A 230,686-nucleotide genomic window follows, 5' to 3' on the forward strand; every position below is an offset into this window, starting at 1 on the left:
ACGGCAGCAACGGGTCATTCAGGCAGCGCGGGCCTTCGTCGAAGATCAGAACAGCTTGCACCCGCTCAACCCGACGTGGGACCGGGAATTTCTCGACACCCTTGAACAGGGCCGGATGAGCGACCTCGATACGCTGGGCGATGACGAGCTGTCGGCATTAGCCGGCAAGTCCACCCACGAAGTGAAAACCTGGGTCGCCGCTTTCGCTGCACTGTCCGCCTTCGGCCCTTACCAGACCGAAGGCCGCTACTACCGCCCGATTCCCGAGTGGATCGCAGGCTTCGCTGCTCTTGGCGCCCAGCCGCTGAACAACAACCACTGAATCCAAGGAACTGCCATGACTGCCACTGCATTCACCGAAGCTTCCACCAGCCGCTTTGTACGTATCAAGGAAGGCGAACTGGACCTGCAACTGCATTACAACGACGTCGGCCAGGGTGCAGAAACCGTGGTCATGCTCCACGGTTCCGGCCCTGGTGCCAGCGGCTGGGCCAACTTCAACCGCAACATCGAACCGCTGGTGTCTGCCGGTTACCGCGTGATCCTGATGGACTGCCCGGGCTGGAGCAAAAGTGACCCGATCGTTTGCAGCGGATCGCGTTCGGACCTCAATGCCAAGGCCCTCAAGGGGCTGGTCGACGCGCTGGACCTAGACCGCGTGCACATCATCGGCAACTCCATGGGCGGCCACAGCACAGTGGCCTTCGCCCTCGCCTACCCGGAGCGTATCGGCAAACTGGTGCTGATGGGTGGCGGCACCGGCGGCCCGAGCGCCTTCGTGCCACAGCCTACCGAAGGAATCAAGTTGATCGGCGCGCTGTACCGCGAGCCGACCATCGAGAACCTGAAGAAGATGATGAACGTCTTCGTTTTCGACGCCAGCAGCATGACCGATGAACTGTTTCAGACCCGTTTGGACAACATCCTCGCGCGCCGCGATCACTTGGAAAACTTCGTCAAGAGCAGCACCCTCAACCCCAAGCAGTTCCCGGATTTCAGCCACCGCCTGCACGAAATCAAGGCCCGGACCCTGATCGTCTGGGGGCGCGAAGACCGCTTCGTGCCCATGGACACCGGACTGCGTCTGCTGGCTGGCCTGCCGGACGCACAACTTCACGTATTCAACCGCTGCGGCCATTGGGCTCAGTGGGAACACGCCGAGACTTACAACCGCATGGTCCTGGACTTCCTGACCCACTGATGACCGAGGCCGACATGACTCCTATTCAAGACACGCTGGTACAGCTCGCCTCTGACCTGCGCCGGGCCGAAGCCCGCAAAGAAGCCATTGCGCCATTGCGTGAGCAGATCGGCGAAGACAATGCCGAAGCCGCCTACACCATCCAGCGCATCAACGTCGCCCACGGCGTGGCCAGCGGCCGACGCGTGGTCGGTCGCAAGATCGGCCTGACCAACCCCAAGGTGCAACAACAGCTGGGCGTCGATCAGCCGGACTTCGGCACGCTGTTCGCCGACATGTGCTACGGCGATAACGAAGCCGTGCCCGTGAGCCGTGTGCTGCAACCGAAGATCGAGGCCGAAATTGCGCTGATCCTCGAACGCGACCTGCCCCGTGCTGACACGACGTTTGCCGACGTTATGGCGGCGGTGGGTGCGGTGGTGCCGGCACTGGAAATCGTCGGCAGTCGCGTGCAGAGCTGGAACATCCGCTTCGTCGATACCGTGGCGGACAACGCCTCCAGTGGCTGCTTCGTGCTCGGTGGCCCGAGCCGCCCGCTCGATGGCCTGGACCTGCGCCAAGCCGCGATGCGCATGACCCGCAACGGAGAGGAAGTGTCCACCGGCAGCGGCGCCGAATGCCTTGGCCATCCGCTCAATGCCGCCGTGTGGCTAGCCCGCACCATGGCGCGCCTGGGCGATCCGCTGCGGGCTGGCGACATCATTTTGACCGGTGCCCTCGGGCCAATGGTGGCGGTCGCCGGCGGTGACCGGTTCGAGGCCGAGATCGAAGGCATCGGTCGTGTCGGTGTTCAGTTCAGCGCCGAGTGATCGGCGACTTGCATGCAAATGAGGCAACAACAATGAACAAACTCAAAGTCGCCATCGTTGGCTCCGGCAACATCGGCACCGACCTGATGATCAAGATCCTGCGTAACGCCAAGCACCTGGAAATGGCGGTCATGGTCGGTATCGACCCGGCCTCCGACGGTCTGGCCCGCGCCCAGCGTATGGGCGTAGCAGTCACCCATGAAGGCGTTGAAGGCCTGACACGCATGGACGTGTTCAAGGACATCGACTTCGTCTTTGATGCGACCTCGGCCGGCGCCCATGTGAAGAACGATGCATTCCTGCGCTCGATCAAACCCGGCATCCGCCTGATCGACCTGACGCCGGCGGCCATCGGCCCGTACTGCGTGCCGGTGGTGAACCTGGAACAGAACCTCGCGCAGCTCAACGTCAACATGGTCACCTGCGGTGGCCAGGCGACCATCCCGATGGTCGCGGCGGTATCCCGAGTGGCCAAGGTGCATTACGCCGAAATCGTCGCCTCGATTGCCAGTAAATCTGCGGGCCCAGGCACCCGCGCCAACATCGACGAATTCACCGAAACAACTTCCAAGGCCATTGAAGTCATCGGCGGTGCGACCAAGGGCAAGGCGATCATCGTGATGAACCCGGCCGAGCCGCCGCTGATGATGCGCGACACAGTGTTTGTGCTGTCCGAAGCGGCCGATAAGGCCGAAATCGAGGCGTCGATTGTCGAAATGGCAGTCGCCGTACAGGCCTATGTGCCAGGTTATCGCCTGAAACAACACGTGCAGTTCGACGTCATCCCTGAAGACGCCCCGTTGAACATTCCGGGCCTGGGAAAATTCTCCGGCCTGAAGACCTCGGTGTTCCTCGAAGTCGAAGGCGCCGCCCATTACCTGCCGGCCTACGCCGGCAATCTCGACATCATGACCTCCGCTGCCTTGGCCACCGCCGAGCGCATGGCGCAGTCGATGCTGAAGGCCTGAGGAGAATTTCATGAACGGCAAAAAAATCTACATCTCCGACGTGACCCTGCGCGACGGCAGTCACGCGGTGCGTCACCAGTATTCGCTGCAGAACGTGCAGGATATCGCCCGCGCCCTGGACAACGCCAGGGTCGACTCGATCGAAGTCGCCCATGGCGATGGCCTGCAAGGATCGAGCTTCAACTACGGCTTTGCGGCGCACACCGATCTGGAATGGATCGAAGCCGCCGCCGACGTCATCAGCCACGCCAAGATCACCACCCTGTTGTTGCCTGGCATCGGCACGGTGCATGACCTCAAAGCGGCCTACAACGCCGGAGCGCGCGTGGTGCGCATCGCCACCCATTGCACCGAAGCGGACGTGTCGAAACAGCACATCGAATACGCCCGCGAACTGGGCATGGACACCGTCGGCTTCCTGATGATGAGCCACATGATGCCGGCCGAGCAATTGGCCGCACAAGCGAAGCTGATGGAGAGCTACGGCGCGACGTGCGTGTACATGGCCGACTCCGGTGGTGCGATGAACATGCAGGACATCCGTGACCGTTTCCGTGCGTTCAAGGCTGTGCTGAAACCGGAAACCGAGACCGGCATGCACGCGCACCACAACCTGTCGCTCGGCGTGGCCAACTCGATCACCGCCGTCGAGGAAGGTTGCGACCGCATCGACGCCAGCCTCGCCGGCATGGGCGCCGGGGCCGGTAACGCGCCGCTGGAAGTGTTCATCGCCGCCGCCGAGCGTCTGGGCTGGAACCACGGCACTGACCTGTACACGCTGATGGACGCCGCTGATGACATCGTTCGTCCGCTGCAGGATCGCCCGGTGCGAGTCGACCGCGAAACCCTGGCGCTGGGCTATGCCGGCGTTTATTCGAGCTTCCTGCGCCACGCCGAAATCGCCGCCACCAAGTACGGCCTCAAGACCCTCGACATACTCGTCGAACTGGGCAAGCGGCGCATGGTGGGCGGTCAGGAAGACATGATCGTCGACGTCGCGCTGGACCTGCTCAAGCGCTGATAGCGAGCACCACACCGATTGATCGCCCACGCAGCGGTCAGTCGGTCTTGATTTGCCCAATACAACAATAAAACGGGTATTGCCCATGACATCGCTGAATCTGACTACACCTGTGCACCTGACACGGACCATCGGTCTGTGTTTTCTCGTTGCCCTGATGGAAGGCCTTGACCTGCAAGCCTCGGGGATCGCCGCACAAGGCATGGCGGCGGCTTTTCAACTGGATAAGCTACACATGGGCTGGGTCTTCAGTATCGGGATTTTCGGTCTGCTGCCCGGTGCCTTCCTCGGTGGCTTACTGGCTGACCGCATCGGCCGCAAACGCGTGCTGATGGGCTCGGTCGCCCTTTTCGGGTTGTTCTCTTTGGTCACTGCCATGGCCTGGGACTTCAACAGTTTGCTGATAGCCCGTTGCCTGACGGGCGTAGGCCTGGGCGCTGCCTTGCCCAACCTGATCGCCCTAACCAGCGAAGTGGCTAGCCCACGCTTGCGTGGCATGGCAGTCAGCCTGATGTATTGCGGAGTGCCGCTGGGCGCCGCACTGGCGGCCAGCATTGGCATCGCCGAGCTGGGCGGTGGCTGGCAGGTGGTGTTCTATGTAGGCGGTCTGGTGCCGCTGTTGATCGTGCCGCTGCTGGGACTTTATCTGCCGGAGTCGGCGCAGTTTCGCGGCATCAAGGAAACGGCACCGGTCGGTGTGGTCCAGGGACTGTTCCGCCAAGGAGCAGCGCTGCCGACCGTCATGATCTGGGTCAGTTACTTCTTTACCCTGATGGTCGTTTACATCCTGATCAACTGGCTGCCCAGCCTATTGGTCGGCCAGGGTTTCAGCGGGCGCGAGGCCAGTTGGGTGATGCTGGCGCTGCAGTTTGGTGCGGCGAGCGGCACCTTGCTGCTGGGCTGGGTGATGGACCGGCTGCCTGCCTGGGCGCTGTCCGCGCTGATCTACGTCGGCATCCTTGCGTCTTTGACCGCCCTGGGTCTGGCCAGTCAGTGGCAAAGCATGCTGGTGGCCGGTTTCGTCGCCGGTTTCTTCGCCACTGGCGGGCAATGTGTGCTGTATGCACTGGCACCGCATTTTTATCGCCCGTCCATTCGGGCCACCGGTGTCGGCAGCGCGGTCGCCATCGGCCGACTCGGCGCAATGAGCGGCCCATTGGTGGCCGGCAAGATGCTTGCGCTGGGCACCGGCACGGCTGGCGTGATGATGGCCTCGGCACCGGGGATTGTCATCGCGGCGCTGGCGATGTTTTACCTGTCGGTACGACGAAAGGGCTCACAAGCCAACTGACTTTGTATCCGTAATACCCCCGCGCCGCAAAGGTGCGGGTTTATTCCAACAACAATAAAAGTGAACACTGCCATGCTCAGGAATTCTCTTGGAGCGCTCAGCGCTTGCGCCTGCGTTTTCTCCTTTGGCCAGGCTTGCGCCAGCGGATTTGTCGACGACAGTCATGCCGACCTGGTAATGCGCAACTATTACTTCGATCGCAATTACGTGAACACCACGCCGCAGGCTGCGGCTCGCGAATGGGCGCAAGGCTTCATCCTCAACATGCGCTCGGGTTACACAGAAGGACCTGTCGGCTTCGGCCTGGATGCGCAGGGTTTGCTAGGGCTGAGGCTGGACTCTTCGCCTGATCGCACAGGCACCGGCCTGTTGCCGTACAACCCCACCACTCGGGAGCCGGCCAGTGAATACTCAGAGCTTGGATTGACCGCCAAGGTCCGGGCTTCGAAGAGTGAGTTGCAACTGGGCACCATCAGCACCTTCCTGCCGATCGCTTTCGCCAGCCCTACCCGCCTGCTACCGCAGACCTTCCGCGGCGCGTACCTCAAGTCCCAGGAAATCGACAACCTGACCCTGCACGTCGGCTGGCTCGATCGCATCAACCTGCGCGACTCCACGGACTACCAGAAAATGTCCGTCGCTTCGCCCAACGGGCGCTTCAAGGGTGCGGCTGAGTCCGACCGCTTTTCATTCCTCGGAGGCGACTACGCCTGGTCACCGCAACTGACGCTGAAGTACTACCACGCAGAACTCGCGGACCTGTACCGCAAGGACTTCTATGGCTTTGTCGACAATCGGCCGATGGGCCCCGGCAGCCTGAAAAGCGACTTCCGCCTGTTTGTCACGGGTGAGGACGGCGCGGCCAAAGCAGGCACAGTGGACAACCGCAACGCCGCCCTGATGCTGACGTACAGCCTGGGAGCCCACAAATTCGGCGCCGGCTACATGCAACTGAGCGGCAAGACAGGCATGCCGTACCTGTTCGGCACCGAGCCGTTGGTGATCACCGAGGGCTCCCTGAGCTCCGACTTTCTGAATCCCAAGGAGCGCAGCTGGCAGGTGCGCTATGACTACAACTTTGTCGCCCTGGGTCTGCCCGGACTCAATGGCGTGCTGCGCTACGTTAGCGGCGATAATATCGAGTTGCCCAAGTTGGGCGGCAGCAACCTGAAAGAAAGCGAAAAGGACATCGAACTGAACTATGTGCTTCAGGGCACGCCTCTCAAAGGCCTGGCCCTGCGGGTGCGCAACGCCTGGTACCGCAACGACTTCAGCGCCCAGGCCAGCCATCGGGATGACAATGAGCTGCGGGTGAATGTCGATTACACATGGAAGTTATGGTGAGTTCCCGCCGGTTCCCGGGTGAGGCGCCAATACTTGCATCACGAAGATGCGCGTACACCGTCACTGGATCAAGCCGCCTCCATAGGCCAGATTCATGGTTTGCAGGTAGCGCCAAGCGCTTGCTACAGGTCGATTTCGGCTCGTCGTGACCGGCAGAAATCGGCCAGAAGCGGACGCTCGTTCAGTTAATTCCAAACACCCATCGATAGTGCGCCGCAGTACATAGCGGTGGTGCACACGATAACTTGGGCAACCATGAAACCGAAGCCGGCACCCAGAAACGCAAAGCCCGCAACAATCCATGGCAAGCTCGTATTTATACGGAACCTCAACAACCAAGCCGAAACACTCGTGCCGACGACCATCCCCGGGACAGAAAATAAATGACCCAACCCAACGAGACCGCGATCACGACCCGAGCTGGATACGATCGCCATGTAGACCAGAAGACTGACAACCGCTGCGGCTGTTGTTCCAGTTAGAAACAGGGCCCGAGAACGTAGAATCAAGCCGGGAAGCAACATTACCACTGGCACTCCAATGAGATACCAGAAGCCTAAGTAAAGCGTGTTGCCACCACTGGATGCGTAAATGAGAACGAGAGTGATCAAAACCATTGAACAGACTAGATCATCCCTAAATCCCATTTTCATTCCCTTGCCTCGCTTTCAGCGTCGTTATTGTTTAACTAGATTAGCTGACGGTGAGGTCTTCGTTCCGTTGCCGCTATGGGTCGATGACGCCTGTCGCCACCGGCGGCAATGGGTGGATAACAGCCCTTCTTGGCCGCCAAAAATTAGCCAAAAGCTGCCGGACTGCGTGGGCATTCCCCGTCAGCCAACAGAATAGCGCCATACAAGTGATTGACGTACAGCCACGTTGGAAACATCCGTTCTAGTTCGCTGGCTACAACGCCGCCATCGCCCAGGGCTATTACCGCGAAGAAAGTCTGGAGGTGCGCCTACAAAAAGGCACCCCAGCATCACACCGGTCGAAGAGGTGATCTCCGGGCGCGATCATCACGGTGAAGCCAACAGCGAATTCATCGGTCATGAGGTCAGGAAATATTGAATGGGAAAGTCTCGAGCATATTTTCAGTTGCCTGATAGTATTCAGGAATCTCCAGAAGAGACTCTTATGACAACAAAAAACTACTTCTCTGCTGCGGTTTGCGTGTGCGTACTTTTTTTCATAACGCTACGCGCTAGCGCCGAAAATCTTGTGATCTATGGCGACAATAGCTACCCACCGATCATTTACCTAGATCACGATCGGCCCGCTGGAATCCTGCCGGCGATCTTCGCCAGACTGGAAAAAGATACCGGCGATACCTATCAGCTGCGCTTATTGCCATGGAAGCGAGCGTTGAAAAATGCCCAAAATAGCGTCGGTGGTATTACTAATATTTCGCGTAACAAGGCGCGCGAAACGTTCTACGATTTCTCACAACCGATATACGACGACGACATCAGTTTGGTGGTTTTGAAAGGGCACGAGTTTGACTTCAAAACGATCAAAGACTTGAAGGGAAAGAAGCTCGGCGGTCTGTCCGGTGCCAGCTACGGTGAAGACGTTGATCAGGCCATCAGTAACGGCGAGCTACAGGTGGAACGTGAACACGGTGAACAATCGAGGCTGCTAAAGTTACTGGCCGGCCGCATAGATGTGGCGATTATTGGCAACGGCATTGCCGGGCTTGAAGTGATACTGGCCTCTGACCCTATGCTAGAGGTCAATCGAAGCCAAATTGTGCTGCTACCCAAACCGCTGATACGCGACCCTCTATATTTGGCTTTTAGCAAAGCTATGAATTTGCGGCCGGCACTGGAACGCTTCAATAGGGCGCTAGAGGCGTTAAAGCGCACAGGCGAATATCAGCAATTGATTGCTAAAAAGCCTTAGAAAACCTCGGAAAAAATAGCGTGCGACGCAAGTATAAGTACGCCCTCGGCGGCTGCGTAAGTAATTGAGGCTTTTGGGGCAATCCCTACAAAAATCCTATGCCAGCCTCCTGGCATAGAATTTTTTGCCCGTTCATTAATTCCTGCTTGATCACCCAAGCATTTTTCCAGTGCTCATCTGTAGTAGTGATCAGCTTTGATCTTTCTACCGCAGAAGTATGTAAGGTTGCGCCTCCTACATGACCACAGAGAAAAAAAATCCGGCCAGCCTGGCAATGGCGCTTGGGCTGTCGAAGATGGGGAGGCGGTGGGATTCCTCTATTCTTGACGTCGCTTTGTGAACGAGTTCTGCCCCTCGCTACCGACCGCCATGGGACGTTCTCTGCCGATCATGAGCACGAAAGGTGCTGGGCAAACCCAATGCGCCGTTCCATATTTTCCAGGCGGGATAGTACTGGCCTGGAAATTTCTCAATCGAACCCCTCCCAATTCGACAGGTCTGCTTTGTATTACCTATCAGGAATACGTCCAATGTTCGCGCAACGCAGCCTTGTTATATTCGCTCGGGGAGGATACGCCGCTCGAGGAATACTTTATTTTGTCATCGGCATCTTCGCTTTGTTGGCTGCGCATGACTCGACGAAACCGAAGGACGGCCACAAGAGCCTTGAAGCATTGCTAAGCCAGCCATTCGGTTATTTTTTGGTCGGGCTTGTGGTGACCGGTCTGCTCGCATTTGCGGCTTGGCGCGTTTTGCAGGCGACACGTGACGTCGATCATCACGGTAAAAAACTCAAAGGTTTGGTGATTCGTACCGGTTTGTTGGCGGGAGGTTTAGTCAACGGTGCATTGGCAATATTTGCGTTGGGTTTACTTATCAGCGGTCTCAAAAGCTCGGGCAATTCAGGAGCACAAACCAAAGATTGGCTGGCGCATCTTTTGTCTTGGGAATACCCGAATTGACTGGTGTACCTGATCGCCATCCTTCTGCTTGGTGTAGGAATTGCTCACATCATCAAGGGATGGAAGGCATAGTTCGTGAAATACTTTGAAGCTGACGAAAACGTCATGCGGTCCGTCCGTCCGGTGTCTAGGTTCGGCTTAATAGCGCGAGGGGTCGTGTTTATGGAGATTGCCTTGCTGCTGACAATTAGCGGTTCCGCTTATCAGGCCGTGGAACCACCTGGTATGAAGGAAGCTCTCGATGCTCTCCAGAATCTGCGGGCTGGATGGTTAATTTTAGTGGTGATGGCCTTGGGTCTGATTGCTCGGTTTACAGCTTCTCAGAAGCCTTTTGGCGCAAGATAAATATGGATGTGCTTGGATTAACGAGAACGTAGAGTCCTAGTCAAAATGAGAAGTCATTCGCAGCCCGTGTGCAATATGCCAGGTAACCCTGCCGTAAGAAATTGAGCTATTGCCGTCTTATCAAAACTCATGCCCTTGGCGATACACTGGGCCTAAATGAATGGCCTTCCTGCAACCAGCCCAGTTCACTCAGTACTTGCGGTTTCATTTCATAGAGGAGTAAAAAATGTTAAGTCGACCAGATAAGGACGCGCTGCGTGCGATGTTGGAATCCCAAGTTCAAGAGGTGCTTCAGCACGATCCTGACACGGTTACAACATATGCAAACAAGCCTGAACCGGAGCGTAAGCCTTACATCACCAAGCCAACTATTCAGGAAAAAGCATTTAACAAAGAGCTAGATTAGATGCGTGCAGATGCTGACGCCGGAGTGATACATGCGCCCCAGCGCGAGCCGCAAGAAGCGAGCGCTCCTAGCCTTAGGCTTGACGATTATCCGGATCTGTAAAACTTGCCGCTGAGAATCTACAGGCAGGAGCGACTTGCCGGTTTTTCAATCTTGCAAGGCTCCTCCCTGGTTAAGGTTAGGATTACCACCACATGGCACCGTTGCTCCAAAAAGGACTGCCTGCCAGCTTCAGTTTTCAAATCGTAGCCAGGTGTTGGTGAATGGAATAACAAGTGCTTCGCGAGTATCGACTACCTGCTCATGACGTCATGGCGTGCAGCGAGTTGCCAGATCACCTGACAACCCTAATGCTTGGGGCACTGCGCGACATAAGTATCTGCGTTAAAGTCTCAAGACTTATCGTGTCGTAAGTGAACAAAATGTAGTAGTAATAACTTTATTCACATAATTTTTCGTCAAGTCGCATGCCATAGGCAAAGTCATTGGAAGGGATGGTTTGTGTTTTTACAATGCCTTTGTTTGAAGTCATACGATGCATATATTCACCGTTGCCTACTGCGATGCCCACATGGGTGATAACACCAGGAGCCCAGTCGCCATAAGTATTTTTCAGAAAGACCAAATCGCCAGCCTGAATTTCTTTAAGTGACATGATTTTTGTTCCAAATTCTGGCCCGGCCAAGGAATCGGCCATATCGGGTGCGAGCTTGTCTTCCGGGCTTAGTACATCACTGTCCCAAGGCTTTAGTGTTTGCTTGGTCGCAAAGGAAGCACCACAGGCAGTTTGCATGACTATACGCGTCCAGTTCATACACTCTTCAGATTTTCCGACCCGAAAACCTTGTTCCGACCAAGGCTTGGCCGCGTCCATAATTAGCGCTGCGGTGTTTTTAGGGGGCGTTGCTTCGCTGGAAAAGGCGGGCGAGGCTATAAATGAAATCAGTGCAAGTAGGAATGTCTTGTTCATTTTTATTATCTCCAGAGTAAGTGCTTTTTGTTTTAGGTGTTCAGATAGTCAGAGTTTTAAAAATACAATCGCTTGTTTGCCGGAGTTCACCGCTAGCGGGTTTTGCAGTTGACGCTTAATAGTTAGCTGGGGCGAAAGTTACAAGTAAAGTTTTTAACAAGCTGGTACTCCCAGCGCGAGAAGCCTTCTATTGCGCCTTGGAAGTTTTCGTCTGCTTCGTTCGTCCCGCTAATCAGCCAGACCAAAGCCGACTGGCTGGCATGATGCAGGTATAAACCGGACAACAACCCATAAGCCGCTCCAGGGTGGCCCCATAAATAATCGCCGTTTCGTAAAGGGTATCGGTGACTTGCCAACCCAGCTTCGGTAAATAACCCTTCACAATCAGATACCTTCTGTCCGCCCGAACTTCTCCAATAAGCTTGGTTCAGCATGCGTGCGCTTGACCCCAAACGGCGGTCATCAAGCAGTGCCTGGCTGAGGTGGATAAGTCCCTGTAGCGACGTTCGCAATCCACCTTGTGGCGAAAAAGCGCTGCCATTACTGGCCAGTGAATATGTCGATTCAATATCAGAGCGTTCGGTGTGGTACTCAAGCTCATTGCTGATATCTGGATTTTCCACTGGTAATTGGGCCAGTGTCGGTATGTGCCCATGCCAATCGTCAACACTGGCCAGCCAGCGCCCTTGTTGCCAACGATGAACTGGAGCCAACTGATCAATTTCAGCCTGACTAAACTCGGCCAGATTAAAGCCCCCTGGAATGTTATTGGGAATTAGCAAATGCTCTTTGATATAGCGATCAAAGCGTTGGCCACTCACGCTCTCTAGCACGCACGCGATCAAACCAAAGTTTAAGTTACTGTAATTAAAACATTGTCCCAGCTGATAACTGTTGGCGCACAGCCAGCGGTCTTGATCTCCCAAGAGTGCTGAGATGGGTTGGCCGAGTGGCAGCGTGTAGCGCTTAGCATCATTGAGAAGGCTGGTATGCGACAACAAATGCCAAAGACGAATCGGACTCTCTGGTAGCTGTGGGTGCCTCAAGTTGAAGCCGAGTAGTTCGCTGATATCCTGATCCAAATCGAGACGCCCTGACTGCACCAGAGGCATTAGAGCCAGCCCGGTCACCAGCTTGGACAGAGAGGCTATTCGTATCATGTGTGACGCAGTGAATTCTTGAACCCCACTGAGACCATCAGCAGCAAAGCGGGCGTGACCGAATGTGCCGCTAAATACCAACTGCCCATTTTGAATCACGCCAACTGCTAGCGCTGCGAGGGGATGTTTAGTATCACCTTGCAGCCGCTGACATAACGTGGGCCAATGCTCGAACATTGGGTTCACTTGGCTGCCGTGCGCAGCTTGTTGAATGCGCGAGTCATACTTCTTTGATCTTGCTGATTTAGATTAACGGTGTACAGCAGTTCCTGCGTTTTAGCGCTCGGGTACTGGTATGGATCTGCCGTCAATGCTGCATCGAGTAATGGTGCTGCGGCTTTGTTGGGGCTTGCATATTGCAGTTCGTTGGCAATTTTTGCCGCATTTTCCGGGCGCAAAATGAAGTCGATAAACTGGAGGGCTGTCTGCGGGCTTTTTGCATCAGCCGGGATCGCAAAATTGTCTACCCAGAGCTTGGTGCCATTATTCAAGCTGTAACGGTAAGTCAAGCGCAGCGGTGATTTTGCATCGATCAACCGCTGATTGCCTAGGGCTGCGTCACCGCTATAGCCCATTGCTGCGCAGAGGTTGCCACTGGCGAGATTAATCGTAATCATGGAAGTGAACTGGCGAACATAGGGGCGAATTTTAAACAGCTGTTGCGTCGCCGCCTCGATATCTTCAGGTGTCGGGTTGGCTACAGGGAGGCCAAGATAGCGCAGCACCATCGGCATGGTTTCAAAAGGCGAATCCATCAAGCTCAAACCGCAGGATTGCAAGCGCTGGGCATAGCGAGGCTCAAACAGCAGTGCTAATGGATTTTCCGGCATTGGCAGATCGCCCAAGGCTTTAAGCACAGCCTCTTCTTGGAACACCACCCCGGTAGTGCCATACAAATAAGGCACGGCATGCTCATTACCGTTATCGATTACCGCCATCTGCTTTAGTGTTTCGGGGTCAAGATTGCCATAATTACTCAGCTTGGCTTTATCCAGTTTGGCGTAGACACCAGCTTTCAACTGCGGGCCGAGCGTATCCGATGCTGTGATGACCAGGTCATAGCCGGAGCGACCGGTGAGCATCTTTGCCTGCATGACCTCGGTTGAGTCATACACCTGTACCACTACATCGATGCCGGTCTCGGCCTCAAACGCTTTGACCACGTCCGGGCTGATGTAGTCAGCCCAAGTGTAAAAATTCAATGTTGGTTTTTCGCTAGCTTGCACGAAGCCGGTCGAAAAAATGATCGCAGTTGTAATACTTGTAAGAAGGCTGAGCGAGGTATTTGTTTTGTTCTGACGCATGTCATTGCTCCTGATAAAATTTAAACGGGCAAACAATAGGTTTAGTGCGCAATAAAGGCTTGCATCAAGACCTGCAAACGGCAGCAATAACCATCACCTCCACCCGTACATCTGGTGAAGCTAAGGGACTTTGCACGGTTGCTCTAGCTGGTGGTTGATGTCCTTCCAGCCAATGCTCCCAGACTTGATTGAACTCGCTGAAATCCGCAGCAATATCGCTTAACCATATCTGCACACTGAGTAGCTGTGAGCGATCAGAGCCGGCGCTTGCCAGCAATTGATCGATTTTCGCAAATACTTCTTGGGTTTGGCTACGAATGTCAGCTTTTCGGTCATTGGGCACTTGGCCTGAGAGATACACAACGTCGCCATGGAGAACCGCTGCTGAAAGACGCTTATTGCTGTTTATGCGTACAATTTCCAAAGTGAATGCTCCGTCTAACGAGGTGTAAAAGCGTGTAAGGCGAGCGTATTGCTGCCGCGCTGCACGCTCTCAGCCAGCAGTTCAGAGCTGCCGGCAGCCAAGGTAAAGCCAAGCGCACCATGCCCTAGGTTGAACCAAAGGTTGCGGTATTGACCACGCCCGATAATCGGCATTCCGGTCGGCGTGGCGGGTCGCAGGCCAGCCCACTGAATGGCGTTTGAAAAATCCCCTGCTTTAGGAAAGGTGTCTTTGGCCAGTGCGGTTAAATGCGCTAGTCGAGAAGGCTTCAAACTTAGATCATTGCCTACAATGTCGACCATGGCGGCAACCCGCAAATTTTCGCCAATGCGCGCGTAAACCACCTTGTTATCGTAATCAGTCACGCTCACTTCTGGTGCTTGGCTAGGCTGTGAAAGAGCTAGCGTCAAGCTGTAACCTTTGAGCGGATAAACCAGTAACCGGTGACCTGCAGCTTTGCCTAATTGCGCACCACCAACACCATTTGCCAGAACAATATCGTCGAACTCGATATCCCCTTGACTGGTGTGCACGCAAGTCAATCGATTGCCGTTAGAGGAGAAACCATTAGCGACACAATTTGTCTGCAGGCGAAAGTTGGTCGATGCCATAAGCTGACTCAACAAGGCCTGACAGAACTGATAGCAATCAGCAACCTCATCGCCAGGGCTAAACACCCCGCCACAGAGCCGCCCTTGCAATGCGTGTAGCGCAGGCTCGAGTTCAAGGCATTCACGGGCGCTCATGGCTCTCTGAGAACTATCAAGGCCCGCTTGCCGGGCGCAGTCAAATGAACCACGCTGACGAAACAGCACCAGCTTGCCGTTCTCACGCCAGTCAAACTCAGTCAATCTGTTTTCGGCTCGCCATTGGTTCAAAACTGTCTGACTTTTCAAGGCTAGCTCAAGCAACAATTGGCTATTTTTAACGTTGGTAGTGCGCCGGCAAGCACGCAAAAAAGATAACATCCAGCGCCATTGCGCCAGCTCCAAACGCGGCCTGACTGTGAGTGGACTCTGCGCGCCATGGCGCATCCAAGCCAATGCCTTAAAAGGTACGTTGGCATCAGCCAGTGGAGAAACATAGCGATAACTTAATTGCCCACCATTCGCAAAGCTGGCGCCGTTGGCGGGTGTTGCGCTGGCCTCAATAAGGGTCACCTGCATACCTGCTCTCACGAGTGAGTAGGCGCTTGTCAGACCTATCACCCCACCACCCACCACCACCACTCGCTTCATCAGGCGCCCTTAAGTACCGTTCAGTAGGTGCTGATAGTAAAAACAGCAGCCAAGATTGAATAATCGCTTTATGCTGGCGATCAATAACCTGAGGTTATGGCTTGAGGCCCCCTATGCGGTTGCGACATATCGAAGTGATACAGGCGATTTTGCAGACTGGCAGCATCACCGCTGCGGCTAATTTGCTGCATATTTCACAGCCGGCGGTCAGCAAGACACTTCAACACGCGGAGCAGCAACTTGGGTTTGAATTGTTTCTGCGTACCAAGGGTCGGTTACTGCCCACCCCTGAAGCGCGTATTTTGCAGCGCGAATTCGATTTGCTTGGTGATGACCTTCAGCGCATCCGCGACCTAGCAGCCAACCTTCGCCAACAAGAAAACCATCCTCTTCGGTTGGTGTGTACGCCAACACTGGCTCAGCAGTTGCTGCCTATGAGCGTGTCTCAATGGCGAACCTATTTTCCCAAAAAAATTTGTTATCTGGCAACGCACCATACTGACGGCATTAAACGGGCCTTACTGCTTCGCGAGTGCGACCTTGGCTTTTCGTTGCAACCGTCCGACCATCCGGGTATTCACTCTGAACCTCTGGCGCAGGGGTGCTTGCAGGTCATCACCCCTGGGAATTGGGAATTAGGCGCGAAAGGTGTTATTGGTCTAGCAGACTTAGCGGGGCAACGGATGATTGGTCTCGAACTGAAAGACCCGATTGGCGCGCTTTTAAGCAGTCAGCTTGAGCGTTTGAATCCACCTGTAGAGGTGTTTACTCGGGTGCAAACCTACCAGTTGCAATTAAGCATGGTTGCGAGCGGTGAAGGTATAGCCATCGTTGACCCATTTACAGCATTCAGTGCAAGACACCTAGGCCTGACCAGCCATCCACTGACACCAAATATTGCCATTACTCTGCATGGCTGGTGGCTGAAAGATCAGAATTTTCTTGAGCCGCAACGTCGGTTACTTGCCAAGGTCAAGGAAGCCGCGCGGGAGTTGCTTCACTGCTCTAGTCAGCCTTCATGAATCTGTAAGCGAAAGGCATCACGGTTTGCTAAACGGCATCCAGTTGGACTGTAACAGTTCGGCGACTTCACCTGCCCGCTGCGTCAGTAGGCAGGCAGTACGTCTTTTCAATACTTGTGTATAAGCGTAAGGCCCTTCCGCGAGTTTCAGCCGATTAGAGATAATTGGCACCGGATTGGCACGATCGTGGTGAATGAGTTCATCCAAGCAGCAGTTGTAGACTTTGACGTTGGCTTACCCAATTCGGATCTGTTGGCCTCTGAAACAGAAAGCACCGAAGTCGAAGGCCATCTTGCCTTGCTTGGCCAGCTCATCTTTGGCGCCTGGGTCTTCCGGCACACGTCCACACACGACACCGATACCACCGATGGCTTTAGTCGATGCGACGAGGTGTTTCATGGTCAAGAGATTGGCTTCATGGCCATGACGGTCACAGCACTGATAACCCACACAATCACAGCCACGATCAGCAACTTTGCCGTGATTCAGATAGAGAATCTGATCCACCGCTCACGTCTCAAGCGAATTGATTGGCGTGGCGTCCATCTGTCCAGCCCGCTTTACTCGGTTAGGATGATTGTCGACCACAAAGACCTGTGAAGCATCTTTGATCATCGCCGAGTGAGCGGCCATCTGTCCGACCGGCCTGCGCCATAAATGGCAATGCTTTCTCCTGGCAATAGACCCGCCAACTCGGTGGCGTGCCATCCGTTAGAAAGATGGCTGAGAACATGACGTAGTCATCCTCACGCTCTTGCGCATCCTCGGGCAGCACTAAGCAGTTGAAGTCGGCGCAAGGCACGCGAAGCAATTCAGCCTGCCCGACTCGCCTCGCCTCGCCTCGCCACACCACACCACACCACACCGATGAAAGCCACTAGCAGGCGACAGCGATCAACTCCTCTGGGATTGAAGCAGATGTGGCTCGAACATGCCTTTGGCGATCATTGGCGCGGGCTCGTCATCGATGTGCTGATGGCAGAGGAATTCGCGTATTACTTCGGCGGTGCGCCTAGCGCTGGTCACCACGAAAAAATGCCCCTCGCCTTTTAGGACGTGCAGTTCGGCGCGTCGAATGGTGCGACGCAGAATATGCGCGTTGTACAACCGCACCAGGGTGTCGCGTTCGCCGGTGAGGATCAGCGTGCGCTGGCGCAGACGGAACAGTCGCAGCAGGCTTGTCCAGCCGACCAAAGCGGCGATCTGGTGGTAATAGGTTCGCGGGTTGGTCGTGAGCATGCCTTTCACCACACCGAAGCGCAGCAGCGTCTGTATCGAATTGGGCGAGCCTTCTTGCTTGCGCAGTTTGGCGCTTTTGCTCCTGCCAAAAAAATCCAGGATGTCGGCGGGTTTCACCAGCATCGCCGGGCCAGCCGAGGTTGCCGCGAGGATCAGCCGGCGCACCATGCTTGGATAGCGCAGGGCGAATTCTTGCGCCAATGCACCGCCCCAACTCACGCCGAACACATCGACCTGGTCGATTCCCAATTGTTTGAGCATCTCAGCGATCAGATCGGCATGGCGCGGCAGGCGCATCGGCCAGCGGGGCATTTGCGATTTTCCGACCCCGGGCACGTCCAACGTTATAGTCGTGTAGTCCACCAATTCATCGCGCAGGGGATCGAAGGTACGGATCAAACCACCTAGGCCGTTGAGCAAGAGCAACGGTGAGCCTTGACCGCAGATTGAAACATTCAACTGCAAGTCTTTAATGGTTAGTTTGTGCGTTGTCATGATTTCCCCCATGGCCTACCCACCGTTAGGACAGCGTATGGCGTTTGCGTTGCAAAAAAGGGTGGCGTTTATTGACATGGCTCTACGAAGCGTAAGCTCCAAATATTGTGCAGATGCTGGTGGTCACAATTCCAGTTGGCCAGCCTTAGACTCCGAGCCGTAGCTGATGACCTATTTAAAATGTCCAGCTATCGGCACCTGACGGTGCATCACCCAAAGCCTCTCTTGACTCTTCAAAAAATTGGAACCGCTTTTAGACGCGCTCGCCTAATGATCAGCTTGTGGATAATCCCATAGGCGATTTGCCAATACCGGCACACTCCGAGAGGTGGACAACGTGGCTAAAGACGAGAAGAAAAACAAAGGTGAGGCTTCGAAAGCCAGCAAGGAATTGAAAGACAAAAAGTCATCACCGGTAAAGAAATCGGCTGCGGCCTCGGCTCTTTCGAAATCTTCCGAGAAGAAAGACAAGAAAAAAGATGCCGAACCAAAGAAATCTGCAAAAAAAGCTGATAGCAAGCCAGAAAAGGCTAAGAAATCAGAGAAGGCAGAAAAGCCGGCTAAAAAGAAAAAGTGACATCTGCTATCTGCTAGGGCGTTACGCCCTAGCTTTCTCAGGCTGTGTTGCCTTCGTTAGGGTAAAGAATTTTGGTGTATCTGGATTGGGTTCAATGGCCCGCGATGTTGGTGACAGTGCTGGCCGCATGGTTGATCGGGTCGCAACGGCCAGAAAGGCGCATGGCAGGATTTGTATGCTTCGGTTTGAGTAACTTGCTGTGGGTGATTTGGGGTGTCTACGCCGAGGCCTATGCCCTCATCATCCTGCAGATTTGCCTTTTCCTTATGAACCTACGCGGGTTCAAAAAGAACTTAGAAGGACAGCAGACCTAGAGACTCCCCGACGTTCGAGAGCCATTGAGATTTTTCTTGAAGCCTCGGGCGTTCATTCCCAGTAATACACATTCAAGGACTATCAACGCGTAAGCGTTTGCGTGCAGTCCCCAGACGACCCACAACGCGTTACTCGCGATGAATCCCCAAAAGGCGATCATGCGCCGGCGTGGTCGTTGCGAGCCGACAAACCAAGCTGAAATCACCGTCACTACCATCGCGGGCCATTGTACAAAGTCGATGTATTCCAAAATCATCCCTTCTAACCCCCCGCAATTCAAGGAGCAATATCAGCACTGACATGAGGGTTAAGTACAGGCATTCCGAGGGAAGCGCCGAGTGAGGTCAAATATTCACCAAACCCGCCCCGACACTTGAAATCTCGGCGTGCGCTAGTAATCACTGGGTTCGTCGCTGTCCAAACAATACGAGCGCCGATCCTCTCAAGGTCGGCCACCAAGTGGACGTCTTCGTGTGCGGCAAGATGCTGAAAGCCGCCGGCGTTTCGATACGTTTCGGCACTCATTCCGAGATTGGCACCGTGAATATGGCGATGGTTCTCGTCGAACTGATACAACTCAAGATAACTCGATCGCACCAGGTCACCATGCTCACTCCAGCTGTCCACCTCCACCGTTCCACATACCGCATCAGCCTTGAACTCGATCTGGCGGGCGAGCCAGTCGTGAGGAACGACCGTATCGGCATCGGTGAACGCTAGCCACTGTGCGCCGGCATTAAGTAATTCCTGTGCGCCAGTCGCTCTGGCCTTACCAACATTCTGATAACAGGCGTCGAGCATTGCGACACCCTGAGCCGAAATCAACTGAGCGGTGTTGTCCGAACAATCGTCCAGGACGACAAGTATCGTGACCAACTGATCATGCAAGTCTGGATGCCCCGCAGCCATCAGGACAGATGACAGGCAGTCGGTGATGTGGTTTTCTTCGTTATGCGCAGGTATCACAACACCGATCATTGGCGTTCTCTCGTTCTAGCGAATTGTAAGCACTGCAGTTATCGACACTCCGCTTCAAAAGATGGTTTAAAGAATCTACGTCATCGCAATGTGCGGGTTTGCTGATCAATCTCATTCCATCAGAAACTTTTCCAGGAAATTTGGTACCACCCCAAGAAAGTGGCGCGCACAGGAAAAGTCCCAACTAAATAGCGCTCTGAACGAGGCATGAGGTAAGCGATTTGTCTTATTCAACTGAAGATCGAAACGATAGGTGGCGATCTTTCACTGCAGATACTCTGGCGTTGATCCTTTTTTTTACCGTTACGGGCATCCTTAACGAGCGATTCATTGCGGGGATGGCTTGGGAGCAGGTGCTTCATACCCGACTTCTAGGTGCCGGGCTTATGGTTCTGACTGGCCGCCCATATGGGCTTTGGCGAGACTGGTTCATGCGATTTTCCAGCACGAGTCGAACTTCCCGAATTTTGTGGGACACGCTCGCTCTCGTAAGCTTCCAGGTACCAATCTATGCAGCCATATTGGCAATCTGCGGGGCTGACGGCAAAGAACTACTGTATGGATCATTTGGTGTGACGGTAATTATGTTAACTCTGGGACGACCGTATGGGGCGTTCCTGAACTTCGTCAGAGGTCGTTTCGGCCTCCCGGACGGAGGAGAAAAGCCAATGTCGCTGAACATGTGATAGCCATTTTGTGGCTTCGACACGCCATAGGCGTCTGCCGCAGCTAGGCGGGTCAGCCCTGCAGATTAGCTTTGGCGAATGAGACTCCCGGCGGTGGCACGGATCAAGATTTCATCCTGTTGAAAACGTTCCTCAAGATCGCGCTTCTAGCGTTGCTACCAAAGCCGATCTACCGCTTTAACCATGACCTAATGAACGATGATGTCGTCCTCTGATCTTTTGTTGCCTTCCAGTAGCGAGATACCTTTTACCAGGTTGCGACGCCGATGCGCCTCCGAACTGATCGGCCAGCTGTTCCCGTACAGGGCGAAAAAGCTCGACGGGTTGCAGCGCGCCGCGCGGGCCAACACGAAATCAAGCCCCGAAAGATTCGGGGCTTGATAGGGTCAGAAGATATCAGGGTTTTCGCCCTCCACCTCCGCTCACCCCACCATCCTTGCTTCCCATTTCAGATGACTTATCGCGGTCATCGGAAAGAGTGCTGTCTCGCCCGGCTCCTTTTCCACCGCTGGACGATTGATCAGCCTTATTGGATTGTTGTCCACCTGAAGCCTGGCCGCCTTTTTGGCCCGGTTTGGTCATGTTTTCTTTATCGTCGGCAAATTCGCCTCCGCGATTCGTACCCTGCCCTCCTCCAGACATGCGGTCACTATCACGGGATTGTTGTCCGCCGGAAGCTTGACCACCTTTTTGGCCTGCTTCAGACGCGCGTTGCGGATCGTTGGCAAAATTTCCGCCAGAGGCTTCTCCACCTTTCTTACCGGCTTCAGAAGCCTTGTCACGGTCATTAGAAAAATTGCCTGGATTTTTATTCCCTGTATTGGCCATTTTTGTCACCTCTACATCGTTGGCACGAGCATAGGCTCGTCTAATTGGGAGGACGCACAAAACAGAAAGTTTGAACGGAAATATTGGGCACGCGACGAGTGGATTGGGGTATTTGGTTCCATCGAATATGAGCGCATTTGATGGACGGCGTATGCGTCATCGAGGGAACATCCAACGTCGAATTTCAGATCAAAATGATCGACGTTTACTAGACTTAACAATTCGTAGAAATCCCCCATGCATCAGACTCAGGAGGTTGATCGATGACTGAACATATCGTGCATTTTCATTGTCAGATCGATCAGGCTACGACTGAGCGCTTTCGGGACTGTTGCCTCGAAGCCATCGATCAAGGCGCCACCTCCTTGCTTCTGAATCTTTCTACAAGCGGCGGTAGCACTAACTTCGGCTTTGCTCTCTACACGTTCCTGAAATCATTGCCGGTACCGCTATGCGCGATCAACGCGGGCAACATCGAGTCAATGGGCATCATCATGTTTTTAGCTGCAGGCCGACGTATCACCTCGCCACACTCACGCTTCCTGATTCACCCGATGAATTGGTACTTTAGTCAAAAATCAGTCGACCATCAGCGCCTGCGTGAATACCTGTCGAGCCTCGACAACGACCTCGCGCGTTACGTGCAAATTTTCACACTGGAAACTGCTGACGCAGAGACCAAGCTCGATATTTTTCATTGCCTTTCAGCAGAAGAAAAAGTCATCGCTGCACACGAGTCTCTGGCATACGGGATAGCGCATGAGATGAAGCAAATGATGTTTGCAGACGATGTCAAACATTGGAAAGTCAGTGGTGGATAGTCGGAGCGCCCTCCTCAGTCTCGGATCGGGACAGCAGGCTGGGACTCGCTGGCCCTGAGAAGAAAAAGACGCGCGCTGACATCCCCTCCATCGACGCTGACACCCGGCGCAATGGAGTAGTCGTTCAGATCAAACAGATCAAAGATCCGACTTGCAAACCCACTGCCGCCTATCCGCTTTACGCATATTGCTACTTAAATTACAGTTTTCGGCTCAAAAAAGAGCTTTGCCTATCTGTCGAAGCGGGTCTTCGATCTGCCCAGGCGCGGTTTCCATGTCGCTGCACTTAACATCAACCGGATTGATCAACGACCATTATATGTGTCAGCCCTACCAGCTCAGCCTGCTCTAAAATCTCCTCCGGCGTCGCGTCAGCAGTGGGCATAATCAAGCTGTTCTCACCATCCCCAAAATGCAGCTGTAGCAGGTGCATAGCCGCCTCATGGACGGGCAACTGAGGCTGCTTGAGTTCAAATTGATGTGTGCGAGGTTCGCCGTCGAACCGGTATTCAATCTTGTAGATGCGCATTGCTGGATCCTTCTATGGCGTCACTTACAATCTTGATCTAATGGTCAGATTATAGTTCGACTGCGGATACCCAAATTGGCTACGGAGAGGTTCATGCGACCTGATACACGGCCTGCACTCACGAGGATCCGTCAGCCCCTGGCTTTGAACTCTTCTGTCATGGCCTCCGTCTAGCACATAGATGGAGACAGAAATCAAGCTTTAACTCCCTGGCGTTAAAGGACATACCCATGACCGACCGCGCACGTTTGAATTACTTAAACGACACCCTTTTCGGCCCTATCGCTAAAACTATTGAATGCGACGTACTCATCACGCCCATCACGCCAGGTGCCTTTCAGGTACAGGTAATGTCGCCGGTGCCAGATGACCTACACAAGGCCCACTCCTTGACCATTATTCTTTCTTCAGGAGAGCGCTTGAACGGCACGGTGGCGTACGCCCGCAGACTGGAAAATGCTGATTTGGAGTTGCAGATCGACACATGAAAATCCATCGCCGCATCTAAGTTTGGGAGATCCTTAAATGAACAAACCGCGAGCTGAGATAGGGGTTCGGGGAGTAATGGAACAGAAAGTGCACTTAAACCCAGTACCTGCCCGGAAACCCGTGTGCGGCCTGGAAGGTTCGATAAAACCACCGTTCTATAAGACCGTTTCTGCGGACACCAAGAAACGCAATAAAACCCGAAAAGTAGAGCGCTTAACTCGTTTCGCTAATCAAAGTCCGACAATTGGCAGCACCGGATGGGTAAAGCGAACTTTAATCAGGGCTTACGTTGGTTTTCGGTTCCGTCGCTCCCTGAATCCCTATCCCGAGAAACTTTTCAATTATTACTGGATGTCTATCCAAGCCAGATGGATTACCAATTGGGCTTTACTTTTGCCCCAAAGGGCCAAGACATTGTGGATGATTTCTATGATGAGTTTTCCAAACATCGCCTTACGGCTTGGAATGCTGAAGCTGAAAACCAGATCCTTGCTGAGCAGGTGACAATCCAAGTCGGGAAGGAACCATTAACTCATAACGATCGCTCGGACGAAGTGCGTACGGCATCTGAAGTTGCACCTCCACCAAATTATGCCGAAACCGCCGAGCTCATTTCCAAGGTTGCCGAACTCAAGAAGATTGGGGGCTGGATTGTCGCTTTGATGTGCACTATCCTGGCCGTCCTCCTCTTCTCCAGACAGTAATTAAACTACCAGTGCCGTGCTAGCCGAGCCTGCTGCGCGTGGGTGTTGCCCGTAGTGCATGGATGGATCACCGATCATCATCGGGATTGCGCAACGGCCGCAACTCGCCTCGGGCGACCTCTTCCGGTACCGCGAAGGAGTACCGTCCCAGCATATTGATGTGCTCGAAGATCAGCGGCGACAGCCGAGCCAGATCTTCGTCCAGCACCGGGTAGCCGTGCTGCTTTAGCCGTTCCACGGCCGCCGTCATGTAGAGGGTGTTCCACAGCACGATGATGTTCACCACCAGGCCCAGGGCACCTAGTTGATCCTCCTGACCTTCGCGGTAGCGCTGGCGAAGCTCGCCGCGTTTGCCATGGAACACGGCGCGGGCCAGGCTGTGCCGGCCTTCGCCGCGATTCAGTTGGGTCAAGGTAGCGCGGCGCTTGGACTCGTCATCGATGTAGGTCAGCGTGTGCAACGTTTTCTCGATCCGCCCGAACTCGGCCAGCGCCTGGGCCAGGCGGGTCGGACGATCCCCCGTTTGCAGCGTGCGCATGATGCCGGTCGCCGGTACTCGACCGAGCTTGAGTGAGCCCGCCAGACGCAGCAGGTCATCCCAGTGTTCGGCGATCAGGTCGAGCTTGACTGACTGGCGGGCAAGCCCGTTGAGCTTGCCATAGTCCGCTTCTGGACGTGTGCGCCAGAAACGGGTACCGCCGACATCGGCCAGACGCGGACAGAAGTGATAACCGAGCAGACGGAACAGCCCGAACACCACATCACTGTAGGCACCGGTATCAGTCATGATTTGTGTGGGCTGCAACTCGGTCTGTTGTTCCAGCACGACCGCGAGCAATACCAGGCTGTCGCGCAGGGTGCCGGGCACCGTGATGGCGTTAAGACCGGAAAACTGGTCGGATATCAGGTTGTACCAGGTGACGCCCCGGGCGGTACCGAAATATTTCGGGTTGGGACCAGCATGCACGGTACGTACCGGCACGACAAAACGCATGCCATCGGCGGAGGCCACCTCACCACCGCCCCAGATCTGAGCCAGTTCCAGTTGGCTCTGCGCAGCTACCAAAATGGCATTGGCTGCTGACAGGGTGTCGTCACGGAGGTAGTTCTGGCCCACCCAGGACAGCCGGTCACGGCGCAGCGCTTGGTTGTCGTTGCGAATCAATGGCTCCAGGCCGGTGTTACAGGCTCCTCCCAAGAGCACTGCGCACAGACTCGTCACTAGGTTATCGGCCCGTGCATTGCGTTCGGACACATGGGTGAAGGCCTCAGCGAAACCGGTACGAGCGGCGATTTCCAATAGGATTTCCGGCAAATCGACACGTGGCATTAAGTCGGCCACGGCTGCACGCAGTTGCAGCAGCGAGTTGGGTTCTTCCAGCTTCTCCAACGCTCCGAGGGACAGCTCGGTTTTGCCCTCTGTATTTTCGCTCAACTGGATCGCAGGATTGTCGGGCAGGCGAACCGCGACTGCGTGCCAAGTCGCATCCAGCTCGGCAGACAAGGCGTCCAAGGTGGTTTTGGCGCCATGGTCAAGCCCAGTGAGCGACAGATGATCGGTCGCGCCGACAGCCATTCAGCACCATCGAGCAAGCCGATACGCGGGTCGGCATAACGCCAACTGGGTGAAACAAAGACATCGCGGCGGCGTACGGCGGTGCGCAGTGCATCGAGCGTGCAGAATACATAGGCGCCCATGTCGAGGGAGCCATCTTCGCGGGTGATGTGTTTCTGCCAAGCTTTGGCCACGATCTCCTGCGGCGCGTCATCCTCCGGTTTTCTACGAGGCAGGTTCAGTTGCAACCAGTCCAGACTGGCCGCCACTCCCTTGCCAGCGGGGCTGAAACCGAAGCGAATATGTTTCAATAAATCAGGAAGAAAACGGCGCACGCTGCGGTAGCGATCCTCCAGAGCGAGGTAAAATACATCGTTGGCCGGACGGATCAACGCATTGACCTCTTCCAGGGCTTTCTCCAGCGTGACACGTGGCAGGTCGTTGAACAGCCGGGCACGGACGTTGTCATCGCTGATCGTGCTATCCAGCACGACCGTGCACGCAGCGGCGAGCATTGCCGCCGAGCGATCCAGGTCTTTTAGACTACGCAACCGAGCCTTCTTGTCAGCCTTCTCCGCTCTGTTGAAGAGATCACGCAGTAGCGCCTCCAGAACTTCCAGAGCATCGTCATGCGCACTGGCTTCCAAGGAAACCGCGAATGCCACCAGCGTCGCCAACCGGCGCGACGCCGGCAGTCGATTGATGGCCGTGACCTTGGCGGTGTTGGCAAAGCGGGCCAAGGCTGCAATGCGGCTGGGTGGGATATGTGCAGCTGGCGGCAAGGCGATTCCCAACCCGCGCACATCATCCAGCCGACGCAACGCCCGAACCAGTGCGGGGCCACTGACCATCACCGGGCCGGAGCGTAGTTGATCCAGCTGGGAACTGCGGTTGCCTTCAGTCACCAGAAGCAAGTCCTGGAGCTGTTGCCGTTGCGCCTCGTTCAAGCTGCGACCCAAGGTGTACCAGAGGCGCTCTTCAACCCGGCTGCGCAGTTGGGCAATGAAACGCTCTAACTGGGAAACTCCTGGCAATAGGACTTTCTGTGTGAGCAGCCATGAGGTAGCTCGTTGAAACAGCACGCCAGGACGATCAGTGCCCGTCCAGCAGAGGGCATACAGCCATCGGCTCAAACGAAAGCCGATACCAGGGTCAGTAAAATGACGATAGCCATAGCGCTCTTGAATATCGGCCGCATGTATCCAGCGACGATGATCACTATAACGTGAAAGACAGTCAGGGGCAGAGATCACCAATTGCCGACAAAGTACATGCAGGACTTCCACCGGCACAGCCGCGGGCTTGTCCGGCAGACCACCGACGAAACGGACGGTGGTCAGCAGAACGGCATAGCCCAGGCGGTTATGGTTACCCCGCAGCACCTGGATGGCTTCACGGTCTTCATCGCTCAGGTGGAAGTAACGCTCCAGCTCTTCACGGCTGGGCGGATCGACATAGCGACCAAAGCCGTCGCGTTGCTCCTGAGTCAGAAAACCAACCGGCATCGATCACAGTACCTCGGCACAGAACACGGCGGGGGTAACAATCCGCGTGCGTTCGATATGCCCGCGCTGCAAGAGGCCAGCGCGGCGATCACCGGTTACCAGGTAGTCCGCATTACCCGCCAAGGCCATGGCCAGCAGAAAGGAGTCATCCGGATCATCGGCTTCAATCTCGATGGTCAAGCGCTCCAGCACCATCGCCCGTTGCAGGTTATTGATCATGGCCCCCACTTTGGCAGGCTGAAGGATGGCCTGAAGCTTGGGGTAACGACTGGCACGACGAATTTCATCGAGCTGTGCTCGTGAGGTCACAACCTCGAAACGGGCCGCACGCCAGGCCCGATAGATTGCATCAGGAGCACCATGTGGTGAGATCAGCGCACTGAACAGGATGTTGGTATCCAATACAACCCGCATCAGCGCTTACGTGCCCAGTCGAGTGCTTCTTCAACTGCTTCGGTCAGTTCTGCCTCACTCAGATGGGCATTGGAAGCCTTGGCCTGTTCGGCGCTCAGTTCCAGGATGTGTGCCCGCACCGCTTCTTCGATGAAGCGCGAGAGGTCGCCCTTACGGCCACCGCCTTGGCTGGCCAGAAACATACGAAGCGATTGGTCGGTGTCGGTGGAGACGGCGACGTTCCAGCGAGTGGTGTTCATGACTTTTTCCAATGATGAGTGTTTGTGTGTTTATACACCTGCTCCTTGCTGCGCCGCAATAGTTCGATAAAACCCTCGTTTTATAGAACTTTAACGGAAGACCTGTCCAGGTCTGAGTTAGCTCTCATTATGGTTTTAAATACTGGTATCGTTAATCAAGGTTCTATTTTCAATTTCTCTGTTGAGTAAACAGTACTTTTGATGAAAATTGGCTATGCAAGGGTGAGCACTCGGGATCAGAACGCTGACCTCCAGATCGATGCTCTGAAAAAGGCAGGGTGCGAGCGGATTCATCAAGACGTTGCCAGTGGCTCAAAAAGCGCACGTCCGGAATTGGATAAATTATTGGCTCATGTGCGGGCCGGTGATGCCTTGGTGATTTGGAAGCTGGATCGTCTGGGACGTTCGCTCAAGCACCTGGTGGAATTGGTCGGTGAATTGGCCGCTCGCAACGTTGGACTGCAAAGTTTGAATGACCCCATCGACACCACTCACGCACAAGGCCGCTTTGTGTTCAACCTGTTCGCTTCGCTGGCAGAGTTCGAGCGCGAATTGATCCGTGAGCGCACACAAGCAGGCTTGTCCGCTGCACGGTCACGTGGTCGAGTCGGTGGCCGTCCGAAGGGGCTGCCCGCTCAAGCGGAAGCGACGGCTATGGCCGCAGAAACGCTGTACCGAGAGGGTCGGCTAAGCGTGAGCGCCATTGGCAAGAGACTGCACATTTCCAAAAGCACGCTTTACCGCTACCTCCGGCATCGCGGCATAACGATCGGCGCATCTGCAAAAATCTCCCAGCATCTTGGCATAACAGCCCCACCGGTAGTGGACGATGCCGAACGGATCGCGACGGTCATATTGCGTCTGGCCGTCGAGAACAACAGTAAGTTCGTGCGTGGCAAAAAGCGGGCAAAGGAGAACATCGAGCGTTACTGCCTGGAACCCTATGGCATGAAGCCGCTGGAGTCGGGCAACTACGCGCTGAGCATCCCATATCGCAACGATGAGGCACTGGATAAGACGGTACATGATCTGCTGACCGAGATCAGTCAAGAGTAAGCGCTCCATAAACCCCACATTCAAAGCGCTTAGCTGATCCCGGATGCTGTGCTCCCGATTCCCTCAGGAGCTAGCTCGCCATGATGCGACCCGATGCCAAAGTCGAAAAAGTGTATCTGTACCCCAAGCCAGTGGACTTCCGAAAATCCATCGACGGCTTGGCTGCGCTGGTCGAGTTGGATATTAAAGTCGCCGTATTTGACCCGGTGCTTTTCGTTTTCCTCAACAAACCCCGCAACCGAGTGAAGATTTTATATTGGGAGCGCAACGGCTTCTGTCTTTGGCTCAAGCGCCTTGAGTCCGAGCGATTCAAAACATCGCCTGACGCCACCGACGAGGCGATCGTTCTGACCGTCCAGGAACTCAACTGGATGCTCGATGGCTGGCGCAACCGTCCTCACCAAGTTTTGACGCCGCGATTCGTAGCCTGATTCGGTATAATCCAGGGCATGAACTCCTTGCCCGAAAGTCTTCCTGATGATCCTGTTTTGCTCAAGCAAATGCTTGGGCAGATGCTCGACGAGCGTCAGTTGGACAAGGGAAAGATTGTTCAACTGCAAGAGCAGAATGCCCTTTTACTTCAGCGTTTGTTTGGGCGTAAGTCCGAACAAACGGTCGACCCGGCCACGCCTCAGCTGCCCCTTTTCAACGAAGCGGAAAGCATCGCTGAACCTGTCGGCGAAGATGCTGACGAAGAGGTCGTCGCACCAACCAAACGCCGTGGTAAACGCAAGCCGCTGCCTGCTGACCTGCCACGCATCGAAGTCATCCACGAACTTCCCGAGCATGAACTGACTTGCGTCTGCGGCTGCCGCAAACACGCGATTGGCGAGGAAGTCAGTGAGCAACTTGAAATCGTTCCGATGCAGATCCGCGTGATCAAGCATGTTCGTAAAGTCTACGGTTGCCGCGATTGCGAAACCGCACCGGTCACGGCGGACAGGCCCGCCCAACTGATTGAAAAAAGCATGGCCAGTCCCAGTCTTCTGGCGATGCTGCTGACCACCAAGTACGTGGACGGTTTGCCGCTTCACCGCTTTGAAAAAGTACTTGGGCGCCACGGCATCGATATCTCGCGCCAGACCCTGGCGCGCTGGGTTATCCAGTGCGGTGAACACTTCCAGCCGCTGCTGAATTTAATGCGCGATAGCCTGTTGACCAGCCAGGTCATCCACTGTGATGAAACTCGCGTACAGGTGCTGAAAGAACCTGACCGAGAGCCGAGCAGCCAGTCTTGGATGTGGGTGCAAACCGGCGGCCCGCCAGATAAACCCGTGATCCTTTTTGACTATTCCACCAGCCGGGCGCAGGACGTACCGACGCGCCTGCTCGAAGGCTATCGTGGCTACGTCATGACTGACGATTACGCCGGTTACAACGCGCTGGGCGCGCAAGCCGGGGTGGAGCGTCTAGGATGCTGGGCCCATGCTCGTCGCAAGTTCGTTGAAGCCCAAAAAGTGCAGCCCAAGGGCAAGACGGGGCGTGCCGATATCGCGCTGAACCTGATCAATAAGCTCTACGGCATCGAACGCGATCTCAAGACCAGCGGCGACGCAGAACGTAAAGTCGGTCGTTATGAACAAAGCCTGCCGGTACTTGCTCAGCTGAAAAGCTGGATAGAAAAAACACAACCGCAGGTCACCGCTCAGAACGCCTTGGGCAAAGCCATCAGCTACCTGGCGAGCAACTGGAAAAAGCTGGAACGGTACGTCGAAGAAGGTTATTTGCCGATCGACAACAATGCAGCCGAACGCGCGATCCGCCCCTTCGTTATTGGAAGAAAGAACTGGCTGTTCAGTGATACGCCCAAAGGCGCGACGGCCAGTGCCCAACTTTACAGTTTGGTCGAGACTGCCAAAGCTAACGGCCAAGAGCCCTATGCGTGGCTGCGCCACGCACTTGAACGCCTGCCGATGGCTTCCTCGGTTGAGGATTACGAAGCTCTTCTGCCGTGGAACTGCTCGCCCGCATCGGTTAGCTGAGCGCTCCGCCCACTTTGAAGTCGGTGGGGTTCATGGAGCGCTTACGTTATGAACAAAGCCTGCCGGTACTTGCTCAGCTGAAAAGCTGGATAGAAAAAACACAACCGCAGGTCACCGCTCAGAACGCCTTGGGCAAAGCCATCAGCTACCTGGCGAGCAACTGGAAAAAGCTGGAACGGTACGTCGAAGAAGGTTATTTGCCGATCGACAACAATGCAGCCGAACGCGCGATCCGCCCCTTCGTTATTGGAAGAAAGAACTGGCTGTTCAGTGATACGCCCAAAGGCGCGACGGCCAGTGCCCAACTTTACAGTTTGGTCGAGACTGCCAAAGCTAACGGCCAAGAGCCCTATGCGTGGCTGCGCCACGCACTTGAACGCCTGCCGATGGCTTCCTCGGTTGAGGATTACGAAGCTCTTCTGCCGTGGAACTGCTCGCCCGCATCGGTTAGCTGAGCGCTCCGCCCACTTTGAAGTCGGTGGGGTTCATGGAGCGCTTACGAACGAACGGGTGATTCGGGCTACCTCTATTTCAAGCCCGTAGACTTCCGAAAGTCTATTTCTTACAGGAGTGAGAGCACGGAGAATAAAAATTCTCCGACTCTCACTGTTACACTACTGCCTCAGACGTTTTTTTACCGTATCCCGTACAAAAACGCTTTCATTCCCCAGGCCCCTAAAGTATTCAACACATTGGTTCTGGCTGCTGCAAAACCACTTTGTGGGAGGAATGTTGTAGCGCCAGCCATGCTGGTACCTGGATGGGTAACCCCTCTAAATCCTGTAACTGAACGGTTTAGTACATTAGCCAGTCGCTGTGCCTGAGAGGCGTACTGCCCTCCCACGGAACTATAGCAACTTGCTAACGTTACCGGGCCAGTACCTTGTAAAATTGGTCTTAACCTGGTTGCTAGCTGTCCGCCAGAATCCAACCATCCCGAGGATCCTTGCGTAACGAATGGTGCTCCCTCGGCAACTAGTTTTGAAGTCTTCTGGTAGTACTCCATGGGGCCGTATGCTACCCCCCCCAAAGTTTGGGCGCTGGATCGGGCGCCCCCGATACCTTGTACTGCCCGCTGATGAAATGTTGCTGCAGATCGAGCAAAGCTTGTTCCGATGGCTGCAACACCAAAAGCCAGCGATGCATATCCCAAGTTCTTCGAAAGTTCTTCGTTGTCCTCGGTGGCATAAGACGCGATACCTAACGCTGAAGAGGTTGCGCCCAGCACCCCGCCTGCAATAGCCAAACCTCCTGCCAATGTCAAGAGCGTTCCCCCCGCGATGGCGCCGACGACGGGTATAATGGAAAGGAGTATGCCTGCAACACCTAGACCTATCCCCCATTGGGCGGAATAGCTCAAATGCCCACTTGGGTCAATGTTATTGATCGGATCGAGATTACAGTATTGATACCGATTGACACCCGCCACCCCAAAGGGACTTAAACTATCTTTGGCAAGAAATGTTTTAAGCGTGGGGCTATAAGGGCGATAGCCGTTGCCGAGAATGTAAGTGCTGGAAACAGCATCAAATAAACAGCCGTTAAATCCAAGGGTGTTGCGCTCAAAGAGTTTAAGGTTATCAATATTTGTGCTCGTGACATCCGGAGAACGAACCCCGTAGTCAGAGTACTCATAATAAGCACTGGATACTTCGTTTTCTCCGACGTTACCTGGCGTAAACGTCTTGACGCACCGTACCGTTCCGGTTGAGTCAGTAGCAAACAGTTCAAACGTTTCTACTGTGCCGTGTACGATGTAGCGGCCAATAGTGATCTCACCCACTCTAAGGTACAAGGTCTTCACATCACCGCAAATCTCACCGATCAAATCATCGCCATCATACAGATAAATAATTCTGTCATTCCCACTGACAATCTGACTCAAGCGTCCCGACGGCTCATAGAAATAATCGTGAGTAGCGTTAGCGCGGGAAACCGCGGCAACCCTGCTTGCTGCGTTGTACCTGATCGTGCGCCCGTCGACATCAGTAATGTTGCCCATGGAGTCTGCTGGAATGGGGCTGTTGTGATCATTCACCCTGATACTACAAGGGCGATCCTGATGATAAGTGTATGCCACAGCAGGCTTTGCACTTTCCGTTGCGGATTTAAAGCGCAGGCCTCCCGCAAAATCATATATTGTATCCGATTCGAAAACGTTATCACGATTGATGCTGGATCTTTTTAATTTCCCGTATACCGATTGATAAGTGTAAAAGTGACTTTCCCGGGGGCTCCCTGCTCCCTTTGCAATGTGCCTGGAAATAAGGCGTTTACGATTATCATGGTAATTTTCAACCTCCAACATTGTTGTCGAACCATTCGCTTTTGTGAGTCGCGTCGTTCGTCGGTTTTCCATTCCAAACATATCATACTCAAAGAGCATGCTCGATAAAACTGGATCGTCGTCCTGTAAGTTACGAGCAAATTTTTCTGAGAGGAAAGTAATGTCGCCGATATCGCCGTCGGGATTGTATTGGATGTAAACTGAACCGATCCCACCATATGTCTTAGCTATAAGATCTCCGTTGGAAGCGTAGCGGTAATGCTCATTTAATCCCATGTGGTTAACAGTGCTTTGCAGTCTTTTTCCGCTAGCCGAATAATATTTAAGCTGCTGTGTCGTAACGGGTTGATCCGCTCCGCTATCATGAGTTGTCAAAATCCGGCTGGGTAATCCTTGTTGGTTATAACTATAGGTATAACCAACTTTGTCGCCAGACATGACGACTGGCCAGCCCGTTTCCCTTGAGTATTGGTGTGTGAATGTCGCCGAGCCTCCACCATCAACAATTCTTGCAGTATTCACAAGTGATGTCACTGGATCAAGGGTCTCCGTGATATAGGATGTACCCTCCTGCCCTTCATAATACACTTTTGACGGCGTATCAAAATAAGGTTGATCGTAAATGAAGCGCTGATTGTCCTGCCGAATCAATCGGCCAAATCCATCGAATGTTCTTGCTGAATCCAGAATGGTATCTTCAACGTCCGCCAATCGAGTCTTGCTATCCAATGAGATTGCAAGATGCATGTTCTGAATATCCGAAGAATACGTATATCGTGTAATGTTTTCTCGCTCAGGGTCGAGCGCACCTTGAGCGGTTTTCGTTATGACCCTGTCGAACAAATCATATACAAATACGTCACTTCCTCCGGAAGTGTGAGTGACTATTTTTTTGCGATCAAAGCCATCATACATGTATCGCTCCAAAACAGTTTCAATGCCATTTATTTCGGAAGTCAGACTAACAAGCAAGCCTGAGTTGTTGAATTGTTTAATATAGGCGGGTTTGTTTTGATATTGAGAGCGTTCAGTATTTAACGCTAGATTTTTCTGGAGGCGTTGAACGGCCCCATTTGAGAAATGGATCTCGGAGGGCTGTCTCATGCTGTAAAAATATTGAGTCTCATTCACGCAGGTGCGTGCTGGAAGATTCGGGAAATCCGTTGTGTCATACTCGGTATCAAAGATAACCAAATCGGCACTGTTGTACTGTATTTTTCGTGTGCAGTATGGAGTGGTATCGCCGGCTGGAATTTCTAGTGAATAGCTAAGTAAGTTATTGAAATTAATGTAACTGATATGCCTCATACCGTCAGGCTTTGTAATGGTTACTATGTTTTGGTACTGATAGGTTGCATCAATGTATTGATAGGTCTCGTAGGTATAGCACTCTGTACGTGCCCATTCAGTTCCCGCAAAGTCAGTTTTTGAAGTGATGCGCTTAAGGTCATCATGAGTATAGATGGTAGTCGCCCCGTTAAAGTCTACTTCCCTGAGCACCAAACCTTTTGTGATATCCACTATTTTCGAATTGTTAAGACTCAAGGTCGATGCGACTTGTTCGGTGCGTATGCTCGCTTCTTGCCCACTCAACGCATAATAGTGGTTCTTGACATAAGAGGTGCCGACGAACTCTTTTGCCAAAAGTCCTACAAATATTCGATGGGTGGTGAGCGCCATCTCGGCATCGACATACTCATGAGATCTAATAACTAACCCGTTCTGCTTTTCCTCCATAACAAGTACCATATTTGCTATCCGGCTCCCAGCGACCTCAGGTCGTGAGTAGGGCAGACCTGCAACACTTGCATAACGAAACTCCATCAACTTAACATCGGTGTTGACAGGGGCGTCACTTGGTCTGGTACGGATTCTTTTTATATAGTTTACGAACTGACCAGGATCTGGAGGGCAGTGACCTGGTTCGCCGCTTGAAGGGTAGTAGTCATAAAAAGTTTCAATGCCTGATGCGTTCAAGCTATTTAATAAATTGCCCTGTGAATCAAATATACGGCTTTCGGTTAAAATTCTGCTTTCAATCTCGCCTTCAGAATTTATGTTTCTATACTCAGTCGATGATGTCCACCAGAGTGAATAATTGCTCGGTTGCTCATATATGTCCGCGCGTGATACCAGTGAGTACGTGAAAGTTTTAACCGATCTAATGCCGTTGTCTAAAATGTTTTTGCATGTCTCGCTTACCAATAAGTGGAAGCGATTGTATTCTCTAATGTACTGGATATCGCTGTGTTTTTCTGTGACAGTGTAATGATAGTTGTCCGTGCGCAAGATACAATTGTCTGTATTTGGCAGCATCGCGCCACCCATAGATGATGAATACCCTGTATAATTATGAGGGGAATACTCATATGAGATTGTTGTTCTATCACCTGCTGCCGCTTGGTGTTCCCCTGTTACCTCTAGCAGACTCACGACCTGGAGGAAATCAGTGTTCGAACAGGGAATAGGGTTGTAAGTGAATTTTTGCACTTTTCCATTTGGGGTGATTATTTTTGATACCCAGAGTTCATTGCCTGATTCAATATATTCGAAGCGTGTTGTCAACGCTTCGTTATTTGGGAGCGAAACACTTTTTAATCGATAACTTTGAATGTCAACTTGTTCTAAAACAATTCTGGTGGTGGCGACTACCACCCGGCTGACAGTTTTTGTGATGAGGATGATCTTTTCTGAACTAGAATCGCTCCCGGAGCGATTGATATTAATGCTGTTCCCCAGCCCATCATTTACGGCCATGAGGCTTTCATAACTGGCACCGGTATCTTCATAGATAAAATCAAGGAAGTGCCCGCTGGCGGAAACAATTTTGGTTAATTGCCCACCATAATTCATATACTCAACGGTGCCATTTTTATGTGTTATGACATACCCGCTGAGGAGACTTGACCCAGAGTCAAACACTTTTTCGATCTTGCAGTTATCCAGCCTGCGGTATACAAGACGATTTGCAGTTGGGTCATATTTCTCGATAGACCCATCACTAAAATAGATGACGCCAGCTCTTGTATCAATTCGTGGGACATTGAGAGTCCAGATGTCTGCGATAGTATGAGCGTCAAGACTGATTTGACCCGGCTTGGATAAAAGGCACAAACTAAAAGCTGCCGGAAATTTAAGGCCGCTGCTGAGATCTGCCAGTGGTATCGAGATGTCCACTCCGCCTGTTCTTGGGTTCACAGAGGATGTCAGAGGTGAAAGGTTATCTGCTTGCGAAAATACTTTAGTAACGCTCATTGCTTAATACCTATTTGTTGTTTTTATCGTTAAATTTCGTTTGTATAGGTGTTAAATTCTGCGTAGGATTTTGCTACTTCTTGTGTTGCAGTTGTAATCGGCTGTTTCAAACGTTCTGTACGGCCTGGAATTCGACCCATTATGGAACCGCCGATCACCCGGGGCTTTAACTTTGTCAGCCCATTAAATACGGAAGGATACATTGGCCGAGTCATGTCGTGCGGCCGTACTTCTGTCTGAGTTTAAGATCATGCATTGAGCGAGCGCCTGTCAATTGGCTGTCTGAGTTTGGACCTTCGAAATCTTACAGTTGTGCGCACTGGTGCATCGTAAGGGCTCCATGAACCCCACATTCAAAGTCGCCACCTGATCCCCCATGCTGTGCTCCCGCTTTTCTCTGGAGCCAGCCCGCCATGATGCGACCCGACGCCAAAGTCGAAAAAGTGTACCTCTACCCCAAGACCGTGGACTTCCGAAAATCCATCGACGGCCTGGCTGCGCTGGTCGAGTTGGATATCAAGGTCGCCGTGTTCGACCCCGTGCTTTCGTCTTCCTGAATCGCCACCGCAACCGAGTGAAAATCCTCTGCTGGGAGCGCAACGGCTTCTGCCTTTGGCTCAAGCGCCTGGAATCCGAACGCTTTAAAACTTCCCCCGACGCCAGCGACGAGGCCATCGTGCTGAGCGTCCAGGAATTGAACTGGTTGCTCGACGGTTTTGACCTGTGGCGCAACCGTCCACATCAGGTTTTGACTCCAAGATTTATCGCCTGACGGGTACAATCCGGGGCATGCCATCCATGCCCGACAACCTTCCTGATGATCCTGTTTTACTCAACCAAATGTTGCTTGAGGCACTCAGCCGTCAAGACGAAGTGGCTCAGGCTTATCAGACCTATATCGTCGATCTCAAAGAGCAGATCAAGCTGCTGCGCGACCGTCTGTTTGGACGTAAATCCGAACAGACGGTCAGGCCCAACACGCCGCAACTGGCTCTTGTTCAACGAGCCTGAAAGCGAACCGTTGCTGGCCATTGATGACGCTGAAGAGGAAGTGGGGTTCGGGGAGCAACGGAACAGTGCGACCTGAGGTCGTCTGAATTTCTGTTTTACTGGAGAGTTTTCTCCTGATTAAACCGGTTGTTCCATCAACCGTTTCCTACCTGGACACGCGGGACCGGTAACAGCTCGGTGTGAAGCTCTGGGGACAATGTACCGGCCGATTATCGGTACGCCTACCCGCGAGGGGAAGCGGAATCTACCAGCACAATGGTGGTGAGGGGCTAGCGACCGCCTCCTTGATCGGCGCAATCTCCGTCAGACGCTTACCGAACATCCGACTGCAACAAATCTCTTGCTTGGGCGGATCAGGTTCATCGAGCTCAAGGCACGGTGTGCCGGCTAACTCGCGAGCGGTCTTCTCGATGACCACACTGAATTTTTTTCGTAGTGTCCAAGGGTCGGTTTTGGAGAGATCCCAAGCTGACTTAATACCCATACCTTCCAAGTGAAGGGTCATCTTTCGCCCGACACCCCATACGTCCGAGACCGAGCATTTCTTAAGTACCCAGTCGCGCTTGGTTTGGTCACGAAGGTCGACGACACCACCACTCTGAGCCTGCCACTTTTTTGCCGCATGATTGGCGAGTTTGCTCAGGGTCTTCGTGCCGGCGATAAAGGGATGCTCGTAGCTGGTGGTAACGGTGACGCCAAAGGCCAGGTTTTCCGTAACGGCGGCCAATGCCGGAATGATCATCAACGGATCATTCGCCGGCGCTTCCACAGCCCACTTCATGGCCGCATCGGCATTGCCACCAAATACATCGTAAAAGCCCAGAACATCACCAAAAAACAGCATGTCGAGGTGAGCCTGATCGGCAATGCGCGCCAGATTTGACCAGTAGCCCAGGGAATTGATTGCCAGTCGCTCATCAGCCGGGTGCGTCCAGAGGCTTGGCGCACCGTCACAGCCGACACTGGCCTGCTCATAGAGCGCAAACAACAGAGGTTTTGGATCGGACATCGTAGTACCTGTAAAAAGTCTTTAAACGGGACGGGTCACCGCTGGTTCTTGAAACCTTTGCCGTAGTGGCGTTCAAGACGGTTCTGTATCAACTCCAATCCAATGGAAAGGAGCCAATAGATGATGGCCGCGGTGGTGAGCATTTCGATGTAGCGATAAGAAGATCGCCCATAGGACTGAGCCAGAAACATGACCTCCCACACCCCCATGACCGAAATCAGTGAGGAGTCCTTCAGCATTGAGATGAACTGACTGGTAGTCGGGGGAATGATCGTGCGCATGGCTTGCGGCAGGACGATGTGCAGAAACGTCGCCGTCGGCCTTAGACCCAATGCCATCGCCGCTTCGCGCTGCCCAGGTGCTACCGCCATGATGCCGGCACGAAAAATCTCGCTGAGGTAGGCACCGTAATTGAGCGAGAGCGCAATGATCCCTGCGCTAATGGCGCCAGGAACGACGCCCAACTGCGGTAAACCGAGGTAGATCAACAAGATTTGAATCAGTAGCGGAGTGCCGCGAAAAAAAGACGCATAGAAACTGGCAATACCGAAAGCCACCGCGCTGCGTGACAGACGCGCGAGCGCCGTCACGAAGCCAAGGAGCAATGAAAGCCAGATCGAACAGAAGCATAGAAACAACGTCAACGCGGCGCCTTGCAGGAAACCGTTTGGCCCCAGATGCAGACCGACCAGGTTCGGCCATTTCTCCAGAATGATCGAGAACTTCAAATCGAAGCTCATGAAAAACATGACGCACAATCCAAACAGCGTCGCCCACGTCAAATACAGGCGAGTGCGAAAGCCAAATAGTTGGCTGAAACGACGCTTCTCGGTTTCCGGGGCGACAGTCGCCTTGGCTGGGTGTGGGTTCAGGGCTGTCATTGGCTGATATCGGCACCGATCCACTTCTGCGAAATTTTGCTTAACGTCCCGTCAGTCTTGAGCTGGGTAATGACCTCGGTGACTTTGGCATTCCATTGCGGATCGCCCTTCTCAACAGCCACTACGTTTGGTTCGGCATACAGCGAGTCGCCGGCAATTTTGAAGCGAGGATCCTGGGCTATACGCTCGCGGGCAGTGATGAGGTTGGTGACCATGGCATCAAGGCGCACGCCAGTACCCAGTGCCAAGTCCTGGAATGCCACCGTTTCATTGTCGTATGGAGCCACCTGGACATTATCGAACGGGAAACTCAAAGGCTTGTCTTCGGCGCCCTCTATCACCAGATCCTTGTTCAAGTAGGCTTCATAAGTCGACGCGCTGATCACACCGACTTTTTTGCCAGACAAGTCTTTGCCCGCCGTGATGTCTTTATCCTTCGCGTTCACCACGATCACCGCGGGTGACTGGTAATACTCGACCGGGAAATCGAACACTTCGGCGCGGGCCTTACTTGGTGTCATTGAGCAAACGCAGATGTCGTAGCGCCCGCTCCAGTGCCCGGCAGCGATCACATCCCAGGACGGTGTTTCCAACTTGAGTTTTACCCCAAGCCGTTGCGCAACCGCCTTGGCCACATCCACATCAAATCCATCCAACTGGTTCTGCTCGTTGAGAAAGGAGAACGGTGGATAGCTTTCCATCAAGACGCCGGTCAACTCGCCTTTTTTCGTCACGCGATCCAGGGTGGCACCTGCGAAAGTTGCTGAGCAGGTAACCAGTAGCGCCAACCCAAAGGGTAAAAGTGACGTGGTTTTCAAAGACAAGTACTCCAATCAATTCAAAAAATCTTATTAGATTAAAACGCAATATATAATTCGTTTGTACTTGCTTTATGGAATAAAAGACTCAGTTCGAGCTATAACTGATCCAAGGGCTTTTTCGAACGCGGGTCTCCACGAAGGGAGCGGAACTGCACACTGAAGTCGCTGCACGTCGACACTACTGATTAAGCGGTAGATTCGCTACCATGTGGGTTATACGAAACCTGAAGCTTTACCCCTTTGGAGCACCCAATGCCTAGTCAAAAGGACATCGCAGCCATCAGCGCCGCACCGGTGATTCCTGACCAGCGCCGAGAGCTGATTTTGCGGCAGCTACGCAAGCACCAGGTGCTGAGTGTTCACCAGTTGATGGAGATGTTCGACTGCTCGCACATGACTGTACGGCGCGATATCGCCCTGCTTGAACAGGAAGGACGCGCCTATTCGGTTACCGGTGGGGTACGTATTGCCAGCCAGCTGCACAGCGAACCCAGCCATCAACTCAAGGCGGTAGTCGAGTTGCCGCAAAAGCAAGCCATGGCGAAGCTCGCTGCCCGATTACTGCGTCCGGATATGACGATATATCTGGATGCCGGTACTAGCACGCTGGAGATCGTTCCGTACGTAAAAACACTGTCTGGCATGACCGTGGTGACCAACGATTTTGGCGTGGTGCAGTCCTTGCTGGACGCGCCGCAGGTGACGGTGATCCACACGGGTGGACAGCTCGATCACTCCAATCATTCCTGTGTCGGCGGACTCGCCGTTGCTACCTTGCGTCAGGTCGTAACGGACATCGCTTTCATCTCCACCAGTTCCTGGGATCTACGTCGCGGCATCACGACTCCTTCTGCGTTGAAGGTCGAGGTCAAGCAAGTGGCGATGCAGTCGGCGTCGCAGGTGGTACTGGTTGCCAGTAGCTCTAAGTACGGCACATTCAGCATGTACAAGATCGCGGGGCTTGAGCAGTTCGACATCATCATCAGTGACGATGCCCTGGCTTCGGCTGCGGCAGATGGGATTCGCAAACAAGGTGTCGAATTAGTGTTGCCCGCAGATCAGAAACAGACCTGAAAGCGACCCCCAAAAAAAGAAGGGCTCCGGTACCGACCGGAGCCTCCCCGCTGACATTGCCTCCAGGCAACGCAGCGGCAATTGGACATCGAATGTCAGAGCGCCTTCCAGTCCCGCAACCACTGCAGCCCCGCCGAAGTATCACCCTTGGGGCGGTACTCGCAGCCGACCCAGCCGTCGTATCCCAACTGATCCATCAGGTCAAACAGGTAGGGATAGTTGAGTTCCCCCAGGTTTGGCTCATGACGATCCGGCACACCGGCGATCTGAATGTGGCCGATACCGTCAAAGTCACGACGAAGCTTGGTGGCCAAATCCCCTTCCACGATCTGACAGTGATAGCAGTCGAACTGCACTTTCAGATTACTCGCGCCGACTTCCTTGCAGATAGCCTGTGCTTGATCCTGACGATTCAGGAAAAAACCCGGCATGTCTCGTGTATTGATCGGCTCCAGTAACACTGTGATGCCAGCCTGACTCGCCTTGGCCGCAGCGTAGGCGAGGTTTTCCAGATACACGGCATGGTGACGCGGGCGGTCGTTTTCGGAGGGCAGCAAGCCGGCCATCACATGGATACGCGTGTTGCCGAGTACTTCGGCGTATTCCAGCGCGCGGTCGAAGCCCGAACGAAACTCAACCTCGCGGCAGGGTAACGTCGCAACGCCCCTCTCCCCCGCCACCCAGTCACCGGGCGGCGCGTTGAACAGCGCCTGAACCAGACCGTTTTCGCTCAGTCGCTGCTTGAGCTCCTGCGCGCTGTAGTCGTAAGGAAACAGATATTCCACCGCTTCGAAACCGTCGGCCGCCGCCGCCGCGAAGCGATCCAGAAAATGATGTTCCGGGTAAAGCATACTGAGGTTGGCAGCAAAACGAGGCATGTTAACTCCTTGAAAAATGGCTCAGACGAAAGGCCAGATCAACAGCGTGATGCAAAAGCCGAGCGTTCCAAGCAAGGTAGTGATCACCGTCCAGGTGCGCAAACCATCAGCGACGTTCAGTCCGGCCAGTTTGGTGAAAATCCAGTAACCGGCATCGTTGATGTGCGACATGGCCAGCCCGCCACCACCCATGGCAAGACAGAGCAGTGCCATGTGATTAGGGGTCAGGTTAAGCGTGGCGATCAGAGGGCTGATGATACCCGCTGTGGTGACCAGTGCGACGGTGGTAGAGCCCTGCACTGCGCGCAGCAACATGGTCAGTAGAAAACCCAGAGCCAGCACTGGCAACCCGGTGGTACGTAACAGATCAGAAACCACCGCACCTATGCCGGTGTCCACCAGCACCTTGCCGAACACTCCGCCGGCACCGGCAATCAGGATCACCATGGCCACGCCGGGCAACGCCGAACCGATGACATCGGACACTTGAGTGCGGCTCCAGCCACGACGGGTACCGAGTAACCAGGCACACAGCAAAGTGTCCAACAACAGCGCCACCAGCGGTGCACCGAGCACGGTCATCACCGCGCGAAGTGTCGATTCGGGCGGCAGTAGCGAATTGGATAACGTACCCAAAAGAATCAGGATGATCGGCAACAGGATCAGACTTGAGAGCAGAGCGAAACCGGGTGGCGGTGCGGGCGGAAGTTTGGCAACAATACTGCTGGTGGATTCCTCAAGCCCCATATGAGCCACTGCAACAGCGGCTTGTTCGGAGTTGGTTCCATTACCGTTCGTCCACGCCAACAGGTCTTCATTGGTCACATGAGGGCCATAGACTTCAGCACGGATATCATCGGTCATCGGATAAAAACGACGAGTCATACGCCCCGCCACTCGGTAGCCGACGTAGCACAGGAATGCCGTGATCGGCAGGCCGAACATCAGCACTCGACCGAGGTCGGCACCCAATTGACTCGCAGCAGCCACGGCACCCGGATGGGGTGGCAAGAAGGCATGCACGGTGAGCAGAGCCGCACACATCGGCAAGGCAAACATCAGCAGTGGCTTACGCGCTCTGCGAGCGACACCATAGGCCAGCGGCATGAGGATGATCACGCCAACCTCGAAGAACACCGGCACACCGATGATAAAACCGGCAACCGTCAGCGCCAGTGGCGTACGGCGATTACCAAAGCGCTCGATCAAGGTCTTTGCCAAAGACTCGGCACCGCCGGACAGCTCGATGATCCGTCCGATCATCGCGCCTAGAGCGATGATGATCGCGATGTGACCGAGGGTCTTGCCCATCCCGCCTTCAATGGTCGCAACCAGATCAGCCGGCTTCACCCCGGCGACCAACGCCACCAGAATACTCACCAGCATCAAGGCCACGAACGGCTGAAACTTGTACTTGAGCACCAGGAACAGCAGGAGCGCGATCCCTACCCCGGCGGTGACCATCAGAATGAGCGGGCTCATACCAGACAACCTCCACGCCGTACAACGGGGACTCGGTTGCCACTGAAAATATAAGGAGTGCGGTCAGGGTGTGTCATGCAGGTAGGTCCTATTGTTATTGTTCTTCATGCGAGCCGATTTCCACAGGAGTCGTTCTGCGTCTCCCGGGCATAGCCTGCGTTAGCGGTGTATCAAGTGAGTCCGGCGACCTACCAATGGGCGCCGAAAGCATCTCGTAACTCGTCCAGAGCGGACTGATCCAAAGGCTCGGGGCGCGGGTTGCTCATCAGCCACAGTCGCGCCGTTTCTTCGAGTTCTTCCAGGGCGTAGCTGGCCTTGGACACGGAGCTTTCCCAGATCACCGGCCCGAGACGTTCGAGCATCACCCCACGCACACTGTTGGCGAGTTGCGCGACTTGTTCGGCCACCTTGGGGGAGCCAGGCCGCTGATAACCAATCAATGGAATGTGCCCGACCTTCATCACTTGGTAAGGCGTCAGCGGTGGCAGAATGTCATTTGGTTGCCAGACGCCGGCCAGCGTCAGTGCCACCAAATGAGTGGAATGGGTATGCACCACGCCACCGACGCCCGGATTGCGATCGTAGACTTGTCGATGCAGGGCCAAGGTCTTGGACGGCTTGTCGCCAGAGACCCACTCCCCCGCCCGGTTGACCTTGGCGATAGCGGTCGGGTCGAGGCGGCCCAGGCAGACATCGGTGGGCGTGATCAGCCAGCCATCGTCCAGACGGGCGCTGATGTTGCCAGCGCTGCCCACGGTATAGCCGCGTTGATAGAGGCTGCGACCGACGTCGCAAATTTCTTCGCGCAGGGCATTTTCATCGCTCATTTCGCATCTCCGGCCAGTTGTTTGAGTGCCTTGTCGAAGAAATCCCGGCAACCGAAGTTGCCCGATTTGAGTGCCAGCGCCAAAGGCTCTTCCGTACTGCTGACGGTCGCTGGTACACCCGGATCGATCTGTGCGCCAATCTGCAGCAGTTGCACCCCTAACGCCTGAACCACGGCGCCCGATGTTTCCCCGCCAGCGATTACAAAGCGACGCACACCACTTTGCCGCAGCCCATGTGCAATTTCGCCAAAGGCGCGTTCCACCAGACTGCCTGCTTGTTCGACACCCAGTTTCTGTTGCACAGCCTTGACCTCATCCGGCGAACTGGTGGCATAGATCAGCACGGTCTGTTCATTGGCCTTGGCGAAAGCCAAGGCTTGCGCAACGACCGGTTCGCCGGCCGCCAACGCCATTGGGTCAATCCGCAAGGCAGGCCGACCGGACTCAAGCCACGCCGCAACCTGCCCATTGGTAGCGACAGAGGCGCTGCCGGCCAGAACCACTTCGCCACCTGACACAGCAGGCAATGAAGAGGCATCAAAATCCCGTAGTTTGCCGGCACGACGGAAATTTTCCGGCAGACCCAAGGCCAAACCTGAACCACCGGTTAGCAAGGGCAGATCGGCACAGGCAGTACCGAGGGTGTAGAGATCCTGATCACACAGCGCATCGGCGATGGCCATGCCGATACCTTGCGCTCGCAGTTCAGCGATCTTTTCCCGTACTTGAGCTGCGCCTTGCGCGATGCTGTCGTAGCGCAACAACCCGACTTTCAGAGTGGTTTGGGATTGCAGAACCCGTACCAGATTGGCATCGGTCATTGGCGTCAGGGGGTGATGCTGCATACCTGACTCGTTGAGCAATTGATCCTGCACAAACAAGTGCCCGCGAAAGATCGTTCGACCGTTTTCCGGGAATGCCGGACAGGCCAGGGTGAATTCACTATCCAATGCTTTGAGCAACGCCTCACTGACTGGGCCGATGTTGCCGGCCGCCGTCGAGTCGAAGGTTGAGCAATACTTGAAGAAAATCTGTTCACAGCCTTGCGCCCGCAACCAGTTCAGCGCAGCCAGAGATTCTGCGACGGCATCCGTGGTGGGGGTGGTGCGAGACTTCAGCGCGATAACGATCGCATCTGCATCGAGCCCTGCTGCCACTTCGGTGCCGGGAATACCAATACTCTGCACCGTGCGCATGCCGCCGCGCACCAGCATATTGGCGAGATCCGTGGCGCCGGTGAAGTCATCGGCGATGCAGCCCAACAAAGGGCGCGCAGTGGAAAGAGTCATGGAGCGGTCCTCAAACAGTTTCAGGCTTGGCAGTCGGTAGTTCTATGCCTGGGAAAATCTTGATCACTGCCGAGTCATCTTCGCGTCCGAAGCCGGCACTGGACGCCTGCATGAACATCTGGTGCGCTGTGGCTGACAAGGGCAACGGGAATTTGCTGGCCCGGGCGGTATCGAGCACCAGGCCCAGATCCTTGACGAAAATATCGACAGCGGACAATGGCGTGTAATCAGCCTTGAGAATGTGCGGCACACGGTTCTCAAACATCCATGAATTACCCGCACTGTGGGTAATCACTTCGTACAACGCATCGGCATCGACACCTTCGCGCAACCCCAATGCCATGGCTTCAGCAGAGGCGGCAATGTGCACGCCTGCGAGTAACTGGTTAATGATTTTGACCTTGGAGCCCAAACCATGAACGTCTCCCAGGCGATAGACCTTGCCGGCCATGCCCGCCAGGATTGCGTCTGCTTTGGCATAGGCTGGAGCCGGGCCGGAGGTCATCATGGTCATCTCGCCGGCCGCCGCTTTGGCGGCTCCACCGGAGATTGGCGCATCCAGATACAGCAGACCGTTGTCGGCCAGGCGTTGCCCAAGATCCACGGCATAGGTCGGAGCCACGGTGGCACATCCAATCACCAGGCTCTCAGGACGTAACGCCGCAACCGCGCCGCCTTCCCCAAACAACACCGTTTCAGTCTGTTCGGCATTGACCACCACCGTAATGATCACATCGCACTCACCCGCCATCTGCGCGGGTGAAGTGCATGCGACACCGCCCTCGCTGGCGAACTGTTGCGTGACTGCCTCACGCACATCACAAGCGTGAACATTGAAGCCGCTACGCAATAACGAGCGGGCAATGCCCAGTCCCATAGCGCCAAGACCGATAACGCCGACATTTTTATTGTTCATGGGGTGCTCCTGAGAAAAGCAGCGGCTGCTTCCGCGCCAGAAAGGCGCAGGTTACTGTCCGCGTTTTTGAGAGGTTGATGCCGGGATCGATTGTGACTGACATGTCTGCCCCTTGATTGGGGGGGAGTAAATCTGTGGGCACCTTCGAACATCGTCACAATCCTGTTTTGTATTGTTTTCAGGTTGTCATTCGGGTCGAGTAGATAATCCACCAATGAACAGATTGTGTGAAGTGTTTTTTTCTAAATAACATTTTTTAACATCGGTAGAGAGGCACGGACGTACGCTCACCCCACAGAAAGCCTTGCTCCTTTGACGATGATCTCTACCCGGCAGGGAGACAGGGAGAACATAAAAAACCCCGGCAGGGCGGACCCTCCGGGGTTTTGCTTTTTCATCCGGCCAGGCATTGCCCTGGCTGCGGCTCACAATTGGACCAACACATGATTGAAACCGATCGGGATTTCCATCTGTTGCACATGGCCTTTGGCTACAAACTTTCTGCCCTCAAACCTCTCCTGAGACCGCTCGAAACTCAGTCAACGCAACGCCCTTTCGTCCTAGTTGCTTGACGCCATACATGGCCTGATCCGCTGCCTTGAGCAAGGTATCCAGACTCTGGCCATGGAGGGGGCACAGCGAAACGCCGATACTGCACGAGAGGGTCAGTTCTCCTGCGCTGGTTGCAACTGGTTGCGCAATGGCTTCCAGCATTCCCTCAGCTCTGTTTTCAGCACATTCCGTGTCGGTGAAATTCGCAATCAGAACCACAAACTCGTCTCCGCCGTAGCGAGCGACGGTGTCACACGAACGAGTGCTCTGAAGCATGCGTTTGGCGACCGCCCGAAGAACCTGGTCGCCAACCTCATGGCCGTACTGGTCGTTGATTTCCTTGAAGTGATCCAGGTCGATCAACAGCACCGCAAACGGAATGCCGTTCACGTTCCAATCGGAGAAGGCCTGTTCAAAACGATCGGCGAAGAGATAGCGATTAGGCAATTGGGTGAGCACGTCATGGGTGGCAAGATAAGCCGAGCGTTTGTGTTCGAGCTCTGCCCTTTCCAGGGCCTTGAAATGCCGAATCAATACCAACGGCATCAGCACGAGAGCCCCAGCCAGAACCGCGAGGATTATCACTGTTTGCGCAGTCAAGGCATCTCCTAAACGCAGCTGACGCTCAAACGACAATGTCATGGGTTGTGAAGCACTGCTGATCTCGACCCGCTCAGCCAGACGCGGAAAGAATAGGCTATCCAGGAAACCGGCTTCTTCGGTCTGCGTAGAAAACACATCGCTTTCAGATCCTGCGGTGGTTTTCAGGACAGCGCTGATGTGAACCAGGGGATCGACGTTCGCCTGACTCACCGCATCCATCAACGAGCCTGTCTTGAGCAATAGCAAAGACACCATCGTGCTACCGAAAAAATTTGGCCGGGCGTTTTCTCGCGCTTGTTCAGGGCGGCTGACTGACTGCATCAGAATGTAAGCGTTGCCACCCTCATACATCGAGAAAACCGGGGATACGACGGGCTTCAGATTATTTTGGGTTCGAGCCAATGCATAGGAGAGATAGGCGACGGTTTCCAGCCTGACACCATAGATCGAACTGGACTCCGGAAGTGCCGGATACATGAACAATACAGGCCAGGTCTCATTGAGATAGGCCTGATGTTGGGGAGGTTGCTGAGCGAGGCTCGGGAAATCCTTGAGTTGAAAGTCTGGCCGCCAGGTGCGGCGTAACAGGTCTTCAAAAGCAGCCTGCTCAGCGATGGGAACCGCCCTCGCCGCCTCAAGCATATAAATGTGGGGATAGGCAGATAAAACGGCTGCCGCATAACGAGCGGCTGCTTGCGTATCACTCTGGTCAACGGCCTGAAGAAATGCCGAGAACCCCGCCAACACCGCTTCATTGGTATCAAGTTGATTGCGCACAATGCCGGAAATGTTCTGCACGTATTCCGAGAACCGCGTCTCTCTGCGTTGAGTTTCGGACTTGAGCAACAGCACGGCCGAAAATCCCACCAGGCCGACCGCTAAAATAATGAAACCCACTAAGGATCTGCGCCGCTTATTCATCATCCTGACTTCCAATGCGCGGAGCGTGCAGAGTGCTTTGGCCATCTATCTCAAGAATGGCGTAACACCCCTTAGGATCCTTATTTCCCATTACGTCTCTTCCCTGTCAGGTGCTTGTCTTACTGACGTCCGAGTTGACCAGCGGCTATGGACGCATAGACGTCACACAATGCCCCCCGTGCTGCGGCGCTTTCAACGTTTCTTTCTAGTGCGCAACTGGAAAAAGCGATTCTAGGGCATATAGCCACTATCCACTAAGGGAAATTCTGCTGGCTAACCCTCACTTCCTGGCCTTGCGCGCGGCACGGACCCGGTCAGAAGTGGTTACGATCGCTGCTGATCGACACCTGCAAGGTGCTCGACTGATTACATTGTCCTGCCCCATTTATCAGCATCCGAGACAACGGCAAGCGCCCCGCTACACTTCCTTATCTGCGCCGCGCCTCCCAAGCGGCTTCCTGATCTGGAGGAACTCCATGAGCGACAGCACCGAACTTACGACATTCACCGGTTGGGCCGCAAAGACGGCCGGCGCGCCACTGGAGCGTCACAGCTATGATCCCGGTCCATTGGGCAGTGAAGAAGTGGAAGTTGCTGTGGAATATTGCGGCGTTTGCCATTCCGACCAGTCGATGATCGATAACGAATGGGGTATCAGCCAGTACCCGTTTATCCCCGGTCACGAGGTGGTCGGCCGTATTGTCCGTGTGGGCCCGCAGGCCCGTGGTCTCGAAGTAGGCCAAAGGGTAGGCATTGGCTGGTTCAAGGGCAGCTGCATGCATTGTTCTTCCTGCATAGAGGGCTCCCACCAGCTGTGCAACACGGCCAAACCCACCATCATTGGAAGTAACGGAGGCTTCGCCGACAGGCTGCGTTCCCACTGGGCCTGGGCACTACCGATTCCGGACGGACTCGACCCGTCCATGGCCGGACCTTTGTTCTGCGCCGGCTCGACGGTGTTCAACCCGCTGGTGGAATTCGGCGTCAAGCCGACTGACCGGGTCGGCGTGGTGGGCATCGGAGGCCTGGGTCACCTGGCCCTGCGCTTCCTTAATGCCTGGGGCTGCGAAGTCACAGCCTTTACCTCGTCACTGAACAAGCAGGATGAAGCCAAGCGCCTTGGTGCGCACAATGTCATCGCCTCGACCGACAGTAACGCCCTGAAGTCCATTGCCGGCACCCTGGATTTTCTTCTGGTCTGCGCCAGCGCCGACCTCGATTGGCCGGCCATGCTCGCCACCCTGCGCGGCAAGGGCCGCCTGCATTTTGTCGGCATCGTGCCCAGCGCAATTCCGGTGCACGTGTTCGATCTGATTCCCAGGCAAAAGAGCCTGTCCGGCTCACCGGTGGGTTCACCCAGTAACACGGCAACCATGCTGAAGTTCTGCGCACGTCATCAGATCCTGCCGCAGGTCGAGCTGTTTCCCATGAGCCGGGTCAACGAAGCGATCGATCATCTGCGCAGCGGCAAGGCGCGTTACCGCGTCGTGCTGGACGCCAGCAAATGACCGACTGGCGCCGAAACACGTGACGGAGTAACGGATGCTTTATTTTCAGCAAATGTTGGGCACCGCCGTGTTTGCCATTACCGGGGTGCTGGCTATCCAGAAGGCGGGGGTCGATGTGTTCGGGGCCGTGGTACTTGGCATCATCACCGCTATTGGTGGGGGCACCATCCGCGACCTGTTGCTCGATCAACCGATTTTCTGGATTGCGGACTTTAACTACATCTGGGTCGCCTTGATTGCAGGAGTGCTGGCATTCTTTCTCACCAAGCGATTCCAGCAACGCTATCGGTTGTTGCTGTACCTCGATGGTTTTGCGGCCGCACTGTTCGCAATAGTCGCTACCGAGAAAGTGCTGGGATTTCATCTTGCCGCACCTTTCGCCGTGATGATGGGCGTGTTGACCAGTATCGGCGGCGGTATCGCGCGCGATGTGCTGGCCGGGCGAGTTTCGTTGTTGATGTCACGGGAGATCTACGCCACGCCGATCCTGCTGGGCTGCACCCTCTATGTCTTATTGCGTGATGTATTCCCGTCAATCCAGATCGCCGGTTGGATTGCCTTGATATTCACCTCGGGCTTGAGGTTTCTCGCGATTTACAAGGAGCTGCAAATGCCGGTGATTCTCTCCACCCGGCAGGGTTAAGGTTGGCCATTCCTTATCTGGGGGCCTGCTACAGCCAGGCAGAGTGACAAGGCAATCGTTGCTGGTAAAAAACAACCACACTGAAGCTTGGTTATGCGAATCATTGCGCCCCTTGTGTGCACGTCAATAGCCTCACCCTGCGCCGTCAATGTCTCGATAAGCGCAGAGATTGAATGACGGATGCCGTGAGTGCGGTTCTCCCGGCGAACGAATCTGTTCGCCCTGCCCTTAAGTCTCACCACAAAGCTCAGGTAGCACGGCAAAGCACTATCGTTGGCATAAAACGACCTAGATCACAGCGGCAATTAGGCGGATCCTCTCGCTCGCCCGCAGGTTCTGTCACAGGCTGGGCGCCAGGGTAAGCCTGCGTTGGCTGAGAATTGAATCGCCGGAGTTGTTATGCGTTGTTTTGAACTGATTTTTCATAAAATCCGTGACTACACTGAGCCGAGTACATCGCTCGTGCCAGGAGGGGTCGGTCATGCTTGATTACTTCGCGTTAGGCCTATTGTTCTTCGTCGGTCTGGTCCTGTTCTACGGGATCATCGCGCTACATGACATTCCTTATGAAATTGCCGTACACCGCAATCACCCGCATCAGGATGCTATCCATGCAACCGGTTGGGTCAGTTTGTTCACCCTGCATGCGCTTTGGCCATTTCTGTGGATCTGGGCGATGGCGTACCGGGAAGACAGGGGCTGGGGATTTGGTGATGGTCAGTCACCGCAAGTTCATGTCGCTCATCTGGAGCAGCAGGTTGCCGACCTGCAAAGTCGTATAGAGCGGCTGGAAACGGCTACCGGCACTGCACGGGACAAACCAGCGTCAGACAATCGCAGTGAGGGAATCTAAGTCATGGATCTTCTGCTCGTTTTGACCTATGCGGCCATCTGCACCGCCATCTTCAAGATTTTCCGCATACCGCTGAACAAATGGACGGTGCCTACCGCTGTGCTCGGCGGGATACTGATCGTGGGCGCAATGATTTTCACGATGAACTACAACCATCCGTACTCCGAGGTCGCACGCTCTTACTTCGTCTCCGTGCCGGTGATTCCGGTCGTCAGTGGCCTGGTGATCGACGTGCCGGTCAAAGGTAACGAGCCGCTCGAAAAAGGCGATGTGCTGTTTCGTATCGACCCTGCCCCGTTCGAGTACCGGGTCAGGTCCATCAAGGCACAGCTAGTCTCGGCAAAAGCTGATCGCGCCCGCATCACTGAGCTGATCAAGCGCAACTTCGGCACCCAACGTGAACTGGACGTCGTCATTGCTCGATCCGACGACTTGCAGGCCCAATTGGATAATGCTCAGTATGAGCTGGACAACTCCACCGTTCGCGCTCCTAGCAAAGGCTTCGTGACCCATGTTTCCTTGCGTCCGGGCATGATGGCCACCAAGTTACCTTTGCGTCCCAGCATGGTGTTCATCCCGGAAGAGGGGCATTACTTTGCGGCGTGGATGCGTCAAAACAGCCTGTTGCGCTTGTCGGTCGGCGATGAAGCGGAAGTGGCCTTCGACGGTATTCCCGGCAAAGTGTTCGAGGGACGGGTTGTAAGCGTCATCGGCGTCATCGCAGAGGGACAAGTACAGCCATCCGGAGCGCTGATCAGCTTCACCGGCTCACCGCCGGCAGGCCGGGTACCGGTCACTATTGAAATCACCGACCCTGACTATGCCCAATACAGCAACCAGATGCCCGGCGGCGCCTATGGGCAGGCGGCGATCTACAGCCAGCACTTCCACCATATCGCCATGATGCGAAAGGTTTTGCTGCGCATGGCTGCCTGGATGAACTACATCTTTCCATTCCATTAAGAAATGGCTGTCGCCCTCTGCAATAGAGGGCGTCACCCCTCCTCTGTCTGCCTCCCCGACTGAGTTTTTAGTTTCAGTGACTACACGTCACCGTTGAGGCGTCGCGTGGTCAGTTGAATTGTGCGTAAAAGGAGTTGAAGCACCTCATGAGTCAACAACGTAGCAATCTGGATGATCAGCTTTCAGGATTACCCCCCCAACGGGTCGCGAGCCGCCTGCTACCGGAGTGGATGGGTCACTATCGACAGGCCTGGTTCAAAGGCGATGTCATCGCGGGGCTGACCGCCGCGGCCGTGGTCATTCCCAAGGCACTGGCGTACGCCACCATTGCAGGCCTGCCGGTGCAGGTCGGCCTCTATACCGTATTGGTACCGATGGCGATCTACGCCGTGCTCGGCAGTTCGCGCCCGCTCAGCGTCAGTACCACCACAACGCTTGCCATCCTGGTCGCCTCCGCACTGGGGCAGATCAGCCCGTCCGGTGATACGGCGACCCTGATAGCTGCCTCCGCTACGCTGGCCTTGATGGTCGGCGCCATACTGGTCGTGGCAGGAATGATGCGTCTCGGCTTTGTTGCCAATTTCATTTCAGAACCGGTGCTGGTGGGCTTCAAAGCCGGGATCGGGATTGTCATCGTGCTCGACCAGCTACCCAAGTTGCTGGGCATCCACTTCGAAAAAGGCGGTTTTTTGCACAACGTGCTTGCGACCTTTCAGGGGCTGGGGCACGCCTCATTGCCGACCGTGGCAGTCGGAGTGTTCATGGTGCTGATTCTGATCGGCATGAAGCACTTTACCCCGCGATTGCCGGCGCCGCTGATTGCGGTCGCCCTCGGTATTGTCGGCATGAGTGTGCTCAATCTGGAGCAATTGGGTGTGTCGGCCGTGGGGATTGTTCCAATCGGGTTGCCCGCGTTGACGCTACCCAATTGGTCGATCGTGTCCGAACTCTGGCCATCGGCCATGGGGATTGCGCTCATGAGTTTTACCGAGACTATCGCGGCGGGACGTGCATTTGCCCGCAGTGATGAACCCGCACTGCAGCCCAACCGTGAGCTGGTGGCGACAGGCGTTGCCAACCTGGGCGGTGCGTTTCTTGGGGCCATGGCCGCCGGGGGTGGGACCACCCAAACGGCCGTCAACCGACTGGCCGGTGCGAAATCACAATTGGCGGGGTTAATCACTGCCGGGTTGGCACTGGGGACGTGCCTGCTGATCGCACCGTTCATTGGTTTGATGCCCAATGCCACGCTCGCCGCCGTGGTGATTGTATATTCGATAAGCCTGATCCAGCCTTCGGAATTTCGCGACATTTTATCGGTGCGCCGCACAGAGTTCATCTGGGCGATTGTGGCGATGGTCGGGGTCATATTGCTCGGCACGCTGCAGGGTATCGTCGTCGCGATCATTGTTTCGTTGCTGGCGCTGGCCTACCAGGTTTCGGACCCGCCCGTGCACATACTGGGGCGCAAACCCGGCACCAACATCTATCGCCCGCCCTGCGCCGAGACTGACGACGATGAACACTTTGAGGGGCTGTTGCTGCTGCGGCCTGAAGGTCGCATCTTCTTTGCCAACGCCGAACGTCTCGGTTCGAAAATTCAGCCGTTGATTGTGGCGGCAGAGCCCAGTGTTGTGATTCTCGATTTGCGCAGTGTTTTCGATCTGGAATACACCGCCTTGAAAATGCTTACGGCGGCGGAACAGCGCTTGCGAGAAAAAGACATCTTATTGTGGCTGGTGGGCATGAGCCCAAGTGTTACCGCAATGGTTAGCCATGCTCCGTTGGGCCACGCCTTGGGCGACACACGGATGTTCCTCAATCTGGAACAGGCTGTTGCGCATTATCAGAATCAGCACCGATATCAACATTGATTTCGCGCTCGGCCCAGCGGGCGGGTGACTTGCGTCATCTTGCCCTTGGGAAATTGAACTACCCTTTACTCGCAAACGGTAGCGGTTATTACCAGCCGGTACGCACCGTATTCAAAGCCATGAGGTTGAAGTATTACGATGAAAAAACACGATCGTGAAATAGCCGACTCCGCGGACAAAAAAGCCGATGCGCTTAGCCGCAAAGACTACGAAGCCCAGCTGAAGACCCTGCACGTCGAGATGGTCAAATTGCAGCAGTGGGTGGTTGCCACGGGGGCCAAGGTGGTGGTGGTTTTCGAAGGCCGCGATGGCGCTGGCAAGGGCGGCACCATCAAGGCGCTGACCGAGCGCGTCAGCCCGCGTGTGTTTCGTGTGGTGGCCTTGCCGGCACCGTCCGAGCGAGAAAAAAGCCAGATGTACCTGCAGCGCTACATGCCACACTTTCCGGCGGCCGGCGAGGTCGTGATCTTCGACCGCAGCTGGTACAACCGCGCGGGCGTCGAGCGGGTCATGGGGTTTTGCGACGAGAAGCAGGTGAACAACTTTTTGGCGGTGACGCCGATGTTCGAACGTCTTATGGTCAACTCCGGCGTGCTGCTGTTCAAGTACTGGCTGGAAGTCAGCCCGCAAGAGCAGTCCCGGCGGCTCAAGGAACGCATCACCGACGGGCGCAAGATCTGGAAACTGTCGCCGATGGACATCAAATCCTACAACCGCTGGGACGACTACACGCGCGCCCGAGACGAGATGTTCGAAGCCACCGACAGCGAATGGGCGCCCTGGTATGTCGCCCGCTCCGAAGACAAGAAATCCGTACGGCTGAACGTGCTGACTCACTTGCTGGAGAACATTCCCTACAAAAAAATCAAGCAAGAAAAAGTCGTTCTGCCCAAACGTAAAATCGGCGGCTACAAGGCCGCCAACTACCCGTTCAAATACATCGCTGAACCCTACTGAGGGTTCAGCGCGATGCGACAGCCTATTGCTCGGACTGGGCCGCTTTCGCGGTTTCTTCGATGGCCCGGATACTGATTGCCGCAAAGATCGCCGTCATCAGAACGCCGTTGAAACCGAGCATGATCGAAAGGATACGCGAGAGGGCTGTTTTCGGTACCAGGTCACCGTAACCGATGGTCAAGCCGGTCACGAACCCGAAGTAGATACCGTCAAACGGCCCCCACCCTTCCAGGTAGCTGATGATGAGACCGAACAGCACAATCGTAAACAACAGGATGGAAAAAATCGGCCAGACAACAAGGAAGTAAAACCACACTGTTTTGTAAAATTCCCTACGGACGTGCTTTGCAGAGGAATGTTTCATTTCATGGGCTTCCTGAGCGTTACGTTGGCAACAGTTGATTGCGTGGATCCCGACATCTGACAGCTTGGCACAAGTGTGGATAAAGGAGATTTCGATGGCCGACTCAAGCCTACCGCACGACTGTTTGCCTGCCTGCTACTTTTTGTGCCGCTACTGGCCGGTGCCAGCACCCTTGAACGCGTGCGTTCGAGCAATTCGTTGACCCTCGGCTACCTGCCGGATTTCGCCCCTTTCAGCTACAAAGAGGGGGATAAGGTTCAGGGGTTTACCATCGTCTTTGCGAGAAAATTGCCGACAAGGTCAAGGCCGAGCTTGGGTTCCCCGAGTTGCAAGTGCGTTTCCTGCCCGTCACCGCCGCTGATGAGATCAGTGCCATCAGTTCGGGCCAGGTCGAGATCCTCTGCACGCCGACACCGCGGACACTTGAGATGCTCAGGAACCTTCTCGACAGCCATTACCCCACCGGTAATCTGGTCCTGCTGGAGCGAATTTTCGAGTACGCCCCGACGGCCATGGCGGTGCCGCGTGACGATGAAGATTTCTGCCTGCTAGTCGATACCACGCTGAGTGAAATGTACCGATCCGGCGCGATTGTACAGGCGTACGACCAGTACCTGGAAGGCGCCAGCGAAACGACCAGAAAGCTGTTCAAGGTCTATGCACTGCCCTAGCGCCGACAAACTCATACGGTGAAGGCTAGCGAATAAATCTGGCGAAAAGGCCTGCAAAAAAAAAACAGGAGCGCGGTAAACCGGGCTCCTGTTTTTTTGTGCCTGGGCCTAGTGCGTCAGCAGCACTTGGGCCCGGCCTTGCTGCCGTATCGAGCTTCCTGGCGTTCCCGGAAGAACACCTCGTAACTCATCACCGGCTTGTCCGGGTGCTTATTCTGCATGTGCTCGACGTAGGTGTCGTAATCGGGCATTCCCACCATCAGGCGTGCGGCCTGACCGAGGTATTTACCGAGGCGACTCAGGTCATTGAACATGAACCCATCCCCCCATCAAGCCTGCGGAACCGCCGGAATCGCCGGAATCGCCTGGAATGGTGCTTCTTTATCCGTGCGTTCCTTGGTACCCCAAGCGGCGATACCGACCTTAAGGGCAAAGAACAGAATGCTGAAGACCACGAACAAGAACAGCGCCGTCAGCGTAGCGTTGGTGTAGGCGTTGTAGATCACATGCTGCATCTGATCAATGCTCTTCGCTGGCGCCAGCACCTGACCGTTGGCCAGCGCGTCGCTGTACTTCTTGGCCAGGGCCAGGAAGCCAATGGCCGGGTTGGCGTCGAACAGTTTGATGAAGCCCGCGGTCACGGTGCAGATCAACAACCAGACTGCCGGCAGCATGGTGACCCACACATAACGCTGGCGCTTCATCTTGATCAGCACAACGCTCGCCAACATCAGCGCGATACCGGCCAGCATCTGGTTGGAGATGCCGAACAGCGGCCACAAGGTGTTGATCCCGCCCAATGGGTCAATTACGCCCTGGTACAGCAAGTAACCCCACATCGCCACGCAACCGGCGGTGGCGATCAGGTTGGCGGTCCAGGAATCGGTGCGCTTCAGCGCCGGCACGAAGGATCCGAGCAAATCCTGGAGCATGAAACGACCGGCACGGGTGCCAGCGTCGACAGCGGTCAGGATGAACAGCGCTTCAAACAGGATTGCGAAGTGGTACCAAAACGCCATGGTGTTTTCACCCGGCAGGAGCTGGTGCAGGATCTGCGCTATACCCACTGCCAGGGTCGGCGCGCCGCCGGCACGGGCCAGGATAGTGGTTTCACCGATGTCCTTGGCCACCGCTTGCAGGGCTTCCGGGGTAATGGCAAAGCCCCAGCTGCTGACGGTTTGAGCAACCGAAACAGCATCAGAGCCGACAAGCGCCGCCGGACTGTTCATCGCAAAGTACACGCCCGGCTCGATCACCGAGGCGGCAACCATCGCCATGATGGCCACGAATGATTCCATCAACATGCCACCGTATCCGATGTAACGGGCATGACCTTCACTGGCCAGCAGCTTTGGCGTGGTGCCGGAAGCGATCAGCGCATGGAAACCCGAGACCGCACCACAGGCGATGGTGATGAACAGGAACGGGAACAGACCGCCCTTCCACACCGGCCCGGTGCCGTCGATGAATTGGGTCAGTGCCGGCATTTTCAGGTCAGGCATGGTCACCAGAATGCCGATGGCCAAGGCGACGATGGTGCCGATTTTCAGGAAGGTCGACAGGTAGTCACGCGGGGCCAGGATCAGCCATATCGGCAATACCGCTGCGACAAAACCGTAGCCAATCAACATCCAGGTGATCTGAATCCCGGTGAAAGTGAAGGCCTTGGCCCAGACTGGATCAGCAGCAATCTGCCCACCGAGCCAGATGGAACCCAGCAGCAACAGCACGCCGACCACGGAGATTTCACCAATGCGGCCGGGGCGGATGTAGCGCATGTAAACGCCCATGAACATCGCAATCGGGATGGTCGCCATCACCGTGAAAATGCCCCATGGGCTCTCGGCCAAGGCCTTGACCACGATCAGCGCCAGCACCGCGAGGATGATGATCATGATCAGGAAACAGCCAAACAGCGCGATGGTGCCAGGGATGCGGCCCATTTCTTCGCGGACCATATCACCCAGGGAACGACCGTTACGGCGAGTCGACATGAACAGGACCATGAAGTCCTGAACGGCACCCGCCAGCACAACGCCAGCGATCAGCCACAGCGTACCGGGCAGGTAGCCCATTTGCGCTGCCAACACCGGCCCGACCAGAGGCCCTGCGCCGGCAATGGCCGCGAAGTGGTGACCGAACAGTACGTGTTTATTGGTCGGCACGTAGTCCAAGCCATCGTTATTGATGACCGCGGGCGTGGCACGATTGGGGTCCAGTTGCATCACCTTGGTGGCGATGAACAGGCTGTAATAGCGGTAAGCAACGAGGTAGATGGCGACGGCTGCGACTACGATCCAGAGGGCGTTGATCGCTTCGCCGCGGCGCAGGGCCACGACACTCAGCGCAAACGCTCCCAGAACAGCCACGGCAAACCAGGCGAGGTGTTTAGCCAGACGGGGCATAGCGTGTCTCCTGCCGACAGCCAGTGGACTGCGGCGGTAATTTTTATAATTGTGTCCGCGGTGCGGAGCTGGCCCAATATCCCCGCATGCCGTCTACAAATAAATCCGCGTTACTACGTACGTGGCATCTACGTAGTTCTACGTAGGCGGAGTTGATCCCCCTGTGGGCGCGAGCCTGCTCGCGATTGCTATCTGTCATCCAGTATCGATGTCGCCTGATACATCGCCTTCGCGGGCAAGTCGAATCGTCGCACCGCCGCTCCTACAGGGGGTTGCATTTCAGGTGACTGACATTCCGTCCAGCAGCGCTACTGGGCGAGCGTAACTTTGGCCTATGATGCCGGGCCTTCGCCTTCCATTGGTCAGGAGCCAAGATGCAGCTCAAACACAAAATCGTCGCGCTCGGGATTCTGCCGCTGGTGTTGGCCATCGCGGTGATCTGCGCGCTGGTGATTTCGCTCAACCGACAACTGGGCGATCAACAGGCGCAGCTGATCGAAGACAGTATCCTGGCCAGCAAGCGTGCTGAACTTAAGAACTACGTCGAAATGGCGCAAAGCCTGATCGCGCCGCTGTACGACGACGGCCACGGTGACGCGCACGCCCAGCAGCAGGTCCTGGAAGAATTGCGCAAGCTCAGCTTCGGCATCAATGGCTACTTCTTCGTCTATGACCGCGAAGGCCGCAGCCTGATGCACGCGCGCCAGACCGAACTGGTGGGCAAGTACCTGTGGGACATGAAAGACCCACACGGCTTGCCGGTGATTCAGGCACTGCTCAAAAGTGCGCAATCGGGCGAAGGCTTTCAACGCTATGCCTGGAACAAACCCTCCTCCGGCCAGGTAACCGACAAGCTCGCCTACGTGGTAATGCTGGACCATTGGGGCTGGATGCTCGGCACCGGCATATACCTTGAGGACGTTGAACGCGCCACCCGACAGGCGCGTGACGAAGTGGCTCAGGGCATCCGCAAAACCATGCTGGCGATTGCCGTCGTGGCGCTGGTGGCGGTGCTGTTTGTGTTCGCCAGCGGCATGACGCTGAACGTCAGCGAGCATCGCCTGGCGGATAAAAAGTTGCAGCGCCTGACCCAGCGTATCGTCAGCTTGCAAGAAGAAGAGCGGTCACGGGTGTCCCGTGAGTTGCACGACGGCATTAGCCAGTTGCTGGTGTCGATCAAGTTTCGCTTCGAACTGGCCAGTCATCTGCTGGAAAATGAACAAGGACATGACAAGGGGTTGAGCACGTTGAAGGACGCCACCGAACGCCTGGGCGAAGCCATTGGCGAGGTCCGCAGCCTCTCGCACGACCTGCGCTCCTCGTTGCTCGACACCTTGGGCCTGCCAGCGGCCATCGGCCAGCTCGCCGCCGAATTCGAGCAACGCAGCGGTCTCAAAGTGACGTATGACGACAATGAATTCGACTGTCACCTGGTCGATGGCGCAGCGGTCGCACTGTTCCGGATTGTGCAAGAAGGCCTGACCAATATCGAACGCCACGCTCAAGCCAAAAACGTTTCCATTACCCTGCACGGCGCTGAAGAATCGGTACGACTGAGCGTGGTAGATGACGGTATCGGTTTCAACGTCGCCCAAGTCGAACGTCGCCATGCGGGCATTGGCCTGCGTAACATCCGTGAACGTGTCGAGCATTTTGGCGGACGTTTCGAGCTGATATCGATGCCTGGAAGAAGTGAACTGGACGTGCAACTGCCAATGAAAGCGCCCGCAGCGAAACGCTGACTTACCCCCTTTACAACAAGAGTGAACACCCGCGATGAACCTGCCCTACCCGATCCGCGTCGTCCTGGTCGACGATCACTCCCTGGTCCGTGACGGGATCAAAGCGCTGCTGGCGGTCATGGCGCCCCTGGAAGTGGTGGGCGAAGCCGAAAGCGGTGCGCAGGCGATCGAGATGGTCGGGCGCTGCCAGCCGGATTTGTTGCTGGTCGACATCAGCTTGCGAGACATGAACGGCCTGGAACTGACGCGCGTGTTACGCAGCCAGTACCCGTCGCTGAAGGTGCTGATGTTGAGTATGTACGACAACTACGAATACGTGAGCGAGTCTGTTCGTGCGGGCGCCAGCGGCTACGTGCTGAAAAATTCTCCGTCGCGGGAAATCATTGCGGCCATCGAAGCCATTGCCAGCGGTGGTACGTTTTACAGCGCCGAAATCGCTCAGCGACTCATCGCCGATAAAAGCACGGACAACGAACTGACGCCGCGCGAGAGCCAAGTGTTGTACAAAATGGCGCAGGGCCTGAACAACAAGGAAATGGCCCGAGAACTGGACATCAGCGTGCGGACGGTCGAGACCCATCGCCTGAGCATCCGCCGCAAACTCAATATCGACAAACCGGCGGCGCTGGTCAAATACGCGATCGATCACGGGATTATTTCGCGGTAGGAAAAAAAGCCGACCGATCGACAATTCTCTCGGCCGTCTATGCTCCATTAATCTTTCTTGGCTGGACACAGCGCAATGCCTCCAGGTCTATCCCTTAAGTTGCAGCCAGGCTGGCTCACTCTGCTGGGGATGCTGGCCCTGAGCGGATGTATTCAGCTGGGGCCGGACTTCCAGCCGCCGGCTGAGGAATGGATCAAAACATGGGACACCCCTGCCCTCGAGCAATCCAGCCAACGCGGGCCTGACCCGGATCTGCGACAGTGGTGGCAAATCTTCCGCGACCCGGTGCTCAATCAACTGATTGCACAAGCGGATGCCTACAACTCCAGCCTTAAAATTGCCGGATTGCGCGTTATGGAGTCCCGCGCCCAACTGGGCATTACGCAAGCCGGGCTGTACCCACAACTGCAGCAAGTCAGCGCTGACAGTTTGTACATTGACCGTCACCAATATGGCGGCAACAATCCGCAGGACACTCATTTGTGGCAACACAGTGCCGGGTTTGACATCGCCTGGGAGCTCGACTTCTGGGGGCGTTTCAGTCGCGCCATCGAGTCGGCCGATGCGGCTTATTTTGCCGCCCAGGCCAACTATGAAGACGTCCTGGTATTGCTGCGGGCCCAGGTGGCGGACACCTATTATTTGTTGCGCACCACAGACTCCCGTTTGCGCGTCGCACGTGAAAACGCCGCACAGCAAAAGCGCAATTACGAGATCACCGAAAAACTGTTCAACAGCGGGCAGAATGCCGAGCTCGATCTGCAACAGGCCAAAACCCAATACTTGGGCACGTTGGCCAGTATTCCCAACCTCCTGGACCAGTTGCAACGCACGCGTAACGCCTTGGCCGTGCTGATCGGGCAACCGCCGGGCAGCCTGCCACAAGTGATCGATAACAATAGACTGGTCCCGCTGGTCGATCGCGCCGTGCTGCAAGATGTGCCGTCCAGTTTGCTGCTGCGTCGGCCTGACGTACGCGCCGCCGAACTCAACGTCGCCGCCCAAGGTGCGCTGGTCGGCGTGGCCGAAACCGATTTCTATCCGTCGCTGACGCTGCTCGGCAGCATTGTCTGGTCGGCGGACTCTCTCAATGGCACATCCAGCAGCCTGGACCTGATCGGTGGCCCCAGTCTGCGCTGGAATGTATTCGATCATGGGCAGATCGCCAACAACGTGCGCGTCCAGGACGCGCGGTTGCAGGAGTTGATCGAAGCCTACCGCGACAAGGTTCGCCAGGCCGCTCGCGAGGCCGACGATGCGGCCAACGGCCTGATCCAGTCACTGGAGAGCGAACGCATCCTGCGCGAGGCCGGAGGGGCTGCCGAACGTTCGCTGGTGCTGGCCAGCGTGCAATTCCGGGAAGGTTACGCCGACTTCCAACGGGTGCTGGACGCTCAACGCGCGCTACTCGAACAACAGGACAATTACCTGATCGCACGCGGTAATGCGGTCAGCAATGTCATCGCCCTCTACAAGGCCTTGGGCGGTGGTTGGTACTCTGCCCAGCCGTTTGTGGACTCCGCCACCCGTCAGGTGATGGAAAATCGCACAGACTGGGGCCACATGCTTGACAACCCCGACGCCGCACTGCCCGCTTACCCGCTGCCAGCCAAGGAAAATAGTCATGAGTGAAGCCTCGCAGCCCTCCCCCGACGCCACCGAACCGGTAGCGGCCGATCCGGTGAAAAAAGGCATCAAGTGGGTGTTGATACTGATCATCCTGAGCCTGGTCTGGTACTTGTTGGCCGACCGGTTCACGCCGTATACGCAACAAGCGCGTGTGGGCGCCTTCGTCATTCCGGTGGCATCGGAAGTCGCGGGTCGGGTGATCCGGGTGAACGTACACAATAATCAGACCGTCAAGGCCGGCGAAGTGCTCTTCGAGGTGGATCCGGCACCCTATCAGATTGCCGTCGACCGCGCCCGCGCCGACCTTGAGACAACACGCCGGCAAGTGGGGGCCGGCACAGCGGGGATTGCCTCGGCGCAAGCGGCATTGCGCGTCGCCCAGGCCAATGAAACCAAGGCGCGTCAGGAGAATCAGCGCCTCGAAGGGTTGTACCGTGAAGACCCCGGGACCATCTCCGTGCGCGTGCTCGAAATGTCGCGCACCACCCGCGACGCGGTGGTCAGTCAAACCGCCGCCGCTCGCGCCGAAGTACAACGTGCCAAAGAAACGGAAGGCGGCGCCGAAGACGTCAACGCGCAGTTGCGCAGCGCCGCCACGGCCCTGTCAAAAGCCGAACTGGACCTGGCCAACACGCAAACACGCGCTCGCTCGGCAGGGCTGATTACCGACCTGCGCACCGATGTCGGACAATTCGCCTCGGCTGGCGGCCCGGTCATGACCCTGATCACCATTCAGGACATATGGATCACTGCCGACATGACCGAGAACAACCTCGGTCATGTCAGGCCCGACACACCGGTGTCCATTGTGCTCGACTCGATGCCGGGCGAAGTCTACGAGGGCCGCGTGCGCAGTGTCGGTTATGGCATCAGCGTCGGGCAGCCGACCCCGCCCGGCACCTTGCCCGGCATACAAAACAGTCGGGACTGGTTGCGGCCCGCCCAACGGTTCCCGGTGATCATCGAGTTTTCCCAGGAGTCTCAGAGCGCGTTGCTTGGCAGTGGTGGCATTCGTGCCGGTGGGCAGGCTGAAGTCATGGCCTTCCCCTCGGAAGGCAATTTGCTCAACCCGCTTGGCCGGGCATATTTAGGCCTGATGAGCTGGCTGTCTTATGCCTACTAAACGTTCCCCACGGGAGCAGCGTGCCTTACGACTGGCCAGTGGCACGGCACTGTGCCTGGCCATCAGTTTCGGCCTGGCTTTGCCGATACCGTTTCTCGCGCCTGTGCTGTGCCTGATACTCCTGGCCTCGGTCAATCGCCCGCTGCCCTTCAAGGCGGCGATCGTTCTCGCGCTGGTCGCGATGCTGACCACCGGTATCGGCCTGGTCTTGATCCCGATCCTGCGTTACTACCCGTTGACCGGCGTGCTGCTGGTCACGGTCAGCCTGTTCATGGTCTTCCGGTGGGGGCTCAGTGGCGGCAATAACCTGATCGTGACCTTGATGGTGATTGGCTTGACCATGATCTCCTCGGCAGGCGTCGCCGAGTTCGACTTGGCGGCGATGGTCATTGGAGCGTTGGTCAAAGGTTTGTTAATGGCAGTGATGGTGATTGCAATCAGTCATTGGCTTTTCCCCGAGCCTGCCGACGCGCCGGCGCCGCCCGCTGCCCCACCGCCGGTGGGCGAAGAAGCCAGTCGGATTGCGTTGCGCGCAACCTTGATTGTCTTGCCGACGTTCCTGCTGGCAATGATCGACCCGGCGAGCTATCTGCCGATTATCCTGAAGGCGGTCGGCCTGGGTCAGCAATGCAACACGACCAGCGCCCGCAATGCCGGTCGCGAGCTGGTCGGCGCCACCTTGCTTGGTGGCTTGTTGGCCATTCTGTTCTGGTGCGCACTGAGCCTGTTTGTGCACCTGTGGATGTTCTTTCTGTGGACGCTGCTGTTCGGCCTGATTCTGGCGCGCAAGCTGTATGCCCTGAGCCCTGGTCGGTTTGGCCCGGGGTTGTGGCTAAACACCTTTATCACGTTGATCATTCTGCTGGGCCAGTCAGTGCAGGACAGCGCTTTGGGCAAAGACGTCTACACCGCCTTCGCCGTGCGCATGGGGCTGTTCATCGCGGTCACGTTGTATGCCTGCGTGATGGTCCGACTGCTGGACCGGCAACCCCAGGCACAGGCTCAGGGCGTAACCTGATACCCCTTCCCTTGCAGGCAACTGGTATAGGCCGTCGAGGTGGCGGCAGCGCTGGTTTTCTCACTCGCCCGGCGCTCCTGGCGCTGACGCGAGCCACCCACCACGACACCCGCCGCCGCCGCCCCTTTAGCTTGATTCTGCCGATACTCCTGCTTCACTTCGTTGTTGGCGCCCTCGTAAAACTCATCATGTTGACGCCCGCGTGCTTCGGCTGCGACGGCCCCTGCCGCAGCGCCGACCGCCGCCCCACGCATCCTTCCCCCGGAAGGAGAAGTGTCAGTCGAAGCCGTCTGGCTGGCTGCCACGCTATGGCATTCGTTGATATCCAACTGGGTTTGTTGCGAACTCTGGCCTTTGGTCGGCACCACGGTTGCAGCCCAGCTTTGGGCAGATGACACCGTTAACGCAACGCACAGGCTGATGGAAGACAACTTATGCATGATGACCTCCTGCGCGACACCCCGTGAGCCGTTGCCCACCGATCCCGCGGTTGATTAAGCATTTAGAAGTGTAGATCAACGATCATCTGCCTCAGGGCCATTAATGTTGGCTGCGCCCCGTCAACATGAAACTTTTCGATCGATTTGTCCTGATGACCTAATCTCATAGGCTGAGTGACCAAAAACGGAGCCGGGCACGCCTATGCGTCATACATTGATGTCAGTGATTTTCGTCGCGCTCGCGCTGCTGATGCAAAGTGGCGCAGCGCTGTCCGCTGTTGAACCGACGCCGACTTCAATCATTGCCACAGAAGCTCCGCCGGTTGTGGTGTCACAGAGTGAACTGCAAGCTCTGCAAATGCGGCTGGACCTGATTAAACAACAGGTTTCAGTGTCCAATAACGTCACCCTGTTGGTCGGCCTGCAAGATTCCGTTCAGGTCTTTATCAATGACGTGGACATCCTGCAGTCAGAGCTGCTGCCCGAACAAAAACAATTACAAGCTCAACTTGATGTGTTGAGCGGCCCCGTCTCTCTCGGCGATGTCGAGGTAGAGAAATCGGGCATCACCACGCAGAGGACCGATATTTCCGAGCAAAAGAAAACGATCGACTCCACCTTGAAAAACCTGGCGGCCTTAAGATCCAGTGCCGTCGAACTGCTGACTCAAATTGCCGGCATTCGGCGCAGCCTGCTGGAAAGCGAAATCACGCTTCGCAGCGGCAGCATCCTGGCGCGAAATTTTTGGGAGCCGTTGATCAATCCGCTGATGGAAGATCGCTTGCGCCTCAACGATTTCATTGAACAGACCAATAAAGTCGTCGCGGCCGCCTGGCAACCCGGCGAACGTCTGTTAACGGGCCTGCTGATAGTGCTGGCCGTGGCCATCTGGATCTGGGGCCGTAGAGTGGCTGATCAGGGGCTGACCTGGATTTGCATACATCGCCTGCCTGAAGGGCGATTGCGTCGAAGCGCGCTGGCGCTGGCGTCGGTATTTGCAACCGTGTTGACCACTGCCTTTGCGTTGCAATTGGTGTTTTATGCGCTAACACGACAACAGCCGTTGTCGCCCATGATGCAGACCTTCGCCGAGGAATTCGAAAAACTCGTTTATACCTGTGTCCTGATCACCGGGTTGAGCCGGGCAATGCTGGCGAACCAGCACCCCTCCTGGCGGCTACCGGATATCGCCGATTCCGTCGCCGAGGCGATCAAGCCCTTCCCCAAAATACTGGCCGGTACCCTGCTGACATTAGTAACGGCGGCGCAAATCACCAATGTCTCGGGCATGAGCGGCCCCGCCTTGCTGTTGGGACGAGGCTTGATCGCACTGGTGGTCACGGCGTTGCTGATCCTGTTGTTCCGCCGTGCCAGTCACGCCCAAAGAGAGGTGGTGGTCGCTGGCGATGATACTGAAGCGAGTACCGCCCTGGCCGGCCTGATTTACTCCGGCACGATTATCGCGCTGATTACCTCCATCTTCGCCCTGTTGATCGGCTACGTCTCCCTGGCAAGGTTCGTCACTTACGAACTGGTCTGGGCATTTATCATCCTGTCCGGCTTCTACATCCTGATTCAATTGTTCAAAGACTGTTGCGAGTACCTGTTCTCACCCAAGAGCCCCAGCGGCAAGGCGATGAAACAACTGCTGGGGATTGGCGATGTGCGGCTTGAGCAAGCCGAGGTCATCTTGTCCGGGGCCGGTCGTGCGGCGTTATTGCTGTTGGCCGTCATTTCACTGTTTGTCGGTGGCGTTGGCACCACGCTCGGGCAACTGGTCACCCAGGCGCTGTCCATTCTCGGCGGCGACGGCTTGCGCAAACTGAACATCATCCCGGGCCACTTACTCAATGCGATCCTGGCCCTGGTTATTGGTGTCTACCTGATTAGGGCGCTTTGCCGCTGGCTCGATGACGAGTTCCTGCCGAAAACCAACATGGACCCTGGCATGTGTGCCTCGCTGAGCACACTGTTCGCCAACGTCGGCTACATCTTGGTGATTCTGCTGACGCTGTCATCGTTGGGCATCGAATGGACGAACCTGGCGTGGATCGTCAGTGCCCTGTCGGTCGGTATCGGTTTTGGTTTGCAGGAAATCGTCAAGAACTTCGTCTCCGGCCTGATCCTGCTGACCGAGCGTCCGGTCAAGGTGGGCGATCTGATCAGCATCAGCGGCGTCGAAGGTGATATTCGCCGCATCAACGTCAGGGCTACGGAAATACAACTCAGCGACCGCTCGATTGTGATCGTACCCAACTCGCAGTTGATCTCGCAAAACTTGCGTAACGTGACCTTGGGCGGCAGTGCGCAAGGGGTAGCGACACTTGAACTGGTGTTCCCGCTGGACATCGACCCGGAGCAGGTAAAAGACTTGCTGTACGACTGCTACCAGGAGAACGAAAACATCCTCGATAAACCGGCGGCGTTTGTGCGATTCAGCAAACTCAGCCCGGACGGCATCATCTTGACCATCACCGGTTACGTCAGCAGCCCGAGAATTGTCGGCGTCACCAAAAGCGACCTGCTGTTCGAGATATTGAAGCGACTGGGTGCGGCAGGCATTGCACTGGCCAAACCGGGAACCTAGTCCTGAAGGACGAAGCCCGGTAATTCACCGGGCTTCTTTGGGGCTGGTCTAGTGGATCAGCGTGCTGTTGTAGTCTCCCTCCAATCCCTCCAGATGATTTTTGTATCGACTCAGCAATCGCGACAGCCCGGCCTGGCTGTGTTCAAGATTCTTCAAGGTTTCGAGGTGCATTGAAAATGCTTCGCCACACCCCTGACACCTTGAGGATTTCTTCACCGGCTATTCGGCGCCGGCGACTGATTTCCACAACGGCAGTGATATCAGACAGCACATTTTCTGCGCTTTGAAGTTCATGGTTGAGCCCTTCTATGCGCCGGGCAATCGCTTCAATCTCCAGCTCAAGAGTGTTTCGCGAAGTCGCGAGCTGGCTGTACTTGATACCGTCGCAAACTACCCCCTGCACTTTTCGTACCAGCTCAATGCCCTGTTTGACGGCCTCTTTTTTCGGGTTTTCCATGTCCAGACTGTTTAAGGCTTCGCCGTCCGGAATGAAGTTCTTGTGCACGTCCGTCAAATTGAATTCGCGAATCACGTCCTGCGCTTTGACCAGCGCGTCACGCTCTTCCGTGCACGTCGCTTTGTTGAGGTTGTGATCATTGAGCTGAGCCAGAACCCTGGCCTTTCGTGCGCGTGCCAGTTCGAGAGGTCCATCCGCGCGTTCACCGATTTCGATTTTGTATAGGCTATGCACGGCGCTCTCCAGGAGCCTGGACCGAGCGACAAATTTCGCCTCGATTCTGTCCAGCATCGCCGCGATATTGCCTTTGACGATCAACAGTTCGTCGGCCACCAACGCGCGATCCTGCGACGTCAGATCACGGCGTTCCAAGGCGCCGTTCAATTCTTCAAGAACTTCAAACCATTGCTGGCCCGACACGTTGTTCAATGCAGTCAGCAACACCGGAAAGGATTCGCGCAGGGTGGTATCGAGGTTATTCAAATACGCAACCACCTGCTGCGCCCGTTCTTGCAGCACGTCCGGTCGGTCGCTGCGAAAGTTCGCCAGCCTGGACACGTCGCGAAGGGTTTGAATGATGTTGGTTACATCGATGACCGGGATAACCGGGGCGTCGATTGGCGTCACATTGCTCATGGCCATAGTCCTTTTGTCCGGTGGGCAATCAGTTGTAGGTTTTTTTGTATTCTTCAAGGGCTTCATTAAAATTCGCCACCAACTCACTGGCGCTATTTTTGACGTCACGCCACGGATCGATCACCTGGGCGAATTCAGCCACAAACGAAGTCAGGCGCAAAGCGTTGTTGATGCGACCAAACTGTTCGGCCGATGCGTTGATCTTGCTCAGAATGGTTTGCCACATCGTGTTCAGGATGTTCAGGGCCGCTTCAGCGCCGGCCATGCGAATACCGATATCACCAAAGTTCGACAGGGAGCTTTCTATGGCACTTTGCAAATTCTCTTTGCCGCTGACCGCCAACTCAAGCGCATCAATCTCGGTCTTCAATGCATTGCGTTCTTTGCGCGCGGTTTCCGCTTTGGGGCCAAATATCGAACCTGAAATCGGCCAGAAAATCGGCAGACCACCCGAGAACGACATGCCGATGTAATAGTCGTAATCCTTGTCAAGCTGGACAACCCGGGCCTTTTTTTCCCTAAGGGTTTCTTTGCTGCTGGCGATGGACTGGAGCAAACTGTTTCGCTCCATCAAGTCGTATTTGCTCTTCACTTCGGACTGCAACCCGAAGACGCGTTTGCCGCTCGCCAGTTCTCCGCCCGAGAGCTCGATCTTGAAGTTGGACAGGCGATCTTTCAGCTCTTTCGTAGCCCCTTGCTGGCGTTTGATATCGACCTTCATCAGCTCGATGATCTCCGTCACGGCTGATGCCACCTCACCGTCATCTGAGGTGTAGCGGATACCTTCCAGATCATTGTTGTTCATCTGACCCGGCGTTGTTCTTACGCGGTCCATGATCGGCATTTCCTTGATGACGGAAATGATTTCGCTGCCACTGCTGACAATGTTGTTGGCCGCGCAATTCAAATCAATACTTTGCTGGACGATCCTGTTTTCCACCGCATCCCAACTGGCGGCATGAATCCTGATTTTCTTGAACAACACCTGAATATCGCTGGGTTCCAGCCCGGCGATGTCTACCTGGCTGTACTTGAGATAGGACTCCACTGCCGGCAACTCGCTGGGCAGCGCGAGGCCTTTCTTTACGTACTGCTTTATTTTGATTACGTCTTCTTTGGTAAATACGCCAGCGCTGCGAGCGACGCCGGGAAACTCCCCTGATATAAGCTGAAGTACCGCTTTGGGAAGGTCATTACTACTTTCTGATTCAATCAACAGCACGGTCATCGGGTTTGCCTCAGTTCATTCAAGTCGATCGACTTGTATCGACGAGCAGAAAACTAGATGACGATTGCAGTGAGCTCAAATAACTAAATGCAACAGACAAACATTTGCAAGCTATTGATTAAGAAGAAAATATCGTAAAACCCTGCTCTCCCTGAAACATCGAGCTACAGTTGCAGGAAGTAGACTACAGACGAGAACTACAAAAACCTGACAACCCACTACATCAATAACAAGCTCGCCGATTTATAAGTTGAATCAGCGCTGGCTGGCGCGCTTGAGTGTTTCGCTTGGCAACTCGTTGAACAACGCCCGATAGCTGCTGGAAAACCGCCCCAAATGCCAAAACGACCCATTCATCGCGACTTGCGCAACGGTGGTCTCGTTGGGCGTGCAGCTGAGTAATTCACGGCGGGCATTGTTGAGTCTTCGCAGACGTAGCCAATGGGTCGGCGTCATCCCGGTGAAGGCCTTGAAAGCATGCTGCAACTGGCGCAGCGACACCCCGGCGACCTGGGAAAGCTCCAGCAAGTTGAGGGTTTCCTCCGGCGAATCGGCAGCCCACTCACCGATGCGTTTCATGATCGTGCGCGCTTCGGTACGACGCTGTAAGCCACCTCGATCGAGGCAAACAGATGCGTTGTCGAGGATGTACAAACAGTCCTCCAGCAACTGCTGGGTCAAGGCTTCCTTGCTCGGTGGGTCGAGCGTTTCTCCCAGGCGGGTCAGCGTGCCGCTCAACCAGCGGCTGAACAAAGCGTTCTGCCCCGAGTTCAGCGGCGACATGAACAACCCTTCGAGCTGCGCCACGTTCAAACCCTGTCGCTGAACGAACTCCGGCCCGAACACCACGGCGATTTCCTGGTAGTTCTCGGGAGTGATCCAGATGTTGCGGCTTTCGCCATTGAGCAGGTACAGCGCGTTATCGCTGCGATCAAAACAGAACGCCAGCGACCCCTGGGGTGCGCTGAAATTCTGCTCGACCCGGGTGTTCATTTGCTCTTCGTAGATCTCCACGCCGTGTAAGTCCAGATAACGCACACGCCCGGCGAAATGCCCCGGCGACATTTGCTGATAGTGCTGTACCCAACCTGGTGTCGCGCGGATTTGCTCGGCGACATCTTCGGTGTTGAACGCTTGAACCTGTATCGGACTGGACGCTGACATGGGTGACCTTACGCACTCGTTTGGTGCGTTTTGGTGCTGCTTAAAGTGGATAGATGGAACCGCAAGGCTCGCCCAAGATAGTCGTCAACGCGTCTCAGGGGAAGAGTGCGGTGGATGAAACCGCCCTCCCCGACGTTAATAAAACCAATAACGAGGTCTTTATGAATGTCCCTTTCGATCAGCTGTTCACGTGGCTGAAAGATCACAAGATTACCGAAGTCGAGTGCGTGGTCAGCGACTTGACCGGCATTGCACGCGGCAAGATTGCACCTACCAACAAGTTCCTGCATGAGCGAGGCATGCGCCTGCCGGAAAGTGTGCTTTTGCAAACGGTAACCGGGGACTTTGTCGACGACGACATCTACTACGACCTGCTCGACCCCGCTGACATCGACATGGTCTGCAAGCCAGATCCTGACGCGGTATACGTGATTCCATGGGCCATCGAGCCCACCGCTATCGTCATCCATGACACCTTCGACAAGTTCGGCAACCCGATTGAATTGTCACCGCGTAACGTGCTCAAGAAAGTGCTGCAGCTCTATACCGACAAAGGCTGGAGGCCGATTGTCGCGCCGGAAATGGAGTTCTACCTGACCCAGCGTTGCGAAGACCCGGACTTGCCACTGAAAGCGCCGATGGGTCGTTCGGGCCGTGCGGAAAGCGGTCGCCAGTCGTTTTCCATCGACGCCGCCAACGAATTCGATCCCCTGTTCGAAGACGTCTATGACTGGTGCGAACTCCAGGGTCTGGACCTCGATACCTTGATCCATGAAGACGGCCCGGCGCAGATGGAAATCAACTTCCGTCACGGCGACGCGCTGGACCTGGCTGACCAGATCACTGTGTTCAAGCGCACCCTGCGTGAGGCCGCGCTCAAGCACAACGTCGCGGCGACGTTCATGGCCAAACCGATTGGCGATGAGCCCGGCAGCGCCATGCACATCCACCAGAGCGTGGTCGACATCGCCACCGGCCAGCCGATCTTCGCCGACGCCGATGGCAGCATGAGCGAGCTGTTCCTGCACCATATCGGTGGCCTGCAAAAGTACATTCCCAAAGTGCTGCCGATGTTCGCGCCCAACGTCAACTCGTTCCGCCGCTTCCTGCCGGACACCTCGGCACCGGTCAACGTCGAATGGGGCGAAGAAAATCGTACCGTCGGCCTGCGCGTGCCGACTTCGTCGCCTGATGCCATGCGTGTGGAAAACCGTTTGCCAGGTGCTGACGCCAACCCGTACCTGGCGATTGCCGCCAGCTTGCTGTGCGGTTACCTGGGCATGGTCGAGCGCATCGAACCGAGCGCAGCGGTGCAAGGTCGCGCCTATGAACGTCGCAACCTGCGCTTGCCGATCACCATCGAAGACGCGCTGACGCAGATGGAAGAATGCGCCACCGTCGAGCGTTATCTGGGCAGCAAGTTTGTCCGCGGATATGTCGCGGTCAAGCGTGCCGAGCATGAGAACTTCAAGCGGGTGATCAGCTCCTGGGAGCGGGAATTCCTGATGATGAGCGTCTGAGACCTTATTTGCCTGCACAGGCCGCTTCGCGAGCAGGCTCGCTCCCACAGTTGAAATACATTCCCCTGTGGGAGCGAGCCTGCTCGCGATGGCGGCCTCCAGAACACCAAAGAAATTCCGGAAGAATCCAATAATTAGAAGAGGTGTCGATATGAGTCTATTGAAATCCGCGGTCCCGCTCGCGCTGGCGATCATGTGCAGCGCCGGTGCGCAGGCTCAGCCACAGGTCAGCGTCTATAACTGGACCGATTACATCGGCGAAACCACCCTCGCCGACTTCCAGGCCAAAAGCGGGATCAAGGTGATCTACGACGTCTTCGATTCCAACGAAACCCTGGAGGGCAAACTGCTCGCGGGCCGCACCGGCTACGACGTGGTGGTGCCGTCCAACCACTTCCTCGCGCGTCAGGTGAAAGCCGGCGCATTCCTGAAACTGGACCGCGAGCAACTGCCAAACTTCAAAAATCTCGACCCGAAACTGTTGGCGCTGCTGGAGAAGAACGACCCGCAAAACGCGCACTCGGTCCCGTACCTGTGGGGCACCAACGGCATCGGCTATAACGTCGACAAGGTCAAGCAAGTGCTGGGCGTCGATCACATCGATTCCTGGGCCGTGCTGTTCGAACCGGAAAACATCAAGAAGCTCAGCCAGTGCGGCGTGTCGATGATGGACTCGGCGGATGAAGTGTTCCCGGCAATGCTCAATTACATGGGCATGGACCCGCGCAGCGAAAACCCCGAAGACTTCAAAAAGGCCGAAGCCAAGCTGTTGGCCATCCGCCCCTACATCACCTACTTCCACTCCTCCAAATACGTTTCGGACCTGGCCAATGGCGACATTTGCGTGGCCTTCGGCTACTCGGGTGACGTGCTCCAGGCCGCCAACCGGGCCAAGGAAGCCAAGAACGGCGTGAACATCGCCTACGCCATTCCCAAGGAAGGCAGTAACCTGTGGTTCGACTTGCTGGCCGTTCCCGCCGACGCAAGCAACCCAAAAGAAGCCCACGCGTTCATCAACTACCTGCTGGACCCACAAGTGATTGCCAAGGTCAGTGCTTCGGTCGGTTACGCCAACCCGAACCCGCCCGCCAAGGAATTCATGGACCCGGAACTGGTGAACAATCCTGAGGTGTATCCATCGCAGGCCGTCCTCGACAAACTCTACATTTCGACCACCCCGCCCCAGGCGATCATGCGTTTGATGACCCGTTCCTGGAGCAAAGTGAAGTCCAACAAATGACTCAATACAGCAACGAACACACTCAGTCCTACTACGCCGCGTCGGCTAACGGCCTGACGCCGCGCCCCACGTTGAGCGCGGACCTGGTGGCCGATGTCTGCGTGATCGGCGGCGGCTTCACTGGCATCAACACGGCCATCGAATTGGCGCAACGCGGGCTCTCGGTAATCCTGCTGGAGGCCCGGCGGATTGGCTGGGGGGCCAGCGGACGCAACGGTGGGCAGTTGATTCGCGGCATCGGTCACGACGTCAGCGGGTTTGCCAAACATGTCGGTGCCGAAGGTGTGCGCTATCTGGAACGCGCCGGGATCGAATCGGTGCAAGTGGTGGGCAACCGAATCCGCGAACACGGCATCGACTGCGACCTGCGCTGGGGCTTCTGCGAACTGGCCAACACCCCGGCGCAGTTCGCCGGACTGAAGGCCGAGCACGCTGAACTGATCGAGTCGGGTTACGCCCATGAAACGCGCCTGTTCGAATCCGCACAGATCCGCGAGCACGTGGTGAACTCCGGTGTGTATGCCGGTGGCTTGGTGGACATGGGCTCGGGGCATTTGCATCCGCTGAACCTGGTCCTCGGCGAAGCGAACGTCGCGCAATCCCTGGGGGTGCAGATCTTCGAGCAGAGCCCGGTGCTGGAGTTGATCCATGGCAGCACCGTGCAGGTACGGTGTGCCGGCGGCACGGTACGCGCCGGCAGTCTGGTACTGGCCTGCAACGCGCATCTGGAGGAGCTCGAACCCAAACTCAGCGGAAAGGTGCTTCCGGCGGGCAGCTACATCATCGCCACCGAGCCTTTGTCGGAGGAGGCTGCCTCGCAACTGATCCCGCATAACGTCGCGTTGTGCGACCAGAAAGTCGGCCTGGATTACTACCGGCTCTCGGCGGATCGTCGCTTGCTGTTCGGCGGTGCCTGTCATTATTCCGGGCGCGATCCGGCTGACATCGCGGCGTACATGCGTCCGCAGATGCTCAAGGTGTTCCCGCAATTGGCCAATGTGCGGATCGACTACCAATGGGGCGGCATGATCGGCATCTCTGCCAATCGCTTCCCTCAGGTCGGTCGCTTGAGCCAGCACCCGAACGTGTTCTACGCCCAGGGCTACTCCGGCCATGGCCTGAACGTCACCCACTGGTGCGCCAAACTGTTGGGCGAAGCCATTCACGCCGGGCACAGCCAAGGCTTCGACGTGTTCAGCGCCGTGCCGCACATGACTTTCCCCGGCGGCCGGGCCCTGCGTTCGCCACTGCTTGCGCTGGGTATGCTTTGGTATCGGATGCGGGAAATGCTCGGTTAGCAGCCAGGCAGGCAGTCACTATCCCGGCCGTGACTATGGCAATGCTCAAGCGCAGCTTTCTGATCAGCATTGGCGCTCTCTTTGGATTCTGTTGGTGGTGACCATTGCCAACCCTGGCGTGTCGGCTGTACGAGCAGCAGCGCAGACCGTAGCAGCAGGCACGGTCTGCGCTCCTCATACCCGAAGCGGGCTCAATCCTGCTTGGCCTTCGCCTCCATTGCCGCCTGCAACTTCCGGATGTCCTCGGGTGACAAGTGCGGGCGATCGACCTTGATCGTCAGCTGGTTCAGTTTGGCGGTCAGTGGGAACGGCGGCTGGTAGTCCGCATCGTTCACGCCGGTCAACGTGTCGGAGCCGATGTCGAACGACTCGTCCCACTGCAGGATCATCGGCAGCGTGCGCTCCATGCGCTGAGTGGCGACCACCTTGTTGTCCACCTTGAGCGTGCCAGTACCCGGCTGGGCGAGGCCGCTGAAGTCGTTGAACTCGAGCGTGCCTACACCCACCCCGTCGTACTTGAAGTCAAACTCAACCGTGTGCCGGCCCGGCGGCAGCGCCTCAGTGCCTTCCCACTTCAGGCGTTGCAGATCAATCAGGTTCCACAAAAACACAGGCTTACCCTTAAGCAGGTATAAACCATACCCGGCGAACCGCCCGCCAGACGTAAGGATCATGCCCTCGGCGCCACTCTGCGGCACGTCAATGTCGGCGGTGATCGTGTAAGAAGTGTTTAGCAACAGCGGCGAGTCGCCCTGTGGCAATCCGGTCATCGGCTTCGTATAGACGAATTCGGTGCGCCCGGCGGTGATGTTCGGGCGCGGCGCAATGATGCGCGCTGCCACCGAGGCGTCCAGCGGTAAAACCTGGTACTTCTTGGCCTCGGCAATGAACGCCTGCTTCATCTCCTTGACCTTTTCCGGGTTCTTGGCCGCGAGGTCATCGGTCTGGTTGAAGTCGGTTTTAAGGTTGAAGAGCTCAAGCACCTGGTTGTTCAACGGATCCGGATTGGCCGGGCCGAAGGCCTCCCACGGCGCACGATTGACCTTCGTGCTCAGAAACCAGCCGTCCTGGTACAGCGCCCACTGGCCAAACATTTCGAAGTACTGCGTCGTGTGCTGCGACGGCGCCTGGGCATTCTTCGCATCGAAGGTGTAGGCAAAGCTGGTCCCTTCGATCGGTTTCTGCGCGATGCCATCCACCGTGTCGGGCGCACGGATGCCGGCCGCTTCAAGGATCGTCGGCACCACATCGATTACATGCACGAACTGCTCGCGCAGGCCGCCCTTATCCTTGATCCGCGCCGGCCAGGACACTGCCATGTTCTGATTGATGCCGCCGAGCTGCGAGGCATTTTGCTTGAACCAGGAAAACGGTGTATCGAAGGTCCAGGACCAACCGGCCGACATGTGGTTGTAGGTTTTATCGGTGCCCCATACGTCGTAGAACTTCATCTGTTCCGCGACCGGCACACTGACGCCGTTGAAAAAGGCGACTTCGTTGGGAGTGCCTAGAGGTCCGCCCTCGGCACTGGTGCCGTTGTCGCCGTTGATATAGATGATCAACGTATTGTCGAGCTTGCCCAGATCCTCGACCGCCTGCACGACGCGGCCGATCTCGCTGTCGCTATAGGCGGCGTAGGCGGCGAAGACCTCAACCTGACGGATATAGAGCTTCTGCTCCTCGGCCGTCAGTTGATCCCACTCCTTCAGCACCTCTTTCGGCCACGGTGGCAACTTGGCATCTTTCGGGACCACCCCCAGGCGCTTCTGGTTTTCGAAGATGCGCTCGCGCACCTTGTTCCAACCCTCGTCGAAGAGCTTCATCTGGCTGATTTTGTCCACCCACTCCTTGGTCGGGTGGTGCGGCGCGTGCGTAGCGCCGGGCGCGTATTTGATGAAAAACGGTTTGCTGGGGTCGATCTGATGGATGCGCGTCATCCAGTCGATCGCGTCATCGGCCATTGACGTGACCAGGTTCCAGGTGCCGGGCGGCTGGCCAAGGAACGGATAGATCTGGGTCGTATTGCGGAACAGGTTTGGCTCCCATTGATTGGAATCACCGCCGACGAAACCGTAGAAATACTCAAAGCCCATGCCGGTTGGCCATTGATTGAATGGCCCGGCCTGGCTGGCAGCGAAGACAGGCGTGTTGTGGTCCTTGCCAAACCAGGAAGTGGAGTAGCCGTTATCAAGCAGGATGCGCCCGATCGTCGCCTTGTCCCGGTCGATGATGCTGTTGTAGCCCGGGAAGCCGGTCGACTGCTCCGAGATCACACCGAAGCCCGCCGAGTGGTGATTGCGCCCGGTGATCAGCGCGGCTCGAGTCGGCGAGCACAGCGCTGTGGAGAAGACCCGGTTGTAGCGCAGCCCTTGCTGGGCGATGCGATCCATCGTCGGCGTAGGAATGACCCCACCGAAGGTGCTGGGCACGCCGAAGCCGGCGTCGTCGGTGATAATCAGCAATACGTTGGGCGCCCCTTTCGGCGGAACCACGCGCGGCGCCCACCAGGGTTTGGACTGCAGGGCGTCGTCTTGAATCACGCCGCCAAATTTCGGATCGGGGGGTGGCAGTTGCGCACCGCTGATACTGATGGTGGCGCTGGGTGAACCCAGCGTGCCGGTAACTTGCTCGGCAAACACGGGTGCCGATGCCAGGACGGCGCCGGCAATCGCAACGGGAAGGAAAGCGATCAGCTTGAAGGGGCGCATAGCTCTTGGCTCCATTCGGAACTGCTTGAGTTCGATTGGCACGCTCAGAACTGCGGGGCGTAGGTTGATGGCGCACTAGCTAGTAAAGCTTAGCCGGGAAATCCGCACCGCCAATGGGGATTGGATCCCTCCAGACGAATGGCGCCAACCATAGAAAGTGAATCGCATTAGCGCCGGGATTTGTCATGAAGTGAAAAGTGATGGTCGTCCAATGAATGGTCGGCCAACACGTTAAGCGCATAGAACACGTCACTGGCAGCACCGATGCCACGTTGCCATGGTGCCGATTTTCATGCCCCAAATCCTCATAATAATCCGAATATGGATCGCGTTTTATGCGTGTGAACTTGCCCGTCACCGAGCATGAAAGAGTATTTCCCGCCGAACAACGATTGATCTCCACCACCGATCTGGATAGCCGAATCACTTACTGCAATGACGCGTTCGTTGCCATCAGCGGTTCCACTTACGACGAATTGGTCGGCCAGCCTCATAACCTGGTCCGACACTCGATCAGCCAGGATCTTGAAGAAATAGCTGAATATCTGCACAGCTTGGCCGAGCGTTTTAACCGCTAGCCATTAGCTCCAGATGACGACCTACAGGGATGTAGGTCAGCAACCTACAGGGGCGATCAACGAACTCGCCAACAACGCCTCCAACCCCATCGGCTTGGCAAAATAGTAGCCCTGGGCTTGCCCTGCACCCATTTCGCGCAGCAAGTCCAGTGTCGCTTCATCCTCGACGCCTTCCGCTACCACACTCAGGTCCAGCGATTCGGCCATTCGCACAATTGCCCGCACGATTGCGCGACTGCGAGGGCTGGTGGTCAGTTCGAGGATGAACGACTTGTCGATCTTCAAGCCGCTGAAACGGTATTGATGCACATAGCTCAGGGATGAAAACCCTGCACCGAAGTCATCGAGCACCACCGACATACCGTTATCGGCCAGTTGCTGCATGGTCAGTCGGGCAATGGCTGGCTCCGCCACCAGCGCACCTTCGGTCAACTCCAGGCAGATTCGCGACGGCGCGACCCCGTGCCGCTCCAACAGTGCAAGCACATCACTGGCGAAGTCCGGGCGCGTCATGCTGTAGCTGGAGCAATTGACGTGCACCGCAGGCCAATTGGCATGCTGGGGCTGCGCGAGGATCGCCGCAACACTGGTGAGCATGTACAGGTCCAGTCGACCGATCAGGCGCAAACCTTCGACATCCGGCAAAAACTCGCACGGAGCGATCACCCGGCCGCCCGGCTGATGCCAACGGATCAGCGCCTCAAGGGCCAACAATTCGCCGCTTTCGACGCTGACAATCGGCTGGAAATACGGCAGCAATTCGTCAGTACGTTTGAGCGCATTGCGCAAGGCCCCTTCCCGCTCCACCTGGTCCGAGACTTCACGGCGCACCTCCTGGTTGAACACCGCGTAGCTGTCGCGCCCGGCACTCTTGACCCGGTACATCGCTGCATCGGCATCGCGCAGCAGGTCGGCTGGCTCGTGATGGAACTGACTGTCGGCGCTGACAATACCGATGCTGCAGGACGAAAAAACTTCATGGCCATTGATGAAAAACGGCAGGTCAAACGCCACCAGAATTCGTTCGGCGATTTCGATCAGCACGTCCAGCGGCGCTTCGGGCGCCAGCACCGAAAACTCATCACCCCCCAGGCGCGCCAGCATGTCGGTCTCGCGCAGACAACCGCGTAACCGGTGGGCGGCCTGCATCAGCAGCAGGTCACCAAAATGGTGGCCAAGACTGTCGTTGACCATCTTGAAACGGTCGAGGTCGATGAACATCACCGCCAGGTGCCCGCCTTCGCTGCCGAACCGCGACCAGGCCTGGCTGAGGCGTTGTTGCAGGTAGGTACGATTCGGTAGCCCGGTCAGCGAGTCGTGGGAGTTTTCGTGTTGCAACTTGGCATTGGCGTGATCGAGTTCGCGGGTGCGGTTCTGTACCCGCGCTTCCAGCTTGAGGTTGGCGGCATGGATCGCTTCGGCGGCCGTGCGTCGCGACAGCGCGGTGTCGATGTGTCGCGACACGAATGTCAGCAGTTCCTGGTCTCGCAGGGTGTACTGCACTTGCGAGGTATAGCTTTGCACCGCAAGCACGCCACGCACCACATCACCATCGAACAATGGAATGCCCAGCCAGGAGTGGGATCGGACAGACTCCTTGGCCAGTTCGATTTCACCGTGCGCAGCCAGTCGTTCAGCCTCGTCGGCGTCAATCAGGCAAGGTCGACGCTGACGGATAACGTACTCAGTCAAACCCCGGCATCCACGCCGTGCCGGCGGGCAGATGATTTGCCGCTCATCGACATAATACGGAAAGGTCACTTCACTGATCGCGTCGTCGAACAGCGCAATGTAGAAGTTCTTCGCGAACAGCAGATCACCGACGATGCCATGCAAGGTTTGAAACAACTCAGCCATGTCGCCAGGCTGGCTCGACAGCTCAGCAATCTGGAACAGCGCGCTCTGCAGATGTTCGGCGCGCTCTCGGTCTGCCACTTCCTGGCGCAATGCGTCGTTGAGTGCCGAAAGCTCCAGGGTGCGACGCATCACCGTCTCTTCCAGGTCCTCGCGGTGCAGAATCCGGTCCAGCGCCATGGCCACGTGGCGCGACACCACCAGAAACAGCGCGCGGTCTTCAGCGCTGTAGGTACGTGAAACGTCGTAGACCTGCATGGCAAGCATGCCAAACACATCATCCGAGGCATTTTTCAACGGTGCGCCCATCCAGAACTCGGGACGATCACCCACGCAGTAGAAACGGTCCTCGGCCTGAGCCGCGAGAATACCGGCGGCGTCGATCAGCAACGGTTGGCCAGTGGTCAATACCTGGCCGGTCAACGACAGGTGCGATGGGTCAAGGTATTCGTAGTGCTGGGACTCCAACGCATCAACGTCGATGATGTCGACGTAATACGGGTAGTCAATCTTGCCACTGTGCGGGTTATACAGCGCGAGATAGAAGTTCTCGGCGTCAATCAGACTGGCCAGCAGTTGGTGAACCCCCACCAGAAACACTGACCGGTCGCGGGTCGAACTCGCCAGGTAGGTAATTTCATACAGCACACGCTGAGTAATCTGCGCACGGGCAAGGGTATTGGTCTGTACCTGAATACCCAGGCGCTGGGCAAACTCGGCGAGCGCCGGTTCTGCGGCAGCATGGACTGGCGCCATTAGCCAACCCAGCTCACTTTCACCTCTACCGGTCGGCCAGCGGTGCAAGGCCCGGCTCAGGCAAAAGGCTTCAAACTCTTCATTTGCAACGCTTGACGGCCACTGCGCCTCGGGGTCACCCTGCCCGACCCAATGCATTTGTTCACCGGCGCGGTAAACCACCCACGCAGTGGTATGGGCCCAGCTGCGCGCTGACTCCAGCAATTGCTCGATCGTGTCCTCGTTGCCAGCGTAAGTCATGCCGACAGTATCCGAGTTCCCTTTCAGTTGATTCGCGACAACGTCGCAATCGTTCGATTGCCGCGGGGAGTCGGTCAATGGACGAACACTCATCAGCGCTCCCTGAGCCAAAAAATGGCGATACTTACTGTATTGTTAGCAATGTGCCGGTGAGCTTCCCGTTTATAGCGAATACGAATTTTTTTCAATACTTTTATTCGTTTTACGAGATCGAACAAACAAAAACGCCGCTCAAAGAGCAGCGTTTTTGCGTTTAGAGCGGCAAACGAGATTCACCTGGATTTTTGGCGCCTCAGGCGTTGCCGTTCCAGGGACGATCTCCACTCTCGTCTTTGATGCGGGTCGGCAGGCCCATCACATCCAGCGCCTTGAGGAACGGTTCAGCCGGCAGCTCTTCGACGTTGACCATACGCTGCACGTCCCACTCGCCGCGGGCGACCAGCAGAGCAGCAGCCACGGGTGGCACGCCTGCGGTATAGGAAATGCCCTGGCTGTCAGTTTCGGCGTAGGCGTCTTCATGATCGGCCACGTTGTAGATGAACACCTCGCGCGGCTGACCATCCTTGGTGCCCTTGACCAGATCGCCGATGCAGGTCTTGCCGGTGTAGCCAGGCGCCAGCGAGCTCGGATCAGGGAGCACGGCCTTGACCACTTTCAGCGGCACGACTTCCAGGCCTTCGGCGGTCTTGACCGGTTGCTCGGAGAGCAGGCCGAGGTTGCGCAGCACAGTGAACACATTGATGTAGTGCTCGCCGAAGCTCATCCAGAAACGCACGTTGGGCACGCCGAGGTTCTTCGACAGAGAGTGCACTTCATCGTGACCGGTCAGGTACAGGTTCTGCGCCCCGACGACTGGCAGGTCGTCAGTGCGTTTGACTTCGAACATGGTGTTGCTGGTCCACTGGCTGTTCTGCCAGCTCCACACCTGTCCGGTGAACTCGCGGAAATTGATTTCCGGGTCGAAATTGGTAGCGAAATACTTGCCATGGGAACCGGCGTTGACGTCGAGAATGTCGATCGAATCAATGCGGTCGAAATACTGTTGTTGCGCCAGTGCTGCATAGGCGTTGACCACGCCCGGGTCGAACCCCACACCGAGAATGGCAGTGATGTTCTTCTCTTTGCACTCTTCGAGGTGGTTCCACTCGTAGTTGCCATACCAGGGCGGCGTCTCGCAGATTTTGCCCGGTTCTTCGTGAATGGCGGTGTCCAGGTAGGCGGCGCCGGTATCGATGCAGGCACGCAGCACCGACATGTTGAGGAAAGCAGAACCGACGTTGATGACGATCTGCGATTCGGTTTCGCGGATCAGCGCCTTGGTCGCCTCAATATCCATAGCGTTCAGCGAGAACGCCTTGATTTCGGCGGGCTGCTTGAGGCTGCCCTTGGACTTGACGCTGTCGATGATGGCCTGACATTTGGAGATGTTGCGCGACGCGATAGCAATACGACCGAGTTCGTCGTTGTGCTGCGCGCACTTGTGGGCCACCACCTTGGCGACACCTCCTGCACCAATGATAAGTACGTTTTTCTTCAATTTTTTTATATCTCCTTTCTGCCAGCTTACGAGAGGCTGGACAGGTAGTCGTTGTAACCAAACTCACGAACCACCTCGACACTACCGTCGAGTTGTTTCACTACGATGGACGGCATTTTCAGGCCGTTGAACCAGTTCTTCTTGACCATGGTGTATCCCGCTGCGTCGATGAACGACAGCCGATCCCCGATGGCCAGCGGACGATCGAATTGATATTCACCGAAAATATCTCCGGCCAGGCAGGATTTGCCGCACACCATGTAAGTGTGTTCGCCTTCGCTCGGCGCCAGCTTGGCATTCAGGCGATAGATCAGCAGATCGAGCATGTGGGCTTCGATGGAGCTGTCAACGACCGCCAGGTGCTTGCCGTTGTAGAGGGTGTCGAGCACGGTGACTTCCAGCGACGCGCTCTGAGTAATGGCCGCCTCGCCCGGTTCCAGGTAGACCTGCACGCCGTATTTTTGCGAGAAGGCCTTGAGGCGAGCGCAGAATGCATCCAGCTCGTAGTCGTCACCGGTGAAGTGGATGCCGCCGCCGAGGCTGACCCACTCGACCTTGTGCAGCAAATGACCGAATCGCTCTTCGATGGTGCACAGCATCTGGTCGAACAGGTCGAAGTCAGCGTTCTCGCAGTTGTTGTGGAACATGAAACCAGAGATCTGTTCGATGACCTGCTCGATCTTCACCGGGTCCCACTCGCCCAGACGGCTGAACGGCCGCGCCGGGTCAGCCAGCAGGTAATCCGAGCTGCTCACCTGCGGATTGACCCGCAGACCGCGCACCTTGCCTGCTGAAGCCTCAGTGTAGCGCTGCAATTGGCTGATGGAGTTGAAGATGATCTTGTCGCAGTTCTCGAGCATCTCCTCGATTTCGTCGTCGGCCCAGGCCACGCTGTAGGCGTGGGTCTCGCCAGCGAACTTCTGCCGACCGAGCTTGAGCTCGTAAAGCGACGACGACGTGGTGCCGTCCATGTATTGCTGCATCAGGTCGAACACCGACCAGGTGGCGAAGCACTTGAGTGCCAGAAGCGCTTTGGCCCCGGACTGTTCGCGCACATAGGCAATCTTCTGCATGTTCGCCAGCAGCTTTTGTTTATCGATAAGGTAGTACGGCGTTTTGATCATTTCGAGGCGCCTCCGGCAAGGCCAGCCAAAAAAAGGATGCGCATTGTGCCTTCACTGGCGACATATCGAAAGTACAGAAAGTGCTCGCGACGCGAAGCACGGCTCACTTGAAACCCGTAAATATCAGGTGTTTATCGAGTGAATGGGGGCTGGAGGAAGGTTTTAACCTTCCTGCTATGCTCCATCCACCGTTTATTGACACAGGTCTAAACACTGAACTGCCAACTCGTGACAATGAATTTTTCAGATTTCAGGTAGGCTTGAATGACGCCCCAGCTCTTCTCGGTTCACGGTCTCGTGAGTTTTACCCTCGCCATCCTCCTGCTTTTCCTCGGCAAAACCCTTGTTCATCGCAACGCCCTACTCCGTCAATACTGTATTCCCGAATCGGTCGTCGGTGGCTTCGTCTGTGCGGCGGTGACGTCCCTGCTTTACTTCGGTCTTAATATCCAGGTCGAATTCGATCTGCAAATTCGCGACACCCTGCTGCTCTACTTCTTTGCCGGCATTGGCTTGAAATCGGACATGCGCCAACTGCTCAAGGGTGGGCGCCCGCTGCTGATCCTGCTGGTACTCGCCGGGGTGTTCATCGTCCTGCAAAACGCGCTGGGCATGGGCGTGGCCCAGGCCTTTGGACTCGATCCCAAGGCGGGTTTGATGGTGGGCTCCATTTCCCTCACGGGTGGGGCGGGCACTACCCTGGCCTGGGCACCGCTTTTTATCGAAAAGCTGGGAATCAGTAACGCGCATGAACTGGGCATGGCCAGCAACACCGTCGGCCTGATTGCCGCTTGCGTGATCGGTGGTCCTATCGCCAACCGACTGATACGTCGTTATCGACTGAAGACTTCCGGGGATGCGGCGCTGGAAGTCGGCATGCTCGACGATCAACCGAGCAAGCCACTGGACTACTACGACGTGCTCTGGGCGTGGATGTGGCTCAACCTGACCCTGATGCTCGGCTATGGGCTCAACCTGCTGCTGGTCGATGCAGGCATTACGCTGCCCAAATTCGTCAGTTGCCTGTTTGCGGGCATCGTCATTCACCACATCGTTCTCGCATTGGTGGGTGATCAGCGGCTGAAATCCTGGAGCGGCGCCAGCCTGGGTCTGTCGCTGATCTCCGATATCTGTCTGGGCATGTTTTTGACCATGGCCCTGATGGGGCTTCAGTTATGGCAGCTCAGCGGAGTGTTGTTGTTCATTGTGTGCGCCTTGACCTTGCAAATTCTACTGACGGTGCTCTACACGTATTTTGTGGTCTTCCGCTTTATGGGGCGCGATTACGAAGCCAGCGTGATTGCTTCCGGATTCGGCGGGATTGCCCTCGGTTCCACAGCGACGGCCATCGTCAACATGACGACCGTGACTCAAAAGTACGGTGCCGCCCACCAGGCCTTCCTGATCGTGCCGCTGGTGTGTGGCTTTTTCATTGACCTGGTCAATGCCGTGATCATCGGTATGTTCAGTGGAATCTAGCGACCGCCCCCCACGTTGATCACAGTTTTCAGCGTTTTTCAGCGTTCAGTGGGGTACTAATCAGGCCATTTCAGAGCAATTTTGTTGACGCAATGCGTTACTGGGGGCGCGGGTTGGAGGAAATGACCTGCCCCTCAAGCGTGTTCAGAAGTTTCAGCAGAACACGGCAGACTGGGTTTCATTGGCTCATAAATGGTTAGAAATGATGTTTGATCACGATCTTTTGACTGCCGCTGAGCGCGAGGCAATCAATGCCGCGATACAGGAGCCCGGGCTATTAGCTCAAAAAGTCCTGATCGTTGAGGATGACCAGTGCACACGCGAAATGTTGGCCGAAATTCTTCAAGTCAATGGCATCTTCTGCCTTGAGGCTAGAAGTGCAGCCGATGCCATGCGTTCGTTGAGCATCGACAGTTCGATCGGATTGGTCATTACTGATTTACGGATGCACCCGCTCAATGGTCTGGAGTTGATTTCAAAAATCCGCGAGTCGGAGTGGGCCGACCTGCCCATTGTGATCATTTCTGGAGATGCTGGTGTTCGAGATGCCATCGAGGCAATGCGTTTGAGTGTCGTCGACTTTCTGTTAAAGCCAATCGATCCGGATGAACTGATCACCCTGGTTCACCTTCAACTGGGTCTCAGGCCAGACGAATGTCCTTAGCCATTAGAGGCGGTCATTCACTCAATCACTCTTGCATACACCGATCGGTCCACGTTTGCGCCGGACAGAATCACCCCTACCCGTTTCCCCACCATTGTTTCACGCTCCTGAATAAGCGCTGCCAAGGCCGCCGCTCCGGCCCCTTCAGCGAGGTTGTGGGTGTCGGAGTAATACACACGCATGGCCTCGGCAATCTGCTCCTCGCTGACGGATACGATCCGTGCGGCAGCCGCGCCGTAGATGGCAAAGGCGGCGGGCACCGGTTTACGCACGGCCAGGCCGTCAGCGAAGGTATTCGCCGTAGCGGTTTCAAGGATTTCTCCCGCTTCAAACGACAACTTGGCGGCCGCAGCCTCACTGGACACCACGCCCACTATCCGGGTTTTCAAGCCTAGCGCGTCGCGAGCGGCGATCACCGCACAAATCCCCGATCCACAGCCAATCGGCACATAGACGGTATCCAGATCCGGCGCGGCCTTGAACAGTTCCAGCGCATAAGTGGCTACGCCTTTGACCAACTCGACATGGAACGGCGGAACCAAATAGAGGCCATGCACTTGCGCCAGACGCACGGCCTCTTCACGGGCCTCATCAAAATCGCGGCCAAACTCGACTACTTCGCCACCAAAGCCACGCATGGCATTGTTCTTTTCAACCGAATTACCTTCCGGCACTACAATCAACGCCTTCAGACCCAGGGCGCCGGCTGCCAGCGCCAGGCTCTGACCATGGTTGCCGCGGGTAGCGGTGACAATACCCTTGACGTCTGGGTGCGTGCGTTTGAGCCAATGCATGAAGGTAATGCCACCACGCACCTTGAAAGCACCGGTAGGTGTATGGTTTTCGTGCTTGACCCACACCGTGCAACCCAACCGCTCGGCCAGCAGGGGCCACGCGTACTGGGCGGTGGCCGGCATTACCTGGTAAACGTGGCGAGCCGCTTGTTCGATATCGTCGCGGGTCAGTCTGTGCATGAGTCGTCTCCCTGAGGTTTTGCCCAGTCTAGACACGAGCGCATCACGCGGGCTTTCAAAAAACTGACCTGACTTTTACGCACCTGCTTCTTTACTATGGTGTTCATGAGCCATCGAAACCGCCACCTGCCCCCGCTCCCGCCTGAACCGATCCGTCGGGTCGAGACCGGGCCATGGGCGATCGAGTTGCTACCCGGCGCCGCTTACGCGACCCGATATGTAGCCACCCAGGCGACGATTGGCTTTGCCTTTGAGAGCCAGAGAGGTCTGCATGCCATCGGCAGCGACCGAGTGCATCCCTTCGACGCCACGCCTAATGGCTTGGCGTTCGTTCCCGCTGGTTGTGACGTGTTGTCCGAGTCACCCAAGGGCGGTGAATACCTGCGGGTCATGCGCACCGACGGTGTTGCGTTGATAGGGGACCGTGCCTTCAACAATCGTATTGATCAGCAGGCCATTACCCTCGCACTGCGCATGCGCACCGCGCTGTTACAGGCTTCCATGGAGGACGATTGGGAGGCCTGGGCACTCGCATTGGCGGAACGGGCGCAGGACAACGAAGCGTTATCGGCGCCACCCCTAGGCTCTATAACCGGTAGCCGGATGCGTCTGCTCGATGAGTTCATTGATGCTGGCCTCGACGGCCAGTTGGGTATTCAGGCGATGGCGGGGTTACTTGGATTGTCCGAAGGCTATTTCATTCGAGCATTCAAGAACGCGACGGGCAAAAGCCCGCACAATTACCTGATCGACCGACGCCTCGCCAAGGCCCGCGCATTAATGCGAGATTCGACAGCCAGGCTGGCGGAAATCGCCCAGACCTGTGGTTTTAACTCCCAGGCACACATGGCGACCACGTTCAGGCAACGTCTTGGAGTGAGTCCGGCACAGCTGCGAATACCCATCAGATAAAACACACATCCTTGTGGGGTTTCGGTTGACTGACACAGTGAGTAATTGGCCTCTGTTTTGCTGACGCCAAACAACAAAAATCTTGCCTGTTTAAAACAATCTAGACGCCAATCCCCCCAAATACTCGACACCGTTGTAAGAGGGACTGAAAGACATGACAGTCAATCGAATGGACAACGTTCTGATAGTTGTCGACGATCTCGAAGCGGTGAAAGCGTTCTTTATCGAATTGGGCCTCGAGCTTGAGGGTCAAACCACGGTTGAAGGGCCTTCTGTCGGGAGCCTCATAGGGCTTGGAGACGTCCGAGCCACCCTCGCGATGCTGCGGACTCCCGATGGGCAGGGAATTGAACTGGACAAATTCCACACGCCAAACGCAGTCCGGTTTGGGCCCGTGGACGCGCCAGTGAACGCGTTGGGTCTTCGTCGCATCATGTTTGCCGTCGATGACGTCGATGCTGTCGTTGCGCGGATGCAGGCCCATGGCGCAGAACTCATGGGCCAGACGAAGTACGAGAAATCGTACCGGCTCGCCTATATTCGTGGGCCTGAGGGCATCATCGTCGGGCTTGCCGAGCAACTCGGCTAAGGGCGGCTCGGTCGCGCACGACAACCGCCACACAATCGCTTCAGATCCAACATCAATGGATTCCCTACCACGAAGGCAGAGCACCCGTTTGAACATCGATACCCGAATCAAATTCCGTCATCTGGTGTGTTTTCTCGAAGTGGCACGCCATGGCCGTGAGACGCAAGCGCTCAACACCTGAAGGCCTGTCTTTTTCTTATGCTCGCTGCAATACCGACTCTCCCGCTTTCGGTGGCAATCGCAGGTTATCGAGCAATGCGATCCCCGCAATCACGGCAACACAAAGGAACGTCAGCTGAAAGTCGGCTGTATTTGCAAGCTCAGTGTTGCCATGGATGCTCATGGAGAAACGTAGCAGCAACGCGCCCGTGGCAACCCCAATCGCCATGCTCAGTTGGAAGAACATACTGAACAAGGTTGAAGCATCGCTCATCTGCTCCTTCGGAACATCGGCAAAACCCAGCGTGTTGAACGCGGTGAACTGCATGGATCGTGACAAGCCACCTACAAACAGAATGAACAAAATCAGCGCCCGACTCATGTGCTCATCCAGCAACGTACAGGCCGCTATCGCCAGTACACCGAGGATGCCGTTGAACATCAGCACCGGGCGAAATCCCCAACGGTGCATCACCCGCGTGGTGAACGGCTTCATGGCCAGATTGCCGGCAAAGACGGCCAATACCAGAAGCCCCGCATCCAGTGCAGAAAGCCCGAACGCGAGTTGAAACATCAGCGGCAGGAGAAACGGCAAGGTGCTGATGGCGATCCGAAAAATCGAGCCACCCAACAGGCAGACACTGAAGGTACGGATTCCCAAAACACCCAGCGCCATTAACGGTTGCGCATGCCGACGCAGATGTCGCCAGGCAAGAACGCCGAGTATCACGCCTGCACCACTGAGTGACAGTGCCGGCAACAGATTCGCATGACTTTGCCCCAGCATCTCCACCCCGAACAGCAGCGCAGCGCTGGCACCGCCGGCGAGCAGAAAACCACTGAAATCGAATGGCCGGGCAATAATGTGGTCTTGCCTGGGAATCAAGACCCGCGCGGCAATCATGGCCAACAGGCCCAACGGAAGATTGAGGTAGAAAATCCACGGCCAGGACGCGTGGGTGACGATGAAACCGCCCAAGGGAGGCCCGAGTATCGGTGCGACCAGACCGGGCCAGGTAATAAAAGAGATCGCCCGCACGAGGTCTTTCTTCTCGGTGGTGCGAAGCACTGCCAAGCGCCCGACCGGTACCATCATCGCTCCGCTGATGCCCTGCAGCACGCGCGCAGCAACAAAGGCTTCCAGGCTGTCACTCAACCCACACATCAACGAAGACAGGCTGAACAGCACAATCGCCGAACTGAATATAAGGCGTGAGCCGAAGCGATCAGCCAACCAGCCGCTGATGGGGATGAACACCGCAACCGCGAGCATGTAGACACTCATACCAATGCTCACATCCACCGCTGGCACACCAAACGTCCTGGCCATGTCCGGCAGCGCGGTGGCGATCACTGTAGCGTCGAGGTTCTCCATAAAGAAGGTGACCGCTACCAACAGGGCGATCAATGTTGAGCGGTGTTGAGACATCGGTCATCCCTGTTCAGCTACGACAATGCTCGCCACTTTACTATCGAATGAGGAGTACAACACCAGACATCAGCGACAGTTCACTGACCATTTCCCGTTGAGCCAGCGGCACAATCCGTATGCCTGGCATGGTTAACCGGGTCATCATTTCAGGCACGATGCTCAGGCCGATGCCCGCAGCAACCAATCCAGGAACACTCAGCAGCGAAGGGACATACATGATGTTTTTGGTTGCCATTCACTGCACGCGTCTGACTGGCGCAGTTGTACAACGCACACCGAAAAACACCTCGGATTGGGGTGTTTAACGATAGACGACATGGGCGGTCCTGAAACGGCGTTGATTCCCTCCGGTCGTGACAGACTCGCCTGTCCAGCACCGTCGCCTTCCCCGCTGCCGTCATCCTCGTCGGTGTTTCGGATCGTGCGAGCCGATTTTGAAAAAAAATCGCAAACCCGGCGACTCTCCAGGGCTTGCGACTCTTTGCCGATACGTCCCTCAAGCTTGCGGGGCGTTTTCTGCTGTTATGCCTGCCGTGTTTGTGGCGGAACTTGCAGGCCTAGTTCTGTACCTCAGCCACGTCCTTGTCCGGGGCGTCTGGAGCGTCTGGGGCGTCCGCCACAGCCCCTCTAGCTGCGCGCGCCTCAACCTTTGGCAGCGTCTCTGGTCGCATCTGCAGCAGCCCTCGCCGCATCTCTGGTGGCATCTGCGTCAGCCTTGGCGGCGTCCCTGGTCGCATCTGCGGCAGCCCTCGCTGCATCTCTGGTTGCATCTGCGCCCGCTACACCTGCAGCTTTTGCAGCATCCCTGGCTGCATCCGCATCAGCTCTGGCAGCATTTCTAGCTGCATCTGCAGCAGCTTTGGCCGAATCTCGGGCGTCATCTGCATCATTTCTGGCAGCATCCCTGGCCGCATCTGCGGTACCGTTGTCAGCGTCGTTGTCATGCGCATTGCCTGGGCCTCTGTTCCCGCTAATACCGCCATGGTCAGCGTCGTCAGCGTCGCCGCGCCCCGGGCCTCCATGACCGTCACCGTCACCGTCATGACCAGCAGCATGACCGCCACCCTCTCCATGGTCACTGCTACCGTGACCGCTCCCTGAGCTTCCACTGCTGGAGCCACCACCGCCGTCGCCACCATGACCACTGCCTCCGGAACCTCCACTGCCGCCACCGCTGCCGCTGCCGCTGCCGCCATCTTTGGCATACACGCTGGAAAAACTACCGATGTAATCGGGTACCAGGACAGTCGATGCTGACAGGACACCGCCAATTGCGAGAGCCAATAAACATTTCTTGAGAAACATGAGCCACCTCTGCTTGGCGTTGCGTCGTCATCTCCGTATCGAACGCAATCGCCAGTGAGTTCCCGGCCGCCCATTGGAGCGGCCAGCTAACCGGCGCGGTCATAAATCTGCAGCATTGACGAGCAACTGCGGTTCCGCACGATCCCTTAGAGCCAGTTAGCATCGTTGAGTGGGGAAGTATTCCCACATTCTTTTTTGATAATGTGCTGTCCGCTCAAGTTCAACGCAAACACGCTCAATGCAGCACCCAAGATCAGAACTGCTACGCTTGAATCATTAGCTTTGGCGCTTTTTAGCCTGCCGGCGCACGTGTTCTCTGTGGCTGATGGAACAGTCGAATTACCCGATCCTGTGCCCAAGCGAGCCAAATTTTGTTGGGCAAGGGAGTGGACATGCCCCCCCCCGCAAAAGCAGGTTTGCCAACAGAACGGCAGGGCAATCGGAAGCCAGGGGGACGAGCGAGTCTTTCACTCGCGCAAAGATCGTCTGTACGAAGGCGAGCTACTACGCGAGCGAATGCCGCATGCAGTTCACGCCGAATGGAAACCTGCGCGCAAACACCGTGACCCGATCAAACTCCTCGAAGAGTCCAACCGCTATCGACTGCCCGATCTGGTACCTGTGCGCTACGGTCGCATGTTGCGCAGTCCATTCACCTTTTTACGCGGTTTTGCGGGTTTGATGGCGCATGACCTGGCCACTCTCCCGACCACCGGCATTCAGGTGCAGGCCTGCGGGGATTGTCACCTGATGAACTTCGGGTTGTTTGCGACACCTGAGCGCAATCTGATTTTTGACATAAACGATTTCGACGAAACACTCCCCGCCCCATGCGTTGAGAGAAGAAGAGTGATAGAGCCGATCCAACTGACAACTCCGGACATCGAAATGCCTGCACCCGAATTCACTCTTCTCCAAAGTTGGCACCACAACGCCCAATCCTGGATCGAAGCCATCCGCACCGGCGCCATCGAAAGCCGTCTGAAGGTTACCGACCAGGCCATCCTGTTGGCGGTGATGGGCCGCCAGCCCGAGAACGTGCTCGACCTCGGCTGCGGCGAGGGCTGGCTGTTGCGGGCGCTGGCTGAACGGGCCATCAAGGCAGTCGGGGTGGATGGTGACGCGACATTGGTCGAGGCCGCGCGGGCAGCGGGCTCTTCATCGGTACATTTGGCGAGCTATGAAGCGTTGGTGGAAGCGAAGGTGAACGTCGGCCGCGACTACGACCTGATCTGCGCCAACTTCGCACTGTTGCACCAGGACATCATCCCCCTGCTCGCCGCCCTGAACGCCCTGCTCGTCCCTGGCGGCGCGCTGGTGATCCAGACGCTGCATCCGTGGACCGCAGCGGCGGGCGACTATCAGGATGGTTGGCGGGAAGAGACCTTCGCCGGGTTCGAGGGGCTGTGGCAACCCATGCCGTGGTACTTTCGCACCTTGTCCAGTTGGCTGAATGCGCTGGATATGGGCGGCTTTCGTCTGGTCGGTTTGCAAGAGCCGCAGCACCCGCAAAGTCCTGTGCCGCAGTCGCTGCTGCTGGTGGCCGAGCAACGGGGGTGAGAGCCGCCGGCTTCAATCCAGAGCATTTTCTCCAGGCCGATCTTGTCGCTGAGCCAGGCCTTGAAGCTGCGCCAATTGCCACCCGGCTCCTCATGCAAGGTATGCCGGCGGCCGTCGTCTTCGGCAATCCAGACGATTTCGCCGTTTTCCAGCCGGGCCTGGTAACTCATGGCCGGAGCCATGCCCGCAAGCGCCAGGTCGCGCATATAGCCGGCCAATTCAGGGCTGGCGACCAGCACCCAGACTTCAGTGTTCCACAACACTGAACGCGGGTCGAAATTGAAGGAGCCGATGAACACCTTCTGCTTGTTCAGGATCATGGCCTTGGTGTGCAAGCTGGAGTCCGAGCCACCACTGAAGCCACGGGAAGAACTGTCACTGGGGTCGTCCTGCTGGCGCCGCCTTCACACCATGTTCGAGCAGGGTCTTGCGGCCTGAGTTCCGGGGGCAATTCGCGCGTACGTCACGGGAACTGTTCAACTTATTCAAACGCCCCTGTGCGCACCTCGCCCTGGCGGACGTAGCGGGTGATCAGCACACCGCCAGGCGTGCTGATCGAATTCTCCAGCGTGAACGCCAACGCTTGTGCAGTGTCGTCGAACAAGCGCTTGCCGCGACCCAGCACCACGGGAAAAATCATGAGCCTGAGCTCGTCCACCAACCCGGCGGCAAGCAGTTGGCGCACCAGATCGCCGCTGCCCTGCGTCAAGAGGTCAGCGCCGTCCTCGTGCTTGAGCGCGCGTATCGCGTCGGTCAGGTTTCCCTGCAAAGCATGACTGTTGTGCCAATCAAGCGTAACGGGGTGATGCGTAGCGACGTGCTTGGGCACGCTGTTGAACAAGTCAGCGATGGCGTGGCTTTTTGAATCGGCCTGTCTGTGCGGCCAGTACGCGGCAAATATGTCGTAGGTGCGCCGCCCCAGCAGCAACTCGAACGGCTTCGCGAACAGCTCCTGTATGGCCTGGCCGGAGACGTTGTCGGCGTAGGGCACGATCCAGCCACCCAAGCGGAATTCGCCGCTGGTGTCTTCTTCAGGCCCGCCGGGCGCTTGCATAACACCATCCAGACTCGTGAATGCGGCAACGGTAAGCTTGCGCATAGTCTTCTCCTGGTGAGTACTCGTACAGGGAACGCCTGGGGTCAAATGCGACTCATCAGATTGATTCCCTGAAGGATAGTCGAACGGGACGCTGCGAAATCGACAGGACGATAGCAATGACAGGTGAAAGAGATTTGCACCGTTTCGACTTTCGATTTGCTCAATTGCGAGGCACTTCTATATTGAGGGGGTGCTCTGAATTTCCTGCCTCCTGTTGAGCCTTGGCCAATGGCAACTACTGATCAATTGATCATCTGCGAGCACTGCGACTGTGTGTATGAAAAAGTCACGCTCGTTGAACACCAGAAAACCCTGTGTACGTGCTGCGGCGCCGTACTGCAGCGCCATAACCCCTTGACGGTGGAGCAGCGACTGGCGTTGACCTTCGCGGCCTTGATGCTGTGGATTTTCGCCAACCTCTATCCCGTCATGACCATCAGCCTGAAAGGCGTTAGAAACAGCGCAACACTATGGGATTCGGTATTGGCCTTGAGCCTTGGGCCGATCACCTTCATCGCGTTGGTCGCTGCGATCGCGATGATTCTCGCGCCGATTTTCCAACTCTTGCTGCTGATCTGGGTCCTGGGTTTCGCCCTCACGCACCGACGTTCACCCGGGTTTAAATTCTGCATGCGCTGGCTGGAAGCCCTTCGGCCCTGGAGCATGCTGGAGGTCTGCTTTCTGGCGACAATGGTCGCGGTCATCAAACTCGCCGGATTTCTCGACGTGCTGCCGGGCATCGGCCTGTTTGCCCTGGCCGTGCTCAGCCTGCTGATGATCCGTATCGCCGGGCGCGATATCCGCGAATTATGGGACAACTTATGAACACGCCCCCGGTCGCCAGCGATCTCAACCTGTGCCTGTGTCATAGCTGCGGCATGACCTGCGACATGACCGATAATCCGCACGAATGCGAACGCTGTGGCGCTCCGTTGCATCGGCGTAAAACCAATTCACTGGCCCGCACGTGGGCCTTTATGTTCACGGCCCTGGCGTTTTACGTCCCGGCCAATCTGTTGCCGGTCATGAACACCCAGATGCTCGGCAACGGCGCCGACAGCACGATCATGAGCGGTGTACTGGAGTTTTGGGCGGCCGGCGCCTGGGACATCGCGCTGATCATTTTTATCGCCAGCATCGCGGTGCCGGGTATCAAGTTCGTAGCCCTTACGTTTTTGCTGGTGTCCGTGCATCGCGGCAGTTTCCGGGCGAGCAAGGAGCGGTCGAAGCTGTACCGCTTCGTCGAGGTCATCGGTTACTGGTCAATGCTCGACGTGATCGTGGTGGCATTGGTGGCCTCACTGGTTAAGTTTAAAGCCCTGGCCGACATCGAACCGCGCGCGGGCATTCTGTTTTTTGGTTTGGTGGTGGTGTTCACCATGCTGTCGGCGATGAGTTTCGACCCGCGCCTGATTTGGGATAAAACACGGGGAAACCCACAAAACGAGGAGGTCATGGATGAAGTCGCAAGCCACTGAAGGGCCACAAGCCCCCGGCCAGGCCCCAATCAAGACCGGTCGTAGCGTCTCGCTGGTCTGGATCGTCCCCATTGTTGCGGTATTGGTGGGTATATCACTGGTGGTCCACAGCATTTTGCAGGAAGGCCCGACCATCACCGTCATGTTCAAGACCGGTGATGGCCTGACAGCCAACAAGACCGAGGTCAAATACCGCAGTGTAGTCATCGGCCAGGTTTCGGACGTGGAGTTGAGCAGCGACCAGAAGAGTGTCAACGCCACGATCAAACTGACCAAACAGGCCGAAGGTTTCACCCGTTCAGACTCGCAGTTCTGGGTCGTGCGTCCGCGCATCGGTGCCGGTGGGGTTTCGGGGATCGATACGTTGCTGTCCGGGGATTACATCGGCGCTGATATCGGTCAGGCCGATGGCCGCGCGAAAAACTTCACAGGCCTGGAAATCCCGCCGGCCATCACCTACGGCGAACCGGGCAAGCGTTTCACCTTGCACACGCAGGACCTGGGGTCGCTGGACGTTGGCTCGCCGGTGTATTACCGCAAGATTCCGGTCGGTCAGGTGGTGGCCTATGCACTGGACCTGGATGGCAAAGGGGTGAACATCGACCTGTTCATCCACGCGCCCAATGACCAGTACGTCACTGAAAACACTCGGTTCTGGAATGCCAGCGGCGTGGACGTGAGCGTCAATGCCAACGGCGTCGATATCAAGACGGAGTCTTTGTCCTCCTTGCTGGTGGGCGGTATTGCCTTCCGTGCACCGGAATTCAACCCGAACGACAAACCTGCCCCCGAGGAGTATGCCTACGAGCTATTCGACGATCAGCAAAGCGCCCTCGCCCCACCCAATGGCAAGGCACAGTTCCTGGCCTTGCGCTTCGATCAGGCCATGCGTGGGCTGAAGGTCGATGCGCCGGTGGAATTCCTGGGCATAGAAATCGGCAAGGTAGTGTCGATCAATCTGGATTTCGACGAGAAAAAACGCAGTTTTCCGGTCAGTGTCGGCATCGTGATCTACCCGCAGCGTCTGGGTCAGGCCCACACCAAGATGATCAAGGCGCTCAATCATGATCCCAATGACGAAGCCGCTGGCGTTCGGATGATTGGCTCCTTCATCGAAAACGGCCTGCGCGCCCAGGCCCGCACCGGCAACCTGTTGACCGGCCAGTTGTACATCGCCCTGGACTTCTACCCTAAAGCAGACAAAGTGGCATTCGATCCGACCGCGCGCCCGGTCATGATTCCAACGGTTCCGGGAAGCCTCGAACAATTACAGGAAAAACTCGAAGCCATGGTCGACAAGGTCAACAAGCTGCCGATCGAGCGCATTGCCGGCAACCTCGACAGCAACCTGGTGGAAGTGCGCAAAGGGCTGGTTAAATTCAACAGCAAGACGCTGCCCGGCGTAGATACCGCCCTGTCGGACGTCAGCAAGACCTTGCTGTCGGCCAACACGACCCTGCAATCGGCTAACACCACCATTTCCGAAGGTTCGCCATCACGGGAGAAGCTCGGGCAGACCCTGGAAGAGCTGGAAAGCGCGGCGCGAGCACTACGTGAACTGGCGGATTACCTGATCCGGCATCCGGAGTCTCTGATTCGTGGTCGACCTAAAAACGCCTCGGCACAGGACCTGAATCAATGACCGCGCTGCAGAAGAAAGGAGCAACTTGTATGGCTTTTTCGCCGAAGCTCACCTTGGTCGCTGCGCTCTTGCTGCTCGCGGCCTGCCGCAGTGAACCTGTTCACTACCACACCCTGGTGCCACCAGAAACCAGTGGTGCGACGCGCAGTAACGCGCAGTTCATCGAGATTGAAAGCCTCAGTTTACCGGCGCAGGTCGACCGGCAACAGGTGGTTATTCGCCAAGGCAAGAGCGGCCTGATTCTGCTCGAATCCGAATGGTGGGGGGCATCGCTGGGAGAGGAGTTCCGAAGTGCCCTGGTGGATCAACTGTCCAACCTCAACCTCCAGCGCAAGCTGTCGGTGCGCATTGACATACAACGTTTTGACTCCGTTCCCGGGCAATACGGGCTGATTGATGTGACTTGGCGCTTGCGCGCCGCCAATGAAGTCAATGGCGCGTCTGTCACCTGTCGTAGCATCTTGCAAACGCCTTCGGGGGGGAGCATCGAAGATCTGGCCCTGGCCCAGCAGAATAACGTCAAGCGCCTGGCTGCGCAGATCGGCCAAGCGGCCAAGGGGACCCAACAGAGTTGCCCGCCCCCTGCTTAACGCCACTTCTTTCGCGCCCCGATATTGTTCAGCGGTGCCCCTGCCACCGCTCACTGTTTTGCACATTGACACTAACGGGCAATTTCAGGTGCTCGGTATTGTTAATCCCGAAGTGTGCTGCCGCTGAACTACCTGACGCCCCTTGGATCACGGTACTATCCTTTCGCCACTATTCTGGTTTGAGCAACCGCCCGCAGCAATGGGGGCCGGTTGCTCAAACCTTGGGTACGCGGAACAAAATCCCGCTGGTGGACAAACCCGACGTTGTGCTCGAATGCCTGTCCTGATCGATGACTCCATAAACATCAGATCCGTCGGGCAAGTAGCTGAGGGACTGCTAATCTGAATGAAAATGACATGTATTAACGGTTTCTTTGACGTTTTTTTCTCATTTTACGTTCTACATTCCCTGCGACTCAAAACATGCAAATGATTCGCATTGATTTGCTGGCGAATCGGCGTGGATGACTACTAAAAAGAACAGGAGCTGCCCCCCGAATGATGCCCTCCATCCCTTCGTTCCTCAAAACAGCATTGCTGACCACTGCACTGCTGACCGCCGGACATGTCTATGCCGCTGATACCGACGGTATCGTGGTCTACAACGCCCAACACGAGAGCCTGACCAAGGCCTGGGTCGAGGGGTTCACCAAGGAAACCGGGATCAAAGTCACCCTGCGTAACGGCGACGACACCGAGATGGGCAATCAGATCGTGCAAGAAGGCGCCGCTTCCCCCGCCGATGTATTCCTGACCGAGAACTCCCCGGCCATGGTGCTGGTGGACAACGCGGGGCTGCTTGCACCCGTAGCGCCGACTACGCTGGAGCAAGTGGACGCGGCTTATCGCCCGGCGCATGGCAAATGGGTCGGGATCGCCGCACGCTCCACGGTGTTCGTCTATAACCCGAGCAAACTGCCTGAAGCCGATCTGCCGAAATCGTTGATGGACCTGGCCGGGCCAAACTGGAAAGGCCTTTGGGGCGCATCGCCTGCCGGTGCTGACTTCCAGGCCATCGTCGCCGCGGTGCTTTTGCTGAAGGGCGAAGCAGCCACCCTTGAGTGGCTCAAAGGAATGAAAGCCAACTACACGGCCTACCGTGGCAACAGCTCGGTGCTCAAAGCGGTTAATGCCGGCCAGGTCGACAGCGGTGTGATCTTTCACTATTACAGCTACGGCGACCAAGCCAAAACCGGTGAAAACAGCAAAAACACCGCCCTGCATTACTTCAAACACAAAGATCCAGGTGCTTTTGTCAGCGTCTCCGGTGGCGGCGTTCTGGCGTCCAGCAAACACAAGGAAGACGCTCAGGCACTGCTGAAGTGGATCACCGGCAAGGAAGGCCAGAAAGTTCTGGAAACCGGTAAATCGTTTGAATACGCCGTGGGCAAGAACGCGCCCTCCAATCCTAAACTGGTGCCTTTGCAGCAGCTCGACGCGCCGACAGTCGATGCCTCAAAACTCGACAGTAAAAAAGCCGTGGAGCTGATGACTCAGGCGGGACTGCTCTAATTGATGCCTGAAACCTTGCCAGGGGGTGTCGCCACGGCGATACCCTCAAACTTGCGGCGACGCTCCCGGGGTGTTTTCGCAGGTCGCGGCGGCGCGTGGGTGATCGGTTTATCCGCACTGGTCTCGCTCCTATCGCTGCTCCCGATTGCCTTCGTGATCGGCGTGTCGGTCCAGACAGGCTGGGCGGCCATTGTGCCGCTGGTCTTTCGACCTCGTGTCGCTGAATTAATGATCAACACCGTTTTGCTGGTGGTGATCACCATTCCGTTGTGCGTCATGCTCGGCCTGGCGCTGGCCTGGCTGACAGAGCGCACCAACCTGCCAGGCCGACGCTGGTGGTCACTGCTGGCGACGGCGCCACTGGCCGTGCCGGCCTTCGTCCACAGTTATGCGTGGGTGAGCCTGGTGCCACCGATTCATGGGCTGTTTGCCGGCGTCCTGGTCTCGGTCATCGCCTATTTCCCGTTCCTGTACCTGCCGATTGCAGCCACCCTGCGCCGGCTCGATCCGGCCATCGAAGACGTTGGCGAGTCGCTGGGGCTCAAGCCGGGGGCGGTGTTCTTTCGTGTGGTACTGCCGCAACTGCGCCTGGCCATTTGCGGCGGAGCGTTGTTGGTGGGCCTGCATTTGCTGGCCGAATATGGCCTGTACGCGATGATCCGCTTCGACACCTTTACCACGGCGATCTTCGATCAGTTCAAATCCACCTTCAACGGCCCTGCCGCTAACATGCTGGCCAGTGTGTTGGCCCTGTGTTGCCTGGCGATGCTGACTGCCGAGTCCGCCGCTCGCGGCACGGCGCGTTACGCCAGGGTCGGGTCGGGAAGCGCTCGCGCGCAGAGGGTTGTGCGCCTGGACGGGCAGGCAAAAATACTTGGCCTGCTGCTGCAAGCCTTCACCTGCGCATTGGCGCTGGGTGTGCCGTTGATCACCCTGGGCAAATGGCTGATCGCGGGCGGCACACAGGTCTGGCAACTGGACGAACTGATGCCGGCGCTGCAACAGACACTGCAACTCGGCGCGGCAGGCGCAGTCCTGACCACCTGCGCCGCGATCCCGATTGCCTGGCTATCGATTCGCTCTCCCGGCCGGTTACAGCGGGTACTGGAAGGCTGCAACTACATCACCAGCTCGTTGCCTGGGATTGTCGTCGCCCTGGCCCTGGTAACGTTCACCATCCATTTTGCGCGACCGATTTACCAGACCACGATCACCGTGCTGCTGGCGTATCTGCTGATGTTCTTGCCCCGTGCCCTGGTGAGTTTACGGGCGGGAATTGCCCAGGCACCGGTGGAGCTGGAAAACATCGCACGCAGTCTCGGCCGCTCGCCGGGTCGGGCCTTGTGGCTGATTACTCTGCGCCTGGCCGCGCCGGGGGCTGCCGCCGGGGCTGCGCTGGTGTTTCTGGCGATCACCAACGAGCTCACCGCCACCCTGTTGCTCGCGCCCAATGGAACGCGCACCCTGGCCACCGGTTTCTGGGCCATGACCAGCGAAATCGACTATGCCGCTGCTGCCCCCTATGCCCTGTTGATGATTCTGCTGTCGCTTCCGTTGACCGGACTTCTTTATCACCAATCCAAACGAACGGCTGGCCGATGAACGCTCTTGAACTGCATGCCATATCCAAGTCTTACGGCGACCAAAAGGCGCTGGAGAACATCAACCTGTCGGTGCCCGCTGGCAGCCGGACGGTGATTGTCGGCCCGTCCGGCTCGGGTAAAACCACGTTGTTGCGGATGATCGCCGGCTTCGAATTTCCGGACTCCGGCCGTCTTTCACTCAATGGTCAGACGCTCGTCGACGCCACTCACGAGGTGCCGGCGCATCAGCGCCTGATTGGCTACGTTCCCCAGGACGGTGCTTTGTTCCCGCACATGACCGTGGCTGCCAATATCGGTTTCGGGCTTTCGGTCAAGGGCGGCGAAAAAAACCTTCGTGTCGCTGAGCTGATGGACAGTGTGGCCCTGGATGCAAGCATGGCCCACCGTTGGCCCCATGAACTCTCCGGCGGCCAGCAACAGCGGGTGGCGCTGGCGCGGGCGTTGGCGCAACAGCCGCGCCTGATGCTGCTGGACGAGCCTTTTTCCGCCCTTGATACCGGCCTTCGAGGCGCCATGCGCAAAATGGTCGCCCGACTGCTGTCCGATGCCGGTGTCACCACCATCCTGGTCACCCATGATCAGAGCGAAGCACTCTCGTTTGCCGATCAACTGGCGGTGATGCGCGACGGTCGGCTCGTACAATCAGGCCATCCACTGGATCTGTACCGCTACCCCAACGACGAACAAACTGCGCTGTTTCTCGGAGATGCCGTGGTCATGCCCGCCAAAATCGAAGCTGGCTGGGCGCATTGCGACCTCGGCCGGATACCGGTGAACAACCACCGCAACAACCATTCGGCACAGATCATGCTGCGCCCCGAGCAATTACAACTCGTCAGCATCCAGCCGAGCCCCACCGAAATGGCCGGGTGCCGCGCTGTAGTGACTGAACGCGACTTCAGCGGCAACACCTGCACATTGACCGTGGAATTACAGGCCCCTGCTTCCGGCGAACAGTCCGGCCGGTCATTAACGGTACGCGGTTCGGGCATGTATGCGCCCCCTGCCGGCAGCGCGGTGCACGTCTCGACCATCGGCCATGCCCACGTGTTCAGCGGGTCATAACGTTAAAGGTCAAAGCGGTCCACTGCGCGTCGCCGCTCATTGTCGTCGCGCACATCGTAATTGGCGGTTGTCTGAATATTGCTGTGATGCGCCAGTTTCTGCGCGATCGACAAATCGTGCTCTTCGATGACGCGGGTGATGAACGAACGGCGAAAATCGTGTGGCATGATCTTCACCCCGACTTCGGCACCGCGCTGGCGCGCAATGTAATAGATCGCATGTTTGGTCACTCGCTCGCGGGTGATATGGCTGCCACGACGTATGCGGTTGAACAGAAACAGGTCGTCCACCTCGCCTTCCTTGAGCTGAGATCGACGAAACGCCAGCCAGGCCTCCAGTTTGGCCAAGGCCCAGGCCGGCGCGTACTTGATCAATTGCTTGTTGCCCTTGGCCGTGACCCGCAGGCTGCGCTCGGCAAAATCGACCTGTGACAGGTCCAGGTTCACCGACTCGGACTTGCGCATGCCCGAACCGTACAAAATCCCGATGATTGCCGCGTCGCGTAATCCTTGTGGCCTTGGATCGGCGGCACACACCGCCATCAACTCCTGGATCAGCGTGCGCCGCAAGTTGCGCCCCTGGGACAAACGGGTGCCGGCAATCCCTTTGACCGAGCGCATTTTCAGCAGATGATCCTGACTGATCAGGCTCATGCGCCATGCCTCATTCATCACCCCGCGTACCGCATTCACGTACAGCGAAGAGGTGTTGGGCGCGTAGCCGTCTTCGCGTAACGCCGCGACCAGCGCAATAACATTTTCTGGCTGAAGCTGATGCCAAGGGATTTCCTCGATATTCATGTCGTCGAAGCCCAAACGGTCCGCGGCATCCTGCAAAACATAACGCATGGTCAGCTGACTGGAAGGTGCGAGCCGGGCCAGGTACACAGTCAACGGATTGGTCGTTGAAGCAACAGGATGGGTAACAGGTAAGTCAATCAAACGAGACGGCCTTGAGTGAAAATATTGCAGTAATACAACTAAGGAATGAAAACATCCCTCATGTAAAGCGAAGACTTCTGAAAGACTTTTCTTATAAAGTCGCGATGAGCGGCAAGAGTCTGAACAGCGGCTGTATAACCCTCGGATAAACGATTTGCCGACCGGTTTTTCATGTTCCTTTCACGAAATAGAGCTTACCCTCAATGAGCCGCGACGGTCCCACACAAGCCTCAAACGTGCCGACCGGAACAGAAAAAGTCAATTGATGCGATTTGTCACACTTTTTGTGTAACCGATTGAAGCAGCTTATTTTTTATTGACTACGCTTGCCTTGGATCCAACACATCCGGTATCAATGCTCGTTCAATTCCAGCCCGAGGTGCCCATGAGTCAGGCGTTTCTCCCCTTCTCCCGCCCCAGTATCGGCGATGAAGAAATTGCAGCGGTAGAGCAAGTATTGCGCTCCGGCTGGATCACCACCGGGCCGAAAAACCAGCAACTGGAAGAGCAGTTCGCCAACTATGTCGGGGGCCGGCACGCCGTTGCTCTTTCTTCGGCCACCGGTGGTATGCACATTACGTTGCTGGCGTTGGGCATTGGCCCGGGCGACGAAGTCATTACCCCCTCGCAGACGTGGGTGTCCACCGCCAACATGATTTGCCTGCTGGGCGCCACCCCGGTGTTCGTCGACGTTGACCGCGACACTCTGATGAGCGATCTGGCAAGCATCGAGGCGTCCATCACCCCACGCACCAAAGCCATCATTCCGGTGCACTACGCCGGCGCCGCCTTCGACCTCGACCCGCTCTATGCGCTGGCCGACAAACACGGCATTGCTGTTATCGAAGACGCCGCCCACGCCGCCGGCACCTTCTACAAAGGACGTCACGTCGGCTCCAAAGGCACGGCGATCTTCTCGTTCCACGCCATCAAAAACATGACCTGCGCCGAAGGCGCGATGTTCGTCAGTGACGATGAAGCACTGGCCAGCCGGGTGCGCATGCTCAAGTTTCATGGCCTCGGCGTCGACGCCTACGACCGCATGACCCACGGCCGCAAGCCTCAGGCGCAAGTGATGGAACCGGGTTTCAAATACAACCTGGCCGACATCAATGCCGCCATCGCTCTGGTGCAACTGGAGCGTCTGGACGACATCAACGCCAATCGCACCGAGCTGGCGCGAGCATACCTGCAACGCCTGGAAGGCTCTGCCGTGCAACCGCTGGCGGTGCCAACCTATCCGCAGCAACACGCCTGGCACCTGTTCATCCTGCGCATCGACGCCGAGCGCTGCGGCTTGGACCGTGAAGCCTTCATGAAGGGCTTGCAGGAACAGAATATCGGCACCGGCATCCACTTTATCGCCACCCACCTTCACACGTACTATCGTCAGCGTTTCCCGAACATTTACCTGCCCAACACCGAATGGAATTCGGCACGGCTGTGTTCGATTCCCTTGTTCCCGGACATGACCACCGATGATGTCAATCGTGTGGTCGATGCCATTGAAAACGTTATGGACAGATCTCAGTGAAACCTTACCCAATCCGTTGCGTATCGATTGTTATCCCGGTCTACAACGAACAAGACAGCCTGCCCGAGTTGCTTCGGCGTACCGAAGCGGCGTGCCAGCAGTTGCACCATGAATACGAAATCGTCCTGGTGGACGACGGCAGCCGCGACAATTCGGCGCAAATCCTCGAAGATGCCGCCAGTCGCGAGGGCAGCCCGGTGGTCGCGGTCATACTCAACCGCAACTATGGCCAACACGCGGCAATCATGGCCGGTTTCGAACACTGCAAAGGTGATGTCGTCATCACCCTCGATGCCGACCTGCAAAACCCACCCGAAGAAATTCCGCGACTGGTTGCCCAGGCAGAGCTCGGTTATGACGTGGTCGCCACGGTGCGCAACAACCGTCAGGACTCGGCCTTGCGTCGCTGGCCGTCGAAATTGATCAACCTCGCCGTTCAGCGCTCGACCGGCGTTGCCATGAGCGATTACGGCTGCATGTTGCGCGCTTACCGCCGGACCATCGTCGACGCGATGCTGGCCTGCCGCGAACGCAGCACCTTCATCCCGATCCTGGCCAACAGTTTTGCCCGGCACACCACCGAAATCCCGGTTTTACATGCCGAGCGTGAACACGGTGAATCCAAATACAGCCCCATGCGCCTGGTCAACCTGATGTTCGACCTGATCACCTGCATGACCACCACGCCTTTGCGGCTGTTGAGCATCGTCGGTTTTGCCATGGCCGGTCTGGGCGTACTGTTTGCCTTCGCGTTGATCTTCTTGCGCCTGGTGTTCGGCGCTGAATGGGCCGGCGACGGTACGTTCGTGCTGTTCGCCGTGCTATTCGTCTTCACCGGAGGGCAATTTATCGGCATGGGTCTGCTGGGCGAGTACCTGGGACGCATGTACAGCGACGTCCGCGCCCGTCCCCGCTTCTTTGTCGAAAAAGTTTTGCGTAGCCAACCCTCTGCGCCCGCTCCCGTTGTCACCGTTGACGGCCTTACTTCCACTACTTCCGATCAGGTTCACTCATGAGCGTAAAAGCTGTTGTCTTCGCCTACCACGATATTGGTTGTGCCGGTATCGAATCCCTGCTCACGTCCGGCTTTGAAATTGCCGCCGTGTTTACGCATGCCGATGATCCGAAAGAAAACGCCTTTTACGGTTCCGTTGCGCAGTTGTGCGCCCAAAAGGGCATCCCGGTGCATGCCCCTGAAGATGCCAACCATCCGCTGTGGATTGAGCGCATCGCCAAACTCAACCCTGATTACCTTTTCTCGTTCTACTACCGCAACCTGTTGACTGAACCGTTGCTGGCCACCGCCCGAAAAGGCGCGTTCAACCTGCACGGCTCGTTGCTGCCACGCTACCGTGGCCGCGCGCCGGCCAACTGGGTGCTGGTGAACGGTGAAACCGAAACCGGCGTGACCCTGCACCGCATGGTCAAGCGTGCCGACGCCGGCGCGATCATCGCCCAGCAAACGGTTGCCATCGAGCGCAGCGACACCGCGCTGACCCTGCATGGCAAGCTGCGCCTGGCCGCCACTGACCTGTTGCGCGACACCCTGCCCGCCTTGCTTCAAGGCAAAGTCACCGAAACGGCTCAGGACGAATCCAAAGCCACGGTGTTTGGTCGCCGCACTGCGGCCGACGGCAAACTGCTCTGGAAGAAGCCAGCGCAAGAACTGACCAACCTGGTCCGCGCCGTGACCCAGCCGTATCCGGGCGCGTTCTGCGATGTGGGCGAGCACAAGCTGATTGTCTGGAGCGCCGAAGTTGCCAAGGGCAATGAAGGTCTGGCGCCAGGCCGAGTGATCAGCGTTGACCCACTGCGCATCGCTTGCGGCGAAGACTCGCTGGTGATCACCGCCGGGCAGCGTAACGACAACGGTCTGTACCTGAGCGGCCCGCAACTGGCCAACGAATTGGGCCTGGTCGACGGTTCCGTCCTGCGCGGCGCCGAATCCGGGCGTAAGCCACGCCGCACCCGGGTACTGATCCTCGGCGTCAACGGCTTCATCGGCAATCACTTGTCCGAGCGCCTGCTGCGCGACGACCGGTATGAGGTTTACGGTCTGGACATCGGTTCGGACGCCATCGACCGCCTGCGCAGCCACCCGAACTTCCATTTCGTCGAAGGCGATATCAGCATTCACTCCGAGTGGATCGAATATCACATCAAGAAGTGCGACGTGGTCCTGCCGCTGGTGGCCATTGCCACGCCGATTGAATACACGCGCAACCCGCTGCGGGTATTCGAGCTGGATTTCGAAGAAAACCTGAAACTGGTTCGCTACTGCGTCAAATACAACAAGCGCGTGATCTTCCCGTCGACCTCGGAAGTCTATGGCATGTGCCAGGACCAGAACTTCGACGAAGACACCTCCAACCTCGTCGTTGGTCCGATCAACAAGCAACGCTGGATCTACTCGGTCTCCAAGCAATTGCTCGACCGCGTCATCTGGGCCTACGGCCAGAAAGGCCTGAACTTCACCCTGTTCCGCCCTTTCAACTGGATGGGTCCACGCCTGGACCGTCTGGACTCGGCGCGTATCGGCAGCTCCCGGGCTATTACCCAGTTGATCCTGAACCTGGTAGAAGGCACACCGATTCGCCTGTTCGATGGCGGCGAGCAAAAGCGCTGCTTCACCGACATTGCGGATGGCGTAGAAGCCCTGGCGCGAATCATCGACAACGAAAATGACGCCTGCAACGGTCAGATCATCAACATCGGCAACCCGGAGAACGAAGCCAGCATTCGCCAGTTGGGCGAAGAACTGCTGCGTCAGTTCGAAGCTCACCCGCTGCGCGACAACTTCCCGCCGTTCGCCGGTTTCCGCGATGTAGAAAGCAAAGCTTTCTACGGCACCGGCTACCAGGACGTGTCCCACCGCAAACCAAGCATCGCCAACGCCAAGCGTCTGCTGGACTGGACGCCAACCGTGGAGATGACCGAGACCATCGGCAACACGCTGGACTTCTTCCTGCGCGAGGCCATGCTCGAAATAGCGGACAAGCGTTGATGCAGGCAAGCCTTCGAATCGATGTCGACACCTACCGAGGTACCCGTGAGGGGGTGCCTCGGCTGCTGGAAATCCTCGACGAGGCGCAGGTCAAGGCGACGTTCTTCTTCAGCGTCGGGCCGGACAACATGGGGCGCCACTTGTGGCGCCTGATCCGCCCGCAATTCCTCTGGAAAATGCTGCGTTCCAATGCTGCCGGCCTGTACGGCTGGGACATTTTGCTGGCCGGCACCGCCTGGCCGGGCAAACCCATCGGCCGGGATCTGGGGCATTTGATGCGCCAGGCTCAGGCCGCAGGTCATGAAGTCGGTCTGCACGCCTGGGATCACCATGGTTGGCAGGCCAACGCCGGACGTTGGAGCGACGCACAGCTGATCGAGCAGATCCGCCAGGGCGTCGACACGCTCAGCGACATCCTCGGGCAAAAGGTCGACTGTTCGGCCGCTGCCGGTTGGCGCGCGGACGAACGTGTGATCGAAGCCAAAGAAGCGTTCGGCTTTCGCTATAACAGCGATTGCCGTGGGCAGAGCCTGTTTCAACCGACTCTGGCAGGCGGTGGTTTAGGTGCACCACAAATACCGGTGGATTTGCCGACCTTCGATGAGGTGGTCGGCCCAACTGTCGCAGCCCAGGACTTCAACGCGTTCATTCTTGAGCGCTTTTCCCCCGAAAAACTCAACGTCTACACCATTCATGCTGAAGTAGAAGGGATTCTGATGGCCAACGATTTCCGTCAGCTGCTGGCCGATGCACACCAGCGTGACATTCATTTCCAGCCCTTGGGCGATCTGCTGCCCGACGCCCCCGACACCTTGCCCACAGGACGTGTCGTGCGCGGCGTCCTTGAAGGCCGCGAAGGCTGGTTGGGAGTGCAAGGCGCATGAACAAACGCTGGGCATTACCTCTCCTGCTGGTCCTGTTCGTCCTCGCCTATCTGCTACCGCTGGGCACCCATGGTTTATGGATTCCGGACGAAACCCGCTATGCACAGATCAGTCAGCACATGCTCCTGAGCGGCAACTGGGTGTCGCCGCACTTCATGAGCGTGCGCTATTTCGAAAAACCGGCGGCAGGTTACTGGATGATCGCTGCCAGCCAGGCCGTGTTCGGTCAGAACCTGTTTGGTGTGCGGTTTGCCTCGGCGCTGAGCATGGGCCTGAGCGTGTTGCTGTGCTTCCTGATCGCCCGCCGATTGTGGAACGACCCGCGCAAGAGTTTTGCCTGCGCGCTGCTCTACATGAGTTTCAGCGTCATCGCCGGTCAGGCCGGGTATGCCAACCTTGATCCGCAGTTCACCTTTTGGGTCAACCTGAGTCTGGTGGCGTTGTGGTTTGCGCTGGACAGCGTCGGCCGCCGCCAAAAAGTCATCAGCTGGGCGGTGCTGGGTCTGGCCTGCGGCATGGGTTTCATGACCAAGGGGTTCCTTGCCTGGTTGCTGCCGGTTCTGGTCGCCCTGCCCTACATGATCTGGCAGAAGCGCTGGAAAGAACTGCTGATCTACGGCCCTGTGGCGATTGTCGTGGCCATCGCGGTGAGCTTGCCGTGGGTGCTGGCGGTTCACTCGCAGGAGCCCGATTACTGGCGGTTCTTCTTCTGGCACGAGCACATTCGCCGCTTTGCCGGTGACGACGCTCAGCATGAAGCGCCGTGGTGGTACTACCTGCCGCTGCTGGTCGCCTTCAGTATGCCGTGGGCGGTGTTGTTGCCGTCGGCACTGAAACAAGCCTGGCAAACCTGTCGCCAGGCCAGCATCGGCTTCCTGCTGCTGTGGATGGTGATGCCGCTGGTATTTTTCAGCATCAGCAAAGGTAAATTACCGAGTTACATCCTGCCATGCCTGCTGCCATTGGCCTTGATGCTGGGTCATGCGCTGGCCGATCGACTGAAGCTGGAGCAGGGCCGGGTGCTGGGGCTCAACGGTTTGCTGAACCTGGTGCTGGGTCTGGTTGTCCTGATTGCCCTGGTCTACATGCAACTGAAAAAGCCGCTGTACGACCATGAACTGCACAACCTGGTGCTGGTGTTCATTGGCTTGATCGGCTGGATCATGGCCAACTTGCTGCAAGCCTTCAGGCCACTGCAATGCTGGGCCGCACCGGCGTTCGGCAGTTTGCTGCTGGTCAGTTTGATCCCGGCCGGGCTGCCCAATTCGGTGGTCGCCAACAAGACACCTGACCAATTCATCCTCCATCACATGGATGAGTTGTCGCAAACCGGCAAGCTGTTGAGCAACGATCTCGGCGCCGCATCGGCGCTGGCCTGGCGCATGAAACACCCGGACGTGTCGCTGTACAGCTCGATAGGCGAATTGAAATACGGTCTTTCCTATCCTGATTCGGCACAGCAGCTAGTCACCGTCGGCCAGGTTGAGCTGTGGATGCAAAACGCCCGCCGCAACGGCTCCGTCGGTGTGGTCATGCGGGTCAAGGGTGAGCAAGAGTTGCAGGAACTCGAACGGTTGCCCAAGGACGGTAAACGCTATGAACAGGGCAATCTGGTGATTCTGATTTTCCCTCAGGTGGCGCCATGAGCCTGCTACTGGTTCTGGTCGCGTGTTTGTTGACGTGCCTGGGTCAGATCGCTCAGAAATTCGCCGTAGAGAGCTGGCGCGGCCAGGCTTCGGGATGGTCCGAAAAACTGCGCTCGCCCTGGCTGTGGCTGGCGCTTGCCGCGCTGGGATCGGGTTTGCTGGTCTGGCTGCTGGTGTTGCAGCGACTTGAAGTCGGCATTGCCTACCCGATGCTGAGTCTCAATTTTGTGCTGGTCACTCTGGTCGCCCGTTTTGTCTTCCATGAAACGATCGACCGCCAACACTGGTTGGGTGTGGCATTGGTGATCGGTGGCGTGGTTCTGTTGGGGCAACACGCATGAGCCTGCGTCGCGGAATTACCTTCGCCATGGGCAGTGTGCTGCTGGTCAGCGCCGCACAGTTGGGCATGCGCTGGAGCATGACGCGCCTGCCCTCACCGGACCACTGGTTAACAGCCAGCATCGACCCGGTCGCGATAGCGGTCGTGCTGAGCGCCATTATCGCCTACGCCCTTTCGATGCTCTGCTGGCTGGCCGCCCTTCGCGACCTGCCGCTGGGGCGGGCCTATTCGCTGCTGAGCATCAGCTACGCGCTGGTGTACCTGCTGGCCGTCAGCCTGCCCCTGTTTAACGAAACGTTCAGTCTTTCAAAAACCCTCGGGGTGGCGCTGGTCATGCTCGGGGTCATCATCATCAACTCTCGTTCAGTTCGCGCGACCGAACTCAGGGATGCGTCATGAAAATCAGTGTATTTGGTAGCGGTTATGTGGGCCTGGTCCAGGCAGCCGTCCTGGCTGAAGTCGGTCACGATGTGATCTGCATGGACATTGACGAGAAGAAAGTCGAATTGCTGCAACAAGGCCACGTGAGCATTTTCGAGCCGGGGCTCGCCAGCCTGGTGCGCGACAGCCTGGAAGCCAAGCGGCTGCAATTCACCACCGACGAGAAGCTGGCCGTGCAGCATGGCCAGGTGCTGTTTATTGCGGTGGGCACGCCGTCCCGGGACGATGGCTCGGCAGATTTGAGCTACGTGATGTCGGTCGGCGACGCCGTGGCGCGACATCGTGAACAGCCGGTGATTCTGGCGGAGAAGTCCACGGTACCGGTGGGCACCGGCGATGCGTTGCGCACGCATATCGACAATTGCCTGGTCAAAATCGGCCGCGTGCTGCAGTTCGATATCGTCTCCAATCCCGAGTTTCTGAAAGAAGGCTCGGCTGTCGCCGACTGCCGACGCCCGGACCGGATCATCATTGGCTGTGAACGTGACGAAGTACGCGAGGTGATGCGCGACCTCTATGCACCGTTCAACCGCAACCACGACCGTGTCATGTTCATGGACCTGCGCAGCGCCGAGCTGACCAAGTACGCCGCCAATTGCATGCTGGCCACGAAGATCAGCTTCATCAATCAGATTGCCGAACTGGCCGAGCACCTGGGCGCCGACATCGAATCGGTACGCCTGGGCATCGGCGCCGACTCGCGCATTGGTTACCACTTCATCTATCCCGGCTGTGGTTATGGCGGCTCGTGTTTCCCCAAAGACATGCGCGCCCTGATTCACACCGCCCAGGAAGCGCACTGCTCCAGCGACTTGCTGCAAGCAGTGGAAGCAATCAACGAGCGTCAGAAACACAAGCTGTTCGAGCGGATCAACGCGTTCTACCGTGGCGACCTGCGCGGCAAGACCTTTGCCGTGTGGGGCCTGGCGTTCAAGCCCAACACGGATGACATGCGCGACGCGCCGAGCCGGGTCCTGCTGGAATCGCTGTGGGCCGCCGGGGCCAATGTCCGTGCGTATGATCCGGAAGCCATGCAGGAAACCCAACGCCTGTACCCTGACGAATCGAAACTGATGCTGATGGGCACTCCCGAATCCGTGCTGTCGGGCGCCGATGCCTTGATCGTCTGCACCGAGTGGCAGCAGTTCAAGGCGCCGGATTTCGACCTGATCGAGCAGCGCCTGAATGCACCGGTGATCTTCGACGGACGCAACCTGTACGACGCCGAACGCCTTGAGCGCAGCGGCTTCAAGTATTTCCCGATGGGCCGTGGCGAGTCGCGCAACCTGCCGATCCCGCATCAACAATGGCCCGCTGACTCGGTCGTCGCGTGATCACCTTGTCACCCACCCGTCAGCAGTCCCTGGGCATCGGTTTACTGGCACTGATCCTGTTCAGTGCCGGGGTTTATCAGCAGGCGGTCATCGGTTTCGATTCGCGGTTCGTGATGTTTGCCCAGGAAATGTTGCGTAACGGGCCATCGGTGTTTCCAACCACCTATGGCCAGCCTTACGCGGACTACTCGGCGGTCTCGACGCTGTTCATCTGGCTGCTGTCCTTGCCGTTCGGGCAGGTCAACAGCCTCAGCGCCTGGCTGCCGAGCGCGCTGGCCGGCGCGGTGATTGTCACGCTGATGTACCGCTTGCTGGCGCCCTACTCCCAACGCTGGGCGCTGCTCAGCATTGCCTTGATGTTGATGACCAGCACGTTCATCACCGAAGCCCGAGCGGTGTCCCAGGACCTGATACTCGCGGCGGTCGCGTTTTCGGTGTTTTACCTGGGCTATGCCGCCGACCACTTCGCGGCACGCCGCCGTTGGGGTCTGATCTTTGCTCTATTGGTGCTCGGCTTCGGGGTTCGCGGACCGATCGGGCTGGTGGTGCCCACCGGCATCCTGTGCAGCTACTTTTTGCTCAATCGCCAATGGCGCCTGCTGCTCGGCTTCGGCCTGACGGCGGCCGTGTTGTTGGCGATGAGCGTCGGCGCCTTATTGTGGCTGGCCGACACCGATGGCGGCCCGGCCTTCATGCAAGACGTGGTGCGCATGCAGTTCATGGGACGCCTTGACGGCAGCGAAGGCGCCAGCGGTACGCTGAATTACTTCACCAGTTCGCTGGGCAACTATGCGCTCGCCTATCCGCTGGCCCTGTTGGTGTTAGCGGCAATCGCGCTGACCAAGCCACGCCAGGCAGGTCCGGCATGGCGACTGTTGCAGTACTGCGTGGCCGCCGGGTTGATTGTCATGATTGGCTTGTCGATACCGCAAGCAAAAAAGGCCCGCTATCTACTGCCGATGTTGCCGATGGCGGCGATTATCGCCGCGTATCCGTTCCAGGTGGCGCAAGGTCGGTTGTTTGCCGCGCTGCGCGGGTTGATGCAGGGGTTATGGTTGCTGATCCCGATACTCATGATCGTTGGATTGATGGTCGCTCAGCGGCGGTTTCCCGAGGAACTGACGTCGATCCGCTCGATCGTGACCCTGCTCGGCGTATTGCAAGTCATCGCCCTTGCGACGCTGTTCAGGCCCCGTTGGCGCGCACAAATGCTGGCGTTATGCGCAGTTCTGGCAGTGTGGTCGGTGTACATGAGTGTGTTCGAACCGGTCGAACGCCGGCTCTATGACACCCGCACGTTCAGCCTTGCCGTCTATCAACAGGTTAAAGAAGCACCGGCACCGCTGGTGTTGCACGGGATGGGCAAAGATGCCAAAGCGATCAAGTTCATGGTCAACATCCCGCATGACTTGCAGCCGCTGTTTACCGATTCCATCCCGGAACTGCAAAGTCTCTCCGGACCGGCGTGGTTGATGATGGACCTGAACGCTTACGACGCCTTGCAGGGCACTCTCCTGGGCAACCTGCACCCGGTGTTGAGCGGGCGATTCGACAAGAACGATTTCGTGCTGCTGCACGTCGTGCAGTAGTGCGGCAACGCTCTGCGTAAAACACTTTCGTCCCACCGAAACCTCGGAAACCTCCTACATCCACGCTGAGACATTTTCAATAAGGTGCCCCTCCGACGAAAAGGAGTGGCACCTCTATGGCCAATCACGGCTACATGACCATCACAGGCAACACCCAAGGGTTGATATCGGCAGGCTGTTCAACTCAAGCGTCCATCGGCAATAAATGTCAAACAGGGCACACTGACGAAATCATGGTGCTGTCCTACAGCCACAACATGGCCAATATAGGCAACATCAGTAAGCCTACGCACAGCCCTCTCGTCATCACAAAGAACGTCGACAAGTCCTCTCCTTTACTCGCTCAAGCCCTATCAACCCGAGAAGAAATTAGCTGCGCAATCAATTTCTATCGAATTTCTGCGTTTGGTCTTCAAGAGAAGTTTTTCAGCATTGAAATCGAAGGCGGCATCATTGCCAACCTGACACTTGATATGCCCCATGTCGTTTTACAAAACGACGTCGAACCCCAAGAGCACGTAGCTATTCGTTATCGCGAAATCACCTGGCGGCACCACCTCGCGGGCACCAGCGGACACGGATCCTGGGGAAACAGCGAGTGGGACAGTTGAAGGCGCGCTGCGAGGACAGCAGTTGCGATTACTGGGTCGTCAGCAAAGCGGCGGCTAATTTGACCCAACAAGCCTGCACGTTGGGCGCCCGTTATATCAATGACGGGACGTTGCGCCTGCAATTCAATCGCGAGGTGTCTTACTACGCGAGGGGAATTGTTAATGATGTGGCGCAGGGACGGAAGAGCGCTGATCAGGGTTTGAATGAAATAAAGAGCGAACAGAGTAGTTTGCTCAGTCAGGCGTCGGAGATTGCACAGAAAGGGGTTGGTGTGATTGCAGGCGCACTTCAATTCGCTACGGGTGCCGGAATTTGTTATGGATCGGCGGGTACTCTGTGTCTTTTTTTTGGGACGCCCATGATGGTCCATGGCACGAACAATGTTTATGAAAACGGAAGAAATCTCCTAGAGAACCGCGACGACACTGAGGGGCCGATTAGAAAAGGATATCAAGCAATGGCCAAGTCATTTAAATATACGGAGCGTGAAGGAAACATTGCCTATGGCTCTTTCGATATCGGGATGTCTATATATGGCGCTGGACGACTTGTATTAAAGCCTGACGCCTGGCGACTATTCAGATACGCACGAACAGATTATATTCGCGCACACAAAATCACACCTACCCCTGTGTTTTTATTGGAGCGCACTGCCGACACAATAACCACACAAGGAATATATAAAGAATGGAAAAAAAAAGACGGGACTAACCAATGATTATTGCAAAAATACAAAGCATAATATTTTCTGCTCGGATTTACCTATTGATCATTGCTTGTGCCGGATTCCACACCATGGTCATTTTATCCATAATTACTTACTTTATAGATATGAATTATATGATTGCCAGACTAGTTGGAATTATTTGCTTTTTCGGCTTATCAGTTTATTTTTTAGTAGCCTTCCCTAAAAAACTTCGGGAAGCACTACAAGGAAAATTAAAATAATAAAATACAGGCAACGTTTTGCCTGCTCGCTGGTACACCGATGATGTTGCATGGAACCAAAAACATGTATGAAAACGGCAAAAATCTACAGGAGGGACGTTCAGATGCACGAGGATCTGTCAGAAAAGGCTATCAGAAGATTTCTAACATAGTTGGGCAAAGTGATACTGAAGGAAACATGATATATGGGGCTGGCGATTTGGCAATATCTGCATTTGGGCTGACCAAACTGTTTCTAAAGCCCGATTCTTGGCGTCTATTCAGATACGTACGCACTGACTATGTTCGAGCATATAAAACCACACCTGCGCCCGTTCTTATTTTGGAAAAAACCGCAGACACTATAACAATAGATGGGATGCCGGATCAGCTAGGAAGCCATAAACAATCCAATTAGCATTTAAGGTAAACCTGCATGCAAAAAATATTATCAGATGCACGACTGTATTTGTTTGCCCTTGGATGCGCCGGGTTTCATACAGTATGGATTGCATCAATAATAAATTATTTTTTCGACATGGATATCTTCGCAGCCAGAACAGTGGTAATTATTTGCTTTATTGCAATCTCAATCTATTGCATAAAATTCATACCTGAAGGGCTTCGAAAACTTGAAAAAAAATAAAGTCTTATTCCCTCCATTCACCCCCTTGACCCACCACTCTCAAATCAAACCTTAGACCGTCGCCTTCAAATCCACCCCCAACGCCTGCGCAAACGCCTTAACTAACGGACTGCATACGGTGTTGTGACGCAGGATCAAATTGAACGACGTAACGATGTTGATCAGTTCCGGGCGTACGGCCCGAAATTGCCCTTTAGCGACCATGTCTGCGGCGAAATGCTGCGGAAGTAAACCTACGAACCGCCCCGTCTTGACCAAGAGCGCCAAGGCTTCCACCTGGGTGGCGGATGCCGAGAAACTGTCGTAGTGAGCGAAATTCAGCTTGTCCCGATGAATCGCGTAGCGATGATTTACCCACTCGAATTGCTTGAGCACGCTCCCGCCAAGCTGTTCGTCGGGCACTTCAAACAAGGGATGACCAACAGCACAGTAAACGCAGCGATCCGCGCATCGCACTGGATGTCGCGCATTCGTCTTGAAGTGGACCCGCAACTGTCAGAGGATGGCGAGCCTGTGTGTCGAAGTGCCGCTGGGGCGACGGGGAGTCCGTTGAGTGATGCGGCGTTGGGGCAGAAGTTTTTCAGTCTGGTCGGGCGGGTCATGTCGCAGGAACAGGCTGCCGTGTTGCTTGCGCAGTTGTGTCGGCTGGATGAGATGGAATCGGTTCGTTTGCTGGATCGGTGGCTGGGTTGATCAAGGGGTTGAATCGGCTGACGCCATCGCGAGCAAGCTCCCACAGGGGAACGCATTCCAATTGTGGGAGCGGGCTTGCTCGCGAATGGCCGCGACTCGGTCCTTCGGCAAACACTACAAAAACCAAATAAGGACATTTGCCCCACCGTGGCCACTTACTCGCTCGTAATCCGCCGCCTGATGATCGTCTCGCTGACGATTGTCGTCAGCCGAGCCATCACCAGCCCGCTGCTCACGCTGTTCCTGAGCAACAAACTGGGCCTCAACCAACAGGACGTTGGCTTGTTGCTGGGCATTGCGGTGTTCATCGCGACCCTGCTCGCGCTCTATGGCGGCTACATCATCGACCGTCTGGAAAAACGCCGGCTGCTGATCCTCACCATGCTCTCCAGCGCCATCGGTTTTGTATTGCTGACGTTCGCCGAAAACCTCTACCTGACCACCGCCACGCTGGTGATCACTGAAACCGCTTCGGCGTTGTTCCTGATCGGGTCGAAAGCGATCCTCAGCGAAAACCTGCCCATGGGCCAGCGCGCCAAGGCCTTTTCCCTGCGCTACACCTTGACCAACATCGGTTACGCCACCGGGCCGATGCTCGGCGTGGTGATTGCCGGCGTGTACCCGATTGCGCCGTTTCTGATCGCCGGCGGCATTGCGTTTTTCAGCATCTTCCTGATGATCGGCATCCCCAGGGACTCGGCCCAGCCACCCGCCATCGGCCAGCCGCAAAGCTTTCTCAAGACGCTGATCACCCTGAAGAACGACCGCACATTGATCATGTTCATCGGCGGCTGCCTGCTCAGTACCGTCGTCCATGGCCGGTTCACGTTGTACCTGTCGCAATACCTGCTGATGACTCACGATTCCAAACGCGCCCTGGAAACCATGGCCGCCCTGCTCGCCTGCAACGCCATCAGTGTGATCCTGCTGCAATACCAGATCGGCCGGTTCCTCAAGCGCGAACAACTGCGCTGCTGGATTGCCGGTGGCACCAGCCTGTTCATCGTCAGCTTGATCGGCTTCAGCCTGGCCGACAGCCTGGTGTCGTGGTGCGTGGCCATGTTCATCTTCACCCTCGGTGAAATGATCATTTACCCCGCCGAGTTCCTGTTCGTCGACACCCTGGCCCCAGAAGAACTGCGCGGCAGCTATTACGGTGCGCAGAACCTTGCGGCACTCGGCGGCGCACTGAGCCCGGTGATCTGCGGATTCCTGCTTGTGCACACGCCCGCACCGACGATGTTCTATGCCCTGAGCGCACTGACCGCGATGGGCGGCCTCCTTTGTTTCATGAGCGGTCGGCGAGTGGCGATACTGCAAAATTAATGCACTGAAGCTTCATTAATATGAATTTGTCAGTATCTGTATTCAACGGCACACTGTGCCTCGTTCCTCCCCCAATAGTTGGAACCACTTCAAGGGCTTTCTGGATATCCCAGCAAGCCTTTTTTTTTGCTCGTTTTTTTCCACGGATCGATTTCGTCATGCTCGCTCGCTGGTTGCCCGCCGCCATCAACACTCGTCCCTCCGAATGGAGCCGCGCCGCCATCGGCATGGCCCTTGGAACGCTGTTCAGCGTGTGGGTTTGCGGGCAAGTGTTCGGCATGGAAGTGGCGCATCACCTGATCGGCCCATTGGGTGCATCGGCGGTGTTGTTGTTCGCCGTATCCTCCGGCGCCCTCGCCCAGCCGTGGTCGATTCTGGGGGGTTACCTGAGTGCCGGGGTGGTTTCGCTGCTGGTCGCCCATGTGCTCGGCCGAACCCTCGGCAGTGCCTGCCTGGCAGCGGGCATGGCGCTGATGTTGATGTGTTGGCTGCGTTGCCTTCACCCACCGGCCGGCGCTTTGGCGTTGACGCTGGTGTTGGCCGACCCCGCCACCATCGCCATGGACTGGAAAGCCCTCGGCCCGGTGATGCTCGGCGCCTCAGTGATGCTGCTCAGCGCCCTGGCGTACAACAACCTGACACGCATTCGCTACCCGAAACGTGCCAGCGAAACGGTGGCCGTGCTCCCCGCCGACCACCCGCCCGTCGACAGCCAGGCCATCACCGCCCAGGACCTGAAACTGGCGTTGGCGGACATGGAAGCGTTCTTCGATGTCACCCCCGAAGACCTCGAACAACTGATCCATGCCAGTGAACTGCACGCCAAGCGGCGCAGTATTGGTGAAGTACTGTCTCGTAGCGCTTAGACCAACGGTCAAGGGTTCACCTTGCCTGCAGAAAATCCGAAGCTAAAGTAAAAAACGTACCGCATAGAGTTGTCTGCCTTTCACTACGAAGTCTGGCCCGCCGTAATGTCCAGTAGCGATGACACAGAAGTCTGGCTATGGAGAAATACTCACTGTTGTTGAGTGGCGACGCTGCCTTCGCGCTTTGACAGATCCGCACCTCCCTGTTGTTCTCTGCTGCGCCGGCCCTCTGGCTCTGGTGGTTTCGAAACGTTTTTTTTCGAAATCCGAGAGAGGGACTTTTCATGAACGACCCCCTGCTGAAAATGCTGCGATCCCCCGTGTTCGATGCACGGACCCGCCACCGCTTGCCCTTGCGCGACTACATGGACCTGACCATCGGTCGAATGCGCAACATCGTTCAGGCGGGCCTGATTACCAATGACATGTGGCTGGGTCAGCCGCGCCAGTCAGAGTTCCGGTTGATGATCGAACGCACGGCCACGGTCGGCGCTTTCGACTATGCCCTGTTCTCTTCCATCGTCGACCATATGATTGCCGGCAACGCACTGTTTGCTCAGGGCGACGCCCTGCAAGTCGCGCGCTACCGTCAGGAAATCATCGAAATGAGTGCGGTGTACGCCTTTGGCTGCACCGAAATCAATAGCGGCTCCGACGTGCGCAACTTGCAAACGACTGTCAGCCACGACCGCCTGAATCATTGCCTGATCCTGCACACGCCATCGCCGGGCGCCTGCAAGTTCTGGATCGGGAACGCCCTGCACGCCGCGCAGGTCGTCATGGTGCTCGCGCGTTTGGTGGTCGATGGCGAGGATGAGGGACTGCACTGGTTCCGGGTGCCGATTCGCGATCAGGAAAACGGTCCGTTGTTGCCCGGCGTCAGGGTCATGGCTTGCGATCCCAAGGGCGGGATCCACGCCAATCAAGTGGCGGGGATTCGTTTCTGCGAGATGCAACTGCCCATCGACGCGATGATGCGGCGCCACGCCCGGCTCAGTCCTGACGGTCAGTTTTCCAGCGACGTTGCCAAAGACCAGCGCGTGACCTGCGCCATGGAGACGTTCATTCAGGAGCGGTTGTTTCTTCTGGCGGCGGCGCGTGGTGGCGCAGGCCTGTGCGCACATCTGGCGCATCGCTTTGTCTGCCATCGACAGCTCAAACAGGCCACGGGCAGCGAGCCGCTCCTGAGCAAACCACTGATTCAGCAACGGCTGTACGTCGAGCAGTTGAAAGCACTCGCCTTGAAGCTTCTGGAACAGGCGATCCTGTCACGCTTCGAAGCCATGTGGGATCAACCGGACAAACGCAAGGAACTGCACATTCTGGCGGCCATCGCCAAAAGTGTCGGCACCTGGATGGGGCTCGATGTCATGCGCATGTGCCGGGAGCTGTGCGGCTCTCAGGGTTTTCACCATTACAACCAGATCGTCACCTTGTGCACGGATTGCGAAATCAGCATTACCTTTGCCGGTGACAACAGCGTCATGGCCTATCAGGTGGCCCGGGATGCCATGACCCGCCCGCGGTTTGCCTTACACCCCACAGGCAACATCGCCCAGCGTATTGAAAAGAAGATCGTAGAGCGCTGCGACAAAACGGGTGAAGTCTCACATCGACAGGCGATGAGCCTGACCTACGCTCGAGCCCTCGACTTGATCATCGGCGAAATACAGCGCGATCAGCGCCTTTCGCCAGAATTGATGCATGACCTTGTCTACGTGTTCGCGCCGCACTTGAGTGAAGGATCACCCGCCATTGAAAGCGCCGATCTGAACGCTCACGCCACCGAATCGCAGATCGCACACCTGGCGACCTTGCTGGAGCCGCCGGCGGAACTGGTCAGCGCGCCCATCAATGATCCTGACTACCTCCGGCAATTCACCGCCGCGCTGTACGAGGAGCAATGAATATGGACAGTCAATCGCTGCTCGACTTTACCGATCGCAAAACGGTGCGAAATCCCTACCCGGCGTATGCCTGGCTGCGAGAGCATCAGCCGGTTTACTGGTGCGCCCATTTCAATGCCTGGTTTCTGACCCGATACAGCGACGTGTTCGCCGCCCAGGCAGACACCGCACGGTACTCCTCAAACCGCATGCAACAACTGGTCGATGCCCAGGTTGCGCCTGAAAAACGCGCGAAACTGGCCACATTCGTCAAACTCGCTTCCGACTGGATGTACTCGCAGGATGGCCAGGCCCACAAGCACAGCCGCCATCTGCTGGGCAAAGCCTTCACGCCGCGAACCCTCGAAACCGTGCGCCCGACGATTGAGGAAATCATCGACAGAGCGTTGTCCGGCCTCGAACCGCAAACGGATTTGATGGCCAACCTGTTCAATCGCGTCCCGGCGCTGATCCTGGCCAAGCTCTACGGCATCCCGCGCGAAGACGCATTGAAACTCAGGCGCTGGACCGATGACATTCTGATCTTTCTGGTTGGCAGCCTGGACCCGGATTACGGGCCTGAGCAGGCGCTGAAAGGCGTTGAAGAGATGTATGCCTACTTCGCCGAAGTCATCGAGCAACGCCGACGACAGCCCCAGGATGACCTGGTCAGCCGGGTGCTTGAGGCCAGCGCGGACAACGATTCGGGCACGGATCAGGTGCTTGCGCAGATCGTGTTCATTCTGGTCGCGGGCTACACCACCAGCGCGGATCAACTGTGCATCGGCTTGCTGCATTTGCTAGAGCATCCCGAACAACTGAGTGCCCTGAAGGCCGATCTGAATCTGGTCAAACCGGCCATCGAAGAAATGCTGCGCTTCGATTCTGCCGGGTCGTTCAGCCATCGGGTACTCAACGAAGACGTCACGATTGGCGACGTCACGATGAAACGGGGCGATCTGGTGTACCTGATGCGCGCCTCTGCCAACAGGGACCCGGTGAAGTTTCCCGACCCTGAGCGTTTCGACGTCCATCGCCAACCCAACGATCACCTGGCCTTCGGCCGGGGCGAACATTTCTGCATGGGCACGGCGTTGTTCAGGCTTGAAGCCGAGATCGTTTTTACCTCGTTGTTCAAGCGGTTTCCCAACCTGAACCTGATGGCTGGCACGCCAGCGGTCTGGCGCACCAACAACCTGCAATTTCGTGGACTGACATCACTGCCCATTGATCTGGGCAAAGGAGCGGCACAATGAACTTCGAACGGGTCTTTTCGGCAGCACCGTGGGAATGCCAGGCGTGCTATTGCCGGGCATTGAAGGCGGGGAACACGATATTGATGGGGGGCACTGTGGCCTTCAAAGAAGACGGCACGCCCTTCGCACCCGGCGATGCCTATGCCCAGACCGGACGCTGTTTGCAGATCATCGAGGCCGCGATCAAACAGTTCGGTGTAGATCGGCGCAGCATTATCGCTACCCGTATGTACACCACCGACATGGCTTTCTGGCCAGACATTGCCAAGGCGCACAAAGAGTTCTTTGAAGGGCACCCGCCGACCACGATGTGCCTGGAGGTCGGGAAGCTGATTTGTCCGGAGTATGTGATCGAGATCGAAATCCAGGCTTATGCAGATCAGGAGTCCGATGATGACTTCGACGATTGAATCGCAATTGACCGTGGAAAGTGCCCGAACAGCCCTTCGCCAATTGATGGTGATGAGCGTTCGAGACCTGTTGATCGATAGCCATGGGCGATCATTGCCTTTGCGACTCTACACCCCAGCCGGCCCCGGCCCCTTTGCGGTGTTGATGTTTTTTCATGGCGGCGGTTGGGTTACCGGCGATCTGGACACCCACGACGGCTTTTGTCGGCATATGTGTGAATGGGCAGGCTGCGCCGTGGTAGCCGTGGACTACGCTCGCCCGCCGGAACACGTGCTCCCCGCAGCGGTAGAAGATTGCTGCGCGGCTACGCAGTGGGTTGTCGATGAAGGCCCGGTCATAAACCTGGATCCTTCGCGAATGGCAGTGGCAGGCGGTGGTTCGGGGGGTGGGCTGGCCGCAATCATTAGTCAGTGGGCTCAATCACGGGGTTCGCCGAGGATCGTGTTTCAACTGATGCTCTACCCATTGCTCGATTGTCTGGCCAAAAATCCTTCGCACCAGGAATTCGCTGAAGGGTATGGCCTGACGGGCAAGATGCTTGAGTGGTACATCAAACACTACGTACCGCCAGGTGTGTCCCGCGCGGACCCCAGGCTTTCACCCTTGCGCCATGAACACCTGCGAGGATTGCCGCCGGCGCTGATCATCACCTCTGAACTGGACGTGTTGCGCGATGAAGGCCGCGAGTATGTGCGCAAGCTGACTGAGGCGCAGGTACCGGTTCAGCACAAGGAATACGTGGGCATGCCCCATGGTTTCGTCAACTACCCGGCTCGTTATGACTAAGCGAAGCAGGCGCTGCTGTTGTGCGCCCAAACCCTTCAAATGCACCTTCTGAATTAACAAGGCATAGGACAAAAACGCAAACCGAGCCTGCACATATCTCGGTTGTACATCACAAATTTGCACTGGTACGATCCTGCATCGCTCGCGCGCGAGCATCTCTATAAAGAACAATAAAAGCAGGGAGTTAGTGATGACTGCTCAGGTTTTATCGAAGGAGACCTCGTCCATGGATGCCACGCGAAACGACGTGCTGGCCGAGGTTCGCAACCACATCGGTCACCTGACCCTCAACCGCCCCGCCGGCCTTAACGCCTTGACCCTGGACATGGTGCGCAACCTGCAACGTCAGCTTGACGCCTGGGCTCAGGATACTCAGGTGCATGCTGTGGTATTACGCGGTGCCGGCGAGAAAGGCTTCTGTGCCGGCGGCGATATTCGCTCGCTGTATGACAGCTACAAAAGCGGCGACACACTGCACCAGGATTTCTTTGTCGAGGAATACACCCTCGACCTGACGATTCATCACTACCGCAAACCTGTGCTCGCCTTGATGGACGGTTTCGTACTGGGCGGCGGTATGGGCCTGGTGCAAGGCGCGGATTTGCGGGTGGTCACCGAAAAAAGCCGTCTGGCGATGCCGGAAGTCGGCATCGGTTACTTCCCGGACGTAGGCGGCAGCTATTTCCTGCCGCGCATTCCGGGCGAGTTGGGGATTTATCTGGGCGTCAGCGGCGTTCAGATTCGCGCAGCCGATGCGCTCTATTGCGGGCTTGCCGACTGGTATCTGGACAGTGAAAAACTGGCCGCGCTCGACGAGAAGCTCGATCAGCTTGAATGGCACGACACGCCGCTCAAAGACCTCCAAGGCTTGCTGTCTAAACTCGCGGTACAGCAACTGCCCGATGCACCGTTAGAAGCATTGCGTCCGGCCATCGACCACTTCTTCGCCTTGCCCGATGTGCCGAGTATTGTTGAGCAACTGCGTGAAGTGACGATAGCTGATAGCCGTGATTGGGCGGTCACCACCGCCGACTTGCTGCAAAGCCGTTCGCCCTTGGCCATGGGTGTGACCCTGGAAATGCTCCGTCGCGGTCGGCACTTGGATCTGAAGGACTGCTTCGCCCTTGAGCTTCACCTGGACCGTCAGTGGTTCGAGCGCGGCGACCTGATCGAAGGCGTGCGCGCCTTGCTGATCGACAAAGACAAGAGCCCGCGCTGGAACCCACCGACTTTGCAGGCGCTGGACGCCGAGCACGTCGCGAGTTTCTTCACCGGCCTTGATGAAAGCGGGAACTGAGCCATGCACGATATCGAATTGAGTGAAGAGCAAGTCATGATCCGCGACATGGCCCGGGATTTTGCCAGCGGCGAAATCGCGCCCCACGCACAAGCCTGGGAAAAGGCTGGCTGGATCGACGACGGTCTGGTGGCGAAGATGGGTGAGCTGGGCCTGCTGGGCATGGTGGTGCCTGAAGAATGGGGCGGCACCTATGTCGACTACGTCGCCTACGCGCTGGCGGTGGAAGAGATTTCAGCGGGCGACGGTGCTACCGGTGCGCTGATGAGTATCCATAACTCCGTGGGCTGCGGACCGGTCCTCAATTACGGCACTGAAGAACAGAAACAGACCTGGCTGCCGGATCTCGCCAGCGGCCAGACCATCGGCTGCTTCTGCCTGACCGAACCACAAGCGGGTTCCGAAGCGCACAACCTGCGCACTCGCGCCGAACTGCGCGACGGCCAGTGGGTGATCAACGGCGCCAAGCAATTTGTCAGCAACGGCAAACGGGCGAAACTGGCGATTGTATTTGCCGTGACCGATCCGGACCTGGGCAAACGCGGTATCTCAGCGTTCCTGGTACCGACCGCCACCGCCGGTTTTATCGTCGATCGCACTGAACACAAGATGGGCATCCGCGCCTCCGACACCTGCGCAGTGACGCTGAGCAACTGCACCATTCCCGAAGCCAACCTGCTGGGTGAACGCGGCAAAGGCCTGGCCATCGCCCTGTCCAACCTCGAAGGCGGCCGCATCGGCATCGCCGCGCAAGCTTTGGGAATTGCCCGTGCGGCGTTTGAAACAGCGCTGGCGTATTCGCGGGATCGGGTGCAATTCGACAAGCCGATCATCGAACACCAGAGCATCGCCAATATGCTCGCCGACATGCACACCCGCTTGAATGCCGCACGCCTGCTGATCCTGCATGCCGCGCGACTGCGCAGCGCGGGCAAGCCGTGTCTGTCGGAGGCGTCACAGGCCAAGCTGTTTGCATCGGAAATGGCCGAGAAAGTCTGCTCGCAAGCGATGCAGATTCATGGCGGCTACGGGTATCTGGAGGATTACCCGGTGGAGCGTTACTACCGGGATGCGCGGATCACGCAGATTTATGAAGGGTCGAGCGAGATACAACGGATGGTGATTGCCCGCGAGTTGAAGCACTACCTGGTGTGAAACCCTGAAAGCATCGTCGGAACGCCGCCCGGAGCAAGCTCGGCTCCTAAATCCTGTGGGAGCCGGGCTAGCCCGCGATGGCGTCAGCAAGAACGCTACATTACTTACCGACGAACTCAGCCTCACGCTTGGCAATAAACGCCGCCATACCTTCCTTCTGATCCTGCGTCGCAAACGCGGCATGGAACACCCGACGCTCAAAGCGCACGCCTTCGGACAGGCTCACTTCAAATGCGCGGTTGACGCTTTCCTTGACCATCATCGCAATCGGCAGCGACTTCTTCGCGATTAACGCCGCGACTTTCAGCGCTTCGTCCAACAATTCATCCGCCGGGACTATCCGCGCGACGATTCCGCAGCGCTCTGCTTCCACCGCATCGATCAAACGCCCGCTCAGGCACATTTCCATGGCCTTGGCCTTGCCCACGGCGCGGGTCAGGCGTTGGGTGCCGCCCATGCCCGGCAGCACGCCGAGGTTGATTTCCGGCTGGCCGAATTTGGCGTTGTCGCCGGCCAGGATGAAGTCGCACATCAGCGCCAGTTCACAACCGCCGCCCAGGGCAAAACCGTTGACCGCCGCAATGATCGGTTTGCGGCGGTTGGCCACGCGATCGCTGTCGCTAAACAGGTCGTCGATGTAGATTTGCGGGTAGGTCAGCTCGGCCATTTCCTTGATGTCGGCACCGGCGGCGAAGGCTTTTTTCGAGCCGGTCAGCACGATGCAGCCGATGTTCGAATCGGCTTCCAGGCCATCGAGGGCGTGGTTCAGTTCGCTGACGATCTGCGCGTTCAGCGCGTTCAGCGCTTGCGGACGGTTCAAGGTAATCAGGCCGACGCGGCCGTGGGTTTCCAGCAAAATCGTTTCGTAGCTCACAAGTGGACTCCTTCTTATAAATTGCGCGAAATGACCATGCGCTGAATATCGCTGGTGCCTTCGTAGATCTGGCAAACCCGCACGTCGCGGTAGATCCGCTCCAGCGGGAAGTCGTTGAGGTAACCGTAACCGCCGAGGGTTTGCAACGCCGAAGAACAAACCTTTTCGGCCATTTCCGAGGCGAACAGTTTGGCCATGGAGGCTTCGACCAGTGCCGGTTTGCCGCTGTCCCTCAACGCCGCCGCGTAATGCACCATCTGCCGGGCCACGGCGATTTGCGTGGCCATGTCGGCCAGACGGAACGCAACCGCCTGGTGTTCGATGATCGGCTTGCCGAAACTCTCGCGCTCACGGGCATAATCACGGGCTGCTTCAAACGCAGCGCGGGCCATGCCCACCGATTGCGAAGCGATGCCGACGCGGCCGCCTTCGAGGTTGGCCAGGGCAATTCGGTAACCTTCGCCCTCCTCGCCCAGACGGTTTGCGATCGGGACTTTCACGTCTTCAAACAGAATCTGGCAGGTGTCGGACGCGTGCTGACCGAGTTTGTCTTCGACGCGGGCGACTTTATAGCCTGGCGAGTCGGTCGGCACGATCAGCGCGGTAATACCACGCTTGCCGGCGCTCGGGTCCGTCACTGCAAACACAATCACCACCCCGGCGTTTTGCCCGGAGGTGATGAACTGCTTGCAGCCATTGAGCACGTAGTGATCGCCTTCCAGGCGTGCGCGGGTTTTCAGGCCACTGGCGTCGGAACCGGCTTGCGGTTCGGTCAAGGCAAATGCGCCGAGCATCGCACCGCTGGCCAATGGCTTGAGGAAGCGCTCTTTCTGGTCGTCGTTGCCGTAGTGGAGGATCGGCACGCAACCGACCGAGTTGTGCACGCTCATGATGGTCGAGCACGCGCCATCGCCGGCGGCGATTTCTTCCAGCGCCATGGCGTAAGCCAGATAACCGGTGTCGCAACCGCCCCACTGCTCCGGCACCAACATGCCGAAGAAGCCCAGCGCTGCCATTTCACCGATGGCTTCTTTGGGGAAGCGGTGTTCGCGATCCCACTCGGCGGCGAACGGTTTCAGCCGTTCCTGGGCAAACTGCCGGGCCGCTTCGCTGATCTGCAGTTGTTCGTCATTGGGAATCATGCCAAGTCCTTAAAATAAGCCCTATACCACCTGCGCTGTAGGAGCCGAGCTTGCTCGCGATGGCGATCTCATGGACCCCATCGCCGGCAAGCCGTGCTCCTACAACAGGCATTCAACGGCCATGGCCGTGGCTTCGCCGCCGCCGATGCAGATTGCTGCAACGCCGCGTTTCAGGCCTTTCTGGCGCAGGGCCGAGAGCAAGGTCACGAGAATTCGCGCGCCCGACGCACCAATCGGGTGGCCCAAGGCGCACGCGCCACCGTGAACGTTGACCTTCTCGTGGGGGATTTCCAGTTTGCTCATGGTCACCAGACTGACCACAGCGAAGGCTTCGTTCACTTCGAACAGTTCGACCTGGTCCAGCGACCAGCCGGTTTTCTTCATCAGTTTCTTGATCGCGCCCACCGGTGCCACCGGGAACAGGCCCGGGGTGTCAGCAAACGCTGCGTGGCCGTGAATCACTGCCAGCGGTTTCAGCCCTTGTTTCTCGGCTTCGGAGCGGCGCATCAGCACCAGTGCCGCCGCGCCGTCAGAAATGGAACTGGAGTTCGCCGCCGTCACTGTGCCGCCGTCGCGAAACGCCGGTTTCAACGAAGTAATCTTGTCCAGCTTGGCTTTCGGCGGCTGTTCGTCATTGCTGATCAGCACCTGTTCTTTACCGACCATGACCGACACCGGGACGATCTCGGCGTTGAAGCGGCCGTCCTTGATCGCCTGTTGCGCGCGAGTGGTCGAGGCGATGGCAAACGCATCCTGCGCTTCACGGCTGAAGCCGTTGGTCTCGGCGCAATCCTCGGCAAAGGTGCCCATCAGGCGCCCCTTGTCGTAGGCATCTTCCAGGCCGTCGAGGAACATGTGATCGAGCACACGACCGTGGCCCATGCGATAGCCGCTACGCGCGCGGTCCAGCAGGTACGGCGCGTTGGACATGCTTTCCATGCCCCCCGCCACCACCACGTCGGCGCTGCCGGCCACCAGCATGTCGTGGGCCAGAATCGCCGCTTCCATGCCGGAACCGCACATCTTGTTCAGCGTGGTGCAACGGGTCGATTTATCCAGCCCGGCCCCTAGCGCTGCCTGACGTGCCGGCGCCTGGCCAAGGCCGGCGGACAGTACGCAGCCGAATAGCACTTCTTCGACCGACTCGGGTTTGATGCCGGCGCGCTCGACCGCCGCGCGGATCGCTGCTGCGCCGAGTTGCGGCGCAGTCAGACTTTTCAGTTCGCCCTGAAAACCGCCCATCGGGGTACGGACGGCGCTGACGATAACGATGGGATCGTTGGCAATAGTCATGACAAATCTCCTTACTTGGCGGCCATGCGCAAGGCGCCGTCGAGACGGATCACCTCGCCATTGAGCATGCTGTTTTCAATGATATGCCGGACCAGCGCGGCGTACTCGCCCGGTTTGCCCAGACGCGGCGGGAATGGCACGCCAGCGGCCAGCGAATCGCGCACTTCCTGCGCCATGCCGGCCATCATCGGCGTTTCAAAAATGCCCGGAGCGATGGTCATCACGCGGATGCCAAAGCGCGCCAGCTCACGAGCGGCGGGCAACGTCAGGCTGACAATGGCACCTTTGGAGGCGGCATAAGCGGACTGGCCGATCTGGCCGTCGTAGGCGGCAGCCGAAGCAGTGTTGATGATCACGCCGCGCTCGCCGTCGGCATCCGGCTCGGTTTCAGCAATGGCAGCAGACGCCAGACGCAGCATGTTGAAGCTGCCGATCAGGTTGACGTTGATCACCTGACTGAAACTGGCCAGCGCATGCGGACCGTTCTTGCCGAGGATTTTCTCGCCACGCACGATGCCGGCGCAATTGACCAGACCGTTGAGGCCGCCAAAGGCTTTGACCGTCGCCTGCACTGCCGCTTCGGCAGCCGCTTCGTTGCTGATGTCCGCGACCACGCTTTGTGCGCCCAGACGCTGGGCCTGCGCCGCAACCGCCTCGGCATTCATATCCACCAGCATCACTTTGGCGCCGGCGGCGACCAGCATTTCAGCCGTCGCCGCGCCCAGACCGGAAGCACCGCCGGTGACGAGAAAAACCTTGTTTTCGATTTGCATCATTGTTTCCTTGGATTCAAGCTGAAACGTTCTTCGCGGCGGCCTCTTGAGCCTTGGCGATTTCCTGGTTGCGCAAGATAAAGCGCTGCAATTTGCCGCTTGGGGTTTTCGGCAACTCGCTGACAAATTCGATTTCTCGGGGATAGGAATGCGCCGCCAGACGCTTGCGCACATGTTGGCGCAACTCTTCCGCCAGCTCCGGCGTGGCGCGATATTGCGAGCCGATCACGACGAAGGCCTTGACCAGTTCGGTGCGCTCCAGATCGGGTTTGCCGACCACGGCCGCCTCGATCACGGCAGGGTGTTCGATCAGCGCACTTTCCACGTCGAATGGGCCGACGCGGTAGCCAGACGTGGTGATCACGTCATCGCTACGGCCGACGAAGCTGATACTGCCGTCCGGGTTCCACTCCACGGTGTCACCACTTAAATAATAGTCGCCGACGAACGCTTTGGTCGGTGCGCCTTCGTAGCCATTGAACCAGCACATTGGCGACTGGGTGCGGTCGATGGCCAGAATGCCTGGCTGGCCCACGCCAAGTTCTTTGTATTGGTCGTCCAGCACCACGATGCGGTGGCCGGGCGACGCAAAGCCGGCGGCGCCGACGTGGACCGGATGTTCCAGTGCGTGGTGGTTGCACAGGACCATGCCCAGTTCAGTCTGGCCGTAATGGTCGTGGATGACCACGCCAAGATTGTCGGCAAACCAGCGGATCACTTCCGGTTTGAGCGGCTCGCCGGCGCTGCTGACGATGCGCAGCTTGCCCTTGATCGATTTGGCGAACTCATCACCACCCGCGATCAGCAGACGGTAAGCCGTCGGTGAACCGGTGAGGTTGGTGATCCCGTATTTGTTGATCACCCGGCAGGTGCTTTCAAGCGTGAACGGGCCATCGTAAAAGGTGATCGGATGCCCCATCGCCATCGGCCCGGTGACGCCGAAATAGATGCCGTAGGCCCAGCCCGGATCGGCAACGTTCCAGAACGCATCTTCGGGGCGTAAATCCACGGCGTCGCGGGTGTAGCTCTGGAACGCGACGATGGCTTTGAGCGGCACCGACAACGCTTTCGACGGGCCGGTGGTGCCCGAAGTAAACATCAGCAGGAATGGGTCTTCGCCGGTCAGCAACACCGGTTCGCACTCTGCGGAATAATTGGTCAGTTCGGCCCAGAAGCTGTAATCGCCACGGACGATGCCTTGGCCTTTTGCACCGCCTACGGTAACGATATTCGGGCAGTCGGCCACTTCTGCGAGTTTCGAGCGATTGACCGCGTCGGTCACCACGACTTTGGCAGCGGAACTGCCGAGGCGGTGTTCGATGGCTTTCGGGCCGAACGCGGTAAACAGCGGCTGATACACCGCGCCAATGCGCCAAGTGGCGAACACGGTGATCAATAATTCGATATTGCGTGGCAGGAGACCGGCGACCTTGTCGCCCTTCTTCACCCCTTGGGCCAGCAGGAAATTGGCAAAACGCGCTGCTTTGTCCTGCAAGTCGCTGAAGGTGTACGTGGCGCTGGCGCCGTCGCGACCTTCCCAGAACAGCGCGATGCGCCCTGGCAAAGCATGTCGGTCGCAACACTCGACGCAGGCGTTGAGGGCTTGCAGGGAACCGCTGAGCGCGGCGTCGACGGTGTGCTGATAATTGAACTGTGATGAAGCAAACAGGTAATCGCGCATTGCCAGAATCCCTCTGTATTTTTATTAGGTTGGGGGAACCGTAAAAACCAGGGAAATACTCGCTCTGCGGGCAGCACAGGGCAATGGTCAAAGTTATCAAGTTGCGTGACTGCTTTGGCCAAGGTTCAGGGGTTGCAGTGCCTGGGCGGGCCTCTTCGCGAGCAAGCCCGCTCCCACATTAGATTTTCAGTGAACACCGATTGTGTGAACCGCAGAATTTGAGTGTGGGAGCGGGCATGCTCGCGAAGGCGACTGTCGTTTCAGTACAGGATTCGGATCAGTGCGCCTCGTTCAGAATCAAACTCCGGTAATGCCCCGGATTAGACCCCGACCACTTGCGAAACGCCTTGTAAAACGAGCTGGCATCAGCAAACCCCAACCGCGTGGCGATCTCGGCGAAGCTGATGTTCGGCTCCGCCAGCCAGACAATGGCCAGCTCCTTGCGCACGCTGTCTTTAATCCCTTGATAGGTCTGCCCTTCTTCCGCCAATCGCCGGCGCAAGGTCGAGGCCGACATGCACAGTTGATGCGCCAGCGGCTCGGTTTCCGGCCACTGCGCGGCGCAGAGCTGCCGCAAATCGTGCTTGATGCGGCTCGCCAGGCTCTCTGGATCACGGTACTTGACCAGAATATTGGCCGGCGCATGGGCCAGGAAACGCTTGAGTTCTTCAGCGCTGCGCTTGATCGGCACATCCAGGCAGTCGGCCGAGAAAATCATCCGCGTGCGCGGCCGGTCGAAGCGCAGGTTCTCGGAGAACATCACCTGATAGTCATCGCAAAAATCCGGCGCCGCGCAGCGTAATTCCACGGCCAGAATCGGTATCCGCCGTCCCGCCAGCCAGCAGGCAACGCCATGAACGATCATCCAATAGGTGAAATAGGTGAAGGCGCGGCGAGGGTCCTGGTCGTCTTCCAGCAACACGATTTCGGCCAGGCTTTGTTGGCGAACCAGTTGCGCGGGCATGTGTTCAAGCATTAACGACAGAAAGTTCAGGCCTGACGTCAGCCCGGCGGCGAGGCTCGGCTGGACCATTGAACAGCCGCACAGAAACTCCAGGCTGCCGGACTTGAGCTTGCGCGGGTCCATGCCAAAAAACTCGTCGTCGCGGCGACGGGCCAGTAAACGCCAGAGCCGCGCATACGCGGTGGCCGGGACGCGGGCATTGGGGGTTTGCAGAAACGCTGGATCAATACCGACCTTGTTCAACACCTCGTCGGTGGCCTGGCCGGGGGCACAACTCTGCAGCAGAGCTTCGCGCACCAAGTGAATGGAGATGGTGTCTTTTTCCGACATTGGCGCGGTGAGCCTTGTTGTTTTTTGAGTGCGGGCATCTTACCGCAGCCCGCTTGAGCAAAGGAGATCCTGTAGGCGCGGCGGGTCAGCCGACAGATGTATCGAATGTGACGCCGATGGCATTATCACTGCCACAGATACTTCTCCTGCTTGTACATAACTCGCGCTAACATCCCCCGCAAACTATAAAAGCTCACGGAAGACCGCCCCGATGACCACCCCTGCCTTCGACCTGCGCCCCTTAATGGTCGCCAACATGGCCTGCTCCATGTCGATGATGGCGTTCGTCTCGCTGATCGGCCCGATTGCCCGGGTGCTGGGCCTTGCCACATGGCAAGCCGGCGCGGCGGTGACGGTGTCCGGGGTGATCTGGATGCTGCTCGCCCGCCCTTGGGGCCAGGCCAGTGACCGCTATGGTAGGCGACGGATTCTGTTGATCGCCACCGCTGGTTTCACCCTCGCCTATTGGGCCTTGTGCCTGTTCATCGACGCTTCATTGCGCTTTCTGCCGTCGGCGCTGCTGGGGTTTATCGGTTTGATGATCGGGCGCGGATTGATCGGCGTGTTCTACGCGGCGATCCCGGTGGGTGGCAACGCACTGATCGCCGACAACATCGAACCGCAACACCGGGCCAAAGCCATGGCCGCACTGGGCGCCGCCAATGCCTGTGGCCTGGTGATCGGCCCGGCCATCGCCGCGTTGCTGTCGCGTTTCAGTTTGAGCCTGCCGTTCTATGCCATGGCCGTCCTGCCGCTGCTGGCCTTTCTGGTGCTGCACTTCAAGCTCAAGGGCCAGGAATTGCACCTGCGACAAACACCGCGCAAGGTGCACCTGAATGATCCGCGCCTGCGCCGGCCCATGGCGGTCGCGTTTGTGGCGATGCTGTGTGTGTCGATTGCGCAAATCACCGTCGGCTTCTTCGCCCTCGACCGGCTCGGCATGAGCCCCGCCGACGCCGCGCAAACGGCGGGCATTGCGCTGACCATGGTCGGTTTTGCGTTGATCTGTGCGCAATTGGTAGTACGCCGGCTCGAATGGTCACCGCTGCGGTTGATCCGCGCCGGTGCGCTGGTGGCGTCCATGGGATTTGCCGGAAGCATCCTCGCGGACACTGCGTGGGGTTTGTGGTTGTGCTTTTTCGTATCGGCGGGCGGGATGGGGCTGGTTTTTCCGTCATTCGCCGCGCTGGCAGCGAATGCCGTGGACGCCTCAGAGCAAGGCGCGACCGCAGGCTCCATCGGTGCTGCGCAAGGGTTTGGCGTGGTCATCGGGCCGTTGGCGGCGACATTGATCTATGACCTCGAACCACGCCTGCCCTACCTGGTGGCCGCCGCGCTGTTGCTATTGGTGGCCCTGTGGCCAAAGCCCCCGGCAGCGTCAAGCGTTACAGAATCCGATAGAGCAAACGCTCAATCCGCACCCGACTGACGCGCGTAAGGAACTTGGCCACGGCCGGCGGGTAGTCCAGCAGCGTTTCGAGGTCCTGGTAACGCTCGATGCGGCTGGTGTTCTGGAAAATTTCGACCAGTTCGGCCTTGCGTGGCTCAAGCAATTCGCCCTTCGGGTCATCGATCAGCAGCGCGTTTTCCAAATCAAGACGGAAGGCCCGCGGGTTGAGGTTGTTGCCGGTCAGCAAGGTATAACGCTGGTCGATCCACATGCCTTTGAGGTGATAGGTGTTGTCGCCATCACGCCACAAATGCAGATTCAGTTTTCCGCTGTCGATGCTGTGTTGATGCTTTTTGGCAAAGCGTCGCAGGCTGATCTCGTAGAGGTACGGCAGCGCTGCAATGACCTTGAACGGCTCGCTCGGCGGGATGTAAAAATCGTTGGCGGTCTTGTCGCCGACCACTATGTCGACCTTCACGCCCCGGCCCAGCGCCCGGTTGATTTCCCGGGTCACCGCCAGTGGCAGGTTGAAGTACGGCGTGCAGATGGTCAGTTGGTGCTGGGCGCTGGCGATCAACTCGCAAATCACCCGGTTCAATGGATTGTTCTTGCCCACACCAAGCAATGGACTGACTGATAAACCGCCTTTCAGCATGGTGCCCGCCGTGGTGTCGTACGCTGCGTGCTTGAGACGGCTACGCAAGTCGCCGATGTCATGGCGCAGGCTGCGGGTGGTCGGCAGGTTCGGCAAGTCGAGGCGGTGCACGGCTTTGGACGCAATGAAGCCGTGTTGAATCAGATGCTGCATCGAATTGGCCAGCGCCTGGTTCTGCAGCACGTGATAACGATCGAAGCGGTATTTATCGAACTTGTGCAGGTAAACGTTGTTCAGGCTCGCACCGCTGTAGATCACGCAATCATCGATCACGAAGCCCTTCAAATGCAGCACGCCGAACAGTTCGCGCGTCTGCACCGGCACGCCATACACCGGCACTTCACTTGCGTGGGTGCGGGTCGCTTCCTGATACCACGCCGAGTTGCCCGGTTGCTTGCCGGCACCAATCAGACCGCGCTGCGCGCGCAGCCAGTCCACCACCACGACCACGTCCAATTCAGGACGCGCGAGTTTGGCGGCGTGCAAGGCATCGAGAATTTCCTGGCCGGCTTCATCCTGTTGCAGGTACAGCGCAACGATATAGATACGGTGCGTGGCTTGGGCGATCTTCTCCAGCAGGCAACGACGAAACTCAGCAGCGCCGGAAAGGATGGTGACGGCATCGGCGGTCAGCGGAAAACTGCGCAGTTTGGGCAGCAGAGAGCGTTTGAAAAGCGACGGCATAGGGCTCGCAGTGGGTCGAATCCGAAGAGTTCATGAGCTTACACCATGGATTGGTTTGGGTCTTCCGGTGTTGTTGAGGGCCCCTTCGCGGGCAAGTCGAAGGGGCCATAACGGGCGACTAAAAATTCAGGTTGACCAAGGAGAACGATCGTTCTACTGCTCGACACATGAACGAATCAACCCGCAACGACACACGCGATATCATTCTGGATGTCACCGAAAGTTTGATCTATAAAAGTGGCATCGCGGCCACCGGCATGGACCTTCTGGTGAAAACCACTGGCGTCTCCAGAAAAAGTATTTTCCGCTACTTCGCCAACAAGGAAGAGCTGACCGTCGCTGCTCGACTACGTGCGCGAGCTCTGCACCGAACATGGCGCTGCAGACCCGGAGATGCTGGCCAAACAGCTGCTGATCCTGATCGACGGCGCAATTACCGTGGCGCTTGTCATGGGTGATCACAGTGCTGCCGATAATGCGCAACGCATGGCGCGAAAGTTATTGGACCTGTAACACTTCGTATAAGCCCGACAACGTGTTTGAACTTTACCTTTACAGGGAGACTTTACATGTCTAACGCTGAAGTTCGTCCGCCATTGCCACCGTTCACCCGTGAATCGGCCATCGAAAAAGTACGCTTGGCCGAAGACGGCTGGAACTCTCGTGACCCGGAACGGGTGTCGCTGGCCTACACGCTGGACACTAAATGGCGCAACCGCGCCGAGTTCGCTTACAACCGCGAAGAAGCCAAAGCTTTCCTGACCCGTAAATGGGCCAAGGAACTGGATTACCGTTTGATCAAGGAACTCTGGGCCTTCACCGGCAACCGCATCGCCGTGCGTTATGCCTATGAATGGCACGACGACTCGGGCAACTGGTTCCGTTCTTACGGCAACGAAAACTGGGAGTTCGACGAGAACGGGCTGATGGCCAACCGGTTTGCCAGCATCAACGACCTGCCGATCAAGGAAAGCGAGCGCAAGTACCACTGGCCGCTGGGGCGCCGGCCGGATGATCACCCGGGACTGTCCGACCTCGGCCTATAGGATCCTGTAGGAACCGGGCTTGCCCGCGATTGCGGTACCACATTCAACACTTCAGTTGCTTGTGACATCGCCATCGCGGGCAAGCCCGGCTCCTACGGGGATTCAGACAAGTCGCCGCAGAAGTCGGATCTAGGTAAGATACCGCCCCTTCCCCGCAGCCCTTTCCTGCACCCCGCCGAATAAGCCGATTCCATGCCTTTCGAACTCAGCGTTGACCTCACCACTCTGGCCATTCTGGCCGTTGTTGCCTTCATTGCCGGTTTCATCGACGCGATTGCCGGCGGTGGCGGTCTGCTGACCACCCCGGCACTGCTGACCGCCGGCCTGTCGCCGCATCTGGTGCTGGGCACCAACAAGTTGAGTTCGACCTTCGGCTCGGCCACCGCCAGTTTTACCTTCTACCGTCGCAAGCTGTTCCATCCCCGGCAGTGGGTGCACGCCATCGTTGGCACACTGGTCGGCGCATTGACCGGCGCCGTGGTCGCGCATTACTTGCCGGCCGAGTGGCTGAACAAAATGCTCCCGGTGATCGTCTTCGCCTGCGGCGTGTATCTGTTGTTCGGCGGCACACCGAAAGCGCCGCTGGACAGCGATGCACCGATCAAGAAAAAGTGGCAATCGACCCAAGGCTTCAGCCTCGGATTCTACGACGGCGTGGCCGGTCCCGGCACGGGTGCGTTCTGGACCGTCAGCAGCCTGCTGATGTACCCCATCGATCTGGTGAAGGCCAGCGGCGTGGCGCGCAGCATGAACTTCGTCAGCAACATTGCGGCGCTGTCGGTGTTTGTGTTTTCCGGGCAGGTGGACTGGATCATCGGCCTGAGCATGGGCCTGTCGGTGATGGTCGGCGCATTCTTTGGTGCGCGCACCGCTATCAGCGGCGGCGCGAAGTTCATTCGACCGGTGTTCATCACCGTGGTGCTGGGCTTGACCGTGCGCTTAGCCTGGCAGCACTGGATCAGCGTGGCCTAAGCGCCGCGCCACATAGACGTCGATCAGGTAACGGGCAATCGAGCGCGATGCCGGCAACGGCGGCAGCGCGTGAACGTTGAACCACTGGGCGTCTTCGATTTCGTCTTCCTGACAGACAATCTCGCCACCGGCGTACTCGGCATGGAAACCCAGCATCATCGAATGCGGGAACGGCCAGCACTGGCTGCCCAGGTACTGGATGTTCTTGACCTCGATCTGCACTTCCTCGCGAACCTCGCGAATCAGGCAATCCTCGGCGGACTCGCCCGGCTCGGCAAACCCGGCCAGCGTGCTGTAGACCCCGCTGACGAAACGCGGCGAACGAGCCAGCAATACTTCATCGCCACGGGTCACCAGCACGATCATGCTCGGCGAAATGCGCGGGTAATAGCGCAAATCACACGGCTCGCAGTACATCGCCCGCTCACGCGGAATTTGCGTTGCCGCCTGACCGCAGTTGCCACAAAAGCGATGCTCACGGTACCAGGTGCCAATCTGTGCGGCGTAGCCAAGCACCTTGTACACCGTGTGATCGCCTTCAAGCATGAACGCCCGCAGACCTTTCCAGTTGCAACCCGGAACGTCGCCGGGACTGCGCAACTCCAGCAGATACACCGGTTCACCGTCCAGATGGCCAATGCCGTGCTCGGCAAGAATCGACAGGTCCTGACGCTTGAGCCATTCGCGCGGAAACAGTGCGCCATTGTCATCGAACAGAAAGCCTTCCGGGCTGCGGGCCACGGCCCAGCCGCCGGGTTGGTCGGTGTCCAGTACTGCGGTGGTCCAACGTGAAGTCATGTTTAATCAATCCAGAAATTCGGGTTTCTGTTTGCTCATATGGGCAGCCATGGCCACGCGCAAGTCAGTGGATTGCAGCATGGCAGCGTTCCAGGTGGCGACGTATTCGAGGCCGTCGTCGATGCGATGGTCGCGCATGTAACTGATCATCTCTTTGGTACCGGTGACCGCAATCGGCGACTTGCTGGCGATCTCGCGGGCAATGCCCATGACGCCATCCAGCAGGCTGGCGTTGTCGCTGTAGACGCGATTGACCAGGCCGATGTTGCGCGCTTCGTCGGCGCCAAACGTGCGACCAGTGTAAGCCAGTTCACGCAGCATGCCGTCACCGATGATGCGCGGCAAGCGTTGCAAGGTGCCGACGTCGGCGGCCATGCCGATGTCGATTTCCTTGATCGAGAATTGCGCGCCTTCGGCGGCGTAACGCATGTCGCAGGCGGCAATCAGGTCGATGGCACCACCCAGGCAATAACCCTGAATCGCCGCCAGTACGGGTTTGCGGCAATTATCGACAGCATTAAAGGACGCTTGCAGGGCGAGGATCTTGCGGCGCAGCAGGCGCGCGTTGCGGCCCACGTCCTTGCCCAGTTCATTGGCCACGCCGGCCAACATCATCAGGTCGATGCCTGAGGAGAAATGCTTGCCGGCGCCGCTGAGGACCACGACGCGCGCTTCGTCGGTGTCGTCGATCCACTGGAAAATCTCAATGATCTCGCTCCAGAACGCGGCGTTCATCGAATTGATTTTTTCTGGGCGGTTGATCTGCACATGGGCGATTTTGTCGGCGAGTTCGACGGTGAACGCGGTGTACTGAGACATGGCAGTGATCCTTTTACCGGGCAAAAAAATGAGGCCCGGACTATAACAAGGCATGGGTGGGGGGAGTAAGGCAGTGGTTCGGCCAAAAGCGGGACTCGGCAGAGTTTTGTGGTGTCTGGGCCGGCCCTTTCGCGGGCAAGTCGGATCGCCGCACAGCCGCTCCTGCATTAGGTCTGTGGCGTTCACAAATCCCCTGTGGGAACGAGCCTGCTCGCGATGGGCCGGCCACCCCATCTAACGGCCCTTCACCACCACAAAAGCACCGGGATAATAATCCCGTCGAACATAGCGCCACGGTTTGCGTTTTCCTTGCAAAAATCGCCAGAAAGAAATGAATAATTGTTCTCGCTGCGGTGTTCTTGTTTCATGACCCAAAACGATCGTGGTTTTAACCGAAACCCGTAACCCTTGGAGCCTTGCCCATGAACGTGCGCTTTGTTATTTTCACCGCCCCGCTGCTGCTTGCCGGTTGTCTGACGGCTGCGCTGACCAGTTCGCTGGCCGTGGCCCATGGCGACGATGACGCGCCCGCCAAACCGAACTGCCCCAAAGGCCAGGTCTTCGACTCCAGATCGCAAAAATGCCTCAAACAAACCAGCAGTCTGGTGCCGGACGACGACCGCACCAATTACGCCTTTCGTCTGGCCAAGGACGGTCGTTACGAAGAAGCCTTGGCCCTGCTCGATACGCTAAAACAACCGAACACGGCCAAAGCCTTGAACTATCGCGGTTACGCCACGCGTAAACTGGGGCGCACCGATGAAGGCATCGGTTACTACCTGCAATCGGTCAAACTCGACCCGCGGTATGCGCAAGTGCGCGAATATCTCGGCGAAGCGTATGTGATCAAAGGACGGCTGGACCTGGCTGAAGAACAGTTGCAGCACATCAAATCGATCTGCGGCAGCACCTGCGAGGAATACCAGGACCTGGCCGAAGCCATTAACGATTCATCGAAAACCTGACACCCAGTACAGACGGAGGTCGCCATCGCCAGCGATCAAACAATCAGGGCCGAACTGGGCCAGCATTTAGCGCGTTTGTGGCGCTATGGCTTGTTGTTGTCCCGGCAACGACATGTGGCCGAAGACTTGGTGCAGTCGACCTGCGTGCGGGCGCTTGAGCGTGCCGGGCAGTTTGACCCCCAGACGCGCATGGACCGCTGGCTGCTGAGCATTCTGCATTCGATCTGGCTTAACGAAGTGCGCTCCCGACGGGTACGCCAGGGTCAGGGATTGGTGGATGCCGAAAGCCAGTTGTCGTTTGACGGCGAGCACGCGGCGCAAACCCATGTGCGCGCGGCTCAAGTGATCCGGCGAGTGGACGCGCTGCCCGAAGCGCAACGCGAAACGGTGTACCTGGCGTACGTCGAAGGTTTGTCGTACCGCGAAGTCGCCGAGGTGCTGCAAGTGCCTATTGGCACGGTCATGAGCCGGCTGGCCGCTGCACGGGTAAAACTGGCCGAATATCCACCGCTGCATGCCGTACCGAACCCTTTCACGGGAGAACGTCGATGAACGATCGCGCCACACCTTCAGACGAGCAACTGGTGGCCTATCTCGACGACCAACTCGATGTCGAACAACGCACTCGCATCGACACGGCCATCGCCGAAGACTCGACGCTCAACCTGCGCCTGCAATGGCTGGCCCGCAGCAGCCTGCCGTTCAAGGAAGCTTATGCCGAAATGGGCCAACAGGCGCCTCTGGACCGATTGCAGTTCATGCTCGACACATTACCTTCCCCTGAGCGCCCGTCGATGAATCGCCGCTGGTTTCTTGCGGCCGCGGCCAGTTTAGTGATCGGCAGCGTGGTGGCGGACCGTTTGTTCCTCAGTTGGCAATCGAGCCAACAAAAGCCCAATTGGCGCGGGCTGGTGGCGGATTACATGTCGCTCTACGTGCCCGAAACCCTGCAGCACTTGTCCAGCGATGAATCCACCCAAAGGGCGCAACTACTAGTCATCGATACGCGCCTGGGCCTGAACCTGTCGCCAGCAAAACTGGTCCTGCCACGGTCCGAATTCCGGCGCGCGCAAATCCTTGAATACGAGGGTGTGCCCATTGCGCAGATTACCTACCTGGACCCGGTGCATGGCCCTATTGCGCTGTGCGCGACCCGTTCCAACAGCGGCAGTCGACACTTCGCCCGCGAACGCCGGCATGGCATGAACGTCGTGTACTGGGCAGACATGGAACACGCGTGGATGCTGATCGGACACAACCCGGCGGCGGAGCTGGAGGACATGGCGAAGTTGTTGCGAAGTCGGCTTAGCACCTGACTCCACGCCCCCCAGTGGCGAGGGAGCTTGCTCCCGCTCGGCTGCGCAGCAGTCGTAAACTCGCAACTCGGTATACCAGACAGAAAATGCAAGGGGCCGCTTCGCGACCCAGCGGGAGCAAGCTCCCTCGCCACAGGAATGGCGCAGAATCAAGGTTGAGTGGGCAACCACAAACGAAACCGTGCGCCGCCCAGCGGCGACGGTTCGACGGTCAGTGTGCCACCTTGCGCTTCCAGCGCCCGACGACTGATCGCCAGTCCCAGGCCAAAACCACCGGTCGCCCGATCCCGACTGCGATCCAGGCGATAAAACGGCTCAAAGATCCGCTCCCGCTCGTCATCCGGAATGCCGATCCCATCGTCATCCACCCAAATCTCACAGCCCTTCGCGGACACTTGCACACTGATCTGAATGCGCTGTTCGCAATAGCGCGTGGCATTGCGCAGCAGGTTCTGAATTGCGCGGGCGGTCAGGCGCGGGTCAAGCGTGAAGCGTTCGAGTTGGCCGTGAAGCCGCACATCCATCACGATCTGCGGTGATTCCAGTTCTTCATCAACGCTCCCCAGGATGCTGTCGATAAACTCATCCAGCGACACTTCAACCTGCTCCGGCAACTGTGCCGGGTTTTGCAAGCGGCTGTAGGACAGCAACTCCAGGACCAACTCATCGAGTTCGCGGATGTGCGCGACCAACGCTTGCAAGCGCTCGCGACTGGCCTCGGGTAAGTCGTCGGACAGCGCCAGGGCCAGGCCGAAATCCAGGCGGGTCAGCGGCGTGCGCAGTTCGTGGGACACCGCGTTGAGCAAGTCGCGCTGCTGATTCAGCAGGTTTTCGATGTCGCCGGCCATAGTGTCGAAGACGTTGGCCAGGCTGCCGATGTTGGAGTGTCGGGAAATCTGCGTGCGCTCACTCAAGTGGCCTTTGCCGAAACGCTCGGCGGTGCCTTTGAGGCGCTCCAGGTCGCGCCAGTGCGGACGCAGCCACAGCAGCAGGCACGCGAGCATGGTCGCACCGATCAGCACGTTGATACTCCAGTACAACAGGCTGACGTCCATTGGGTCCGGGGGCACAACCATTCGGACGACCAATTGCTCGTTCAGCGGTGCCACGGCCAAGGTGCGCCAGCCCCAGTCGCCGATGCGCACCACGTTCTCGCCACGTTGCAAGCGTTCGCGCTCGTACAGGGTGAAATCGGGGTCGTCATTGCGCGTCAATACGATGTGCAGCGGGGCGAATTCCTTGTCCATCTCGACCGCCAGCGCTAGCCACTGCGCTTCGGGCACAGCGTGGAACTGTTTAACGATGAGGGTTTGCAAGCCGCGCGAAAAGTCGAGGTTGTAGGTGACGAAGCGCTCATGAAAGACCTTGATCACCAGGTCTGGCACCAGGTAGATCGCCGCGCTGAACGAGACAATGGTCACCAGGTAGAGGCGAAACAGAATCCTGAACATCGTCTCAGCATTCCCACTCGGAACGGCTGAACAGGTAACCCTTGCCCCACACGGTCTTGATCTTGCGCGCCTCGCCCGCGTGGTCGTCGAATTTGCGCCGCAACTTTGAGATTGCCACGTCCACCGAACGGTCGGTGCCGTTGAATTCGATGCCGCGCAGGCGTTGCAGGATCTGGTCGCGGCTCAGCACTTCGCCGGCATGACGGGCCAGCACCACCAGCAGGTTGTATTCGCCGCTGGACAGTTCGACCGGTTGCTCACGCCAGGTCACGGTGCGCTCGGACAGGTCGATGCACAGGTTGCCCATGAGGATGCGGTCGTTGGCGGTCTGCGGTTCGCCAAGGCTGCTGCGCCGCAACAACGTGCGCACGCGGGCCAGCAGGACGCGGGGTTCGCAGGGCTTGGTGACGTAGTCGTCGGCGCCCATTTCCAGGCCCAGGACCTGGTCGTGGCTGTCGTCGCGGGCAGTGAGCATCAGGATCGGCAGCGTCGCTGAATCCGCTCGCAGCAAGCGACAGACTTGAAGACCATCGAGGCCCGGCAGCATCAGGTCGAGGATCACCAGGTCCGGCGGATTGACCCGCGCGCGCTCACGCACGTAATCGCCGCGGCTGATCACACTGACCGAATAGCCGTTGCGTTCCAGGTAGCTGGCGATCAGTTCGGAGAGTGCGCAGTCGTCTTCGACCAGGAGGATGTTGGGCATGGGTGTTTCCAGAAAGTGCTGTGGCGACAGGGCCGACCTCTTCGCGAGCAAGCCCGCTCCCACATTCGACCGCATCCTGCTGGAAGAACTCGGTTTAATGTGGGAGCGGGCTTGCTCGCGAAGGCGGCCTCAGCTTCGCAAAAGTAATCAAGCTGCAAAGGATATACACCCTCACCCCCGCCTGAGTAAAACCCTTACACAATTTCACACAGCACCAACAAAGCTTCACCGCTACCCTCGTCGGCTCCCCGTAGGATGCGGGTGGTCATTATTGGGGTATTTCCATGTCAAAGAATCTGCTCGCCACGCTCGGCCTGCTTGCACTGGCGCTGACGCTGAGCGCGTGTGACAAGTCCTCCAACGCCGAAGAACAAGCGCCGCTGGCCACCGTACGTATTGAAACTATCGAAGCCCGGCCCTTGTCGATCACCAGCGAATTGAGTGGGCGGATTGCCGCGCCACGGATTGCCGAAGTCCGCGCCCGTGTCGCCGGCGTCGTGCTGCAACGCACCTTCAATGAAGGCAGTGATGTGAAAAAAGGCGACGTGCTGTTCCGCATCGACCCTGCACCCTTCAAGGCCGACCTGGACAGCGCCGAAGCGGCGTTGCGCAAGGCCGAGGCCAATGCGTTCCAGGCCCGGCTGCAAGAGCAGCGCTATGCCCAGCTGATCGAAGGCAACGCCATCAGCGGCCAGGATTACGACAACGCCCGTGCCAACGTCCGGCAAACCGCCGCTGACGTCGCCGCCAACAAAGCGGCCGTGGAGCGGGCGAAACTCAACCTCGGCTACGCCACCGTCACCGCGCCTATTTCCGGTCGCGTCGGCCGTGCGCTGGTGACCGAAGGCGCACTGGTCGGGCAGAATGAAACCACGCCACTGGCGCTGATTCAGCAGCTCAACCCCATTCATGCCGACCTGACCCAGTCGACCCGCGAACTCAACGACCTGCGCCGCGCCTTCCGTTCCGGCCAGTTGCAGCAAGTCGGCCAAGGCCAGGCCAAAGCCACGTTGGTTCAGGATGACGGCAGCCTCTACACACTGCCCGGCAAGCTGCTGTTCACCGACATCACTGTCGACCCCGGTACTGGCCAGATCATCCTGCGCAGCGAATTCCCCAATCCGGACCTCGACCTGCTGCCCGGCAGCTTCGTGCGTGTGCGCCTGGAACAAGCAGTGAACCAGCAGGGCATCAGCGTGCCGCAACGCGCGATCCAGCGTGACAGCGCCGGTATTGCTCACGTGTTGCTGCTGGACACCGAGCAGCGCGTCGGCCTGCAACCGGTTGAACTGGGTGCAGTGCAGGACGATCGCTGGATCGTCACCGGCGGTCTCAAGCCTGGCGACCGCATCGTCATTGAAGGCCTGCAACACGCACGCCCCGGCGAGCAGGTCCAGATCGACAGTTCCCCTCTTCCACTTGCCCAGGTTTCCGGGCAGTAAGCAGGACGCTTTTTTATGCCGCAGTTCTTTATTGATCGCCCGGTATTCGCCTGGGTGGTTGCCTTGTTCATCCTGCTTGCGGGTGCATTGGCCATTCCGCAGTTGCCAGTGGCGCAGTACCCCGACGTCGCTCCGCCGCAAATCGAAATTTACGCCTTGTACCCGGGCGCTTCGGCGCAGACCGTGGACGAAAGCGTGGTCAGCCTGATCGAGGAAGAGCTTAACGGCGCAGATCATTTGCTGTACTTCGAGTCCCAAAGCAGCCTGGGCAGCGCCACCATCAAGGCCACTTTCCAACCGGGTACAGACCCGGAAATGGCCCAGGTCGATGTGCAAAACCGCCTGAAAGTGGTGGAGTCCCGTCTCCCGCAAGCGGTCAATCAGCAAGGCCTGCAAGTCGAGAAGGTTTCCGCAGGTTTCCTGCTTCTGGTCACCCTCACCTCCAGTGACGGCAAGCTCGACGACGTGGCGCTCAGCGATTACCTGGCGCGTAATGTGATGAGCGAGATCAAGCGTCTGGACGGCGTCGGCAAGGCGCAGTTGTATGGTGCTGAACGAGCCATGCGCATCTGGATCGACCCGCAGAAGCTGATCGGTTTCAACCTGACCCCGGCCGACGTCAACGCCGCCATCGTCGCGCAAAACGCGCAGGTGTCCGCTGGCAGCATCGGCGACCTGCCGACGCGCAACACCCAGGAAATCACCGCGACCATTTTGGTGAAGGGCCAGTTGTCGACGCCGGAAGAGTTCGCCGACATCGTCCTCAAGGCCAACCCTGATGGTTCGACCGTGCGCATTGGCGACGTGGCTCGGGTCGAGATCGGCAGCCAGGAGTACAACTTCTCCACCCGCCTGAACGGCAAGCCGTCGACCGCTGTCAGCGTGCAACTGGCGCCAGGCGCCAATGCCTTGAGCACCGCCACGTTGGTGCGGGCGAAGATGGACGAACTGTCGCGCTACTTCCCGGCCGGCGTGGAATACAAGATCCCGTACGACACCTCGCCCTTCGTCAAGGTTTCGATCACCAAAGTGGTTTACACCCTTGGCGAGGCGATGCTGCTGGTGTTTGCGGTGATGTTCCTGTTCCTTCAAAACATCCGCTATACGCTGATCCCGACGCTGGTGGTACCGGTCGCGCTGATGGGTACGTTTGCGACCATGTTGGCGCTGGGCTTCTCGATCAACGTGCTGACCATGTTCGGCATGGTACTGGCCATCGGTATTCTGGTGGACGACGCCATTGTGGTGGTGGAAAACGTCGAGCGAATCATGGCCACCGAGGGTCTGTCGCCCAAGGAGGCGACGCGCAAGGCCATGAAGCAAATCACCGGAGCGATCATCGGAATCACGCTGGTACTGGTGGCAGTGTTTATTCCGATGGCGTTCATGCAGGGTTCGGTCGGGGTGATTTACCGGCAGTTCTCGTTGTCCATGGCCACCTCGATCCTGTTCTCGGCATTCCTTGCGCTGACGTTGACCCCCGCGTTGTGCGCGACGCTGCTGAAGCCGATTGCCAAGGGTGAGCATCACGAGAAAATCGGTTTCTTCGGCTGGTTCAATCGGGGTTTTGAGCGTTTGACCGAACGTTATCAAGGCTGGGTCGCCTGCGCACTGAAGCGCAGCGGGCGTTACCTGCTGATCTATGGCGTGCTGCTGATCGGCCTGGGTGTCTGTTTCAGTCGCCTGCCCTCCTCGTTCCTGCCGGTCGAGGACCAGGGTTACACCATCACCGACATTCAACTGCCACCCGGTGCAAGCAAGAACCGGACGGTGCAGGTGGTTGAGCAGATTGAAGCGCACAACGCCACGGAACCGGGCATTGGCGACAGCACGATCATTCTCGGATTCAGTTTTTCCGGCAGCGGGCAGAACGCTGCACTGGCCTTTGCCACGCTGACGGATTGGTCTGAACGCGGCAGTCACGATTCGGCAAGCTCGATTGCCGACCGGGCCAACGCCGCGTTGAGTCAGATCAAGGACGCCGTGGTTTTTTCCGTATTGCCACCACCGGTTGACGGCCTCGGCACTTCCAGCGGTTTCGAGTTCCGCTTACAGGACCGTGGCGGCCTCGGCCATGCCACGCTGATGCAGGCACGCAGTGAACTGCTCGCCGCTGCCGAGAAAAGCCCGATCCTGATGAACGTGCGCGAAAGCGCCCTCGCCGAAGCGCCGCAAGTGCAACTGGAAGTCGACCGCAAGCAAGCCAATGCGCTGGGCGTGTCGTTTGCCGACATCGGTAACGTGCTGTCCACCGCCGTCGGTTCAGCCTACGTCAACGACTTTCCCAATCAGGGCCGAATGCAACGGGTAGTGGTGCAGGCCGAAGGCGATCAACGCAGCCAGGTGGCTGACCTACTGAAGATGCACGTGCGTAACAACGCCGGAAAAATGGTGCCATTGTCGGCCTTCGTCCAGGCCAAATGGACCCAGGGTCCGGCGCAACTGACCCGTTACAACGGCTACCCGGCCATCGCCATTTCCGGCGAACCGTCACCGGGCCACAGCACTGGCGAAGCCATGGCGGAAATCGAGCGACTGGTTGCTCTTGGCCCGGCGGGATTGGGTCAGGAATGGACGGGGTTGTCGTTGCAGGAACGCTTGTCCGGCAGTCAGGCGCCGATTCTGCTCGGGCTGTCGCTGCTGATCGTGTTCCTGTGCCTGGCGGCGCTGTACGAAAGTTGGTCGATTCCGACCTCGGTGCTGCTGGTGGTGCCGCTGGGTGTGCTCGGCGCGGTATTGGCCGTGACCCTTCGCGGGATGCCCAACGATGTGTTTTTCAAGGTCGGGCTGATCACCATCATTGGCCTGTCGGCGAAGAACGCGATCCTGATCATTGAGTTCGCCAAGAGCCTGTATGACGAAGGCCATGATCTGATCGATGCAACACTGCAAGCCGCGCGCTTGCGGCTGCGGCCGATTGTAATGACGTCGCTGGCGTTTATCCTCGGCGTGGTGCCATTGGCAATTGCCACCGGGGCCAGCTCGGCGAGTCAGCAGGCAATTGGTACGGGGGTGATTGGCGGAATGATCACGGCAACGCTGGCGGTGGTGTTTGTGCCCGTGTTTTTTGTTGTGGTAATGAAGCTGGTCCGTAAGCGCCATAAAGATCACTAACCCACAACACGGACTAACTGTGGGAGCGAGCCTGCTCGCGATGAGGCCATCAGACTCAACATCAATGTCGGCTATTAAGCCGCCATCGCGAGCAGGCTCGCTCCCACATTAGTGGATCGCGCTGCCGGCTGCACTGGGCTAAGGTATTTGCAAAGCCATGACGCATCGAGCCTCCATGCCCTTCCTCGCCCGCACCCACCCTCGCCTGTCTGCCGCCACCCTCCTAGGGGGCGCAGCAGGCATTCTGATTCCTGCCGACACAGTCGTTGGTAAAATTCTCGTCGGCTGGAATATCGGAGTCTGGACTTATCTGGTCCTGATGCTGTGGCTCGCAGCCCGCGCCAAGGCGCCAGACGTAAAGCGCATCGCCGAGATCGAAGACGAAAACGCCGGGCTGGTCCTGTTTGTCGTGTGCATTGCAGCGCTTGCCAGCCTGGCCACCATCACCTACGAACTGGCTGGCAGCACAGACCTGGACACCACCCGCAAGTGGCTGCATTACGGCTTTACCGCGCTCAGCGTCATCGGTTCGTGGCTGCTGATCGGGGTGATTTTCAGCGTGCACTACGCCCGTTTGTTTTACACATGGGACGGCAAAGACTTGGCGTTACTCTTTCCCGAGGGGCTGGATAACCCTGATTACTGGGACTTCCTGTACTTCTCCTTTACCATCGGCGTGGCAGTGCAGACCGCGGATGTCAGCGTGGCAACGCCGCAGATGCGCAAGATTGTGCTGGCGCAGTCGTTGCTCGGGTTTGTGTTCAATACGGCGATTCTCGGGTTTTCGATCAACATCGCTGCGGGGCTTTTCTGATGATTGATTTTGAAGCGCGATAGCAGCCCCTTCCTTAATACCTGTCAATCTTGACAGTATACAAAGTCATATGTTGTGCGCTTCTATGATAAGGCCAGTAAAAGGCACCTAGTGTTTAAGGATAACTTCTATCAAAATTGGAGATTCCCATCATGGCCTCAACAGCGCAACGTGTATTCGCACCCAGAGTCAGAAACAACCAGGAAAGCCGATTCGAAGGAACAGTGGATGGATTAGCTTATAAAGCGACCTCTTTTAATCTGGTAAAGGAGTCTCACTCTGATCCAATTGGTGAACGTTTGGTGGTTCGCGTGCACGATAGAGCCAGCGATCTTACTTATAAGGAGATAAGGATTTACATCCCTGCTGATATGGAAGGCGGTACGCACCAACTGGCTAAAATCGACAACAATATTTATGTCGATTACGTCGATTACTCCGACCCGGTAACGCCTACGGCTCACAAGAGCGTTGGTGGCACTATAAGATTTACGTTCGACGAGCAGTCAAATTCAATTACAGGGGATTTGAATGCTGAAATGGACAATTCAGGTAGCGACGGCAGCGAAACATTTGCAATAGACACCCTCGATTTTCTAGTGCTTGGGAAGCAGGGCTAAACAATACCGGAGCATGCATCTGTGTGCTGCTCCGGTGTCGCCAATCTAGTAATTAACGAATGCTACCATTGATAACGCAACCCCAAACTAAAGCCGTAAGGCTGCTCGAAATTTTTTCCGTTGATGTAATCAAACTCTGCGTGACCTTGCAGTGCCTCACTCATTGATACCGCAAGACCGCCCCCCAATACAGCTCGACTGCCAGACAGATTATTATTGAACACAGTATTGTTGACTTTTACTTCATTGTTTTTTTCAAACTCGTGATCCCAACTTCCCTTCAAATACGGCTGTACCGAAACACCCTTTTCAAAGTTGAATGAATGGCCGACCCTCATCCCGACACTTCCTAACAAAGAACGGGCGCTATCGCCTTTGGCCTCCATGCCATTATCCAGACTGAAGTCATCTCCTTGAATAACCACTGCCGAAAGCCGGGCGAACGGCTCGATGAAGGAGGTGTCGTTAAACATGATGTGTCGTCCGAATTCGCTTTCCCAACCTATGCCCGAGGTATTGTTGTGGCCTTTGGCCCGTTCTCCATCACTCAAGGAAACGTTTGACTCGTTGCGATAGTGATTGAGTTTCAGTAAGCCATCAAAGTAGTAACCGTTGGCCCTGTCAATCCACGTGGCGTAGGTACCCAAATAGTAACTATTGATCGTACCGGAAGTGCCGTAATCAAGGTTCAGGTTCGACCGGCTCTGTCCTGCCAGCACACCAATCACCCATTGCTCATCACCAAAGGGCAACGGAGCATCAGCCCCTAACGAGAATCCTTGTTGTGTTTGCTGGTATCCTACCCCCGAGCCATCTGCCACGTTGTATTTTTTCCCGTAAACCCGTCCCCACGAACCGGCCTTACCTTCACTGTCGCGCAATTCACCGAGTCGGCTGTGAACAGGTGACAAGTCGCCGTACCAAACAGGGATCGCCGTATTAAACAAAACCAAAATTGAACGCGCACCAGGGCTCACAACGCTCGTCGTAGGGTCGAGGAACCAGTCATTGCCACTGCTTGCCAGTTTGTAACTAAAAGTTCCGAGATCAACGGAGTTGCCCCTCAAGCTGAACTGCGCGTCCCCGCCGCCCGTATGAACTAATGTGATGGGTTGTCCGCTCGCGGGGTCCTTTCCGCTACTGGCGACGACTAGTTTATGCGTGCCCGAGGCCTCGCCACTGATGTTAAGGCTGTCGGTTTCACCTGTCGCAAAATCGGTTTTCAATTCAAAATTGCCGCCGCTCCCACCCAATCTGTCGAGATTCAACTGATAAAATCCACCGGCTGAATGCATCGACACCGTGCCACCGTTCATCTCCAGCGAACCGACGTTGCTTCTACCCGTCACATTCCATTGCCCAGTTTGATTAATCGTGACATTGGCTACATTTTCCATGCGCCCACTGAGCACCGCTTCATTACTCAGGACAACAGACGTCCTGCTCGCAGAGTCGCTCACTATGTCGCCTGACAAAGTGCTGCGATCGACGTTCATCGTCGCGACAGCACCGCCTCTCACATCAAAAATGACACCGTTGCCCCCCACTAACGACGAACCATCGTTGACGTCAACCCGCACCGTCGAACCGGAAATGCTCGGCACATCGACGAGAATGGCTGCACCGCTAGTACTTTCGACCTGCGAGTGGTTCAGGACCAGTTGACTGGATTGTGTATCAGTTGGGTCTGCTTTAAAGACTACGCCGTTTTGTACACCCACAACGCGGCTATCGGCCGCAACGTTGGCACTTCCCCCTAACAACGCAAGGCCGTAACTGTCAGCCCCTGAGCCTTCGACCCGTGTATTGGAAAGATTAAGTATGCTGTAGGAGGAAACGGCGGCCCCTCCGATTACGCCTGAAATAACGCTGTCGCTCACATTGACTACCGAGCCGGTCGAACTGTTGGCAGTGCGTGCAGCCTGTAGCCCCACTCGATTACCCACTATGGTGCTCGCGAATATATCTGCAGTGCTATTGGTGATCTGAACAGCACTCACCCCACTAGTGCCAGTAGTTGTAACGCCATTAAGAACAACAGAGGACGCGCCGCTAGCAGCAATGCTGAGCGTGCGTCCCCCGTTTATCGTCAAAGAACTACCGCGTCCGGCAGCCCATATTTCACCTTGCGAAGGATTTGAAATAACGGCGGTTTCGCCTGGAAGAAGCGTTCTGGCGAAGGCCTGATTGTTGGCCAGTAACGGCATGACAACCAATAAAACATAACGCGAAGGCAAATAGAAAAAAGAGTATTTTAACCTGAGTGACATAGCGATTCTCTGTAATGGCCAGTTCGAGAGCAATAGCGACCGCTCTCCCTGTAAATGGGCGGCGAGAATATCGCCCTGAATAACCAGGGTCTGTAGGAATAATCTCTAAATACACCGGATTTAGGGATGCCCTTGATAGTCATACAAAAGCGCAAAAGGGGAAGGCGCCAGCCCTCCCCAATCACAGTTTTGAGTCAACTATGGCTTACCATCGTCATATTTCGTCCCATCACAATATGTAAAATCTGTCCTGATCAGAATCACTTCATAATCAGACGCTAGTGAGGGCGTCGGTGTGGGCGAGCCACCTATATTAACTTCATACCACACTTTGGCAGCACCAGAGTAAGTACCGGGCACACTTTCGTCCGGCTTGGCGGTCGAGTATTTAATAACAGGATTGAATGGCGAAACGCGAACCTTAAACCCTGTAGTCACTTCTGTATCCAATACAGTATGCTGCACACTAAAGGGGTCAGCATCAGGATTAGGTTTAGTGCCTGGAAAATCCGAATAACCTCTGAAGAATACTGTTACCTCTGCATCCTCTGGCAGGTAGATAGGATTAGGTGGCACGACAATGCTGATTTCATGATTAGGCGCAACCAAGGTAGGACAACCTATCTTCCCAGCACGTGAAAACTCAACCGCAGGCTCTTTCAGTTCGATTTTAATGGCATTGAATGCAACTTTTGTTTTTGGCGATTCCGGTGTATTCACACCACCAATTGTAGAGACAGTCCAATATGCCTTGACACTGCCCGGCACGGAGTCTTTGACGATATCCCAAGGAAGTGAGTGCGTTAGCTCTTTCCCCTCATCACCATCATTTAAAAAAATAACAGGCAGTACAAACTTGCCATCAAAGTAAACTCTAACCTCTTGTCCATTTTTTGGCTGCCTACCGGGTTCATCCCATAGAAGGATGGTCATTTTCGCTGCTTTTTCAAAATCTTCGGGTGTTAGTTCGTCCTTCAAATCCAAAACGCCGTAAACCTCCACAGGTTTCATTGCAGGGTTTTCAACGCTGGGATGTTCCGGATTTATCGGCCCGCATAGTCCAGATTCACCAGAATATCGACAGTGACCTCATTCCCCACTTTGATAGGTCCACGCGACAAACTACATTTAATCGTTATTGGCTGATCGCCACCTGTTGCGTCATTGTACTTCCCGGCGATATTATCTTTATTGACCGGTATCGAGAACGTCGTCGCCGTCCCGGCTTCTTCGTCATAGATAATTACGTCTCCATATTGAAGTACGTAATGGTCAGTAGCCTGTACGTTGTCCCCCCTTGCCATCTCGACCGTGACACCTTCGACGCAATCCTGAATATTGATAACAGGATCCGCCTTCGGAACGGTGATTGCTTTCAACACCGGAGGAGGCAACAATTGCACGGCCTTTCCTGCAGGCACTGAAGTGTTACTTGTATTACCCGCGAAATCAGTGAGTTGGTACCAGACGTACACCGACTGCCCTAGCAGTTTTGCTACTTCAGCAATTGAAATCGTGACTTTTCCGTCTGCTGGCAACTCTCCCGAACTAACGGGTAAAAATGTCGGCGTGGCAGAATAACTTACGCTCATCCAAAGCTTGTAAGTATCACCATTAGGCGGCGGCAAAGGATTATCGTAACCCTTAGGGATTGTCATCACTAACCCGCCGGGGTTGTTTTCAATAAATTTATCGTTAATTGGGTTGTTTAATAAATCGACTGGCCAAGTTGCGACTGTAGGTTGAGCTTTCACACCCGTCGTCTTGCTTTGATACGGTGCGGTCCGGTCCACGATGATTTTGGTGGGAAGGGTTTCTATGGGGTTGATATTCGCCAGATAGATGACGGCCCAGATGTAATAAGTGGCGGGTCCAGGTACGCTTGGGTCCTCGACCAACCAATCCGGTGTTACCTCTACTTGAACTGGGCGCCCATTAATTGGCCCAGCGTCTCCTTCCTCCACAATCGCTCCATCGCTGAAAGGATCTGTAGGTGGGGCATCCTTAATAATTCTGAATTCAACATAGTCATCTTCTTGTTCATTGTCCCACTTCGGAATTATTACTGACAATGGACTTCCCACAGGTATGAGGGTTACCGGTAGTGTTCCATCCGCAAGAACCCCCGGGACTTCTGGTGCTTTTTCCGCCAAAACCCCCGGCATACGCCGCCGGAAACCGGCAGGACGATTCACTCGGGATCCAGCATTAGTCAACTTATTCATTTTTCATCACTCCATTAATTAATTATTCCCGAGCAACCACTCTTCGACACTCAACTTGCCAAAAACACAATATCCTTTAAGGTGGCCCACAGACATCCCACTCCCCTGGAATAGTTCTATCAATACGCACCAGTCCAATTTTTGACTTTCTTACTATCCGACCATTTCTTTCCAAGGAGTACCGAGAAAGCGCAGACGCGTCATCTATCATTGGTTCAATGTGAGGTACAAAGGGTTCAACCAACACCTCGACACCGTTATCCAACTCTTCCTGTGTCGATATTGTCTTGCGTATCTGCTTATAGGTGTTACTGATGGGCGGCCCACTACCATTAAGGCTTTTATAACCTTCCCAATGGACGATAAGCACATCTCCACGTGCAAAGCCTGGATCGGGTAGCACTTTTACTCGGACCCCCTTCCACAACGGGGGATTATCGGTATAACAATTCAGGTACCCTTGAGAATTGGCACTTGGAAATCCGGGCTCGAGAAGATCAACTAGTACACTGTCTATAGTCAATTTTCGCTTTGCAGAAGGAATAATATTGATATCCTCCAGCAACACTTCATAGCTTACATATGCGATGCCATCTTCCGTCAATAAACCAGGGTCAATTTTTACAATTATCTGCTCTGGCGGGACCGGATAGACCAGCTCATCAAACACCAATTTGACAGTGCCAGCAAACTCCCAGATCACCCTTAAGCGGTCCTTCCTTGGCGGTTTATCCGGATAATTGTCCCACCGCTTTACGACCACCTCTAATCCCTTGGTAATTAGCTCTATAGGCACTTGTCCTTCCGGATCGTTAATATCTACCCCAACAACTTCAGGTGCGTCATAATCGTGAACACCTGCTGACAACGACGAATTGTCTACCTTCTTATTTCTTTTATTGGAAGTTGCCATAAACGCTCCCTGTCAAGACACGTTCAATATCTCGATAAGCTCAAATTTTTCGGTTTTCATTTGAAATAATTAAGCGCGACTTTTATCGAGTGGTCTACTGTCATATCTGACAGGCTTAATGACCACCTGTCGGTTTTTACGTAATCTCGTCCACAATCAAACTTGACGAAGAAGCTGCTTTTGGCGCTTACTGAAACCGGTTTCAGAAGCACAAGATCAAAAACAAAAACAAGGCCCAACTCCGTGAACGACTTCTCCGCCGCCCAGCGCAGCCGCGTGACCATGCTCGACGTCGCCGAACACGCCGGTGTCTCCAAGGCCAGCGTCTCGCGCTTCATCGGCGACGACCGCGCCCTGCTCTCCGATGCCACTGCCCTGCGCATCGAGCAGGCGATTGCCACACTCGGCTACCGCCCCAACCAGATGGCTCGCGGTCTGAAACGCGGGCGCACTCGCCTGATCGGCATGCTGGTGGCCGACATCCGTAACCCTTATTCGATTGCCGTGATGCACGGGGTGGAAACCGCTTGCCGTCAACACGGCTACAGCTTGGTGGTGTGCAACACCGACCGCGATGACGAGCAGGAACGCCAGCACCTGGCATTGCTGCGCTCGTACAACATCGAAGGTTTGATCGTGAACACCCTGGGCCATCACCGCGACGAGCTGCGCGAGTTGCATCGTGAAATGCCGTTGGTGCTGGTGGATCGCAAGGTCAAACAGTTGGAGAGCGATCTGGTCGGGCTGGACAACCCGGCGGCGGTGGAAATGGCACTCGCCCATTTGCAGGAACGCGGTTATCGCGATGTGCTGATGGTGACCGAACCGCTTGACGGTACCAGCGCGCGGATCGAGCGAGTGAGCAGTTTCGAGTCCCTGATCGCGAAACGCCCGGCATTCAAAGGTACGGTGATCGAGACTGGCAGCGAGCTGACCATGCAGTTGAAAACGTTCTTGAACTCTCCTGGCCCCGGCCCGAAAGCATTGTTTTGTGCCAATGGCATTGCAGCGCTGGCCAGCACTCATTCGTTGCGTGAACTGCAATGCAATCTGTTTGAGGACGTGGGGCTGATCGCATTGGATGACCTGGATTGGTATCCGTTGGTGGGTAGCGGGATTACCGCACTTGCCCAGCCGACGGAGGAAATTGGTGCGAGTGCGTTTGAGTGTTTGCTCAAGCGGTTGCGCGGGGATGTCGGTGCGGTGCGGACCCTGGATTTTTCGGCGCGGTTGATTGTGCGGGGGTCGACCCTTGGGAATCTTCAGTGAATTTTCCGGCCTCTTCGCGGGCAAGCCCGCTCCTACGTTTTGTGAACGCCACAGCCCCTGTAGGAGCGGGTTTGCCCGCGAAGAGGCCCGCAGAAACACCATCACTTAAGCAGCCATTTTTTTGAACAAAAATGAAACCGGTTTCAGAGGTGTAAAACAATGAATAAACCACCCGTTTCCATCAGCCTGTCCAGCTACGGCGCGGACCTCGTGCGCCAACGCGGCCAAGGCAGTTTTATCGACGTACTGACCGCTGCCGGCGCCACGCAAATTGAGTGGCGCGAAGAGTTGCTGACGGATGAAAACCCGCTGCAACTGGCTGATGACTGCCGATCCCAAGGTCTGGAAAGTATCTATTCCTCGCCGATGGAACTGTGGCTGGCCGGCCAGTCGAAGCCCAATCCTGAACTGTTCACTACCCTTGAGCGTGCCGAAACGTTCGGCGCGAAATGGCTGAAAGTCTCCTTGGGTTACTTCACCGACAACAATGATCTTCAGGCATTGAGTCGCGTCCTCGCTCAGAGCCCAGTGCAGTTGCTGGTGGAAAACGACCAGACCTTGCACGGCGGCCGCATCGAACCGTTTCAGCGCTTTTTCGGCGAAGTCGAGCAACACCCGTTACCGATCAAAATGACCTTCGACATCGGCAACTGGCAATGGCAGGACCAGTCCGCCGCGAGCGCCGCGCGGTTACTCGGTCGGCATGTCGGTTACGTGCACTGCAAAGCCGTGACACGCCGCGCCGACGGTAAACTGGTCGCCATCCCCCCGACGGCCAGCGACGTGCATTTGTGGGAAGAACTGCTGCGGCACATGACCCAAGGCGTTATGCGGGCGGTGGAATATCCGCTGCAAGGCGATGACCTGGTGCAACTGACCCGGGAACACGTCGCCACCCTCGCCCACCTTGGTCAACTCCGGTTGGAGAATGCGCATGTCTGAGTTCGATATTCTGTCGTTCGGCGAAACCATGGCGATGTTTGTCGCCGAGCAAAGTGGTGATCTGGCCGACGTCGGCCAGTTCCACAAACGTATTGCCGGGGCGGACAGCAACGTAGCGATTGGCCTTTCACGGCTTGGATTCAACGTGGCGTGGTTGAGCCGGGTGGGCGCCGATTCGTTGGGGCGGTTTGTCCTCGACACGCTGCGCAAAGAACGCCTGAACTGCGACCATGTCGCCATCGACACGGCGCACCCGACCGGGTTTCAGCTCAAGTCCCGCACCGACGATGGCAGCGATCCGGCGGTCGAATATTTCCGTCGCGGATCGGCGGCCAGTCATTTGTCGGTGCAGTCGATTACCCCGCAACTGCTCAATGCACGCCACTTGCATGCCACCGGCATTGCGCCAGCGTTGTCTGCGTCTGCTCGGGAGATGTCTTTCGAACTGATGACCCGCATGCGCCATGCCGGGCGCAGTGTGTCCTTCGACCCGAACCTGCGCCCGAGCCTGTGGGCCAGCGAACGGTTAATGATCACCGAGATCAACCGCCTTGCCGCCCTCGCCCATTGGGTGCTGCCGGGGTTGAGTGAAGGTCGCTTGCTGACCGGTTTTGAAGACCCGGCGGATATTGCGGCGTTTTACCTTGATCTCGGTGCTGAAGCGGTGGCGATCAAGCTGGGCCCGCAAGGTGCGTATTACCGCACGCCTGTAGATCAGGGATTTGTCGCCGGTGTGCCGGTGGCAACCGTGGTCGATACTGTCGGCGCTGGTGATGGTTTTGCCGTCGGCATGATCAGCGCACTCCTGGAAAACCACAGCGTTGCCGACGCGGTGCGGCGTGCCAACTGGATTGGTAGCCGCGCGGTGCAGAGTCGGGGGGATATGGAAGGTTTGCCGACCCGACTTGAAATGTCCGCTGAAATTGAGGGCGTCAATCGCGAGCAAGCTCTGCTCCTACAGGACCTGTAGGAGCAAGGCTTGCTCGCGATGAGGCCCGCACAGTCACTGAAGATTTAGCCCGTTACCTGCTGCGACAAAAACAACAAGCTCAGGAGCACCATCATGAAAACAGCTTCACTCCCCACCCGCCGCTGGTGGTACATCATGCCCATCGTGTTCATCACCTATAGCCTGGCGTATCTGGACCGCGCCAACTACGGGTTCGCCGCCGCCTCGGGCATGGCCGCCGACCTGATGATCACGCCCGGCCTGTCATCGATGCTCGGCGCGCTGTTCTTTCTCGGTTACTTTTTCTTTCAGGTGCCCGGCGCGATCTATGCGCAGAAACACAGCGTCAAGAAGCTGATTTTCGTCAGCCTGATTCTCTGGGGCGGCCTCGCGACGCTGACCGGGATCGTCTCCAACGCCTACTGGCTCATCGTTATCCGCTTCATGCTCGGCGTGGTTGAAGCCGCCGTCATGCCGGCGATGCTGATCTATCTGTGCCACTGGTTTACCCGTGCCGAACGCTCGCGCGCCAACACCTTCCTGATCCTCGGCAACCCGGTGACCATGCTCTGGATGTCGGTGGTGTCGGGTTATCTGGTGCAGCATTTCAGCTGGCGCTGGATGTTCATCATCGAAGGGTTGCCGGCGGTGCTGTGGGCGTTTATCTGGTGGCGTCTGGCCGATGACCGTCCGGCACAGGCCAAGTGGCTCAGTGATCAAGAGAAGCTGGACCTGGAAAGCGCCCTCGCCGCCGAACAGGTCGGCATCAAAGCGGTGAAAAATTACGCCGAAGCCTTTCGCTCGCCGAAGGTGATCATCCTCGCCTTGCAGTTTTTCTGCTGGAGCATTGGGGTTTACGGCTTCGTGTTGTGGCTGCCGTCGATCCTCAAGGCTGGCGCGCAGATGGACATGATCGAGGCGGGTTGGCTGTCGGCGCTGCCGTATCTGGCCGCCGTGATTGGCATGCTGTTGGTGTCTTGGGGTTCGGACAAATTGCAGAAGCGCAAACGCTTCGTCTGGCCGCCGCTGCTGATCGCCTCCATCGCGTTCTACGGCTCTTACGCGTTGGGCGCCGAACATTTCTGGTGGTCCTACACCCTGCTGGTGATTGCTGGCGCCTGCATGTATGCGCCTTACGGGCCGTTTTTCGCGATCATCCCGGAGATTCTTCCGGCCAACGTCGCCGGGGGCGCCATGGCGCTGATCAACAGCATGGGGGCGCTGGGTTCGTTTGGAGGTTCGTATCTGGTCGGTTATTTGAACAGCAGCACCGGATCGCCGGGCGCTTCGTATTTGCTGATGAGCGGCGCGTTAATGCTCTCGGTGGTGCTGACGATTTTCCTCAAGCCCGGCGCCAGTGACCGGGTTGTGGAGAAGGCAGCTGCACAACATCCAGTGGCTGCTCACCCTTGATTTGAAATTGAGAACATGACGATGAAAAAGCAGGTTGTGCTGTACAAGAAACTCTCGCCGTTGCTCATGACTCGCCTGCATGAGCACACCGAGGTGACGCTGATCGACAACCTCAACCCGGAGGGCCTCGCACAATTGCGTGAGGCCCTGCCCCGCGCCCACGGTTTGCTTGGCGCGAGTCTGAAACTGGACGCAGAATTATTGGACCTGGCGCCGAATCTCGAAGCCATCGCCAGCGTCTCCGTCGGCGTCGACAACTACGACATCGATTACCTCACCGAACGCCGCATCCTGCTCAGCAACACGCCGGACGTGCTGACTGAAACGACTGCGGACACCGGTTTCGCACTGATTCTGGCGACCGCCCGGCGTGTGGTGGACCTGGCGAACATGGTTCGCAGCGGCCAGTGGAAGCGCAATATCGGTGCGGTGCATTTCGGCACCGATGTGCACGGCAAGACGCTGGGGATTATCGGCATGGGCCGCATCGGCGAGGCCTTGGCGCAGCGCGGGCATTTCGGGTTTGGCATGCCGGTGATCTATCACAGCCATTCCCCGAAACCGGCGGTGGAACAGCGTTTCAATGCGCAGTACAGAAGCCTGACGGAGTTATTGCAGCAGGCGGATTTCATTTGCCTGACCTTGCCACTGACGGCTGAAACCGAAGGGTTGATTGGCGCTGAAGAGTTCGCTCTGATGCGCCCGGAGAGTATTTTCATCAACATTTCCCGGGGCAAGGTGGTGGACGAATCTGCGCTGATTGCAGCGCTGCGCGCGGGACAGATTCGGGGTGCGGGGCTGGATGTGTTTGAGCGTGAGCCGCTCGACACGGATTCGCCGCTGTTGACGTTGAACAACGTGGTGGCGACGCCGCACATGGGGTCGGCGACGCATGAGACTCGGGAAGCGATGGCCAGGTGCGCGGTGGATAATTTGCTGATGGCGTTGGCGGGGAAACGGCCGAAGAATCTGGTAAATGCCGGGGCGTGGCAGGCTTAAGAAACCTGTCAACAAGCCCTCGTAGGAACGCCGCCTGGAACCGACTCGCTCACACACTGGACTGGGTTCAGACTCAATTCCCCTGTGGGAGTACAGCCACACATGTCTTTAAAGTACGAAACGCCCGATGCGGCGCATCGGGCGTTGGGGTGAAACAGGTGTAAACCTGTTTAAGAACTAGACATTAAGGTTACCCAATCGAACCATGCCAGCGCCATGGTGCCCATATCTTCTTGATACCAAGCGCTGCCCTGAGTTCGTTATTCAGGCCACTGTGGCAGAAGGCATAGATGACCGAATCCGCCTTTATCGGAGCGTTTTCAAGTTCCTGCTGTGCCCACATTGTACTCGTCTGCCAACGCCCCCGCCCAATGTGGGTGTGAGTGATTTGAGGTGCAGGAGCGCCATGCTTTGCAGCCAAGTTGCGCATAACGCCTGCGAAAGCTTCCTCCTCCTTAAAAAAATCGTACACGGCCTCCCCGACATGACCATTCAGCTTTCCGTGTGCGCCACTGAGCGTATGTATGGATTTACTCGGACCGCCAGAATACGAACTCGCCATTTGTTTGCTTGTATTTTTACCAATGGTCCTTGTCTTGCTCAGATGGATGGTGTGTGACTGACCTTCCATCGTCACTTGGTATCCTTTAAAACCTCCCGTCGTGGCGTGCTTTTGCAAACTCGAGCGTACGTTGCTGCCACTCATGCCAGGTAATGCACGGACAGGCCCCGATTTGGCATGGTTTCCACCGGATGCCACGGAAGACAAGCTACTTGCCTTAGCCCCCGTAGAGCCAGCTCTGGAGCCCGTAGTCGCCGCCGACGATGCGGCGCCTTGACCGACCCGGCTCACCAAGGAAGGCTTGCCAACAGCAGAAGCTGCCACATTGCCGCCAAACATGGCGCCCAACTGAACCCCATAACCAGCGTTGTCTAAATGAGTGGCCAGTGGCGGGATGTAATAAGCCCCTCTCGTCGGATCGGTTACAGATGCAGAGTCCGCAAGAATGACCTCCTCTGCCGCTGCCTTTAAACTCGCGCCCAAGCCAGACGCTACACCGCCGGCAATGGCCCCCGCGACAGCGCCCGCCGGGCCACCAATCAAGAAACCTGTCAAGGCGCCTGCAGCGGCTCCGATCAGGGTCTCAGCCAATACCCACCCCCAGCGCTGCCACCAGGGCCGATTTAAACGTCCCCCCCAACCCCAATCATTGCCAGAGTGGTCGGAACGGTTAATCGGGTCCATGCCGCAGTAGTGATAGCGGTTTGGGCCCGCGCCGCCAAACGGTGAAATGCTGTCAACAGACCAGAACTGGCGCATGACGGGGTCGTAAAAACGGAAACCATCGCCAAGAATGTAACAACCGGTAGCCGAGTCAATGAAATACCCTTTAAAGCCGATAGGGCAGTCGAGTTGGTCGTGACTTGCACTTGAAGAGCGGAGACCGTCGTCCAGATAAGTAAAATTAACAGCGTTATCGAGATTTATTGCACCGTTCACATACGTGTGAACCGCATGAACAGTACCACCGGGGTCAGTGGCGAAAAGTTCAAGAACGGAAGACTGGCCGGTTACTTTTTGCACATATCGACCAATGCAGACGCCACCCACATTAACGTAGAACGTTCGTGCAATATTGTCGCCTGTGCCACCGATCTCACCCATCAAGCCATCTGCTCCGTACAACAGACAACGGGTTTTGTTGTTAACCAAATCGGTAATTCTTACCAGCTTCCCAAAAAAGTCATAGTCATAGCTCGCAACATCCACGCCATCTTTGGAAACCATAATCAGCTGGTTCATCGCATTGAACTTCATACTCCTGGTTGTCGTTGAGCTTGTGGTACCGCTCTTGACGATCGAAACAGAGTTAACATTACCATTAGCGTCATAGGCAAAAGTGCGATTTTCATTGGCATTAATGCGATTGATCATATTGCTAGGCTGATCAGAATGCCGAGTAAACTCGACATTTAGCGCGGTACCGGGGAGATTGTGTGATATACCACCCAGGGCCGCAAATGCAGTTTTCTCATATCGAACATCGTATGTTTCGCTCCCCTCTGTAACTGTAGACTTACTCAAGTATTTCTTGCTGGTCGTGTATTCGTAATCAGTTTTTACGCTCTTGCGCGGCCCGCTAGCCCCAACCTTATGCGAAATCGTGCGACTGCTAGCATTACCGTTATGACCGGTGACTTGATTAAACGTCAGCGCCTCGTGTTCATTCGCAGCGACCATCACTCGGACCCGGCGATCGCTCTCATTTCCGAACTGATCGTACTCAAAATCAATACGCAGGATATCCAGCGTTGTGGTGGTGTCTGCGACTTTAATATCACGTGGCTTTCCAGACTTTGAATCATTTTTCGCAACAGGATAATAGGAGATTGTCGCGTGAAAGCTTAGCGTTCCGGCTGTGACAAACTCTTTTCTGGTCAGCCTGCCCATAGCGTCATATATATTGCTTTCTTTGCAAATACGACTTCCAAGATGATCCTGTAACTCGGTGCTTTCCACCTTCGTGAAAAACCTGGAAAACCTATTCAGGGTTTTAGCCCCAGTGGTGTTTATGCCAAACAGGGTCGTTATGGTTTTGGCCGTACCAAAATCATCGTATTCGTAACTATGCGTGACGTACTCTGTATCAGCATTATTAACGCGCTTGTAAGACGTCGCGCCAGTAATCCGTTTCGAAACAGCATCGTATAGAGCGCCGTGCGCTTGCCCCGGAAAATCAGAGGCGTTTGTGAGACGAAATCCATCCAGCAGCCCCGTTGTGGCGTGAATGTAGTCGATTCTTCCGCCACCAGTAGTTACCTTGGAAGGAACCTGCTCCGTAGGACTGCTATAGCGCATCGTCCTGGTAACTTTGCGCGTCCCTGTAGAGTCATAGTTTGGCTCTTGCTGTTCAATGATTCGACCGAAATTATCAAATGTACGAGTAGCGTCCATCAGGGTGACAGCAGCACTGCCTGCGCGTTTGTAACTGGCTTGGATACGGGTCAGTTCGCTGACGGTAGCCAGATTATCGCCATAGGTGTATTCCATCGTCTCTTCACCGCACACGTGCTTCGTGATGCGATCAAATTGATCATACGTGAAGTTTGTCGTGGTGCCCTCCGCAGCGGACGTGATCATCCGTCCGTAGCCATCATACGTATTAGAGCTTGTCGTTACAGTGGTTGGGAGGCCATCGGCAGCACCTGTCGGATAAATGAATTGTGTTTCATATACATCGCCAAATCCGTTAAACCGCTGGACACTCTTGATATCCGGGGCGGCATCGGAGTGCACGGTGGTCGTAAAAGGAGTCGCAGACTTGTCAACTTTGAAGTTTAAGGCCGTGCCATCAGGATTGACGACTCGTGCAGTGCCAAACAACCGATGTTCGTAGGTGGTGATCGCCGTCACCGATTTGAGGGTTGAGTTGGTGGGCGACGTAGTTACATACGTCAATGTTCTTGTGCCGAATAACTTCTGCCACACCATTACTTCTGTCATATTCAGTCACTGTCGCGACTTGAGTAAAGTCATCACTGTCGCCATGGCTGATAAAAACCGGCTCACCCTCATGGTCGAAATGCCAGCAAGTGATCTTGCCCGTGCTGGACGTAACCTTGACTCGATTGGTGTACGTATTACGGTACTCCAAGGGCGTAGTCTCATGGGTTCGAAATGCCTTGCTCCAATAACGAAATTCGTAGCTTTCGACCTCTTCACTGGAGGTACTGAAGTATTTCTTGGTATTACGCAAGCGACGCGTCGCAGTATAACCAAATACCGTATTACAACGTGCAGAGTCCTCTTCCTCATACACCAGTCCTGACAATGGGCTGAATTTGGCACTGCCTGCAAATGTGTTCCCTGTCTGCCCGGTTGCGGAAATATACGAAGTCGCTTCAACAACGCGCCACTGTTCATAAGTGCTCAGCGACCACGAAACAGAAATTTTATTTTCCACGCTGTTACGAAAGGAAGTGGTTTCGTTAAGAGCGCCCAACAAGAAGGGGGTTGATCGAGTAGTGATGTAGGAATAACTGGCAACGGTCATACCGTTAACTACGTCGGTTTTTTTCAGCGTCATCGAAGGGGTGACAGTACTGCCATCAAGAGGATGGGTATAAGAGTTGCCTGTAATTGCGGTGTACGTGTAAGACTCGATCTGATTCCCGCCCGCTGGCGCAGGCAAATTCGACGCGGGATAAGTGGTTTTACTTTTCAGGAACCTGAGATAGGGACTGGCTGGGCAACCGGCCGCCTCGGTGGAATTTTTAGCATAGTAGGCATATTCGTGCCTTATCCCGGACGCCAGAGTCTGGCTGGTTAAGTTCCCATACACATCAAACGTCCGGCTGGCTTGTTCACGACGAGTTCGCTCAACCACCTTATTTGAATTATCGATGCGCTGATAATCCACCGTCATCTTTGTCCATCGGGAAAAATTAGCGGGCTGCACGTCAATGGCACCTGCCTCAATGGGATAGGTGTATGCAGTCACAATGCACTGGATAAAGCGTACTTCTTCTAGGGGAGCAATCTCGACGGTGGTACAGGATACCGGCAAGTGAAAGCGATTATAGACCGTGGTAACTTTTGACTTGTCATGGGTTGCCACTACGGTATAGGTGTAGTCCTCTGCCAAGGTGGAGCAGTTATCCACCAAGGCTTCCATGGTGCGAAACACCTTATAGCCTGTAAAATTCTTGGAATCATCATCGGCGCCATACGTATAACTAACAACACTGGTTACATTCTCTGCCCCGTCGACTTCAAAACCTCTCTCTACGCGTGAACCGACGGAGAGCGTCTGCGTATCGGAAAATTTAAGAGTGGTCTGCCTGGACACCTTGATGAACTGCCCTGTTGGCAGCGAAACCTTTTTGATGAATTGGCCAGCAGAAAAACCTGCGTCATATGTAAACTCAATCCATCGCGCCATATCCCCCGGCAAGCTGATTTTCTTGACGTGGATATTATTATGAGTACCTCCCTCTCCTCCAATGTTTCCAACAAGAACAACCCGGGTAGTGATGGTTACACCGTCCACGTGCTGTAGAACATCCATATAATGTTCGTTACTTAACGAATCCAGATACACTGATGCCGTTATCCAATTGAGACCTTCATCGTCTTCAATTCGAGTAATGATGTCGGCACCCAACCAGGCATTGTGCTCTACAGTAAATTTAAGACCGTGACCGGATTCGGAGCGCATCTCCTTAATTCGGCCTTCAGCATCATAGTATTCCACAATGCCATTAATGTGGCTTACTTTCACCCCCCGGAGAGTCTGGCTGCCACCTTCCGAACTGTACACCCTCTGAATGTTTACGTCGTCTTCTCGGTGCGTCTCTAATGACACCGATCCATCGCTGACTGTTTGCTTATCAACCAAACCGCTCGAAAAATGCACGCGCCCGGTTTCGCCGGTAGACATTCTTGGCATATTCAGGCCAAACTGTTTACTTATACTTTGAGCACCACCTGAAAACCCATAATACTTAGAAACACCCAAAGACATTGTATAGTTAAACGTCACTGGACTCCCAAAGCCGCTGCTAACTGTACCCAGAACAACACTTGATTCAATCCGACCCGTCCTGGCGTTAAAATCGAAGTCCAGATTAACACCCGTGGCCTGAGTATAAATATCACTCACAGACGTAGTGGATGAACTCGATGCTTCACGCATAACATTCGCAGGTTGTTCTACAACGGGTCCTGACTCGCTATTATCATTCATACCGTACTCCTTCGCAGATATTAATTATTTAACTCGAAGAAGCATGATCAATCGAAAACCGGCTTCTTGTGTGGCAACAGCCTAAACTGAAGGAAGACATATCAGGCCGACTGGTCTGAATTCAGAATACCCATTGTTGTTTACGGAATATCAGAATAACTTCATGGGTTTTCTGAAGTCTCCCAATTCCACATACTCCCAATCAGATGAGCTCTTGCGACTTCGGATGCGCCGGCAAGCGTAAGCAGACTCGGTGGACTCGCCAGCGAGGCGAACCCTGGCTCAGGAATTAGCAGTAAGTCCGTAAAAGATTTTCCGCAGGGACAAGTTCAATGCTTAATCAGTGTTTTTATCCCGATTTCTGCTGGGAAGCCGCCAGCTAACCTGATAAACAAACGGGTGTGGCGGGTCTAGACAATTTGTTAGCTGTCAGGCTGACATCGCGAGCAAGCTCGCTCCCGCATGGACTTTTGTGAACGCCACAGATCCAGTGTGGGAGCGACGGTGCGACGATTCGACCTGCTCGCGAAGGGGGCATCAAATTCGACGAAAATCTTTCAGGCTCTACGCGCCTGGAGAAGATCCGCCGCACAAAGCGCAATCCGCCGACACGCATCCGCCAGTCGCACCTGATCCACCACCAACCCGATCCGGATATGCCCCGCCGCGCTCGGCCCGAACGCCTCCCCAGCCAGCACTGACACGCCATAGCCCTCCAGCAACCGCTCGGCAAAGCCCTGCGCGCCAATCCCGGTCTGGCGCACATCAACCATCACAAACATCCCGCCATCGGGCCGCACAGGCCTGATGCCGGGACAACCGCTCAGCCTTGCGCACACCAGATCACGGCGCTGACGATATTCCTCGCGCATCAACGCCACTTCCGGCAGGTTTTGATCCAGCGCCAATTGCGCTGCGCTCTGGATGAAGTCCGGAATCCCGAACAGCATGCACAACGACAGATTTACCAGGTGCTCGGCCATGGGTTTGGGGCCAATCGCCCAGCCGACCCGCCAGCCACTCATGGCGTGGGATTTGGACAGGCTGTTGATAGTCGCGGTGCGCTCGGCCATTCCTGGCAGGCTCGCCGGGCTGGTGTGCTCCCCTTCGAACAACAGCTCGCTGTAGACCTCATCGCTGATCAGCCACAGGTCATGGCGCACGCACAGTGCGGCGAGCGCTTGCCAGGTGTGTAGCGGCAAACTGGCGCCGGACGGATTGTTCGGACTGTTGAGCAGGATGACGCGGGTTTTAGCGGTAATCAGTGCCGCGACATCCGCCGGGTCGACACGAAAGCCGTTCTCCGGACGCACCGCCACCGGCACCACTTTAGCGGCGCAAGCGCCGAACACACCTTCATAGGTCACATACATCGGTTCGGCGACAATCACCTCATCGCCCGGATCGAGCAGGCATTGCGCGACGGAGTACACCGCGCATTGCGCCCCCGGAAACACGATGACATGGTCGGCGTCCACGCCCTGACCACTGCGCTGGCGATGGCGCCGCGCAATGCTGCTGCGCAGCCCTCGACTGCCACGCACATCCGGGTAATGGGTGTCACCGGCCTGCAAGCTGTCGATGGCGGCCTGGACAATGGGTTGTGGCGTGTCGAAGTCTGGATCACCAATCGACAGCAGCAAGACATCGACGCCCTGCTCGCGCATTTCCAGCGCTCGGTCATGAATCTGCCAGGCTGCCGCTCCGTCGCCGGCGATTCGTTTGGTCAAGGCTGAATAGCGCATGTCATTCTCCTGTCGCGCGCGGGCTCCCAGCCATCACCCTATCTCAAATCACGCAACGCGCCACCATGGCATTCAAATCCTCCGCCAGACGCGACAGTTCATGGGTGGCGGTTTAAACCCTGCGCTGCTGCGCAGTCGGACGCAGCCTCGCAGGCTCGACAGCTGCTAGGAGCTTTGCGTCAGGCTTTGGCGATTCGCCAAACTCTCGCGATATCACCGGCGCGATCACGCAACAACCGTGGTGCTTCGGCGCACGCCTGCTCCAGCGTCATCGGCCCGCTCGCCAAGGCAAAGGCGGCATCGATGCCGTGCTCGTACAACGCCTGGTAACCCTCGCCCAAGGTGCCGGCGATCACGATCACCGGTACGCCGTGCTGCCGGGCAATGCGCGCCACGCCGAACGGCGTCTTGCCACGCAAGGTCTGGGCATCGAACCGCCCTTCGCCGGTGATCACCAAGTCGGCGCCCTTCACCGCTTCAGCCAACCCGACCAGTTCGGCAACCACTTCCACGCCGGCCTGAAATTGCGCGCCGAGGAACGCCTTGGCGGCAAACCCCAGACCGCCCGCCGCGCCGCTGCCCGGTTCGTCCTTTACATCGTGACCCAATGCATGGGCGCACAGTTCGGCAAAATGCCCAAGCGCGTTATCCAGTTGCTGGACTTGCTCGAGCGATGCGCCTTTTTGTGGGCCGAAAATCGCTGAAGCGCCATGAGGGCCGCACAGTGGATTGTTAACGTCGGCTGCGATGTCGAAGCGCACCTCGGCCAGACGCGAGTCAATGTCACTCAGATCGATGCGATCCAGTTGCGCCAATGCCAGACCGCCCGGCGCCAGGGTTTGTCCCTGCGCATTCAGCAACTTCACGCCCAGCGCCTGCATCGCCCCGGCGCCGCCATCGTTGGTGGCGCTGCCGCCAATCGCCAGAATCACCCGTTGCGCCCCGGCGTCGAGGGCCGCGCGAATCAGCTCGCCAGTGCCGAAGGTGCTGCTGACGCATGCATCGCGCTGGCCCGGCGGCACCAGCTGCAAACCGCTGGCTTCTGCCATTTCGATGATTGCAGTGTGGCTTTGCGGCAACCAGCCCCACGCAGCCTCGACCGTTGCGCCGAGCGGACCACGTACATTCGTGCGGCGCAATTCGCCCTCGCACGCCGCCAGAATCGACTCGACCGTGCCTTCACCGCCGTCCGCCATCGGGCACTTGAGCAGTTGCGCATCAGGCCAGACGTCTGCCAGACCCAGCGCAATAGCGTCGGCCACGCCTTGGGCGCTGAGGCTGTCCTTGAACGAATCGGGGGCGATGACGATTTTCATGCGAATTCTCTAGTTCCAATGCGTTCCATGCTGCCAGTAGCCCCGGACAATAACGCCAGGCCGCTGCACAAGTGGGCATGGCGTTTATTGTTCATTTTCACAAAACCCTGCGTTCAGATCTGGGATTGATGTTGGCCGATAGTCCGCCATCGCTAGCAAGCCCGCTCCTACAGGGGATCGGCGGCGATCACAAATCTGTGCACCCCCTCAACTAATGAAATGGCTACCCCTGCCGCCCCCTGAGATTGCCATCATCGGCAAGCCATGCACCTAAGGGATTGTAGGTGCATCCGTTTGCGGCAAAAGCTGAACACCAAGATAGAGCGCAAGCATCCCGTCCAGTTTCAACGGATCAACACCACTCAGCTCGGCAATCCGCTCCATCCGATAACGCAAGCTATTGCGATGGATCCCCAGCGCATCGGCACACGTCTGGCTCTGCCCATCGTGATCACACCAACTGCGCAAGGTCGCCAACAGTTGGCCGTTGCCGTCCTTGGCGATGACTTTGCGCAGCGGTTTTAGCAATTCGTCCAGCGCATCGTCGTTGCGATGCCGCCAGAGCATCACCGGTAATCGGTAACGGGTGAGCGTCAATAAGCGCGAACGCGGCAACACATCGCGCCCGTATGCCAGCAAGTCGCCGACACGGCGGTAGCAGCGCCGCAGCCCCGACAATCCCTCGGCCTGCCCGCCTACCGCAATACGCAGTATGTTCCAGCCCAGGCCGTCGAGTTTTTCCAGCAGCCGTTCATTTTCGATAGTCTGCGAAGCTGGTCGGCACCACAGCAACGACGACTTCGCCGAACTCACGCACCAACTGTCCGGGTAACGCGAGGTCAGCCAGGCACTCAGCGCTTCAACGGTTTGCGCCGGGCCGTGTTCGATGCCCAATTCAAACAGATAGGGCACCCGCGTCAGCTGCGGTTTGAGCCCCAACTGCTGCGCTTCGTCGAGCAAGCGCGGCGCATCCCCCGCCTCGCTCAGCAGCAACACCAGCAGATCATCGCAACGCTGGCGCCGCCATTGCTGCTCGGCCTGCTGATTGCGCTGGCCAACCAGCATTTCGGCAGTCATTCGCACCAGTTCGGCATAGGTGCGCAATAGCTCGGGCTCGCCGGTAATGCCGAGCACACCAATCAAGCGCCCATCGAGCAGCAGCGGCAGGTTGATCCCCGGCTGCACGCCCTTGAGATGAATCGCCGTCTGCGCGTCGATCTCCACCACCCGACCGTTGGCCAGCACCAGTTGCGCGCCTTCATGGCGGGTGTTGATCCGCTCCGGCTCGCCGCTGCCGAGAATCAACCCTTGACTGTCCATGACGTTGACGTTGTAGGGCAGGATGGCCATCGCCCGGTCGACGATGTCCTGGGCCAGGTCGTGATCGAGTTCGAACATAACGGGGATCCTTGAAAACGGTGTGGGACGGGTTGTTCACCCGCACAGGCCTGGGTCTTAAACCCTGTGCTCAGGCACAAAGACAACGACCCAAGGCGTGGCCGAGACTCACTGGGCGATCAACGTTACCCTTGCATCGCAAAAAATCATAATAAAGAGAGAACCCGCCATGTCACAGAGCGCCGCCGCTACCCAGGCCATCGTTGACGAGAAAAACGCCGTCTACAAACGCATTACCCTGCGTTTGATCCCCTTCATCTTCATCTGCTATCTGTTCAACTACCTCGACCGGGTGAACGTTGGATTTGCCAAACTGCAGATGCTCGACGCCCTGAAATTCAGCGAAACCGTGTACGGCCTCGGGGCCGGGATCTTCTTCATCGGTTACGTGCTGTGCGGCGTGCCGAGCAACCTGGCCCTGACCAAATTCGGCCCGCGGCGCTGGATCGCGCTAATGATGATCGTCTGGGGCACGCTCTCGACCTGCCTGCTGTTCGTCACCACCCCGACCGAGTTCTACACCTTGCGGCTGTTCACCGGTGCGGCGGAAGCCGGGTTCTTCCCGGGCGTGGTGCTGTATCTCTCGCAGTGGTTCCCGACCTTTCGCCGTGGCCGGATCATGGCGCTGTTCATGTCGGCAATTCCGGTGTCCGGCCTGCTCGGCAGCCCGTTTTCTGGCTGGATCCTCAACCACTTTGGCGCAGGCCAAGCGGGTCTGGCAGGTTGGCAGTGGATGTTCTTGCTGCAAGGCATTCCGACCGTGATTCTCGGCGCCCTCGCCTATTTCCTGCTGAGCGACAGTTACGCCAACGCCAAATGGCTGACCCCGTTTGAGCGCTCGGTGCTGGAAGAGGATCACGCTGAAGACCTGGCGAACAAACCGAAAACCACCACCGACTCACTGTTGGCGGTGTTCAAGAACCCGGCGATCTGGGCGTTCGGTTTGATTTACTTCTGCATCCAGAGCGGCGTGTACGCGATCAACTTCTGGTTGCCGTCGATCATCAAGAACCTGGGCTTCAGCGATAACCTGGTGATCGGCTGGCTGAGTGCGATTCCGTACTTGCTGGCAGCGGTGTTCATGTTGATGGTCGGCCGCTCGGCGGACCTGCGCAAGGAACGCCGCTGGCATTTGGTGGTGCCGATGTTGATGGGCGCGGTGGGTCTGCTGATCGCGGTGAACTTTGCGACGACGCCGGCCATTGCAATTCTCGGCCTGACCATCGCCACCATGGGCGCCCTCACCGGCCTGCCAATGTTCTGGCCGGTGCCGACGGCGCTGCTGAGCGCGGGCGCGGCGGCGGGTGGTTTGGCGTTGATCAACTCGATGGGGCAAATGGCGGGTTTCCTCAGCCCTTATCTCGTGGGTTGGGTCAAGGACAGCACCGGCTCGACCGATGCTGCGCTTTATCTGCTGGCGGGTGTGATTGTGTGCGGCAGCTTCCTGGCGTTGCGGATGACGCGGACGTTGCGGGTGTAAGCCTTAGCATTTGATCGTTCCCACGCTCTGCGTGGGAATGCCTCACGGGACGCTCCGCGTTCCAGCTCTCAAAGGGACGCAGAGCGTCCGGGGCTGCATTCCCACGCGGAGCGTGGGAACGATCATCTTGAGACCGATTTAGCTATGCGGGTCGACGTTGTCGAGCATCCGGTTCACCGCCAGTTCACCCAGCATCACGGAGTTTTGAATGCCCAGCAGTGTATGGCGCTGTGTGCCGTTCAGTTGCCCGGCGAAATCGCTCAACATCACACTCGCTGACGCCAATGTTTCACAGGCGTTGACCAGCAGGGTTTCGTGATCGGTGTCGGCACCGACGGAATAGATAGTGCTGGGTTTGCGTGGCGTGTCTTTGGGGATGACCGGTTTCAGGTAGTAATCGAGGGCGCGGTCGGCGGCGGTGTTGAGTTTTTTTGAATCCGTGGATTCGTAGGGGGATACGTCGTCGGTGTCGGCTTCTGGTGGGTTGGGTGTGATCTTGAACATAAGAAAAGCTCCTCTCATCGTATAAAGGAGCCGTCACTCTCGCTACCAAACGAGGGGTGGCGGCCATGCGCAGGTTGGTAGGCCGGGATGTGAGGAGACCGGCGCGCCCGAAAGCGCCCTGTGCATGACCACCATAAAATCGAGGCAAAAATATGCCGCGATGGTGATGCTTAGCACCTCACATAAAACCGGGCCTACCAAACCCGATCGCTGTTTTTCAGCGACGAGCAAACGATAGAGCCCAGCCCCAAGGCGCACAAGCCGGCGGATTCTGGCGCAGTCGTAGGCAACGGCGCAAGGTTATGTAGCCTCCAGCCCTATCCCTCCCGCCCGTTTAAACATTGCTGTTTATTGCCACAGGCTCATTCCTACACTGGCTCCACCATTGAGCTGATATTCCGATTGCCCCCGACGACGGTTCTGGTATTTGATTGAGGCCTTTCCCCCACCGGTAAAAGGATTTCCTCATGAGCTATCGCACGCTGGGTCATTCGGGTTTACAGGTCTCCACCCTGACCCTGGGTACCATGATGTTCGGCGAACAGACCAGCACCGAAGATTCCCTGCGGATCATCGACAAGGCCTGGGACCAGGGCATCAATTTCATCGACACCGCGGACGTTTACACCGGCGGTCGTTCTGAAGAAATCGTCGGCGAGGCGATTGCCGGCAATCGCCACGAATGGGTGTTGGCGACCAAGGTCGGTTTCGGCCCGATGGACGGAGTGCCCAACCGTAGCGGCTTGAGCCGCAAACACATCTTTAATGGCATCGACGCCAGCCTCACGCGTTTGGGCACCGACTACCTCGACATCTATTACCTGCACCGCGAAGACCACAACACGCCGCTGGAAGTGACCGTGTCGGCGATGGGCGATTTGATTCGCCAGGGCAAGGTTCGTTATTGGGGGTTGTCCAACTACCGTGGCTGGCGCATTGCCGAGGTGATTCGCATCGCTGATCAACTGGGCGTCGACCGGCCGGTGATCAGCCAGCCGCTGTACAACATCGTCAACCGTCAGGCGGAAACCGAGCAGATCACCGCCGCGCACAATTATGGCCTCGGTGTGGTGCCCTACAGTCCGCTGGCCCGCGGAGTACTCAGCGGTAAATACGCGCCAGGCGTGAAACCGGACGCCAACAGCCGCGCAGGGCGCGCAGACAAACGCATTCTGGAAACCGAATGGCGGGTTGAGTCGTTGCGCATTGCCCAGCAAATCCAGCAGTACACCCAGGAACATGGCGTGGGGATTGTCGAGTTTGCGATTGCCTGGGTGTTGAACAACAGCGCCGTCACTTCAGCCATTGTCGGGCCGCGTACCGAGGAACAGTGGGACGCCTACACCAAGGCGCAAGCGGTGAAGATTACGGCTGAGGACGAGGCGTTTATTGATTCGCTGGTGGTGCCTGGGCATTCATCGACACCGGGGTTTAATGATGTGAGCCATTTTGTGTCTGGTCGTAAACCCCACACCAACTGAAGAAACACAATCCTCTGTGGGAGCGTGGCTTGCCCGCGAAGCAGGCACCCCGGTGCATCAGATAGACCGAGTAGAGGCCATCGCGGGCAAGCCACGCTCCCACAGGGGGACTGTGCTGATCAGTCGGACAATATTTGTTACGAAAACCACGTATCCTCTGCGCCCCGTTTCACGTTCAACCTCGCGAGGGCAGTTTGTCTAAAGGTATCGCTTTATCGGTTTCGGCTTCGGTGTTGTTTGCCGTCATGTATTACTACACGTCGTTGCTCACCCCATTGAGCGGCGTGGAAATTTTCGGCTGGCGGATGTTGCTGACCGTGCCCTGCATGACGGTGTTCATGGTGGTGTCCGGGGAATGGAAGCGCGTGGTCGAGATTGTCCGGCGTGCCACGGCGAATCCGAAATTGATCGCCGCGCTGATCGCCTCCTCTGCCTTGCTCGGCGTACAACTCTGGCTGTTCATGTGGGCGCCGCTCAATGGCTACAGCCTGGACGTGTCACTCGGGTATTTCCTGCTGCCATTGACGATGGTGCTGACCGGGCGGATCGCCTATGGCGAACGTCTGTCCTATCTGCAAAAAGTCGCCGTGGTACTGGCGTGCCTCGGCGTGATCAATGAGGTGTATCAGGTCGGCGGTTTTTCCTGGGCGACCTTGCTGGTGTGCATCGGCTATCCGACCTATTTCATCGTGCGCAAGCGCTTGGCCTCGGACAACCTTGGCGGCCTGTGGCTGGACATGGCGTTGACGCTGCCGGTGGCGGTCTGGTTTGTGCAAAGTGGCGAGCAAGGCTTCGGCGTGTTCGATCAGTACCCGTGGCTGTCGCTATTGATCCCTATGCTGGGAGTGATCAGCGCTTCGGCGTTGGTGGTCTACATCATCGCCAGCCGGTTGTTGCCGTTCAGCCTTTTCGGGTTGTTGAGTTATGTCGAGCCGGTGTTGTTGCTGGGCGTGGCATTGCTGCTGGGGGAAAGCATCAAGCCTGGGGAATGGCTGACTTACATTCCGATCTGGCTCGCGGTGGTGGTACTGGTGTTCGAAGGTTTCAAACACCTGATGCGGCACCGCAGACCTTAAGCCCCACCCAAAAACAAATGTAGGAGTGAGCCTGCTCGCGATAGCTATCTGTCAGTCAACGATGATGTTGAATTTGACGACGCTATCGCGAGCAGGCTTACTCCCACAATTATTAGCGGTGCAGCAGCTTACTCGGTTGCGAGTACGCCACGACGAACCTGATCCCGTTCGATCGATTCGAACAGTGCCTTGAAGTTGCCTTCGCCGAAGCCATCGTCGCCTTTACGCTGGATGAATTCAAAGAACACCGGCCCCATCAAGGTTTCCGAGAAGATCTGCAGCAGCAGACGCTTGTCACCCGACTCGGACGAACCGTCCAGCAAAATCCCGCGCGCTTGCAGTTGATCAACCGGCTCGCCGTGGTTCGGCAAACGGCCTTCGAGCATTTCGTAATAGGTTTCCGGTGGCGCGGTCATGAAGCGCATGCCGATGCTTTTCAGGTGATCCCAGGTCTTGAGCAGGTCATCGCTGAGGAAGGCCACGTGCTGGATGCCTTCACCGTTGAACTGCATCAGGAACTCTTCGATCTGCCCGGCGCCCTTGGACGATTCTTCGTTCAGCGGGATGCGGATCATGCCGTCCGGCGCGGTCATGGCCTTGGAGGTCAGGCCGGTGTATTCGCCCTTGATGTCGAAGTAGCGAATTTCGCGGAAGTTGAATAGCTTCTCGTAGAAGTTGGCCCAGTAGGCCATGCGACCGCGATAGACGTTGTGGGTCAGATGGTCGATGATTTTCAGGCCGGCACCGACCGGGTTGCGGTCCACACCTTCGATGAACACGAAGTCGATGTCGTAGATCGAGCTGCCCTCACCGAAACGGTCGATCAGGTACAGCGGCGCGCCGCCGATGCCTTTGATCGCTGGCAGGTTAAGTTCCATCGGGCCGGTTTCGATGTGGATCGGCTGGGCGCCGATTTCCAGCGCGCGCTTGTAGGCGAGCTGCGAATCCTTGACGCGGAACGCCATGCCGCACACCGACGGGCCGTGCTCGGCCGCGAAGTACGAAGCGACGCTGTGCGGTTCGTTGTTGAGGATCAGGTTGATCGCGCCCTGGCGATACAGGTGCACGTCTTTGGATCGGTGGGTCGCAACCTTGGTGAAGCCCATGATCTCGAAGATCGGCTCCAGGGTGTTCGGGGTTGGCGATGCGAATTCGATGAATTCAAAGCCCATCAAGCCCATTGGGTTTTCGTATAAATCTGCCATTTTGGCGCCTCATCATGCTTTTAGAATTAACAGCTGAAATTAACAAATGTTAGTTGCTAGCAATGCTGAGAGCCGCGGGTGGCGCACAGGAGATGCCCCGGACGCTGCGGGCGAGGAAGTCACCGTAGATCAATTGAAACCCAAAACTCTTCATTGTCGACCCAAGGCTCTTGCGGGCGAGGCTTCTGCTGCCAGAAGACGTTTATTATTGTATGCGTAACCCGATTCTACACAGCGTAAAACGGTTTGTCCGCCTTCTGTATCAAATCCCCTTTTTCACTACTCGTGCAAGGGGTTTGTTGCAGAGGCAAATCCCCGACAGAATCAGCACACCACCAAGGCACATCGCCGGCGTCAACGACTCCCCCAGCAACAGTGCGCCGAGGATGACGGCGGTCAGCGGATTCAAGGCAATGAACACGCCTGAACGCGTCGCACCGATCTGGCGAATGCCGTCGTAATAACCAATGTAGGCCAGCGCCGAGCCCAATACGCCGAGGGACAGCAGGCTAAGCCATTGTTGCGGACCGAGGCTGATCAGTGCGCTGACACTCAGTTCACCGCGCACGGCACTGGTCGCCCAGAGCATCGCGGTGCCCAGCAGAATCGAATACGTCACCGTCTGCACGGGTCCCAACGATTGATTCAGTTCTTTGGAAAACAGCGAATAAATCCCCCAGCCAAGCACGCAGCCGAAAATCAGCAGGTCTCCGATCCAGGCATCGGCATTGCCGACCAACGACTGGGGATTACGACTGACAATCACCACACTCGCCCCGGCAATACAGATCGCGATACCGAACACTTTCGCCCGATTCAAGCGCTCCTTGAACAGCCACCACGAGGCGAGGCCGATCACAGCCGGGTTCAGCGCAACGATCAACGAGGCTCGAGAGGCATTGATGTAGTGCAACCCATAAAAGAAGCACAGGTTGTAAAAGAAGATCCCGAAAAACCCCAGCAGCGCCAGTTGCAGCCATTGCCGCAGGTTGGGCCGGGACAAAGGGACTCGCGCCAGCAGCAGAAACAGCAGCAGCGCCGCGCTGGCCAGCAAGAACCTGAGGCTAGCGGCGAACAACGGGCTGAGGGTGTCGGCCAGAAACCGCCCAGCCACAAACGTCCCGCCCCAGATCATGGTGACGGCGGCGAGCTTCAGATACACCAGGGCGTGCGATGTCGTTGTTTGCACAAAGATTGTCATAGGGGGCAAAACCAGGCTTAGGCGGATGACGTATCATTCGACTAATGACCGATCATCGTAAAATGAGTAAATACTCATGACTCTGACACAGCTCGAGATTTTCTCGCTGGTTGCCGAACTGCGCGGGTTCACAGCGGCTGCCAATCGCTTGGGGATTTCCCAATCAGCGGTTTCTCACGCGCTCAAGTCGCTGGAACAGGAACTCGGCGTCGAATTGTTGCGGCGGCATCAGTCCCAGGTCGAACTGAGCGACATCGGCCAGCAACTGTTATTGCGCGCCAGGTCAATGCTCGGCCTCGCCAACACCTTGCGCCAGGAAGCCGCCGATGCGCGCGGGATGAAACGCGGCACGCTGCGCATCGGCTCGTTTGGCCCGACCTCGTCGATCAGACTGTTACCGCTGATCCTGCAACACTACCGCGCGGCCCACCCCGGCATTGAAGTCCACATTGACGAAGGCCCGGACCGCCAGGTTATTCAATGGCTTGAAGAGCGGCGAATCGATATCGGCTTTGTGGTGCTGCCCGAAGATCGCTTCGACACGTTTGCGCTGCTTGAAGACCAGATGGTTGCACTGCTTCCCGCTGATCACGCGCTAGCGGGGCGTGACAGCCTGAGCTTGAGCGACTTGTGCAACGCCCCATTCGTGCTGACCGAAGCCGGGTCTTCGGAGCTGGTCTCACGCCTGTTCAGCGCCGCCCGTCTGACACCGAATATCCGTTATCGCTGCTCACAATTGATCAGCACGCTGGACACAGTGGGCCGCGGTGATGCGCTGACCGTCGTCGCAGAAAGCTCGCTGCCTGACGACGACAATCGCCGATATGTGAAAAAACCACTCTCGCCCGCCGTCATTCGCCAGGTCGGGCTGGCGGTGCTTGACCAGCGCCAGTCGTCACCCGCCACGTTAGCCTTCGTTAAATTGGCCACCGGCTTGAACGTCCGTTGAGCGGCATAAGCGCTCAGGTCCGACTATCATGCCCACTACCTGAACTCTTTTTGGGAGGCGTGTTGTCGTCCTGCCAGCATTTGAGAGCCCTGCTTCTTCGTGAGAGATTTCGCGGATGCCATTGAGTGCCCAAAGCCGTCGCCCGTTGCGCACCCGCATTATGGTGACCCTTCTGTGTGGGCTGCTCCCGGTGATATTGGGCTGCGTCATTCTCTATATGCAGGCTGGACGGGCTCTCAAGCAAAGCAGCCGGCTGACCGCAGACGAAGCCCTGCGCCAATTCGAACTGATGCTCGACAATACTGCACAGTCCGCACGAGAACTGCTGCCGCTGGCCGGCCAAAATTGCAACGACGTCAAGCTGGCCCTGCGCGAACAGGTCACGCGCCGCCCGTTTGTGCGCTCCGCCAGTCTGGTATGGGACGACACCATTTATTGCAACTCTTTGTTCGGCGAGGTCCAGGAAAAGATCACTGCCGGCGACTATGCGCAAGGCAGGCTGCTGCTCATGAGTGGCAATCCGGTCACCCCCAATACGGCGGTGCTGGTGTACCGCCTGAGTGAGGGCAAACAAGGCGCGCTGACGACACTGGACGGTTACCACTTAAGTACCGTGCTGCGCCTGATAGGTCGCAACACATTGCTGCTACTGCAAGTTGGCCCGAACTGGTTGTCCGCCGACGGCAAGGTCCATGGAGGCGCCCTGCCCGCCTTGCCCGTGGCCGAAAGGGAACGTTCTTCCTCGCGCTATGCCTTTATCGTCTCCGCCGGCTTCCCCGAGGGCGAAACCTGGCGCTACATCGCCAGCGAATACCCGCCGCTGTTCAGCCTGCTGATTTTTTTTGGTGTGGTGTCGGGCGCCATTGGGCACTTCCTGCAAAAACGTTCATGGTCGCCTACTCGCGAAATGCAGCGCGCCCTGGCTGCGGGAGAGTTTGTCGCGTATTTTCAGCCGGTCGTGCATGGCGATACCAGGAAGTGGTCCGGCACCGAAGTGCTGATGCGCTGGAAACACCCGAAGGAAGGCTTGGTACGCCCTGAAATGTTCATCCCGTTTGCCGAAGATTCCGGACTGATCGTGCCCATGACCCGTTCACTGATGCGACAGGCCGCCCAATGGCTAGGCCCTGTTTCTAGCTCGTTCAGTGAACCCTTTCACATCGGCATCAACATCACCGCCCGTCACTGCAACGACCTGAAACTGGTCGAAGACTGTCGTGAGTTTCTCAGAGCCTTCACACCCGGCTCCATCAACCTTGTGCTGGAACTGACCGAGCGCGAACTGATAAAGCCGAGCGACGTTACGCTCCAGTTGTTCGAACAGCTTCATGCGCTGGGTGTGATGATCGCGATTGACGACTTTGGTACCGGGCACTCCAGCCTGGGATATCTGCGTCAGTTCAATGTGGACTTCCTGAAAATCGACCAGAGCTTTGTTGCCATGATCGGCATCGACGCCCTTTCGCGGCACATTCTGGACAGCATCATCGAACTCTCGGCCAAGCTCGATCTGGGGATCGTCGCCGAAGGCGTGGAAACCCAAGAACAAAGTGACTATCTGAGCGCCCACGGCGTGAACTTCCTGCAAGGTTATCTGTACGGTCGTCCGATGCCCGGCGCAGAATTCATTAACGCTCTAACCCACCATTAACTAGTGACTTTAAGCGACGGGACATCGACAACCCGCACCAAATTGAATCCAGAGACTACTGTTTGTTACATGAAGAAAAAGTCAGGATTTACTCTTGGCCAATTAACTACTACAATTTTTCATGCCTGTGCAGAATTGGCAGGTGAGCCACTATCACCGAGTCGCTTCAAGGCTCTTGGCTTATAGCTTTGTTTGCGGTTGGTATCAGCCAAACACACTATTGGAGTAAAGATATTGTCCAGACTCGCTGAATTTCGTGCAGCTGAAAAGGCCCTTCAGGAACAGCTCAAGCAGCTGGAATCGCTGAAGAATGATGCCGGGCTCAAGAAAGAAATCGAATTCGAAGAAAAGCTCCAGGGGCTGATGAAAACCTACGGCAAGAGCCTGCGTGACATCATCGCCATTCTCGATCCGAACCCGGCAAAATCCGGTCTGCAACAAGCAAAAACGCCTAAAACCCGCCGTGCTCGCGTGGTCAAGGTCTATCAGAACCCGCACACGGGTGAACTGATTGAAACCAAGGGTGGCAACCACCGCGGCCTGAAAGCCTGGAAGGAACAATACGGTGCATCCACTGTTGATTCCTGGCTGCGCAGCTAACAGCTTGCGGTTATAAAAAAGCCCTGCCAATGCAGGGCTTTTTTTATGGATACCCTCTAAATGCAACGATTGGAGGGGGATCAACTCGCAACTTGCCGATTAACTTAGTGTTTAGTGCCTTTGGGTATCTAAAAATGTCGGAACCCGCCAAAATCCGCCGCCACGTAAAATCCCGGCACTAAAGTTTCAAGCTGTTACGGATCGCTTCAATTTCTTCCTGACTTTCCTTGTAAGCCTCGGCCTGCCCCGCGTACGAAAGAACATAGGCGTTATCGGCATCCACCGCCCCAACCAATGTTTGCGACAGCACATGTCGTCCGTTCTGGGTAATGGTGCAGGTAGTTTCCAGGGCCGACAGGCGGCTCAGTGTCGCTGGATGAATCTTGTTACAGACACTTTGATAGCCGCTTTGAAAGAAGTCCTTTTGCACCGCTTTACGCATTTCCAGCAGCACGCCCTGCACATTCACCTGATGACCGCTCTCCACCTGAGTCATGGTCAATTCCATGACCATCACCGGCGTGCCGCTTTGATCGTTTTTGACCGCGCGCTGACGGGACACTTTAGAGCCGGAGTCTTCCTGCGCGAAGGCTTCGACTTCCCAGCCACTTGGCCACGTCAGCTGTGGCGCCTCTGCATGAGCGTTGGCAACCGCTGACAAAATGCCGAGCATGACGAACATCGATTTACAGAATCGAACCATTGCAATAAACACTCACGGATTGAACCGTAAAGTCTGAGCCTCGCCCGCCTGGCAGGCAATAGCTGACGGTTTGGGTTTGGTGATGTCTGAGGCCTTGCGTATCATTGTCCCCATTCGTTAGCCCCACTTATTTTCCGGAGGGCCCATGAGCCTACACGAATTGAACACTTTCCCAGGCGTCACCGCCCAGCCTGATACCGCGACCCAGAAGTTCGTCTTCAACCACACCATGCTTCGGGTCAAGGACATCACCAAGTCCCTGGATTTCTACACGCGTATCTTCGGTTTCACTCTGGTGGAAAAACGCGACTTCCCTGAAGCGGAATTCAGCCTGTATTTCCTGGCCCTGGTCGACAAAAACCAGATCCCGGCCGACGCTGCTGCTCGCACCGAGTGGATGAAGTCGATCCCCGGCATTCTCGAACTGACCCACAACCACGGAACCGAGAGCGATCCGGACCTCGCCTACCACAACGGCAACACCGACCCGCGCGGTTTCGGTCATATCTGCATTTCCGTGCCGGACATCCGCGCGGCGTGCGAGCGTTTTGAAGCACTGGGCTGTGATTTCCAGAAGCGCTTGAATGACGGGCGCATGAAGAGCCTGGCCTTCATCAAGGACCCGGATGCATACTGGGTTGAGATCATCCAGCCAGCGCCGCTGTAAGCCTCGGCACATGCCCTTGTAGGAGCGTGCTTGCCCGCGAAAGCGCAATGTCAGTCAACAAAGATGTCGAATGATAAGCCGCCTTCGCAGGCAAGTCGGATCGCCGCACCGCCGCTCCCACAGAAAGCAATTCAAAAATAAGCCGAGCACAAAAAAACCCCATGATCACTCATGGGGTTTTGTGTTTTCAGCGTCGGCGTTTACGCCGGGGCCGAGGTCCGGATCAGGTGATCAAACGCGCTCAGGGAAGCCTTCGCGCCCTCGCCCACGGCGATTACAATCTGTTTGTAGGGCACAGTGGTCACGTCACCGGCAGCGAACACGCCCGGTATCGAGGTTTCACCGCGAGCATCGACGATGATCTCGCCACGAGGCGATAGCTCGATGGTGCCTTTGAGCCAATCGGTGTTGGGCAGCAAACCGATCTGCACGAAGATGCCTTCCAGCTCGACCGTACGCAACTCGTCCGTCTGACGATCCTTGTAGCGCAAGCCGTTGACCTTCTGACCGTCGCCCAACACTGCAGTGGTTTGTGCACTGGTGATAACGGTGACGTTGGGCAGACTGTGCAACTTGCGCTGCAAGACCGCGTCGGCGCGCAACTGCACGTCGAATTCCAGCAAAGTCACGTGAGACACAATGCCGGCCAGATCGATCGCCGCTTCAACGCCGGAGTTACCGCCGCCGATCACCGCCACACGCTTGCCCTTGAACAGCGGACCGTCGCAGTGTGGACAGAAACATACGCCCTTGGCTTTGTATTGCTGTTCGCCCGGCACACCCATTTCACGCCAGCGCGCACCAGTGGCAAGAATCAGCGCCTTGGTTTTCAGCGTGGCGCCGCTTTCGAACCGAACCTCATGCAACTCGCCCGGGTTCTTCGCTGGAATCAGCGCGGTGGCCCGTTGCAGGTTCATGATATCGACGTCGTATTGCTTGACGTGTTCTTCAAGGGCACTGGCCAGTTTCGGCCCTTCGGTTTCCTGCACGGAAATGAAGTTTTCGATGGCCATGGTGTCGAGCACCTGCCCACCAAAACGTTCCGCCGCCACGCCCGTGCGAATGCCCTTACGCGCTGCGTAAATGGCCGCCGAAGCACCGGCCGGGCCGCCGCCGACGACCAACACGTCAAAGGCGTCCTTGGCACTGAGCTTCTCGGCTTGACGTTCGATGCCGCTGGTGTCGAGCTTGGCGAGGATTTCTTCAAGGCCCATGCGGCCCTGACCGAAATTCACACCGTTCAGGTAAATGCTTGGCACCGCCATGACCTGGCGTTCATCGACTTCGGCCTGGAACAGTGCACCGTCGATGGCGACGTGGCGGATGTTCGGATTTAACACAGCCATCAGGTTCAGTGCCTGGACGACGTCCGGGCAGTTCTGGCAGGACAGCGAGAAGTAAGTCTCGAAGCTGAACTCACCTTTGAGTGAGCGAATCTGTTCGATCACTTCAACACTGGCCTTCGAGGGGTGGCCACCGACTTGCAGCAGCGCCAACACCAACGAAGTGAATTCGTGGCCCATCGGGATGCCGGCGAAACGCAGGCTGATGTCAGCGCCTGGGCGATTGATCGAAAACGATGGCTTGCGTGCATCGTCACCGTTATCGAGCAAAGTAATTTGGGTGGAAAGACTGGCAACGTCTTTCAACAGTTCGAGCAATTCCTGGGATTTCGCACCGTCGTCTAGGGAAGCAACGATCTCGATCGGCTGAGTGACCCGTTCCAGGTACGATTTCAACTGGGCTTTAAGATTGGCGTCCAACATACGGGCGATTTCCTTTCTTCTGTTTCATAAAAAGCAGACATAAAAAAACGCCCGAGCGAATCTCGCCCGGGCGTTTTTGAGGGCGGTTGCAGCTTACTTAGGTGCGGAATCCCGCCCTGATGATGCGATCCACAGACTTAGATCTTGCCGACCAGGTCCAGGGACGGAGCCAGAGTGGCCTCGCCTTCTTTCCACTTGGCTGGGCAAACCTGGCCTGGGTGAGCAGCGACATACTGGGCAGCCTTGATTTTACGCAGCAGCTCGGAAGCGTCACGGCCAACGCCGCCATCGTTCAGTTCAACGATTTTGATCTGGCCTTCAGGGTTGATCACGAAGGTGCCACGGTCAGCCAGGCCTGCTTCTTCGATCAGCACATCGAAGTTGCGGGAGATGGCGTGAGTCGGGTCGCCGATCATGGTGTACTGGATTTTGCCGATGGCTGGCGAAGTGTTGTGCCAGGCAGCGTGGGCAAAGTGGGTATCGGTGGAAACGCTGTAGATTTCGACGCCCAGTTTCTGGAACGCGTCGTAGTTGTCAGCCAGGTCTTCCAGTTCGGTCGGGCAAACGAAGGTGAAGTCAGCCGGGTAGAAGAAAACGACAGACCATTTGCCTTTCAGGTCAGCATCCGACACTTTTACGAAGTCGCCATTTTTGAAGGCGTCAGCTTTGAACGGTTTAACTTGGCTGTTGATGATAGGCATCGATGACTCTCCGTCAGGGTTGAAAAGTTTGGTTGAAAAGTTGATGTGGTGAATCCTACCCACTCGATCCCCGGATGGCTCATTGGCAAACCTCATCCTGCTGATTTGTTTTCGCTATTAGCCGACGGTATTAATAGAAGAAAACGCGATCTACAGCGCCAACGGCTTTTCAGCGAGTCGGGCCATGCCGAGAAACGGGCTGGCTTCAACATAGCGCATGGCGGACTTCATATCCTTCCAGCCCACGTAACTCATCAGCGACTTCAAGTCCCAACCGCTTTGATGAGCCCAACTGGCAAACCCGCGTCGCAAGGAGTGACTGGTGTAGTGCTCGGCGGGAATGCCCGCACGCTCCAGCGCTTGGCGCAGTAGCGGGATGACGCTGTTGGCGTGTAACCCCTCCTCGCTCAAGTGCCCCCAGCGGTCGATCCCCCGGAACACCGGTCCGCGAACCAACGCAGCTTCGGTGATCCACTGGATGTAGGCGTTCACCGGGCATAGACGCTGCAAAGCTGGGGTCTGGTAAGTCTTGCCGAGGTTCTCGCGGTCGCTCTTGGTGCGCGGCAAGTAGAGCGTGATGCCCGAACTGGCGATCGCCTGAACGTGCTCGATCTGTACACGACACAGCTCATCACTGCGAAACCCACGCCAGAATCCCAAGAGGATCAGCGCCATGTCGCGCCGAGCCCGCAAGAGCGCAGGTTGGTCCTGCTTTGCCTTGGCTTCTGCCGCTTCCTTCTCCAGCCAAGCAACCACCTGCTCCAGATGCTGCAGCTGCAACGGTTCGGCCTGTTTTTCCTGAGCCGGATGCAACGCGCGAACACCCTTGAAGACTTTGCGCACCACCGGCGCCTTGGTTGGATCGGGAAACCCTTGGCTGTTGTGCCACTGCGCCAGCGCCGACAAACGCAACTTCAGCGTGTTGATCGACAACTCCCCCGCATACGCCACCAGATAGCGCGCGACGCTATCGGCAGTCGCAGGCAGAAATCCGCCCCAACTGACTTCGAAATGCTCAATCGCTGCCCGGTAGCTGCGGCGGGTGTTGTCGCGCGTGGCGGCCTGTAGGTATCGATCCAGCTCAGTCATCGGCTCAACTCTCTAAAACGTACCGCGTTGGCGGGTGCAATCGCGCCCTGCGGCTCTTCACACGGGGTAATACCAGTATATCCCGCATGACAAACTGACATCATTTATCTTTATTTTTCAGATGGTACACTGCCTACTTTAGTGGCATGTACCACGGTACGAAATCGTAGGAGAACTCATGGCTCGTGGCGGCGTAAATAAAGCAGTGGTGCAAGCGGCACGGTTGGCAATCCTCGCCCGCGGCGAAAATCCAAGCATCGATGCAGTACGGATCGAAATGGGCAACACGGGCTCGAAAACCACTATCCATCGCTATCTGAAGGAGCTGGACGACGGCAGAGAACGCGCCGAGCCTGCGCCAGAACCTATCGATGACGAGCTGGCGGGCCTGGTTTCACGCCTGGCTCAACGCCTAAAGGAGAAGGCCCAGGAACCCATCGACCAGGCTCGTGAGCAGTTCGATCAGCAGCGCAAAGCGCTGGAAAGCCAACTGACAGACGCACAGAAAACCAACACCGAATTGCATCAGCAGTACGAGATGCAAAGCCTGGCGCTGACACAGGAGTCAGAGTCACTTCAAGAAACCCGCTCGATGTTGCAGACCGAGCAGACCCGCAACGCCGGGCTGAGTCAGGCGTTGGCCGGCTTCGAATTACGCCTGCAAGACAAGGACGAGCAGATCCGCTCGCTGGAAGAAAAGCACCTGCATGCGCGCGAGGCCTTGGAGCACTACCGTAATGCCGTCAAGGAACAGCGCGAGCAGGAACAAAGCCGCCACGAAAGCCAGGTGCAGCAGATTCAGATGGAATTGCGTCAGGCACAGCAAAGCGCAATGGTGCGCCAGGACGAGATCACTCAACTGCACCGCGACAATGAGCGTTTGTTCACCGAAAACCGGGGCGCCCAGAGAGAGCTGAGCCTGTCGCAGGATCAACTCAAGCAAACCAATAGCCGACAGGACCAATTGCTGGAACAGGTCCATCGCTTCGACAGCGAACGCACCCTCCTCCAGGAACGCTTGCGCGTCGCCCTATTGGAAAGTCAGTCGCTGAAGCAGCGTGTCGACGAGCAGTCGCAGACAAATAAAGTACTGGAAATCGAACTGCTCAAGACTCAGGCGAGCCTGGATGAAAGCGTGCGCCTGGCGGCCATCGTTGCGACAGCGCCAGACGCAGCCAAAGACGATTAACCTGCGACGGGCGAGCGCATGGTGACGAACTCTTCGGCGGCCGTCGGGTGCACGCCGATGGTTTCGTCGAAGTCGCGCTTGGTCGCCCCTGCCTTCAAGGCAATGGCCAGCCCCTGCACGATCTCGCCGGCATCCGGCCCGACCATGTGACAGCCGAGAACCTTGTCGGTCTTGGCATCGACCACCAGCTTCATCAGCGTGCGTTCCTGGCATTCAGTCAAGGTCAGCTTCATCGGGCGGAAACGGCTTTCGAAGATCACCACCTCGTGGCCGGCCTCGCGGGCGTCTTCCTCGCTCAAGCCGACGGTGCCGATGTTCGGCAGGCTGAACACGGCAGTCGGGATCATCTTGTAATCCACCGGGCGGTATTGCTCAGGCTTGAACAAGCGTCGCGCCACGGCCATGCCCTCGGCCAAGGCGACCGGCGTCAGCTGAACTCGACCGATCACATCACCGAGCGCCAGGATCGAGGGCTCGGCCGTCTGATACTGCTCGTCGACCTCGATAAAGCCTTTCTTGTCGAGTTTGACGCCAGTGTTTTCAAGCCCGAGATTATCGAGCATCGGGCGCCGACCGGTCGCATAGAACACACAATCCGCCTCCAGCTCGCGACCATCCTTGAGCGTCACCTTCAGGCTGCCATCAGATTGCTTGTCGATGCGCTCGATGTCGCTATTGAACTGCAGGTCCATGCCACGCTTGGTCAGTTCTTCCTGCAAATGCTTGCGCACCGCCCCATCGAAACCGCGCAGGAACAGCTCACCGCGATACAGCAACGTGGTCTGGGCGCCCAATCCGTGGAAAATGCCCGCGAACTCAACGGCAATATATCCGCCTCCCACTACCAGAACACGCTTGGGCAACTCCTTGAGGAAGAAGGCCTGGTTGGAACTGATTGCATGCTCATGCCCCGGAATTTCCGGGATCTGCGGCCAGCCACCGGTCGCAATCAGGATGTTTTTAGCGGTGTGGCGCTCGCCATTGATCTCGACCGTGTTCGGGTCGACGATTTTGGCGTGACCTTCATGCAAGGTCACGCCGCTATTGACCAGCAAGTTGCGGTAAATGCCATTCAGGCGATTGATCTCGCGGTCCTTGTTGGCGATCAGCGTGGCCCAGTCAAACTGTGCCTCGCCCAGTGTCCAGCCAAAACCGGACGACTGCTCGAAGTCTTCGGCGAAGTGTGCGCCGTAAACCAACAATTTTTTCGGCACGCAGCCGACGTTCACACAGGTCCCGCCCAGGTAGCGGCTCTCGGCCACGGCCACTTTCGCGCCAAATCCGGCGGCAAAACGCGCAGCGCGCACACCGCCGGAACCTGCGCCAATCACATACAAATCAAAATCAAAGGCCATTTTCAATCTCCTCGGCAGTCCACAAGCATACCCGCAGACTTCCGCCGGGCAAGTACTGCAAACGATATGGGGGCCAGAAATGAAAAAGCCACCTGCGAAGGTGGCTTTTCATTACAAGTGGGTCAGGCGCTATCAGTAAGCCTTGCCAGTCTTGTAGAAGTTCTCGAAGCAGAAGTTGGTCGCCTCGATATAGCCTTCCGCACCACCACAGTCAAAACGCTTGCCCTTGAACTTGTAGGCAATCACACAACCGTTTTTCGCCTGTTTCATCAGCGCATCGGTGATCTGAATCTCGCCACCTTTGCCAGGCTCGGTTTGCTTGATCAGCTCGAAGATGTCAGGAGTCAGGATGTAACGACCGATAATCGCCAGGTTCGACGGAGCGTCTTCCGGGGCCGGCTTCTCGACCATGTTGCGTACACGGTACAGGTCATCAGCGATCAACTCGCCAGCGATCACGCCGTACTTGTTGGTTTCCTGCGGATCCACTTCTTGAATCGCGACGATGGTGCAGCGGTACTGTTCGTACAGCTTGACCATCTGGGTCAGTACACCGTCGCCTTCGAGGTTGACGCACAAGTCGTCCGCCAGCACCACGGCAAACGGTTCGTCACCGATCAACGGGCGGCCAGTCAGGATCGCGTGGCCAAGGCCTTTCATTTCGGTCTGGCGGGTGTAGGAGAACGAGCACTCGTCCAGCAGCTTGCGGATGCCGACCAGGTATTTTTCCTTGTCGGTGCCCTTGATCTGGTTTTCCAGCTCATAGCTGATGTCGAAGTGGTCTTCGAGGGCGCGCTTGCCGCGACCGGTGACGATGGAGATTTCGGTCAGGCCAGCGTCCAGTGCTTCTTCGACGCCGTACTGGATCAGTGGCTTGTTCACCACCGGCAGCATTTCTTTGGGCATGGCTTTAGTCGCTGGCAGGAAGCGAGTACCGTAACCGGCTGCTGGGAACAAGCATTTCTTGATCATAAAAGTCCTTGAAAGGGCTGTGTGTACGAGTTTCGGCGCAGTCTAATCAGGCGGCGTGCACCTTACAATGCCCCGCACTGGCTAACCGATGCCAACATAGAGAAATATTCTCGCTGATAGTTCCGCAGATCGTTCGGCAGCTTCTAATAGATAGCAGATAACTTCGAATCTGCACTGGCGATTCCACCAGACATGCAATCGCACCACCATACGCCCATCGGCACTTTCTGAGTGCATTTGGCGCTATCATTGCGCAATTGAACCAGCCAACGAGGCAGAGAGATGTCGGAAGCAAAAAGCATCAACGGGTTCCTGATCAATCAGGAAAAAGACGGCCAGTGGTGGATAACCAACTTCGGCGGCGGCGAGAATATCGCCGGGCCATTCCCTACCGAAGCGCTGGCGATTGAGGTGGCATCCGTATTGCAACTTGAACACCCAACCGTCAAACGCCGCGGTAAAGACAAGACTTGATCTGAACCCGCTTTTGACCAAGCCCTGCCCCTGCGCAGGGCTTTTTTGTGATTGCCTGCAATGAAGTGGCCCTTCGCTATAACCTTTTGATGCGAGCGCTGTCACAGGCTTAGCCCTATCATCTCGACGACGACAACGACATGACTAAATTTTTGCCACTGATTGCAGTATTGACCCTGAGCGGCTGCGCCACCTCGGAAACGACTTATCTGAACAATGGTGAGCAGGGGCTGACCATCGACTGCTCCGGCGAAGCCAACTCCTGGGCCACGTGTTACGAAAAAGCCGATACCTCTTGCGCTGGCACCGGCTATCGAATTGTCGGGACCGACGGCACGCCGTCACCCAAAGAAAGCGACAAGACCCTGGGTGTCGACGTCGGCAATTTCAAGAACCGCAGCGTTGTCGTGGTCTGCAAGTAAGACATCGACGCTACATATGAATTTCAGCGAATTTGATCCCGAGGCCGCGCACGGCCTCGATCAAGTCGTCGAGACGACTGAAGGACTCGACTTCATCGTTATCGTCCACCAGAAAATAACTGCGCCCGGCGCTTTTCTTGAAAAACACGATCCATTCCCCTGGGTTCGCCGGATTTTGAATCACATGGGTGGCAGAGATGTGGCCCTCTGCATGGCGCTCCCGAACCTGCTCTCGCTTCATGCCTGACTCCAGAAATGACAATGCCGTCAAAGCGCAGCCTTGACGGCATCGATGTAAATTGTCACTAGTCTATCAGCCGGAAATACAGGTATTGGCGGCTTTCTGCACGTCCTTGGGACGCACCGGTACATTGGACATCCGCTCATGCAGCTTGATGCTGCTGCCACCGGAGCGGTTTTCAATGTCAAAGACGGCTGCCGGGGCCGACGAGAACTTTGCCGGAACGATCACACGCATCCCATCTTTTTGCGGTTCCAACTGCAAGGCGCCACGACTCTCGGCCAGATGCTCAACCAGGCACTGCGCGTAATCATGGGGCTTCTTGCCTGAGATCACGTTCATGGTCGGCAGCGTCTCGTTGATCTCCGAAACATTCGCGCAGCCACTCACGACCAACGCCAACGGCAGGACTAACACACCCCACTTCATACAAAACCTCCGATAAAGACCCTCGGACAGCACAAAGGCTGATTTTCTCCGAGGTGCTCCACTTTTATCGCTCATGGAATGTCGAATAACCGGTTTTAATTGTCAAAGCGGAGCGCGACGACCCGATAATAACCTGTACGGGCTGATAAACTGCGCCCATCGCCCATGCTATCGTTTTGATTTTGTAGAAAAAGCCCTTCTGGAGGCGCCTCATGAAATTTATCCACCAGCGCGAGCACCTCAATGAAGACGACATCGTCGTCATCCAGTGCTCCCAAACGTGCAACATCCGCTTGATGAACGACGCCAACTTCCGAAGCTTCAAGAATGGCGGTCGTCACACTTACCACGGCGGCGCATTCGACACCTTCCCGGCCCGGATTACCGCGCCGAGCACCGGTTTCTGGAACATCACCATCGACACGGTCAACCGCCGGCCGATCAGCGTGACCCGCAAACCGACCCTGACGCACTCGATCAAGATCATCCGCCGCTCCAGCACAAAACTGAGCTGATTAACACCCGCGCATGAAATAAAGCAAGGTATCACCGTGGCCCAAACGACTAAGTACGTCATCAAATACAAACTCAACGGTGAACGCCGCTTCGAGTTTGCCCAGCTTGAAAACGGCACCGCAGATGAAGCCAAGGCTGCGCTTGAGGCCATTCATGGCCAGAGCGACGACGTCATCAGCGAGATCAGCGTCAGCAAAGCGCTGTAACAGCCCCCCCCAGAGCAACAGCATGGATGTCTGCTCCTGCTTCTGAAGTTTGACCGCAAGCACCGGGGTGTTCGCCCCGCCACCACGGCCTAGACTGACCACCTCAACCTTTGGTGAAGGCGTCAGAACATGCTGGAGCAACAACTCGATCAGGATGGCTGCGCCATTATCCGATCACTCCTGAGTGCCGAGGTCTGCGACGAAATCAGCGCCCTTTACGGGCAGCCTGAGCTCTTTCGTTCACAGGTGATCATGGCTCGTCACGGTTTTGGCCGTGGCGAGTACAAGTACTTCAAGTACCCCCTGCCGGATCCCGTCGCCCGCTTGCGTAGCGAGCTCTACCCCGGACTGGTGCCAATCGCCAATCGCTGGTACGAATGGATGGACCTGCCGACTCGCTTTCCCGACACGCACGAAGCGTTTCTGCAACGCTGCCATGCCGCCGGTCAGGAACGCCCGACGCCCTTGTTGCTGCAATATGGCCCGCAGGACTACAACTGCCTGCATCAGGATCTGTACGGCGAACACGTCTTCCCGTTGCAAGTGGCGATTCTTCTGTCAGCACCCAACGAAGATTTTACCGGCGGCGAATTCGTCCTGACTGAACAGCGCCCGCGAATGCAGTCACGTCCCCAGGTCTTTGACCTGAAGAAAGGCGATGCCTTGATCTTTGCCGTCAGCCAGCGACCGATCAAAGGTGTTCGCGGGTATTACCGAGTGAACATGCGCCACGGCGTGAGTCGCGTGCACAGCGGAAAACGGCATACCCTTGGAATCATCTTTCACGATGCGTTATGACCCATGAGCCCAGCCACCTTGGATTTGTTTCCCAACGTAGAACCCGAGCAACCGCCCAGGCGCGAGCAGATCGGTGAACAATCCTGCGTCTTGCGCGGCTTTGCCCTGCCCTGGCTGGATCCGTTACTGACTGCACTGGACGCGGTTTTAGCGGCCGCGCCGTTTCGGCAAATGGTCACGCCCGGCGGCTTTACCATGTCGGTTGCGTTAAGCAGTTGCGGCGCCTTGGGCTGGACCACTGATCGAAGCGGCTACAAATACACGCGCAATGACCCACAGACCGGGCAACCCTGGCCCGAGATGCCCGAGGTGTTTTTCGAGCTTGCCCAAGCAGCGGCGCGTGAAGCGGAATTCGCGGATTTTGTGCCCGATTCCTGCTTGATCAATCGCTATGTCCCTGGGGCCAGGATGTCACTGCACCAGGACAAAGACGAAGGCTCCTACGCAGCCCCGATCGTTTCGGTATCGCTGGGGTTGCCTGCTACGTTCCTGTTTGGCGGTTTTGAACGAAGTGATAAAAGCCTGCGCGTGCCGTTGCTGCATGGCGACATCGTGGTCTGGGGTGGCGTGGACCGCTTGCGCTATCACGGCGTACTGCCGATCAAGGACGGTCATCATCCGAGACTGGGGGAACAAAGGATCAACTTCACTTTTCGCACAGCCGGATGAAGCGCTCGAATTTGACCGCAAGACCCGGAGTGCGACGCCCCTTCTGCCTGATTAATCTGAATGAAACGGGTCAATGGACATACAGACATGACAACGCATTCGACTAAGACAGCAACCGAGATCGATCCTCGCTGGGCCGCGGTCGTCGCGCGCGACCCGGCCGCAGACGGGCAGTTTGTCTATGCGGTAAAAACCACCGGCATCTACTGCCGCCCCAGCAGTCTGGCGCGCTTGCCGAAACCGCAAAATGTCGAGTTTTTCGACACGCCGGAGCAAGCCCAGGCGGCGGGTTATCGTCCAAGCAAGCGCGCCGTAAAAGATCAAAGTGACGTCACCGCACAACATGCTGCCACCGTGGCCGCCGCCTGCCGGCACATCGAATCCGCCGAAAATCTGCCGGCGCTCAATGAACTGGCGGACGCAGCGGGCCTGAGCAGTTTCCACTTCCATCGAGTGTTCAAAGCTGTAACCGGACTGACACCCAAGGGTTACGCCACGGCCCATCGCTCGCGCAGGGTTCGTGAACGTCTGGCGGACGGCGGCACGGTCACCGATGCCCTGTATGGCGCCGGCTTCAATTCCAACAGTCGTTTCTATGAAGCAGCAGATCATCTGTTGGGCATGAAGCCAGGTGACTACCGGGCCGCCGGGCAAAATACCGACATCCGTTTTGCCGTCGGACAGTGTTCCCTGGGGGCCATTCTGGTGGCGCAAAGTGAACGCGGGGTTTGCGCGATTCTGCTGGGGGATGATCCACACCAACTGGTCTGCGATCTACAGGATAAGTTTCGCCGCGCCCATCTGATCGGTGCCGATCATGAGTTCGAGCAACTGATCGCTCAGGTTGTAGGATTTATCGAAGCTCCGGCCCTTGGCCTGGACTTGCCGCTGGACGTGCGCGGCACAGCGTTTCAGGAGCGTGTCTGGCAAGCCTTGCGCGAGATTCCCGTCGGCAGCACCGCCAGTTATGCCGAGATCGCCCAACGCATCGGGTCGCCAAAAGCCGTTCGCGCCGTGGCCCAGGCGTGCGGCGCGAACAATCTGGCAGTGGCGATCCCTTGCCACCGCGTGGTACGGAGCGACGGCAACCTGTCGGGCTACCGCTGGGGGGTTGAGCGCAAACGCGTTTTACTGGAGCGCGAGACGTGCTGATCAGCGATTCACATCGACCACCACCCGCCCACGCAATTGCCCGGCGAGCAAGCGCGGCGCGGCATCGATGGCTTCGCTCAAACCGATTTCATGACTGATCAGCGATAACAGTGCGAAATCCAGATCCTTGGCCAACCGATTCCAGGCCAGTACGCGCCTGGCCTTGGGCTGGGTCACGCTGTTGATTCCGGCCAATGTCACGCCGCGCAAAATGAACGGTGCGACCGAGGCCGGAAAGTCCATGCCTTGCGCCAGTCCACACGCCGCGACCGTGCCGTTAGCCTTGGTGCTGGCGCAGGCATTGGCCAAGGTGTGACTGCCGACCGAATCAATGACCGCCGCCCAACGCTCCTTCGCCAACGGTTTGCCGGGTTCGGACAACGTGGCGCGGTCAATGATTTCACTGGCGCCCAGGCGTTTCAGGTACTCGTGTTCAGACGTGCGCCCGGTGGATGCCACGACGCGATAACCCAGCTTGCTCAAAAGCGCGATGGCGAAACTGCCTACACCGCCATTGGCACCGGTCACCAGCACTTCGCCTTGCTCCGGCGTCACGCCGTTATGCTCCAGCGCCAGGATGCTCAGCATGGCCGTGTAGCCGGCTGTACCGATGGCCATCGCTTGGGCGGTGGTAAATTCCTTTGGCAACGGGATCAGCCAGTCACCGTTCAGGCGTGCCTTCTGAGCCAATCCACCCCAATGGCCCTCGCCCACGCCCCAGCCATTGAGTACGACTTGATCACCGACCTTGTAGTCCGGGTGATCACTGACTTCGACAGTGCCGGCCAGATCGATCCCCGGCACCATCGGGAATTTTCGCACCACCGGGCTGCTGCCGGTGATTGCCAATCCATCCTTGAAGTTCAGGGTGCTGTACGCCACGCGCACCGTCACATCACCCTCGGGCAGTTGATCTTCATTGATCTCTTGCAATGTGGCCCGGTAACCGCTGTCGTCTTTGTCGATCAAAATACCGTTGAACATCGTTGCCTCTCAATGGAATCAATCAGGATGTGGGACCCTTGAAATACCACAAAGAAACATTTCGCCGTACAAGACTTTAAGCCAAACCGCTGACCAGCCAAAAGTCGACTGGCCCTTCACCCGCGATAGCTGGTAAAAAACCGGTTCTACCGTCCCTGCCCTGTTTTGACGTCGGAGCATCATTCAAATGAGCCAATGGCCAGACACACGCATTCTCGACCTGCTCGGTATCGAACTGCCGATCATCCAGGCCCCCATGGCCGGCGCCAATGGATCGGCCATGGTCATCGCAGTGAGTAACGCTGGCGGTCTGGGGTCGATGCCTGCTGCAATGCTGAGCATCGAGCAACTGCGCGAGGAGCTGAAGACGATTCGCCAACACAGCCAGCGCCCGTTCAACATCAACTATTTCTGCCATCAACCTCCGGCTCCGGATGAGCAACGTGCCCGGGACTGGAAGAACTTGCTGGAACCTTACTACCGGGAACTGGGCGTCGATTTTGATGCGCCGACACCGGTATCTAATCGAGCACCGTTCGATGCCGCGGCCTGTGAGGTCGTCGAAGAGTTTCGCCCTGAAGTGGTCAGTTTTCACTTCGGTTTGCCGGAAATATCCCTGCTGGATCGGGTAAAAGCCACCGGCGCGAAAATTCTGTCCTCGGCCACCACGGTCGAAGAAGCCGTCTGGCTGGAACAGCAGGGCTGTGACGCAATCATCGCCATGGGTTACGAGGCCGGTGGTCATCGCGGGATGTTTCTCAGTGACGATCTGAGCAGCCAGGTCGGGACCTTTGCTTTGGTGCCTCAAATTGTCGATGCCGTGAAAGTGCCGGTGATTGCAGCTGGCGGAATCAGTGATGCGCGGGGTGTTGCGGCAGCTTTTGTGTTGGGCGCTTCGGCGGTGCAGATGGGTACGGCTTACTTGTTCACGCCAGAAGCCAAGGTCAGCCGATCGCACTACAAAGCGTTGCGCACCGCCAAAGAAAGCGAGACCGCCGTCACCAACATTTTCACTGGTCGCCCGGCACGCGGCATTCTCAATCGGGTGATGCGCGAACTCGGGCCGATCAGCGATAAAGCGCCGATCTTCCCACTCGCCGGTGGTGCGCTGATGCCGTTGCGAGCCAAGGACGAAGCGGATTTCAGCAATCTGTGGGCTGGGCAGGCATTCAGGTTAGGCGTTGAAATGACGGCAGCAGAATTGACCCGACACCTGGCGGATGCAGGACTGGCCAAGCTGCTTCGTCAATAAGCCCAGCCCCGTGTAGCGGCTGCCGAAAGCTGCGTCAGCTGCTCCACGTTCATGTGACGGCATAAACCAACACATTCCGTTTGCAGGCAATTCGCTATATATTCATCTATATAGCGATTCACTCCCCTTGCAGCACTCGCCTACCACGGAGCCGTTTCATGACCATTCGTGCCTCACGTTTTGCCCCTACGTGCCTCGCCAGCCTGATCGCAGTCTTCGCATTCGGCACCGTCCATGCGAACGAAGTCCAGGTCGCCGTCGCGGCCAACTTCACTGCGCCCATCCAGGCCATCGCTGCCGATTTCGAAAAAGACACCGGGCACAAACTGGTCGCGGCCTATGGTGCAACCGGCCAGTTCTACACCCAGATCAAAAATGGCGCGCCGTTCGAGGTGTTCCTCTCAGCAGACGACACCACGCCGCAAAAACTTGAAACCGAAGGTGACGCGGTCAAGGGTTCGCGTTTCACCTACGCCATTGGCACCCTGGCCCTGTGGTCGGCCAAAGACGGCTACGTCGATGCCAAGGGCAAAGTGCTGAGCGACAGCCCCTATCAGCATCTGGCCATCGCCAACCCCAAAACCGCACCTTACGGCCTGGCCGCGACTCAGGTTCTGGCCAAGCTGGGCCTGACGGACAAGGTCAAGGACAAAATCGTTGAAGGCCAGAACATCACCCAGGCCTATCAATTCGTCTCCACCGGCAACGCCGAACTTGGCTTTGTAGCCTTGTCGCAGATCTACAAAGACGGCAAAGTCACCGGGGGTTCGGCGTGGATCGTTCCAGCCGACATGCACGAGCCGATCAATCAAGATGCGGTGATCCTCAACAAAGGCAAGGACAACCCGGCCGCCAAGGCACTGGTTGACTACCTTAAAGGTCCGAAAGCCGCCGCTGTCATAAAATCCTACGGTTACCAACTCTAAATGACGCTGACGAGTGCCGACTTTGCCGCCATCTGGCTGACCCTCAAACTGGCGTCCCTGACGACTGCCATCCTGCTGGTCATCGGCACTCCGATTGCGTTATGGCTGTCGCGCACCCGCTCCTGGTTGCGCGGCCCGGTCGGGGCGATTGTCGCCCTGCCCCTGGTCCTGCCGCCGACAGTGATTGGTTTTTACTTGTTGCTGGCATTGGGGCCTCACGGCTTTGTCGGTCAGTTCACTCAATCGCTGGGGTTTGGCACCCTGACCTTCAGTTTTGCGGGGCTGGTCGTTGGCTCGGTGCTTTATTCGATGCCGTTCGTGGTTCAACCGCTACAAAACGCGTTTTCCGCCATTGGCACTCGCCCATTGGAGGTCGCCGCGACCTTGCGCGCGAATCCATGGGACACCTTCTTCAGCGTGATCCTTCCCCTCGCCCGACCCGGCTTTATCACCGCTGCGATTCTCGGCTTCGCCCACACCGTCGGCGAGTTCGGCGTGGTGTTGATGATCGGCGGCAACATCCCGGACAAGACCCGCGTGGTGTCGGTGCAGATCTACGATCACGTCGAAGCCATGGAATACGCCCAGGCTCATTGGCTGGCCGGGGCGATGCTGGTGTTCTCCTTTGTAGTATTGCTGGCGCTTTACTCCAGCCGTAAAACCAAAGCAGGCTGGAGCTGATCGATGATCGATATGCGTCTGAAACTGAGCTATTCGGGGTTCGTCCTGGACGTAGACTTGCAAGTGCCTGGCCGTGGCGTGACGGCGTTATACGGACACTCGGGCTCGGGTAAGACCACCTGCCTGCGCTGCATCGCGGGTCTGGAACGGGCGCAACAGGGTTTTATCCAGGTCAACGATGAGGTCTGGCAGGACAGCGACAAGAAGATTTTCGTGCCGCCGCACAAACGCGCGCTGGGTTATGTTTTTCAGGAAGCCAGTTTGTTTCCCCATCTGTCGGTGTTGGCGAATCTGCAATTTGGCCTCAAGCGCATCCCGAAACAGCAACGCCGGGTCGACATGGACCATGCCACGGAACTGTTGGGGATTGGGCACCTGTTGGAGCGTCACCCGCAGCACCTTTCCGGCGGCGAACGGCAGCGGGTCGGCATCGCGCGCGCGTTGCTCACCAGTCCGAAACTTTTGTTGATGGACGAACCGCTGGCCGCGCTGGACAGTCAGCGCAAAAACGAAATCCTGCCTTACTTGCAACGTCTGCATGATGAACTGGACATCCCGGTGCTGTACGTCAGTCACTCACAGGATGAGGTCGCGCGCCTGGCGGACCATATCGTCTTGCTGAGCGAAGGCAAGGCACTGGCCAGCGGCCCCATCGGCGAAACCCTCGCTCGCCTGGACCTGCCAATGGCGCTGGGCGACGACGCCGGCGTGGTGATCGAAGGACATGTCAGCGCGTATGACGCCCACTACCAGTTGCTGACCTTGCAGTTACCCGATACCGATCTGGGCATTCGCGTAGCCCACGCGCCCATGCCCCTGGGCCAGGCACTGCGTTGCAAGGTTCACGCGCGCGATGTCAGCCTGAGCCTGCGAAGCGTCGAGCAAAGCAGCATCCTCAATCGCTTGCCGGTGACGGTAATCAGTGAAATCGGTGCCGACAACGCCGCTCATGTGCTGATCCGCCTGAACGCCGCCGGCACACCCTTGCTGTCACGTATCACCCGCTACTCCCGAGACCAGTTGGGCGTGCATCCGGGCCAGCAACTCTGGGCACAAATCAAAGCGGTGGCGGTCCTGGCTTAAATCCGCCGGCACCAACGACAAACGAATGCGGTCAATGGCTGTACTGGCCCCTGATTTGTCGCCGAGGATGACTCGCCATGTCCGATACCGCGCTGTCTGATGTATTGCCACCCGACCTGCACTATGTCGATGACACGCAGCCCGGAATCACCCGAAAACTGCTGCGTGGAAGATTTTGTTACTTCGATCCTGCGGGCCAGCGCATCACCGACCCGGACGAAATCAAACGCCTCAACGCCCTCGCCGTACCGCCGGCCTATACGAATGTGTGGATTTGCGCCGACCCGTGCGGTCATCTGCAAGCCACCGGCCGCGACGCTCGTGGTCGCAAGCAGTACCGCTACCACCTGCGCTGGCGCGAAGTGCGTGATGCCGACAAATATTCGCGCCTGCGGGACTTCGGCCTGGCGCTGCCGAAACTGCGCAAACAGCTTGAAACACTGCTGGCCGCGCCCGGCTTCAGCCGAGACAAAGTCATGGCCACCGTCATCACATTGCTCGATGCGACACTGATCCGGGTCGGAAACACTCAATACGCCCGGGACAATCGTTCCTACGGCCTGACCACCCTGCGTAACCGTCACGTTGAAGTCAACGGCAGTGCGATCCGGTTTCAGTTCCGCGGCAAGAGTGGCGTCGAGCACCAGATCACCGTGAAAGACCGACGCCTGGCCCGGATCATCAAGCGCTGCCAGGAAATCCCCGGACAAAATCTATTCCAGTATCTGGATGAAAACGGCGAGCGACATACTGTCAGTTCCGCCGACGTCAATGCCTACCTGCAAACCCTCACCGGCGCCGATTTCACGGCAAAGGATTACCGCACATGGGCGGGCAGTGTTCTGGCGTTGTCCGTGCTGCGCGAATTGCAGTGGGAACCCGAGTCCGATGCAAAGCGACTGGTAGTAGAGATGGTGAAGAACGTCGCCAGACAATTGGGCAACACGCCGGCGGTGTGCCGAAAATGCTACATCCACCCGGCGGTGCTCGACGCTTTTATGCTCGGCGCTCTGGCTGAGCTGCCTCGACCAAGATTGCGTAAAGGGCTCAAATCAGAGGAAGTCGGGCTGACAGTGTTCCTTGAGCGAATGCGCGCCAATGCTGAAGCGACGAATTGACCTGCCTATTTTTTGCACGATCACAAAGAACTTCTATAGTTGATCTGAACAAGAATCAGCAGTGATGAGGCCATGGAAGACATATTCGTTGTGAAGCGATGCAACAAAATCATCATTCATGGCCGCCGAGCCGGAGAATCCGGCCACCCACCACCCGACGCCGCTGTCTGGTATCGCATTGCCGATACTCGCACGCAGGGGTTCATCGGGGACGGCTTTGATGCTGAAGCAGATGCCAGACACGAATGCCAACGACTGAACTCAACGTCGCAAGTGATCGCCCGCCTAGGTTGATGAACAATCACCTGACTGCCACGGGTCTATACTGAAAACAACTGAAGGAACAGCAACCCCAACAGCAGAAAGCTCGCCCCTCGCGGGCTTTTTGTTGCCATTTGCCAGGTTTCTTCTACGGAGGTGTTTGCCATGTCCGAAAAAGAGTCCATCACCACCCTCCTCACCCTGCTCGACTCCCGGCAGGCTCGACTTGCCGCTGCGTGCAAGGAAATTGCCGACTGGGTCGATCATCAAGGGGGGCACCCGACAGCCCTCAGAATTCGTGATCGGCTGAACGACATCGAAAAAGACACACCCCTGATTCGAAACACGCTGTCGTCTTTAAAACCTGTCGACCCGCCCCTCCCACGGTTCAGATGATTCGATCCGGACACTCGACGCAAGAACAGGGCCTGTTTCAGGCCCCTTGAACGGTGACCTCATCATCACCGGGTTTGCGCATGTCTGTAGGTCTGCTGTTGCACCCTCAACCCGGCCTGTCGCCGGGCTTTTTTTTGCCTCTGAAAACCTATCGGACTACGCAGACCTATTGTAGGGACCGAGCTTGCTCGCGATGGGGCCATCACATTCAACATCCATGTCGTCTGTAAGGCCGCTACCGTGAGCAAGCTTGCTCCTACAGGCATGTGGCGTTTTGCGAGTTTTCCGGCGGCCCTAAAAAAGGTTCGCTCGCCAGGAAGCCAACGAACGCTTGCGTTTACGGGAGGTCAAACGATCACACGTCGCGAAGGAGGCGTTCCATGGTCACCCACTTCAAAGTCAGCGGGCACTTGGCCTGCGGTCACAAAGGCAGCAACCTCACGTCCACCCAAGAACTGAACCGCGTGAAATGCAGAAGTTGCCGAAACACCGATGCGTACCAGGAAGCGCGCAAGGCCCAGCGCAATGCGGCACGCCGTACCGCACGCAAGGCCAAAGCCACTCACACCGCCAATGACTGGCGCTCAGCCTGGACCGAGCGGCTTACCGCCATGGCCGGGCTGCAAAGACTGCCTCGTGGTTTTACCGGTCAGCCTTTTGTTTAAAAGGCTCAATCAACAGTTGGGTCGACCTCGTTCGGCCCACTGCTGTTCAATGACTCGGCTGTATGCAGGCTCGCGGGCGCCATGATTTCAGCGAGCGACATGCGCTTGAACGCTTCGACCAATCGCCGCCCTTCTTCAGGCGCGCAGGTAATGGCCAGTCGCATGGTCGCCTCACCCATTTGCCAGATCAGAAAAGCGCTATCAGCGACTCGCTGGGCATCACTGCCTGGAAACACCCGAAGCATCGCATCGGCCAGTAATCTCCCAGCGACACGACTCTCTTGCAACTCCAACGCCAGCAGTTGCTTGTCGGCCTGCATCCCCGACCAGGTATCACGCATTGCCGGCTCTGCCTGAACGATGTCGTAATACTGCTCGAGCAAGTCCGAATACGCCTCGCGCAAGCCTTGTGCGTCCTGGACCGCCCCTAGTGCCGCTTCTATACACCGACGACTCTCGGCGTTATAGCGCTCGGCCAGCGTGCGGATCACAGAGCTCTTGTCTGGAAAGTACTGATAAAGCGAGCCGATCGAAATCTCCGAGCGTTCGGCAATTTCACTCATCTTTAGCGAATCGCTGCCCTTGGTCGCGATGAGCTGCGTCGCCACGGCAAGTATTCGTTCTTGTCGCTCGCGACTGCGTTGTTGCGTGGGGTTGCGTCGGGTCGGCTCTGAAAAGGACTGTTCGCGCCCGGGGGTGGCTTTCTTCGGCACTGCATTTCCCCGATCAATTACATGACATGCACTCACATTAGCACTGCCCATTCGCACACCCAAGGGCGCAAAGCCGTACGTCGGCTTTGTTCGTCACGCCAGTTGACGATGGAACATGAGCGTTTATCATCTTTTTAACGTGAGTGTCACTCACATTAACCCGATGGAGATGAACGCGATGAACACGCAAGGCACCCTCCTCATTCTCGGCGCGACCGGTAAAACAGGGCGCTGGATCACTCAACGACTTGCAGCTGCGGAACTGCCCGTGCGCCTCGGTTCGCGTCAAGCAAATCCACCCTTCGACTGGGAGAATCGGTCCACCTGGGGTGCAGCCCTTGATGGAGTTCACGCTGTTTACATTTCCTATCAACCGGACCTCGCCGTTCCGGGCGCCGTCGAAACGGTTCAGGCGTTTACCGACCTGGCCGTTCAAAGCGGCGTCGGCAAACTGGTGCTGCTATCCGGACGCGGAGAGGCCGAAGCAGAACACGCCGAACGCGTTATTCAGAACAGCGGCATCGACTGGACCATCCTGCGTTCCAGCTGGTTCTTCCAGAACTTCAGTGAGGCGCATTTTCTGCAGCCCATTCTTCAGGGTGAACTGGCGCTTCCCGTGGGCAACATCGCGGAGCCCTTTGTCGATGTGGAGGACATTGCCGAGATTGCAGTTCAGGCGCTGACCCAACCCGGACACTCAGATCAGCTTTATGAACTGACAGGGCCTCGGGCGCTGACGTTTGCTGATGCGGTTGCTGTGATTGCACAAGAAACCCGGCGCGATATCGGTTTCATCGCTGTCCCACCGAAGGCCTATCGGGAGGCGTTGGAGCAGGAACAATTGCCTGCCGACTTGATTGAGCTGGTGCACTATCTCTTCACCACCGTGCTCGATGGCCGAAATACACCGGTTACCGATGGCGTTCATCGAGCACTGGGACGTCCGGCTCGGGACTTTACTGACTATGCTCGGCGGACCGCAAAGACCGGTATTTGGACGCCTGCGTAGTTACGCGCGGTGTGATGGGCGGCAACTTCTTTTCTGTACCTATGAGGACCGATTTACAAGCTTCGCTTATTCGTTAGCTGTTGTCTGAATGCCAACTACGCTTAGCGGGATGTCTTGGGCTCGCGGGGACACTCAGAGTTCGAGGTGGAGTCACACAAACACAGGAGAGTAAACGATGAGACCGTTTGACCATCCCTTGGCCGTAATCATGACCTGCGCCACCTTGGCCATTCCCCACTGGGTTTCGGCAGAGCCCGCTGCGATACCCGCATCGGTCAGCACCCCGGACAAAGTCGAATCCCGCATCGGCACATTGGAGTTCAAGGACGGCGCGCCAAGCGCGGCAACCGTGGCGAAGGTGTACGACCAAATCGACTTCACGCATGCGTACAACACGTTCATGAATAGCCTGGACGGTGTGAGCATTGCTTCCTTCCGAAAAGGCTGGGCAAACGTTGGCATGAAAGACAACGAAGTCATGGTCTACTCGGAACTGATGGACGCCAAGTCGCTGTACCTGACCGCCAATGCGGACACGGTCTACTTCTTTGGCGGCCTCGACCTCTCCAAGGGGCCTATGGTACTTGAGGTTCCCCCCAAGGCACTTGGTGCCATTGACGATCAATGGTTTCGCTGGGTCATCGACATCGGTCTGCCGGGGCCGGATCGCGGCGAGGGCGGGAAGTATCTCATCCTGCCGCCAGGCTATACCGGCCCGCTGCCCGAGGGAGGCTTCTATATCGCCCATGCCAAGACCAACTACGTTCTGTGGTTCGCTCGATCCTTCCTGGAAAACAAGAGCGATCCCAAGCCCGTGGTTGCGTCGATCAAGCAGTTCACCAAGGTCTATCCCTACGAAGCCGGTGGTGTTGGCACCAGCATTGCCGAGTTCTTGAGTGGCAAGGGCAAACTCGGTCGGATCACCACGCCACCGCCGACGGTGTTTCATGAAGGCAGCGGCAAAGTGATGAACACGTTGCCACCCAACGACTTCAGCTTCTACGAGGTGCTCAACGAAATTGTCCAGCAGGAGCCGGCGACCTCTCAGAATGCCGAGTTGATGGGGTCGATCGCGGCCATTGGGATCGTCAAAGGCAAGCCCTTTGCACCAGACGCACGAATGAAGAAAATCCTCACCGAGGCGGTCGCAGTAGGCAACGCCGCCACACGCACGCTCTTCATGAGCCCGCGCGATCCAAGCTGGTACTACTACCCCAATTCGTCGTGGTCGAATTTATTGTTTCAGACCGGCTATGAGTTCGAGACGCCGATCCCGCAGATAACACCGGAAGGCGTCAAGCCCTACCCAGCGACGGGTTACCGAACGCTGGATGCACGGACGTATTTTTTCTATGGCGTAACCGGCATCACGCCCGGCATGGCCATGCGCCTGACAGGGGTCGGCTCGCAGTATCTGCTGACCATGGCGGATGCAAACAAGCAGTTCTTTGACGGTGCCAAGACCTATAAGGTAACCCTGCCGAAAGACATCCCGGAAACGAACTTCTGGTCGTTCACTGTCTACGACAACCAGACGCGCTCAATGCTCGACACGCCGCAACGCTATCCCCGCGCGGGAAGCCAGAGCTTCCCTTCGCCCGCCGCAGAAGCTGACGCCAACGGGGTCACTACGATCTACTTCAGTCCAACCCAACCTGAAGGAGTAAAACGCGGAAACTGGATTCAGACCGACCCAACCAAAGGGTGGTTCACGGTGCTTAGGCTCTACAGTCCAGCGGAGTCTTTCTTCACCAAAACCTGGCGGCCGAGTGAGATTGAAATAGTGCGGTGAACTCGGGCTCTGGCCCGTTTATGAACGGTTACAGCGGTAGGCGCAATGCGCCACCGTTGCACCGTTGCATTGGGAGGCAAGTCTGCGCCGCGATCATGCACCGGAGTCAAAAGTACCCGGGGATGATTCCAGAAAGGACTCTCTTCAGTGAGCGGCTCCTGCACCAGGACATCCAATACAGCACCTCCCACACGACCATTTTCCAACGCAGAAAGCAGGTCCTGCTCTACAACGTGCGCGCCACGTCCTACGTTGATCAGCCCAGCACCTCGGGGCAGGTAATCAAGCCTCGCAACATTAAGTATCCCGTTCTGGAGTGAGCCGCGACGTTCTTGATTCCTCACCTGAATGAATCAACATCATGACTCAAGTCAACACCTTGACTGCCGAAGGCAGGCAAAATTGTACGCGGCAGAAAAAGATAGTTTTTTAGCCAGAATCGCGTCAATAGGAGAACATCGCGGTGTCGAATCAGCTTGTGATTCGCAACATGACCCGCTCCGAGCTGGACCAGCTTGTCGGCTGGGCTACACGCGAGGGTTGGAATCCCGGCCTTCATGATGCCGAGCTGTTCTGGGCTACGGACCCTGAGGCTTTCATCGCGGCGGACCTTGATGGCGAGTTGATTGGCGGCGGTGCCATCACCTCCTACAACGGCGAATTCGGCTTCATGGGTTTCTTCATCGTTCGGCCCGAAAATCGCGGACAGGGTCTCGGCAATACCCTCTGGCACGCCCGCCGCGAGCGCCTCCTCGCTCGTTTGCGCCCAGGTGCGAGCATCGGCATGGACGGTGTCTTCGCGATGCAGGACTACTACGCCAAGGGTGGCTTCGTCTTCTCCCATCGCAACATGCGTTTTCGTGCCGAGATCCTCGAACGTCCGGCAACCTCGCTTGTTGACGGCGAAGACATCGTCCCGCTGGCTACCTTTGCGTTCGATCAGGTTCTCGATTACGACCGCACCTGCTTCCCAGCCTCGCGCCCGACCTTCCTGAGAGGGTGGATAGCCCAACCCGATGCGCTCGCCTTGGGTTGCCGGCGCCAAGGAAGGCTGAGCGGATTCGGCGTGGTGCGGCGCTGCAGGGAAGGCTGCAAGATCGGTCCCCTGTTCAGCGATGACGCCTTGACGGCCAATGCCCTCTACTCGCACTTGGCAAGCTTCGCCGCGGGTGGCCCCCTGTTTCTCGACACCCCGGAGAACAACCGCGCCGCGATGGCGCTCGTGCACCAACATGGGATGAACGAGGTCTTCGGCTGCGCGCGCATGTATCTCGGCCCTCCTCCGGCTCTCGCGCACGAACGTGTCTTCGGCGTCACGACCTTCGAGCTGGGCTGATGTCCGCGCGCGATCTGGTCGGTTACGGCGGTTGTCCACCCCACCCGCGATGGCCGGGTGAGGCTCGCGTCGCGGTTCAGTTCGTGCTCAACATCGAGGAGGGCGCGGAGTCGTGCATCCTCAATGGCGATGCCCAGTCAGAAGCCTATCTCCACGAGCTGCCTGGCCGCCCACCTCGCACGGGAAAACGGGATTTGAGTGTCGAGGGGATGTATGAATACGGATCGCGCGCAGGCGTGTGGCGCCTCCTGGAGCTGTTCAGCGCCCGTGGCCTGCCCCTGACCGCCTTCGCCGTCGGCCGGGCACTGGAACTCAACCCGCAGATCGGCCATGCGCTCCGCGCTGCCGGGCATGAAGTCGCCGGGCATGGTTACCGTTGGCTGGACTATCTCGACATCCCTGAAGACGAAGAGCGGCTCCATATCCGCCTTACCCTCGACACGATCGAGCGGATCTGCGGCAAGCGCCCCACAGGTTGGTACACGGGGCGGGTCAGTCCGAACACCTGCCGCCTGTTGCGCGAGGACGGCGGGCTCCTCTACAGCTCAGACGCCTACAACGATGACTTGCCCTATTGGCTTCCAGGTTCGCCCAAACACCTGGTGATCCCGTACACACTGGTCAACAACGACATCCGCTATCTGCTTCCGAACGGTTTCTCCTCCGGGGAGGACTTCTTCCAGCTGCTCAAGGATGCTTTCGACTTGCTGTGGCAGGAGGGCGCGCAACATCCGAAGATGATGAGCGTCGGCCTGCATGGCCGGATCAGCGGCCATCCAGCACGCGCGATGGCGTTGGCGCGCTTTCTCGATTACGTGCAAGGCCACGGCTCGGCCTGGATCTGCCGGCGAGAAGAGATTGCCGGGCACTGGATAGCCGAATTCCCCCCTTAGGGACGCTGAGCCCGGAAGCCTCTGCCAAAAGTAAAGATTTCAATCTCAGGCGCGTATTTTTTCTGCCGTGGAAACCATGGCCAATGTTGCGTGGAAGGTTTGACTGGGCAAGGGCGGCGGCCAGAGTTGCGAAGGCCGAGTTTCAAATGCGTGACTTGCGGGCGAAGGCGGCGACAGACAAAGAGGAATCGACAGGCAACATAAGAGCAGCACGCGATCAACTAGGGCATACCACCGTTGGTATGACGGAAATACATTCGAATGCGCAAAGGGATGAAAGTCACGCCCACAAAATGACCTGTGGTAGCGAGTTGCGGAGCGGAGATTGTTTGTCGCGGAGCAAAAAAATAAGGGCTTACGTGAGGTCCCTCACGTAAGCCCTTGATATTCATGGTGCCCGAAGCCGGAATCGAACCGGCACGCCCTTACGAGCGGGGGATTTTAAGTCCCATGCGTCTACCAGTTTCGCCATTCGGGCGGTAGCGCGGTGAAGCAGTCTCAAAACTGACAGATGACAACCTGGCAGTTCTGACGCTTGTGCAGCAGAGGGGGAAATATATACACCCCGCCCCGGTGAAGCAAGTTCGCAGATGACCTTTTCAAGACAAAATCTTGCAGGGCTGCTGAAATAAAAAAGCTCCGTAAATCATAGATCTACGGAGCTTGTTTATAGTGGAGGCCGAGGTCGGAATCGAACCGGCGTAGGTGGATTTGCAATCCACTGCATAACCATTTTGCTACTCGGCCTCAAACATCTGCTGTCAGTAGCACAACAACAAATGCGTACAAACTTGGAGCGGGAAACGAGACTCGAACTCGCGACCCCGACCTTGGCAAGGTCGTGCTCTACCAACTGAGCTATTCCCGCGTCTTGGTGTGGCGCATTCTATAGAATCCAGATGCCCCGTCAACCCCTTGATTCAAAAAAGTTTTATTTCTTTTCAACGTCGGTCTTCAGATGCGGCCAGGCAGCCCGCAAGTACTGGACCATGGACCACAATGTCAGGCCCGCAGACACCAGCAGCAAGGCATAACCGATCAAGACCCAGAAGGAAAAGTCTGACGGATTGGCCAGCAGGATGACCAATGCGAGCATTTGCGCGGCGGTTTTCCATTTGCCCAGGTTCGACACCGCCACGTGAGCACGGGCGCCGAGTTCGGCCATCCATTCGCGCAATGCCGAGACGACAATTTCGCGACCGATGATGACAGCGGCCGGCAGCGTGAGCCACAGGTTACCGTGTTCTTGCACCAGCAAGACCAGCGCGACGGCAACCATCAGCTTGTCCGCCACGGGATCGAGGAAAGCCCCGAACGGGGTACTTTGCTCCAGGCGTCGGGCCAGATAACCGTCCAGCCAGTCTGTGGCGGCGGCAAATGCGAAGACCGAGGCAGACGCCAGGTAGCTCCAGTGGTAAGGCAGGTAGAACAGTAAAATGAAGATCGGGATGAGCAGGACGCGTAGAACGGTAATCAGATTAGGGATATTCATCGGCACAACTGGCTACGAGGTGAGTTGGGCATTCTACTCGCTGTGCAGATTTGCATAAATCAACTCTGCGAGCTTTTTACTGATCCCGGGTGCTTTGGCGATCTCCTCGATGCTGGCACGAGACAGCTCCTGCAATCCACCAAAATGTTTTAATAAATCGCGACGCCGTGTCGGCCCGACGCCGGCCACGCCCTCAAGCGTGGACGTGCGGCGAGTTTTCCCACGGCGTGCGCGGTGCCCGGTAATCGCAAATCGGTGAGCTTCGTCGCGTATTTGCTGAATCAAATGTAGCGCAGGGGAATCGCCGCGCAAGGTGAACTCGTGGGCAGCATCGTTGAGGTACAAGGTTTCGAAACCGGCCTTGCGCGTCGCCCCTTTGGCCACGCCCAACAGAATCAAGTCAGGCACCGCCAGTTCATTGAGTACATCACGCGCCATGGACAGCTGACCCTTGCCACCGTCCACCAGCAGAATATCCGGTAGCTTGCCCTCACCGTCCTTCAACTTGCTGAAGCGGCGGGTCAAGGCCTGATGCATTGCGGCGTAGTCATCCCCCGCCGTCACGCCTTCGATGTTGTAGCGGCGATAATCGGATTTGATCGGGCCTTCCGGGCCAAACACCACGCAAGACGCTACGGTGGCTTCGCCGCTGGAATGGCTGATGTCATAGCACTCCAGACGCTGCGGCGGCTCGTCCAGGTTCAACACTTCTGCCAACGCATCGAAACGTGCCGCGACGTGCTGACGGTTCGCCAGACGCGCGCCCAAGGCCTGCTCGGCATTGGTGACCGCCAATTGCTGCCAGCGCGCTCGTGTACCGCGCACCCGATGACTGATCGTCAGCTCGCGACCACGCAGGGCTTCGATGGCCTCGATCAGCGTCGGGAAGTCTTCATGAACCACGTTTACGATCAGCTCGCTCGGCAAGTCGCGCTCGGGGCTGGTGATGAAGTATTGGCCGAGAAAGGCGGCCATGACTTCGGACACATCTTCGTCGATGCCGGTTTGCGGGAAGAAGTTCTTGCTGCCCAGCACCCGCCCGCCGCGCACGCTGATCAAATGAACGCAAGCACCGCCCGGATTGACGAAGGCGGCGATCACATCGATATCGCCGGTGCCGCCTTCCATGCTTTGCTGGTCCTGGACTCGACGCAACAATGAAATCTGGTCGCGCAACTCGGCGGCGCGCTCGAACTCAAGATTGATCGCCGCCTCCTCCATGCCCGCGGACAACTCGTCCGCCAGCGCATTGCTGCGGCCTTCAAGGAACATCACCGAGTGGCGAACGTCTTCGGCGTACACCTCTGGCTCAACCAACCCCACGCACGGTGCCTTGCAACGTTTGATCTGGTATTGCAGGCAAGGTCGCGTGCGGTTCTTGTAATAGCTGTCTTCACACTGACGGACAAAAAAGGTCTTTTGCAAAAGGCTCAGGCTTTCGCGAATCGCGCCGGCGCTCGGGTACGGGCCAAAATACTTACCTTTGGCCTTCTTCGCACCGCGGTGGATGCTCAAGCGAGGGAACTGGCCATCCGAGAGAAAAACGTAAGGGTACGATTTGTCATCGCGCAGCAGGATGTTATACGGCGGGCGCCATTCCTTGATCAGCGTCTGCTCAAGCAGCAGGGCTTCGGTTTCGTTGGCGGTGATGGTGGTTTCGACTTGAGCGATACGGGCCACCAGCGCCGCCGTCTTGGGCGACAGACCGGATTTGCGAAAGTAACTCGACAGGCGATTCTTCAGGTTCTTGGCTTTGCCGACGTACAACAGGCGCGCATCGCTGTCGAACATGCGATACACACCGGGACGCCCACTGACCGTCGACAGAAAAGCGCTGGGATCGAAGACTTCACTCATTGTCAGAGGCTGGCATCGACCATGCCGTGACGAACCGCCAACAGCGTCAGCTCGACATCACTGCTGATCGAAAGCTTCTCGAAAATGCGGTAACGGTAAGTGTTGACCGTTTTGGGCGACAGGCAAAGTTTGTCGGAAATAATCTGTACTTTCTGACAGCCGACAATCATCAGCGCGATCTGGATCTCGCGCTCGGACAACGCATCGAAGGGCGAATCGTTGGTCGGCTGAAAAGATTTGATCGCCAGTTGCTGGGCAATCTGCGGGCTGATGTAGCGTTGCCCGGCAAACACCAGGCGAATGGCCTGAACCATTTCCGGCAGCCCGGCGCCCTTGGTCAGGTAACCTGCGGCACCGGCCTGCAACAACCGCGTCGGAAACGGATCCTCCTCACACACGGTAACCGCGACGACTTTGATATCCGGGTGACTGCGCAACAGTTTGCGCGTGGCTTCAAGACCGCCGATCCCGGGCATCTTTACGTCCATCAACACCACATCGGGTTTCAGCTCACGCGCTTTCAGCAGGGATTCTTCTCCTGACTCAGCCTGGCCGACTACTTGTAGGCCATCGATGTCAGCCAGCATTCGTGTAATGCCTGTACGAACGAGATCATGGTCATCGACTACTAGCACCCTAATCAAGCAGACACCTCGCGATTTGGTCTAATTGGGTTGCCGGACACCTTAGCAAAAAGCAACTGGCAGACCTAGCGGCAAGCGTCATATAAAAAGTATCAATTCGTCTTGAAAGGCTTGTTGCCAGCGTGTTTCAGCGATGTCCCCCACCAGCATCACGCTGCATTCTCAGGAAACACTCGTCTTTGCCGACCACCGTCAGCCCTTTTCTCTCGTAAAGCTTTTTTGCCGGATTGTTTTCAAAAACGGTCAGGCGTACCGCCGGGCGACGTTCCTTGCACGCGAGTACGAATACCTGATCGATCACCCAGGAGCCCGCGCCCTGCCCCTGGAACGCTTCGATAATGTGCAGCTCGCGGATGTACAAGGCGCTCGCATCGCGACTCAAGCTGACAAAACCCAGTAGCGCATCATCACGCACAATCATGCGGTTTTCGCGCCCCACCCACGCGACATCAAACGCCTCATCCAGCCAAAGCAGGTCGTGCCGAATGTAATAGCGCAGCATGTTTTCGCAGGTCAGCTTCCGGGCGAAGTCGAGATCCTGGAGTGTCGCCGGACGCCATTCGAACCCCATTCAAGCCACCGCAACGTCGACGATATGCCCACGCCAGTCACCCGCTTCGCGGCGAGCCACTACCATCACATTCCCCGTACCGTGCGCTGCTGCAATGAGCGAACCGTCCGACGCCCAGATAGCACTGCGCCCTGCAGACTCCCAGCCTCCGGTTGCACCGCCGTGATTTGCCATCAGTACCGTCATTGAATGAGTGCCCGCGTAGCCTTGCAGAAGCGCAGTGTCCGGGGCATAGCCGTTTACCGTGATCAGCACACCGGCGGCATACAGGTCGGCGCCCTGCTCCGCCGCCGCGGCTGCGTGACTGGCGTGCGAAAAATCGGCACACACCGCTAGCGCGACGGCATCGGCACCAATCGTCAACATCGAACCACCTGCGCCCGGGGCAAACGCCACTTCCTCGCCTGGGTGCAGATGCTGCTTGCTGTAAACCCCGAGCGAACCATCTGCGCCGAACACCAATGCGCCAATCAATACCGGCGATTCGTCCGACAGCCGAATCGGCATTCCGACGACGCTCGTCACACCGACTACCCGCGCGAAATCCCGCAACGGCTGCAACACTTCGGCATCCGGTGCGATTGCCAACTCGGCTGCCAATCCCCGCTCATACCCGGTCAGCGACAATTCCGGAAAGACCAGTAACTGAACGCCCTGCTCTGCGGCAACCTGCATGAAACGCTGATGCCGGACAATGTTGGCGGCGAGATCACCCGCGACGGAGATCGATTGAGCGGCGGCAATGGTCAATGGCGTCATGGTTCGTCCTTGTGACGTTAGAGCGTTAGCAAAACACAAAGTGTGTCATAAAGCGGCCCGCACTGAAGTGATAGAAAACGCAGTCGGCCATCGATAGCATTTTCTGATTGAAACCGCGCACCGGCCTCGAGTAAGCTCGGCGCATCCATCGGAGACAGACCATGCTCAACGCCCTCTCACAGCTTCCAACGATCAGCGCCCTGCGCTCGGTGGCGGCTGCGCGGGCGAATGATGTTTGCGCTCCGGTCAGCTTTTATTTTGGGTATTGGTTTAGCCACTGGCGCGCCTGATACCCACACGGCGCCCACTTTAAACGGGTCGCCGCCAGAGTTTTCCAAACCCCCGGTCGGCCTCCCGACCGGGGGTTTTGTTTTTTCAGCCCCGCACATTTTTGCGACACACCAGACACTTTGAGGATTTACGACATGAACTACGCCACTTATTACCGTTACGACAGTTTTACCGCCTGGCGATTTACCAGCCTCCGCTCGGGACAGCCTGCCGCCTCCGATCGGTCACCCACAGGTGGCAAGCACACACACGCAGCCAATCCGGCCAATTGTCGAACACCCCAGTAGGGCCGAGCGCGCGGGAACGAACCCGCCGCCAGCCCAGGAAGCCTTGATATGAACTCGTCCGTCTCTGCTCTGCCGCTGTCCACCTTGAACCCTGCCAATGAAGCGCTGACTCAGCGTCTGCCCAGCTCATTGCAACTCAAACAGCAATTGCCCCTCAGCAACACCCTGACCCGGCAAGTCGCCGCTCACCGCGACGCGGTCCGCGCGATCCTCAACGGTGAAGACTCCCGTTTGCTGGTGATCGTCGGCCCTTGCTCGATTCATGACCCGCAGTCCGCCCTCGAATACGCTACCAACCTTGCCCGACTCACCACCGACGTCAGCGATGAAATGCTGCTGGTGATGCGCGCCTATGTCGAAAAACCGCGCACTACTGTCGGTTGGAAAGGCCTGGCCTACGACCCGCATCTGGATGGCCGTGATGACATGGCCGGCGGCTTGACGCTGTCCCGCGAACTGATGCGCGAAATGCTCCGCCTCGGCTTGCCGATTGCCACCGAACTGCTGCAACCCATGGCCGCCGGTTACTTTGATGACCTGCTGAGCTGGGTGGCGATTGGTGCCCGTACCACCGAATCGCAGATCCACCGGGAAATGGCCAGCGGCCTGAGCATGCCGGTCGGATTCAAGAACGGCACCGATGGTGGCGTGGCGGTTGCCAGCGACGCCATGCGCTCGGCCGCCCATCCACATCGGCATTTCGGCGTCGATAGCCAGGGACATCCTGCGATCATCCAGACGCCAGGCAATCCCGACACGCACCTGGTGTTGCGCGGCGGACACCGTGGACCAAACTACGACCTTGACAGCATCGCCCAAGTAAATCGCGATTTGACCCGACTGAAGATCCCGGCGCGGATCATGGTCGACTGCAGCCACGCCAATAGCGGCAAAGACCCGGCACGGCAACCCGAGGTGTTCAACGACGTGCTCGAACAACGCCTGCAAGGCGACCGTTCGCTGATCGGCATGATGATCGAGAGTCATTTGTTCGACGGTTGCCAGCCCTTGAGTCCATCCCTGCGCTATGGCGTCTCGGTCACGGATGGCTGTCTTGGCTGGAGCGGCACAGAACAATTGTTGCGCCAGGCCGCCGCCCGGCTTCGAGCCCAGCGCGGGAATCAATAAACAAGGTGAAGCCTCCTCCAGTCCTCACTCGGGGACTGGAAAGCCTGCGTAAGACACAGCTGACAGGTAAAGGTGTTTCCTGAGTAGGCCATCGCAGAAAAACGCGCGGTTACAGATCAAAAGATGTCGAAACATTCCGAACGAGACCTCAACCACATTCGAATTTTCCTACGATTTCTATACCTTTTTCAGCAGCTTACAGCGGATTCCTCATACACCGCCGAAGCGCTGGGGTGCTTTAGAGTGAGCCCATCTGCACACCTCTGAACGACCGCGAAAAAGGAATGAACATGCTACGGAATGCAACCACCCAGTACCCTATCCTGCTGATCCACGGGCTCTTCGGCTTCGATCGCATCGGCACAATCGAATTCTTCCATAACGTCAAGCAGTCCCTGCGAAGTGCGGGGGCCAGGGTGTTCATCCCGCACCTGTCGGCTACCCATAGCAACGAAGCACGTGGCGACCAACTGCTGACACAGATCGACCGGGTGCTGGAAGGAACCGGCGCCCGCAAGGTCAACTTGATCGGCCATAGCCAGGGTGCATTGGCCGCACGTTATGCGGCGGCGATGGCCCCCCATGCCATTGCGTCCGTGACCTCCGTCAGCGGCCCGAACCACGGTTCGGAACTGGCCGACTTCCTGCGCAAGGCACTGACGCCCGGCCGTCTTCCGGAACATGTCGCCGCGACGGTGGCGACGCTGTTCGCCGATTTTGTGTCGTTGCTCAGCGGCAACCTGCACCTGCCGCAGAACGCTGTCGCCGCGCTCAATGCGCTGACCACCGAAGGCGTGGGGGCTTTCAACGACAAGTACCCTCAAGGGTTGCCCAAGACCTGGGGTGGCAAGGGGCGCGAACTGGTTAACGGCGTGCGTTATTACTCCTGGAGCGGCACGTTACAGGGAACCCTTCTCGACGAAGAGCTCAATGCGCTCGACCCGCTGCACGGGTTCCTTCGGGCTTTTTCCCATTACTTCACCACGGAAGCGGAGCAAAATGACGGCATGGTCGGCCGCTACAGCTCACATTTGGGCAAAGTCATCCGCTCCGACTATCCGCTGGATCATCTGAGCAGCCTTGGCCATTCAGATGGCCATAGCCGCAAAGCCATCGATCCCGCTGCGCTGTATGTGCAGCATGCCGAGCGCCTGAAAAACGCCGGCTTATAATCTGTCCGGAACTTTGACGAGAAATAGACCACTGAATCCGGTAGGCTCCGCACTTTACTGAATATTGAAAGGAGTATTTCCCATGGCTAAAGCCACTGCCCGTCACATCCTGGTTGCCTCGGAAGCCAAGTGCAACGAACTGAAAGCCCAGATCGAAGGCGGCGCTGATTTCGCCGAAATCGCCAAAGCCAACTCCACTTGCCCGTCCAGCCGTCAAGGTGGCGACCTGGGTTCGTTCGGTCCTGGCCAGATGGTCAAGGAATTCGACGCCGTGGTGTTCAGCGCTCCAATCAACGTCGTACAAGGCCCAGTGAAAACCCAGTTCGGTTATCACTTGCTGGAAGTGACCAGTCGTCAGGACTGATCGATCCGCCAGGCTTTACGCATAACGGCCCGCCTTTTGGTGGGCCGTTGTGTTTCAGATACGTTTTTAGGCTGGCGAGGGACGCGCCGCTAGCGTACAAATTGTGGTTTTCGATCCTCCGGCTCTAAGGCTGACAATGCGACTGGCTTTCCCCACTTTATTGTTCACTGCCGTGGCGCTGCTATTGGGCGCCGCCGGTGTGAATGCAGCACCGCAACATGCGTTGACCGTGTACGGCGAACCCGCGAAGTATCCCGCTGGTTTCAGTCATTTTGCCTACACCAACCTGCAAGCCCCCAAGGGCGGCACGATGCGTCGCTCGGCGATCGAAATCGGTCATTTCGACCATATCCTGCCGTACATCGACAAGGGCATTGGCGTCACCCAAATCGACGGCTTGCTTTACTCGCCGCTGGCCCAGCGCTCGCTGGATGAGCCCTATACCGTGTACGGCCTCGTCGCGCAAAAGATGGAGCGCCCGGACGACGGTCTGTTCCTGCGGTTCTATCTCAACCCCAAGGCACGCTTTGCCGACGGCAAACCGATCACGGCAGAAGACGTGCGCTACACCTTCAACCTGTTGATGACCCAGGGCAGCCTGCGCTATCGCACCCAATTCGCTGACGTCAAAGGCGTGGAAGTCGAATCGCCTCTCACCGTCCGGTTCGATTTCAAAAGTAACGAAAACCGTACCCTGCCCCTCGACATCGCAACGCTGCCGGTGTTTCCCGAACATTGGTGGAAGACCCGCGACTTCGCCGGCGGCGGCGGGTACGAGGCGCCTTTGGGCAGCGGCCCTTATAAGGTGGGCAAAGTCGACTCCGGTCGCAGCATCACGTTTGAGCGCGACGCCAATTGGTGGGGCAAGGATTTACCCGTCAGCCGCGGTCTCTATAATTTCGATCGCTTCAGCATCGAATACTTCGGTGACACCGACGTCGCGCGCCAGGTGCTACGGGGCGGGGCCTATGACTACAATCGCGAATTCTCCGCCACCGGCTTTTCCATTGGCTATGACAGCCCGGCCCTGAGCGACGGTCGCCTGCAAAAGGCTCACCTGGCAACCGATGCGCCGCAACCCGCCCAGGGGTTTGTCTTCAATCTGCAGAACCCGATTTTCCAGGACCGCCGGGTGCGCCAGGCACTGGCCATGCTTTGGGATTTCGAGTGGAGCAACCGGCAGATGATGCGCGACATGTACATCCGCCAGCAGAGCTACTTCTCCAACACTGACCTGGCTGCGCGAGAACTGCCCGATGCAGCGGAACTGGCCATTCTTGAACCATTGCGCGGGCAGATCCCCGACGAGGTGTTCACCCAGGTCTTCGAAGCAGCGAAAACCGATGGCAGCGGTGTGATTCGCGATAAGCAATTGCAAGCACTGGACCTGCTCGAACAGGCCGTCTGGAAACCCGATGGCGATCAACTGGTCAATGCCGAGGGCGAACCGCTGAGCTTTACCTTCCTGGTCAGTCAGAACGGCATGGACCGATTGCTGTTGCCTTACAAGCGCACCCTGAAACAGATCGGCATCGATATGAACATCCGCCGTATCGATTCATCGCAGTACGTGAATCGCCTGATGAGTCGCGATTACGACATGATCGTCACCGGGTACCCGGTCACCACCTCACCGGGGGGCGAACTGTTCAATTACTTCGGCTCGATCTCGGCCAACGACCCCGGCGCCAATAACTACATGGTGCTGAAGAACCCGGCAGTCGACACGCTGATCACAGGGCTAGTCCACGCCAACACCCAGCCCGAGATGCAGCGTTACGCCCACGCGCTCGACCGGGTGCTGCAATGGAACTACTACTGGATTCCCAACTATTACCCGCCGGGCACATCGACCGTCTGGTGGAACCGCTTCGGCCGCCCCAACGTTCAGGCCAGCAATGACGAAGCCATCGAGAGCTGGTGGGAAATAAGCACCACGCCGCTGACCAACCAGCAAATGACCGCTGAACAAATCAGCCGTGGCAAACCCGGAGGGCCGCACTGATGTGGGCTTACATATTGCGGCGTTTGCTGCTGATCATTCCGACGCTGGTGATCATTTTGTTGGTCAACTTCGTCATCGTCCAGGCGGCACCGGGCGGTCCGGTGGAACAGGCCATTGCGCACCTGCAAGGCATCGGCGGCGCGGCAGTCGGTGGCGGGTCCGGCGAAACCATGTCCGGCACCTCGCGCGCCAGCCGTGGTCTCGACCCGCAGCTGATCAAGGACATCGAAAAACAATACGGTTTCGACAAACCCGCGCATGAACGCCTGTGGCTGATGCTCACCAGTTACGCTCGGCTGGACTTCGGCAAGAGCTTCTTCCGTGGCGCCACGGTCACCGACCTGATCCTGGAAAAAATGCCGGTGACCATTTCCCTCGGGCTTTGGGCGACGCTGATCACCTATCTTGTGTCGATCCCCCTGGGTATTCGCAAGGCCGTGCACCACGGCAGCCATTTCGATATCTGGAGCAGCACCGCGATCATTATCGGCTACGCCATGCCGGCGTTCCTGTTCGCCATGTTCCTGATCGTGGTGTTCGCCGGCGGCACCTCATTGAACTGGTTCCCGGTGCGCGGGCTGGTCTCGGACGACTTCGATTCGCTGTCGACGGTGGGCAAAGTCGCCGACTACTTCTGGCACCTGGTGCTGCCAGTGACGTCGCTGGTGATCGGCGGTTTCGCCACCCTGACCATCCTCACCAAAAACTCGTTCCTCAATGAAATCACCCGCCAATACGTCATCACCGCACGCGCCAAAGGCATGAGCGAACGCCGGGTGCTGTACGGGCACGTATTCCGCAACGCGATGTTGCTGGTGGTGTCGGGCATTCCGCAGGCGTTCATCAGCGTATTTTTTGCCGGTTCCTTGCTGATCGAAGTGATTTTCTCCCTCGATGGCCTGGGCCGCATGAGTTATGAAGCCGCCGTCTCGCGAGACTATCCAGTGGTGTTCGGTTCGCTGTTCATCTTCACGCTGTTTGGCCTCCTGATAAAACTCGTCGGCGACCTCTGCTACACCCTGGTCGACCCGCGTATCGACTTTGCCGCGAGGAATGCCTGATGTTCAAGCTCTCGCCGTTGGGCCGTCGCCGTTTCGAACGTTTCAAGAAAAACCGCCGGGGCTGGTGGTCGCTGTGGTTGTTCATTGGTCTGTTTGTGCTGACCTTGGGTGGCGAGTTGATCGCCAACGACAAGCCGCTGGTGGTCAGCTATCAGGGGCAATGGTATTTCCCGGTGTTCAAACGCCACACCGAGCAGGCGTTTGGCGGGCAACTGCCATTCCAGGCGGATTACCGCAGCGACTATGTGCAGAAGCTGATTAAAAAGGACGGCGGCTGGATGCTGTTCCCACCGATCCCGTTCAGTGACGACACGCCCAATTATGACCTCAACAAACCCGCGCCGAGCCCGCCCACAAATGTGAACTGGCTGGGCACCGACGATCAGTCCCGCGATGTATTGGCTCGGGTGATTTTCGGCGCCCGAGTGTCGATCCTGTTTGCGTTGATGCTGACCTTCGTCAGCGCCCTGATCGGCATTGCCGCCGGGGCCCTTCAAGGCTATTACGGCGGCTGGGTAGACCTGATCGGCCAGCGCTTGCTGGAAGTCTGGTCCGGGCTACCGGTGCTGTACCTGCTGATCATTCTTTCGGGGTTCGTCGAGCCGAATTTCTGGTGGTTGTTGGGGATCATGGCGCTGTTTACCTGGCTGGCGCTGGTCGACGTGGTGCGCGCCGAATTCCTGCGCGGGCGTAACCTGGAATACGTCAAAGCCGCGCGGGCGTTGGGCCTGACGGATCGCAAAGTGATCGTGCGGCACATTCTGCCCAACGCGATGAACGCGACCCTGAGTTACCTGCCGTTCATTCTGACCGGGGCGATTACCACCCTGACGGCGCTGGACTTCCTCGGTTTCGGCATGCCCGCCGGAAGCGCATCCCTCGGCGAACTGATCGGTCAGGGCAAGCAGAACCTGCAAGCGCCATGGCTGGGGCTGACGGCGTTTTTCACCCTGGCGCTGATTCTTTCTTTACTGGTGTTTATCGGCGAGGCATTACGTGATGCTTTCGATCCGAGATCCTGACGCGGACTGTTGATATGAGTACCCCCTTGATCGAAATCCGCGACCTCAGCGTCGCCTTCAATGGCGAAACCGTGGTGCGCAATCTGTGCCTGGACATCCGCCCCGGCGAATGCCTGGCGCTGGTCGGCGAGTCGGGGTCCGGGAAATCGGTGACGGCGCATTCGATTCTGCAATTGCTGCCCGAAACCGGTACAGAATTCACCGGCAGTATCCGCTATCGCGGCAAGGAACTGCTCGGCGCCCCAGCTAAAGTGCTGCGTGAATTGCGCGGCAACCGCATTGCGATGATTTTTCAGGAGCCGATGACGTCGCTCAATCCGCTGCACAGCATCGAAAAGCAGATCGGCGAAACCCTGCTGCTGCACAAAGGCCTGACCGGCAAAGCCGCGCAAACGCGGATCCTTGAGTTGTTGCACCTTGTCGGCATTCAAAAGCCCAAAGAGCGGCTCAAGGCCTACCCCCATCAACTCTCGGGCGGCCAGCGTCAACGCGTGATGATCGCGATGGCCCTGGCCTGCGAGCCGGAGTTGTTGATCGCCGACGAACCAACCACGGCGCTGGACGTGACGGTGCAGCGCAAGATTCTGATCCTGCTCAAATCCCTGCAACAACGGCTCGGCATGTCGCTGCTGCTGATCAGCCATGACCTCAACCTGGTGCGCAGCATTGCCCAGCGGGTCTGCGTGATGAAGGGTGGGGAAATCGTCGAACAGGCCACTTGCGAAACGATTTTCACTGAGCCAAAGCACCCCTACAGTTGTGTGCTGCTGAACGCCGAACCGGAAGGCGAAGCCCTGCCCCGCGACGAGCGCGAGAACGTGCTGGAAGTGGACAATCTGCGCGTGCAATTCCCCCTCGGCGGCGGCTTGTTTCAGCGCAAGACGTACCTCACCGCCGTGGACGGCATTAGCCTCAACATTCAGCGCGGCAAAACGCTGGGCATCGTCGGCGAGTCCGGCTCGGGCAAGTCGACGCTCGGGCAGGCGATCCTGCGGCTGCTCGATTCCCAAGGCAGTATTCGCTTTCAGGGCGAGGAACTGGATGGCCTGACGCAAAAGCAACTGCGGCCATGGCGCAAGAAAATGCAGGTGGTGTTCCAGGACCCTTATGGCAGCCTCAGCCCACGGATGTCAGTGGCACAGATCATCAGCGAAGGCCTTGAGGTGCACAGCCAGTTGACCGATGAACAGTGCAAGGCCGAAGTGATTCGGGCACTGGAAGAAGTCGGCCTCGACCCGCAAAGCCGTCATCGCTACCCACATGAATTTTCCGGTGGCCAACGTCAGCGCATTGCCATCGCCCGGGCGCTGGTGCTGAAACCTGCGCTGATCCTGCTGGACGAGCCGACCTCGGCGCTGGACCGCACCGTGCAAAAACAAGTGGTCGCCCTGCTCCGCCAGCTTCAGGAAAAACACGGCCTGACGTATTTGTTCATTAGCCATGACCTGGCGGTGGTGCGCGCCCTGGCTCACGACATGATCGTGATCAAGGACGGCAAAGTGGTGGAAAGCGGTGCCAGCCATGATGTGTTTGATTCTCCGCAGCATCCGTACACCAAAGAGCTGTTGGCAGCGGCGCATCCGCGGTAATCCTGCTACAGGCCCTGCTCCAAAGGGTTGAAGACAAACACTTGTCCTGCGGCGGCGCCGAGCGTTGCTCGCAGGATCGGTATAGAGCGACCGGTCACCTGAAAATAGTCCTTTTGATCATACTGAGCACCGAGCAAACCATTTCCCGGAACAAGCGCCTGCTCGTTCCAGAAGAAGGCTTCTATGGGCAGTTGCGCCGGATTATTCTGGGGCCACGCAGCAACCATGAATTCGTTCCAGCCGAAGTAGTCATCGCGATTCTTGCGCACGTCGATACTGAGTTGAAACTGCTGTGGATCTACATCAAAAGCACACGAACGGTTGACACTGGCACCGTACCTTGCGACCCACCCTTGGACACTGGTCACCCCCAATTCACTGCAAAGTCCGCCGTGCGTCCTGCACACATCTGCGCTGCCACCTGTGCCGGCGTCGAAGGGGTAGGCACAGCGTAAACGCATGGGATTTCCGGTTGGAGCAGCCTGCTCACGGATGACAAACCCCTGGGATTTGTAGAAGTGTCTTACACCGGCGTCGGCGCGTAGATAGCTGAACGATGCGCCATTGCCGCGTACCGATCCCGGACTGGGATTCCACGAATGAAACGCCGCCGACTGATCCGTCGTCCGGATCAGTACACCTTTGCAATAATACGCCGCACGCCCATCCCGACAGCCCGGCGCTGTATCGGCATACCGCGCATTCAATCGCGCAGCCACTTGATAACCGACATACAGTTGATCTGCCTGGTTGAACCCGAACTGGGTTTTTTGCTCAACATCACGCTGCAGTCGCAGGATCGGCAGCCACTCTCCCGTGGCCTGAAAGTAGGCCAGTTGGTCTTTTTGCGCTGCGCGAAGCGTACCTGTGACACCCAGGTTGTAGAACAACGCCTGCAACGGGATCCGGGTCGGTGCCGCATCATCCCAATTCTTGACCAATGCCTGCGCATCCGAATCAGCGGCGCTGACCTCAAGTTGTTTGCCGATGCCAATGGCCGTGAACACATCCTCCAGCACAAAACCGTTGGGCAGACCTGTCTCGACCGAAACCCGATCCAGCCGCAAGTAATCAAATCGCTCCACACCAGAGGTGACGGCCTCGGCACTGAGTTTCCAGAAAGCCACGTTCGCCGGATTCTGCGAGCGCCGAGCCAGCACTCCGCTACAAAAATACACGGGTGTGGCACCAGCACAAACATCAGAAGTCAGCCGATAACGGGCATTGAGCAGTTGTGCGACTTCCGGGCCGGTGACCGCCCACGCACTCCTGGCAGCGAGCAGTATCATTAACAGCCAGGCGAAACGCATCGCGATCCCTTGCCTGATACTCATGCCAGTCTCTCCCTGGACATACTCGTTGAGGATGACGCACCGTGCCTACTGCACACCCTGATCCGAAGGCTCGTACGAAAAAGGAATGCCGTTGGCGGCATTGAGCGCGACGCGGACAACCGGCACCGTACGAGCCGTTTGTTGATAGAAATCACGCTGGATGAATTGGGCGTCCTTCAGCCCTGCAGTGCCGGCCACCACAAAAATCGCTTCGAGCGGCAATTGCCCCGGAATGTTCTGCGGCCAGGCGGCGACGATGACTTCGTTCCAGGCCGGATTGCGGTTGCGCACGTCGATGCTCAACTGAACCTGTGGGGGTGTGATGTTGAAGGCACACGTGCCGCCCTGTGCTCGATAGGCGGCCACCGTGGTCACACCGAGCACGTCGCAATAGGTGCGGCAGCTGTCGGGAATCCCGCTGGTACCGGCATTGGTCGGGTAAATGCAGCGCCATTTGGCGTCATAGGGTGTCGGTGCCGCCGACTCCTTGAAGATCAATCCCTGATTACCGGCGATCTGCACCATCCCGACATCGGCTCTTGCCCATGAAAACGACACCCCGTTGCGGCCTACCGAGTTGGGGCTGGGATTCCAGGCATGAAACTGAGTCGACGCGGCCGTACCGCGTAGCAGCACACCGTTGCAGCTAGGGGCGACGCGCCCATCTCAGCACCTATCGGCAGTGTCGCGAAACCGCGCGTTCAAGCGGGCCGCCACTTGATAGCCCGCATATAGCTGATCCTGCTGGTTGAAGCCGAAAACCTGTTGATTTGCGTCTGTGAGGTCCAGGCGCAAAATGGGCAGCCACGTACCCGTCACCTGAAAATAATCACGTTGATCGCGTTGTGCCCCCAGCAAGCTCATGGGCAAGCTGCGGTCATAAAACAACCCCTCGACCGGTATCGATTGCGGCGTCTGCTCGCTCCAGTTTCTGACCCGCACCTCCGCGCTCAGGTCCGGCTGTGAGACCTCCAGTGTTTTACCCAGCCCCAGTGCCGTAAATTTATCGGTGAACACATAGCCGTTTTGCAACAAGGATGGATCCCGAGCGATGTCTTTGCGCAGATAGGCAAATCGCTCGAACCCAGTACCAATCGCTTCGGGGCTGAGCATCCAGAACGGACGCCCCGGACTGGTTTGTGAACCCCGCGCCATCACGCCACTGCAATGGTAGGGATCGGTGTCGCCCGCACACCTTGGGTGGTCGATGGCATAACGCCTGTTAAGGATCTGCGCGACTTCCGGGCCGGTGACAGCCCAGGCCAATCCACTAAATTGCAGGCAAAGCAATAGCGTGCTGGTGACCAGCAGACGATAAACGTTCATGGAATCCCTTCCGGAGCTACGCCCGGCGCAAACTCAGTTCATCGACACACCCAATACCTGATGAATCTCACTCAGGTCGGCGGAGGTGGGATTAGGGTCCAGCGGGTCGTTCACCGGTTTGTCCAGATCGACGATCCAGGCGGTATTGGCGCCGTTGGTATCACCGGTCCAGAACGGATAAGGCAAGCGTCCGAAGTAATCAGTCAGCGCACCGGCACTGGCGCTGTAAATGTTCAGCAACTGTCGCAGTTGAACTAAGGAAGCCGGTTGCAACCGGGCAACCGAACAAGCCTCGCGCATACCCTCCCAGTTGGCGGTGGCCGTCAGGAAATGCAATTGACCAATGCCTTTGACATTCACCTGATATTTTTTGCTCTGGCCCACGCTATCGATAGCGCTGATCAGGCAAGTACCATTGCCAGTGGCCGTCACTTCTGCCCGCTGATCCACCACCCTGGCAATCCTGTCATCGCTGCTGCTGTAGACATAGGGGCCGACGCCCCATGTCGCCTCTCGGGTAAACCGGCTGAACGCCGGCGGATTCGAGGGCGGCTTGCCGGTCACCACCACGTAATTGAAGGCACTCAGATCCAGCGTGTGCTCGCCTTCAAAGCCGGCCTTGATTTCCAGCTGCAGCTCCTGGGACGTGTGCACCCGTTGATCACTGAACCAGACTTCGTATTTCACCCCTATAAAGCCGCCCAGGTATTGCTCAAACACACTCCGGTCGACAAGGAAGAAAGGCGGGTTGGCACCCTGATTCGCCCTGATTTTGATCTTGTCGATCAGCGTTTGCGGGGCGCCCAGCGGGGTAATGTACAGATGAATTTCATCGTTGAACTTCATCCCGGCATACACGCGCAGGCGCACAGCTGTTTTCGGCTCCAGCGCCTGCGGATCGAGGGTGCCATCAAGTACACCGTCCACTGTCGGGTCGGGAAGCGTTGCCAGGACACTCGTGTTTTCTTCGAGCATTTCAGTCACCTCAGCGTCGAGCAGTTCGAATGGTTTTATTGAGACTCGGCTGTCTCGTTCGCTTCGACGTTTGCTGCATCCATTGCCGTAGCCGTGTCGTCGATATAGGACACAAAGCCGTTAAGGCCGGCAGCGCCACCGATGCCGGTCGCATGCCCCCATGTGACCACGCGCTTGTCTGATGTCAGCGCGATGAACCCGTGCGAGTTGGTGTAAATGGCGACGACGTTGACCAGTTGCGCGGCGACCGGTGAGGTATCACCGCCGAGCGTTGCGTTGCCCCACGCAAAGACCCGCCCGTCAGCACATAGCACCGCGAAGGCATGAGCGGTCCCGACTACCTGGATGGCGTTGGTGAGCGCAGAGATCGGCGCTGGCACGACACCCGCTGGCGCTGTTCCCCAGGCAGCCACGCGGTTGTTTTCGGTGATTCCTGCGAACGCTTGCCAAGTGGAGGCAACATCGACAAAACGCAGTGCGGCGATTCCGGGAAAGTTATTGAGATTGCCCCCGTAACCGGCCTCACCCCAGGCAACCACATTCTTCGCGCTGGTGAGTGCTACAAAGGCACGCGCATTGGCGCAGCAAAGCCGATGGATATCGGTACGGTTGGCGATGTCGGCAGGAAGCGTGCCCCCGAAGCCTGCAACGCCGAACGCGAACAGCCGTTTAGTCTGGGTGATCCCCGCGAATGCCTGATAGGAACAGATGATTCGCTCTACGTTGTTGACGCCTGGAACCGGATTGGCCACAACACCAGAGCCCCAAGCCGTGATGCTGCCATCCATCCGCTCGGCACAGAACGCCAGGCCACCGTTGAACACACGTTTGATATTGCTCAATCCGCCCGCGGGCAGCGTGCCACCGTACGTTGCATTGCCCCAGCACCGCACGTCACCGGTAGTCGTCAGCCCGGCGAATGCGTAACTGTTGCTGGCGAGGGTTTTGAATCCGTTAGGGTTGACCGCGCCCATATTGGCGCCACTGCCCGCTTCGCCGAATGGCAGCGCAACACCTTCTCTGGTGAGCGCGACGAACGCACCGCCAGAACAAAATACGCCCTGTAAATTCTCCAGGATCAGATACACCGGAGGAATGTTGCCACCGTAGGACGCATTGCCGAATCCGGCGAGATCACGCCCCCCCACACCCCCACCTGATACTCGAGCATCGCGCAGCACCACAACTGCTGCGGCGCCGCTAATGTTGGCGTCTACGCCGTTGCCACACACGTTGACCGGATTTAGGGTCACTTGCTCGGTGGAGGAGCGTACTTGTAGTGATCGGGAGGAGTCGGTATCGGTGAACTGGGTGCCGGCAATCCAGGCCGCATCGCCAACGTAGCGCCACTCCGCCAACATCGGCTGGAGGGTCTGGGCATTGAAGGCCCACATCAGACACGGCGCGCTGGAGGAACGATAGGTATTGGAGTTATGCCGCGCCCCCATGACCTTCAATCTGCCGGTGCCAATCACGCGCCGAACATCGAAGTTCTTGAAGCCAGACGGTTCATCCGGACCGCCCGCCCTGCGCCTGATGGTGTAACCCAAAGTAAAACTTGCGCCATTTTGCTGTTCGATGAAAAGGCGCGGAATTTTCATGATCAACTCCCGCCCTTCATCAGCCTTGAAAACTGTCCTGATGATTGCGGGTGCACCGCTGGGCATCAGGGTTACGACGTCACCTTCCTTGAGTTGCGCGGTGATCCCGATTCGGGCACTGGCCCCATCGGCAGGCACGTCGTCAGGGTTGATCTGATCACGATTGGGGCCCATCGCTTCGCTGATCGCAGGCAACGGCAGTACCGCGCGCTGCACGCTCAATACCAGCACATCGGAAGGCTGCTCGCCCCCGGCGGCGCGCTCCACCGAATAAGAAACCCGGACACCCAGGTCCTGGTTGGCCAGCACATACCGGTGAGGGACCTGATGGGTGAAGGGCTTTCCTTCAGCATTGAAAGAAATGGACTCCTCCCACGAATAGTCGCCGTCCTGTGCGTCGCCGTCCCACTTCAACTTAATGTAATCGCCAAATTTGAGATCGGCCTCATCGATGACCACCGACGCCCCATTGCTGGCCGTGTCCCCCGGATTCACAACACCTGCGTTATTGGCCTCCAATACCTTCGGTACAGGCAATGGCTGCTTCGCACTCGCGCCAATAGCCACTGACGCATCGGCCCCAAAGCGCTCCGTGCCGGATCCATCGGCAGGTTCTACCGAGTAACCGATCGTCAGTTTGTAACCCACGTTTGCCTTGAGAAAGTCCAGGGGCAGGTAAAACGACACCGGGATATCGAGATCGCGATCGTCGATGTCGATGGAGTCGTCGTAGCGCTGCGAATCCGCCGGATTATCCGACTGATACCACAGGTAAACGGTGTGCCCCTTCATGTCCGGGAACGGTAGAACCTGAACCTCCGCATCCGAGAAGGGAGGCAGTTGTTCAGGATCCAGTACCCCATCCACCTCATCCACCACGATGGCAGCCTGCAAGTCGGGCTTGGGCTCGCCGACCCGTACCGAGTGGCGCAAGGATTCGGCCGCCAGCGGATCGTCTTTGCTCGTGCCGGCCTTGTAATACGCTTCGAGCGGCCCGCCATTGATCTTCGACAGGTAAGCCGTGGACAGCGGGAACGTCATGTCGCGAGCGGCCTGAGAACTGCTGATACGCCGTCCGCTATCGAACAGGTGCACGACTCCTCCCGGTGCAGTACCAATCGCGTAAAAGTGCAACCAGGTTTGGGCGACTATCCCGGCATGGGGTGAAACGATGCCGGTCGCAGCTTTGGCGGGATCTACCACAACACCATTGATCGGAAGGATTTTCGGCGCTGGCAGGTTCACCGCACTGCCCTTCAGCCATACGGTTGTTCGGCTCGAGCGCCGGGTATCGCCCGTGTTTATTTTGGTCAGTTCATAACGGAAATAAATGTGCTCTCTTGCCAACTGCACAGCCGTGACGTTGGGCATGAAAAAGCGCACGGTGCTGTTGATCTGGGTAACGGGTCTGGACTCGGTGAACACCACCGTCTCAACGCCACTCTTGATGCTGGAGACCGACAGCTTGACGGTATCTCCCAGGTCGAAGGTGACCGGACGCGTGACCACGTCCACCTGAATATTCTTGCTGCCCAGCGTGGCGAGGTCATAAAACAATTCGCCTGTATCCGGATCGACTTGCACCGCATCCAGAATCACCGGCCGCAACAGATCCGGGGTGACCTCGACATACACCGAAGTACGCAATGACCAGTCACTGGCACGGTTATGCACTTCGTCGCGCGGGCGATAAATAAAGATGTGATCGCCATTACCGGCTTTCAGAATGACGTCCAACGGAATACGGCCGCGGATTTCCTGGCCAACCTGCTCGGGCAGCACATCAATGGAAAATTCATTCCCCCCAGACTCACGGTAATCCGGTCGAACTGGCGCATGTTCAGATAAGCAGGAATGGCGAACTGCACCCCTTCAGCCGACTCCGCCAGCTCTCGGGTGATTCCCCCGGCAGGCACATTGAGCAACTTTGGCGCCAGCAATCGATAGTGCCCGGGACGATCCGGCTCCGGATCCGTGCCGCCAGGTATCAAAAACCGGACGAAGGCGTCGAGCGGCAAGGAGTCGCCTACGTTCTGGCTGTTGCGTAACACTTCATACCGAAAAACCTGGAAGCCCGGTTTGAGCAGGTGCCTCGGCAAGAACACGTGGGAAATTTCATTTTCCTGACCCGCAGGCAGGTTGAATGACAGCAATGGGAGCGGATCCAGACTGGAGTAAATGCGGATGTTGTCTCCCTCTTTAGCCTCCAGATACGGCAGTACATCAACCAATAAGCCCGAGGCATTGGAGGTGCACATGCTGCGGTTGACGCCCACCCGATTCTCGTTGGGCGTTCCGTCAGCATCGTGGATTTTCGTAATCTGCCCTGGAATGTACAGCGGCGACGGTGCCTTTTTTTGGGGAGCCATAACCACAAGCTCGTCTTTCAGTTGCTCTTCCGAAGCCATATGAAGCCCCCTTCGTGAGGTATGGCGCGAGATCGAGTGTCACCGCATGCGCCGGGTGCCCCCATTCAGCAGCTCGAATGAATCGGGCACAACTGTCAGAAATTGCAGGTAGGCGGACATTTCCGACGAACGGCCACACCCCATTTTCACCGTTGCCTCTCGGCAAAGACCTTCGGCAGATGCCGATATAACAATCCACCGGCATAATGCCGCCGGCATTCGTGGCACCGACAGTGCCGGCACAGCTCATCCATTCGGGAACAAAAGATGAACACCACCGAAAGCCTCAAGGACTACCAGCGCGTTCGCCTGCTGGCGATCCGTTCGCTGTTCGAAATCATCGAGCAATCGAGCGAAGGCACGGTGATTGTCGACCGCGATGCGAACATCGTGTGGATGAACGAGCGGTATGCCCGGCGTTTCGGTCTGGAGTCGGCGGAAGGCGCCATCGGCAAGGCCTGCGAAAGTGTGATCCCCGGCAGTCTGTTGCGTGAGGTGGTGCGCACCGGGCGCCCGATTTTGCTGGACATGCAGGACACACCCAAAGAGCCGCTGGTGGTCATGCGCCTGCCGATTCATGACGATGCAGGCGTCGTGATCGGCGCGATTGGTTTTGCGTTGTTCGACGAATTGCGCAGCCTGTCGCCGATGCTCAAGCGCTACATGAGCATGCAGGAAGAGCTGGCGTCCACCCGTTCGCTGCTGCGGGCGCGGCAAACCAAGTACAACTTCGCCCATTTCATCGGCACCAGCGCGGCCAGCCTGGAAGTCAAACGCCGTGCCCGGCGTAGTGCCAGCGCCGAGTCGCCGGTGTTGTTGCTCGGCGAAACCGGCACCGGCAAGGAACTGCTGGCCCAGGCGATCCACAGTGCTTCGCCCCGCGCGCACAAAGCCTTCGTCAGCATCAACAGCGCGGCGATTCCCGAATCGTTGCTGGAAGCGGAATTCTTTGGCACCGCCCCCGGCGCGTTCACCGGCGCCGACCGCAAGGGCCGCGCCGGCAAACTGCAGATCGCCCAGGGCGGCACCTTGTTTCTGGATGAGATCGGCGACATGCCGCTGCCGCTGCAAAGCAAACTGCTGCGGGTTTTGCAGGAAAAGGAATTCGAGCCGGTCGGCTCCAACGAAGTGATCC

200 protein-coding genes, 3 tRNA genes and 16 pseudogenes (2 of these 219 only partly in view) are annotated in these 230,686 nt (G+C 57.2%); 128 read left to right on the forward strand and 91 right to left on the reverse strand.

Going from position 1 to position 230,686, the window contains the following annotated elements; translation table 11 throughout:
• The 10 genes and pseudogenes from mhpB to ACA048_RS15020 form a co-directional block, all read left to right on the forward strand.
• Nucleotides 1-322, forward strand: partial view of a 3-carboxyethylcatechol 2,3-dioxygenase gene (mhpB, locus tag ACA048_RS14975; RefSeq protein ID WP_497625126.1) — the end only. It extends 632 nt beyond the left edge of the window; the window shows 322 of its 954 coding nt (coding positions 633-954); its start codon lies beyond the left edge, outside the window; its stop codon occupies nt 320-322.
• 15 nt (nt 323-337) lie between these two features.
• Entirely contained in the window at nt 338-1,201 is an 864-nt protein-coding gene (locus tag ACA048_RS14980) for an alpha/beta fold hydrolase (RefSeq protein ID WP_497625127.1), read from the forward strand.
• A 14-nt stretch (nt 1,202-1,215) separates the two neighbouring features.
• Nucleotides 1,216-2,010: a 2-keto-4-pentenoate hydratase gene (gene mhpD, locus ACA048_RS14985; protein WP_497625128.1), complete on the forward strand. Its 795-nt coding sequence runs from the start codon at nt 1,216-1,218 to the stop codon at nt 2,008-2,010.
• 32 nt (nt 2,011-2,042) lie between these two features.
• Nucleotides 2,043-2,978 (forward strand): acetaldehyde dehydrogenase (acetylating), encoded by a 936-nt coding sequence (locus tag ACA048_RS14990; protein WP_497625129.1) that lies wholly within the window; start codon nt 2,043-2,045, stop codon nt 2,976-2,978.
• A gap of 10 nt (nt 2,979-2,988) precedes the next feature.
• The gene (gene dmpG / locus ACA048_RS14995) at nt 2,989-3,999 is read left to right on the forward strand and encodes a 4-hydroxy-2-oxovalerate aldolase (protein WP_497625130.1); all 1,011 of its coding nucleotides are present in this window, start codon (nt 2,989-2,991) and stop codon (nt 3,997-3,999) included.
• 85 nt (nt 4,000-4,084) lie between these two features.
• Nucleotides 4,085-5,290 carry a 3-(3-hydroxy-phenyl)propionate transporter MhpT gene (mhpT, locus tag ACA048_RS15000; RefSeq protein WP_497625131.1) on the forward strand — a complete coding sequence of 402 codons (1,206 nt, stop codon included), beginning with the start codon at nt 4,085-4,087 and terminating at the stop codon, nt 5,288-5,290.
• A 72-nt stretch (nt 5,291-5,362) separates the two neighbouring features.
• On the forward strand, nt 5,363-6,634 hold the full coding sequence (locus ACA048_RS15005; protein WP_497625132.1) for an OprD family porin: 1,272 nt from the start codon (nt 5,363-5,365) through the stop codon (nt 6,632-6,634).
• Nucleotides 6,635-7,705: 1,071 nt separating this feature from the next.
• The gene (locus ACA048_RS15010; RefSeq protein WP_497625133.1) at nt 7,706-8,536 is read left to right on the forward strand and encodes a substrate-binding periplasmic protein; all 831 of its coding nucleotides are present in this window, start codon (nt 7,706-7,708) and stop codon (nt 8,534-8,536) included.
• A 530-nt stretch (nt 8,537-9,066) separates the two neighbouring features.
• Nucleotides 9,067-9,875: pseudogene (locus tag ACA048_RS15015) on the forward strand (DUF1206 domain-containing protein).
• 194 nt (nt 9,876-10,069) lie between these two features.
• The gene (locus ACA048_RS15020; protein WP_497625134.1) at nt 10,070-10,249 is read left to right on the forward strand and encodes a hypothetical protein; all 180 of its coding nucleotides are present in this window, start codon (nt 10,070-10,072) and stop codon (nt 10,247-10,249) included.
• 439 nt (nt 10,250-10,688) lie between these two features.
• On the opposite strand, the gene ACA048_RS15025 is transcribed toward ACA048_RS15020, so the two are convergent.
• The 5 genes from ACA048_RS15025 to ACA048_RS15045 form a co-directional block, all read right to left on the reverse strand.
• The gene (locus ACA048_RS15025) at nt 10,689-11,219 is read right to left on the reverse strand and encodes an NlpC/P60 family protein (protein WP_497625135.1); all 531 of its coding nucleotides are present in this window, start codon (nt 11,217-11,219) and stop codon (nt 10,689-10,691) included.
• Nucleotides 11,220-11,341: 122 nt separating this feature from the next.
• Nucleotides 11,342-12,556, reverse strand: coding sequence for a serine hydrolase domain-containing protein (locus ACA048_RS15030; RefSeq protein ID WP_497625136.1), 1,215 nt, complete (start codon nt 12,554-12,556; stop codon nt 11,342-11,344).
• 5 nt (nt 12,557-12,561) lie between these two features.
• The gene (locus ACA048_RS15035) at nt 12,562-13,683 is read right to left on the reverse strand and encodes an extracellular solute-binding protein (protein WP_497625137.1); all 1,122 of its coding nucleotides are present in this window, start codon (nt 13,681-13,683) and stop codon (nt 12,562-12,564) included.
• Between the two features lie 64 nt (nt 13,684-13,747).
• Nucleotides 13,748-14,107, reverse strand: coding sequence for a RidA family protein (locus ACA048_RS15040; protein ID WP_497625138.1), 360 nt, complete (start codon nt 14,105-14,107; stop codon nt 13,748-13,750).
• A gap of 14 nt (nt 14,108-14,121) precedes the next feature.
• Nucleotides 14,122-15,363 (reverse strand): D-amino acid dehydrogenase, encoded by a 1,242-nt coding sequence (locus ACA048_RS15045; RefSeq protein ID WP_497625139.1) that lies wholly within the window; start codon nt 15,361-15,363, stop codon nt 14,122-14,124.
• Nucleotides 15,364-15,476: 113 nt separating this feature from the next.
• Here ACA048_RS15045 and ACA048_RS15050 point away from each other — a divergent pair, with 113 nt between their 5' ends.
• The gene (locus tag ACA048_RS15050) at nt 15,477-16,385 is read left to right on the forward strand and encodes a LysR family transcriptional regulator (RefSeq protein ID WP_497625140.1); all 909 of its coding nucleotides are present in this window, start codon (nt 15,477-15,479) and stop codon (nt 16,383-16,385) included.
• 18 nt (nt 16,386-16,403) lie between these two features.
• Here ACA048_RS15050 and ACA048_RS15055 read toward each other — a convergent pair.
• Together ACA048_RS15055 and ACA048_RS15060 are read right to left on the reverse strand one after the other, a co-directional pair.
• Nucleotides 16,404-17,208, reverse strand: a pseudogene (locus ACA048_RS15055) (MDR/zinc-dependent alcohol dehydrogenase-like family protein); the annotation flags it as partial.
• A gap of 71 nt (nt 17,209-17,279) precedes the next feature.
• Nucleotides 17,280-18,119, reverse strand: coding sequence for an alpha/beta fold hydrolase (locus tag ACA048_RS15060; RefSeq protein WP_497625141.1), 840 nt, complete (start codon nt 18,117-18,119; stop codon nt 17,280-17,282).
• A 328-nt stretch (nt 18,120-18,447) separates the two neighbouring features.
• Here ACA048_RS15060 and ACA048_RS15065 point away from each other — a divergent pair, with 328 nt between their 5' ends.
• Together ACA048_RS15065 and ACA048_RS15070 are read left to right on the forward strand one after the other, a co-directional pair.
• Entirely contained in the window at nt 18,448-18,696 is a 249-nt protein-coding gene (locus ACA048_RS15065; RefSeq protein WP_497625142.1) for a hypothetical protein, read from the forward strand.
• Nucleotides 18,697-18,800: 104 nt separating this feature from the next.
• Nucleotides 18,801-19,010 carry a hypothetical protein gene (locus ACA048_RS15070; RefSeq protein ID WP_497629868.1) on the forward strand — a complete coding sequence of 70 codons (210 nt, stop codon included), beginning with the start codon at nt 18,801-18,803 and terminating at the stop codon, nt 19,008-19,010.
• On the opposite strand, the gene ACA048_RS15075 is transcribed toward ACA048_RS15070, so the two are convergent.
• Together ACA048_RS15075 and ACA048_RS15080 are read right to left on the reverse strand one after the other, a co-directional pair.
• The gene (locus ACA048_RS15075) at nt 19,007-19,267 is read right to left on the reverse strand and encodes a hypothetical protein (RefSeq protein ID WP_497625143.1); all 261 of its coding nucleotides are present in this window, start codon (nt 19,265-19,267) and stop codon (nt 19,007-19,009) included. The two genes, ACA048_RS15070 and ACA048_RS15075, sit on opposite strands and share 4 nt — an antisense overlap.
• Nucleotides 19,268-19,287: 20 nt before the next feature.
• Nucleotides 19,288-19,989 carry a glycosyltransferase family 2 protein gene (locus ACA048_RS15080; protein WP_497625144.1) on the reverse strand — a complete coding sequence of 234 codons (702 nt, stop codon included), beginning with the start codon at nt 19,987-19,989 and terminating at the stop codon, nt 19,288-19,290.
• Nucleotides 19,990-20,210: 221 nt separating this feature from the next.
• Here ACA048_RS15080 and alaE point away from each other — a divergent pair, with 221 nt between their 5' ends.
• Nucleotides 20,211-20,675, forward strand: coding sequence for an L-alanine exporter AlaE (alaE, locus tag ACA048_RS15085; RefSeq protein WP_497625145.1), 465 nt, complete (start codon nt 20,211-20,213; stop codon nt 20,673-20,675).
• Between the two features lie 666 nt (nt 20,676-21,341).
• Here alaE and ACA048_RS15090 read toward each other — a convergent pair.
• Nucleotides 21,342-21,503, reverse strand: a pseudogene (locus ACA048_RS15090) (con-10 family general stress protein); the annotation flags it as partial.
• Between the two features lie 263 nt (nt 21,504-21,766).
• Here ACA048_RS15090 and ACA048_RS15095 point away from each other — a divergent pair.
• Nucleotides 21,767-22,324 (forward strand): ATP-dependent Clp protease proteolytic subunit, encoded by a 558-nt coding sequence (locus ACA048_RS15095; protein WP_497625146.1) that lies wholly within the window; start codon nt 21,767-21,769, stop codon nt 22,322-22,324.
• A 292-nt stretch (nt 22,325-22,616) separates the two neighbouring features.
• Here the strand turns inward: ACA048_RS15095 and ACA048_RS15100 are convergent, their stop codons facing one another.
• Nucleotides 22,617-22,853, reverse strand: coding sequence for a hypothetical protein (locus ACA048_RS15100; RefSeq protein ID WP_497625147.1), 237 nt, complete (start codon nt 22,851-22,853; stop codon nt 22,617-22,619).
• Between the two features lie 230 nt (nt 22,854-23,083).
• Between ACA048_RS15100 and ACA048_RS15105 the strand changes: the two genes are divergently transcribed.
• Entirely contained in the window at nt 23,084-23,341 is a 258-nt protein-coding gene (locus tag ACA048_RS15105) for a hypothetical protein (RefSeq protein WP_497625148.1), read from the forward strand.
• Nucleotides 23,342-23,599: 258 nt separating this feature from the next.
• Nucleotides 23,600-24,046 carry a hypothetical protein gene (locus ACA048_RS15110; RefSeq protein WP_497625149.1) on the forward strand — a complete coding sequence of 149 codons (447 nt, stop codon included), beginning with the start codon at nt 23,600-23,602 and terminating at the stop codon, nt 24,044-24,046.
• A 67-nt stretch (nt 24,047-24,113) separates the two neighbouring features.
• Here ACA048_RS15110 and ACA048_RS15115 read toward each other — a convergent pair.
• The 3 genes and pseudogenes from ACA048_RS15115 to ACA048_RS15125 all read right to left on the reverse strand — a co-directional run bounded on the left by ACA048_RS15115 (nt 24,114) and on the right by ACA048_RS15125 (nt 27,759).
• Nucleotides 24,114-27,106 (reverse strand): annotated as a pseudogene (locus ACA048_RS15115) (Tn3 family transposase).
• Between the two features lie 3 nt (nt 27,107-27,109).
• Nucleotides 27,110-27,520, reverse strand: a complete 411-nt coding sequence (locus ACA048_RS15120; RefSeq protein WP_402814686.1) for a putative toxin-antitoxin system toxin component, PIN family — start codon at nt 27,518-27,520, stop codon at nt 27,110-27,112.
• A complete protein-coding gene (locus tag ACA048_RS15125) occupies nt 27,520-27,759 on the reverse strand; it encodes a ribbon-helix-helix domain-containing protein (protein WP_008371006.1) in 240 nt (79 codons plus the stop codon). The genes ACA048_RS15120 and ACA048_RS15125 overlap by 1 nt, the downstream gene beginning before the upstream one ends.
• A gap of 201 nt (nt 27,760-27,960) precedes the next feature.
• Between ACA048_RS15125 and ACA048_RS15130 the strand changes: the two genes are divergently transcribed.
• The 4 genes and pseudogenes from ACA048_RS15130 to ACA048_RS15145 form a co-directional block, all read left to right on the forward strand.
• Nucleotides 27,961-28,815, forward strand: coding sequence for a recombinase family protein (locus ACA048_RS15130; protein WP_497625150.1), 855 nt, complete (start codon nt 27,961-27,963; stop codon nt 28,813-28,815).
• 80 nt (nt 28,816-28,895) lie between these two features.
• Nucleotides 28,896-29,246: an IS66 family insertion sequence element accessory protein TnpB gene (gene tnpB, locus ACA048_RS15135; RefSeq protein WP_497625151.1), complete on the forward strand. Its 351-nt coding sequence runs from the start codon at nt 28,896-28,898 to the stop codon at nt 29,244-29,246.
• Between the two features lie 18 nt (nt 29,247-29,264).
• Nucleotides 29,265-30,797, forward strand: coding sequence for an IS66 family transposase (gene tnpC / locus ACA048_RS15140; protein WP_497625152.1), 1,533 nt, complete (start codon nt 29,265-29,267; stop codon nt 30,795-30,797).
• Nucleotides 30,798-30,841: 44 nt separating this feature from the next.
• Nucleotides 30,842-31,252: pseudogene (locus ACA048_RS15145) on the forward strand (IS66 family transposase); the annotation flags it as partial.
• A gap of 179 nt (nt 31,253-31,431) precedes the next feature.
• Here ACA048_RS15145 and ACA048_RS15150 read toward each other — a convergent pair.
• Nucleotides 31,432-36,339, reverse strand: coding sequence for an RHS repeat-associated core domain-containing protein (locus tag ACA048_RS15150; RefSeq protein WP_497625153.1), 4,908 nt, complete (start codon nt 36,337-36,339; stop codon nt 31,432-31,434).
• 413 nt (nt 36,340-36,752) lie between these two features.
• Here ACA048_RS15150 and tnpB (ACA048_RS15155) point away from each other — a divergent pair, with 413 nt between their 5' ends.
• The 3 genes and pseudogenes from tnpB (ACA048_RS15155) to ACA048_RS15165 all read left to right on the forward strand — a co-directional run.
• On the forward strand, nt 36,753-36,896 hold the full coding sequence (gene tnpB, locus ACA048_RS15155) for an IS66 family insertion sequence element accessory protein TnpB (RefSeq protein WP_497625154.1): 144 nt from the start codon (nt 36,753-36,755) through the stop codon (nt 36,894-36,896).
• Between the two features lie 17 nt (nt 36,897-36,913).
• Nucleotides 36,914-37,111, forward strand: coding sequence for an IS66 family insertion sequence element accessory protein TnpB (tnpB, locus tag ACA048_RS15160; RefSeq protein ID WP_497625155.1), 198 nt, complete (start codon nt 36,914-36,916; stop codon nt 37,109-37,111).
• A 17-nt stretch (nt 37,112-37,128) separates the two neighbouring features.
• Nucleotides 37,129-37,393 (forward strand): annotated as a pseudogene (locus tag ACA048_RS15165) (transposase domain-containing protein); the annotation flags it as partial.
• A gap of 582 nt (nt 37,394-37,975) precedes the next feature.
• On the opposite strand, the pseudogene ACA048_RS15170 reads toward ACA048_RS15165, so the two are convergent.
• From ACA048_RS15170 to ACA048_RS15180, 3 genes and pseudogenes are all read right to left on the reverse strand, one after another.
• Nucleotides 37,976-38,359 (reverse strand): annotated as a pseudogene (locus ACA048_RS15170) (LLM class flavin-dependent oxidoreductase); the annotation flags it as partial.
• Between the two features lie 35 nt (nt 38,360-38,394).
• Complete coding sequence (locus tag ACA048_RS15175; protein ID WP_497625156.1) at nt 38,395-39,240, reverse strand: amino acid ABC transporter permease; 846 nt, start codon at nt 39,238-39,240, stop codon at nt 38,395-38,397.
• Complete coding sequence (locus ACA048_RS15180; protein WP_497625157.1) at nt 39,237-40,058, reverse strand: ABC transporter substrate-binding protein; 822 nt, start codon at nt 40,056-40,058, stop codon at nt 39,237-39,239. Before ACA048_RS15180 ends, ACA048_RS15175 begins: the two co-directional genes overlap by 4 nt.
• 255 nt (nt 40,059-40,313) lie before the next feature.
• Here ACA048_RS15180 and ACA048_RS15185 point away from each other — a divergent pair, with 255 nt between their 5' ends.
• Entirely contained in the window at nt 40,314-41,135 is an 822-nt protein-coding gene (locus ACA048_RS15185) for a DeoR/GlpR family DNA-binding transcription regulator (RefSeq protein WP_497625158.1), read from the forward strand.
• Nucleotides 41,136-41,230: 95 nt separating this feature from the next.
• Here the strand turns inward: ACA048_RS15185 and otnI are convergent, their stop codons facing one another.
• The 6 genes and pseudogenes from otnI to ACA048_RS15215 all read right to left on the reverse strand — a co-directional run bounded on the left by otnI (nt 41,231) and on the right by ACA048_RS15215 (nt 48,606).
• Nucleotides 41,231-42,013, reverse strand: coding sequence for a 2-oxo-tetronate isomerase (gene otnI, locus ACA048_RS15190; RefSeq protein WP_497625159.1), 783 nt, complete (start codon nt 42,011-42,013; stop codon nt 41,231-41,233).
• Nucleotides 42,014-42,034: 21 nt separating this feature from the next.
• Nucleotides 42,035-43,495 (reverse strand): GntT/GntP/DsdX family permease, encoded by a 1,461-nt coding sequence (locus ACA048_RS15195; protein ID WP_497625160.1) that lies wholly within the window; start codon nt 43,493-43,495, stop codon nt 42,035-42,037.
• 188 nt (nt 43,496-43,683) lie between these two features.
• The gene (gene otnC, locus ACA048_RS15200; protein ID WP_497625161.1) at nt 43,684-44,322 is read right to left on the reverse strand and encodes a 3-oxo-tetronate 4-phosphate decarboxylase; all 639 of its coding nucleotides are present in this window, start codon (nt 44,320-44,322) and stop codon (nt 43,684-43,686) included.
• Nucleotides 44,319-45,611: a 3-oxo-tetronate kinase gene (gene otnK / locus ACA048_RS15205; protein ID WP_497625162.1), complete on the reverse strand. Its 1,293-nt coding sequence runs from the start codon at nt 45,609-45,611 to the stop codon at nt 44,319-44,321. Before otnK ends, otnC begins: the two co-directional genes overlap by 4 nt.
• Nucleotides 45,612-45,621: 10 nt before the next feature.
• Nucleotides 45,622-46,530, reverse strand: a pseudogene (gene ltnD, locus ACA048_RS15210) (L-threonate dehydrogenase); the annotation flags it as partial.
• A gap of 504 nt (nt 46,531-47,034) precedes the next feature.
• Entirely contained in the window at nt 47,035-48,606 is a 1,572-nt protein-coding gene (locus ACA048_RS15215; protein ID WP_497629869.1) for a diguanylate cyclase domain-containing protein, read from the reverse strand.
• Between the two features lie 473 nt (nt 48,607-49,079).
• On the opposite strand from ACA048_RS15215, the gene ahr reads away from it, so the two are divergent.
• The 6 genes from ahr to ppk2 all read left to right on the forward strand — a co-directional run bounded on the left by ahr (nt 49,080) and on the right by ppk2 (nt 55,401).
• Nucleotides 49,080-50,111: an NADPH-dependent aldehyde reductase Ahr gene (gene ahr, locus ACA048_RS15220; RefSeq protein ID WP_497625163.1), complete on the forward strand. Its 1,032-nt coding sequence runs from the start codon at nt 49,080-49,082 to the stop codon at nt 50,109-50,111.
• 34 nt (nt 50,112-50,145) lie between these two features.
• Entirely contained in the window at nt 50,146-50,754 is a 609-nt protein-coding gene (locus ACA048_RS15225) for a trimeric intracellular cation channel family protein (RefSeq protein ID WP_497625164.1), read from the forward strand.
• A gap of 481 nt (nt 50,755-51,235) precedes the next feature.
• A complete protein-coding gene (locus ACA048_RS15230; RefSeq protein WP_497625165.1) occupies nt 51,236-51,607 on the forward strand; it encodes a DUF3302 domain-containing protein in 372 nt (123 codons plus the stop codon).
• 3 nt (nt 51,608-51,610) lie between these two features.
• Nucleotides 51,611-52,570 (forward strand): HlyD family secretion protein, encoded by a 960-nt coding sequence (locus tag ACA048_RS15235; protein ID WP_497625166.1) that lies wholly within the window; start codon nt 51,611-51,613, stop codon nt 52,568-52,570.
• Nucleotides 52,571-52,716: 146 nt separating this feature from the next.
• Entirely contained in the window at nt 52,717-54,444 is a 1,728-nt protein-coding gene (locus tag ACA048_RS15240; protein ID WP_497625167.1) for a SulP family inorganic anion transporter, read from the forward strand.
• 138 nt (nt 54,445-54,582) lie between these two features.
• Nucleotides 54,583-55,401: a polyphosphate kinase 2 gene (ppk2, locus tag ACA048_RS15245; RefSeq protein ID WP_497625168.1), complete on the forward strand. Its 819-nt coding sequence runs from the start codon at nt 54,583-54,585 to the stop codon at nt 55,399-55,401.
• Nucleotides 55,402-55,423: 22 nt separating this feature from the next.
• Here ppk2 and ACA048_RS15250 read toward each other — a convergent pair whose 3' ends face one another.
• The gene (locus ACA048_RS15250) at nt 55,424-55,765 is read right to left on the reverse strand and encodes a potassium channel family protein (protein ID WP_497625169.1); all 342 of its coding nucleotides are present in this window, start codon (nt 55,763-55,765) and stop codon (nt 55,424-55,426) included.
• A 75-nt stretch (nt 55,766-55,840) separates the two neighbouring features.
• On the opposite strand from ACA048_RS15250, the pseudogene ACA048_RS15255 reads away from it, so the two are divergent.
• Nucleotides 55,841-56,436 (forward strand): annotated as a pseudogene (locus ACA048_RS15255) (transporter substrate-binding domain-containing protein).
• A gap of 116 nt (nt 56,437-56,552) precedes the next feature.
• Here ACA048_RS15255 and ACA048_RS15260 read toward each other — a convergent pair.
• Together ACA048_RS15260 and ACA048_RS15265 are read right to left on the reverse strand one after the other, a co-directional pair.
• Nucleotides 56,553-56,750: a YbdD/YjiX family protein gene (locus tag ACA048_RS15260; protein WP_007949127.1), complete on the reverse strand. Its 198-nt coding sequence runs from the start codon at nt 56,748-56,750 to the stop codon at nt 56,553-56,555.
• A 15-nt stretch (nt 56,751-56,765) separates the two neighbouring features.
• Nucleotides 56,766-58,841 carry a carbon starvation CstA family protein gene (locus ACA048_RS15265; RefSeq protein WP_497625170.1) on the reverse strand — a complete coding sequence of 692 codons (2,076 nt, stop codon included), beginning with the start codon at nt 58,839-58,841 and terminating at the stop codon, nt 56,766-56,768.
• A 374-nt stretch (nt 58,842-59,215) separates the two neighbouring features.
• Between ACA048_RS15265 and ACA048_RS15270 the strand changes: the two genes are divergently transcribed.
• The 5 genes from ACA048_RS15270 to ACA048_RS15290 all read left to right on the forward strand — a co-directional run bounded on the left by ACA048_RS15270 (nt 59,216) and on the right by ACA048_RS15290 (nt 65,020).
• Nucleotides 59,216-60,583 (forward strand): cache domain-containing protein, encoded by a 1,368-nt coding sequence (locus ACA048_RS15270; RefSeq protein ID WP_497625171.1) that lies wholly within the window; start codon nt 59,216-59,218, stop codon nt 60,581-60,583.
• Between the two features lie 34 nt (nt 60,584-60,617).
• A complete protein-coding gene (locus ACA048_RS15275; protein WP_497625172.1) occupies nt 60,618-61,250 on the forward strand; it encodes a response regulator in 633 nt (210 codons plus the stop codon).
• 75 nt (nt 61,251-61,325) lie between these two features.
• Nucleotides 61,326-62,882 carry an efflux transporter outer membrane subunit gene (locus ACA048_RS15280; RefSeq protein WP_497625173.1) on the forward strand — a complete coding sequence of 519 codons (1,557 nt, stop codon included), beginning with the start codon at nt 61,326-61,328 and terminating at the stop codon, nt 62,880-62,882.
• Nucleotides 62,875-64,002, forward strand: a complete 1,128-nt coding sequence (locus ACA048_RS15285) for an HlyD family secretion protein (RefSeq protein ID WP_497625174.1) — start codon at nt 62,875-62,877, stop codon at nt 64,000-64,002. The genes ACA048_RS15280 and ACA048_RS15285 overlap by 8 nt, the downstream gene beginning before the upstream one ends.
• Nucleotides 63,992-65,020, forward strand: coding sequence for a DUF2955 domain-containing protein (locus ACA048_RS15290; protein WP_497625175.1), 1,029 nt, complete (start codon nt 63,992-63,994; stop codon nt 65,018-65,020). Before ACA048_RS15285 ends, ACA048_RS15290 begins: the two co-directional genes overlap by 11 nt.
• Here the strand turns inward: ACA048_RS15290 and ACA048_RS15295 are convergent.
• Complete coding sequence (locus tag ACA048_RS15295; RefSeq protein WP_497625176.1) at nt 65,005-65,460, reverse strand: hypothetical protein; 456 nt, start codon at nt 65,458-65,460, stop codon at nt 65,005-65,007. The genes ACA048_RS15290 and ACA048_RS15295 overlap by 16 nt on opposite strands.
• 202 nt (nt 65,461-65,662) lie before the next feature.
• On the opposite strand from ACA048_RS15295, the gene ACA048_RS15300 reads away from it, so the two are divergent.
• Nucleotides 65,663-68,047, forward strand: a complete 2,385-nt coding sequence (locus ACA048_RS15300; RefSeq protein WP_497625177.1) for a DUF3772 domain-containing protein — start codon at nt 65,663-65,665, stop codon at nt 68,045-68,047.
• Between the two features lie 142 nt (nt 68,048-68,189).
• Here ACA048_RS15300 and ACA048_RS15305 read toward each other — a convergent pair whose 3' ends face one another.
• The 3 genes from ACA048_RS15305 to ACA048_RS15315 all read right to left on the reverse strand — a co-directional run bounded on the left by ACA048_RS15305 (nt 68,190) and on the right by ACA048_RS15315 (nt 71,532).
• The gene (locus tag ACA048_RS15305; protein WP_497625178.1) at nt 68,190-69,140 is read right to left on the reverse strand and encodes an alpha-xenorhabdolysin family binary toxin subunit B; all 951 of its coding nucleotides are present in this window, start codon (nt 69,138-69,140) and stop codon (nt 68,190-68,192) included.
• A 28-nt stretch (nt 69,141-69,168) separates the two neighbouring features.
• On the reverse strand, nt 69,169-70,368 hold the full coding sequence (locus ACA048_RS15310) for an alpha-xenorhabdolysin family binary toxin subunit A (RefSeq protein ID WP_497625179.1): 1,200 nt from the start codon (nt 70,366-70,368) through the stop codon (nt 69,169-69,171).
• Nucleotides 70,369-70,623: 255 nt separating this feature from the next.
• Nucleotides 70,624-71,532 carry a helix-turn-helix domain-containing protein gene (locus ACA048_RS15315; RefSeq protein ID WP_497625180.1) on the reverse strand — a complete coding sequence of 303 codons (909 nt, stop codon included), beginning with the start codon at nt 71,530-71,532 and terminating at the stop codon, nt 70,624-70,626.
• Nucleotides 71,533-71,693: 161 nt separating this feature from the next.
• Here ACA048_RS15315 and ACA048_RS15320 point away from each other — a divergent pair, with 161 nt between their 5' ends.
• The 3 genes from ACA048_RS15320 (at nt 71,694) to ACA048_RS15330 (ending at nt 75,590) form a co-directional block, all read left to right on the forward strand.
• Nucleotides 71,694-73,052 (forward strand): glutamine synthetase family protein, encoded by a 1,359-nt coding sequence (locus ACA048_RS15320; RefSeq protein ID WP_497625181.1) that lies wholly within the window; start codon nt 71,694-71,696, stop codon nt 73,050-73,052.
• Between the two features lie 151 nt (nt 73,053-73,203).
• Nucleotides 73,204-74,292, forward strand: a complete 1,089-nt coding sequence (locus tag ACA048_RS15325) for a polyamine ABC transporter substrate-binding protein (protein ID WP_497625182.1) — start codon at nt 73,204-73,206, stop codon at nt 74,290-74,292.
• On the forward strand, nt 74,289-75,590 hold the full coding sequence (locus tag ACA048_RS15330) for an NAD(P)/FAD-dependent oxidoreductase (protein ID WP_497625183.1): 1,302 nt from the start codon (nt 74,289-74,291) through the stop codon (nt 75,588-75,590). Before ACA048_RS15325 ends, ACA048_RS15330 begins: the two co-directional genes overlap by 4 nt.
• A gap of 191 nt (nt 75,591-75,781) precedes the next feature.
• Here ACA048_RS15330 and ACA048_RS15335 read toward each other — a convergent pair whose 3' ends face one another.
• Nucleotides 75,782-78,298 carry an arylsulfatase gene (locus ACA048_RS15335; protein ID WP_497625184.1) on the reverse strand — a complete coding sequence of 839 codons (2,517 nt, stop codon included), beginning with the start codon at nt 78,296-78,298 and terminating at the stop codon, nt 75,782-75,784.
• 335 nt (nt 78,299-78,633) lie between these two features.
• Between ACA048_RS15335 and ACA048_RS15340 the strand changes: the two genes are divergently transcribed.
• Nucleotides 78,634-78,876, forward strand: a complete 243-nt coding sequence (locus ACA048_RS15340) for a PAS domain-containing protein (RefSeq protein WP_497625185.1) — start codon at nt 78,634-78,636, stop codon at nt 78,874-78,876.
• A 36-nt stretch (nt 78,877-78,912) separates the two neighbouring features.
• Here ACA048_RS15340 and ACA048_RS15345 read toward each other — a convergent pair whose 3' ends face one another.
• From ACA048_RS15345 to nspC, 3 genes are all read right to left on the reverse strand, one after another.
• Nucleotides 78,913-81,819, reverse strand: a complete 2,907-nt coding sequence (locus ACA048_RS15345; RefSeq protein WP_497625186.1) for a sensor domain-containing phosphodiesterase — start codon at nt 81,817-81,819, stop codon at nt 78,913-78,915.
• A gap of 199 nt (nt 81,820-82,018) precedes the next feature.
• Nucleotides 82,019-83,263 carry a saccharopine dehydrogenase family protein gene (locus ACA048_RS15350; protein ID WP_497625187.1) on the reverse strand — a complete coding sequence of 415 codons (1,245 nt, stop codon included), beginning with the start codon at nt 83,261-83,263 and terminating at the stop codon, nt 82,019-82,021.
• Between the two features lie 26 nt (nt 83,264-83,289).
• The gene (gene nspC, locus ACA048_RS15355) at nt 83,290-84,387 is read right to left on the reverse strand and encodes a carboxynorspermidine decarboxylase (RefSeq protein WP_497625188.1); all 1,098 of its coding nucleotides are present in this window, start codon (nt 84,385-84,387) and stop codon (nt 83,290-83,292) included.
• A 264-nt stretch (nt 84,388-84,651) separates the two neighbouring features.
• On the opposite strand from nspC, the gene gltS reads away from it, so the two are divergent.
• Together gltS and ACA048_RS15365 are read left to right on the forward strand one after the other, a co-directional pair.
• Complete coding sequence (gene gltS / locus ACA048_RS15360) at nt 84,652-85,866, forward strand: sodium/glutamate symporter (protein ID WP_497625189.1); 1,215 nt, start codon at nt 84,652-84,654, stop codon at nt 85,864-85,866.
• 205 nt (nt 85,867-86,071) lie between these two features.
• On the forward strand, nt 86,072-86,530 hold the full coding sequence (locus ACA048_RS15365) for a response regulator (protein WP_497625190.1): 459 nt from the start codon (nt 86,072-86,074) through the stop codon (nt 86,528-86,530).
• 17 nt (nt 86,531-86,547) lie between these two features.
• Here the strand turns inward: ACA048_RS15365 and ACA048_RS15370 are convergent, their stop codons facing one another.
• Complete coding sequence (locus ACA048_RS15370) at nt 86,548-87,504, reverse strand: threonine dehydratase (protein WP_497625191.1); 957 nt, start codon at nt 87,502-87,504, stop codon at nt 86,548-86,550.
• A gap of 96 nt (nt 87,505-87,600) precedes the next feature.
• On the opposite strand from ACA048_RS15370, the gene ACA048_RS15375 reads away from it, so the two are divergent.
• Nucleotides 87,601-88,416 carry a helix-turn-helix transcriptional regulator gene (locus ACA048_RS15375; protein WP_497625192.1) on the forward strand — a complete coding sequence of 272 codons (816 nt, stop codon included), beginning with the start codon at nt 87,601-87,603 and terminating at the stop codon, nt 88,414-88,416.
• A gap of 154 nt (nt 88,417-88,570) precedes the next feature.
• Complete coding sequence (locus ACA048_RS15380) at nt 88,571-89,005, forward strand: VOC family protein (RefSeq protein ID WP_497625193.1); 435 nt, start codon at nt 88,571-88,573, stop codon at nt 89,003-89,005.
• A gap of 196 nt (nt 89,006-89,201) precedes the next feature.
• Here ACA048_RS15380 and ACA048_RS15385 read toward each other — a convergent pair whose 3' ends face one another.
• The 3 genes and pseudogenes from ACA048_RS15385 to ACA048_RS15395 form a co-directional block, all read right to left on the reverse strand.
• On the reverse strand, nt 89,202-90,593 hold the full coding sequence (locus ACA048_RS15385) for an MFS transporter (protein ID WP_497625194.1): 1,392 nt from the start codon (nt 90,591-90,593) through the stop codon (nt 89,202-89,204).
• A 40-nt stretch (nt 90,594-90,633) separates the two neighbouring features.
• Nucleotides 90,634-90,822 (reverse strand): annotated as a pseudogene (locus ACA048_RS15390) (LysR family transcriptional regulator); the annotation flags it as partial.
• A gap of 553 nt (nt 90,823-91,375) precedes the next feature.
• On the reverse strand, nt 91,376-91,651 hold the full coding sequence (locus ACA048_RS15395; protein ID WP_497625195.1) for a hypothetical protein: 276 nt from the start codon (nt 91,649-91,651) through the stop codon (nt 91,376-91,378).
• Between the two features lie 886 nt (nt 91,652-92,537).
• On the opposite strand from ACA048_RS15395, the pseudogene ACA048_RS15400 reads away from it, so the two are divergent.
• Nucleotides 92,538-92,675: pseudogene (locus tag ACA048_RS15400) on the forward strand (DUF2252 family protein); the annotation flags it as partial.
• Between the two features lie 114 nt (nt 92,676-92,789).
• Complete coding sequence (locus tag ACA048_RS15405; protein WP_497629870.1) at nt 92,790-93,461, forward strand: class I SAM-dependent methyltransferase; 672 nt, start codon at nt 92,790-92,792, stop codon at nt 93,459-93,461.
• Nucleotides 93,462-93,481: 20 nt separating this feature from the next.
• Here the strand turns inward: ACA048_RS15405 and ACA048_RS15410 are convergent.
• Both ACA048_RS15410 and ACA048_RS15415 read right to left on the reverse strand, forming a co-directional pair.
• Nucleotides 93,482-93,893, reverse strand: a pseudogene (locus tag ACA048_RS15410) (phospholipase D-like domain-containing protein); the annotation flags it as partial.
• 49 nt (nt 93,894-93,942) lie between these two features.
• Nucleotides 93,943-94,560, reverse strand: a complete 618-nt coding sequence (locus ACA048_RS15415; protein ID WP_497625196.1) for a dihydrofolate reductase family protein — start codon at nt 94,558-94,560, stop codon at nt 93,943-93,945.
• 228 nt (nt 94,561-94,788) lie between these two features.
• Between ACA048_RS15415 and ACA048_RS15420 the strand changes: the two genes are divergently transcribed.
• The 7 genes from ACA048_RS15420 to ACA048_RS15450 all read left to right on the forward strand — a co-directional run bounded on the left by ACA048_RS15420 (nt 94,789) and on the right by ACA048_RS15450 (nt 102,451).
• On the forward strand, nt 94,789-95,385 hold the full coding sequence (locus ACA048_RS15420) for a paraquat-inducible protein A (protein WP_497625197.1): 597 nt from the start codon (nt 94,789-94,791) through the stop codon (nt 95,383-95,385).
• The gene (locus ACA048_RS15425; protein ID WP_497625198.1) at nt 95,382-96,038 is read left to right on the forward strand and encodes a paraquat-inducible protein A; all 657 of its coding nucleotides are present in this window, start codon (nt 95,382-95,384) and stop codon (nt 96,036-96,038) included. The genes ACA048_RS15420 and ACA048_RS15425 overlap by 4 nt, the downstream gene beginning before the upstream one ends.
• Complete coding sequence (locus ACA048_RS15430; protein ID WP_497625199.1) at nt 96,019-97,680, forward strand: PqiB family protein; 1,662 nt, start codon at nt 96,019-96,021, stop codon at nt 97,678-97,680. The genes ACA048_RS15425 and ACA048_RS15430 overlap by 20 nt, the downstream gene beginning before the upstream one ends.
• A gap of 29 nt (nt 97,681-97,709) precedes the next feature.
• Nucleotides 97,710-98,270, forward strand: a complete 561-nt coding sequence (locus tag ACA048_RS15435; protein WP_497629871.1) for a PqiC family protein — start codon at nt 97,710-97,712, stop codon at nt 98,268-98,270.
• Between the two features lie 498 nt (nt 98,271-98,768).
• Entirely contained in the window at nt 98,769-99,782 is a 1,014-nt protein-coding gene (locus tag ACA048_RS15440; protein WP_497625200.1) for an iron ABC transporter substrate-binding protein, read from the forward strand.
• 3 nt (nt 99,783-99,785) lie between these two features.
• Nucleotides 99,786-101,384, forward strand: a complete 1,599-nt coding sequence (locus ACA048_RS15445) for an ABC transporter permease (protein WP_497625201.1) — start codon at nt 99,786-99,788, stop codon at nt 101,382-101,384.
• Nucleotides 101,381-102,451, forward strand: a complete 1,071-nt coding sequence (locus ACA048_RS15450) for an ABC transporter ATP-binding protein (RefSeq protein ID WP_497625202.1) — start codon at nt 101,381-101,383, stop codon at nt 102,449-102,451. The genes ACA048_RS15445 and ACA048_RS15450 overlap by 4 nt, the downstream gene beginning before the upstream one ends.
• A 2-nt stretch (nt 102,452-102,453) precedes the next feature.
• Here ACA048_RS15450 and ACA048_RS15455 read toward each other — a convergent pair whose 3' ends face one another.
• The gene (locus ACA048_RS15455) at nt 102,454-103,392 is read right to left on the reverse strand and encodes a site-specific integrase (protein WP_497625203.1); all 939 of its coding nucleotides are present in this window, start codon (nt 103,390-103,392) and stop codon (nt 102,454-102,456) included.
• 385 nt (nt 103,393-103,777) lie between these two features.
• Here ACA048_RS15455 and arnB point away from each other — a divergent pair, with 385 nt between their 5' ends.
• From arnB to ACA048_RS15520, 13 genes are all read left to right on the forward strand, one after another.
• A complete protein-coding gene (gene arnB / locus ACA048_RS15460; RefSeq protein ID WP_497625204.1) occupies nt 103,778-104,926 on the forward strand; it encodes a UDP-4-amino-4-deoxy-L-arabinose aminotransferase in 1,149 nt (382 codons plus the stop codon).
• Complete coding sequence (arnC, locus tag ACA048_RS15465) at nt 104,923-105,942, forward strand: undecaprenyl-phosphate 4-deoxy-4-formamido-L-arabinose transferase (RefSeq protein ID WP_497625205.1); 1,020 nt, start codon at nt 104,923-104,925, stop codon at nt 105,940-105,942. The genes arnB and arnC overlap by 4 nt, the downstream gene beginning before the upstream one ends.
• Nucleotides 105,939-107,930 carry a bifunctional UDP-4-amino-4-deoxy-L-arabinose formyltransferase/UDP-glucuronic acid oxidase ArnA gene (arnA, locus tag ACA048_RS15470; RefSeq protein WP_497625206.1) on the forward strand — a complete coding sequence of 664 codons (1,992 nt, stop codon included), beginning with the start codon at nt 105,939-105,941 and terminating at the stop codon, nt 107,928-107,930. Before arnC ends, arnA begins: the two co-directional genes overlap by 4 nt.
• The gene (gene arnD / locus ACA048_RS15475) at nt 107,930-108,814 is read left to right on the forward strand and encodes a 4-deoxy-4-formamido-L-arabinose-phosphoundecaprenol deformylase (RefSeq protein ID WP_497625207.1); all 885 of its coding nucleotides are present in this window, start codon (nt 107,930-107,932) and stop codon (nt 108,812-108,814) included. Before arnA ends, arnD begins: the two co-directional genes overlap by 1 nt.
• Nucleotides 108,811-110,460: a lipid IV(A) 4-amino-4-deoxy-L-arabinosyltransferase gene (gene arnT / locus ACA048_RS15480; RefSeq protein WP_497625208.1), complete on the forward strand. Its 1,650-nt coding sequence runs from the start codon at nt 108,811-108,813 to the stop codon at nt 110,458-110,460. Before arnD ends, arnT begins: the two co-directional genes overlap by 4 nt.
• Nucleotides 110,457-110,801 carry a 4-amino-4-deoxy-L-arabinose-phosphoundecaprenol flippase subunit ArnE gene (gene arnE, locus ACA048_RS15485; protein ID WP_497625209.1) on the forward strand — a complete coding sequence of 115 codons (345 nt, stop codon included), beginning with the start codon at nt 110,457-110,459 and terminating at the stop codon, nt 110,799-110,801. The genes arnT and arnE overlap by 4 nt, the downstream gene beginning before the upstream one ends.
• Nucleotides 110,798-111,199, forward strand: a complete 402-nt coding sequence (gene arnF / locus ACA048_RS15490; protein WP_497625210.1) for a 4-amino-4-deoxy-L-arabinose-phosphoundecaprenol flippase subunit ArnF — start codon at nt 110,798-110,800, stop codon at nt 111,197-111,199. Before arnE ends, arnF begins: the two co-directional genes overlap by 4 nt.
• On the forward strand, nt 111,196-112,575 hold the full coding sequence (locus tag ACA048_RS15495; RefSeq protein WP_497625211.1) for a UDP-glucose dehydrogenase family protein: 1,380 nt from the start codon (nt 111,196-111,198) through the stop codon (nt 112,573-112,575). Before arnF ends, ACA048_RS15495 begins: the two co-directional genes overlap by 4 nt.
• 53 nt (nt 112,576-112,628) lie before the next feature.
• The gene (locus tag ACA048_RS15500; protein ID WP_497629872.1) at nt 112,629-114,164 is read left to right on the forward strand and encodes an ArnT family glycosyltransferase; all 1,536 of its coding nucleotides are present in this window, start codon (nt 112,629-112,631) and stop codon (nt 114,162-114,164) included.
• A 116-nt stretch (nt 114,165-114,280) separates the two neighbouring features.
• A complete protein-coding gene (locus ACA048_RS15505) occupies nt 114,281-114,775 on the forward strand; it encodes an Hcp family type VI secretion system effector (protein WP_497625212.1) in 495 nt (164 codons plus the stop codon).
• Nucleotides 114,763-115,494, forward strand: coding sequence for a DUF4225 domain-containing protein (locus ACA048_RS15510; RefSeq protein WP_497625213.1), 732 nt, complete (start codon nt 114,763-114,765; stop codon nt 115,492-115,494). Before ACA048_RS15505 ends, ACA048_RS15510 begins: the two co-directional genes overlap by 13 nt.
• Nucleotides 115,491-115,724, forward strand: a complete 234-nt coding sequence (locus ACA048_RS15515) for a hypothetical protein (protein ID WP_497625214.1) — start codon at nt 115,491-115,493, stop codon at nt 115,722-115,724. The genes ACA048_RS15510 and ACA048_RS15515 overlap by 4 nt, the downstream gene beginning before the upstream one ends.
• A gap of 22 nt (nt 115,725-115,746) precedes the next feature.
• Nucleotides 115,747-116,121, forward strand: coding sequence for a DUF4225 domain-containing protein (locus ACA048_RS15520; RefSeq protein WP_497629873.1), 375 nt, complete (start codon nt 115,747-115,749; stop codon nt 116,119-116,121).
• 279 nt (nt 116,122-116,400) lie between these two features.
• Here the strand turns inward: ACA048_RS15520 and ACA048_RS15525 are convergent.
• Nucleotides 116,401-116,784, reverse strand: a pseudogene (locus ACA048_RS15525) (LysR substrate-binding domain-containing protein); the annotation flags it as partial.
• On the opposite strand from ACA048_RS15525, the gene ACA048_RS15530 reads away from it, so the two are divergent.
• The 9 genes from ACA048_RS15530 (at nt 116,764) to ACA048_RS15570 (ending at nt 126,025) form a co-directional block, all read left to right on the forward strand.
• Nucleotides 116,764-117,042: a hypothetical protein gene (locus tag ACA048_RS15530; RefSeq protein WP_497629949.1), complete on the forward strand. Its 279-nt coding sequence runs from the start codon at nt 116,764-116,766 to the stop codon at nt 117,040-117,042. The pseudogene ACA048_RS15525 and the gene ACA048_RS15530 sit on opposite strands and share 21 nt — an antisense overlap.
• A gap of 147 nt (nt 117,043-117,189) precedes the next feature.
• Nucleotides 117,190-118,368, forward strand: coding sequence for an MFS transporter (locus tag ACA048_RS15535; RefSeq protein ID WP_497625215.1), 1,179 nt, complete (start codon nt 117,190-117,192; stop codon nt 118,366-118,368).
• A 158-nt stretch (nt 118,369-118,526) separates the two neighbouring features.
• Nucleotides 118,527-119,234 (forward strand): HPP family protein, encoded by a 708-nt coding sequence (locus ACA048_RS15540; RefSeq protein ID WP_497625216.1) that lies wholly within the window; start codon nt 118,527-118,529, stop codon nt 119,232-119,234.
• A gap of 284 nt (nt 119,235-119,518) precedes the next feature.
• On the forward strand, nt 119,519-121,141 hold the full coding sequence (locus ACA048_RS15545; RefSeq protein WP_497625217.1) for an acyl-CoA dehydrogenase family protein: 1,623 nt from the start codon (nt 119,519-119,521) through the stop codon (nt 121,139-121,141).
• A 2-nt stretch (nt 121,142-121,143) separates the two neighbouring features.
• Nucleotides 121,144-122,376, forward strand: a complete 1,233-nt coding sequence (locus ACA048_RS15550) for a cytochrome P450 (protein ID WP_497625218.1) — start codon at nt 121,144-121,146, stop codon at nt 122,374-122,376.
• Nucleotides 122,373-122,786, forward strand: a complete 414-nt coding sequence (locus ACA048_RS15555) for a RidA family protein (protein WP_497625219.1) — start codon at nt 122,373-122,375, stop codon at nt 122,784-122,786. The genes ACA048_RS15550 and ACA048_RS15555 overlap by 4 nt, the downstream gene beginning before the upstream one ends.
• Complete coding sequence (locus tag ACA048_RS15560; RefSeq protein ID WP_497625220.1) at nt 122,770-123,573, forward strand: alpha/beta hydrolase; 804 nt, start codon at nt 122,770-122,772, stop codon at nt 123,571-123,573. Before ACA048_RS15555 ends, ACA048_RS15560 begins: the two co-directional genes overlap by 17 nt.
• 190 nt (nt 123,574-123,763) lie before the next feature.
• On the forward strand, nt 123,764-124,870 hold the full coding sequence (locus ACA048_RS15565; protein WP_497625221.1) for an enoyl-CoA hydratase/isomerase family protein: 1,107 nt from the start codon (nt 123,764-123,766) through the stop codon (nt 124,868-124,870).
• A gap of 3 nt (nt 124,871-124,873) precedes the next feature.
• Nucleotides 124,874-126,025 (forward strand): acyl-CoA dehydrogenase family protein, encoded by a 1,152-nt coding sequence (locus tag ACA048_RS15570; RefSeq protein ID WP_497625222.1) that lies wholly within the window; start codon nt 124,874-124,876, stop codon nt 126,023-126,025.
• A 100-nt stretch (nt 126,026-126,125) separates the two neighbouring features.
• Here the strand turns inward: ACA048_RS15570 and ACA048_RS15575 are convergent, their stop codons facing one another.
• The 6 genes from ACA048_RS15575 to ACA048_RS15600 form a co-directional block, all read right to left on the reverse strand.
• Entirely contained in the window at nt 126,126-126,899 is a 774-nt protein-coding gene (locus tag ACA048_RS15575) for an enoyl-CoA hydratase (RefSeq protein WP_497625223.1), read from the reverse strand.
• A 14-nt stretch (nt 126,900-126,913) separates the two neighbouring features.
• Nucleotides 126,914-128,041, reverse strand: coding sequence for an acyl-CoA dehydrogenase (locus tag ACA048_RS15580; protein WP_497625224.1), 1,128 nt, complete (start codon nt 128,039-128,041; stop codon nt 126,914-126,916).
• A 99-nt stretch (nt 128,042-128,140) separates the two neighbouring features.
• Nucleotides 128,141-129,334 carry an acetyl-CoA C-acyltransferase gene (locus ACA048_RS15585; protein WP_497625225.1) on the reverse strand — a complete coding sequence of 398 codons (1,194 nt, stop codon included), beginning with the start codon at nt 129,332-129,334 and terminating at the stop codon, nt 128,141-128,143.
• 11 nt (nt 129,335-129,345) lie between these two features.
• A complete protein-coding gene (locus ACA048_RS15590; RefSeq protein WP_497625226.1) occupies nt 129,346-130,107 on the reverse strand; it encodes an SDR family NAD(P)-dependent oxidoreductase in 762 nt (253 codons plus the stop codon).
• A gap of 16 nt (nt 130,108-130,123) precedes the next feature.
• Nucleotides 130,124-131,788, reverse strand: a complete 1,665-nt coding sequence (locus tag ACA048_RS15595; RefSeq protein WP_497625227.1) for an AMP-binding protein — start codon at nt 131,786-131,788, stop codon at nt 130,124-130,126.
• Nucleotides 131,789-132,065: 277 nt separating this feature from the next.
• Nucleotides 132,066-133,082, reverse strand: coding sequence for an AraC family transcriptional regulator (locus tag ACA048_RS15600; protein WP_497625228.1), 1,017 nt, complete (start codon nt 133,080-133,082; stop codon nt 132,066-132,068).
• Nucleotides 133,083-133,293: 211 nt separating this feature from the next.
• Between ACA048_RS15600 and ACA048_RS15605 the strand changes: the two genes are divergently transcribed.
• Complete coding sequence (locus ACA048_RS15605; protein WP_497625229.1) at nt 133,294-134,511, forward strand: MFS transporter; 1,218 nt, start codon at nt 133,294-133,296, stop codon at nt 134,509-134,511.
• Here ACA048_RS15605 and pssA read toward each other — a convergent pair.
• Complete coding sequence (gene pssA / locus ACA048_RS15610) at nt 134,468-135,811, reverse strand: CDP-diacylglycerol--serine O-phosphatidyltransferase (RefSeq protein WP_497625230.1); 1,344 nt, start codon at nt 135,809-135,811, stop codon at nt 134,468-134,470. The genes ACA048_RS15605 and pssA overlap by 44 nt on opposite strands.
• Before the next feature lie 167 nt (nt 135,812-135,978).
• Here pssA and ACA048_RS15615 point away from each other — a divergent pair.
• The 3 genes and pseudogenes from ACA048_RS15615 (at nt 135,979) to ACA048_RS15625 (ending at nt 137,829) form a co-directional block, all read left to right on the forward strand.
• Nucleotides 135,979-136,324 (forward strand): annotated as a pseudogene (locus tag ACA048_RS15615) (TetR/AcrR family transcriptional regulator).
• Nucleotides 136,325-136,380: 56 nt separating this feature from the next.
• Nucleotides 136,381-136,857: a nuclear transport factor 2 family protein gene (locus tag ACA048_RS15620; protein WP_497625231.1), complete on the forward strand. Its 477-nt coding sequence runs from the start codon at nt 136,381-136,383 to the stop codon at nt 136,855-136,857.
• 192 nt (nt 136,858-137,049) lie between these two features.
• Entirely contained in the window at nt 137,050-137,829 is a 780-nt protein-coding gene (locus tag ACA048_RS15625; RefSeq protein ID WP_497625232.1) for a TSUP family transporter, read from the forward strand.
• Here ACA048_RS15625 and nudC read toward each other — a convergent pair.
• Entirely contained in the window at nt 137,797-138,627 is an 831-nt protein-coding gene (gene nudC, locus ACA048_RS15630; RefSeq protein WP_497625233.1) for an NAD(+) diphosphatase, read from the reverse strand. The genes ACA048_RS15625 and nudC overlap by 33 nt on opposite strands.
• A 6-nt stretch (nt 138,628-138,633) precedes the next feature.
• Entirely contained in the window at nt 138,634-139,446 is an 813-nt protein-coding gene (locus ACA048_RS15635; RefSeq protein WP_497625234.1) for a crotonase/enoyl-CoA hydratase family protein, read from the reverse strand.
• A gap of 422 nt (nt 139,447-139,868) precedes the next feature.
• Here ACA048_RS15635 and ACA048_RS15640 point away from each other — a divergent pair, with 422 nt between their 5' ends.
• From ACA048_RS15640 to ACA048_RS15650, 3 genes are read left to right on the forward strand one after another with little or no spacing between them, the layout of a single operon-like run.
• A complete protein-coding gene (locus tag ACA048_RS15640) occupies nt 139,869-140,411 on the forward strand; it encodes a tetratricopeptide repeat protein (RefSeq protein ID WP_497625235.1) in 543 nt (180 codons plus the stop codon).
• A 54-nt stretch (nt 140,412-140,465) separates the two neighbouring features.
• Nucleotides 140,466-140,963, forward strand: a complete 498-nt coding sequence (locus ACA048_RS15645) for an RNA polymerase sigma factor (protein ID WP_497629874.1) — start codon at nt 140,466-140,468, stop codon at nt 140,961-140,963.
• Nucleotides 140,960-141,727: an anti-sigma factor family protein gene (locus tag ACA048_RS15650; RefSeq protein ID WP_497625236.1), complete on the forward strand. Its 768-nt coding sequence runs from the start codon at nt 140,960-140,962 to the stop codon at nt 141,725-141,727. The genes ACA048_RS15645 and ACA048_RS15650 overlap by 4 nt, the downstream gene beginning before the upstream one ends.
• Nucleotides 141,728-141,876: 149 nt before the next feature.
• On the opposite strand, the gene ACA048_RS15655 is transcribed toward ACA048_RS15650, so the two are convergent.
• Nucleotides 141,877-143,178, reverse strand: coding sequence for an ATP-binding protein (locus ACA048_RS15655; RefSeq protein WP_497625237.1), 1,302 nt, complete (start codon nt 143,176-143,178; stop codon nt 141,877-141,879).
• Nucleotides 143,179-143,182: 4 nt separating this feature from the next.
• Nucleotides 143,183-143,884 (reverse strand): response regulator, encoded by a 702-nt coding sequence (locus ACA048_RS15660; RefSeq protein ID WP_497625238.1) that lies wholly within the window; start codon nt 143,882-143,884, stop codon nt 143,183-143,185.
• Nucleotides 143,885-144,168: 284 nt separating this feature from the next.
• Between ACA048_RS15660 and ACA048_RS15665 the strand changes: the two genes are divergently transcribed.
• The 4 genes from ACA048_RS15665 (at nt 144,169) to ACA048_RS15680 (ending at nt 149,874) form a co-directional block, all read left to right on the forward strand.
• The gene (locus ACA048_RS15665) at nt 144,169-145,326 is read left to right on the forward strand and encodes an efflux RND transporter periplasmic adaptor subunit (RefSeq protein ID WP_497625239.1); all 1,158 of its coding nucleotides are present in this window, start codon (nt 144,169-144,171) and stop codon (nt 145,324-145,326) included.
• Nucleotides 145,327-145,341: 15 nt separating this feature from the next.
• Complete coding sequence (locus ACA048_RS15670) at nt 145,342-148,440, forward strand: multidrug efflux RND transporter permease subunit (protein ID WP_497625240.1); 3,099 nt, start codon at nt 145,342-145,344, stop codon at nt 148,438-148,440.
• Between the two features lie 175 nt (nt 148,441-148,615).
• Complete coding sequence (locus ACA048_RS15675) at nt 148,616-149,254, forward strand: DUF1345 domain-containing protein (RefSeq protein WP_497625241.1); 639 nt, start codon at nt 148,616-148,618, stop codon at nt 149,252-149,254.
• Between the two features lie 152 nt (nt 149,255-149,406).
• Nucleotides 149,407-149,874 (forward strand): hypothetical protein, encoded by a 468-nt coding sequence (locus tag ACA048_RS15680; RefSeq protein WP_497625242.1) that lies wholly within the window; start codon nt 149,407-149,409, stop codon nt 149,872-149,874.
• Nucleotides 149,875-149,936: 62 nt separating this feature from the next.
• Here the strand turns inward: ACA048_RS15680 and ACA048_RS15685 are convergent, their stop codons facing one another.
• The 4 genes from ACA048_RS15685 to ACA048_RS15700 all read right to left on the reverse strand — a co-directional run bounded on the left by ACA048_RS15685 (nt 149,937) and on the right by ACA048_RS15700 (nt 155,282).
• The gene (locus ACA048_RS15685; protein WP_497625243.1) at nt 149,937-152,144 is read right to left on the reverse strand and encodes an autotransporter outer membrane beta-barrel domain-containing protein; all 2,208 of its coding nucleotides are present in this window, start codon (nt 152,142-152,144) and stop codon (nt 149,937-149,939) included.
• Nucleotides 152,145-152,342: 198 nt separating this feature from the next.
• Nucleotides 152,343-153,155 (reverse strand): hypothetical protein, encoded by an 813-nt coding sequence (locus ACA048_RS15690; RefSeq protein ID WP_497625244.1) that lies wholly within the window; start codon nt 153,153-153,155, stop codon nt 152,343-152,345.
• A gap of 32 nt (nt 153,156-153,187) precedes the next feature.
• Nucleotides 153,188-154,369, reverse strand: coding sequence for a hypothetical protein (locus ACA048_RS15695; protein ID WP_497625245.1), 1,182 nt, complete (start codon nt 154,367-154,369; stop codon nt 153,188-153,190).
• A 76-nt stretch (nt 154,370-154,445) separates the two neighbouring features.
• Nucleotides 154,446-155,282 carry a hypothetical protein gene (locus ACA048_RS15700; RefSeq protein ID WP_497625246.1) on the reverse strand — a complete coding sequence of 279 codons (837 nt, stop codon included), beginning with the start codon at nt 155,280-155,282 and terminating at the stop codon, nt 154,446-154,448.
• A 243-nt stretch (nt 155,283-155,525) separates the two neighbouring features.
• On the opposite strand from ACA048_RS15700, the gene ACA048_RS15705 reads away from it, so the two are divergent.
• The 5 genes and pseudogenes from ACA048_RS15705 to ACA048_RS15725 all read left to right on the forward strand — a co-directional run bounded on the left by ACA048_RS15705 (nt 155,526) and on the right by ACA048_RS15725 (nt 160,854).
• Complete coding sequence (locus tag ACA048_RS15705) at nt 155,526-156,551, forward strand: LacI family DNA-binding transcriptional regulator (protein WP_497625247.1); 1,026 nt, start codon at nt 155,526-155,528, stop codon at nt 156,549-156,551.
• A gap of 159 nt (nt 156,552-156,710) precedes the next feature.
• Nucleotides 156,711-157,493 (forward strand): sugar phosphate isomerase/epimerase family protein, encoded by a 783-nt coding sequence (locus tag ACA048_RS15710; protein ID WP_497625248.1) that lies wholly within the window; start codon nt 156,711-156,713, stop codon nt 157,491-157,493.
• A pseudogene (locus ACA048_RS15715) lies at nt 157,486-158,498 on the forward strand (sugar kinase); the annotation flags it as partial. The gene ACA048_RS15710 and the pseudogene ACA048_RS15715, both read left to right, overlap by 8 nt.
• A 58-nt stretch (nt 158,499-158,556) precedes the next feature.
• Nucleotides 158,557-159,855 (forward strand): MFS transporter, encoded by a 1,299-nt coding sequence (locus ACA048_RS15720; RefSeq protein WP_497625249.1) that lies wholly within the window; start codon nt 158,557-158,559, stop codon nt 159,853-159,855.
• A gap of 21 nt (nt 159,856-159,876) precedes the next feature.
• Nucleotides 159,877-160,854: an NAD(P)-dependent oxidoreductase gene (locus ACA048_RS15725; RefSeq protein WP_497625250.1), complete on the forward strand. Its 978-nt coding sequence runs from the start codon at nt 159,877-159,879 to the stop codon at nt 160,852-160,854.
• Between the two features lie 190 nt (nt 160,855-161,044).
• On the opposite strand, the gene ACA048_RS15730 is transcribed toward ACA048_RS15725, so the two are convergent.
• From ACA048_RS15730 to ACA048_RS15750, 5 genes are all read right to left on the reverse strand, one after another.
• Nucleotides 161,045-163,996, reverse strand: coding sequence for an RHS repeat-associated core domain-containing protein (locus tag ACA048_RS15730; protein WP_497629875.1), 2,952 nt, complete (start codon nt 163,994-163,996; stop codon nt 161,045-161,047).
• 211 nt (nt 163,997-164,207) lie between these two features.
• Entirely contained in the window at nt 164,208-166,601 is a 2,394-nt protein-coding gene (locus ACA048_RS15735; protein ID WP_497625251.1) for a hypothetical protein, read from the reverse strand.
• 557 nt (nt 166,602-167,158) lie between these two features.
• Nucleotides 167,159-168,346, reverse strand: a complete 1,188-nt coding sequence (locus ACA048_RS15740) for a pyridoxal phosphate-dependent aminotransferase (RefSeq protein WP_497625252.1) — start codon at nt 168,344-168,346, stop codon at nt 167,159-167,161.
• A 179-nt stretch (nt 168,347-168,525) separates the two neighbouring features.
• Nucleotides 168,526-169,662 carry a glycerate kinase gene (locus ACA048_RS15745; protein ID WP_497625253.1) on the reverse strand — a complete coding sequence of 379 codons (1,137 nt, stop codon included), beginning with the start codon at nt 169,660-169,662 and terminating at the stop codon, nt 168,526-168,528.
• A 270-nt stretch (nt 169,663-169,932) separates the two neighbouring features.
• Nucleotides 169,933-171,060 (reverse strand): sugar diacid recognition domain-containing protein, encoded by a 1,128-nt coding sequence (locus tag ACA048_RS15750; RefSeq protein WP_497625254.1) that lies wholly within the window; start codon nt 171,058-171,060, stop codon nt 169,933-169,935.
• A 169-nt stretch (nt 171,061-171,229) separates the two neighbouring features.
• Between ACA048_RS15750 and ACA048_RS15755 the strand changes: the two genes are divergently transcribed.
• Nucleotides 171,230-172,540: an MFS transporter gene (locus ACA048_RS15755; protein WP_497625255.1), complete on the forward strand. Its 1,311-nt coding sequence runs from the start codon at nt 171,230-171,232 to the stop codon at nt 172,538-172,540.
• Nucleotides 172,541-172,678: 138 nt separating this feature from the next.
• On the opposite strand, the gene ACA048_RS15760 is transcribed toward ACA048_RS15755, so the two are convergent.
• Nucleotides 172,679-173,044 (reverse strand): DUF6124 family protein, encoded by a 366-nt coding sequence (locus tag ACA048_RS15760; RefSeq protein ID WP_497625256.1) that lies wholly within the window; start codon nt 173,042-173,044, stop codon nt 172,679-172,681.
• A 467-nt stretch (nt 173,045-173,511) separates the two neighbouring features.
• Here ACA048_RS15760 and ACA048_RS15765 point away from each other — a divergent pair, with 467 nt between their 5' ends.
• Nucleotides 173,512-174,525: an aldo/keto reductase gene (locus ACA048_RS15765; RefSeq protein WP_497625257.1), complete on the forward strand. Its 1,014-nt coding sequence runs from the start codon at nt 173,512-173,514 to the stop codon at nt 174,523-174,525.
• 194 nt (nt 174,526-174,719) lie between these two features.
• The gene (gene rarD / locus ACA048_RS15770) at nt 174,720-175,601 is read left to right on the forward strand and encodes an EamA family transporter RarD (protein WP_497625258.1); all 882 of its coding nucleotides are present in this window, start codon (nt 174,720-174,722) and stop codon (nt 175,599-175,601) included.
• 128 nt (nt 175,602-175,729) lie between these two features.
• Here rarD and hppD read toward each other — a convergent pair whose 3' ends face one another.
• Nucleotides 175,730-176,806, reverse strand: a complete 1,077-nt coding sequence (gene hppD / locus ACA048_RS15775; RefSeq protein ID WP_497625259.1) for a 4-hydroxyphenylpyruvate dioxygenase — start codon at nt 176,804-176,806, stop codon at nt 175,730-175,732.
• Nucleotides 176,807-177,068: 262 nt separating this feature from the next.
• Nucleotides 177,069-178,007 (reverse strand): DMT family transporter, encoded by a 939-nt coding sequence (locus tag ACA048_RS15780; RefSeq protein ID WP_497625260.1) that lies wholly within the window; start codon nt 178,005-178,007, stop codon nt 177,069-177,071.
• Between the two features lie 76 nt (nt 178,008-178,083).
• Here ACA048_RS15780 and ACA048_RS15785 point away from each other — a divergent pair, with 76 nt between their 5' ends.
• The 3 genes from ACA048_RS15785 to ACA048_RS15795 all read left to right on the forward strand — a co-directional run bounded on the left by ACA048_RS15785 (nt 178,084) and on the right by ACA048_RS15795 (nt 181,207).
• The gene (locus ACA048_RS15785; protein ID WP_497625261.1) at nt 178,084-178,956 is read left to right on the forward strand and encodes a LysR family transcriptional regulator; all 873 of its coding nucleotides are present in this window, start codon (nt 178,084-178,086) and stop codon (nt 178,954-178,956) included.
• A 115-nt stretch (nt 178,957-179,071) separates the two neighbouring features.
• Complete coding sequence (locus ACA048_RS15790) at nt 179,072-180,607, forward strand: EAL domain-containing protein (RefSeq protein ID WP_497625262.1); 1,536 nt, start codon at nt 179,072-179,074, stop codon at nt 180,605-180,607.
• 234 nt (nt 180,608-180,841) lie between these two features.
• The gene (locus ACA048_RS15795; protein WP_223513479.1) at nt 180,842-181,207 is read left to right on the forward strand and encodes a histone-like nucleoid-structuring protein, MvaT/MvaU family; all 366 of its coding nucleotides are present in this window, start codon (nt 180,842-180,844) and stop codon (nt 181,205-181,207) included.
• Nucleotides 181,208-181,385: 178 nt separating this feature from the next.
• Here ACA048_RS15795 and ACA048_RS15800 read toward each other — a convergent pair whose 3' ends face one another.
• The gene (locus tag ACA048_RS15800) at nt 181,386-181,889 is read right to left on the reverse strand and encodes a DUF4946 domain-containing protein (protein WP_497629876.1); all 504 of its coding nucleotides are present in this window, start codon (nt 181,887-181,889) and stop codon (nt 181,386-181,388) included.
• Nucleotides 181,890-182,055: 166 nt separating this feature from the next.
• Between ACA048_RS15800 and gloA the strand changes: the two genes are divergently transcribed.
• Nucleotides 182,056-182,577 (forward strand): lactoylglutathione lyase, encoded by a 522-nt coding sequence (gene gloA / locus ACA048_RS15805; protein WP_497625263.1) that lies wholly within the window; start codon nt 182,056-182,058, stop codon nt 182,575-182,577.
• 200 nt (nt 182,578-182,777) lie between these two features.
• Here the strand turns inward: gloA and ahpF are convergent, their stop codons facing one another.
• The 3 genes from ahpF to ACA048_RS15820 form a co-directional block, all read right to left on the reverse strand.
• Nucleotides 182,778-184,343 carry an alkyl hydroperoxide reductase subunit F gene (ahpF, locus tag ACA048_RS15810; protein WP_497625264.1) on the reverse strand — a complete coding sequence of 522 codons (1,566 nt, stop codon included), beginning with the start codon at nt 184,341-184,343 and terminating at the stop codon, nt 182,778-182,780.
• 137 nt (nt 184,344-184,480) lie between these two features.
• On the reverse strand, nt 184,481-185,044 hold the full coding sequence (gene ahpC / locus ACA048_RS15815) for an alkyl hydroperoxide reductase subunit C (RefSeq protein WP_007975937.1): 564 nt from the start codon (nt 185,042-185,044) through the stop codon (nt 184,481-184,483).
• Between the two features lie 150 nt (nt 185,045-185,194).
• On the reverse strand, nt 185,195-186,133 hold the full coding sequence (locus ACA048_RS15820; RefSeq protein WP_497625265.1) for a site-specific integrase: 939 nt from the start codon (nt 186,131-186,133) through the stop codon (nt 185,195-185,197).
• Between the two features lie 178 nt (nt 186,134-186,311).
• Here ACA048_RS15820 and ACA048_RS15825 point away from each other — a divergent pair, with 178 nt between their 5' ends.
• Nucleotides 186,312-187,322 (forward strand): DNA-binding protein, encoded by a 1,011-nt coding sequence (locus ACA048_RS15825; protein WP_497625266.1) that lies wholly within the window; start codon nt 186,312-186,314, stop codon nt 187,320-187,322.
• Here the strand turns inward: ACA048_RS15825 and gorA are convergent.
• Nucleotides 187,319-188,677, reverse strand: coding sequence for a glutathione-disulfide reductase (gene gorA, locus ACA048_RS15830; protein ID WP_497625267.1), 1,359 nt, complete (start codon nt 188,675-188,677; stop codon nt 187,319-187,321). The two genes, ACA048_RS15825 and gorA, sit on opposite strands and share 4 nt — an antisense overlap.
• Nucleotides 188,678-188,809: 132 nt before the next feature.
• Complete coding sequence (gene galU, locus ACA048_RS15835) at nt 188,810-189,649, reverse strand: UTP--glucose-1-phosphate uridylyltransferase GalU (protein ID WP_008155104.1); 840 nt, start codon at nt 189,647-189,649, stop codon at nt 188,810-188,812.
• Between the two features lie 282 nt (nt 189,650-189,931).
• Here galU and ACA048_RS15840 point away from each other — a divergent pair, with 282 nt between their 5' ends.
• Both ACA048_RS15840 and ACA048_RS15845 read left to right on the forward strand, forming a co-directional pair.
• Nucleotides 189,932-190,123, forward strand: coding sequence for a hypothetical protein (locus ACA048_RS15840; protein ID WP_497625268.1), 192 nt, complete (start codon nt 189,932-189,934; stop codon nt 190,121-190,123).
• A gap of 140 nt (nt 190,124-190,263) precedes the next feature.
• Nucleotides 190,264-190,545, forward strand: a complete 282-nt coding sequence (locus tag ACA048_RS15845) for a hypothetical protein (protein ID WP_497625269.1) — start codon at nt 190,264-190,266, stop codon at nt 190,543-190,545.
• Between the two features lie 10 nt (nt 190,546-190,555).
• Here ACA048_RS15845 and ACA048_RS15850 read toward each other — a convergent pair whose 3' ends face one another.
• A complete protein-coding gene (locus tag ACA048_RS15850; RefSeq protein WP_223513452.1) occupies nt 190,556-190,786 on the reverse strand; it encodes a hypothetical protein in 231 nt (76 codons plus the stop codon).
• A 72-nt stretch (nt 190,787-190,858) separates the two neighbouring features.
• A complete protein-coding gene (locus ACA048_RS15855) occupies nt 190,859-191,215 on the reverse strand; it encodes a hypothetical protein (protein ID WP_497625270.1) in 357 nt (118 codons plus the stop codon).
• Nucleotides 191,216-191,427: 212 nt separating this feature from the next.
• On the opposite strand from ACA048_RS15855, the gene ACA048_RS15860 reads away from it, so the two are divergent.
• The 5 genes from ACA048_RS15860 to ada all read left to right on the forward strand — a co-directional run bounded on the left by ACA048_RS15860 (nt 191,428) and on the right by ada (nt 194,556).
• Entirely contained in the window at nt 191,428-191,730 is a 303-nt protein-coding gene (locus ACA048_RS15860) for a DUF1883 domain-containing protein (RefSeq protein WP_007946189.1), read from the forward strand.
• A 36-nt stretch (nt 191,731-191,766) separates the two neighbouring features.
• Entirely contained in the window at nt 191,767-191,937 is a 171-nt protein-coding gene (locus ACA048_RS15865; RefSeq protein ID WP_497625271.1) for a hypothetical protein, read from the forward strand.
• Nucleotides 191,938-192,066: 129 nt separating this feature from the next.
• Nucleotides 192,067-192,735: a 2OG-Fe(II) oxygenase gene (locus ACA048_RS15870; protein WP_497625272.1), complete on the forward strand. Its 669-nt coding sequence runs from the start codon at nt 192,067-192,069 to the stop codon at nt 192,733-192,735.
• Nucleotides 192,736-192,738: 3 nt separating this feature from the next.
• A complete protein-coding gene (gene alkB / locus ACA048_RS15875; protein WP_497625273.1) occupies nt 192,739-193,404 on the forward strand; it encodes a DNA oxidative demethylase AlkB in 666 nt (221 codons plus the stop codon).
• A gap of 87 nt (nt 193,405-193,491) precedes the next feature.
• Complete coding sequence (gene ada, locus ACA048_RS15880; RefSeq protein WP_497625274.1) at nt 193,492-194,556, forward strand: bifunctional DNA-binding transcriptional regulator/O6-methylguanine-DNA methyltransferase Ada; 1,065 nt, start codon at nt 193,492-193,494, stop codon at nt 194,554-194,556.
• Here the strand turns inward: ada and acuI are convergent, their stop codons facing one another.
• Nucleotides 194,557-195,540, reverse strand: a complete 984-nt coding sequence (gene acuI / locus ACA048_RS15885; RefSeq protein WP_497625275.1) for an acrylyl-CoA reductase (NADPH) — start codon at nt 195,538-195,540, stop codon at nt 194,557-194,559.
• Nucleotides 195,541-195,727: 187 nt separating this feature from the next.
• Here acuI and ACA048_RS15890 point away from each other — a divergent pair, with 187 nt between their 5' ends.
• The 7 genes from ACA048_RS15890 to ACA048_RS15920 all read left to right on the forward strand — a co-directional run bounded on the left by ACA048_RS15890 (nt 195,728) and on the right by ACA048_RS15920 (nt 201,922).
• On the forward strand, nt 195,728-196,792 hold the full coding sequence (locus ACA048_RS15890; protein ID WP_497625276.1) for an NAD(P)H-dependent flavin oxidoreductase: 1,065 nt from the start codon (nt 195,728-195,730) through the stop codon (nt 196,790-196,792).
• Nucleotides 196,793-196,950: 158 nt separating this feature from the next.
• Complete coding sequence (gene modA / locus ACA048_RS15895; RefSeq protein WP_497625277.1) at nt 196,951-197,718, forward strand: molybdate ABC transporter substrate-binding protein; 768 nt, start codon at nt 196,951-196,953, stop codon at nt 197,716-197,718.
• Nucleotides 197,719-198,399 carry a molybdate ABC transporter permease subunit gene (modB, locus tag ACA048_RS15900; RefSeq protein WP_497625278.1) on the forward strand — a complete coding sequence of 227 codons (681 nt, stop codon included), beginning with the start codon at nt 197,719-197,721 and terminating at the stop codon, nt 198,397-198,399. It begins immediately after the preceding gene.
• 3 nt (nt 198,400-198,402) lie between these two features.
• Nucleotides 198,403-199,482: a molybdenum ABC transporter ATP-binding protein gene (gene modC / locus ACA048_RS15905; protein ID WP_497625279.1), complete on the forward strand. Its 1,080-nt coding sequence runs from the start codon at nt 198,403-198,405 to the stop codon at nt 199,480-199,482.
• A 77-nt stretch (nt 199,483-199,559) separates the two neighbouring features.
• Nucleotides 199,560-200,600, forward strand: a complete 1,041-nt coding sequence (locus ACA048_RS15910) for a DNA topoisomerase IB (protein WP_497625280.1) — start codon at nt 199,560-199,562, stop codon at nt 200,598-200,600.
• Nucleotides 200,601-201,026: 426 nt separating this feature from the next.
• Nucleotides 201,027-201,257 (forward strand): hypothetical protein, encoded by a 231-nt coding sequence (locus ACA048_RS15915; protein WP_007946177.1) that lies wholly within the window; start codon nt 201,027-201,029, stop codon nt 201,255-201,257.
• A gap of 380 nt (nt 201,258-201,637) precedes the next feature.
• Entirely contained in the window at nt 201,638-201,922 is a 285-nt protein-coding gene (locus ACA048_RS15920; protein ID WP_497625281.1) for a hypothetical protein, read from the forward strand.
• A gap of 5 nt (nt 201,923-201,927) precedes the next feature.
• On the opposite strand, the gene ACA048_RS15925 is transcribed toward ACA048_RS15920, so the two are convergent.
• Entirely contained in the window at nt 201,928-202,635 is a 708-nt protein-coding gene (locus ACA048_RS15925) for a TetR/AcrR family transcriptional regulator (RefSeq protein ID WP_497625282.1), read from the reverse strand.
• 178 nt (nt 202,636-202,813) lie between these two features.
• Here ACA048_RS15925 and ACA048_RS15930 point away from each other — a divergent pair, with 178 nt between their 5' ends.
• Both ACA048_RS15930 and ACA048_RS15935 read left to right on the forward strand, forming a co-directional pair.
• Nucleotides 202,814-203,644, forward strand: a complete 831-nt coding sequence (locus tag ACA048_RS15930; protein WP_497629877.1) for an NAD(P)H-binding protein — start codon at nt 202,814-202,816, stop codon at nt 203,642-203,644.
• A gap of 175 nt (nt 203,645-203,819) precedes the next feature.
• The gene (locus tag ACA048_RS15935) at nt 203,820-205,436 is read left to right on the forward strand and encodes a DUF1254 domain-containing protein (protein ID WP_497625283.1); all 1,617 of its coding nucleotides are present in this window, start codon (nt 203,820-203,822) and stop codon (nt 205,434-205,436) included.
• On the opposite strand, the gene ACA048_RS15940 is transcribed toward ACA048_RS15935, so the two are convergent.
• Nucleotides 205,370-205,780 (reverse strand): NAD(P)-dependent oxidoreductase, encoded by a 411-nt coding sequence (locus ACA048_RS15940; RefSeq protein WP_497625284.1) that lies wholly within the window; start codon nt 205,778-205,780, stop codon nt 205,370-205,372. The two genes, ACA048_RS15935 and ACA048_RS15940, sit on opposite strands and share 67 nt — an antisense overlap.
• Nucleotides 205,781-205,899: 119 nt before the next feature.
• Here ACA048_RS15940 and ACA048_RS15945 point away from each other — a divergent pair, with 119 nt between their 5' ends.
• The 3 genes and pseudogenes from ACA048_RS15945 to ACA048_RS15955 form a co-directional block, all read left to right on the forward strand.
• Nucleotides 205,900-206,772 carry a GNAT family N-acetyltransferase gene (locus ACA048_RS15945; protein WP_497625285.1) on the forward strand — a complete coding sequence of 291 codons (873 nt, stop codon included), beginning with the start codon at nt 205,900-205,902 and terminating at the stop codon, nt 206,770-206,772.
• A complete protein-coding gene (locus ACA048_RS15950) occupies nt 206,772-207,665 on the forward strand; it encodes a polysaccharide deacetylase family protein (protein WP_497625286.1) in 894 nt (297 codons plus the stop codon). The genes ACA048_RS15945 and ACA048_RS15950 overlap by 1 nt, the downstream gene beginning before the upstream one ends.
• 83 nt (nt 207,666-207,748) lie before the next feature.
• Nucleotides 207,749-207,962 (forward strand): annotated as a pseudogene (locus ACA048_RS15955) (integrase); the annotation flags it as partial.
• A gap of 94 nt (nt 207,963-208,056) precedes the next feature.
• On the opposite strand, the gene ACA048_RS15960 reads toward ACA048_RS15955, so the two are convergent.
• From ACA048_RS15960 to ACA048_RS15995, 8 genes are all read right to left on the reverse strand, one after another.
• Nucleotides 208,057-208,143: transfer RNA gene (locus ACA048_RS15960), tRNA-Leu, on the reverse strand.
• A gap of 195 nt (nt 208,144-208,338) precedes the next feature.
• Nucleotides 208,339-208,412 (reverse strand) — tRNA-Cys (locus ACA048_RS15965).
• 45 nt (nt 208,413-208,457) lie between these two features.
• Nucleotides 208,458-208,533 (reverse strand) — tRNA-Gly (locus ACA048_RS15970).
• Nucleotides 208,534-208,596: 63 nt separating this feature from the next.
• The gene (gene pgsA, locus ACA048_RS15975; RefSeq protein ID WP_223513238.1) at nt 208,597-209,157 is read right to left on the reverse strand and encodes a CDP-diacylglycerol--glycerol-3-phosphate 3-phosphatidyltransferase; all 561 of its coding nucleotides are present in this window, start codon (nt 209,155-209,157) and stop codon (nt 208,597-208,599) included.
• Between the two features lie 33 nt (nt 209,158-209,190).
• Nucleotides 209,191-211,014, reverse strand: coding sequence for an excinuclease ABC subunit UvrC (gene uvrC / locus ACA048_RS15980; RefSeq protein WP_497625287.1), 1,824 nt, complete (start codon nt 211,012-211,014; stop codon nt 209,191-209,193).
• A gap of 2 nt (nt 211,015-211,016) precedes the next feature.
• A complete protein-coding gene (gacA, locus tag ACA048_RS15985; RefSeq protein WP_008015884.1) occupies nt 211,017-211,658 on the reverse strand; it encodes a response regulator transcription factor GacA in 642 nt (213 codons plus the stop codon).
• A gap of 127 nt (nt 211,659-211,785) precedes the next feature.
• Nucleotides 211,786-212,229 carry a GNAT family N-acetyltransferase gene (locus ACA048_RS15990; protein WP_497625288.1) on the reverse strand — a complete coding sequence of 148 codons (444 nt, stop codon included), beginning with the start codon at nt 212,227-212,229 and terminating at the stop codon, nt 211,786-211,788.
• Nucleotides 212,230-212,988 (reverse strand): carbon-nitrogen hydrolase family protein, encoded by a 759-nt coding sequence (locus ACA048_RS15995; protein ID WP_497625289.1) that lies wholly within the window; start codon nt 212,986-212,988, stop codon nt 212,230-212,232.
• 626 nt (nt 212,989-213,614) lie between these two features.
• Between ACA048_RS15995 and ACA048_RS16000 the strand changes: the two genes are divergently transcribed.
• The 7 genes from ACA048_RS16000 to ACA048_RS16030 all read left to right on the forward strand — a co-directional run bounded on the left by ACA048_RS16000 (nt 213,615) and on the right by ACA048_RS16030 (nt 221,907).
• A complete protein-coding gene (locus ACA048_RS16000; RefSeq protein WP_497625290.1) occupies nt 213,615-214,694 on the forward strand; it encodes a 3-deoxy-7-phosphoheptulonate synthase in 1,080 nt (359 codons plus the stop codon).
• Nucleotides 214,695-214,984: 290 nt separating this feature from the next.
• Nucleotides 214,985-215,866: a lipase family alpha/beta hydrolase gene (locus ACA048_RS16005; RefSeq protein ID WP_497625291.1), complete on the forward strand. Its 882-nt coding sequence runs from the start codon at nt 214,985-214,987 to the stop codon at nt 215,864-215,866.
• Nucleotides 215,867-215,948: 82 nt separating this feature from the next.
• Entirely contained in the window at nt 215,949-216,230 is a 282-nt protein-coding gene (locus ACA048_RS16010) for a peptidylprolyl isomerase (RefSeq protein WP_497625292.1), read from the forward strand.
• Nucleotides 216,231-216,366: 136 nt separating this feature from the next.
• Nucleotides 216,367-218,235: an extracellular solute-binding protein gene (locus ACA048_RS16015; RefSeq protein ID WP_497625293.1), complete on the forward strand. Its 1,869-nt coding sequence runs from the start codon at nt 216,367-216,369 to the stop codon at nt 218,233-218,235.
• Nucleotides 218,235-219,296: a microcin C ABC transporter permease YejB gene (locus tag ACA048_RS16020; protein WP_497625294.1), complete on the forward strand. Its 1,062-nt coding sequence runs from the start codon at nt 218,235-218,237 to the stop codon at nt 219,294-219,296. The genes ACA048_RS16015 and ACA048_RS16020 overlap by 1 nt, the downstream gene beginning before the upstream one ends.
• The gene (locus ACA048_RS16025; RefSeq protein WP_497625295.1) at nt 219,296-220,318 is read left to right on the forward strand and encodes an ABC transporter permease; all 1,023 of its coding nucleotides are present in this window, start codon (nt 219,296-219,298) and stop codon (nt 220,316-220,318) included. The genes ACA048_RS16020 and ACA048_RS16025 overlap by 1 nt, the downstream gene beginning before the upstream one ends.
• Before the next feature lie 14 nt (nt 220,319-220,332).
• A complete protein-coding gene (locus ACA048_RS16030; protein ID WP_497625296.1) occupies nt 220,333-221,907 on the forward strand; it encodes an ABC transporter ATP-binding protein in 1,575 nt (524 codons plus the stop codon).
• Between the two features lie 5 nt (nt 221,908-221,912).
• Here the strand turns inward: ACA048_RS16030 and ACA048_RS16035 are convergent, their stop codons facing one another.
• The 6 genes from ACA048_RS16035 to ACA048_RS16060 form a co-directional block, all read right to left on the reverse strand.
• The gene (locus ACA048_RS16035) at nt 221,913-223,217 is read right to left on the reverse strand and encodes a hypothetical protein (RefSeq protein WP_497625297.1); all 1,305 of its coding nucleotides are present in this window, start codon (nt 223,215-223,217) and stop codon (nt 221,913-221,915) included.
• 69 nt (nt 223,218-223,286) lie between these two features.
• Nucleotides 223,287-223,766, reverse strand: coding sequence for a hypothetical protein (locus ACA048_RS16040; RefSeq protein WP_497625298.1), 480 nt, complete (start codon nt 223,764-223,766; stop codon nt 223,287-223,289).
• A 141-nt stretch (nt 223,767-223,907) separates the two neighbouring features.
• Nucleotides 223,908-224,567: a hypothetical protein gene (locus ACA048_RS16045; RefSeq protein WP_497625299.1), complete on the reverse strand. Its 660-nt coding sequence runs from the start codon at nt 224,565-224,567 to the stop codon at nt 223,908-223,910.
• A gap of 33 nt (nt 224,568-224,600) precedes the next feature.
• Entirely contained in the window at nt 224,601-225,542 is a 942-nt protein-coding gene (locus tag ACA048_RS16050) for an immunoglobulin-like domain-containing protein (RefSeq protein WP_497625300.1), read from the reverse strand.
• A 35-nt stretch (nt 225,543-225,577) separates the two neighbouring features.
• Nucleotides 225,578-228,925 carry an RCC1 domain-containing protein gene (locus ACA048_RS16055; RefSeq protein WP_497625301.1) on the reverse strand — a complete coding sequence of 1,116 codons (3,348 nt, stop codon included), beginning with the start codon at nt 228,923-228,925 and terminating at the stop codon, nt 225,578-225,580.
• Nucleotides 228,865-229,551, reverse strand: coding sequence for a Fe(II)-2OG oxygenase family protein (locus ACA048_RS16060; protein ID WP_497625302.1), 687 nt, complete (start codon nt 229,549-229,551; stop codon nt 228,865-228,867). The genes ACA048_RS16055 and ACA048_RS16060 overlap by 61 nt, the downstream gene beginning before the upstream one ends.
• Nucleotides 229,552-229,818: 267 nt before the next feature.
• Here ACA048_RS16060 and ACA048_RS16065 point away from each other — a divergent pair, with 267 nt between their 5' ends.
• Nucleotides 229,819-230,686, forward strand: the 5' portion of a protein-coding gene (locus ACA048_RS16065; protein WP_497625303.1) for a sigma-54 interaction domain-containing protein. Its footprint extends 548 nt past the window's final position; 868 of the gene's 1,416 nt are visible here — the first part of the coding sequence; it begins with the start codon at nt 229,819-229,821; its stop codon lies beyond the right edge, outside the window.

Source organism: Pseudomonas sp. LBUM1659 (genome assembly GCF_059716045.1).

What these genes read in the sequence shown, in the direction of transcription:
- ACA048_RS14980 (WP_497625127.1), top strand. Translation starts at nt 338, where the DNA reads ATGACTGCCACTGCATTCACCGAAGCTTCCACCAGCCGCTTTGTACGT.
- mhpD (WP_497625128.1), top strand. Translation starts at nt 1,216, where the DNA reads ATGACTCCTATTCAAGACACGCTGGTACAGCTCGCCTCTGACCTGCGC.
- ACA048_RS14990 (WP_497625129.1), top strand. Translation starts at nt 2,043, where the DNA reads ATGAACAAACTCAAAGTCGCCATCGTTGGCTCCGGCAACATCGGCACC.
- dmpG (WP_497625130.1), top strand. Translation starts at nt 2,989, where the DNA reads ATGAACGGCAAAAAAATCTACATCTCCGACGTGACCCTGCGCGACGGC.
- mhpT (WP_497625131.1), top strand. Translation starts at nt 4,085, where the DNA reads ATGACATCGCTGAATCTGACTACACCTGTGCACCTGACACGGACCATC.
- ACA048_RS15005 (WP_497625132.1), top strand. Translation starts at nt 5,363, where the DNA reads ATGCTCAGGAATTCTCTTGGAGCGCTCAGCGCTTGCGCCTGCGTTTTC.
- ACA048_RS15010 (WP_497625133.1), top strand. Translation starts at nt 7,706, where the DNA reads ATGGGAAAGTCTCGAGCATATTTTCAGTTGCCTGATAGTATTCAGGAA.
- ACA048_RS15020 (WP_497625134.1), top strand. Translation starts at nt 10,070, where the DNA reads ATGTTAAGTCGACCAGATAAGGACGCGCTGCGTGCGATGTTGGAATCC.
- ACA048_RS15025 (WP_497625135.1), bottom strand. Translation starts at nt 11,219, where the DNA reads ATGAACAAGACATTCCTACTTGCACTGATTTCATTTATAGCCTCGCCC.
- ACA048_RS15030 (WP_497625136.1), bottom strand. Translation starts at nt 12,556, where the DNA reads ATGTTCGAGCATTGGCCCACGTTATGTCAGCGGCTGCAAGGTGATACT.
- ACA048_RS15035 (WP_497625137.1), bottom strand. Translation starts at nt 13,683, where the DNA reads ATGCGTCAGAACAAAACAAATACCTCGCTCAGCCTTCTTACAAGTATT.
- ACA048_RS15045 (WP_497625139.1), bottom strand. Translation starts at nt 15,363, where the DNA reads ATGAAGCGAGTGGTGGTGGTGGGTGGTGGGGTGATAGGTCTGACAAGC.
- ACA048_RS15050 (WP_497625140.1), top strand. Translation starts at nt 15,477, where the DNA reads ATGCGGTTGCGACATATCGAAGTGATACAGGCGATTTTGCAGACTGGC.
- ACA048_RS15060 (WP_497625141.1), bottom strand. Translation starts at nt 18,119, where the DNA reads ATGACAACGCACAAACTAACCATTAAAGACTTGCAGTTGAATGTTTCA.
- ACA048_RS15070 (WP_497629868.1), top strand. Translation starts at nt 18,801, where the DNA reads ATGTTGGTGACAGTGCTGGCCGCATGGTTGATCGGGTCGCAACGGCCA.
- ACA048_RS15075 (WP_497625143.1), bottom strand. Translation starts at nt 19,267, where the DNA reads ATGATTTTGGAATACATCGACTTTGTACAATGGCCCGCGATGGTAGTG.
- ACA048_RS15080 (WP_497625144.1), bottom strand. Translation starts at nt 19,989, where the DNA reads ATGATCGGTGTTGTGATACCTGCGCATAACGAAGAAAACCACATCACC.
- ACA048_RS15095 (WP_497625146.1), top strand. Translation starts at nt 21,767, where the DNA reads ATGACTGAACATATCGTGCATTTTCATTGTCAGATCGATCAGGCTACG.
- ACA048_RS15100 (WP_497625147.1), bottom strand. Translation starts at nt 22,853, where the DNA reads ATGCGCATCTACAAGATTGAATACCGGTTCGACGGCGAACCTCGCACA.
- ACA048_RS15105 (WP_497625148.1), top strand. Translation starts at nt 23,084, where the DNA reads ATGACCGACCGCGCACGTTTGAATTACTTAAACGACACCCTTTTCGGC.
- ACA048_RS15110 (WP_497625149.1), top strand. Translation starts at nt 23,600, where the DNA reads ATGGGTAAAGCGAACTTTAATCAGGGCTTACGTTGGTTTTCGGTTCCG.
- ACA048_RS15120 (WP_402814686.1), bottom strand. Translation starts at nt 27,520, where the DNA reads ATGCGGGTTGTATTGGATACCAACATCCTGTTCAGTGCGCTGATCTCA.
- ACA048_RS15125 (WP_008371006.1), bottom strand. Translation starts at nt 27,759, where the DNA reads ATGAACACCACTCGCTGGAACGTCGCCGTCTCCACCGACACCGACCAA.
- ACA048_RS15130 (WP_497625150.1), top strand. Translation starts at nt 27,961, where the DNA reads ATGAAAATTGGCTATGCAAGGGTGAGCACTCGGGATCAGAACGCTGAC.
- tnpB (WP_497625151.1), top strand. Translation starts at nt 28,896, where the DNA reads ATGATGCGACCCGATGCCAAAGTCGAAAAAGTGTATCTGTACCCCAAG.
- tnpC (WP_497625152.1), top strand. Translation starts at nt 29,265, where the DNA reads ATGAACTCCTTGCCCGAAAGTCTTCCTGATGATCCTGTTTTGCTCAAG.
- ACA048_RS15150 (WP_497625153.1), bottom strand. Translation starts at nt 36,339, where the DNA reads ATGAGCGTTACTAAAGTATTTTCGCAAGCAGATAACCTTTCACCTCTG.
- tnpB (WP_497625154.1), top strand. Translation starts at nt 36,753, where the DNA reads ATGATGCGACCCGACGCCAAAGTCGAAAAAGTGTACCTCTACCCCAAG.
- ACA048_RS15175 (WP_497625156.1), bottom strand. Translation starts at nt 39,240, where the DNA reads ATGACAGCCCTGAACCCACACCCAGCCAAGGCGACTGTCGCCCCGGAA.
- ACA048_RS15185 (WP_497625158.1), top strand. Translation starts at nt 40,314, where the DNA reads ATGCCTAGTCAAAAGGACATCGCAGCCATCAGCGCCGCACCGGTGATT.
- otnI (WP_497625159.1), bottom strand. Translation starts at nt 42,013, where the DNA reads ATGCCTCGTTTTGCTGCCAACCTCAGTATGCTTTACCCGGAACATCAT.
- ACA048_RS15195 (WP_497625160.1), bottom strand. Translation starts at nt 43,495, where the DNA reads ATGAGCCCGCTCATTCTGATGGTCACCGCCGGGGTAGGGATCGCGCTC.
- otnC (WP_497625161.1), bottom strand. Translation starts at nt 44,322, where the DNA reads ATGAGCGATGAAAATGCCCTGCGCGAAGAAATTTGCGACGTCGGTCGC.
- otnK (WP_497625162.1), bottom strand. Translation starts at nt 45,611, where the DNA reads ATGACTCTTTCCACTGCGCGCCCTTTGTTGGGCTGCATCGCCGATGAC.
- ACA048_RS15215 (WP_497629869.1), bottom strand. Translation starts at nt 48,606, where the DNA reads ATGATGAATAAGCGGCGCAGATCCTTAGTGGGTTTCATTATTTTAGCG.
- ahr (WP_497625163.1), top strand. Translation starts at nt 49,080, where the DNA reads ATGAGCGACAGCACCGAACTTACGACATTCACCGGTTGGGCCGCAAAG.
- ACA048_RS15225 (WP_497625164.1), top strand. Translation starts at nt 50,146, where the DNA reads ATGCTTTATTTTCAGCAAATGTTGGGCACCGCCGTGTTTGCCATTACC.
- ACA048_RS15230 (WP_497625165.1), top strand. Translation starts at nt 51,236, where the DNA reads ATGCTTGATTACTTCGCGTTAGGCCTATTGTTCTTCGTCGGTCTGGTC.
- ACA048_RS15235 (WP_497625166.1), top strand. Translation starts at nt 51,611, where the DNA reads ATGGATCTTCTGCTCGTTTTGACCTATGCGGCCATCTGCACCGCCATC.
- ACA048_RS15240 (WP_497625167.1), top strand. Translation starts at nt 52,717, where the DNA reads ATGAGTCAACAACGTAGCAATCTGGATGATCAGCTTTCAGGATTACCC.
- ppk2 (WP_497625168.1), top strand. Translation starts at nt 54,583, where the DNA reads ATGAAAAAACACGATCGTGAAATAGCCGACTCCGCGGACAAAAAAGCC.
- ACA048_RS15250 (WP_497625169.1), bottom strand. Translation starts at nt 55,765, where the DNA reads ATGAAACATTCCTCTGCAAAGCACGTCCGTAGGGAATTTTACAAAACA.
- ACA048_RS15260 (WP_007949127.1), bottom strand. Translation starts at nt 56,750, where the DNA reads ATGTTCAATGACCTGAGTCGCCTCGGTAAATACCTCGGTCAGGCCGCA.
- ACA048_RS15265 (WP_497625170.1), bottom strand. Translation starts at nt 58,841, where the DNA reads ATGCCCCGTCTGGCTAAACACCTCGCCTGGTTTGCCGTGGCTGTTCTG.
- ACA048_RS15270 (WP_497625171.1), top strand. Translation starts at nt 59,216, where the DNA reads ATGCAGCTCAAACACAAAATCGTCGCGCTCGGGATTCTGCCGCTGGTG.
- ACA048_RS15275 (WP_497625172.1), top strand. Translation starts at nt 60,618, where the DNA reads ATGAACCTGCCCTACCCGATCCGCGTCGTCCTGGTCGACGATCACTCC.
- ACA048_RS15280 (WP_497625173.1), top strand. Translation starts at nt 61,326, where the DNA reads ATGCCTCCAGGTCTATCCCTTAAGTTGCAGCCAGGCTGGCTCACTCTG.
- ACA048_RS15285 (WP_497625174.1), top strand. Translation starts at nt 62,875, where the DNA reads ATGAGTGAAGCCTCGCAGCCCTCCCCCGACGCCACCGAACCGGTAGCG.
- ACA048_RS15290 (WP_497625175.1), top strand. Translation starts at nt 63,992, where the DNA reads ATGCCTACTAAACGTTCCCCACGGGAGCAGCGTGCCTTACGACTGGCC.
- ACA048_RS15295 (WP_497625176.1), bottom strand. Translation starts at nt 65,460, where the DNA reads ATGCATAAGTTGTCTTCCATCAGCCTGTGCGTTGCGTTAACGGTGTCA.
- ACA048_RS15300 (WP_497625177.1), top strand. Translation starts at nt 65,663, where the DNA reads ATGCGTCATACATTGATGTCAGTGATTTTCGTCGCGCTCGCGCTGCTG.
- ACA048_RS15305 (WP_497625178.1), bottom strand. Translation starts at nt 69,140, where the DNA reads ATGAGCAATGTGACGCCAATCGACGCCCCGGTTATCCCGGTCATCGAT.
- ACA048_RS15310 (WP_497625179.1), bottom strand. Translation starts at nt 70,368, where the DNA reads ATGACCGTGCTGTTGATTGAATCAGAAAGTAGTAATGACCTTCCCAAA.
- ACA048_RS15315 (WP_497625180.1), bottom strand. Translation starts at nt 71,532, where the DNA reads ATGTCAGCGTCCAGTCCGATACAGGTTCAAGCGTTCAACACCGAAGAT.
- ACA048_RS15320 (WP_497625181.1), top strand. Translation starts at nt 71,694, where the DNA reads ATGAATGTCCCTTTCGATCAGCTGTTCACGTGGCTGAAAGATCACAAG.
- ACA048_RS15325 (WP_497625182.1), top strand. Translation starts at nt 73,204, where the DNA reads ATGAGTCTATTGAAATCCGCGGTCCCGCTCGCGCTGGCGATCATGTGC.
- ACA048_RS15330 (WP_497625183.1), top strand. Translation starts at nt 74,289, where the DNA reads ATGACTCAATACAGCAACGAACACACTCAGTCCTACTACGCCGCGTCG.
- ACA048_RS15335 (WP_497625184.1), bottom strand. Translation starts at nt 78,298, where the DNA reads ATGCGCCCCTTCAAGCTGATCGCTTTCCTTCCCGTTGCGATTGCCGGC.
- ACA048_RS15340 (WP_497625185.1), top strand. Translation starts at nt 78,634, where the DNA reads ATGCGTGTGAACTTGCCCGTCACCGAGCATGAAAGAGTATTTCCCGCC.
- ACA048_RS15345 (WP_497625186.1), bottom strand. Translation starts at nt 81,819, where the DNA reads ATGAGTGTTCGTCCATTGACCGACTCCCCGCGGCAATCGAACGATTGC.
- nspC (WP_497625188.1), bottom strand. Translation starts at nt 84,387, where the DNA reads ATGATCAAAACGCCGTACTACCTTATCGATAAACAAAAGCTGCTGGCG.
- gltS (WP_497625189.1), top strand. Translation starts at nt 84,652, where the DNA reads ATGACGCCCCAGCTCTTCTCGGTTCACGGTCTCGTGAGTTTTACCCTC.
- ACA048_RS15365 (WP_497625190.1), top strand. Translation starts at nt 86,072, where the DNA reads ATGTTTGATCACGATCTTTTGACTGCCGCTGAGCGCGAGGCAATCAAT.
- ACA048_RS15370 (WP_497625191.1), bottom strand. Translation starts at nt 87,504, where the DNA reads ATGCACAGACTGACCCGCGACGATATCGAACAAGCGGCTCGCCACGTT.
- ACA048_RS15375 (WP_497625192.1), top strand. Translation starts at nt 87,601, where the DNA reads ATGGTGTTCATGAGCCATCGAAACCGCCACCTGCCCCCGCTCCCGCCT.
- ACA048_RS15380 (WP_497625193.1), top strand. Translation starts at nt 88,571, where the DNA reads ATGACAGTCAATCGAATGGACAACGTTCTGATAGTTGTCGACGATCTC.
- ACA048_RS15385 (WP_497625194.1), bottom strand. Translation starts at nt 90,593, where the DNA reads ATGTCTCAACACCGCTCAACATTGATCGCCCTGTTGGTAGCGGTCACC.
- ACA048_RS15395 (WP_497625195.1), bottom strand. Translation starts at nt 91,651, where the DNA reads ATGCTGCTGGTCATGACGGTGACGGTGACGGTCATGGAGGCCCGGGGC.
- ACA048_RS15405 (WP_497629870.1), top strand. Translation starts at nt 92,790, where the DNA reads ATGCCTGCACCCGAATTCACTCTTCTCCAAAGTTGGCACCACAACGCC.
- ACA048_RS15415 (WP_497625196.1), bottom strand. Translation starts at nt 94,560, where the DNA reads ATGCGCAAGCTTACCGTTGCCGCATTCACGAGTCTGGATGGTGTTATG.
- ACA048_RS15420 (WP_497625197.1), top strand. Translation starts at nt 94,789, where the DNA reads ATGGCAACTACTGATCAATTGATCATCTGCGAGCACTGCGACTGTGTG.
- ACA048_RS15425 (WP_497625198.1), top strand. Translation starts at nt 95,382, where the DNA reads ATGAACACGCCCCCGGTCGCCAGCGATCTCAACCTGTGCCTGTGTCAT.
- ACA048_RS15430 (WP_497625199.1), top strand. Translation starts at nt 96,019, where the DNA reads ATGAAGTCGCAAGCCACTGAAGGGCCACAAGCCCCCGGCCAGGCCCCA.
- ACA048_RS15435 (WP_497629871.1), top strand. Translation starts at nt 97,710, where the DNA reads ATGGCTTTTTCGCCGAAGCTCACCTTGGTCGCTGCGCTCTTGCTGCTC.
- ACA048_RS15440 (WP_497625200.1), top strand. Translation starts at nt 98,769, where the DNA reads ATGATGCCCTCCATCCCTTCGTTCCTCAAAACAGCATTGCTGACCACT.
- ACA048_RS15445 (WP_497625201.1), top strand. Translation starts at nt 99,786, where the DNA reads ATGCCTGAAACCTTGCCAGGGGGTGTCGCCACGGCGATACCCTCAAAC.
- ACA048_RS15450 (WP_497625202.1), top strand. Translation starts at nt 101,381, where the DNA reads ATGAACGCTCTTGAACTGCATGCCATATCCAAGTCTTACGGCGACCAA.
- arnB (WP_497625204.1), top strand. Translation starts at nt 103,778, where the DNA reads ATGAGTCAGGCGTTTCTCCCCTTCTCCCGCCCCAGTATCGGCGATGAA.
- arnA (WP_497625206.1), top strand. Translation starts at nt 105,939, where the DNA reads ATGAGCGTAAAAGCTGTTGTCTTCGCCTACCACGATATTGGTTGTGCC.
- arnD (WP_497625207.1), top strand. Translation starts at nt 107,930, where the DNA reads ATGCAGGCAAGCCTTCGAATCGATGTCGACACCTACCGAGGTACCCGT.
- arnT (WP_497625208.1), top strand. Translation starts at nt 108,811, where the DNA reads ATGAACAAACGCTGGGCATTACCTCTCCTGCTGGTCCTGTTCGTCCTC.
- arnE (WP_497625209.1), top strand. Translation starts at nt 110,457, where the DNA reads ATGAGCCTGCTACTGGTTCTGGTCGCGTGTTTGTTGACGTGCCTGGGT.
- arnF (WP_497625210.1), top strand. Translation starts at nt 110,798, where the DNA reads ATGAGCCTGCGTCGCGGAATTACCTTCGCCATGGGCAGTGTGCTGCTG.
- ACA048_RS15495 (WP_497625211.1), top strand. Translation starts at nt 111,196, where the DNA reads ATGAAAATCAGTGTATTTGGTAGCGGTTATGTGGGCCTGGTCCAGGCA.
- ACA048_RS15505 (WP_497625212.1), top strand. Translation starts at nt 114,281, where the DNA reads ATGGCCAATCACGGCTACATGACCATCACAGGCAACACCCAAGGGTTG.
- ACA048_RS15515 (WP_497625214.1), top strand. Translation starts at nt 115,491, where the DNA reads ATGATTATTGCAAAAATACAAAGCATAATATTTTCTGCTCGGATTTAC.
- ACA048_RS15530 (WP_497629949.1), top strand. Translation starts at nt 116,764, where the DNA reads ATGACCAACAGCACAGTAAACGCAGCGATCCGCGCATCGCACTGGATG.
- ACA048_RS15540 (WP_497625216.1), top strand. Translation starts at nt 118,527, where the DNA reads ATGCTCGCTCGCTGGTTGCCCGCCGCCATCAACACTCGTCCCTCCGAA.
- ACA048_RS15545 (WP_497625217.1), top strand. Translation starts at nt 119,519, where the DNA reads ATGAACGACCCCCTGCTGAAAATGCTGCGATCCCCCGTGTTCGATGCA.
- ACA048_RS15550 (WP_497625218.1), top strand. Translation starts at nt 121,144, where the DNA reads ATGGACAGTCAATCGCTGCTCGACTTTACCGATCGCAAAACGGTGCGA.
- ACA048_RS15555 (WP_497625219.1), top strand. Translation starts at nt 122,373, where the DNA reads ATGAACTTCGAACGGGTCTTTTCGGCAGCACCGTGGGAATGCCAGGCG.
- ACA048_RS15560 (WP_497625220.1), top strand. Translation starts at nt 122,770, where the DNA reads ATGACTTCGACGATTGAATCGCAATTGACCGTGGAAAGTGCCCGAACA.
- ACA048_RS15565 (WP_497625221.1), top strand. Translation starts at nt 123,764, where the DNA reads ATGACTGCTCAGGTTTTATCGAAGGAGACCTCGTCCATGGATGCCACG.
- ACA048_RS15570 (WP_497625222.1), top strand. Translation starts at nt 124,874, where the DNA reads ATGCACGATATCGAATTGAGTGAAGAGCAAGTCATGATCCGCGACATG.
- ACA048_RS15580 (WP_497625224.1), bottom strand. Translation starts at nt 128,041, where the DNA reads ATGATTCCCAATGACGAACAACTGCAGATCAGCGAAGCGGCCCGGCAG.
- ACA048_RS15585 (WP_497625225.1), bottom strand. Translation starts at nt 129,334, where the DNA reads ATGACTATTGCCAACGATCCCATCGTTATCGTCAGCGCCGTCCGTACC.
- ACA048_RS15590 (WP_497625226.1), bottom strand. Translation starts at nt 130,107, where the DNA reads ATGCAAATCGAAAACAAGGTTTTTCTCGTCACCGGCGGTGCTTCCGGT.
- ACA048_RS15595 (WP_497625227.1), bottom strand. Translation starts at nt 131,788, where the DNA reads ATGCGCGATTACCTGTTTGCTTCATCACAGTTCAATTATCAGCACACC.
- ACA048_RS15600 (WP_497625228.1), bottom strand. Translation starts at nt 133,082, where the DNA reads ATGTCGGAAAAAGACACCATCTCCATTCACTTGGTGCGCGAAGCTCTG.
- ACA048_RS15605 (WP_497625229.1), top strand. Translation starts at nt 133,294, where the DNA reads ATGACCACCCCTGCCTTCGACCTGCGCCCCTTAATGGTCGCCAACATG.
- pssA (WP_497625230.1), bottom strand. Translation starts at nt 135,811, where the DNA reads ATGCCGTCGCTTTTCAAACGCTCTCTGCTGCCCAAACTGCGCAGTTTT.
- ACA048_RS15620 (WP_497625231.1), top strand. Translation starts at nt 136,381, where the DNA reads ATGTCTAACGCTGAAGTTCGTCCGCCATTGCCACCGTTCACCCGTGAA.
- ACA048_RS15625 (WP_497625232.1), top strand. Translation starts at nt 137,050, where the DNA reads ATGCCTTTCGAACTCAGCGTTGACCTCACCACTCTGGCCATTCTGGCC.
- nudC (WP_497625233.1), bottom strand. Translation starts at nt 138,627, where the DNA reads ATGACTTCACGTTGGACCACCGCAGTACTGGACACCGACCAACCCGGC.
- ACA048_RS15635 (WP_497625234.1), bottom strand. Translation starts at nt 139,446, where the DNA reads ATGTCTCAGTACACCGCGTTCACCGTCGAACTCGCCGACAAAATCGCC.
- ACA048_RS15640 (WP_497625235.1), top strand. Translation starts at nt 139,869, where the DNA reads ATGAACGTGCGCTTTGTTATTTTCACCGCCCCGCTGCTGCTTGCCGGT.
- ACA048_RS15650 (WP_497625236.1), top strand. Translation starts at nt 140,960, where the DNA reads ATGAACGATCGCGCCACACCTTCAGACGAGCAACTGGTGGCCTATCTC.
- ACA048_RS15655 (WP_497625237.1), bottom strand. Translation starts at nt 143,178, where the DNA reads ATGTTCAGGATTCTGTTTCGCCTCTACCTGGTGACCATTGTCTCGTTC.
- ACA048_RS15660 (WP_497625238.1), bottom strand. Translation starts at nt 143,884, where the DNA reads ATGCCCAACATCCTCCTGGTCGAAGACGACTGCGCACTCTCCGAACTG.
- ACA048_RS15665 (WP_497625239.1), top strand. Translation starts at nt 144,169, where the DNA reads ATGTCAAAGAATCTGCTCGCCACGCTCGGCCTGCTTGCACTGGCGCTG.
- ACA048_RS15670 (WP_497625240.1), top strand. Translation starts at nt 145,342, where the DNA reads ATGCCGCAGTTCTTTATTGATCGCCCGGTATTCGCCTGGGTGGTTGCC.
- ACA048_RS15675 (WP_497625241.1), top strand. Translation starts at nt 148,616, where the DNA reads ATGCCCTTCCTCGCCCGCACCCACCCTCGCCTGTCTGCCGCCACCCTC.
- ACA048_RS15680 (WP_497625242.1), top strand. Translation starts at nt 149,407, where the DNA reads ATGGCCTCAACAGCGCAACGTGTATTCGCACCCAGAGTCAGAAACAAC.
- ACA048_RS15685 (WP_497625243.1), bottom strand. Translation starts at nt 152,144, where the DNA reads ATGTCACTCAGGTTAAAATACTCTTTTTTCTATTTGCCTTCGCGTTAT.
- ACA048_RS15690 (WP_497625244.1), bottom strand. Translation starts at nt 153,155, where the DNA reads ATGAAACCTGTGGAGGTTTACGGCGTTTTGGATTTGAAGGACGAACTA.
- ACA048_RS15695 (WP_497625245.1), bottom strand. Translation starts at nt 154,369, where the DNA reads ATGAATAAGTTGACTAATGCTGGATCCCGAGTGAATCGTCCTGCCGGT.
- ACA048_RS15700 (WP_497625246.1), bottom strand. Translation starts at nt 155,282, where the DNA reads ATGGCAACTTCCAATAAAAGAAATAAGAAGGTAGACAATTCGTCGTTG.
- ACA048_RS15710 (WP_497625248.1), top strand. Translation starts at nt 156,711, where the DNA reads ATGAATAAACCACCCGTTTCCATCAGCCTGTCCAGCTACGGCGCGGAC.
- ACA048_RS15720 (WP_497625249.1), top strand. Translation starts at nt 158,557, where the DNA reads ATGAAAACAGCTTCACTCCCCACCCGCCGCTGGTGGTACATCATGCCC.
- ACA048_RS15725 (WP_497625250.1), top strand. Translation starts at nt 159,877, where the DNA reads ATGAAAAAGCAGGTTGTGCTGTACAAGAAACTCTCGCCGTTGCTCATG.
- ACA048_RS15730 (WP_497629875.1), bottom strand. Translation starts at nt 163,996, where the DNA reads ATGATCACGTCCGCTGCGGAGGGCACCACGACAAACTTCACGTATGAT.
- ACA048_RS15735 (WP_497625251.1), bottom strand. Translation starts at nt 166,601, where the DNA reads ATGAATGATAATAGCGAGTCAGGACCCGTTGTAGAACAACCTGCGAAT.
- ACA048_RS15740 (WP_497625252.1), bottom strand. Translation starts at nt 168,346, where the DNA reads ATGCGCTATTCAGCCTTGACCAAACGAATCGCCGGCGACGGAGCGGCA.
- ACA048_RS15745 (WP_497625253.1), bottom strand. Translation starts at nt 169,662, where the DNA reads ATGAAAATCGTCATCGCCCCCGATTCGTTCAAGGACAGCCTCAGCGCC.
- ACA048_RS15750 (WP_497625254.1), bottom strand. Translation starts at nt 171,060, where the DNA reads ATGTTCGAACTCGATCACGACCTGGCCCAGGACATCGTCGACCGGGCG.
- ACA048_RS15755 (WP_497625255.1), top strand. Translation starts at nt 171,230, where the DNA reads ATGTCACAGAGCGCCGCCGCTACCCAGGCCATCGTTGACGAGAAAAAC.
- ACA048_RS15760 (WP_497625256.1), bottom strand. Translation starts at nt 173,044, where the DNA reads ATGTTCAAGATCACACCCAACCCACCAGAAGCCGACACCGACGACGTA.
- ACA048_RS15765 (WP_497625257.1), top strand. Translation starts at nt 173,512, where the DNA reads ATGAGCTATCGCACGCTGGGTCATTCGGGTTTACAGGTCTCCACCCTG.
- hppD (WP_497625259.1), bottom strand. Translation starts at nt 176,806, where the DNA reads ATGGCAGATTTATACGAAAACCCAATGGGCTTGATGGGCTTTGAATTC.
- ACA048_RS15780 (WP_497625260.1), bottom strand. Translation starts at nt 178,007, where the DNA reads ATGACAATCTTTGTGCAAACAACGACATCGCACGCCCTGGTGTATCTG.
- ACA048_RS15785 (WP_497625261.1), top strand. Translation starts at nt 178,084, where the DNA reads ATGACTCTGACACAGCTCGAGATTTTCTCGCTGGTTGCCGAACTGCGC.
- ACA048_RS15790 (WP_497625262.1), top strand. Translation starts at nt 179,072, where the DNA reads ATGCCATTGAGTGCCCAAAGCCGTCGCCCGTTGCGCACCCGCATTATG.
- ACA048_RS15800 (WP_497629876.1), bottom strand. Translation starts at nt 181,889, where the DNA reads ATGTTCGTCATGCTCGGCATTTTGTCAGCGGTTGCCAACGCTCATGCA.
- gloA (WP_497625263.1), top strand. Translation starts at nt 182,056, where the DNA reads ATGAGCCTACACGAATTGAACACTTTCCCAGGCGTCACCGCCCAGCCT.
- ahpF (WP_497625264.1), bottom strand. Translation starts at nt 184,343, where the DNA reads ATGTTGGACGCCAATCTTAAAGCCCAGTTGAAATCGTACCTGGAACGG.
- ahpC (WP_007975937.1), bottom strand. Translation starts at nt 185,044, where the DNA reads ATGCCTATCATCAACAGCCAAGTTAAACCGTTCAAAGCTGACGCCTTC.
- ACA048_RS15820 (WP_497625265.1), bottom strand. Translation starts at nt 186,133, where the DNA reads ATGACTGAGCTGGATCGATACCTACAGGCCGCCACGCGCGACAACACC.
- ACA048_RS15825 (WP_497625266.1), top strand. Translation starts at nt 186,312, where the DNA reads ATGGCTCGTGGCGGCGTAAATAAAGCAGTGGTGCAAGCGGCACGGTTG.
- gorA (WP_497625267.1), bottom strand. Translation starts at nt 188,677, where the DNA reads ATGGCCTTTGATTTTGATTTGTATGTGATTGGCGCAGGTTCCGGCGGT.
- galU (WP_008155104.1), bottom strand. Translation starts at nt 189,649, where the DNA reads ATGATCAAGAAATGCTTGTTCCCAGCAGCCGGTTACGGTACTCGCTTC.
- ACA048_RS15840 (WP_497625268.1), top strand. Translation starts at nt 189,932, where the DNA reads ATGTCGGAAGCAAAAAGCATCAACGGGTTCCTGATCAATCAGGAAAAA.
- ACA048_RS15845 (WP_497625269.1), top strand. Translation starts at nt 190,264, where the DNA reads ATGACTAAATTTTTGCCACTGATTGCAGTATTGACCCTGAGCGGCTGC.
- ACA048_RS15850 (WP_223513452.1), bottom strand. Translation starts at nt 190,786, where the DNA reads ATGAAGCGAGAGCAGGTTCGGGAGCGCCATGCAGAGGGCCACATCTCT.
- ACA048_RS15855 (WP_497625270.1), bottom strand. Translation starts at nt 191,215, where the DNA reads ATGAAGTGGGGTGTGTTAGTCCTGCCGTTGGCGTTGGTCGTGAGTGGC.
- ACA048_RS15860 (WP_007946189.1), top strand. Translation starts at nt 191,428, where the DNA reads ATGAAATTTATCCACCAGCGCGAGCACCTCAATGAAGACGACATCGTC.
- ACA048_RS15870 (WP_497625272.1), top strand. Translation starts at nt 192,067, where the DNA reads ATGCTGGAGCAACAACTCGATCAGGATGGCTGCGCCATTATCCGATCA.
- alkB (WP_497625273.1), top strand. Translation starts at nt 192,739, where the DNA reads ATGAGCCCAGCCACCTTGGATTTGTTTCCCAACGTAGAACCCGAGCAA.
- ada (WP_497625274.1), top strand. Translation starts at nt 193,492, where the DNA reads ATGACAACGCATTCGACTAAGACAGCAACCGAGATCGATCCTCGCTGG.
- acuI (WP_497625275.1), bottom strand. Translation starts at nt 195,540, where the DNA reads ATGTTCAACGGTATTTTGATCGACAAAGACGACAGCGGTTACCGGGCC.
- ACA048_RS15890 (WP_497625276.1), top strand. Translation starts at nt 195,728, where the DNA reads ATGAGCCAATGGCCAGACACACGCATTCTCGACCTGCTCGGTATCGAA.
- modA (WP_497625277.1), top strand. Translation starts at nt 196,951, where the DNA reads ATGACCATTCGTGCCTCACGTTTTGCCCCTACGTGCCTCGCCAGCCTG.
- modB (WP_497625278.1), top strand. Translation starts at nt 197,719, where the DNA reads ATGACGCTGACGAGTGCCGACTTTGCCGCCATCTGGCTGACCCTCAAA.
- modC (WP_497625279.1), top strand. Translation starts at nt 198,403, where the DNA reads ATGATCGATATGCGTCTGAAACTGAGCTATTCGGGGTTCGTCCTGGAC.
- ACA048_RS15910 (WP_497625280.1), top strand. Translation starts at nt 199,560, where the DNA reads ATGTCCGATACCGCGCTGTCTGATGTATTGCCACCCGACCTGCACTAT.
- ACA048_RS15915 (WP_007946177.1), top strand. Translation starts at nt 201,027, where the DNA reads ATGTCCGAAAAAGAGTCCATCACCACCCTCCTCACCCTGCTCGACTCC.
- ACA048_RS15920 (WP_497625281.1), top strand. Translation starts at nt 201,638, where the DNA reads ATGGTCACCCACTTCAAAGTCAGCGGGCACTTGGCCTGCGGTCACAAA.
- ACA048_RS15930 (WP_497629877.1), top strand. Translation starts at nt 202,814, where the DNA reads ATGAACACGCAAGGCACCCTCCTCATTCTCGGCGCGACCGGTAAAACA.
- ACA048_RS15935 (WP_497625283.1), top strand. Translation starts at nt 203,820, where the DNA reads ATGAGACCGTTTGACCATCCCTTGGCCGTAATCATGACCTGCGCCACC.
- ACA048_RS15950 (WP_497625286.1), top strand. Translation starts at nt 206,772, where the DNA reads ATGTCCGCGCGCGATCTGGTCGGTTACGGCGGTTGTCCACCCCACCCG.
- pgsA (WP_223513238.1), bottom strand. Translation starts at nt 209,157, where the DNA reads ATGAATATCCCTAATCTGATTACCGTTCTACGCGTCCTGCTCATCCCG.
- uvrC (WP_497625287.1), bottom strand. Translation starts at nt 211,014, where the DNA reads ATGAGTGAAGTCTTCGATCCCAGCGCTTTTCTGTCGACGGTCAGTGGG.
- ACA048_RS15990 (WP_497625288.1), bottom strand. Translation starts at nt 212,229, where the DNA reads ATGGGGTTCGAATGGCGTCCGGCGACACTCCAGGATCTCGACTTCGCC.
- ACA048_RS15995 (WP_497625289.1), bottom strand. Translation starts at nt 212,988, where the DNA reads ATGACGCCATTGACCATTGCCGCCGCTCAATCGATCTCCGTCGCGGGT.
- ACA048_RS16000 (WP_497625290.1), top strand. Translation starts at nt 213,615, where the DNA reads ATGAACTCGTCCGTCTCTGCTCTGCCGCTGTCCACCTTGAACCCTGCC.
- ACA048_RS16005 (WP_497625291.1), top strand. Translation starts at nt 214,985, where the DNA reads ATGCTACGGAATGCAACCACCCAGTACCCTATCCTGCTGATCCACGGG.
- ACA048_RS16010 (WP_497625292.1), top strand. Translation starts at nt 215,949, where the DNA reads ATGGCTAAAGCCACTGCCCGTCACATCCTGGTTGCCTCGGAAGCCAAG.
- ACA048_RS16015 (WP_497625293.1), top strand. Translation starts at nt 216,367, where the DNA reads ATGCGACTGGCTTTCCCCACTTTATTGTTCACTGCCGTGGCGCTGCTA.
- ACA048_RS16020 (WP_497625294.1), top strand. Translation starts at nt 218,235, where the DNA reads ATGTGGGCTTACATATTGCGGCGTTTGCTGCTGATCATTCCGACGCTG.
- ACA048_RS16025 (WP_497625295.1), top strand. Translation starts at nt 219,296, where the DNA reads ATGTTCAAGCTCTCGCCGTTGGGCCGTCGCCGTTTCGAACGTTTCAAG.
- ACA048_RS16030 (WP_497625296.1), top strand. Translation starts at nt 220,333, where the DNA reads ATGAGTACCCCCTTGATCGAAATCCGCGACCTCAGCGTCGCCTTCAAT.
- ACA048_RS16035 (WP_497625297.1), bottom strand. Translation starts at nt 223,217, where the DNA reads ATGCGTTTCGCCTGGCTGTTAATGATACTGCTCGCTGCCAGGAGTGCG.
- ACA048_RS16040 (WP_497625298.1), bottom strand. Translation starts at nt 223,766, where the DNA reads ATGGTGCAGATCGCCGGTAATCAGGGATTGATCTTCAAGGAGTCGGCG.
- ACA048_RS16045 (WP_497625299.1), bottom strand. Translation starts at nt 224,567, where the DNA reads ATGAACGTTTATCGTCTGCTGGTCACCAGCACGCTATTGCTTTGCCTG.
- ACA048_RS16050 (WP_497625300.1), bottom strand. Translation starts at nt 225,542, where the DNA reads ATGCTCGAAGAAAACACGAGTGTCCTGGCAACGCTTCCCGACCCGACA.
- ACA048_RS16060 (WP_497625302.1), bottom strand. Translation starts at nt 229,551, where the DNA reads ATGGCTTCGGAAGAGCAACTGAAAGACGAGCTTGTGGTTATGGCTCCC.